Annotated in this window: 202 protein-coding genes, 3 pseudogenes and 1 riboswitch (1 of these 206 running past the window's edge); of the genes and pseudogenes, 106 read left to right on the top strand and 99 right to left on the bottom strand. The window is 69.3% G+C overall.

Translation table 11 applies throughout. The features are described from left to right. Nucleotides 1-633: the 3' portion of a DUF4124 domain-containing protein gene (locus AC1KAT_RS17550; protein ID WP_480328263.1), read on the top strand. It extends 54 nt beyond the left edge of the window; only the last 633 of its 687 coding nucleotides appear in the window; its start codon lies off the left edge, out of view; it ends in the stop codon at nt 631-633. 69 nt (nt 634-702) lie between these two features. On the opposite strand, the gene gatB is transcribed toward AC1KAT_RS17550, so the two are convergent. Genes gatB through gatC form a run of 3 tightly spaced genes read right to left on the bottom strand, consistent with a single transcriptional unit; the run spans nt 703 to nt 3,942 of the window. After that, on the bottom strand, nt 703-2,154 hold the full coding sequence (gatB, locus tag AC1KAT_RS17555) for an Asp-tRNA(Asn)/Glu-tRNA(Gln) amidotransferase subunit GatB (RefSeq protein ID WP_480328264.1): 1,452 nt from the start codon (nt 2,152-2,154) through the stop codon (nt 703-705). 4 nt (nt 2,155-2,158) lie between these two features. Further along, the gene (gatA, locus tag AC1KAT_RS17560) at nt 2,159-3,646 is read right to left on the bottom strand and encodes an Asp-tRNA(Asn)/Glu-tRNA(Gln) amidotransferase subunit GatA (protein WP_480328265.1); all 1,488 of its coding nucleotides are present in this window, start codon (nt 3,644-3,646) and stop codon (nt 2,159-2,161) included. Beyond that, nucleotides 3,643-3,942: an Asp-tRNA(Asn)/Glu-tRNA(Gln) amidotransferase subunit GatC gene (gene gatC, locus AC1KAT_RS17565; protein WP_480328266.1), complete on the bottom strand. Its 300-nt coding sequence runs from the start codon at nt 3,940-3,942 to the stop codon at nt 3,643-3,645. The genes gatA and gatC overlap by 4 nt, the downstream gene beginning before the upstream one ends. Before the next feature lie 302 nt (nt 3,943-4,244). On the opposite strand from gatC, the gene AC1KAT_RS17570 reads away from it, so the two are divergent. The 6 genes from AC1KAT_RS17570 to AC1KAT_RS17595 all read left to right on the top strand — a co-directional run bounded on the left by AC1KAT_RS17570 (nt 4,245) and on the right by AC1KAT_RS17595 (nt 11,267). Next, nucleotides 4,245-5,288 (top strand): rod shape-determining protein, encoded by a 1,044-nt coding sequence (locus tag AC1KAT_RS17570; protein WP_480328267.1) that lies wholly within the window; start codon nt 4,245-4,247, stop codon nt 5,286-5,288. An 88-nt stretch (nt 5,289-5,376) separates the two neighbouring features. After that, the gene (mreC, locus tag AC1KAT_RS17575; RefSeq protein WP_480328268.1) at nt 5,377-6,321 is read left to right on the top strand and encodes a rod shape-determining protein MreC; all 945 of its coding nucleotides are present in this window, start codon (nt 5,377-5,379) and stop codon (nt 6,319-6,321) included. Next, nucleotides 6,318-6,836 (top strand): rod shape-determining protein MreD, encoded by a 519-nt coding sequence (gene mreD / locus AC1KAT_RS17580; protein ID WP_480328269.1) that lies wholly within the window; start codon nt 6,318-6,320, stop codon nt 6,834-6,836. Before mreC ends, mreD begins: the two co-directional genes overlap by 4 nt. Before the next feature lie 132 nt (nt 6,837-6,968). Then, the gene (mrdA, locus tag AC1KAT_RS17585; RefSeq protein WP_480328270.1) at nt 6,969-9,092 is read left to right on the top strand and encodes a penicillin-binding protein 2; all 2,124 of its coding nucleotides are present in this window, start codon (nt 6,969-6,971) and stop codon (nt 9,090-9,092) included. Continuing rightward, entirely contained in the window at nt 9,089-10,243 is a 1,155-nt protein-coding gene (rodA, locus tag AC1KAT_RS17590) for a rod shape-determining protein RodA (RefSeq protein ID WP_480328271.1), read from the top strand. The genes mrdA and rodA overlap by 4 nt, the downstream gene beginning before the upstream one ends. 94 nt (nt 10,244-10,337) lie before the next feature. Next, nucleotides 10,338-11,267, top strand: a complete 930-nt coding sequence (locus AC1KAT_RS17595) for an NAD(P)-dependent oxidoreductase (protein ID WP_480328272.1) — start codon at nt 10,338-10,340, stop codon at nt 11,265-11,267. Nucleotides 11,268-11,305: 38 nt separating this feature from the next. On the opposite strand, the gene AC1KAT_RS17600 is transcribed toward AC1KAT_RS17595, so the two are convergent. The 3 genes from AC1KAT_RS17600 to AC1KAT_RS17610 are packed head-to-tail and all read right to left on the bottom strand — an operon-like array spanning nt 11,306 to nt 14,674. Then, complete coding sequence (locus AC1KAT_RS17600; protein ID WP_480328273.1) at nt 11,306-12,361, bottom strand: patatin-like phospholipase family protein; 1,056 nt, start codon at nt 12,359-12,361, stop codon at nt 11,306-11,308. Then, nucleotides 12,348-13,955 carry a sensor histidine kinase gene (locus tag AC1KAT_RS17605; RefSeq protein WP_480328274.1) on the bottom strand — a complete coding sequence of 536 codons (1,608 nt, stop codon included), beginning with the start codon at nt 13,953-13,955 and terminating at the stop codon, nt 12,348-12,350. Before AC1KAT_RS17605 ends, AC1KAT_RS17600 begins: the two co-directional genes overlap by 14 nt. A 47-nt stretch (nt 13,956-14,002) precedes the next feature. After that, nucleotides 14,003-14,674 carry a response regulator gene (locus AC1KAT_RS17610; protein WP_480328275.1) on the bottom strand — a complete coding sequence of 224 codons (672 nt, stop codon included), beginning with the start codon at nt 14,672-14,674 and terminating at the stop codon, nt 14,003-14,005. Between the two features lie 126 nt (nt 14,675-14,800). Between AC1KAT_RS17610 and recA the strand changes: the two genes are divergently transcribed. The 12 genes and pseudogenes from recA to AC1KAT_RS17670 all read left to right on the top strand — a co-directional run bounded on the left by recA (nt 14,801) and on the right by AC1KAT_RS17670 (nt 26,247). Continuing rightward, nucleotides 14,801-15,895, top strand: a complete 1,095-nt coding sequence (recA, locus tag AC1KAT_RS17615; RefSeq protein ID WP_480328276.1) for a recombinase RecA — start codon at nt 14,801-14,803, stop codon at nt 15,893-15,895. Nucleotides 15,896-15,916: 21 nt separating this feature from the next. Then, nucleotides 15,917-16,621, top strand: coding sequence for a regulatory protein RecX (locus AC1KAT_RS17620; RefSeq protein WP_480328277.1), 705 nt, complete (start codon nt 15,917-15,919; stop codon nt 16,619-16,621). 129 nt (nt 16,622-16,750) lie between these two features. Then, nucleotides 16,751-17,362: a DUF2889 domain-containing protein gene (locus AC1KAT_RS17625; RefSeq protein ID WP_480328278.1), complete on the top strand. Its 612-nt coding sequence runs from the start codon at nt 16,751-16,753 to the stop codon at nt 17,360-17,362. A gap of 15 nt (nt 17,363-17,377) precedes the next feature. Then, a complete protein-coding gene (gene sucC, locus AC1KAT_RS17630) occupies nt 17,378-18,547 on the top strand; it encodes an ADP-forming succinate--CoA ligase subunit beta (protein ID WP_480328279.1) in 1,170 nt (389 codons plus the stop codon). 14 nt (nt 18,548-18,561) lie between these two features. After that, the gene (sucD, locus tag AC1KAT_RS17635; protein WP_480328280.1) at nt 18,562-19,455 is read left to right on the top strand and encodes a succinate--CoA ligase subunit alpha; all 894 of its coding nucleotides are present in this window, start codon (nt 18,562-18,564) and stop codon (nt 19,453-19,455) included. 186 nt (nt 19,456-19,641) lie between these two features. Beyond that, nucleotides 19,642-20,376, top strand: a complete 735-nt coding sequence (locus tag AC1KAT_RS17640; protein WP_480328281.1) for a TerC family protein — start codon at nt 19,642-19,644, stop codon at nt 20,374-20,376. A 13-nt stretch (nt 20,377-20,389) separates the two neighbouring features. Continuing rightward, on the top strand, nt 20,390-21,667 hold the full coding sequence (locus AC1KAT_RS17645) for a serine/threonine-protein kinase (RefSeq protein WP_480328282.1): 1,278 nt from the start codon (nt 20,390-20,392) through the stop codon (nt 21,665-21,667). A 42-nt stretch (nt 21,668-21,709) separates the two neighbouring features. Beyond that, nucleotides 21,710-22,492, top strand: coding sequence for a Stp1/IreP family PP2C-type Ser/Thr phosphatase (locus AC1KAT_RS17650; RefSeq protein ID WP_480328283.1), 783 nt, complete (start codon nt 21,710-21,712; stop codon nt 22,490-22,492). A 76-nt stretch (nt 22,493-22,568) separates the two neighbouring features. Then, nucleotides 22,569-23,249, top strand: a complete 681-nt coding sequence (locus AC1KAT_RS17655) for an FHA domain-containing protein (RefSeq protein ID WP_480328284.1) — start codon at nt 22,569-22,571, stop codon at nt 23,247-23,249. Nucleotides 23,250-23,478: 229 nt separating this feature from the next. Continuing rightward, nucleotides 23,479-24,273 (top strand): MBL fold metallo-hydrolase, encoded by a 795-nt coding sequence (locus AC1KAT_RS17660; RefSeq protein ID WP_480328285.1) that lies wholly within the window; start codon nt 23,479-23,481, stop codon nt 24,271-24,273. Nucleotides 24,274-24,450: 177 nt separating this feature from the next. After that, nucleotides 24,451-24,897 carry a pilin gene (locus tag AC1KAT_RS17665; RefSeq protein ID WP_480328286.1) on the top strand — a complete coding sequence of 149 codons (447 nt, stop codon included), beginning with the start codon at nt 24,451-24,453 and terminating at the stop codon, nt 24,895-24,897. 121 nt (nt 24,898-25,018) lie between these two features. Beyond that, a pseudogene (locus AC1KAT_RS17670) lies at nt 25,019-26,247 on the top strand (IS3 family transposase). Between the two features lie 220 nt (nt 26,248-26,467). Here AC1KAT_RS17670 and moaC read toward each other — a convergent pair. After that, nucleotides 26,468-26,965, bottom strand: coding sequence for a cyclic pyranopterin monophosphate synthase MoaC (gene moaC, locus AC1KAT_RS17675; RefSeq protein WP_480328287.1), 498 nt, complete (start codon nt 26,963-26,965; stop codon nt 26,468-26,470). A 216-nt stretch (nt 26,966-27,181) separates the two neighbouring features. Here moaC and AC1KAT_RS17680 point away from each other — a divergent pair, with 216 nt between their 5' ends. Beyond that, nucleotides 27,182-28,714, top strand: a complete 1,533-nt coding sequence (locus AC1KAT_RS17680; RefSeq protein WP_480328288.1) for a M48 family metalloprotease — start codon at nt 27,182-27,184, stop codon at nt 28,712-28,714. 30 nt (nt 28,715-28,744) lie between these two features. On the opposite strand, the pseudogene AC1KAT_RS17685 reads toward AC1KAT_RS17680, so the two are convergent. After that, nucleotides 28,745-30,224 (bottom strand): annotated as a pseudogene (locus tag AC1KAT_RS17685) (M20 family metallopeptidase). A 168-nt stretch (nt 30,225-30,392) separates the two neighbouring features. Here AC1KAT_RS17685 and AC1KAT_RS17690 point away from each other — a divergent pair. Then, on the top strand, nt 30,393-31,361 hold the full coding sequence (locus AC1KAT_RS17690) for an SDR family NAD(P)-dependent oxidoreductase (RefSeq protein ID WP_480328289.1): 969 nt from the start codon (nt 30,393-30,395) through the stop codon (nt 31,359-31,361). 62 nt (nt 31,362-31,423) lie between these two features. Further along, nucleotides 31,424-32,197 (top strand): DUF2314 domain-containing protein, encoded by a 774-nt coding sequence (locus AC1KAT_RS17695; protein ID WP_480328290.1) that lies wholly within the window; start codon nt 31,424-31,426, stop codon nt 32,195-32,197. 117 nt (nt 32,198-32,314) lie between these two features. Here the strand turns inward: AC1KAT_RS17695 and AC1KAT_RS17700 are convergent, their stop codons facing one another. Both AC1KAT_RS17700 and AC1KAT_RS17705 read right to left on the bottom strand, forming a co-directional pair. Next, nucleotides 32,315-33,751 carry an aldehyde dehydrogenase family protein gene (locus AC1KAT_RS17700; protein WP_480328291.1) on the bottom strand — a complete coding sequence of 479 codons (1,437 nt, stop codon included), beginning with the start codon at nt 33,749-33,751 and terminating at the stop codon, nt 32,315-32,317. Nucleotides 33,752-33,956: 205 nt separating this feature from the next. After that, complete coding sequence (locus AC1KAT_RS17705) at nt 33,957-35,129, bottom strand: HPP family protein (protein WP_480328292.1); 1,173 nt, start codon at nt 35,127-35,129, stop codon at nt 33,957-33,959. A 180-nt stretch (nt 35,130-35,309) separates the two neighbouring features. Between AC1KAT_RS17705 and AC1KAT_RS17710 the strand changes: the two genes are divergently transcribed. From AC1KAT_RS17710 to AC1KAT_RS17730, 5 genes are all read left to right on the top strand, one after another. After that, a complete protein-coding gene (locus AC1KAT_RS17710) occupies nt 35,310-35,954 on the top strand; it encodes an MBL fold metallo-hydrolase (RefSeq protein ID WP_480328293.1) in 645 nt (214 codons plus the stop codon). Between the two features lie 173 nt (nt 35,955-36,127). Continuing rightward, entirely contained in the window at nt 36,128-36,805 is a 678-nt protein-coding gene (locus AC1KAT_RS17715) for a helix-turn-helix transcriptional regulator (protein ID WP_480328294.1), read from the top strand. Between the two features lie 87 nt (nt 36,806-36,892). Continuing rightward, nucleotides 36,893-37,543 carry a Crp/Fnr family transcriptional regulator gene (locus tag AC1KAT_RS17720; RefSeq protein WP_480328295.1) on the top strand — a complete coding sequence of 217 codons (651 nt, stop codon included), beginning with the start codon at nt 36,893-36,895 and terminating at the stop codon, nt 37,541-37,543. 156 nt (nt 37,544-37,699) lie between these two features. After that, on the top strand, nt 37,700-38,683 hold the full coding sequence (locus tag AC1KAT_RS17725; protein WP_480328296.1) for an SGNH/GDSL hydrolase family protein: 984 nt from the start codon (nt 37,700-37,702) through the stop codon (nt 38,681-38,683). 64 nt (nt 38,684-38,747) lie between these two features. Beyond that, nucleotides 38,748-42,455 carry a Dyp-type peroxidase gene (locus AC1KAT_RS17730; RefSeq protein ID WP_480328297.1) on the top strand — a complete coding sequence of 1,236 codons (3,708 nt, stop codon included), beginning with the start codon at nt 38,748-38,750 and terminating at the stop codon, nt 42,453-42,455. Here AC1KAT_RS17730 and AC1KAT_RS17735 read toward each other — a convergent pair. Next, the gene (locus tag AC1KAT_RS17735; protein ID WP_480328298.1) at nt 42,439-45,564 is read right to left on the bottom strand and encodes an ATP-binding protein; all 3,126 of its coding nucleotides are present in this window, start codon (nt 45,562-45,564) and stop codon (nt 42,439-42,441) included. The genes AC1KAT_RS17730 and AC1KAT_RS17735 overlap by 17 nt on opposite strands. Before the next feature lie 254 nt (nt 45,565-45,818). Between AC1KAT_RS17735 and AC1KAT_RS17740 the strand changes: the two genes are divergently transcribed. Next, entirely contained in the window at nt 45,819-47,900 is a 2,082-nt protein-coding gene (locus AC1KAT_RS17740) for a hypothetical protein (RefSeq protein ID WP_480328299.1), read from the top strand. Next, nucleotides 47,897-48,721, top strand: a complete 825-nt coding sequence (locus tag AC1KAT_RS17745) for a hypothetical protein (RefSeq protein WP_480328300.1) — start codon at nt 47,897-47,899, stop codon at nt 48,719-48,721. Before AC1KAT_RS17740 ends, AC1KAT_RS17745 begins: the two co-directional genes overlap by 4 nt. A 15-nt stretch (nt 48,722-48,736) precedes the next feature. Here AC1KAT_RS17745 and AC1KAT_RS17750 read toward each other — a convergent pair whose 3' ends face one another. Genes AC1KAT_RS17750 through AC1KAT_RS17760 form a run of 3 tightly spaced genes read right to left on the bottom strand, consistent with a single transcriptional unit; the run spans nt 48,737 to nt 52,322 of the window. Continuing rightward, the gene (locus AC1KAT_RS17750; RefSeq protein ID WP_480328525.1) at nt 48,737-49,666 is read right to left on the bottom strand and encodes a M48 family metallopeptidase; all 930 of its coding nucleotides are present in this window, start codon (nt 49,664-49,666) and stop codon (nt 48,737-48,739) included. 59 nt (nt 49,667-49,725) lie between these two features. Continuing rightward, a complete protein-coding gene (locus tag AC1KAT_RS17755; protein WP_480328301.1) occupies nt 49,726-51,402 on the bottom strand; it encodes an AmpG family muropeptide MFS transporter in 1,677 nt (558 codons plus the stop codon). 53 nt (nt 51,403-51,455) lie between these two features. Beyond that, nucleotides 51,456-52,322 carry a M14 family zinc carboxypeptidase gene (locus tag AC1KAT_RS17760; protein WP_480328302.1) on the bottom strand — a complete coding sequence of 289 codons (867 nt, stop codon included), beginning with the start codon at nt 52,320-52,322 and terminating at the stop codon, nt 51,456-51,458. A gap of 96 nt (nt 52,323-52,418) precedes the next feature. Between AC1KAT_RS17760 and AC1KAT_RS17765 the strand changes: the two genes are divergently transcribed. Continuing rightward, nucleotides 52,419-52,928, top strand: coding sequence for a flavin reductase family protein (locus AC1KAT_RS17765; protein WP_480328303.1), 510 nt, complete (start codon nt 52,419-52,421; stop codon nt 52,926-52,928). A gap of 59 nt (nt 52,929-52,987) precedes the next feature. Then, entirely contained in the window at nt 52,988-53,407 is a 420-nt protein-coding gene (gene trxC / locus AC1KAT_RS17770; RefSeq protein WP_480328304.1) for a thioredoxin TrxC, read from the top strand. Between the two features lie 24 nt (nt 53,408-53,431). On the opposite strand, the gene AC1KAT_RS17775 is transcribed toward trxC, so the two are convergent. From AC1KAT_RS17775 to AC1KAT_RS17800, 6 genes are all read right to left on the bottom strand, one after another. Beyond that, complete coding sequence (locus AC1KAT_RS17775; RefSeq protein WP_480328305.1) at nt 53,432-54,424, bottom strand: tripartite tricarboxylate transporter substrate binding protein; 993 nt, start codon at nt 54,422-54,424, stop codon at nt 53,432-53,434. A 247-nt stretch (nt 54,425-54,671) separates the two neighbouring features. After that, on the bottom strand, nt 54,672-54,881 hold the full coding sequence (locus AC1KAT_RS17780) for a hypothetical protein (protein WP_480328306.1): 210 nt from the start codon (nt 54,879-54,881) through the stop codon (nt 54,672-54,674). 13 nt (nt 54,882-54,894) lie between these two features. Next, entirely contained in the window at nt 54,895-55,098 is a 204-nt protein-coding gene (locus tag AC1KAT_RS17785) for a hypothetical protein (protein WP_480328307.1), read from the bottom strand. 214 nt (nt 55,099-55,312) lie between these two features. Next, on the bottom strand, nt 55,313-56,248 hold the full coding sequence (locus AC1KAT_RS17790) for an alpha/beta hydrolase (protein ID WP_480328308.1): 936 nt from the start codon (nt 56,246-56,248) through the stop codon (nt 55,313-55,315). A 2-nt stretch (nt 56,249-56,250) separates the two neighbouring features. Continuing rightward, complete coding sequence (locus tag AC1KAT_RS17795; protein ID WP_480328309.1) at nt 56,251-56,373, bottom strand: hypothetical protein; 123 nt, start codon at nt 56,371-56,373, stop codon at nt 56,251-56,253. 91 nt (nt 56,374-56,464) lie between these two features. Continuing rightward, a complete protein-coding gene (locus tag AC1KAT_RS17800) occupies nt 56,465-57,070 on the bottom strand; it encodes a TetR/AcrR family transcriptional regulator (RefSeq protein ID WP_480328310.1) in 606 nt (201 codons plus the stop codon). Between the two features lie 143 nt (nt 57,071-57,213). On the opposite strand from AC1KAT_RS17800, the gene AC1KAT_RS17805 reads away from it, so the two are divergent. Further along, a complete protein-coding gene (locus tag AC1KAT_RS17805; protein ID WP_480328311.1) occupies nt 57,214-59,208 on the top strand; it encodes a sensor histidine kinase in 1,995 nt (664 codons plus the stop codon). Between the two features lie 43 nt (nt 59,209-59,251). Here AC1KAT_RS17805 and AC1KAT_RS17810 read toward each other — a convergent pair whose 3' ends face one another. The 6 genes from AC1KAT_RS17810 to AC1KAT_RS17835 all read right to left on the bottom strand — a co-directional run bounded on the left by AC1KAT_RS17810 (nt 59,252) and on the right by AC1KAT_RS17835 (nt 65,679). Further along, nucleotides 59,252-60,946, bottom strand: a complete 1,695-nt coding sequence (locus tag AC1KAT_RS17810; RefSeq protein ID WP_480328312.1) for an ABC transporter ATP-binding protein — start codon at nt 60,944-60,946, stop codon at nt 59,252-59,254. A 67-nt stretch (nt 60,947-61,013) separates the two neighbouring features. Beyond that, nucleotides 61,014-62,090, bottom strand: coding sequence for an ABC transporter permease (locus tag AC1KAT_RS17815; RefSeq protein WP_480328313.1), 1,077 nt, complete (start codon nt 62,088-62,090; stop codon nt 61,014-61,016). Then, a complete protein-coding gene (locus AC1KAT_RS17820; protein WP_480328314.1) occupies nt 62,087-63,025 on the bottom strand; it encodes an ABC transporter permease in 939 nt (312 codons plus the stop codon). The genes AC1KAT_RS17815 and AC1KAT_RS17820 overlap by 4 nt, the downstream gene beginning before the upstream one ends. Nucleotides 63,026-63,104: 79 nt before the next feature. Further along, a complete protein-coding gene (locus AC1KAT_RS17825) occupies nt 63,105-64,523 on the bottom strand; it encodes an AMP-binding protein (RefSeq protein WP_480328526.1) in 1,419 nt (472 codons plus the stop codon). 1 nt (nt 64,524) lies between these two features. Then, a complete protein-coding gene (locus AC1KAT_RS17830; protein WP_480328315.1) occupies nt 64,525-65,109 on the bottom strand; it encodes a hypothetical protein in 585 nt (194 codons plus the stop codon). Between the two features lie 12 nt (nt 65,110-65,121). Continuing rightward, nucleotides 65,122-65,679, bottom strand: a complete 558-nt coding sequence (locus tag AC1KAT_RS17835) for a hypothetical protein (protein ID WP_480328316.1) — start codon at nt 65,677-65,679, stop codon at nt 65,122-65,124. Nucleotides 65,680-65,804: 125 nt separating this feature from the next. Here AC1KAT_RS17835 and AC1KAT_RS17840 point away from each other — a divergent pair, with 125 nt between their 5' ends. The 6 genes from AC1KAT_RS17840 to AC1KAT_RS17865 all read left to right on the top strand — a co-directional run bounded on the left by AC1KAT_RS17840 (nt 65,805) and on the right by AC1KAT_RS17865 (nt 72,371). Next, the gene (locus AC1KAT_RS17840) at nt 65,805-66,248 is read left to right on the top strand and encodes a VOC family protein (RefSeq protein WP_480328317.1); all 444 of its coding nucleotides are present in this window, start codon (nt 65,805-65,807) and stop codon (nt 66,246-66,248) included. Nucleotides 66,249-66,347: 99 nt separating this feature from the next. Further along, nucleotides 66,348-67,607 (top strand): GTP cyclohydrolase II, encoded by a 1,260-nt coding sequence (locus AC1KAT_RS17845; protein WP_480328318.1) that lies wholly within the window; start codon nt 66,348-66,350, stop codon nt 67,605-67,607. Beyond that, complete coding sequence (locus tag AC1KAT_RS17850) at nt 67,604-68,815, top strand: URC4/urg3 family protein (protein WP_480328319.1); 1,212 nt, start codon at nt 67,604-67,606, stop codon at nt 68,813-68,815. The genes AC1KAT_RS17845 and AC1KAT_RS17850 overlap by 4 nt, the downstream gene beginning before the upstream one ends. A 216-nt stretch (nt 68,816-69,031) precedes the next feature. Beyond that, nucleotides 69,032-69,661, top strand: coding sequence for a uracil phosphoribosyltransferase (upp, locus tag AC1KAT_RS17855; protein WP_480328320.1), 630 nt, complete (start codon nt 69,032-69,034; stop codon nt 69,659-69,661). Nucleotides 69,662-69,816: 155 nt separating this feature from the next. Further along, on the top strand, nt 69,817-70,956 hold the full coding sequence (locus AC1KAT_RS17860) for an FxDxF family PEP-CTERM protein (RefSeq protein WP_480328321.1): 1,140 nt from the start codon (nt 69,817-69,819) through the stop codon (nt 70,954-70,956). A 137-nt stretch (nt 70,957-71,093) separates the two neighbouring features. Next, the gene (locus AC1KAT_RS17865) at nt 71,094-72,371 is read left to right on the top strand and encodes an amidohydrolase family protein (protein WP_480328322.1); all 1,278 of its coding nucleotides are present in this window, start codon (nt 71,094-71,096) and stop codon (nt 72,369-72,371) included. Nucleotides 72,372-72,398: 27 nt separating this feature from the next. Here the strand turns inward: AC1KAT_RS17865 and AC1KAT_RS17870 are convergent, their stop codons facing one another. After that, entirely contained in the window at nt 72,399-73,709 is a 1,311-nt protein-coding gene (locus AC1KAT_RS17870; RefSeq protein WP_480328323.1) for a YjgN family protein, read from the bottom strand. A gap of 138 nt (nt 73,710-73,847) precedes the next feature. Between AC1KAT_RS17870 and AC1KAT_RS17875 the strand changes: the two genes are divergently transcribed. Continuing rightward, nucleotides 73,848-74,468: a glutathione S-transferase family protein gene (locus AC1KAT_RS17875; RefSeq protein ID WP_480328324.1), complete on the top strand. Its 621-nt coding sequence runs from the start codon at nt 73,848-73,850 to the stop codon at nt 74,466-74,468. A gap of 64 nt (nt 74,469-74,532) precedes the next feature. Here AC1KAT_RS17875 and AC1KAT_RS17880 read toward each other — a convergent pair whose 3' ends face one another. From AC1KAT_RS17880 to AC1KAT_RS17895, 4 genes are all read right to left on the bottom strand, one after another. Next, entirely contained in the window at nt 74,533-75,177 is a 645-nt protein-coding gene (locus tag AC1KAT_RS17880; RefSeq protein ID WP_480328325.1) for a transcriptional regulator, read from the bottom strand. 87 nt (nt 75,178-75,264) lie between these two features. Beyond that, nucleotides 75,265-76,902, bottom strand: a complete 1,638-nt coding sequence (locus tag AC1KAT_RS17885; RefSeq protein WP_480328527.1) for an FMN-binding glutamate synthase family protein — start codon at nt 76,900-76,902, stop codon at nt 75,265-75,267. Between the two features lie 192 nt (nt 76,903-77,094). After that, entirely contained in the window at nt 77,095-77,535 is a 441-nt protein-coding gene (locus AC1KAT_RS17890) for a DUF4148 domain-containing protein (protein ID WP_480328326.1), read from the bottom strand. A gap of 190 nt (nt 77,536-77,725) precedes the next feature. Further along, entirely contained in the window at nt 77,726-78,658 is a 933-nt protein-coding gene (locus AC1KAT_RS17895; RefSeq protein WP_480328327.1) for a MipA/OmpV family protein, read from the bottom strand. Nucleotides 78,659-78,727: 69 nt separating this feature from the next. Then, a riboswitch (SAM riboswitch) is annotated at nt 78,728-78,803 on the top strand. Between the two features lie 45 nt (nt 78,804-78,848). Here AC1KAT_RS17895 and metX point away from each other — a divergent pair. Together metX and metW are read left to right on the top strand one after the other, a co-directional pair. Then, nucleotides 78,849-80,030 carry a homoserine O-succinyltransferase MetX gene (gene metX, locus AC1KAT_RS17900; RefSeq protein ID WP_480328328.1) on the top strand — a complete coding sequence of 394 codons (1,182 nt, stop codon included), beginning with the start codon at nt 78,849-78,851 and terminating at the stop codon, nt 80,028-80,030. 85 nt (nt 80,031-80,115) lie between these two features. Then, nucleotides 80,116-80,700: a methionine biosynthesis protein MetW gene (gene metW / locus AC1KAT_RS17905; RefSeq protein WP_480328329.1), complete on the top strand. Its 585-nt coding sequence runs from the start codon at nt 80,116-80,118 to the stop codon at nt 80,698-80,700. Between the two features lie 21 nt (nt 80,701-80,721). Here metW and AC1KAT_RS17910 read toward each other — a convergent pair whose 3' ends face one another. Further along, entirely contained in the window at nt 80,722-81,330 is a 609-nt protein-coding gene (locus tag AC1KAT_RS17910) for a chalcone isomerase family protein (RefSeq protein WP_480328330.1), read from the bottom strand. A 238-nt stretch (nt 81,331-81,568) separates the two neighbouring features. Between AC1KAT_RS17910 and AC1KAT_RS17915 the strand changes: the two genes are divergently transcribed. From AC1KAT_RS17915 to AC1KAT_RS17935, 5 genes are all read left to right on the top strand, one after another. Beyond that, nucleotides 81,569-82,426: an alpha/beta hydrolase gene (locus AC1KAT_RS17915; RefSeq protein WP_480328331.1), complete on the top strand. Its 858-nt coding sequence runs from the start codon at nt 81,569-81,571 to the stop codon at nt 82,424-82,426. A gap of 10 nt (nt 82,427-82,436) precedes the next feature. Further along, nucleotides 82,437-82,919 (top strand): DM13 domain-containing protein, encoded by a 483-nt coding sequence (locus AC1KAT_RS17920; RefSeq protein ID WP_480328332.1) that lies wholly within the window; start codon nt 82,437-82,439, stop codon nt 82,917-82,919. An 85-nt stretch (nt 82,920-83,004) separates the two neighbouring features. Further along, nucleotides 83,005-83,601 carry a hypothetical protein gene (locus tag AC1KAT_RS17925; RefSeq protein ID WP_480328333.1) on the top strand — a complete coding sequence of 199 codons (597 nt, stop codon included), beginning with the start codon at nt 83,005-83,007 and terminating at the stop codon, nt 83,599-83,601. A gap of 28 nt (nt 83,602-83,629) precedes the next feature. Further along, on the top strand, nt 83,630-84,076 hold the full coding sequence (locus tag AC1KAT_RS17930) for a hypothetical protein (protein ID WP_480328334.1): 447 nt from the start codon (nt 83,630-83,632) through the stop codon (nt 84,074-84,076). Next, nucleotides 84,073-84,501 carry a hypothetical protein gene (locus AC1KAT_RS17935; RefSeq protein WP_480328335.1) on the top strand — a complete coding sequence of 143 codons (429 nt, stop codon included), beginning with the start codon at nt 84,073-84,075 and terminating at the stop codon, nt 84,499-84,501. The genes AC1KAT_RS17930 and AC1KAT_RS17935 overlap by 4 nt, the downstream gene beginning before the upstream one ends. Nucleotides 84,502-84,508: 7 nt before the next feature. Here the strand turns inward: AC1KAT_RS17935 and holA are convergent, their stop codons facing one another. The 4 genes from holA to AC1KAT_RS17955 all read right to left on the bottom strand — a co-directional run bounded on the left by holA (nt 84,509) and on the right by AC1KAT_RS17955 (nt 89,408). Then, complete coding sequence (gene holA, locus AC1KAT_RS17940; protein ID WP_480328336.1) at nt 84,509-85,594, bottom strand: DNA polymerase III subunit delta; 1,086 nt, start codon at nt 85,592-85,594, stop codon at nt 84,509-84,511. Nucleotides 85,595-85,617: 23 nt separating this feature from the next. Next, nucleotides 85,618-86,127, bottom strand: a complete 510-nt coding sequence (locus AC1KAT_RS17945; RefSeq protein ID WP_480328337.1) for an LPS-assembly lipoprotein LptE — start codon at nt 86,125-86,127, stop codon at nt 85,618-85,620. After that, on the bottom strand, nt 86,127-88,748 hold the full coding sequence (gene leuS, locus AC1KAT_RS17950) for a leucine--tRNA ligase (RefSeq protein ID WP_480328338.1): 2,622 nt from the start codon (nt 88,746-88,748) through the stop codon (nt 86,127-86,129). Before leuS ends, AC1KAT_RS17945 begins: the two co-directional genes overlap by 1 nt. A 123-nt stretch (nt 88,749-88,871) precedes the next feature. Continuing rightward, nucleotides 88,872-89,408 (bottom strand): LapA family protein, encoded by a 537-nt coding sequence (locus AC1KAT_RS17955; protein WP_480328339.1) that lies wholly within the window; start codon nt 89,406-89,408, stop codon nt 88,872-88,874. 128 nt (nt 89,409-89,536) lie between these two features. Here AC1KAT_RS17955 and AC1KAT_RS17960 point away from each other — a divergent pair, with 128 nt between their 5' ends. Further along, the gene (locus tag AC1KAT_RS17960) at nt 89,537-91,327 is read left to right on the top strand and encodes a PglL family O-oligosaccharyltransferase (protein ID WP_480328340.1); all 1,791 of its coding nucleotides are present in this window, start codon (nt 89,537-89,539) and stop codon (nt 91,325-91,327) included. 42 nt (nt 91,328-91,369) lie between these two features. Here the strand turns inward: AC1KAT_RS17960 and AC1KAT_RS17965 are convergent, their stop codons facing one another. Both AC1KAT_RS17965 and AC1KAT_RS17970 read right to left on the bottom strand, forming a co-directional pair. Next, nucleotides 91,370-91,855 (bottom strand): hemerythrin domain-containing protein, encoded by a 486-nt coding sequence (locus tag AC1KAT_RS17965; protein ID WP_480328341.1) that lies wholly within the window; start codon nt 91,853-91,855, stop codon nt 91,370-91,372. Nucleotides 91,856-91,950: 95 nt separating this feature from the next. Further along, on the bottom strand, nt 91,951-92,925 hold the full coding sequence (locus AC1KAT_RS17970) for a LysR family transcriptional regulator (protein WP_480328342.1): 975 nt from the start codon (nt 92,923-92,925) through the stop codon (nt 91,951-91,953). 111 nt (nt 92,926-93,036) lie between these two features. Between AC1KAT_RS17970 and AC1KAT_RS17975 the strand changes: the two genes are divergently transcribed. Next, complete coding sequence (locus tag AC1KAT_RS17975) at nt 93,037-93,651, top strand: FMN-dependent NADH-azoreductase (protein ID WP_480328343.1); 615 nt, start codon at nt 93,037-93,039, stop codon at nt 93,649-93,651. A gap of 10 nt (nt 93,652-93,661) precedes the next feature. Here the strand turns inward: AC1KAT_RS17975 and AC1KAT_RS17980 are convergent, their stop codons facing one another. Then, on the bottom strand, nt 93,662-94,054 hold the full coding sequence (locus tag AC1KAT_RS17980) for a TraR/DksA family transcriptional regulator (RefSeq protein WP_480328344.1): 393 nt from the start codon (nt 94,052-94,054) through the stop codon (nt 93,662-93,664). Nucleotides 94,055-94,181: 127 nt separating this feature from the next. Between AC1KAT_RS17980 and serA the strand changes: the two genes are divergently transcribed. After that, nucleotides 94,182-95,441, top strand: coding sequence for a phosphoglycerate dehydrogenase (serA, locus tag AC1KAT_RS17985; protein ID WP_480328345.1), 1,260 nt, complete (start codon nt 94,182-94,184; stop codon nt 95,439-95,441). Between the two features lie 102 nt (nt 95,442-95,543). Continuing rightward, nucleotides 95,544-96,209 (top strand): phosphatase PAP2 family protein, encoded by a 666-nt coding sequence (locus AC1KAT_RS17990; protein WP_480328346.1) that lies wholly within the window; start codon nt 95,544-95,546, stop codon nt 96,207-96,209. A gap of 9 nt (nt 96,210-96,218) precedes the next feature. Here the strand turns inward: AC1KAT_RS17990 and AC1KAT_RS17995 are convergent, their stop codons facing one another. Both AC1KAT_RS17995 and AC1KAT_RS18000 read right to left on the bottom strand, forming a co-directional pair. After that, the gene (locus AC1KAT_RS17995) at nt 96,219-97,604 is read right to left on the bottom strand and encodes a putative bifunctional diguanylate cyclase/phosphodiesterase (RefSeq protein WP_480328347.1); all 1,386 of its coding nucleotides are present in this window, start codon (nt 97,602-97,604) and stop codon (nt 96,219-96,221) included. Between the two features lie 275 nt (nt 97,605-97,879). Then, the gene (locus AC1KAT_RS18000; RefSeq protein WP_480328348.1) at nt 97,880-98,362 is read right to left on the bottom strand and encodes an SET domain-containing protein; all 483 of its coding nucleotides are present in this window, start codon (nt 98,360-98,362) and stop codon (nt 97,880-97,882) included. 179 nt (nt 98,363-98,541) lie between these two features. On the opposite strand from AC1KAT_RS18000, the gene AC1KAT_RS18005 reads away from it, so the two are divergent. Beyond that, the gene (locus AC1KAT_RS18005; RefSeq protein ID WP_480328349.1) at nt 98,542-98,778 is read left to right on the top strand and encodes a hypothetical protein; all 237 of its coding nucleotides are present in this window, start codon (nt 98,542-98,544) and stop codon (nt 98,776-98,778) included. Between the two features lie 140 nt (nt 98,779-98,918). Here the strand turns inward: AC1KAT_RS18005 and AC1KAT_RS18010 are convergent, their stop codons facing one another. The 6 genes from AC1KAT_RS18010 to AC1KAT_RS18035 all read right to left on the bottom strand — a co-directional run bounded on the left by AC1KAT_RS18010 (nt 98,919) and on the right by AC1KAT_RS18035 (nt 104,644). Then, nucleotides 98,919-99,740 carry an AraC family transcriptional regulator gene (locus AC1KAT_RS18010; protein ID WP_480328350.1) on the bottom strand — a complete coding sequence of 274 codons (822 nt, stop codon included), beginning with the start codon at nt 99,738-99,740 and terminating at the stop codon, nt 98,919-98,921. Nucleotides 99,741-99,864: 124 nt separating this feature from the next. Beyond that, a complete protein-coding gene (locus AC1KAT_RS18015) occupies nt 99,865-100,764 on the bottom strand; it encodes a hypothetical protein (RefSeq protein ID WP_480328351.1) in 900 nt (299 codons plus the stop codon). A gap of 276 nt (nt 100,765-101,040) precedes the next feature. Next, entirely contained in the window at nt 101,041-101,907 is an 867-nt protein-coding gene (locus AC1KAT_RS18020; RefSeq protein WP_480328352.1) for an alpha/beta hydrolase family protein, read from the bottom strand. A 249-nt stretch (nt 101,908-102,156) separates the two neighbouring features. Continuing rightward, nucleotides 102,157-103,005, bottom strand: a complete 849-nt coding sequence (locus AC1KAT_RS18025; protein WP_480328353.1) for a helix-turn-helix transcriptional regulator — start codon at nt 103,003-103,005, stop codon at nt 102,157-102,159. Between the two features lie 12 nt (nt 103,006-103,017). Next, on the bottom strand, nt 103,018-103,902 hold the full coding sequence (locus AC1KAT_RS18030; protein ID WP_480328354.1) for a helix-turn-helix domain-containing protein: 885 nt from the start codon (nt 103,900-103,902) through the stop codon (nt 103,018-103,020). A gap of 97 nt (nt 103,903-103,999) precedes the next feature. Next, nucleotides 104,000-104,644 (bottom strand): TetR family transcriptional regulator, encoded by a 645-nt coding sequence (locus AC1KAT_RS18035; protein ID WP_480328355.1) that lies wholly within the window; start codon nt 104,642-104,644, stop codon nt 104,000-104,002. A gap of 155 nt (nt 104,645-104,799) precedes the next feature. Between AC1KAT_RS18035 and AC1KAT_RS18040 the strand changes: the two genes are divergently transcribed. From AC1KAT_RS18040 to AC1KAT_RS18055, 4 genes are all read left to right on the top strand, one after another. After that, on the top strand, nt 104,800-106,059 hold the full coding sequence (locus AC1KAT_RS18040) for an efflux RND transporter periplasmic adaptor subunit (RefSeq protein ID WP_480328356.1): 1,260 nt from the start codon (nt 104,800-104,802) through the stop codon (nt 106,057-106,059). A 15-nt stretch (nt 106,060-106,074) separates the two neighbouring features. Beyond that, a complete protein-coding gene (locus tag AC1KAT_RS18045) occupies nt 106,075-109,251 on the top strand; it encodes an efflux RND transporter permease subunit (protein ID WP_480328357.1) in 3,177 nt (1,058 codons plus the stop codon). Next, nucleotides 109,244-110,701 carry an efflux transporter outer membrane subunit gene (locus AC1KAT_RS18050; RefSeq protein ID WP_480328358.1) on the top strand — a complete coding sequence of 486 codons (1,458 nt, stop codon included), beginning with the start codon at nt 109,244-109,246 and terminating at the stop codon, nt 110,699-110,701. The genes AC1KAT_RS18045 and AC1KAT_RS18050 overlap by 8 nt, the downstream gene beginning before the upstream one ends. A 77-nt stretch (nt 110,702-110,778) precedes the next feature. Further along, nucleotides 110,779-111,666, top strand: coding sequence for an alpha/beta fold hydrolase (locus AC1KAT_RS18055; RefSeq protein ID WP_480328359.1), 888 nt, complete (start codon nt 110,779-110,781; stop codon nt 111,664-111,666). Between the two features lie 7 nt (nt 111,667-111,673). On the opposite strand, the gene AC1KAT_RS18060 is transcribed toward AC1KAT_RS18055, so the two are convergent. The 12 genes from AC1KAT_RS18060 to AC1KAT_RS18115 all read right to left on the bottom strand — a co-directional run bounded on the left by AC1KAT_RS18060 (nt 111,674) and on the right by AC1KAT_RS18115 (nt 123,829). Continuing rightward, nucleotides 111,674-113,896: a molybdopterin-dependent oxidoreductase gene (locus AC1KAT_RS18060; protein WP_480328360.1), complete on the bottom strand. Its 2,223-nt coding sequence runs from the start codon at nt 113,894-113,896 to the stop codon at nt 111,674-111,676. A 129-nt stretch (nt 113,897-114,025) separates the two neighbouring features. Continuing rightward, complete coding sequence (locus AC1KAT_RS18065; protein ID WP_480328361.1) at nt 114,026-114,883, bottom strand: alpha/beta hydrolase family protein; 858 nt, start codon at nt 114,881-114,883, stop codon at nt 114,026-114,028. Nucleotides 114,884-115,148: 265 nt separating this feature from the next. Next, entirely contained in the window at nt 115,149-115,922 is a 774-nt protein-coding gene (locus AC1KAT_RS18070) for a ferredoxin--NADP reductase (protein WP_480328362.1), read from the bottom strand. Then, on the bottom strand, nt 115,919-116,254 hold the full coding sequence (locus tag AC1KAT_RS18075; RefSeq protein WP_480328363.1) for a DUF971 domain-containing protein: 336 nt from the start codon (nt 116,252-116,254) through the stop codon (nt 115,919-115,921). The genes AC1KAT_RS18070 and AC1KAT_RS18075 overlap by 4 nt, the downstream gene beginning before the upstream one ends. Before the next feature lie 46 nt (nt 116,255-116,300). Then, the gene (locus AC1KAT_RS18080) at nt 116,301-117,188 is read right to left on the bottom strand and encodes an ABC transporter ATP-binding protein (protein ID WP_480328364.1); all 888 of its coding nucleotides are present in this window, start codon (nt 117,186-117,188) and stop codon (nt 116,301-116,303) included. Further along, nucleotides 117,185-118,114 (bottom strand): ABC transporter permease, encoded by a 930-nt coding sequence (locus AC1KAT_RS18085; RefSeq protein WP_480328365.1) that lies wholly within the window; start codon nt 118,112-118,114, stop codon nt 117,185-117,187. Before AC1KAT_RS18085 ends, AC1KAT_RS18080 begins: the two co-directional genes overlap by 4 nt. Nucleotides 118,115-118,117: 3 nt before the next feature. Continuing rightward, a complete protein-coding gene (locus AC1KAT_RS18090; protein WP_480328366.1) occupies nt 118,118-119,608 on the bottom strand; it encodes an ABC transporter substrate-binding protein in 1,491 nt (496 codons plus the stop codon). 88 nt (nt 119,609-119,696) lie between these two features. Beyond that, entirely contained in the window at nt 119,697-120,026 is a 330-nt protein-coding gene (fdxA, locus tag AC1KAT_RS18095; protein WP_480328367.1) for a ferredoxin FdxA, read from the bottom strand. Then, nucleotides 120,023-120,976, bottom strand: coding sequence for a HEAT repeat domain-containing protein (locus tag AC1KAT_RS18100; protein WP_480328368.1), 954 nt, complete (start codon nt 120,974-120,976; stop codon nt 120,023-120,025). Before AC1KAT_RS18100 ends, fdxA begins: the two co-directional genes overlap by 4 nt. A gap of 7 nt (nt 120,977-120,983) precedes the next feature. Next, nucleotides 120,984-121,217, bottom strand: a complete 234-nt coding sequence (locus tag AC1KAT_RS18105; RefSeq protein ID WP_480328369.1) for a 4Fe-4S dicluster domain-containing protein — start codon at nt 121,215-121,217, stop codon at nt 120,984-120,986. Between the two features lie 34 nt (nt 121,218-121,251). Next, nucleotides 121,252-122,979 (bottom strand): fumarate reductase/succinate dehydrogenase flavoprotein subunit, encoded by a 1,728-nt coding sequence (locus AC1KAT_RS18110; RefSeq protein WP_480328370.1) that lies wholly within the window; start codon nt 122,977-122,979, stop codon nt 121,252-121,254. Between the two features lie 16 nt (nt 122,980-122,995). Next, nucleotides 122,996-123,829, bottom strand: a complete 834-nt coding sequence (locus AC1KAT_RS18115) for a GntR family transcriptional regulator (RefSeq protein WP_480328371.1) — start codon at nt 123,827-123,829, stop codon at nt 122,996-122,998. 355 nt (nt 123,830-124,184) lie between these two features. On the opposite strand from AC1KAT_RS18115, the gene AC1KAT_RS18120 reads away from it, so the two are divergent. After that, entirely contained in the window at nt 124,185-124,784 is a 600-nt protein-coding gene (locus AC1KAT_RS18120) for a TetR/AcrR family transcriptional regulator (protein WP_480328372.1), read from the top strand. Between the two features lie 34 nt (nt 124,785-124,818). On the opposite strand, the gene AC1KAT_RS18125 is transcribed toward AC1KAT_RS18120, so the two are convergent. Together AC1KAT_RS18125 and AC1KAT_RS18130 are read right to left on the bottom strand one after the other, a co-directional pair. Further along, nucleotides 124,819-125,973 carry a thiolase family protein gene (locus AC1KAT_RS18125; RefSeq protein ID WP_480328373.1) on the bottom strand — a complete coding sequence of 385 codons (1,155 nt, stop codon included), beginning with the start codon at nt 125,971-125,973 and terminating at the stop codon, nt 124,819-124,821. A gap of 82 nt (nt 125,974-126,055) precedes the next feature. Next, nucleotides 126,056-126,823: a fumarylacetoacetate hydrolase family protein gene (locus AC1KAT_RS18130; protein WP_480328374.1), complete on the bottom strand. Its 768-nt coding sequence runs from the start codon at nt 126,821-126,823 to the stop codon at nt 126,056-126,058. 164 nt (nt 126,824-126,987) lie between these two features. Between AC1KAT_RS18130 and AC1KAT_RS18135 the strand changes: the two genes are divergently transcribed. Continuing rightward, nucleotides 126,988-127,431, top strand: coding sequence for a CBS domain-containing protein (locus AC1KAT_RS18135; RefSeq protein WP_480328375.1), 444 nt, complete (start codon nt 126,988-126,990; stop codon nt 127,429-127,431). Nucleotides 127,432-127,447: 16 nt separating this feature from the next. Beyond that, a complete protein-coding gene (locus AC1KAT_RS18140; RefSeq protein WP_480328376.1) occupies nt 127,448-128,371 on the top strand; it encodes a YihY/virulence factor BrkB family protein in 924 nt (307 codons plus the stop codon). Nucleotides 128,372-128,428: 57 nt separating this feature from the next. Here the strand turns inward: AC1KAT_RS18140 and AC1KAT_RS18145 are convergent, their stop codons facing one another. The 3 genes from AC1KAT_RS18145 to AC1KAT_RS18155 all read right to left on the bottom strand — a co-directional run bounded on the left by AC1KAT_RS18145 (nt 128,429) and on the right by AC1KAT_RS18155 (nt 132,262). Then, nucleotides 128,429-128,968, bottom strand: coding sequence for a pyridoxamine 5'-phosphate oxidase family protein (locus AC1KAT_RS18145; RefSeq protein ID WP_480328377.1), 540 nt, complete (start codon nt 128,966-128,968; stop codon nt 128,429-128,431). 209 nt (nt 128,969-129,177) lie between these two features. After that, entirely contained in the window at nt 129,178-130,848 is a 1,671-nt protein-coding gene (locus AC1KAT_RS18150; RefSeq protein WP_480328378.1) for a carboxylesterase/lipase family protein, read from the bottom strand. Nucleotides 130,849-131,002: 154 nt separating this feature from the next. After that, nucleotides 131,003-132,262: a class I SAM-dependent methyltransferase gene (locus AC1KAT_RS18155; protein WP_480328379.1), complete on the bottom strand. Its 1,260-nt coding sequence runs from the start codon at nt 132,260-132,262 to the stop codon at nt 131,003-131,005. Between the two features lie 168 nt (nt 132,263-132,430). Between AC1KAT_RS18155 and AC1KAT_RS18160 the strand changes: the two genes are divergently transcribed. The 6 genes from AC1KAT_RS18160 to AC1KAT_RS18185 all read left to right on the top strand — a co-directional run bounded on the left by AC1KAT_RS18160 (nt 132,431) and on the right by AC1KAT_RS18185 (nt 138,685). Continuing rightward, nucleotides 132,431-133,765 carry a DUF445 domain-containing protein gene (locus AC1KAT_RS18160; RefSeq protein WP_480328380.1) on the top strand — a complete coding sequence of 445 codons (1,335 nt, stop codon included), beginning with the start codon at nt 132,431-132,433 and terminating at the stop codon, nt 133,763-133,765. 103 nt (nt 133,766-133,868) lie between these two features. Then, nucleotides 133,869-134,183: a DUF2322 family protein gene (locus AC1KAT_RS18165; RefSeq protein ID WP_480328381.1), complete on the top strand. Its 315-nt coding sequence runs from the start codon at nt 133,869-133,871 to the stop codon at nt 134,181-134,183. Between the two features lie 25 nt (nt 134,184-134,208). Beyond that, the gene (locus AC1KAT_RS18170; protein WP_480328382.1) at nt 134,209-134,874 is read left to right on the top strand and encodes an alpha/beta hydrolase; all 666 of its coding nucleotides are present in this window, start codon (nt 134,209-134,211) and stop codon (nt 134,872-134,874) included. A 222-nt stretch (nt 134,875-135,096) separates the two neighbouring features. Beyond that, nucleotides 135,097-136,863 carry a serine/threonine protein kinase gene (locus tag AC1KAT_RS18175; protein WP_480328383.1) on the top strand — a complete coding sequence of 589 codons (1,767 nt, stop codon included), beginning with the start codon at nt 135,097-135,099 and terminating at the stop codon, nt 136,861-136,863. Continuing rightward, nucleotides 136,860-138,113: an OmpA family protein gene (locus AC1KAT_RS18180; protein WP_480328384.1), complete on the top strand. Its 1,254-nt coding sequence runs from the start codon at nt 136,860-136,862 to the stop codon at nt 138,111-138,113. Before AC1KAT_RS18175 ends, AC1KAT_RS18180 begins: the two co-directional genes overlap by 4 nt. 44 nt (nt 138,114-138,157) lie before the next feature. Further along, the gene (locus tag AC1KAT_RS18185) at nt 138,158-138,685 is read left to right on the top strand and encodes a hypothetical protein (RefSeq protein ID WP_480328385.1); all 528 of its coding nucleotides are present in this window, start codon (nt 138,158-138,160) and stop codon (nt 138,683-138,685) included. Between the two features lie 3 nt (nt 138,686-138,688). Here AC1KAT_RS18185 and AC1KAT_RS18190 read toward each other — a convergent pair whose 3' ends face one another. Further along, the gene (locus AC1KAT_RS18190; protein WP_480328386.1) at nt 138,689-139,087 is read right to left on the bottom strand and encodes an Ig-like domain-containing protein; all 399 of its coding nucleotides are present in this window, start codon (nt 139,085-139,087) and stop codon (nt 138,689-138,691) included. 231 nt (nt 139,088-139,318) lie between these two features. On the opposite strand from AC1KAT_RS18190, the gene AC1KAT_RS18195 reads away from it, so the two are divergent. From AC1KAT_RS18195 to AC1KAT_RS18215, 5 genes are all read left to right on the top strand, one after another. Next, nucleotides 139,319-139,921 carry a sigma-70 family RNA polymerase sigma factor gene (locus AC1KAT_RS18195; RefSeq protein WP_480328387.1) on the top strand — a complete coding sequence of 201 codons (603 nt, stop codon included), beginning with the start codon at nt 139,319-139,321 and terminating at the stop codon, nt 139,919-139,921. Continuing rightward, a complete protein-coding gene (locus tag AC1KAT_RS18200) occupies nt 139,918-141,015 on the top strand; it encodes a hypothetical protein (RefSeq protein WP_480328388.1) in 1,098 nt (365 codons plus the stop codon). The genes AC1KAT_RS18195 and AC1KAT_RS18200 overlap by 4 nt, the downstream gene beginning before the upstream one ends. A 286-nt stretch (nt 141,016-141,301) precedes the next feature. Next, nucleotides 141,302-144,241, top strand: a complete 2,940-nt coding sequence (gene uvrA / locus AC1KAT_RS18205) for an excinuclease ABC subunit UvrA (protein WP_480328389.1) — start codon at nt 141,302-141,304, stop codon at nt 144,239-144,241. Nucleotides 144,242-144,487: 246 nt separating this feature from the next. Next, on the top strand, nt 144,488-144,697 hold the full coding sequence (gene cspE, locus AC1KAT_RS18210; protein ID WP_480328390.1) for a transcription antiterminator/RNA stability regulator CspE: 210 nt from the start codon (nt 144,488-144,490) through the stop codon (nt 144,695-144,697). Between the two features lie 99 nt (nt 144,698-144,796). Next, the gene (locus AC1KAT_RS18215) at nt 144,797-145,123 is read left to right on the top strand and encodes a hypothetical protein (protein ID WP_480328391.1); all 327 of its coding nucleotides are present in this window, start codon (nt 144,797-144,799) and stop codon (nt 145,121-145,123) included. Here AC1KAT_RS18215 and AC1KAT_RS18220 read toward each other — a convergent pair. The 3 genes from AC1KAT_RS18220 to creD form a co-directional block, all read right to left on the bottom strand. Further along, nucleotides 145,108-146,238 (bottom strand): MupA/Atu3671 family FMN-dependent luciferase-like monooxygenase, encoded by a 1,131-nt coding sequence (locus AC1KAT_RS18220; protein ID WP_480328392.1) that lies wholly within the window; start codon nt 146,236-146,238, stop codon nt 145,108-145,110. The genes AC1KAT_RS18215 and AC1KAT_RS18220 overlap by 16 nt on opposite strands. 139 nt (nt 146,239-146,377) lie before the next feature. Next, nucleotides 146,378-147,262, bottom strand: a complete 885-nt coding sequence (locus AC1KAT_RS18225) for an alpha/beta hydrolase (protein WP_480328393.1) — start codon at nt 147,260-147,262, stop codon at nt 146,378-146,380. 84 nt (nt 147,263-147,346) lie between these two features. Then, nucleotides 147,347-148,783, bottom strand: coding sequence for a cell envelope integrity protein CreD (creD, locus tag AC1KAT_RS18230; protein ID WP_480328394.1), 1,437 nt, complete (start codon nt 148,781-148,783; stop codon nt 147,347-147,349). A gap of 182 nt (nt 148,784-148,965) precedes the next feature. Here creD and AC1KAT_RS18235 point away from each other — a divergent pair, with 182 nt between their 5' ends. After that, on the top strand, nt 148,966-150,465 hold the full coding sequence (locus tag AC1KAT_RS18235; protein ID WP_480328395.1) for a M48 family metalloprotease: 1,500 nt from the start codon (nt 148,966-148,968) through the stop codon (nt 150,463-150,465). A gap of 12 nt (nt 150,466-150,477) precedes the next feature. Here the strand turns inward: AC1KAT_RS18235 and AC1KAT_RS18240 are convergent, their stop codons facing one another. The 3 genes from AC1KAT_RS18240 to AC1KAT_RS18250 form a co-directional block, all read right to left on the bottom strand. Continuing rightward, nucleotides 150,478-150,954 carry a tellurite resistance TerB family protein gene (locus AC1KAT_RS18240; RefSeq protein ID WP_480328396.1) on the bottom strand — a complete coding sequence of 159 codons (477 nt, stop codon included), beginning with the start codon at nt 150,952-150,954 and terminating at the stop codon, nt 150,478-150,480. A gap of 89 nt (nt 150,955-151,043) precedes the next feature. Continuing rightward, nucleotides 151,044-151,856 (bottom strand): crotonase/enoyl-CoA hydratase family protein, encoded by an 813-nt coding sequence (locus AC1KAT_RS18245; protein WP_480328397.1) that lies wholly within the window; start codon nt 151,854-151,856, stop codon nt 151,044-151,046. A gap of 105 nt (nt 151,857-151,961) precedes the next feature. After that, entirely contained in the window at nt 151,962-152,345 is a 384-nt protein-coding gene (locus AC1KAT_RS18250; RefSeq protein WP_480328398.1) for an HNH endonuclease family protein, read from the bottom strand. A gap of 296 nt (nt 152,346-152,641) precedes the next feature. Here AC1KAT_RS18250 and AC1KAT_RS18255 point away from each other — a divergent pair, with 296 nt between their 5' ends. Further along, nucleotides 152,642-153,337, top strand: coding sequence for a hypothetical protein (locus tag AC1KAT_RS18255; RefSeq protein ID WP_480328399.1), 696 nt, complete (start codon nt 152,642-152,644; stop codon nt 153,335-153,337). A gap of 215 nt (nt 153,338-153,552) precedes the next feature. Here AC1KAT_RS18255 and gyrB read toward each other — a convergent pair whose 3' ends face one another. The 3 genes from gyrB to dnaA form a co-directional block, all read right to left on the bottom strand. After that, nucleotides 153,553-156,060 carry a DNA topoisomerase (ATP-hydrolyzing) subunit B gene (gene gyrB / locus AC1KAT_RS18260; RefSeq protein WP_480328528.1) on the bottom strand — a complete coding sequence of 836 codons (2,508 nt, stop codon included), beginning with the start codon at nt 156,058-156,060 and terminating at the stop codon, nt 153,553-153,555. A gap of 169 nt (nt 156,061-156,229) precedes the next feature. Continuing rightward, nucleotides 156,230-157,336, bottom strand: a complete 1,107-nt coding sequence (gene dnaN, locus AC1KAT_RS18265) for a DNA polymerase III subunit beta (protein ID WP_480328400.1) — start codon at nt 157,334-157,336, stop codon at nt 156,230-156,232. Nucleotides 157,337-157,569: 233 nt separating this feature from the next. Next, a complete protein-coding gene (dnaA, locus tag AC1KAT_RS18270) occupies nt 157,570-159,009 on the bottom strand; it encodes a chromosomal replication initiator protein DnaA (RefSeq protein WP_480328401.1) in 1,440 nt (479 codons plus the stop codon). Nucleotides 159,010-159,426: 417 nt separating this feature from the next. On the opposite strand from dnaA, the gene rpmH reads away from it, so the two are divergent. From rpmH to yidC, 4 genes are read left to right on the top strand one after another with little or no spacing between them, the layout of a single operon-like run. After that, nucleotides 159,427-159,561, top strand: coding sequence for a 50S ribosomal protein L34 (gene rpmH / locus AC1KAT_RS18275; protein ID WP_047486751.1), 135 nt, complete (start codon nt 159,427-159,429; stop codon nt 159,559-159,561). Between the two features lie 50 nt (nt 159,562-159,611). Beyond that, complete coding sequence (locus AC1KAT_RS18280; protein WP_480328402.1) at nt 159,612-160,064, top strand: ribonuclease P protein component; 453 nt, start codon at nt 159,612-159,614, stop codon at nt 160,062-160,064. 11 nt (nt 160,065-160,075) lie between these two features. Then, nucleotides 160,076-160,411 (top strand): membrane protein insertion efficiency factor YidD, encoded by a 336-nt coding sequence (yidD, locus tag AC1KAT_RS18285; protein WP_480328529.1) that lies wholly within the window; start codon nt 160,076-160,078, stop codon nt 160,409-160,411. After that, a complete protein-coding gene (gene yidC / locus AC1KAT_RS18290) occupies nt 160,408-162,147 on the top strand; it encodes a membrane protein insertase YidC (RefSeq protein WP_480328403.1) in 1,740 nt (579 codons plus the stop codon). The genes yidD and yidC overlap by 4 nt, the downstream gene beginning before the upstream one ends. 396 nt (nt 162,148-162,543) lie before the next feature. On the opposite strand, the gene rsmA is transcribed toward yidC, so the two are convergent. Genes rsmA through AC1KAT_RS18305 form a run of 3 tightly spaced genes read right to left on the bottom strand, consistent with a single transcriptional unit; the run spans nt 162,544 to nt 167,016 of the window. After that, nucleotides 162,544-163,314, bottom strand: coding sequence for a 16S rRNA (adenine(1518)-N(6)/adenine(1519)-N(6))-dimethyltransferase RsmA (rsmA, locus tag AC1KAT_RS18295; protein ID WP_480328404.1), 771 nt, complete (start codon nt 163,312-163,314; stop codon nt 162,544-162,546). Further along, on the bottom strand, nt 163,311-164,642 hold the full coding sequence (locus AC1KAT_RS18300; RefSeq protein WP_480328405.1) for a peptidylprolyl isomerase: 1,332 nt from the start codon (nt 164,640-164,642) through the stop codon (nt 163,311-163,313). Before AC1KAT_RS18300 ends, rsmA begins: the two co-directional genes overlap by 4 nt. A gap of 4 nt (nt 164,643-164,646) precedes the next feature. Next, on the bottom strand, nt 164,647-167,016 hold the full coding sequence (locus AC1KAT_RS18305) for an LPS-assembly protein LptD (protein ID WP_480328406.1): 2,370 nt from the start codon (nt 167,014-167,016) through the stop codon (nt 164,647-164,649). A gap of 203 nt (nt 167,017-167,219) precedes the next feature. Between AC1KAT_RS18305 and AC1KAT_RS18310 the strand changes: the two genes are divergently transcribed. Further along, nucleotides 167,220-168,263 (top strand): aminoglycoside phosphotransferase family protein, encoded by a 1,044-nt coding sequence (locus tag AC1KAT_RS18310; RefSeq protein WP_480328407.1) that lies wholly within the window; start codon nt 167,220-167,222, stop codon nt 168,261-168,263. A 31-nt stretch (nt 168,264-168,294) separates the two neighbouring features. Here the strand turns inward: AC1KAT_RS18310 and AC1KAT_RS18315 are convergent, their stop codons facing one another. After that, nucleotides 168,295-169,257 carry a LysR family transcriptional regulator gene (locus AC1KAT_RS18315; protein ID WP_480328408.1) on the bottom strand — a complete coding sequence of 321 codons (963 nt, stop codon included), beginning with the start codon at nt 169,255-169,257 and terminating at the stop codon, nt 168,295-168,297. A 195-nt stretch (nt 169,258-169,452) separates the two neighbouring features. On the opposite strand from AC1KAT_RS18315, the gene AC1KAT_RS18320 reads away from it, so the two are divergent. Further along, nucleotides 169,453-169,890 carry a DUF4148 domain-containing protein gene (locus AC1KAT_RS18320; RefSeq protein WP_480328409.1) on the top strand — a complete coding sequence of 146 codons (438 nt, stop codon included), beginning with the start codon at nt 169,453-169,455 and terminating at the stop codon, nt 169,888-169,890. Between the two features lie 61 nt (nt 169,891-169,951). Here AC1KAT_RS18320 and AC1KAT_RS18325 read toward each other — a convergent pair whose 3' ends face one another. After that, nucleotides 169,952-170,887, bottom strand: coding sequence for an NAD(P)H-dependent flavin oxidoreductase (locus tag AC1KAT_RS18325; protein WP_480328410.1), 936 nt, complete (start codon nt 170,885-170,887; stop codon nt 169,952-169,954). A gap of 143 nt (nt 170,888-171,030) precedes the next feature. On the opposite strand from AC1KAT_RS18325, the gene AC1KAT_RS18330 reads away from it, so the two are divergent. From AC1KAT_RS18330 to alaC, 5 genes are all read left to right on the top strand, one after another. Next, the gene (locus AC1KAT_RS18330) at nt 171,031-172,701 is read left to right on the top strand and encodes an NAD(P)/FAD-dependent oxidoreductase (RefSeq protein ID WP_480328411.1); all 1,671 of its coding nucleotides are present in this window, start codon (nt 171,031-171,033) and stop codon (nt 172,699-172,701) included. 109 nt (nt 172,702-172,810) lie between these two features. Next, nucleotides 172,811-173,491 carry a CsgG/HfaB family protein gene (locus AC1KAT_RS18335; RefSeq protein ID WP_480328412.1) on the top strand — a complete coding sequence of 227 codons (681 nt, stop codon included), beginning with the start codon at nt 172,811-172,813 and terminating at the stop codon, nt 173,489-173,491. A 13-nt stretch (nt 173,492-173,504) separates the two neighbouring features. Further along, complete coding sequence (locus AC1KAT_RS18340; RefSeq protein WP_480328413.1) at nt 173,505-173,903, top strand: DUF4810 domain-containing protein; 399 nt, start codon at nt 173,505-173,507, stop codon at nt 173,901-173,903. Beyond that, nucleotides 173,900-174,607 carry a DUF799 domain-containing protein gene (locus AC1KAT_RS18345; protein WP_480328414.1) on the top strand — a complete coding sequence of 236 codons (708 nt, stop codon included), beginning with the start codon at nt 173,900-173,902 and terminating at the stop codon, nt 174,605-174,607. Before AC1KAT_RS18340 ends, AC1KAT_RS18345 begins: the two co-directional genes overlap by 4 nt. A 114-nt stretch (nt 174,608-174,721) precedes the next feature. After that, nucleotides 174,722-175,927, top strand: coding sequence for an alanine transaminase (gene alaC / locus AC1KAT_RS18350; protein ID WP_480328415.1), 1,206 nt, complete (start codon nt 174,722-174,724; stop codon nt 175,925-175,927). Between the two features lie 3 nt (nt 175,928-175,930). On the opposite strand, the gene AC1KAT_RS18355 is transcribed toward alaC, so the two are convergent. The 5 genes from AC1KAT_RS18355 to gstA all read right to left on the bottom strand — a co-directional run bounded on the left by AC1KAT_RS18355 (nt 175,931) and on the right by gstA (nt 181,540). Continuing rightward, a complete protein-coding gene (locus AC1KAT_RS18355) occupies nt 175,931-177,745 on the bottom strand; it encodes an AsmA family protein (protein WP_480328416.1) in 1,815 nt (604 codons plus the stop codon). A gap of 2 nt (nt 177,746-177,747) precedes the next feature. Continuing rightward, on the bottom strand, nt 177,748-178,752 hold the full coding sequence (locus AC1KAT_RS18360; protein ID WP_480328417.1) for a lysylphosphatidylglycerol synthase domain-containing protein: 1,005 nt from the start codon (nt 178,750-178,752) through the stop codon (nt 177,748-177,750). Nucleotide 178,753: 1 nt separating this feature from the next. Further along, a complete protein-coding gene (clsB, locus tag AC1KAT_RS18365; protein WP_480328418.1) occupies nt 178,754-180,034 on the bottom strand; it encodes a cardiolipin synthase ClsB in 1,281 nt (426 codons plus the stop codon). After that, nucleotides 180,031-180,801, bottom strand: coding sequence for an endonuclease/exonuclease/phosphatase family protein (locus AC1KAT_RS18370; RefSeq protein WP_480328419.1), 771 nt, complete (start codon nt 180,799-180,801; stop codon nt 180,031-180,033). Before AC1KAT_RS18370 ends, clsB begins: the two co-directional genes overlap by 4 nt. Before the next feature lie 130 nt (nt 180,802-180,931). Next, a complete protein-coding gene (gene gstA, locus AC1KAT_RS18375; protein WP_480328420.1) occupies nt 180,932-181,540 on the bottom strand; it encodes a glutathione transferase GstA in 609 nt (202 codons plus the stop codon). Between the two features lie 137 nt (nt 181,541-181,677). Between gstA and AC1KAT_RS18380 the strand changes: the two genes are divergently transcribed. The 6 genes from AC1KAT_RS18380 (at nt 181,678) to AC1KAT_RS18405 (ending at nt 186,849) form a co-directional block, all read left to right on the top strand. Further along, nucleotides 181,678-182,550 carry a pirin family protein gene (locus AC1KAT_RS18380; protein ID WP_480328421.1) on the top strand — a complete coding sequence of 291 codons (873 nt, stop codon included), beginning with the start codon at nt 181,678-181,680 and terminating at the stop codon, nt 182,548-182,550. A gap of 121 nt (nt 182,551-182,671) precedes the next feature. Then, nucleotides 182,672-182,998: an antibiotic biosynthesis monooxygenase family protein gene (locus AC1KAT_RS18385; RefSeq protein WP_480328422.1), complete on the top strand. Its 327-nt coding sequence runs from the start codon at nt 182,672-182,674 to the stop codon at nt 182,996-182,998. A 71-nt stretch (nt 182,999-183,069) separates the two neighbouring features. Continuing rightward, the gene (locus tag AC1KAT_RS18390; protein ID WP_480328423.1) at nt 183,070-183,438 is read left to right on the top strand and encodes a glutaredoxin domain-containing protein; all 369 of its coding nucleotides are present in this window, start codon (nt 183,070-183,072) and stop codon (nt 183,436-183,438) included. Beyond that, complete coding sequence (locus AC1KAT_RS18395; RefSeq protein ID WP_480328424.1) at nt 183,435-184,916, top strand: alpha/beta hydrolase; 1,482 nt, start codon at nt 183,435-183,437, stop codon at nt 184,914-184,916. Before AC1KAT_RS18390 ends, AC1KAT_RS18395 begins: the two co-directional genes overlap by 4 nt. Next, nucleotides 184,913-185,689, top strand: a complete 777-nt coding sequence (locus tag AC1KAT_RS18400; protein WP_480328425.1) for an ABC transporter ATP-binding protein — start codon at nt 184,913-184,915, stop codon at nt 185,687-185,689. Before AC1KAT_RS18395 ends, AC1KAT_RS18400 begins: the two co-directional genes overlap by 4 nt. After that, on the top strand, nt 185,686-186,849 hold the full coding sequence (locus AC1KAT_RS18405; RefSeq protein WP_480328426.1) for an ABC transporter permease: 1,164 nt from the start codon (nt 185,686-185,688) through the stop codon (nt 186,847-186,849). Before AC1KAT_RS18400 ends, AC1KAT_RS18405 begins: the two co-directional genes overlap by 4 nt. Before the next feature lie 43 nt (nt 186,850-186,892). On the opposite strand, the gene AC1KAT_RS18410 is transcribed toward AC1KAT_RS18405, so the two are convergent. Then, a complete protein-coding gene (locus AC1KAT_RS18410) occupies nt 186,893-187,480 on the bottom strand; it encodes an outer membrane beta-barrel protein (RefSeq protein ID WP_480328427.1) in 588 nt (195 codons plus the stop codon). A 110-nt stretch (nt 187,481-187,590) separates the two neighbouring features. Here AC1KAT_RS18410 and AC1KAT_RS18415 point away from each other — a divergent pair, with 110 nt between their 5' ends. Continuing rightward, on the top strand, nt 187,591-188,076 hold the full coding sequence (locus tag AC1KAT_RS18415) for a GNAT family N-acetyltransferase (protein ID WP_480328428.1): 486 nt from the start codon (nt 187,591-187,593) through the stop codon (nt 188,074-188,076). Between the two features lie 129 nt (nt 188,077-188,205). On the opposite strand, the gene AC1KAT_RS18420 is transcribed toward AC1KAT_RS18415, so the two are convergent. Then, nucleotides 188,206-188,640 (bottom strand): hypothetical protein, encoded by a 435-nt coding sequence (locus AC1KAT_RS18420; RefSeq protein WP_480328429.1) that lies wholly within the window; start codon nt 188,638-188,640, stop codon nt 188,206-188,208. Between the two features lie 164 nt (nt 188,641-188,804). Between AC1KAT_RS18420 and AC1KAT_RS18425 the strand changes: the two genes are divergently transcribed. From AC1KAT_RS18425 to AC1KAT_RS18440, 4 genes are all read left to right on the top strand, one after another. Next, nucleotides 188,805-189,518: an autoinducer binding domain-containing protein gene (locus tag AC1KAT_RS18425; RefSeq protein WP_480328430.1), complete on the top strand. Its 714-nt coding sequence runs from the start codon at nt 188,805-188,807 to the stop codon at nt 189,516-189,518. 384 nt (nt 189,519-189,902) lie between these two features. Further along, the gene (locus tag AC1KAT_RS18430; RefSeq protein ID WP_480328431.1) at nt 189,903-191,144 is read left to right on the top strand and encodes an HlyD family secretion protein; all 1,242 of its coding nucleotides are present in this window, start codon (nt 189,903-189,905) and stop codon (nt 191,142-191,144) included. 67 nt (nt 191,145-191,211) lie between these two features. Beyond that, nucleotides 191,212-193,326 carry a peptidase domain-containing ABC transporter gene (locus AC1KAT_RS18435; protein WP_480328432.1) on the top strand — a complete coding sequence of 705 codons (2,115 nt, stop codon included), beginning with the start codon at nt 191,212-191,214 and terminating at the stop codon, nt 193,324-193,326. A 124-nt stretch (nt 193,327-193,450) separates the two neighbouring features. Further along, complete coding sequence (locus AC1KAT_RS18440) at nt 193,451-193,690, top strand: DUF2061 domain-containing protein (protein ID WP_480328433.1); 240 nt, start codon at nt 193,451-193,453, stop codon at nt 193,688-193,690. On the opposite strand, the gene AC1KAT_RS18445 is transcribed toward AC1KAT_RS18440, so the two are convergent. After that, entirely contained in the window at nt 193,671-193,976 is a 306-nt protein-coding gene (locus AC1KAT_RS18445) for a YkgJ family cysteine cluster protein (protein ID WP_480328530.1), read from the bottom strand. The genes AC1KAT_RS18440 and AC1KAT_RS18445 overlap by 20 nt on opposite strands. A 193-nt stretch (nt 193,977-194,169) precedes the next feature. Between AC1KAT_RS18445 and mnmG the strand changes: the two genes are divergently transcribed. The 4 genes and pseudogenes from mnmG (at nt 194,170) to AC1KAT_RS18465 (ending at nt 198,284) form a co-directional block, all read left to right on the top strand. Beyond that, a complete protein-coding gene (gene mnmG, locus AC1KAT_RS18450) occupies nt 194,170-196,149 on the top strand; it encodes a tRNA uridine-5-carboxymethylaminomethyl(34) synthesis enzyme MnmG (RefSeq protein WP_480328434.1) in 1,980 nt (659 codons plus the stop codon). 16 nt (nt 196,150-196,165) lie between these two features. Beyond that, nucleotides 196,166-196,834 (top strand): 16S rRNA (guanine(527)-N(7))-methyltransferase RsmG, encoded by a 669-nt coding sequence (rsmG, locus tag AC1KAT_RS18455; RefSeq protein ID WP_480328435.1) that lies wholly within the window; start codon nt 196,166-196,168, stop codon nt 196,832-196,834. Between the two features lie 2 nt (nt 196,835-196,836). Further along, nucleotides 196,837-197,452 (top strand): annotated as a pseudogene (locus AC1KAT_RS18460) (LysE family transporter). Nucleotides 197,453-197,483: 31 nt separating this feature from the next. Then, nucleotides 197,484-198,284, top strand: a complete 801-nt coding sequence (locus tag AC1KAT_RS18465) for a ParA family protein (protein ID WP_480328436.1) — start codon at nt 197,484-197,486, stop codon at nt 198,282-198,284. 39 nt (nt 198,285-198,323) lie between these two features. Here AC1KAT_RS18465 and argC read toward each other — a convergent pair whose 3' ends face one another. Beyond that, a complete protein-coding gene (gene argC, locus AC1KAT_RS18470) occupies nt 198,324-199,265 on the bottom strand; it encodes an N-acetyl-gamma-glutamyl-phosphate reductase (protein WP_480328437.1) in 942 nt (313 codons plus the stop codon). Between the two features lie 46 nt (nt 199,266-199,311). Between argC and AC1KAT_RS18475 the strand changes: the two genes are divergently transcribed. From AC1KAT_RS18475 to AC1KAT_RS18495, 5 genes are all read left to right on the top strand, one after another. Then, on the top strand, nt 199,312-199,857 hold the full coding sequence (locus AC1KAT_RS18475; RefSeq protein ID WP_480328438.1) for an RBBP9/YdeN family alpha/beta hydrolase: 546 nt from the start codon (nt 199,312-199,314) through the stop codon (nt 199,855-199,857). A gap of 46 nt (nt 199,858-199,903) precedes the next feature. Then, entirely contained in the window at nt 199,904-200,803 is a 900-nt protein-coding gene (locus tag AC1KAT_RS18480) for a ParB/RepB/Spo0J family partition protein (RefSeq protein ID WP_480328439.1), read from the top strand. 335 nt (nt 200,804-201,138) lie between these two features. Then, nucleotides 201,139-203,061, top strand: coding sequence for a PrkA family serine protein kinase (locus AC1KAT_RS18485; RefSeq protein WP_480328440.1), 1,923 nt, complete (start codon nt 201,139-201,141; stop codon nt 203,059-203,061). Nucleotides 203,062-203,233: 172 nt separating this feature from the next. Further along, nucleotides 203,234-204,511, top strand: coding sequence for a YeaH/YhbH family protein (locus AC1KAT_RS18490; RefSeq protein WP_480328441.1), 1,278 nt, complete (start codon nt 203,234-203,236; stop codon nt 204,509-204,511). Further along, nucleotides 204,508-206,088: a SpoVR family protein gene (locus AC1KAT_RS18495; RefSeq protein WP_480328442.1), complete on the top strand. Its 1,581-nt coding sequence runs from the start codon at nt 204,508-204,510 to the stop codon at nt 206,086-206,088. Before AC1KAT_RS18490 ends, AC1KAT_RS18495 begins: the two co-directional genes overlap by 4 nt. Before the next feature lie 74 nt (nt 206,089-206,162). Here AC1KAT_RS18495 and AC1KAT_RS18500 read toward each other — a convergent pair whose 3' ends face one another. Then, nucleotides 206,163-206,453, bottom strand: a complete 291-nt coding sequence (locus tag AC1KAT_RS18500; RefSeq protein WP_480328443.1) for a TFIIB-type zinc ribbon-containing protein — start codon at nt 206,451-206,453, stop codon at nt 206,163-206,165. Between the two features lie 222 nt (nt 206,454-206,675). On the opposite strand from AC1KAT_RS18500, the gene AC1KAT_RS18505 reads away from it, so the two are divergent. Beyond that, on the top strand, nt 206,676-207,791 hold the full coding sequence (locus AC1KAT_RS18505) for a glutathione S-transferase (protein WP_480328444.1): 1,116 nt from the start codon (nt 206,676-206,678) through the stop codon (nt 207,789-207,791). A 71-nt stretch (nt 207,792-207,862) separates the two neighbouring features. Here AC1KAT_RS18505 and AC1KAT_RS18510 read toward each other — a convergent pair whose 3' ends face one another. From AC1KAT_RS18510 to AC1KAT_RS18520, 3 genes are all read right to left on the bottom strand, one after another. Beyond that, on the bottom strand, nt 207,863-208,471 hold the full coding sequence (locus AC1KAT_RS18510) for a type 1 glutamine amidotransferase family protein (RefSeq protein ID WP_480328531.1): 609 nt from the start codon (nt 208,469-208,471) through the stop codon (nt 207,863-207,865). Nucleotides 208,472-208,502: 31 nt separating this feature from the next. Further along, nucleotides 208,503-209,042 carry a Dps family protein gene (locus tag AC1KAT_RS18515; protein WP_480328445.1) on the bottom strand — a complete coding sequence of 180 codons (540 nt, stop codon included), beginning with the start codon at nt 209,040-209,042 and terminating at the stop codon, nt 208,503-208,505. Between the two features lie 118 nt (nt 209,043-209,160). Continuing rightward, nucleotides 209,161-210,081 carry a LysR substrate-binding domain-containing protein gene (locus tag AC1KAT_RS18520; protein ID WP_480328446.1) on the bottom strand — a complete coding sequence of 307 codons (921 nt, stop codon included), beginning with the start codon at nt 210,079-210,081 and terminating at the stop codon, nt 209,161-209,163. A gap of 420 nt (nt 210,082-210,501) precedes the next feature. Here AC1KAT_RS18520 and AC1KAT_RS18525 point away from each other — a divergent pair, with 420 nt between their 5' ends. Beyond that, nucleotides 210,502-211,059 (top strand): hypothetical protein, encoded by a 558-nt coding sequence (locus AC1KAT_RS18525; RefSeq protein ID WP_480328447.1) that lies wholly within the window; start codon nt 210,502-210,504, stop codon nt 211,057-211,059. Nucleotides 211,060-211,080: 21 nt separating this feature from the next. On the opposite strand, the gene AC1KAT_RS18530 is transcribed toward AC1KAT_RS18525, so the two are convergent. Next, complete coding sequence (locus AC1KAT_RS18530; protein ID WP_480328448.1) at nt 211,081-211,719, bottom strand: cytochrome b/b6 domain-containing protein; 639 nt, start codon at nt 211,717-211,719, stop codon at nt 211,081-211,083. An 89-nt stretch (nt 211,720-211,808) separates the two neighbouring features. Here AC1KAT_RS18530 and AC1KAT_RS18535 point away from each other — a divergent pair, with 89 nt between their 5' ends. After that, nucleotides 211,809-212,267, top strand: coding sequence for a c-type cytochrome (locus AC1KAT_RS18535; protein WP_480328449.1), 459 nt, complete (start codon nt 211,809-211,811; stop codon nt 212,265-212,267). Here the strand turns inward: AC1KAT_RS18535 and AC1KAT_RS18540 are convergent. Beyond that, nucleotides 212,252-212,788: a hypothetical protein gene (locus AC1KAT_RS18540; protein WP_480328450.1), complete on the bottom strand. Its 537-nt coding sequence runs from the start codon at nt 212,786-212,788 to the stop codon at nt 212,252-212,254. The two genes, AC1KAT_RS18535 and AC1KAT_RS18540, sit on opposite strands and share 16 nt — an antisense overlap. 277 nt (nt 212,789-213,065) lie before the next feature. Between AC1KAT_RS18540 and AC1KAT_RS18545 the strand changes: the two genes are divergently transcribed. Beyond that, the gene (locus AC1KAT_RS18545; RefSeq protein ID WP_480328451.1) at nt 213,066-214,193 is read left to right on the top strand and encodes an ABC transporter substrate-binding protein; all 1,128 of its coding nucleotides are present in this window, start codon (nt 213,066-213,068) and stop codon (nt 214,191-214,193) included. A 248-nt stretch (nt 214,194-214,441) separates the two neighbouring features. On the opposite strand, the gene AC1KAT_RS18550 is transcribed toward AC1KAT_RS18545, so the two are convergent. From AC1KAT_RS18550 to AC1KAT_RS18570, 5 genes are all read right to left on the bottom strand, one after another. Further along, the gene (locus AC1KAT_RS18550) at nt 214,442-215,467 is read right to left on the bottom strand and encodes a hypothetical protein (RefSeq protein ID WP_480328452.1); all 1,026 of its coding nucleotides are present in this window, start codon (nt 215,465-215,467) and stop codon (nt 214,442-214,444) included. 76 nt (nt 215,468-215,543) lie between these two features. Then, a complete protein-coding gene (locus AC1KAT_RS18555) occupies nt 215,544-216,668 on the bottom strand; it encodes an ABC transporter substrate-binding protein (RefSeq protein WP_480328453.1) in 1,125 nt (374 codons plus the stop codon). Between the two features lie 208 nt (nt 216,669-216,876). Continuing rightward, entirely contained in the window at nt 216,877-218,115 is a 1,239-nt protein-coding gene (locus tag AC1KAT_RS18560; protein WP_480328454.1) for a Yip1 family protein, read from the bottom strand. A 96-nt stretch (nt 218,116-218,211) separates the two neighbouring features. Next, nucleotides 218,212-219,933 carry a GMC oxidoreductase gene (locus tag AC1KAT_RS18565; protein WP_480328455.1) on the bottom strand — a complete coding sequence of 574 codons (1,722 nt, stop codon included), beginning with the start codon at nt 219,931-219,933 and terminating at the stop codon, nt 218,212-218,214. 105 nt (nt 219,934-220,038) lie between these two features. Next, nucleotides 220,039-221,508, bottom strand: coding sequence for a hypothetical protein (locus tag AC1KAT_RS18570; protein WP_480328456.1), 1,470 nt, complete (start codon nt 221,506-221,508; stop codon nt 220,039-220,041). Nucleotides 221,509-221,796: the final 288 nt, after the last annotated feature.

Below are 221,796 nucleotides of genomic sequence, written 5' to 3' on the forward strand. Positions count from 1 at the left end.
GCCGGGGCGGCCTCGGCGGCCATCTACAGCTGCGTTGACACCAACGGGCGGCGCCTCACCTCCGACCGCCCCATCCGCGAATGCCTGGCCCGAGAGCAGCGCGTGCTCAACTCCGACGGCTCGGTCAAGCAGGTGCTGCCCCCCTCGATGACGGCCGACGAGCAGGCCGAGGCGGAAGCCCGCGAGCGCCAGGCCGCTGCCGACCGAGCGGCGCAACGCGACGCGATCCGCCGTGACCGCAACCTGCTGTCACGCTTCCCCAACGAGGCCACCCACCAGAAGGCCCGCGAGGCCGCGCTCGACGACGTGCGCAAAGGGGTCGTCTTCTCCGAGAAGCGCCTGATCGACCTGGAGCGCGAGCGCAAGCCGCTGGCCGACGAAGCCGAGTTCTACACAGGCAAGAAACTGCCGCTGAAGCTGAAACAGCAACTCGACGCCAACGACGCCGCGGCCGCGGCCCAGAAGTCGCTGATCGAGAACCAGAAGAACGAGATCGTGCGCATCAACAAGCTCTACGACGCGGAGCTGGCGCACTTGAAGAAGCTGTGGGGCGGGGCCACGCCGGGCTCGCTGGGCCTGGCGGCCGAGCTGCCGACCCACAAGCCGGCGGCCAAGGGCACGGCGGCGAAGTAGCCCACCGTCCGTCGCATCCAAAGAAACGGGGCGCCGCGAGCGCCCCGTTTTTCGTCTGGCTTCGCAGCGTCAGCCGGCGAGCTTCTTCTTCAGCAGCTCGTTGACCGCCGCCGGGTTGGCCTTGCCCTTGGTCGCTTTCATGGCCTGGCCGACCAGCGCGTTGAAGGCCTTCTCTTTGCCGGCGCGGAACTCCTCCACCGACTTGGCGTTGGCCGCCAGCACCTCGTCGAGGATGCGCTCCAGCTCGCCACTGTCACTCATCTGCTTGAGGCCCTTGGCGTCAATGACCGCATCGACATCGGTCGCGCCCTCTGACCACAGGGCCTCGAACACCTGCTTGGCGCCGTTGTTCGAGATCGTGCCGTCGGCAATGCGCCCGATCAGCTTCGCCAGCGTCGCGGCCGACACCGGGCTCTGCTCGATGCCCTGATCGCTGCTGTTCAGCCGCCGCGACACTTCGCCCATCACCCAGTTGGCGACCAGCTTGGGCTGTCCGCTGACCTGGGCCGCCTCTTCAAAGAAGGCGGCGAAGGCCTTGCTCTGCGTCATCATGGCCGCGTCGTAGGCGGGCAGCTTGTACTCGGCCTGGAAGCGATCGGCCAGCGCCTGCGGCAGCTCGGGCATCTCGGCACGCACGCGCTCGATCCAGTCTTGCGCGATCACCAGCGGCGGCAGGTCGGGGTCGGGGAAGTAGCGGTAGTCGTGCGCGTCTTCCTTGGTGCGCATGGCCTTCGTCTCCCCCGTGTCGGGGTTGAAGAGAACGGTCGCCTGCTCGATCGTGCCGCCGGCCTCGATCTCGTCGATCTGCCACTGCACTTCGGAGTCGATGGCCTGCTGCAGGAACTTAAAGCTGTTCAGGTTCTTGATCTCGCGGCGCGTGCCGTAGTCGGCCCCGGGCTTGCGCACCGACACGTTCGCGTCGCAGCGGAAGCTGCCTTCCTGCATGTTGCCGTCGCAGATGCCCAGCCACACGACCAGCGTGTGCAGCGCCTTGGCGTACTCGACCGCCTCGGCGCTGGAGCGCATGTCGGGCTCGGTGACGATCTCGAGCAGCGGCGTGCCGGCGCGGTTGAGGTCGATGCCGGTCTGGCCGGCATAGTCTTCGTGCAGCGACTTGCCGGCGTCTTCTTCGAGGTGGGCGCGGGTCAGGTGCACGGTGTGCGCGACGTCGCCCACGAAGAACTTGACCTCGCCGCCCTGCACCACCGGCGTCTCGTACTGGCTGATCTGGTAGCCCTTGGGCAGGTCGGGGTAGAAGTAGTTCTTGCGCGCGAAGATCGAGTGGTTCGCCACCTTCGCGTTGACCGCCAGGCCGAACACGATGGCGCGCTCGACCGCGCCCTTGTTCATGACCGGCAGCGTGCCCGGCAGGGCCAGGTCCACGGGACTCGCCTGCGTGTTGGCCTCGGCGCCGAAGCGCGTGGACGAGCCGCTGAAGATCTTGCTCTGCGTCGAGAGCTGCGCGTGCGTTTCGAGGCCGATCACGACCTCGTAGCCGCGGATGAGTTTGCTGGTGCTCATGAAATCAGATGCCCGCGGGCGCGCGTTGGTGCCAGTCGGTCGCTTGCTGGAAGGCGTGCGCCGCGTGCAGCAGCGTGCCTTCGTCGAAGTAGTTGCCGATCAACTGCAGGCCGACCGGCATCGAGGCCTCGCCGAAGCCGGCAGGCAGGCTCATGCCGGGCAGGCCGGCCAGGCTGGCGGGCAGCGTGAATATGTCGGCGAGGTAGTTCGCCACCGGGTCGTCGCTCTTGTCGCCGAGCTTCCAGGCCACCGTCGGGGCGACCGGGCCGGCGATCACGTCGCACTGCTTGAAGACAGCCTGGAAGTCGTCCGCGATCATGCGGCGCAGCTTCTGCGCCTGCAGGTAGTACGCGTCGTAGTAGCCGTGGCTCAGCACGTAGGCGCCGATCATGATCCGGCGCTTGACCTCGGCGCCGAAGCCTTCGGCGCGGCTGCGCTTGTACATGCTGAGCAGGTCGGTGTACTTCTCGGCACGGTGCCCGAAGCGCACGCCATCGAAGCGGCTCAGGTTCGAGCTGGCCTCGGCCGGCGCGATGATGTAGTACACGGGGATCGACAGCTCGGTGCGCGGCAGGCTCACGTCCACCAGGGTGGCGCCGAGCTTTTCGAACTCGGCCAGCGCGGCGCGCACGGCGCCGTTCACGTCGGCGGCCAGCGCGGCCGGGAAGAATTCTGCCGGCAGCCCGATGCGCAGGCCCTTGAGCGGTTGCGCGGCCGTCGCGCCCTCACGCGGGGCCTTCAGCGCGCCGATGAAGTCGGCGGGCGGGCGCTCGGCGCTGGTGGCGTCGCGCGGGTCGAAGCCGCTCATGGTTTGCAGCAGCAGCGCGCAGTCTTCGGCGCTGCGGGCGAAGGGCCCGGCCTGGTCGAGGCTGGAGGCGAAGGCGATCATCCCGTAGCGCGAGCACACGCCGTAGGTCGGCTTGATGCCGGTGACGCCGGTGAAGCTGGCCGGCTGGCGGATCGAGCCGCCGGTGTCGGTGCCGGTCGCCGCCGGAATCAGCCGCGCGGCCACCGCCGCCGCCGAACCGCCCGACGACCCGCCCGGCACGCGGCTCGCGTCCCAGGGGTTCTTGACGGCGCCGTAGGCCGAGTTCTCGTTGCCCGAGCCCATGGCGAACTCGTCGCAGTTGAGCTTGCCCAGCGTCACGGTGCCGGCGTCGGCGAGCTTCTTCACGACGGTCGCGTCGAAGGGGCTGCGGTAGCCGGCCAACATCTTCGAGCCGGCCGTGGTGGGCAGGTCGGCGGTGACGAAGACGTCTTTGTGCGCCAGCGGCACGCCCAGCAGCGCGCCGCGTTCGCCGGCCGCGCGGCGGGCGTCGGCGGCCTGGGCCTGCTGCAGCGCCAAGCCTTCATCGACGCACAGGAAGCTGCCGAGTTGTTGGTGCGTCGCAACCCGTGCGAGCAGATGTTTCGTCAATTCGACGCTGGAGACGTCTTTCGCGTCGAGCGCGCGGCCCAGGTCGGCCGCGGTCTTCAGGTGCCAGTCACTCATTCGATGACCTTGGGAACGAGGAACAGGCCGTCTTCCACGGCCGGGGCACTGCGCTGGTTGAGGGCACGCTGATCGGTCTCGGTGACCACGTCGTCGCGCAGGCGCAGGTGCACGTCCTGCACCGCAGACAGCGGGGTGTAGAGCGGCTCGACCCCGCTGGTATCGACCGCACTCATGCGCTCGACGATGGAGAAGAAACCGTTGAGTTGCTGGAGCATCGCGGCTTGTTCGGCCGGCTGGAGTTCGAGCCGGGCCAGGTGAGCGATGCGACTCACGTCGTCAGGGGACAGGGGCATGGAAAAGCACTCCCGCAAGCGGGTTCACGAGGGTGAATTAGGGGGTGATTGCAGTATTATCCCCGGTTATCCACAACCCCCTTGAAGCACACAATTCCCTGGTATTTCGGGGCTTTCGTGGTGTTTTTCGGAGCCGTTCTGGGCTGATTCCAAAAGCGCGCGCGTCGCCGTCGCCTCGGGCGCGCGCATCCAACACCCCAACACACAAGAAACGTCGTCGAAGCTGGTCTGCCGCACGCGTCCGCTGCAAGCTCCGCCTTTGCCCTTCAGCCACGCCCGATCACCTGACGACACCAACGCCCATGTTTGCTTCCCTGCGCCGCTACTTCTCGACCGACCTCGCCATCGACCTCGGCACCGCCAACACGCTGATCTATGTGCGTGGCAAGGGCATCGTGCTCGACGAGCCCTCGGTCGTTGCCATCCGCCACGAGGGCGGGCCGAACGGCAAGAAAACCATCCAGGCCGTCGGGGCCGAAGCCAAGGCCATGCTGGGCAAGGTGCCCGGCAACATCGAGGCCATCCGCCCGATGAAGGACGGCGTGATCGCCGACTTCACGGTCACTGAGCAGATGCTCAAGCAGTTCATCAAGATGGTCCACGACTCGAAGATGCTCAAGCCGAGCCCTCGGATCATCATCTGCGTGCCCTGCGGCTCGACCCAGGTCGAGCGCCGCGCCATCCGCGAATCGGCCCTCGGTGCCGGCGCCAGCGAGGTCTACCTGATCGAAGAACCCATGGCCGCCGCCATCGGCGCCGGCCTGCCGGTGTCCGAAGCCAGCGGCTCGATGGTGGTCGACATCGGCGGCGGCACGACCGAAGTCGGCGTCATCTCGCTGGGCGGCATGGTCTACAAGGGCAGCATCCGCGTCGGCGGCGACAAGTTCGACGAGTCGATCATCAATTACATCCGCCGCAACTACGGCATGCTGATCGGCGAGCCCACCGCCGAAGCCATCAAGAAGCAGATCGGCTCGGCCTTCCCGGGCTCCGAAGTCAAAGAGATGGAAGTCAAGGGCCGCAACCTCAGCGAAGGCGTGCCGCGCAGCTTCACGATCAGCTCGAACGAAATCCTCGAGGCCCTGACCGACCCGCTGAACCAGATGGTCTCGGCGGTGAAGAACGCGCTCGAACAGACCCCGCCCGAACTCGGCGCCGACATCGCAGAGCGCGGCATGATGCTCACCGGCGGCGGCGCCCTGCTGCGCGACCTGGACCGCCTGCTGGCCGAAGAAACCGGTCTGCCGGTGCTGGTGGCCGAAGATCCGCTGACCTGCGTGGTGCGCGGTTGCGGCATGGCGCTGGAGCGCATGGAGCGCCTGGGCAGCATCTTCACCTCCGAGTGAGCGTGACGCACTTCACACAGCCGGCGCGTGGTCCACGTGGCCGGCTTTTTCGCTTCAATTAGCCGACAGCCGACCCGTTTCCCCGTCGATGCCACTCGGAACCCTTGATCGCACCCCGCCGCCCTTCTTTCGACAGGGGCCCTCGGCGCTCACGCGGCTGATGTTCTTCTCTGCGCTGGCGCTGTTCTTGATGATCGCGGACACGCGCTTTTCGATCACCCAGCCGGTGCGCGCGCTGGTCGCGACGGTGCTGCACCCGGTCGAGCGCGTGTTGCGGGTGCCGATCGACGCGATGGGCTCGGCGCACGGCTACCTCTCCGGGCTCGACGACGCGATCAACAACGAGCAGACGGCGCGGCGGGCGCTGGCGGCACAGGCCGAGCGCACTGCCAAGGTCGATCTGCTCGAAAAAGAAAACAACCGCCTGCGCGCGCTGCTGCACCTGCGCGAGGCGCTGCAGGTGCATTCGCAGGCAGCCGAGGTGCTGTACGACGCGGCCGACCCGTATTCGCGCAAGGTCATCATCGACCGCGGCGCGCGCCAGGGCGTGGTGGTGGCCTCGCCAGTCATCAACGAAGCCGGCGTGCTGGGCCAAGTGACGCGCGTGTACCCCTACAGCGCCGAGGTCACGCTGCTGACCGACAAGGAAGCCGCCATCCCCGTGCTCAACGTGCGCACCCAGGCGCGCAGTGCCGCCTTCGGCAACCCCAACGGCGCCGGGCTCGAACTGCGCTTCATGGCCGGCAACGCGGACGTGCAGGTGGGCGACGTGCTGGCGACTTCGGGCGTCGATGGCATCTACCCGGCCGGCGTGCCGGTGGCCACCGTGACGAACATCGACCGCAAGGTGGACGCCGGCTTCGCGCGCATTGCGCTGGCGCCTCTGGCCCAGCCCGACAGCGTGCGTCATGTGCTGGTGCTGGAACCCATCGGCGTGCAACTGCCGCCACGGCCGGCACCGACCGACGAGGTGGCGGGCGACCGTCCCGGTGAAAAGGCGGCCGACAAGGGCAAGAAAGGGGCGCGCCGATGATGCCGCGCGGTTCGGACCAGCTGCTGCTGCCGGTCAACCCGTTGTTCATGTGGACGTCGCTGCTGCTGGCGTTCGCGGCCAACCTCGTGCCCATGGGGCGCAACCCCGCACTGCCCGACCTCCTGGCGCTGGTGCTGGTGTTCTGGAACGTGCACCAGCCGCGCCGCGTCGGCGTGGGCGTGGCCTTCGTGTTCGGCCTGATGATGGACGTGCACGACAGCGCCGTGCTCGGCCAGCACGCGCTGGCTTACACGCTGCTGAGCTTCTTCGCGATCACCATCCACCGTCGCCTGCTGTGGTTCGGCCTGCTGTCGCAGGCGCTGCAGATCCTGCCGCTGTTCGTGGCCGCGCACGTGGTGTCGCTCACCGTGCGCATGCTGGTCGGCGGCATGTTCCCGGGCTGGGAACTGATGCTGGCGCCGGTGTTCGAAAGCCTGCTGTGGCCGGTGGTGTCGCTGGTGCTGCTCGCACCCCAGCGACGCCCGCCCGACCCCGATCAAAACCGTCCTCTCTAAAACCACCGTGGCCATGACACCGGCGAGCCCAGCGAAGCCGCCATCGAGCAACGCGCGAGGACCGGCTTTGCCGGCCGACCCGTGGCGCCCCCTCGGGGGGCAGGAGCGGGAGCGACGTGGGGGCCCCATTCCATGACGGAGCTGAAGAACGTCGAGCAAGAGCTGAGCCGCTTCCGCAAGCGGCTGCTGGTCGCGGCCGCGTTCGTGCTGTTCGCGTTCAGCCTGATCCTGGCGCGGCTGGTGGTGCTGCAGGTGCTGCGGCACGAAGAGCTGTCGGTGCGGGCCGAGAACAACCGCATCGCTGTCGTGCCGGTGGTGCCCAACCGCGGGCTGATCGTCGATCGCCACGGCGTGGTGCTGGCCAACAACTACTCGGCCTACACGCTCGAGATCACGCCCTCGAAGGTGGACGACCTCGAAGCCGCCATCGACGCGCTGAGCCAGATCGTCGAGATCACGCCGCGCGACCGCAAGCGCTTCAAGCGCCTGATGGATGAAAGCAAGAGCTTCGAGTCGCTGCCGATCCGCACCAAGCTCACCGACGAGGAGGTGGCGCGCTTCACGGCGCAGCGCTTCCGCTTCCCGGGCGTGGACATCAAGGCGCGGCTCTTCCGCAACTACCCGCTCGGCGAGGTGGGCAGCCACCTGATCGGCTACATCGGCCGCATCAACCAGGCCGAAAAAGCCCAGATGGAAGACTGGCCCGAAGAGCAGGCCGACAACTACCGCGGCACCGAATACATCGGCAAGCTGGGCATCGAGCAGTCGTACGAAGGCGAGCTGCACGGCATCACCGGTTTCGACGAGGTCGAGACCAGCGCCGGCGGGCGCGCCGTGCGGCGCCTCAACAGCCACTCGGCCACGCCGGGCAACAAGCTGGTGCTGTCGATCGACATCAAGCTGCAGGCGCTGATCGAAGACATGTTCGGCGGCCGGCGCGGCGCACTGGTGGCCATCGACCCGCGCAACGGCGAGATCCTCGCCTTCGTCAGCAAACCGACCTTCGACCCGAACCTGTTCGTCGATGGCATCGACAGCGAGTCGTGGAAAGAGCTGAACGAATCCATCGACAAGCCGCTGCTCAACCGGGCGCTGCGCGGCACCTACCCGCCAGGTTCGACCTTCAAGCCCTTCATGGCGATGGCCGCGCTCAACAGCGGCAAGCGCAGCGCGACGCAGGTGGTGCACGACGGCGGCACCTTCCAGTTCGGCAACCACGTGTTCCGCAGCCACGGCGACGGCGGCCTGGGCGCGGTGGACATGCACCGCTCCATCGTCAAGTCGAGCAACGTCTACTACTACTCGCTGGCCAACGAGATGGGCGTGGACCTGATGCACGAGCAGCTGAGCCCGTTCAGCTTCGGCCGCAAGACCGGCATCGACCTCGAAGGCGAGGTCACCGGCGTGCTGCCGTCCACCGCCTGGAAGAAGCGCGCCTACAAGAAGCCCGAGCAGCAGAAGTGGTACGCCGGCGAGACCATTTCGCTGGGCATCGGCCAGGGCTACAACAACTTCACGATGCTGCAGGTGGCCAACGCGATGTCCACGCTGGTTTCGGGCGGCCAGCGCTTCCAGCCGCACCTGGTGCGCGAGGTCGAGGACGTCGAGACGCGCGAGCGCAAGCCGGTCAACGTCAAGACCGACGAGCCGCTGGCCTTCAACCCCGAGCACGTGGCCGTGGTGCTGCGCGCGATGCACGGCGTGACGCAAGAAGGCACCTCGACGCGGGTGTTCGCCGGCGCCCCTTACAAGAGCGGCGGCAAGACCGGCACCGCGCAGGCCGTGGGCGTGCGCCAGAACGAGAAGTACAACGCCAGCAAGCTCGAAGAACACAAGCGCGACCACTCGCTGTACATCGCCTTCGCACCGCTCGAAGCGCCGACCGTGGCGCTGGCGGTGGTGGTCGAGAACGCGGGCTTCGGCGCACAGGCCGCCGCGCCGATCGCGCGCCGCGTGCTCGACTACCTGCTCGTCGGGCAGTACCCGAGCGAAGAAGACCTGGTGCTCACGCGCGAGGGCAAGTCGTCGGCGCCGGTGGGCACGCCGCGCCTGGCCTCGTCGGTGCCGCTGCCGGGCGCGTCGCCGAATGCCGTGGTGCCCGGGCCGGTGGCGCAGGCCGCCACGGTGCCGGCCTCCGCGGTCGCGCCGGCGGCGTTCCGCAGCGTGCTGGCGGCCTCGGCCCCCGCGTCGGCGGCTGCGACACCCCCGGCCGCTTCGCAGGCCGAACGACCACTCGGCGGGAGCCCCACGCGATGAACGCCGTCTTCGACAAACCCCCGCTGTGGACGCGCATCAAGCCGATCTTCATCGGCTTCGATGGCTGGCTGCTGCTGGCGGTGCTGCTGCTGGCTGCGGGCGGGCTGGTGACGATGTACTCCGCCGGGTTCGACCACGGCACGCGCTTCGTGGACCACGGCCGCAACATGCTGCTGGCGGTGGCCCTGTTGTTCGTCGTGGCCCAGGTGCCACCGCAGCGGCTGATGGCGTTTGCCGTGCCGCTGTACATCGTCGGCGTGCTGCTGCTGCTGGGGGTGGAGTTCTTCGGCATCACCAAGAAGGGCGCGACGCGCTGGCTCAACATCGGCGTCGTCATCCAGCCCAGCGAGATGCTCAAGATCGCCACGCCGCTGATGCTGGCGTGGTGGTTCCAGCGCCGCGAGGGCCAGTTGCGCGTGCCGGACTTCCTGGTCGCGGTGGCGCTGCTGGCGGTGCCGGTCGGGCTGATCATGAAACAGCCCGATCTGGGCACGGCGCTGCTCGTGCTGGCCGGCGGCATCTATGTGATCTTCTTCGCCGGCCTGTCGTGGAAGCTGATCATCCCGGTGTTCGTGATGGGGGTCGTGGCCATCCTCGCGCTGGTGCTGTCGGAGGACCGGATCTGCCAGCCCGACGTGGACTGGCCCATCCTGCACGGCTACCAGAAGAACCGCGTGTGCACGCTGCTCGACCCGACCGCCGACCCGCTGGGCAAGGGCTTCCACATCATCCAGGGGATGATCGCCATCGGCTCGGGCGGCATCTGGGGCAAGGGCTTCATGAATGGCACGCAAACGCACCTGGAGTTCATCCCCGAGCGCACCACCGACTTCATCTTCGCGGCGTTTTCCGAAGAGTTCGGCCTGGCTGGCTGCATTGCGCTGCTGCTGGGTTTCATCTTCCTGATCTTCCGTGGGCTCTTGATCGCGGCCGATGCGCCGACGGTGTTCTCGCGGCTCCTGGCCGGGGCCATCACGCTGGGCTTCTTCACCTATGCCTTCGTCAACATGGGCATGGTGAGCGGCATCCTGCCGGTGGTGGGCGTGCCGTTGCCCTTCATCAGCTACGGCGGCACGGCGATGGTGACGCTCGGGCTGGGGCTGGGCATCCTGATGTCGATCTCGAAAAGCCGGCGCCTGATGCAACGCTGAGCGCGGCTGCATCACGCACCATCCGCCCCCCGCCGGTCGCCTTGCGCCGGAACGCGGGGTGACGCGCCACGCCGGGGCCGATAAGCTCGGCGGGATGCACCCCGACACCCAGTCCCCCCTCGCCGACCACCCGCACGACCCGCCCCGCCCGCGCGTCGGCTTCATCGGCGTGGGCCGCACCGGCGCGGCGCTGGCCGAACGGCTGCTGTCGCTGGGCTACCAGGTCGCGGTGCACGACCGCGATTCACAGCGTGAAGAACAAGCCGTGGGCTCAGGCGCGATGGCCTGCGCCACACCGGGCGGCGTGGCCTCGTCGAGCGACGTGCTGGTGGTGACCGTGGGCGACGCGGCGCAGACGCACGAGGTGCTGTTCGGTGCCCATGGCGCGGTGCCCTCGCTGCGCGCCGGCAGTGCCGTGATGCTGTGCGCAACGCTCGCCCCACACGACACCGAACGCATCGCCCAGGCTTTGCAGCAACGCGGCATCGACTGCCTCGATGCACCGCTGGCCGGCCCCAGCGAGCGCGCCCGCGAGGGCCACATCGGCCTGTTGCTGGCCTGCCCGCACGACACGCTGGAGCGCCACCGCCGCCTGGTCACCGACCTTTCGTCGCACGTGCACGTGGTGAGCGAACACACGGGCGACGCGGCGCGCACCCAGCTCGTCAATGCCTTGCTCGCCGCCGCCAACCTCGCGGCGGCGGCCGAGGCGCTGGCCCTGGCCGAACGCCTGGGGCTGAACGTGCCACGCACGCTGGAAGTCATCGAGCAGTCGTCGGGCCAGAGCTGGATCGCCAACGACCGCCTGCACCGCGCGCTGCGCGGCGACTACCTGCCGCGTGCGCGCACGGCGCTGATGCAGCGCGACACGGGCCTGGCCGTGGCGATGGCCCGCGCCGCCGGGGTCGAACCCCCGATGGGTGCGCAGGCCGCCGCGCTGTTCGCCGAGGCCTGCAAGAACGGCCTGGGCGGCATGGACGACGCGAGCGTCCTCGAGCTGCTGCGCCGCCGCTCGGCGGGCTGACGGCCGAACCACCCGCGGGCTGTGCTGGCGAGGGCCGCTCAGCCGGACTGGGGTTTCGGCCGGGTGAGGAACTCGCGCTCGATGTCCACCGTCGGGCGCACGCCGATGTCGTCGCCGTGCGCGGCCAGCCAGCGGTCCGCCGCCCCGCGCCCGTACCCGAACAGCTTGTCGAGAAAGCCGCGGTCGGTGTCGAACTTGCTGTTGGCGCCCAGCGCGCCCAGGTGCTCGTCGTCGGCCACCATGTGCAGGCGCAGGTTCTTGTAGCGGGTCTCATCCAGCCGGCCCTCGGCGATCAAACGCGAGACGAAGTGGATGGCGCGCATCTCGCCCATCAGGCTCGCGTTGAAGTTGATCTCGTTGAGCCGGTCGAGGATGTCCACCGTGCGCCTCGGCGTGCCCTCGCGCCGCAGCGGGTTGATGCGCACCAGCAGCACGTCGAGCGCCTGCGTGTTGTAGATCAGCGGAAAGATCGCCGGGTTGCCGGTGTATCCGCCGTCCCAGTAGGGCTCGCCGTCGATCTCGATGGCCTGGAAGAGGTGCGGCAGGCAGGCCGACGCGAGCAGCGCATCGATGCTCAGTTCGTGCGTCGTGAAGACGCGCGGCTGGCCGGTGATGACATTCGTCGCGGTGACAAAGAGGCCCAGGCTGCACGCGTGCAGCGCGGTTTCGTCCACGTGACGTTCGAGCACGCTGCGCAAGGGGTTCAGGTTGAGCGGGTTGAACTCGTACGGGCTGAACGAACGGAAGAACGTGTCGAGGAAGCGGTAGCCCGGCAGGTGCGAGAGCCGGAACGGGTCGCTCAGCGCGTGCGAACCGCCGGTGGTGAGCGGCGCGAAGATCGCGCCCGAATGGCTGATGTCACCCCAGAAGGCTGCCAGTGCCTCGCGCGCCCCCTTGCGCCCGGCGCGGTGGTAGCCGGTGGCCAGCACGGCCGCGTTCAGCGCGCCGGCGCTGGTGCCCGACAGGCCGCCGAGCGCGATCGATTCGTCTTCGAGCAAGCGGTCGAGCACGCCCCAGGTGAAGGCCCCGTGCGAGCCGCCGCCTTGCAGCGCGAGGTTGAGCGAACGAACGGGGGCGGGGTCAGGTCGCGGCATCGGGGGCGTGGGGTGACGGGGGCGTGGGGGTGGACGAAGAAGGGGCCGCGGGCGGCAGCGCGTTCAGCGGTGCCGGCAGCGTGGGCGTGCCGGGGTCATTGCTGGGTTCGGCCACCGGGGCCAGCGCCGCGAAGCGCAGCGTGAAGCGCGCACCCGGGCCGTGGCCGGCCGGCGCGGGTTCGCCCCCGACGGCGGGCGGCGGGTGGGCGTCTTCGAGCACGATCTCGACGTGGTGGCGCTGGGCGATCTCGCGCACGATGGCCAGGCCCAGGCCCGAGCCATCGACATCGGTGCCCAGCGCCCGGTAGAAGGGCTGGAACACCAGCTCGCGTTCGGCGAGCGGGATGCCGGGGCCGGTGTCCTCGACCTGCAGCACCACGACCTGGCCGAAGGGGTCGGCCACCACGCGCACGGTGACCGTGCCGCCCTCGGGCGTGTAGTGCAGGGCGTTGTCCACCAGGTTGCGGATCATCTCGCGCAGCAGCAGCGCACGCCCCAGCACCAGCGGCGCCGGCCGGGCGCGCGCATGCGGGCCTTCGTAGCCGAGGTCGATGCGCTTGTCCATCGCGCGCGGCACGAAGTCGCGCACGGTGTCGGCGGCGAGCTTGGCCAGGTTCACCGGCTGGTCGGCCGTGGCCTGCGAGGGGTCTTCGGCCCGCGCCATCGCCAGCAGCTGGTTGACCATGTGCGCGGCGCGCTGGCTGGCCACGGCCATCTGCCGCAGCGATTTCTTGATGGACTGCGGGTCGCTGTGGCCGGCGTCGATCTCGCGCTGGATCAGCTCGGCCTGCGTGCGCAGGCCGGCCAGCGGCGTCTTCAGCTGGTGTGCCGCGTCGGCCAGGAAGTGCTTCTGCGAGCGGATGCTGCCGTCCAGCCGCGAGAGCAGGTCGTTGATGGCGCGCACGAGCGGCGACACCTCTTCGGGCGCGTCGCGTTCGTCGATCGGGCTCAGGTCGTGGCTCTCGCGCTTGCGGATGCGCTGCTGCAGCGCATTGAGCGGCGCGATGCCGCGCGCCAGCGCCAGCCACACCAGCAGCACCGCCACCGGCAGGATCACGATGTGCGGCAGCATCACGCCCTTGGTGATCTCGACCGCGAGCCGCGAGCGCTTGCCCAGGGTTTCGGCCACCTGCACCAGCGGCGGCGTGGGGCCGGGCTGCTCGATGTCCACCCACACGTAGGCGACGCGCACGTCTTCACCGCCGATGGTGTCGTTGCGCAACTGCACCTGGCCGGTCCGGCGCGGTGCGTCGCCGGGCGGCGCCGGCACGATGCGCTCGCCACTGACGAGTTCGCTGCGCAGGCCGAGCACCTGGTAGTACACGGTGTCGGACTCGTCGGTGCGCAGCAGCTCGGCCGCGCCGGTGGGCAGGCTGAAATCGGCCTTCGAGCCGGCCGGCGAATGGCTGATCGTGACCTGCTGCGCCAAGGCGCGCGCCAGCTCGCCGAGCTGGCGGTCGTAGGGCTGGTCGGCGATGCCCTGCGCAACCAGCCAGGTCAGCACCACACTCATCGGCCACAACAAGAGCAGCGGCGCGAGCATCCAGTCGAGGATCTCGCCGAAAAGGGAACGTTGTTCTCGCGCGAACGGCATGCGGGCCAGGATAGGGGCGCTGCCTTGCGCGAAGCTGTACAGGGACTTCAGCCGGCGATCTTTTCGAGGCAGTAGCCCAGCCCGCGCACGGTGGCGATGCGCACCGGCCCGTGCTCGATCTTCTTGCGCAGGCGGTGGATGTAGACCTCGATCGCGTTGTTGCTGACCTCGTCGCCCCACTCGCACAGCCGCTCGACCAGCTGGTCCTTGCTGACCAGCCGCCCCGCGCGCTGCAGCAGCACTTCGAGCAGGCCCAGCTCGCGCGCCGACAACTCGATCATCTGGTCGTTCAGGTACACCACGCGGCCGGTCGCGTCGAAGGTCAGCGGCCCGTGCTTGATGACGCCCGAGGCGGTGCCCAGGCCGCGCCGCGTCAGCGCCCGCACGCGCGCTTCGAGCTCTTGCAGCGAGAAGGGCTTGGCCATGTAGTCGTCGGCGCCCAGGTCCAGGCCCTTGACGCGCTGCTCGACGCTGTCGGCCGCCGTCAGGATCAGCACCGGCACCGTCACCCCGCGCCCGCGCAGCCGGCTCAGCACCTCGAGCCCGTGCAGCTTGGGCAGCCCCAGGTCGAGGATCACGAGGTCGAACTCGTGCGAAGCGAGCGCCGCATCGGCCTCGGTGCCGGTGGCCACGTGGTCCACCGTGTAGCCGGCCTGGCGCAAGGATCGCAGCAGGCCATCGGCCAACACCTGGTCGTCTTCGGCAATCAAGAGGCGCATGCGGGTTCTCCGTCGGGGGCTCCTGGCCCGAATTCATTGTAGGGATGGCCCTGTGACGGGCTGGAAAAAGACTGTACAAACATCCAGCATTTGAGAATAATCGCCGAACTTTTGGAGATCAGCCCCATGGACGCACCGGTGAAGCCCTCGACCCTCAACAGCGAAAAAGCCAAGGCCCTGCAAGCGGCCCTGGCCCAGATCGAAAAGCAGTTCGGCAAGGGTTCGATCATGCGCCTGGGCGAAGGCGAAGTCATCGAAGACATCGAGGTGGTCTCCACCGGCTCGCTCGGCCTCGACATCGCGCTGGGCGTCGGTGGCCTGCCGCGCGGCCGGGTGGTCGAAATCTACGGCCCCGAGTCGTCGGGCAAGACCACGCTGACGCTGCAAGTCGTCGCCGAAATGCAAAAACAAGGCGGCACCTGCGCCTTCATCGACGCCGAACACGCCCTCGACGTGCAATACGCGCAAAAGCTCGGCGTCAACCTGCAAGAGCTCTTGATCAGCCAGCCCGACACCGGCGAACAGGCGCTCGAAATCGTCGATGCGCTGGTGCGCTCGGGCTCGGTCGATCTGGTCATCATCGACTCGGTCGCCGCGCTCACGCCCAAGGCCGAAATCGAAGGCGAAATGGGCGACAGCCTGCCCGGCCTGCAAGCCCGCCTGATGAGCCAGGCGCTGCGCAAGCTCACCGCCACGATCAAGAAGACCAACACCATGGTCATCTTCATCAACCAGATCCGCATGAAGATCGGCGTGATGTTCGGCTCGCCCGAAACCACCACCGGCGGCAACGCGCTGAAGTTCTACGCCTCGGTGCGCCTCGACATCCGCCGCATCGGCAGCATCAAGAAGGGCGAAGAAGTCATCGGCAACGAGACCAAGGTCAAGGTCGTGAAGAACAAGGTCTCGCCGCCGTTCAAGACCGCCGAGTTCGACATCCTCTACGGCGAAGGCATCAGCCGCGAGGGCGAGATCATCGACATGGGCGTCGAAGCCAAGGTGCTCGAAAAGAGCGGTTCCTGGTACGCCTACAACGGCGAAAAGATCGGCCAGGGCAAAGACAACGCGCGTGAGTTCTTGCGTGAGAACGCCGACCTCGCCGTCGAGATCGAAAACAAGGTGCGCGAGGCCGTGGGCATTCCCCTGCTGCCGACCGGCACCCCGGGCGAGCCAGCCCCTGCCGCCAAGGCCGGCAAGGCCGCGAAAGAAGCCAAGGAATAAGCCGCGCCCGGGGCTTCGACGGTGGGCACGAAAGCGGGCCCGTCGCGGCTGTCGCTCAAGGGGCGCGGGCTTCAACTGCTCAGCCAGCGAGAGCACAGCCGCAGCGAGTTGCGGCGCAAGCTGTTGGCCTACCTGAAGGTCGAACAACGCGCCGCGCAACAAGCAGCAGGCGGCGCGCGAGCGACCGGTGGCCACGCGGCGAATTCACCTGACCGGCACCTGTCCGATCCGTCGGCAAGCGCCGATGACACGGCCGAGATCGGCACTGTCGCCGAGGTCTGGGGCACCGCCGAGGCACGCGCGCCCCTCCACGCCGCGGCCGACACCGACCCGGCCGAGGCCGCCGCCCAGGTCGAGGCCGTGCTCGACTGGCTGCAGGCCCACCGCTACCTCAGCGAAGAGCGCTTCGCCGAAAGCCGCGTGCATGTGCGGGCGCCGCGCTACGGCAACCTGCGCATCCGCCAAGAACTCGCGCAGCACGGCGTGGCCCTGACCCCCGATGCAACCCAGGCCCTCAAGGACAGCGAACTGCCTCGGGCCCAAGCCGTCTGGCAGCGCAAGTTCGGCCAGCCGGCGAGCGATGCGCGTGAGCGCGCCAAGCAGGCCCGCTTTCTGGCCGCGCGCGGCTTTTCGGCCGAGGTGATCCGGCGCGTCGTTCACACCCGCCCCACCGGCACCGACGACGACGTGGGCGCGCCCTTCGCCGACGACACGGCAGACACCTGACGACCGCCTGACGACCCAGGGCGCGGGCTGGTTTTCTGCACAAATATGGTGCAGTGCGAAGTGCTACATTCGCGGGCTTCCGCGCTACGGGCTTTCCCGCATCGCCCCCTCCCACCCACCGCCCGCCACATGGCCCTGCCACCCGCTGCGCCTGAGCGCCAACTCAAGCACCGCCGTCAGATCGACGTGCAGGTGTTTGCCCGTGGCGATGGCCTGTGGGAAGTCGATGCCCGGCTGACCGACATCAAGACCCGCGACGCGCGACTTGGCGGCCAGATCCGTCCCGCCGGCGAGCCGATCCACGACCTGCTGCTGCGCCTGGTGATCAACAGCCGGCTCGACATCGTCGAGGCCGGCGCGCACTCCGAACGCACGCCCCACCCCGGCCATTGCGACGACCACGGCGACGCCTACACGCGCCTGGTCGGCCTGAACCTGCTCAAGGGCTTCCGCTGGGCCGCGATGGAACGCCTGGGCGGGGTGCAAGGCTGCACCCACCTGACAGAACTCGCCCAACTGCTGCCCACCGCCGTGATGCAGGGCCTGGCTGGCGAGGGCGTGTCCCCCTTCAAAGCTGGCAACGACGACAAGCCGCCGTTCCAGCTCAACCGCTGCCACGCGCTGCGCACCGACGGCGAGGTGGTGCGCCTGCACTACCCGCGGTGGCACCAGCGCCGCGCCGGCAACGACGACCCGACCCCTTCCGCGACGGCGGTTCCGTCACCCCTTTCTGGAACTTGAGCAAGAGAGAGTGCGATGAAGATTCATGAGTACCAAGGCAAGGAACTGCTTCGCCAGGCCGGCATTCCCGTGCCGCGCGGCTACCCCGCGTTCAGCGTGCTGGAGGCCGATGAAGCCGCCCAGAAGCTGGGCGGTTCGATCTGGGTGGTGAAGGCGCAGATCCACGCCGGCGGCCGCGGCAAGGGCGGCGGCGTGAAGCTGGCCCGCACGCGCGACGAGGTGAAGCAGCTCGCGGGCGAGATCCTCGGCATGCAGCTCAAGACCCACCAGACCGGCCCCGAAGGCCAGAAGGTGCGCCGCCTGCTGATCGAAGAAGGCGCGGACATCAAGAAGGAGTACTACGTCGCCGCCGTCACCGACCGCGGCACGCAGCGCGTCGCGATGATGGCCAGCAGCGAAGGCGGCATGGACATCGAAGAGGTCGCCCACGCCACGCCCGAGAAGATCATCAAGGTCTTCGTGGACCCGGCGACCGGCCTGACCGACGCGCAAGGCGCCGAGTTGGCCAAGGGCATGGGCGTGCCCGAAGCCTCGCAGGCGCAAGCCATCGACGTGCTCAAGAAGCTCTACCAGTGCTACATGGACACCGACGCCTCGCTGGCCGAGATCAACCCGCTGATTCTTGAAGGCAACGGCAACATCAAGGCCCTCGACGCGAAGTTCAACTTCGACTCGAACGCGCTGTTCCGCCACCCCGAGATCGTCGCCTACCGCGACCTCGACGAAGAAGACCCGGCCGAGATCGAAGCCTCGAAGTTCGACCTCGCCTACATCCAGCTCGACGGCAACATCGGCTGCCTGGTGAACGGCGCCGGCCTGGCGATGGCGACGATGGACACCATCAAGCTCTTCGGCGGCGAGCCGGCGAACTTCCTCGACGTGGGCGGCGGCGCCACCGCCGAGAAGGTCACCGAGGCCTTCAAGATCATGCTCAAGAGCCCCAAGGTCGAGGCCATCCTGGTCAACATCTTCGGCGGCATCATGCGCTGCGACACCATCGCCGAAGGCGTGATCACGGCCTGCAAGGCGGTCAACCTGAAGGTGCCGCTGGTCGTGCGCATGAAGGGCACCAACGAAGAACTGGGCAAGAAGATGCTGGCTGAAAGCGGCCTGCCCATCATCAGCGCCAACACGATGGCCGAAGCAGCCGACGCCGTGGTCAAGGCCGCCGCGGGCAAGAAGTAAGACGAGGCAAGCACATGAGCATCCTGATCAACAAAGACACCAAGGTCATCACCCAGGGCATCACGGGGAAGACCGGCCAGTTCCATACCCTCGGCTGCCAGGCCTATGCCAACGGCAAGAACGCGTTCGTCGCCGGCGTGAACCCCAAGAAGGCGGGCGAGAAGTTCGCCGACATCCCCATCTACGCGTCCGTCAAGGAAGCCAAATCGCAGACCGGCGCCACCGTCTCGGTGATCTACGTGCCGCCCGCAGGCGCGGCCGCCGCGATCTGGGAAGCCGTCGAAGCCGACCTCGACCTGGCCATCTGCATCACCGAAGGCATCCCCATCCGGGACATGCTCGAGGTGCGCAACAAGATGAAGCAGAAAGAGGCCGCTGGCGGCAAGAAGACGCTGCTGCTGGGCCCCAACTGCCCGGGCCTGATCACGCCCGATGAAATCAAGATCGGCATCATGCCGGGCCACATCCACAAGAAGGGCCGCATCGGTGTCGTGAGCCGCTCGGGCACGCTGACGTACGAAGCCGTCGCGCAGCTCACCGAGCTGGGCATCGGCCAGTCGAGCGCGGTCGGCATCGGCGGTGACCCGATCAACGGCCTGAAGCACATCGACGTGATGCAGATGTTCAACGACGACCCGGACACCGACGCCGTGATCATGATCGGCGAGATCGGCGGCCCCGACGAGGCCGACGCGGCCCGCTGGTGCCAGAAGAACATGAAGAAGCCGATCGTCGGCTTCATCGCGGGCGTCACCGCGCCTGCGGGCAAGCGCATGGGCCACGCCGGCGCGCTGATCTCGGGCGGCGCCGACACGGCCGATGCCAAGCTCGCCATCATGGAAGAGTGCGGCTTCACCGTGACGCGCAACCCGTCGGAGATGGGCCGCCTGCTCAAGGGCCTGATCTGACCGATCCGCGTCCGCGCAGCTTGCGTGAACCAGGGCCGCCGCGTGCGGCCCTTTTCATTGGTGCATGCGAACTCGCGGCCGGGCCTGGTTTCATGCGGCCGCGCCGCGCAGCGGGCCTCTACACTGCGCGGCGTGCCGCCTTCGGGCGCGCTGCACGCACAACGCAATAAGAAAGTAGGACTCTGCATGGAGCAGTTCTTGACGCCGCAGTTCTGGTTCGCGGTCGGCCAGATCATCATGATCGACATCCTGCTGGGCGGGGACAACGCGGTCGTGATCGCGCTGGCCTGCCGCAAGCTGCCGGCCAAGCAACGCACGCAGGGCATCCTGTGGGGCACGGCCGGCGCCATCGTGCTGCGCGTGATCCTGATTTTCTTTGCGCTCACGCTGCTGCAGGTGCCCTTCCTCAAGCTCGTCGGCGCAGCGCTGCTGCTGTGGATCGGCGTCAAGCTGATGGCGCCCGACGAAGACGACGGCCACGGCAAGATCGAAGGCAGCGACAAGCTCTGGGGCGCGGTCAAGACGGTGATCGTGGCCGACCTCGTGATGAGCGTGGACAACGTCATCGCCATTGCCGGCGCGGCCGAAACGGCCGGCGGCGACCACACGATGCCGCTGGTGATCTTCGGCCTGCTGGTCAGCATCCCCATCATCGTGTGGGGCAGCCAGCTGGTCATCAAGCTGATGGACCGCTTCCCCGTGATCATCACACTGGGCGCGATGCTGCTGGGCTGGATCGCCGGCACCATGGCGGTCGGCGACCCGGCGCTGATCAAGCCCGAGGTCGTGGCCTGGATGCCCAAGATCGTCGTCAGCGACGTGGTGAAGTACGGCGCGGGTGTTGCCGGTGCCCTGCTGGTGCTGGCCCTCGGCAAGGCGGTGATGGCCGCGCGCTCGCAACCGGCCGACGGCGCCGCCTGAGGCCGACCGCGGCATGGCGATGGGTGGCGCGCTCGGCTTTGCATTGATCCTCGGCAGCGTGTTGCTGCTGGCGGCGCTCGCCTACCTGGCCTGGGCGCTGCCGCGGCTCGACACACCGGTGGCCGCGTTAGCCACCGCCGTGCTGGCGATGGGCTGCCTGTTCGCCGCCGCGCTGTCGCGCATGCCGATCGCGCTGGCCTGGGCGGTTGGCGCGGCGGCGCTGGCGATGGGGCACGCGGGTTTCGTGCTCGGGCGCCGCCCGCCGCCCCCACCGCGGTCGGCGCCCGAGCCGACCCCCGCCCGCGCGCCCGCACCGCCGCCGCTGCTGCAACCCGCCGCGCCCGACCGCAAGATGCTCGGACGCTACCGCATCGAACGCGAACTCGGCCGCGGCGCGATGGGGGCGGTCTACCTCGGGCAAGACCCCAAGATCGGCCGGCAGGTGGCGATCAAGACCATGGCGCTCAGCCAGGAATTCGAAGGCGCCGAGCTGGTGGAGGCCCGCCAGCGTTTCTTCCGCGAGGCCGAAACGGCGGGCCGCCTGCAGCACCGCGACATCGTCACCATCTTCGATGCCGGCGAAGACCAGGGCCTGGCCTACATCGCGATGGAATTCTTGAAGGGACAAGACCTGCAGGCCTGCACCCAGCCCGGCCGCCTGCTGCCGGTGGCGACCGTCGTGCGCATCGCCGCACGCGTGGCCGAAGCGCTGGCCTACGCGCACAGCCACGGCGTGGTGCACCGCGACATCAAGCCCGCCAACGTGATGGTCGATCCGACCACCGAGGCGGTGAAGGTCACCGACTTCGGCATCGCGCGCATCGGCGACGCGAGCCGCACGCGCACGCGCACCGGCCTCGTGATGGGCACACCCTCGTTCATGTCGCCCGAGCAGATGAGCGGCGCACGGGTCGATGGCCGCACCGACCTCTATTCGCTCGGGGTGATGCTGTTCCAGCTGCTCACGGGCCGCCTGCCGCACCGCTCGGACTCGATGGCCACGCTGATGCACCAGATCGCCAACGAGCCGGCCGCCGACGTGCGCACGCTGCGCCCGGACCTGCCCGAAGCGCTGGCGCGTGTCGTCGCCCGCGCGCTCGAAAAACGTCCCGACGCCCGCTATGGCGACGGCCACCAGATGGCGCTGGACCTGCGGGCCGTGCTTCCGCAACTGGGAGACGACGTCAAGGGGCCCGACCCGGCGGGGCCGTCCACCCCCCCTGATTCCGACGAATTCCAGGCCACGGTGAAGATGATTCGTGATGTTCCAGGGCACAATTCCGGCCTCTGATCCCCACCCAACCCTCGACGTTCCTGTCCGCGCCAACGCCCCATGACGCTTGAATTCTTCAGTGCCACGGACACCGGCCGCTCACGGAACAACAACGAGGACTCGGTGGCCGTCCACGAAGAGGCAGCGCTCATCGTTCTGGCCGACGGCATGGGCGGCTACAACGCCGGTGAAGTGGCCAGCGGCATGGCCACCTCGTTCATCAAGACCGAGCTCGGCCGCTGGCTGCAAGAGGCCTCGTCCACCGCGTCCGACACCGACGTGCGCCGCGCGATGGACATCTGCGTGGACAACGCCAACCGCGCGATCTTCAACGCGTCCAACAGCAACCCGCAGTACGCCGGCATGGGCACCACGCTCGTCGTGGGCGCGTTCCGCGACGGCCGCCTGCTGCTCGGCCACGTCGGCGATTCACGCGGCTACCGGCTGCGCGCCGGCAAGCTGGCCCAGATCACCCACGACCACTCGCTGCTGCAAGAGCAGATCGACTCCGGCCTCATCACGCCCGAACAGGCGGCCTTTTCGGCCAACAAGAACCTGGTGACTCGCGCCGTCGGCGTCGAAGACACCGTGCTGCTCGAAACCCACCTGCACGAGGTGATGCCGGGCGACGTCTACCTGCTGTGCTCGGACGGGCTGTCCGACATGATCGACGACCCTCGCATCGCCCAGGTGCTGCAAGCGCACGACACCCTGGAAGACATGGGGGGGGGCCTAATTGATGCGGCCAATGACGCAGGGGGAAAGGATAATATTGCCGTGGTGCTGGTCCGCGTGAAGGGCCAGAACGCAGCGACTCGCTCCTGGTGGCCCTTTCGGCGCTGAACGGCCACCACGCAACATATAGACGGGCAACCCGGACCTTCACGGCTCGGGCACATAAAGAGATTTGAGGTCAAGCATGGGCAAGCTGGTCGTTTCGCTCGACGGGGTGGTCATCAAGGAAGTCCAGATCACGAAGGACAAGACCACGCTCGGCCGCCGGCCCTACAACGACATCGTGATCGACAACCTCGCGGTCAGCGGCGAACACGCCGTGCTGCAGATGGTCGGCTCCGACGTCTTCATCGAAGACCTCAACAGCACCAACGGCACCTACATCAACGGCAAGGCCGTCAAGAAGCAGCTGCTGTCGCACAACGACACCGTCGAGATCGGCAAGTACAAGATCAAGTACCTCGTGGACGAAGGCGCCGACTACGAGAAGACCATGATCATGAAGCCCGGCAGTGCGCCCCCGGTGCAGCCGCCCTCGCCGCACGGCTTCGCCCCCACCCGCGCGCCCAGCAACTCGGGTTTCGGCGCGCTCGGCCAGCCCGTCACGCCGGCCAGCATCAAGGTGCTCAACGGTGCGGCCGCTGGGCGGGAAGTGGTGCTCACCAAGGTCGTCACCACCGTCGGCAAGCCCGGCGTGCAGGTCGCCTCGATCACCAAGCGCCCCGGCGGCTACGTCTTCGCCCACGTCGAAGGCGCGACCCGCCCGACCGTCAACGGCAACCCGCTGTCCGGCGACACCCTGCACCTGAAGAACGGCGACGTGATCGAACTCGCCGGCACCCAGATGCAGTTCGTCCAGAGCTGATCCTCGCCAGCCACCCGCGCCGTCCGCGTGCGCACACCCACACGGGCCCTTCGCGGGCCCGTGATGCTTTTCACGGCCCCGTGCTTTGCGCTGCATTGGCATCCCCCAGTCTTTGGGGAAATGCGGTTTTGACCGCTTGTGCACAGCGAAGCGAGCCCCCACGATTGCTGCCCAAGCGTCGCATGCCGCGACGTGCCCTGCCTGTGCGCCCGAGGCGCCCCCTTGCCCCATGGACATTCGCGTTCTCGGTTGCTCTGGCGCCATCGCGGCCGGTAGCCGGACCACCGCCTTCCTGATCGACGACGACGTGCTGGTCGATGCCGGCACCGGCGTCGGCGACCTCGCGCTCGACGAACTGGCGCGCATCGACCACATCCTCATCAGTCACTCGCACCTCGACCACGTGCTCGCGATCGGCCTGCTCGCCGACAGCGTGATGCGCGCCCGCGCCAGCGCCGGCCGGCCACCGATCGAAGTGCACGCGTTGCCAGAAACCCTCGACGCGCTGCGCACCCACATCTTCAACGGCGTCATCTGGCCCGACTTCACGCGCCTGCCACACCCTGATCGCCCGGCGCTGCGCCTGGTGCCGTTTCAGACCGGCGATGTGCTGAGCCTGGCCGGCAAGACCTTCGAGGTGCTGAGCGCGGTGCACACCGTGCCGGCGGTGGGTTTTGCGCTGCAGGGCGCGTCGGGCTGGTGGGTCTACACCGGCGACACCGGTCCCAACCCGGCCCTGTGGCAACGGCTGTCCAGCATGAGCGTTGAGCACCTGGTGATCGAAACCGCCTTCAGCGACGACGAGCGGCAACTCGCCCGCATCAGCCGCCACCTGTGCCCGGCCGCGCTGGGCCACGAACTGGCGTTTCTGCAAGGCAGCGTGCAGGTGCACATCACCCACATCAAGCCCGGCGAAACCGACGCCGTGATGGCCGAAGTCGCCCGGCTGGACACCGCCCACCGCATCGCCCCCCTGCGCGCCGGCCAGCGCATGACCCTGACGTCAACAGGCAAGCATTCGTAAGTCGGCGTGACGAAAAACGTCAGTTGGCGCCGGCCCGGTCAGCCCCCGTTTCAGGGCCTTGACCGTTTGCGTCAGAACAGCGGGCGAATTCCACGGTATTTCGGGTCGATTTCGCTGGCATGCCGGGTGCAACTGAGTTGTCGTCACTCACCCCCTTCTCTCTCTAGGAGACTTTCCATGAAGCGTTCCATGCAAAAGGGTTTCACCCTGATCGAACTGATGATCGTTGTCGCGATCATCGGCATCTTGGCTGCCGTGGCTCTGCCGGCTTATCAGGACTACACCGTCAAGGCAAAGGTTTCGAATGCCCTCCGTGCCGCTGATGCCTTGAAGACTGCGGTGGGCATTTGCGCGCAAGAAAATGGCGGTGATTTGACTGTTTGCAATACCGCCACTGCTGGCTCTGGCATCCCAACCTTCAATGCAACGACCGAAGCGACGGCCGCGACCGTGACTGGCAGTGGGGTCATCACGATCACTCTGGCCAGTTTGGGTCAAGGCGTCCCGGCCGGTGCCACGATTGTCATGACGCCTGCATTGGCTGCTGGCAACACGAACATGACCTGGGGGTACACCACTACCGCTACCAATACCGCCGTGGTCACGCAAATTGGCCGGCTGTAATTGATAGCCCGCTCCTTCTCGAAGGGCCCCGCATTGCGGGGCCCTTTTTTGCTTGATGACCCGTCCTACCCCGAGTTGACACCTGGACCTGTGCAAAAAGGCAGGGTCATGGAAAACGAGGATGAAGAGGACGCAGCGTGACTACACGATGGCTTTTAAGCTAGCGGTGGTGGCGCAGGTAGAAAAGGGCGAGTTGACCTACAAGCAGGCGCAAGCCCGGTACGGCATCCAAGGGCGCTCGACGGTGCTGAACTGGCTGCGCACGCATGGTCAGCAGGGTTGGGGCGTGGCGGCATCATCGGCAGCCATGCCGATCGACAAGACACCCACGCCGCTCACGCCCGAGCAACAGATCAAGGCCCTGCAGGTCCAACTGCGCGACGCACAAGAGAAGGCACGGCTGTTCGAAGCCGTGATCGATGTGCTGAAGAAGGACAACGGGGTGCGCGTCGTAAAAAAGCCTTTGGGCAAGTCCTCGAACAAGACCTCGTCCAAGGGTTGAGCATCGTCAGGGCTTGCCGTCACATGGGCATGAGCCGACAGGCGTACTACCAGGGCAAGAGCCGCCAGGCGCAGCGCGTCGAGCGGGCGCAGGCTGTGGTGAGCCTGGTTCAGCGCTAGCGCATGCGCCAGCCACGGGTGGGCACGCGCAAGCTGCACTGCATGCTGCGCGAACCGCTGAGCCGGGAAGGCATCGAACTCGGCCGAGACGCGATGTTCGATGTGCTGCGCAACGCCCGGATGCTGGTGCCGCCTCGGCGGTCGTATCACAAGACCACACACAGCCACCACCGCTTCAGGCGCCACCCGAACCTGCTCAAGGCCGGGCCGCAGCAGGTTCGCATCACCGGCAGCGAGCAGGTCTGGGTGGCCGACATCACCTACTTGCCCACCGCGGCCAAGTGCGTCTACCTGAGCCTGGTGACGGACGCGTACTCGCGCAAGATCGTGGGCTGGCACGTGCACGAGAGCCTGCAGACCGAAGAGGTGTCGCAAGCGATGAAGATGGCCCTGCGCGGGCGCCAGACGCGTCAGCCCTTGGTGCATCACCCCGACCGGGGCATCCAGTACTGCGCCAACGAGTACCAGGCGCTGCACCAGCGCCTCGGGGTGATCTGCTCAATGACGGACGGCTACGACTGCGACCAGAACGCGCTGGCCGAACGCGTCAACGGCATTCTCAAGACGGAGTTCCTGCTGCACCGGCCCGCAGACCTCCATCAGGCGCGGCGGATGGTGGCGCAGTCCGTGCAGATCTACAACGAGGAGCGACTCCACACGTCGCTCAAAATGCAAACGCCCGATGCAGTGCACCGGGCGTCAGTGGCCGGAGAACTCCGGCTTGTTTAACCGTCCAGCCTGTCAACGCAGTTCAGAACGGGTCACCCGCTTCGCGTCTGCCCCAGTTGTCACCGCAATGGTCACTCACATCGAGTTCATGTAAGCAGCGAAGGCTTGTACGGATCGTTGACGCCCTACACCCTCCTCAACCGTGGGTGCTATGAAGGCCAGCGAGCGCGCTGGCTCGGTTGGGCAGAGGACATCGCTGCAAGGGTCTCGGCGCCGCTCCCTAGGGCGCCCCCCACCCCCCCGACTTCCCCCCGCGCTTCTCCAACACACACACACCCCCCATCACCATCCCCCGATCCACCGCCTTGCACATGTCGTAGATCGTGAGCAGCCCGACCTGCACGGCCGTCAGGGCTTCCATCTCGACGCCGGTGCGGCCCAGGGTTTCGACTTGCGCGGTGCAGCGCACTTCTGAGGCCGCTTCGTCGATCTCGAATTCGACGGCGACCTTGGTGATGGGCAGCGGGTGGCACAGGGGGATCAAATCGGCCGTGCGCTTGCTGGCCTGGATGGCTGCGATGCGGGCGATGCCGAGCACGTCGCCTTTCTTGGCGGTGCCCGACTGGACCAAGGCCAGCGTGGCGGGCAGCATGCGGATCACGCCGGTGGCGCGGGCGATGCGGTGGGTTTCGGCTTTGCCGGACACATCGACCATGTGCGCTTGCCCTTGCGCGTCGAAGTGGGTCAGCGGGCTGGCGGGATCGGTCGGTGGGGTCATGGTGCAGGGTGGCGAAATGGGGCGCTGGCATCATAGCCAGCGGTGAATGAACGGCCCGGGCGCGAACTTCCGCGCGGGCCCACGTTCGAACCCCGTCTGCCGTCACTGGGGCTGTCTTTGACCCGTTCTCTTCCTGCACCGCGCCCGCCGGTTTTGAAGCTTTCGTGCGCGCCGCGCCGTCGACCTGTCCAGCGCGTCATCGCGGGCCTGTCTGCCGTGGCCTTGCTCACGTCACCCCTCGCCCCCGCTCATGCGCAGGCCCAAGCGCCCGGCCGTCTGCCCGCGTTGGGCGATGGGGTGTCGGACGACATCGGCGTCGGTGACGAGCGCCGGCTGGGCGACCGCGTGATGCGCGACATCCGCCGCGACCCGGACTACCTCGACGACCCGGTGCTGCTCGACTACCTGCAGACCCTGTGGCAGCCCTTGTTGGATGCGGCGCGCGCACGGGGCGACATCGCGCCTGACCTCGACAGCCGCTTCGCATGGGAGGCCTTCCTCGTGCGGGACAAGAGCGTCAACGCCTTCGCGCTGCCCGGCGGCTATGTCGGTGTGCACCTGGGGCTGATCGGCATGACGGCCTCGCGCGACGAGTTGGCGTCGGTGCTCGCGCATGAGCTCACGCACGTCACGCAGCGGCACATCTCACGCAGCATCGGCAACAGCCAGCGGCAGTCGATGATCGGCATCGCGGGGATGATCCTCGGCGTGCTGGTGGCCAGCCGCGTCAACCGGGCCGATGGGGCGAACGCCATCCTCGCCGGCAGCCAGGCGGTCGCCGCGCAAGGCCAGCTCAACTTCTCGCGCGACATGGAGCGCGAGGCCGACCGCGTGGGCTTCACGCTGATGACGAGCGCTGGCTTCGCACCCGGCGGCATGGCCGCGATGTTCGAGAAGCTCGACAACGCCTCGCGGTTGAACGACAGCGCGAGTTTTCCGTACTTGCGCAGCCATCCCTTGAACGCCGAACGCATTGGTGAAGCGCGTTCGCGGCTGGGCACGACCCCACCGCCACCGCCGAGCGCGCAGCTCGCGCACGCCGCCGCGCAGGCGCGGGCGCGGGTGTTGATGGACACGCGCATCGAGTCGCTGCGCCGCTGGCAGGCGCTCGACGTGCCGAAGGACAGCGCCAGCACCGCCGAAAAGCTGTCGGCCGCGTATGCCAGCGCCCTGGCTTCGACGCTGATGCGCGACTGGCCGCGCGCCGACACGGCCTTGCAGACGGCGCTCGGCCTGGTGCGTGGCAGCCCGCGCAGCGATGCGAACGCCGAGCGCGCGGTGGTGTTGCTGCAGGTGCAGTCGCTGCTCGAACGCGGTGAGGCGACGCGCGCGGCGGCGGTGATTCAGCCGCACCTGCGCGAAGGTGCCACCGCCTCGCGGGCCGTGATGCTGCTGGGCGCGCAGGTCGCGCTGGCGCAGAAGGACGAGGCCGCGCTCAAGCGCAGCGCCGACAGCCTGCAGACCTGGACGACGCTGCACACGGCCGACTCGACCGCGTGGCTGCAACTGGGCCGCACCTGGCAGGCGCTGGGCCAGCCCTTGCGCGGCCTGCGCGCCGAGGCCGAATCGCGGGTCGCGCTGGGGGACTACAACGGCGCGCTCGACCGACTGCGTGCCGGGCAGAAGCTCGCCAAGAGCACCGCCCAGGTGGACTTCATCGACGCGTCGATCATCGACTCGCGCCTGCGCGACGTGGAAGGCCTGCGCCGCCAGCAGGCGCTGGAAGAGCGCGCGCAGCAGCAGGGCTGAACGCCGCCCGGCCGATCAGCCCGTCACCGCTCAGGGGCAGGCCGCCATCACCTGCGCCACGGCCGCCGTGAGCCGCTTGCCGTAGGGCACATGCAAGAACTCGTTCGGCCCGTGCGCGTTGCTCTTCGGGCCGAGCACGCCGCAGACCATCATCTGCGCCGCCGGGAAGCTCTCTTGCAGCAGGTTCATCAGCGGGATCGTGCCGCCCTGGCCGATGTAGCCGCATGGCGCGCCGTAGTGCGCCTGCGACGCGGCGTTGAGCGCGTCTTCGAGCCAGGGGGGCCAGCGTGGGCGCGTTCCACCCGGTGGCGCCGGCCGCCCCGGCGCGGCCATCGGCGGCGAAGGTGACGCGCGCGTTGTAAGGCGCGTTGTCTTCGAGCAGGGTCTTCAGATCGTCGGCCGCGCGGTTGGCTTCGACGGTCGGCGGCAGGCGCAGACTCAGCTTGAAGGCGGTGTAGGGCCGCAGCACGTTGCCCGAGCTCTTCCATTCGGGAAAGCCGTCGGCGCCGGTCACGCTCAACGTCGGCCGCCAGGTGCGGTTGAGCAGGGCTTCGAGCGGGTCGGTGGTGGTCGGCAGCGAGGGCGAGCCATCGGCGCCGCAGGCCCAGGGGTAACGCTTCCAGACCTCGTCGCCGAGGATTTGCGCAGTGGCCTTGGCCTGCTCGACGCGGTCGGCGGGAATCGTGCAATGCAGGCTCTGTGGCAAGAGCCGGCCGGTCTTCGAGTCTTCGAGCCGGTCGAGCACCTGGCGCAGGATGCGAAAGCTCGACGGCGCCAGGCCGCTCGCGTCGCCCGAGTGCACGCCTTCGGTGAGGATCTCGACCTTCAGCGTGCCGCTGACCATGCCGCGCAGGCTGGTGGTGAGCCACAGCTGGTCGTAGTTGCCCGCACCGCTGTCGAGGCAGACCACGAGGCCCACGTTGCCCAGGCGCGGCGTCAGCGCGCCGATGTAGGCCGGCAGGTCGAACGAACCGCTTTCTTCGCAGGCCTCGATGAGCCCCACGCAACGCGGGTGCGGCAGGCCCTGCGCCTTCAGCGCTTCGATGGCGGTGATGGCCGCGTACACCGCGTAGCCATCGTCGGCGCCGCCTCGGCCGTAAAGCAGGCCGTTGTCGTACTTGGGTGTCCAGGGGCCGAGGTCGCTGCGCCAGCCGGTGAACTCGGGCTGCTTGTCGAGGTGGCCGTAGAGCAGCACGGTGTCGCCACTGCCGGGCCGCGTGGCCGCCACCTCGAAGAAGATCACCGGCGTGCGCCCCGGCAGGCGGATCACTTCGAGCGTCAGCCCCGGCACCTTGCGGCCTTCGACCCACTCGGCGGCGTCGTGCACGACCTTGTCGATGAAGCCGTGCTGCTGCCAGTCGGCGTCGAACATCGGGCTCTTGGCGGGGATGGCGATGTAGTCGGTCAGCGCCGGGACGATGCGCTCGTCCCAGGCGCGTTCGGCATAAGCAGCCAGCGCCTGGAGGTCGTCGGCGCTGGGGGCGGTGGGGTGCGGGTCGCGGGCGTTCATGGCGTGTCTCCGGCAGGCGGTCGAAGCAGTGTAGTCAGCGGCCCCGGCCTTGTGGGCGACGCGGGGGTGGGCGGTGCCAAGGCCCTGGGGCCGTTCCCCTGCATGGAACGCGCGTAGGCGAAAGACGGAATGCAGTTGCTATGCTCATCGGATTCGCCAGGAGCCCCCATGACCGCAGAACGCATCACCTCCGCCTTCGGCCCGCGCAGCACCGCGCTCGAGGTCGTCGAAGGCCTCGACCTCACCGGCCAACGCGCCATCGTCACGGGCGGCGCCGCCGGCATCGGCCTGGAGACGACCCGCGCATTGGCACACGCCGGCGCCGAGGTCACGATGGCCGTGCGCAACCTGGCGCAGGGCGAGGCGGCGCTCGCCGCCCTGCAGGCGCAGATGCCCGCAGCCAAGCTGCGCGTCGCCAAGCTCGACCTGGCCGACCTGGCCACCGTGCGCCGCTTCGCCGACGACTGGCTGGCCGAGCCCGGCGGCCACACGCTGCACCTGCTGGTCAACAACGCCGGCGTGATGGCCTGCCCGCTCGCGCGCACGCCGCAGGGCTTCGAGTCGCAGTTCGCCACCAACCACTTGGGCCACTTCGCGCTGACGACGGCGCTGCTGCCGGCGCTGTTGAAGTCCGCGCCGGCACGGGTGGTCACGCTCAGCTCGATGGGCCACAAGCTCGGTGGCATCGACTTCGACGACATCCACTTCGAGCGCCGCGACTACAACAAGTGGAAGGCCTACGCGCAGGCCAAGACGGCCAATGCGCTGATGTCACTCGGTGTGCACCTGAAGCACGGTGAACAAGGCCTCACCTCGAACGCCGTGCACCCGGGCGGGGTGGACACCGAGCTGCACCGCCACGTGCCCGACGAAGAGAAGCGCGCGATGGGCTGGGTCGGCGACGACGGCAAGATGAGTTCGCGCTTCAAGACGCCGGCCCAAGGCGCCGCCACCACCGTGTGGGCCGCGACCGCGCCGCAGCTGCTGGGCCACGGCGGGCGCTACCTCGAAGACTGCAACGAGGGCCTGCTGGCCGAGCCCGGCAACCGCGTCTCGGGCTACGCGCCGCACATCATGGACGCCGAGGCCGCCCTGCGGCTGTGGACCGTGTCAGAGGCGATGTTGGCGAAAGCCTGAATGGACGGCGCGGCGGGCCATGCCACCATGCACGGCCTTCACTCACCGCGCCGCCTTCTTTCATGAGCCTTTCGTTCACCCCCGCCGACGACAGCCCCGAAGCCCGCATGGCGCAAGCCGTCGAGGCCGCGCGCCGCACGTTCAAGTTCTTCTGGCGCGCGCAGATGTGGGAATACCGGCGCATCGTGCCCGAGATCGAACTGGCCATCGTCAAGATCGAGCTGCCGACCGGCCTGCCCGCCGGCGACGGCCCGCCCTTCGAACACCTGTGGATGGGCGACGTGCGATTCGACGGCGAGACCGTCTTCGGCACGCTGCTGAGCCAGCCCGAGCACGTGCCCGGCCTCGACAGCAAGGCGCTGGTGCGCACGCCGGTCGGTGAGATCCAGGACTGGCTCTACGCAAGCGATGGTCTTGTTTACGGCGGCCACACCGTGCAGGTGCTGCGCGCCGGCATGGGCGATGGCGAACGCGAGGCGCACGACCAGGCCTGGGGCGGCGACTTCGGCGATCCCGACGCCGTGCGCCTGTGGCCGGCCGACCATGGCCCGGTGCCGGCAAACCTCGACGACGCCCCCGAGCACCCGATGAGCGAGTTGGTGGCGCCGCAGGTCGAGGCCTCGCTGAAGAGCAACCCGGCGATCCTCACCCGGCTCGATGCTAACGGCCTCACGGCGCTGCACCGCGAAGCGCTCGGCGGCAACCTGGTGCAGGTTCGCCTGCTGCTGGCGCACGGCGCCGACACCGGCGTGCGCACGCCGGGGGGGCTGACGGCGCTTGAACTGGCGCAGCGGGTGGGCTGGCCCCGGGTGACCGAGCTGTTGGAAGCGGCCTGAGGCGACGCTCACCCCCGCGACCCGCGTCAGCGCGAGAGGGCCAAGCAAAAGGGCTTGCCGTGAGGCAAGCCCTTTTCGTTGGAGGCGGTCCCGGTGTCGGGCCGCTTCAAGCCGGCATCACGCCTGGCGCTTGAACTGCATCGACTTGACCTCGAGGAAGTCTTCCAGGCCCCACTTGCCGAACTCGCGGCCGTTGCCCGACTGCTTGTAGCCGCCGAACGGCGCCTGCATGTTGAAGCCGCCGCCGTTGATGTCGACCATGCCGGTGCGGATCTTCTTGGCCACTTCCTTGGCGCGCTCGTCGGTCGCCGCCCACACACCACCCGACAGGCCGTAGATGCTGTTGTTGGCGATGGCCACGGCTTCGGCTTCGTCCTTGTAGGTGATGATCGACAGCACCGGGCCGAAGACTTCTTCTTGCGCCAGACGCGAGTCGGGCTTCACGCGGCCGAACACGGTGGGTTTCACGTAGAAGCCCTTGCCGCCCAGGCCTTCGGGGGCACCCAGGCCGCCGGCCAGCAGCTCGGCGCCTTCGTCGATGCCGATCTGGATGTATTCCTGCACCGTGTCCTGCTGCGACTTCGAGGCCACCGGGCCCATGGTGCTGGTTTCTTCCATCGGGTCGCCGACCTTGTACGCGGCCGTCACGGCCACCGCGATCTTGGCGACTTCGTCGTACTTGCTCTCGGGCACGACCATGCGGGTGTGCGCCGTGCAGGTCTGGCCGGCGTTCAGGAAGCAGGCCTGCACCGAGCCCTTGACGGCGCTGACCAGGTCGGCGTCTTCGAGGATGACCGAGGCCGACTTGCCACCGAGTTCGAGTGCCACGCGCTTGATGGTGGCAGAGGCCTGCGCCGAGATGCGGCGGCCGGCGCCAGTCGAGCCGGTGAACGAGACCATGTCCACGTCGGGGTGCACGACCATCGCTTCGCCGACCACGGTGCCGCGGCCGGTGACGAGGTTGAACACACCGGCCGGCAGGCCGGCTTCGTGGATGACCTCGGCGAGGATGAAGGCGTTCAGCGGCGTCACATCGGCCGGCTTGAGCACGACGGTGCAGCCAGCGGCCAGCGCGGCGGCAACCTTGGCGCCGATCTGGTGGAGCGGGTAGTTCCAGGGCGTGATGGCGGCGACCACGCCGACGGGTTCACGCACGATGGTCGAGTGACCGGCTTGCTCTTCCCAGTGGAAGCTCTCGACCAGCTTGGCGTAGTACTTGAAGACGGCGATCGGCGAGCCGGCTTGAATGGGCAGCGACTGCTTGATCGGCATGCCCATCTCGGAGGTGATGGTCTGGGCGATCTCGGCCGCACGGGCCTTCAGGCCTTCGTGGATCTTCATCAGGTAGGCGCCGCGCTCGGTGGGCGTCAGCGCGGCCCAGGCGTCAAAAGCGCCCTTGGCGGCGGCGACGGCGGCGTTGACGTCGTCGGCGGTGCCCCGCACCACGCTCGCGATCACGTCACCGGTGGCGGGCGAGATCACCGAGCCCGGGGTTTCCTTGCCGAGGCTGGGGACCCATTGCCCGCCGATGTAGAGCTTGTCGCGATTGATCATGGATGTCTCGTTGAAGTGAGGGGTTGAACGGTGCGTCGGGGCCTGCGAGCGCTGCGCGGCGGATCGAGCGAATGTGACGCGAAAGAGCCGCGAATTTTAGGTGAACCGGCCCGGCGGCGTGGCCCGCATCCTCCTTCGTTCCCGGGGCCTTGAGGTGTCGCAAGGGCGACTTGTCGGCAGACGCTGCGAAAGCCCGCGCCACATCTCAGGCCGACGCCGCCGGCCCCTGCACCGCGCGGTAGAGCGCGCGCACGAAGTCCGACTGCGTGATGATGCCCACGAGCCGATTTCCACCTTCGACGATGGGGATGTGGTGGTGGCCCGCTTCGGTGAACAGCGGCGCCAGTTCGGCGATGGGCCGGTCGGCGCTGGCCACACGCACCTGCCGCGTCATGATCTGGCCCACCACCTCGGGCCGGTCGCTGTGCGTGCGCCCCGAGGGCGTCACGAAGGCCAGCAGGCGTTGCGCCAGGCCGCGCGGCGCGTCGAGGTCGATGTGGCGCATGAAGTCGGCCCGCGTCAGGATGCCCACGATGCGCCGCGTGCGGTCGGTCACCGGCAGCGCCTTGATGCTGTGCTGGCGCATCAGCGCCCACGCCTCTTGCAGCGAGGTGCCGAACTGCACCGTGATCAGCTCGCGCGACATGATGTCGGCGCAGCGCACGTCGTTCAGGTGGCGCTGGTAGGCCGCGGCCTCGGCACCGGCCAGCAGGCGTTCGAGGTCATCGCGGCTCACGTCGAGCACCTGGTTGTAGTGGGCCAGCGCCGTGTCCAGGTCGGCCGGCGTGAAGCGGCCCCGGCCCTCGGCCGTGCGCGCCGGCACCTGCCGGTGCGGGTAGGGCCGGCCGCTCACGCCGTTGAAGGCGATGCCGGCCAGCACCAGCAGCACCGAGTTGAGCAGCACCGGCGCCGCCGCCATGCGCCAGTCGAGCGTGTGCGTCAGCACCATCAGCAGCGCGGTCGCGCCACCCGGCGGGTGCAGGCAGCGCAGCGCAAACATCACCGCCATGGCGGCCGCGACCGCCACCGCGCCGGCCCAGGCGGGGTCGCCGATGAGCGCGGCGCAGGCGATGCCCACCAGCGCCGACGCCGTGTTGCCACCCACCACCGACCAGGGCTGCGTGAGCGGGCTGGCCGGCGCGGCGAACACCAGCACCGCGCTCGCGCCCAGCGGGGCGATGAGCCACAGCCCGAGCGCGCTGCCGCCCAGGGCCCAGCGGCTGAGCAGCCCTGCGAACGCGACCCCCAGCAAGGCACCCAGGGACGCGCGCCAACGCTCGCGCGCATCGACGGCCACCGGCGCGGGCTGCAGCCGCGCTAGCCATTGCACGAGCCGCTCGCGCAGCGGTGCACGCGCGGCAGGGCGTTCGTCGGTCATCTCGGGGGCAGGGGCAGCATGGGCCGGGGATTATCGGCAGCGGGGTCGCCCAAGCCGTGCGGCGGGGGCTTGGTGCCGCTGAGTCACGACCCGCGCTGTCAGGCTCCGGTACAGCGGCACCGCCGGCATCGCCGGTCCGATACATTGCCGCACGTTCGTCCCCCTGCCTCGCCCGCCGCCATGACCTTCCGCTACCAGACCGTCCCCGTCACCGCCTTTGCCCAGAACTGCTCGATCGTGTGGTGCGACGAGACGATGAAGGCGGCGGTGATCGACCCCGGCGGCGACCTGCCGCGCCTGCTCGCGGTGTGCGACAAGCTGGGCGTGACGCTCGAGCAGATCTGGCTCACGCACGCGCACATCGACCACGCCGGCGGCACCGGCACGCTGGCGCGCGACCGGGGCCTGCCCATCGTCGGGCCGCACCCGGCCGACCAGTTCTGGATCGACGGCTTGCCGCAGCAGAGCCTGATGTTCGGCTTTCCGCCGGCCGAGGCCTTCACGCCCACGCGCTGGCTGCACGACGGCGACACGGTGCAGATCGGCCACTGCGAATTGCAGGTGCGCCACTGCCCCGGCCACACGCCGGGGCACGTCGTCTTCTTCGAGCCGACCACGCAGCGCGCCTTCGTCGGCGACGTCCTGTTCGCCGGCAGCATCGGCCGCACCGACTTTCCGCAGGGCGACCACGACACGCTGATCGACTCCATCCGCCAGCGGCTGTGGCCGATGGGCGATGCGGTGGTGTTCATTCCCGGCCACGGCCCCGAAAGCAGCTTCGGCGAAGAACGCCGCCACAACCCCTACGTGCGCGACCCGCGCTGAGCGTGCCGTCGGCCGCCCCGCGGCCACCCGACTCCCGGCACCCACCCGGCGAGGTGAATAAGTCACAGCCGCGCCGGTCGCATTCACCCCTCGGGCGCCACCCCCTTGCCTAAGCTTTCCGCATCCCCGGGCCCGAGACCTGGGGCATCCGTGCAAAGGAACAGGGGGTTGCCATGTGGGAAGTCGATGTCGATGCGACCGTGCTGCGGCCGGTTCGCTACGCCGGGCCCGAGCGCCGTGCCGCGTGCCCGTCGCGCTGGTTGTTGTGCATGCTCGACGAGGCCGACCACGGCATGGCCCTGGTCGGCACCGGCGGCCGCCTGCGCCACGCCAACCGCGCCGCGCGGGCCGAGTTGGCCACCGGCTGCAGCCTGCAGCTGAGCGCCGGCCGCGTGCTGCCCGCACGCCATGAGCAGCACGCCGCCTTCGGCCAGGCCCTGGCCGACGCGGCGCGCGGGCGCCGCCGTCTGGTGTGGCTGGGCGATGACCGCGAGGCCTTGCCGGTGGCGGCCGTGCCGCTCGCCACCACCGATGGCGAAGAGGCCTTGTCGCTCTTGCTGCTGGGCAAGCGCGCGGGCCGCGACACCTTGTCGCTCGACTTCTTCGCGCGCAGCCAGGGCTTGACCAGCGCCGAGGCCCGCGTGCTGCAGGCCCTGTGCAACGGACTGCGGCCCAAAGAGGTGGCGCACGAGATGGGCGTGGCGGTATCGACCATCCGCACGCAGATCAGCAGCATGCGGCAGAAGACGCACACGGCCAGCATCAGCGAGCTGCTGAACCGCGTGGCGGCGCTGCCGCCGATCGCGCCGCTGGTGATCGGGGGTGCGATGGGGGGCGTGGCGCGGCACTGACAGGCCGCGCCACGGGGGCCTGCGGCGCATTGCCGCAGGCGGGGCTTCGCGCGATGATCCCCGCGGTCTTCTCCACGCGAGCCCCGCATGACCCTGGCTGAACCGGCGCTCTCTTCCTCCTCCTCGTGGCCCGCGGCCCTGCAGACGCTGGCACAGCGCGGTGACGTCCGGCGCTACCGCAAGGGCACGCTGCTCATCCAAGAGGGCGACTTCGGCGACACGCTCTTCATCGTGCTCACCGGCCAGGTGAAGGCCTTCTCGATCGACGCGCGCGACCGCGAGATCGTCTACGGCGTCTACGGCCCCGGCGAAACCTTCGGCGAGATGAGCCTCGACGGCGGCCCGCGCAGCGCCTCGGTCGTGACGCTCGCGGCCACCAGCTGCGCCGTGGTCACCCGGCACACGCTGCGCGAGCACATCGCGGGCGACCCCGACTTCGCCTTCGACCTGCTCGGCCGCGTGATCCGCCGCGCGCGCCTGGCCACGCAGAGCGCGCGCGACATGGCCTTGCTCGACGTCTACGGCCGCGTCGTGCGCCTGCTCGACGGCCTGGCGCAGGGGCAGACCGACGGCCGCCGGCTGGTCAGCCCGCGCCTCACCCACGCCGAGCTGGCCGCACGCGTGGGCTGCTCACGCGAGATGGTGAGCCGCCTGCTCAAAGACCTCGAACGCGGCGGGCACCTGCAGCTCGTGCCCGGCGGGTGGTCGATGCCGCCCACGCTGCCGGCGCGCTGGTAACCCGCAGGTGATGCGCAGGTGGTGCCCCGGTGAGGCCCCGCTGATGCGCGCATGACGCACGGCGTCATCGTGCGTCCTCTGCACTGGGGATGCCCACCCCGCCCGGCCTTCCTACCCTGCGCCTTCATTCGAAGACGTGCCGTGAGAGGAGGCCCCATGTCGGTTGCTGCATCCCCCAAAGCGATCCACCCCGAGGTGCTGGCCGACCCCCGGCGGCAGTGGCGCAAGATGCTGCGCATCGACACGCCCGAGGGCAGCGTCAGCGACGTGATCCGCGAGACCAACGCGCTGCTGCCCGAGTGCCTGGTGTACGCCGAGGGCGACTCGTGGTTCGACAAGTTCACCCCGGTGCTGCACGAAGGCACCAACCTGCTCGACGCGATCCGCGTGCCTTACCTGACGGCGGTGGTGGACGTGTCGCAGATCGGCGCCGAGGTGCGCGACATGGTGCGCGGCCACCAGGCACGCCAGACCCGCGCGATGTTCAAGCTGTTCGGCTTCCAGGCCATCCTGCTGTCGGCCGGCGGCAACGACCTGAAGAACGTGTTCGCCGACCTGTTCGCCGCCAAGGCCTTGCGTGCCGAGGGCGTCACCTCGCGCTTCCAGCCCGGGGACGAACGGCTGAAGCAGCTCGACCACCCCGGCCGCCTCAGCGGCTTCTTCGACGAGGTCGTGCGCGACATCGGCCGCTTCGTGGACTTGCGCGACGCGGCCGGCAACGCCACCACGGCGGCCGCACCGATCTTTCTGCACGGCTACGACCACCTGCAGCCGCGGCCGGCCAAGGCGCGCGTGTTCGCCGGCGCGCGGCTCGGCCCCGGCCCCTGGCTGCACCCGGTGCTGCAAGACGCCGGGCTCGACGACGCGCAGATGCTGGCCGCCGCGCGCGAGGTCATCGACACGCTCAACACACGGCTGCGCGAGGTGATCGCCCCGCTGCACAACGTGCACTTCATCGACCAGCGCGGCCTGCTCACGCCTGCCTCGCCCGGCAGCAGCGGCCCCGAAGGCGACTGGCTCGACGAGATCCACCCGTCCAAACAAGGCTTCGACAAGCTCGCCCGCAACCGCTGGGACGTGCCGCTCGCCCGCGCGCTGGGCTGGCAGCCCGGGGCGCGCGACTTGCAGGACGCGCTCTGAGCGCGGCCCGCTGCCATCCACGCCCACCGTTCACCCCACACCCACGCACGATCAGGAGGACCGCATGCCCTATCCACGACGCGACATCGCCACCACGCAGCTCGGTGGCATCGCCAACCTCGCGCTGATGGCGCCCGTCAAAGAAGGCTTCGTCGTCGGGGCCGAGAATTTTTCGTACACCCGGCGGCTGGAGTCGCTGTTCAAGGTGCTCAATGCCATTCGCCTGGGTGCCCGCGAATCAGCGGTGCACCGCTCGCCCTTTCCCGACTCGGTGGGGCGCTGGGGCGTGTTCCACGACTTCCGCTACTGCGTCGTGCCGCCCGACCCGGCGGCCGGCCGGCTGCGCCACCAGCTCTCGCTCAACGTCAACTTCGACGGCGGCTGGGAGCCATACATGCGCGTGATCTACCGCGACATCGGCACGCTGCTCGACACCATCCTCGTCAACTGCGAGGGCTACCCGTTCTCGACGGTGGCCTCTTTCGACGACTACATCCGCTGGGTGCGTCGGCACGAGGTGGCGGCCGGGCTCTACTTCAACGAGTCGCCGAGCACGGTGACCGATGGCCGTTATCTCGCCAAGGTCGAACAGTTGCAACGCGAGGTGGCGGCCCCGGCGTCGGCGCGCCTGCGGGCCCACGAACACACCGAACGACCGGTCACCGGCACGCCCGACCCCGTGGGCGTCTTCAGCGACCTGTGCGAAGCGGCGAAACTGGACCCCACGAAGGATGCACATGTCCGTGAGGTGATCCGGCTCAACCTGCGCGCCCTCAAAGGCCTCTTCGACCTGCGGGCCATGTACCCCGGCGACCCCCGGCAGCCCGGCACCGACGGTGCGGTGTTGTTGGCGCTGGTGCAAAAGCTGATGGCGGAATTCCTGGCGGTGGCGGGGGCCATCCAGAGTGCGCCTGCAGCTTCGCCCTTGAACACCTATCGGGCGGTGTTGGCCCCCGGCTTGCCGTTGCTGGCCTGGGCCAACTTGCCCCGCGCTGCACCAGGCGCCGCACCCACGCCGCCAGGGTTGGACCCGGCCCATGTGCAGGCCGGCATCCTGAGCGGCTACCCAGGCGTCACGCACGGCGCGCTGTACCTGCTCGAAGTGACCGACCCGGCGGCCGCGCGCGCCTCGCTGGCGCAATTGCCGATCACTCCGTCCACTGGGCAGCCCACGCTCTACTGCAACCTAGCGTTCACGCGCGCGGGGCTCGAAGCGCTGCAGGTGCCGCGCAGCCAGCTCGACCTGCTGCCGCAAGAGTTTCTTGAAGGCATGGAGGCCCGCGCGGGCCTGCTGGGCGACGTGCGCGAGAACCACCCCGACCAATGGCGACGGCCCCTGCTGCAAACGGCCACCGACGCGCAGGGCCGGGCGGTCGAGTTGCGGCTCGACCAGGTGCACGTGGTCGTGCAGTACCGGCTCAAAGGCGACCCGCACGACCCGCACGACCTGCACCCCGACTTTCCCCTCCGAAGCCTGCCGGGCGCCGCACCGATGGGCGGCCTGCACGTGCTGGCCGTCGAAGGCATGCGCAGCTACCCCATTGCTGAAGGAAGCACCACGACGCGCGAGCACTTCGGCTTTGTCGATGGCATCAGCCAACCCCGCATCGACCCGCCATCGACGCCATCGACGGTATGGAACGACGTGGTGAAGCCGGGCGAACTGTTCCTCGGGCAACCCAACGACCGCGGCGACCTGCCGTGCCCGCCGCGTGGGCACGGGCTGTTCGACGACGGCAGCTTCCTGGTGGTCCGCAAGCTGAAGCAGTTCGTCGATCGCTTCGAGGACCGCCTGCTCGCCGCGGCCCGACAACTGACCCCCAACTTCGACCAGTTGCCGGCCGACCAGCAGGCCACGCGACTCGACTGGGTGCGTGCCAAGCTGATGGGCCGCTACCCCGACGGCGAGCGCATCGGGCCCGCTCCGCAGGCCGCGCCGCGCGCGTTGAATGACAACAACTTCGACTACCGCGGCGACCCGCAAGGCCGTGGCTGCCCCTTCCAGGCCCACGCGCGCCGCGCCAACCCGCGCCTGCCCTCGACGCCCCTCGACCGCGTGCCGCGCATCGTGCGGCGGGGCATGTCCTACGGCCCGCGCCACGCCCCGGGGGAGTCGGACGGCATCCAGCGCGGCACCTACTTCATGGCCTACTGCGGCAGCATCGCCGAGCAGTTCGAGACCATCCAGCGCTGGATGGCCGGCGGCAACGCCAGCGGCGTGCTGTCGGCTCACAGCGACCCGCTGCTGGGCGTGCCCGAGAAGGGCAAGAACCGCAGCTTCCAGTTCATCGACGACACGGGCACGCCCGTGGTCATCGACCTTGGCCGCGACGCGCTGACCGAACTGCAGTGGGGCCTGTACCTCTTCGTGCCCGCCCTGCCGGCTTTGCAGCACCTGCTCAGCGAAGGGCCGGCGCTCGACGCGACCGTTCACCGCACCATCGGCGAGCTCGACGACCTTGCGACCTGGAAGCACCGCCTCGAAGACGGCGACCGCAGCGCGCAGGCGTGGCAAGAGGTGCGCACCCTCTCCGGCAACGCTGACGAACTGCCCTCGGCCTATGGGGCGCTGGTCTGCAAGCACGCGCGCCTGCACCAGGTGCTGGCCGACGATGGCTCGCGCTACTCGGTGCGCGGGTATGCCGAACGCTTCAAAGAAACCGTCGGCCCGGGCTACCTGGGCTTCGACCGCGTGCCGCAACCTGTGCCGAACGAGGCCTTACCGCCTGACCACGACGGTTTCGCCGAGCCCCTGGCGGGCGCCCCCGGGGTCAACCAGATCCTTGCGAGCGTGACCGAGGCGCAGGCCTTTGGGCTGGCCTTCCGCTTCGCACAAGGCGTGATCCAGGCCACCGAAACGGCCGTGAAGGCGGCGGGGCTGACCGAGGCACCGATCGCGCTCGTGAGCTTGAGCGAACAGGTGATCGGCCTGCTGTGCCAGGCGTGGTTCGGCCTGCCCGACGGCACGCACATGACGCGCGCCGAAAGCGCGGCGCCCGACAACCCGCAAGGCCCGGCCGCGTGCCCGAAAGACTTCTTCCCGGTCTCGCGCTACATCTTCTGGCCGCACCCGACGGAGAGCGAACGCCAGACGGCCATCGCCTGTGGTCAACGCATCCGCACGGCCGTTGGCGCGTTTCTCAACGGCGGCGCGCCACCTGCTGGTGCGTTGAGCCAAGCCATCCACGCCGAGTTGAGCCGGCGTGGCAAGTCGCCAGGCGACATCGCCGACACCATCGCCGGCGTGATGTTGGGCTTTCCGGCCACGGTGCATCTGAACCTGATGCGCGTGCTGACGGCCTGGGTCGAGCCGCGCATGCCGGACGACCCGGCGCAGCTGCGCCCGGCGTCCTTGTGGGCGCTGCAGATGAAGTTGCTGCGCGAGGCCCCGTTGACCGGCACCCCGCCTGGCCCCGACGCGGTCGCCGTGGCCGCCGTGCTGCGCGGTCCGCTGCTCGCGCAGATGGCCCGAGCGCCGGTGCCAGAAATCATCTGGCGCACCGACATGCGTGACGGAAGCAAGGTCGCGCTGGGCTTGCGCGGCGCGATGCAAGAAGACAACGCCGACCCGCTGACGATGTTCGGTGGCAAGCGCGATGCGGCGAGCGGGGTGTCCACCCCCGTGGCGAACGGCGCCGCCACCGGCGCGGTGCACGCCTGCCCCGGCTACGGCATGGCGACCGGCACGATGCTGGGCATCGTCGCCGCGCTGCTGTACGCCGGCAGCCTGCGGCCGACGCCCTCGGCGACGCTGGTCAACCTCGTGCTGTGACCGGCTCGGCGGTGGCCCCCGCGGCCAGCCGCCGCGCGCGTTCGGCGTGCCAGGCCATGCCCATCGCCTCGAAGGCCACGCAGGCCCGGCGCGCCATCGCCTGCGCGGTGGCGCGTTCGACCGACGAGCGGGCGAGTTGCGAGGTGATCTGTGCCTCGCACCAGTCGTTCACCGCGGCTTCGTGGGCCGAGCCGCGCCGCACGCCGGCCTGGCGCGCGCGCCGCAGGTAGTGCGCGGCGCGGGCCGGGGCGTGCTGCTCGGCGGCGTCGCGGGCCAGCGCGCGGTAGGCCATGGGCACACCGAGCAGGTCGCCATGGCGGCCGCGCCGCAGCGCCTGGGCGGCGTGGTGGCGGGCGTCGCCGACCCGGCCCAGGGCCATCAGCGCTTCGGCCAGCCAGCCGTGCTGCAGCGAGCGAAACAAGCCGCCCTCGCGGCGCGCGACCCAGGCGGTGCTTTGCTCGATGCGGCCCACGGCCTGCGGGTCGCCGTCGAGCATCCACTCGGCATAGGCGCCCATTGCGCGGCCGATGCAAAACTGAAAGAGGCTGCGCGTCTGCTCGGCCATCTGGGTGGACCGCCGCGCCGCGTCGCGCGCCGCCGCCCAGCGGCCTTGCCACAGCAGCACGGCCGCGCGCCAGCCGTGGATCGACGTGCCGATCTCGTGCGTCACGCCTTGCAGCAGCGCTTCGGCCTCGTCGAAGCAGGCCTCGGCGCGCGCGAAGTCGCCCTGGTCGGCCACGACGGCGGCGACGCAGACCAGCGAGTACGCCAGGCCCACCGCCGGCCGCGAGCCGCGCCGGTGGCGGCGCTTGATGGTCACGGCCTCTTCGAGCAGCGGCAGCGCGCCCACGTAGTCGCCCGCGCCGGCCTTGGCCTGGCCAAGCGTGGCGCGCACCTGCACCGCGAGCGGGTCGTCGCCGCGCCCGGCGGTGGCCATCGCCTCTTCGCAGCAGGCGATGGCGCCGTACATGTCGCCCAGCGCGTAGAGGATGTAGCCCAGCCAGTACTGCGCTCGCGCCAGCACGGCCGCGTCGCCCCGCCTGCGGGCGAGCTCGACCGCGCGTTCGAACACCGGCAGGTCGTGCCGCGAGGCGTCGAACACGACGATCAGCCCGAGCTTGTTGGCGATGGCGAGCCAGCGCGCGTCGTGCAGCCCGTCGGGGTCGGCCTCGACCAGCCGCGCGAGCGCGCCGTGGTAATGCGTCTTCGCGCGGTCGAGGGCCGAGATGGCCGCGGCCCGGTCGCCGGCCCGTTCGGCGTGGGCGGCGGCTTCGAGCGGCTGACCGGCGGCGCCGAAGTGGTAGGCCAGCGCCTCGTGGGCCTCTTCGTGGGTGCGCGGCGCGTGCCGCTTCAAAGCCTGGGCGATGCGCAGGTGCAACGCCCGGCGGGCGTGCAAGCCAACCGAGTCGTAGACCACGTCGCGCGTGAGGCCGTGCTTGAAGCGCAGCGCGCCAGCGCCATCGGGGTAGAGAAAGTCGTTCTCGGCCAGACCCTTGACGTCGGGGTGGTCGGCCTCGCGGCCGGTCAGCTCGCGCAACAGCCAGGTCGGCACCACGTTGCCAACCACGGCCGCCAGGCGCACCAGCTCGGCCTGCCCGGCGGGCAGCCGCGCCACGCGCGCTTCGACCAGCACGTTGAGCCAGGCGGCGCCAGCGTGCTGGCGCACGAGGCGGCGGTCCACGTCTTCGTGTGCGGCCGAGTGGCACAGCTCTTCGATGAAGAGCGCGTTGCCGCCCGAGTAGTGAACGATCTCGGCCGCGACGAACGGGTCCACGCGCGGCAGCAGCGCGCGGATCGACGCGGTGGCCTCGTCGGGCGTGAAGGGGTCGAGCGGCAGCACCTGCACGCTGTGCAGCGTGGCGTCGCCGGGGCTGATGCTGCGCGTCGAGTACAGCACCAGCAGCGGCGCGCCCGGCCCGCTGCCGGCGATGGCGGCCAGCGCCTGGCGCGTGGCCACGTCGGCCCAGTGCCAGTCATCGACAAACATCACCAGCGGCTGCCGCTCGCGCAGCGCCTGGAACACCGCGCCCATCACCGGCAGCGCGGCGTCGGCGCTCAGCGGCGACCCGGGCTGCGGCGACGGTTGCGTGCCCAGCAGTTGGCCCACCGGGTCGGCCAGTTCGGGCAGGCCCAGCGCCCCGAGCGCGCCGGTGAGCGCCGCCCGGGCGGCCTCGGGCGTGGCCAGCGCATCGACGCCGAGGGCGGCGGCCAGCATCTGCAGCAAGGGTTGCAGCGGGCGCCCACCGAGGTCGCCATCGCAATGGCCTTCGAGCACCTGGCAGCCCTTCCAGCGCGCTTGCAGCAAGAACTCTTCGGCCAGCCGCGTCTTGCCGACACCGGGGGGCCCGGCGATGGCCACCTGGCAGGCCTGGCCGCTGAGCGCGGTGCCAAGGTGCTCTTCGAGCGCGCGGATCTGCGCCTGCCGGCCGACGAAGGGCTGCAGCCCATGCGCGGCGCGCGCCTCGAAGGGCGTGAGGCCGGTGCGGCGACCATAGACCGGCCGGCACACGATGCCCCCGCCCTGCGCATCGATGGGCACGCGGCGGGCATCGCCGGTCTCGAAGAGGTGGCGGTCGCCGCCCAGGGTTTCGTCGCTGACGAGCACCTCTTCGGCCGCCGCCGCGTCGGACAGCCGGCCGGCGATGTTGGGCGCGGCGCCGAGCAGTTCGAGCTCGCCCAGCCGGCGGTCACCGCTTTGCACGAACACCATGCCCGAGTGGATGGCGCTGTGCAACCGCAGCCCGCCGTGGCGGGCGCGCACGGCCAGCGGCAGCGCGATGCGGCGTACCGCCTGGTGCAGTTGCAGCGCCGCTTCGAGCGCGCGGCGCACGTCGCCTTCGCGCGGTTGCGGGTGGCCGAAGACCGCCAGCATGCCGTCGCCCTGCAGCCGCGCGATGGTGCCGCCGTGACGCAGCACCGCCGCTTCGTACTCGGCGCGCAGGGCGGCCAGCACCTCGGCGTAGTCCTCGGCTTCGAGCGAGGCGCTGAGCAGGGTCGAGCCGGTGAGGTCGCTGAACAGCAGCGTGAGGCGGCAACGCCGGCCGGCCGGCCCCGTGGGGGAGGCCGGCTGCGGCACGTCCTCGTCGAAACCCGGCATCGCCTGCACCACGGGGGTGGCCCTCCAGCGCCAAGCCCCGCGCAGCTGCTGCGAAGGGCGCGCGCAATGTAGACCATCGCTGCGGGCTTGCCAGCCCCCAACTCGCCTGCCGCAGGGTCGTTCCGCGCAGCGGGCCGCCAGGCCCGCGGTGCATCGCTGGCGCGAGACCGCCGCGTCCGTTGGGGATGGCGGCCGCCTCGGACCCTCTGGCAGCATGCCGCCATTCGAACGCACCGCAGGTGCGCCCCACCGACCGGGAGGCCGTCATGACCCCATCCCCCGCAGCGTCCGCCAGCACGCCAGCGCCCCGTCCCATCCCGCGGCCGCTCTACCTCGTGCGCGTGCTGGGACTGTGCTTCTTTCCGGTGTTCACGGTCGTCGTGGGCAACGCGGTGCTGCTGGTCGTGCCGCAGGCGCGCGAGGCCTTGCACGTGGGCACCGAAGAGGCCGGCTGGGCGCAGGGCGCCTCGCTCATCGTCGGCTTTCTGCTGTGGATGCTGTCGGCCTGGTACACCGCGCGCCAGTTGCTGTCGCGTCAGTTCCAGCCCGACACGCTGGGCGATGCCGGCCCGGCCTTCGAAGGGGCCGTGACCACCTGGCTGCCGCGCGTGCTGGCGGCGCTGGCGGGCTACCCGATCGCGCTGGCGCTGCTGGCCTCGGCCCCCGGCATCGCAGCGGCCATGCTCGTGCTCGCCACGGCGGTGACGGTGTTCGTGGTGTGGCGCCGCGAGATCAAGTGCCTGGGCCTGCCCGGCAGCCGCCGCCACGCCCCGCGCGACGACCACCTGGGCCGCACCACGCTGCGCATCGTGGGCCTCGGGCTGGCGGCCTCGTACCTGCTGCTGTTCCTGCTGGTGGCCGGCATGGCACCGCTCGCGCGGGCGCTGGGGGCGCCGGCGCTGCTTCTGCTGGCGCTGGCCTCGTGGACGCTCTTCGGCGGCATGGTGCTCACGCACCTGCCCAAGTCGCGTGGCGGGCTGGCGTGGACCTGGGTGCCGCCGGCGCTGATCGTCCTGCTGGCGCCCTTCAACGAGAACCACACCGTGCGGGCCGACGCGCAGACCGGCGAACCGCCCCCGCGCCCGGCCCTGCTCGCCGCGCTGCGCGAGCGCTGCGGCGCCGACGGCGCGAAGTGCCGTCCGCTGGTGCTCGTCGCCACCGCGGGCGGGGCTTCGCGCGCGGCGCACTGGACGACCTCATCGCTTGGCCTGCTGCACGACCGGTTCAAGTTGGGCGACCACGTGCTGGCCATCAGCAGCGTCTCGGGAGGCTCGGTGGGCGCGGCGGCCTTCGTCGGCGCGCTGGAGCTGTCGCGCCAACCCCAGGTGGCCGAGAAATGCCGCAGCGTGCGCGCGGTCGGCACCGACTTCACGGGCCGCGACCACCTGGCCACGGTCACCGGCCTCATGCTCTTCCCGGACCTCGTTCAGCGCCTGCTGCCGGTGCCGATTGCCGCCTTCGACCGCTCGCGCGGGCTCGAAGAGGTGTGGCAAGCCGACTGGCACGCGCTGGTCGAAGCCTGCGGCCTGCGGCCCGCCGACGTGCCATGGTGGAACGCGCCGCTGGCCGCCCTGCCGCCGAGCACGGCCGGTCGCCCGGCCCTGCTGCTCAACACCGCCGCGCTCGGTTCGGGCGCCCGCGTGATGCAGTCGGACGTGGTCGTCGGTGGGTCCGACGCCGTCGACCTGCTCGGCGTGCCCGACCTGCGCACACGCGGCCTCACGCTCGCGCAGGCGGTGCACAACAGCGCGCGCTTTCCGTACGTCAGCCCCGCCGGGGTGATCGAGATGCGCGATGGCCGCGTGTGGGACCGCCTGGGCGACGGCGGCTACGTCGAAGCCAGCGGCGCGCTCGGGCTGGTCGGCGTGGTGCGGGCCTTGAAAGAGGCGGGCTGGGGCGACCAGCTGCATGTGCTGATCCTCGACAACACCCCCTCCGGCGAACGCGACTGGCTGTGCCGCGCCGGCCAGACGCCGCCCGCGCGGCCCCACGACCAGTGGCTGGCCGAGCTGTTGGCGCCCCCGGCCGGGCTGTTCAACGGCCGGCGCGGCCGCTCGGCCGCGGCCGAGCGCGAACTGCTGGCACTGATCGGCGGCTGCCAGACCGGCCGTTGGGCCGAAGTGCGCCTGCCGCGGCCGGTCGACGGCGAGCCCGAACCGTCGATGAACTGGCTGCTCAGCCAACGGTCGCGCGACCAGATGCGAGACGCGCTCGACCACGCCCTGGCCGGCGCGCCACCGCCGTCGGTGCCCCACGCGTTGCTGGCGGCCAACCTGGCGCAGGTGCGGGCCTGGCTGCCCGCCGCGGCACCCGCAGCGAGCCCGGCGCCGAAGGGAGTGACGCGATGAGCCGGCCCGGATGGGCGAGGGCCTGGGCCCGGGCGCTGGCCGTGCTCGACCGCTTCACGGCGGTGACACTGGCCACCCTGGCCGTGCTGGCCACCTACGCCGGCTGCGTGCTGTTCGCCGGCAGCGCGGCCACCGACGGCGCCGGGCGCTGCGAGCGGCAGGCCACCTCGATGTGCGTCGAGCTGTCCAACGACGCCCAGCAGGCCGCGCAGCGGCTGCGCCAGGTGCGCGATGCGATGCCGTCCGAAGCGGTGAGCGCCTTGCAGCGGCAACGCGACCTCGACAACCGCTTCTTCATTCCGTTCTATGCCTTCGCCTACGCGCTGTTCGCGTTCTGGGCCGGCCGTGCCGGTGCGTCGTGGGTGCTCAGCGCCGCAGTGGTGCTCGCCGTCGCGGTGCTGGCGTGGTTGGACGCGACCCGGGAGAACGCGCACATGCAGCAGGTCATCGTGCAATTGCGCGCCTGCAGCGTGACGTGGATGGCCGGCCAGGCCTGCACGCCCGAGCAGGGCTCGATGGCGGCGCTGTTCGAGGCCTCGCGCTGGAAGTGGACTGCCTTCGCCGCCGTGTCGGCGCTCGTCGCCTGGGGATGCGCGCGGGCGGTGCGGCGGCGTGGGCCGCGGCTGTGGCTGCCCGCCGCGCTGGGCCTCGCGGCGACCGTGGCGACGCTGCTCGGCGCCTGGTGGCCCGAGGCAGGCCTGGCACAGCGCGTCGCTGCCATCGAAGCCGGCTTCGGGCTCGGCTTCGCCACGCTCATCGCTTTGGGCTGGCTGCTGGTGCTGCGCGGCGCGCGCACCGTCAAGCGCATGCGCCGGCGGTAGCTCGCAGCAGCCGGCTCAGCCCTTCGCCGAGGTCGGCGGCGCGAAGCGCTTCGGCGGGCGGGCCGCGCGATCGTAGAGCGGCGTCACCTTGGGCAGCGCGGCCTGGATCTCGCGGATGCGCGACGGCCCCGACGGGTGGGTGGACAGGAACTCGGGCGGCGCACCCTTGCTGGCCTGGCCCATCTTTTCCCACAGCGAGATGCCGGCGCGCGGGTTGTAGCCAGCGCGGGCCGACAGCTCCATGCCGACCAGGTCGGCCTCGGACTCGTCTTCGCGTCCGAAGCGCAGCGTGAGCAACTGCCCGCCCAGGTCGGCCAGCATGCGCCCGCCATTGCCCAGGCCGAACAGCGCCGCGCCCAGCTCGATGGCCCCGCGCGTGGCCATGGTCTTGCCCATCTGCTCGCGGGCGTGCTCGCGCAGCGCGTGGGCGATCTCGTGGCCCATCACCATGGCGACCTCGTCGTCGTCGAGCTTGAGCTGGTCGAGGATGCCGAAGTAGAACGCGATCTTGCCGCCCGGCATGCAGAAGGCGTTGATCTGCTTCGAGCCGAGCAGGTTAACTTCCCACTTCCAGTCGCGGGCACGGGGGTTCCACGGGTGGCTGTACGGGATGAGGCGTTGCGCGATGCTGCGCAGGCGCACGACCTGCGGGTGGTCGGCGGGGGCGAGCGCGCGCTTGGCGGCGGCCTCTTGCTTCATCTGCTCGTACTGCCCACTGGCGGCCTGCTCGATCTGCCCGGCGGGCACGAGCTTCGAGAACGACGAGCCCTTGCCCACGTCCACCGCGGGTTGCGCCCAGGCGGGCGCAGAAGCGGCGGCGGCGCCGGTGGCCAGCAGCGCCTGCGTGAACAGGCGCCGGCCGTGGAGGTGGCAGCTGCAACCCATCGGGTGGGCACGCAGGTCGGCGTCGGGGGTGAACGTGGCAATGGTGTCCATGGTGGGCAGCAAGGTCATGCCGAACTCTGACAGTTCAAGAGGCGGCGGGTTCCAGGAGGGGGCGCCGTTCAGTCGTCGGACGAGGGCGCATCCGGGTCCACCTCGAGCGCGCGCACCGGCCGACGCAGCCACGCGAGCATGGCCAGCGCCGGCACCGCCGCCACGGTCGAGACGATGAAAAACAGCGGCCAGCCGATGGTCTCGGCCAGCACGCCCGCCAGCGGCCCGACCCACACGCGCCCGACCGATGCGAAGGCCGACAGCAGCGCGTACTGGGTCGCGGTGAAGCGCTGGTTGCACAGGCTCATCAAGAAGGCCACGAAGGCCGCCGTGCCCATGCCACCGCTGATGTTCTCGCAGGCGATGACCAGCACCAGCCCCCCATCGACCGTCGTGGCCTTGTCGAGCCAGACGAGCCACCAGTCGAAGCTCGGCACGGTGAAGCCCGGCAGCGCCCCTTTGCCGTTCGTCGCCAGCCACCAGAAGCCGAGGTTGCTGGCCATCTGCAAGATGCCGAACAGCATCAACGAGCGCCACAGGCCCAGCTTGAACATCAGCACGCCGCCCACCAGGGCGCCGCCGATCGTGAACCACAGGCCGATCAGCTTGTTGGCCACGCCGAATTCGGCTTGCGTGAAGGCCATGCCCTTGAGCAGGAAGGGCGTCATCAGGGAGCCGGCGAAGGCGTCCCCCAGTTTGTAGAGCACGATGAACGCGAGAAAGCTCAGGGCCTGGGGCCGGCCGAAGTAGTTGCGCAGGCCACCCAGCAGCGTCTCGAAGCGCGCCCGTCGTGCGGCCCAGATGACCAGCGGCGCGGTGAAGGCCATCCCCAGCAGCAGCGTGGCGAGGTCGACCCACTTGCCTTGCAGGGCCGGGCTCAGCGAGGTCTCGGCCAAAGTCGGGCCGAGCACGCCCTGCATGATGGGCCGGGCCACGCCCTGGGCGAGCAGTTCGGTCAGGCCGGCGCGCGAGCCGATCAGCCGGCTCAGCGCATGGGCGCCGGCTTCGCCCAACCCCGCGGTGAAGCCGTAGCCCACGACCACCGCCAGCAGCACCGCGGCGAAACCGCGCAGGTCGTTTCGCGCGTTGCTCTGCGGCCGCTCGTGGTGCGCCAGCCGCGGCAGCGCGACGGCCGAGAAGACCGCCACACCCACCATCAGCCAGGCCATCACGCGGTAGACCTGCGGCCAGCTCATCGCGCCGCCCTGTTGCGGATCGGCCCAGATCATCGCGAGGCCACCCGAGACGATCATCGCCAGCCGATAGCCGAAGACGTTGAGCGACGAGCCCATGCCGCGCTCTTTCGGCGCAAGCAGGTCGGTGCGGTAGGCGTCGATCACCACGTCTTGCGAGGCCGAGACGAAGGCCACCAGCACCGCCAGCAGCGCAAAGCTGCGGATGGCCGCGCTGGGCGACGTGACCGACAGCCACCACAGGGCCCCCGCCAGGGCCAGCTGTGTGAGGACGAGCCAACCGCGGCGCCGCCCAAGCCAGGGCAGCTCGAAGCGGTCCATCAGCGGGGCCCACAAAAACTTGAAGGTGTAGGGCAGGCCGACCAGGCTCAGGAAGCCGATGGTGGCGAGGTCGATGCCTTCGACGCTGAGCCAGGCCTGCATGGCCTGGCCCGTCAACGCGAGCGGCAGGCCCGAGGCCACACCGAGCACGGTGACAACCGCCAGCCGGTGCAAGGCGCGAAGGCGCGCGAACGAAGGAGTGGGGCTCAGCGCGTCGGCGGTCGGGGACATCGGGCGATTCTAGGGAGCGGCTCCCACGCCACGCCGCCGTGCCCCGCAGCCGATCAACGCGTGGTCTCGTGGGGTTGCCGCTCGGTGATCCAGCGCAGCAAGTCCACCCACATCTGGCGCATCTCGGACTCGCTGGGCGTGCGAATCGCGCTCGGCAGTTCGATGGTCACCACGGGCACGCCCTTGTGCACGCCGCCGAAGTTGCCGAGCGAGCCGGGAAAGATACCGACCTGGTCGAGGTACAGCCGGCCCAGGCGCTGCGGCGGCACGCTCGGGCCGTCGTAGTCGAGCACGCCGTAGGGGGCGTGCACGCTGACGATCAGGTCGGGCCGCCAGCTCGTCATGGTCTGGACGATGAACTGGCTCTCGGGTTCGGACAGCGGCTTGGCGCCGGGGTAGCGGCGCGGGTCTTTCTTCGTGCGCTGCGACCAGTAGCGCGGGGCCTCGTGCTCCCAGTGCGGCGTCGGGAAGTTGCGGTTCAGGTCCACCTTGTTGGCGTTGGTGCGCGTGGGCTTGGGCAGCAACAGGCCGTCGGGGTTGACGGCCGGCACGAAGCGCCAGTCCATGCCGGCGGGGGTCTGGGTGGCGTGCTCGATCCAGTGGAAGACGAGCGAGGTCGACGACAGTTCGTCGCCGTGGATGCCGCCGATCACCAGCACGCGGCGCGGCGCGCGCAGGCGCCGCTTGGGTTCGCCCTCGGGCACCGGGCTCAGCACGTCGCGCTGCAGCAGCGGGAAGCCCTTCACCGAGTGCATGCCCGAGGGCCGCAGCGCCGCGCCCTCGCACAGCGCGAGACGCAGGTTGGGCAGGCGCCGGCTCAGGTCGGCGCAAGGGGCAGCGGCGAAGGCGGGCGCGGCCAGGGCCACGGCCAGCGCGGCGGCAGCCGCCCGCACGAGGTGAGAAACAGGTCGCATCGGCATGCGGAAAGTTTAGAGGGCTGTCACGCCAGCGGCGTCGCCACGCCCCCGTGAATGGAAGTTGTGCGGTGCAAACCGGCTCCGCGACAATGCCGAACCATGACCGCCCTGTTGCGCCCCAGCGCGCCCAGCTTTTCTCCGCACGACTTCCGCTCGGCGCTCGGCGCGTTCGCCACGGGCGTGACCGTCATCACCGCGCGCGACGCCGATGGCCGCCTCGTGGGTTTGACGGCCAATTCGTTCAACTCGGTCTCGCTGGCCCCCCCGCTGGTGCTGTGGAGCCTGTCGCGCAGCGCCGGCTCGATGCCCGCGTTCGCGCAGGGCTCGCACTACGCGGTGAACATCCTCGCGGCCGAACAGCGCCCCATCGCCGAACGCTTCGCCACCAAAGACATCGACCGCTTCGACGGCGTGCCCTTCCGCGAAGGCGCGGGCGGTGCCCCGGTGCTCGAAGGTGTCGCAGCCTCGTTCGAGTGCTTCAACCGCAGCCGCTACGAAGAAGGCGACCACGTGATCTTCGTCGGCGAGGTCGAGCACTGCGAGCGCCGCGAAGGCGCCCTGCCGTTGATCTACCACGGCGGGCGCTACTTCACCGAGCTGCCGCTGTAGGCGGTTGAAATCGGCGGGCACGGCCGCCACGTGAGGCGAGCCCGCCCAAGGAGCCGCCCATGCTGATCGCCTGCCCGTCCTGCCAGACCACCAACCGCGTGCCCGATGCGCGCCTGACCGAAGACCCGGTGTGCGGGCGCTGCGGCCACGGCCTGCTGAGCGGCGAACCGATCGAGTTGACCGATGCGAACTTCGACGCCGTGGTGTCGAAAACCGAGTTGCCGGTGGTGGTGGACTTCTGGGCCGAGTGGTGCGGCCCCTGCCAGATGATGGCCCCGCAGTTCGCGCTGGCCGCCAAGCAGCTCAAGGGCCGCGCGCTGCTGGCCAAGGTGGACAGCGACGCCAACCCGCGCGTGTCGGCACGCTTCGGCATCCGCAGCATCCCGACGCTGGTGATGCTGCGCGGCGGCACCGAGGCCAAGCGCGTGTCGGGCGCGCAACGGGCGCCGCAGATCGTCGGCTGGGTGAGCGAAGGCTGAGTGCCCGTCGCTCACCTCCTGCGTTCAATCGACCTTCGCGCCCGAGGCCTTCACGACCGGGGCCCACTTCTTCGTTTCGGCCGCGATGTGCGCGGCGAACTGCGCCGGCGTGTTGCCGCTCGGGATCGCCCCTTGCGACAGCAGACGCTCTTTCAGCGCCGGCGTGGCGAGCGCCTTGGCCGCCTCTTGCTGCACGCGGCTGACCACGTCGGCCGGCGTGCCGGCCGGGGCCAGCAGGCCGAACCACGAACTCGCCTCGTAGCCCTTGACCGGCCCCGCCTCGGCGATGGTCGGCAGCTCGGGCAAGGCCGCGCTGCGGGTGGCGCTGGTGACGGCCAGCGCTTTCAACTTGCCCGACTTGATGTGCGGCATGGCCGAGGGCAGGTTGTCGAACATCAGGTCCATCGTGCCGCCGATCAGGTCGAGCAGCGCCGGCCCCGAGCCGCGGTAGGGAAAGTGCACGAGGTAGGTCCCGGTCAGCGTCTTGAACAGCTCGCCGGCGAGGTGGATGGACGTGCCGTTGCCGCTCGAGGCCATGTTCAGTTTGCCGGGGTTGGCACGCGCGTAGCGGATCAGGTCGGGCACCGACTGGATCTTCAGCGCCTCGGCCTTGGCCGGGTTGAGCACCAGCACGTTGGGCACGGCGGCCACGAGCGTGACGGGGGCGAAGTCCTTGATCGGGTCGAAGGGCAGCGAGGGGTACAGCGACTGGTTGATGCCGTGCGTGCCCACGGTGCCCATCAGCAGCGTGTGGCCGTCGGCCGGCGACTTGGCGACCAGCTCGGCGCCGACGTTGCCGCCGCCGCCGGGTTTGTTCTCGACGACGAACTGCTGGCCGAAGGCGCGGCTCAGTTCAGGCGCCAGGGCGCGTGCGAGCAGGTCGGTGGTGCCGCCGGGTGCGAAGGGCACGACGATGCGCACGGGCTTGCTGGGCCAACCGGTCTGGGCGAAGGTGGCGGCGGGCAGCAACCCCGCGCCGGCGGCGGCCAGCAGGTGGCGGCGATGGATCTTGTGCATGCGGTCTCCGAAGGGGATGAGACCGCGCAGTGTGCGGCTGCAGCAAAGCGCGCCGCGTCAGGGCTTGTACCCAGGTCTTCAGGCAAAAAAGAGGGAAAGCGGGACAGGGGCCGGGGACTCGCTCTCTTCACCCCCGGTTGCCCGCTTTCCCTTGGACGTCAGAGCGCCAAAAAAAACGTCTTGCCTGAAAGATGGCACCCGGCCACCCGGGCATCCATGCCGTCGAGGCCCGCCTGGCCGCGACGGCTCAGCGCGAACCGCGCGGCAGCAACTGCCCCGGCGGCGGAAACAACGACAGTTGCGTCGGCGCGCGGCGCGACTGCAGCACCTGCGAGGCACGGGGTGCGCTCGGCAGCACCGCCGGCGTGGTGCGCGCGGGCAGATTCATCAGCACACGCGAGCCTTCGACGCGCGGGCGAGCGGAAGGGGTGAACGACGGGTGGTCGAGGCGTGACATGACGTGGCCCCGCTCAGTGGCCGACCAGCCACTGGCTGGGGGCAAAGTCGTGCAGGGGCGCGAAGCCTGAACGCAGCGAGGCGGGCAGGCCCTTGTCGGATGCGCCCGGCGCCGGCTGCGCCAGCCGCAGCAGCGACGAGGCGCCGCCGCGGCAGCTCGGGGCGTGGGGCCGCGCGGCACGGCGCGGGGGAGCGGTTCGACGGTGGAACACGGGCATGGGGTCGGTCCTGGTCAGAAGTCGGGGGGCGGTGCCGGGGGTGAACGCTCACCTGTGACATCCGCCCGTGACATCTGCGAGCGCAGCTTCCATGCCATGGCTTGCCAGGCCCCGAACCCCCTGGGGCACGACCCAAAGTGACGTGCTGCGCTGCGCGCTGCCGCCGCATTTGGGCCAGACCGTAAGACCGGCGTTACACGACTGACCGGAAACGTCAGCGACTGGCGGCCTGCACGCGCGCCGCGGCCCCTTCGCCCAGGTGTGCCGTGACGGCCTCGAGCGCCGCCGGGTCGGCCAGCACGCGGCGGTGGCCCAGGCCTTCGGTGCGTAGCAGGCGCGCGTTGCGCAGCTGCCGCGCCATGGCCTCGCCGACCGCGAACGGCACCATGCGGTCGGCCGCGTCGTGCACCACCAGCGCGGGCAACGCCAGGCGCGGCGCGAGCCAGCCCAGCTCAAACTCGTCGAGCGCCATGCCCTCTTCGAGCTCGATGCGGCGCTTCATGTGCGCCGACAGCGCGTCGCTCAGGCCAAAGCCGCTGGCGAACCAGTGCAGCACCACGCGCGGCGGCGGCGAGGGCGCGAACAGCGCCAGCCGCTGCACCGGCAGGCCCTGCGCGACGGCATGCGACGCGGCCAGCGCACCCATCGAATGCGCGACCACGCCGTGCAGCGGCCCGAGCCGCGCCGAGGCGGTCCACAGGCCGCGCACGAACTCGGGCAGCGAGGTGCGCCAGCCGGCGCTGCGGCCATGCGCCGGAAAGTCGAGCGTGACCGGGTCGAAGCCGGCCGCGACCAGCGCATCGGCCAACGGTGCCATCTGCATCGCGTCGCCGGCCCAGCCGTGCACCAGCAGCACACGCGGCGCGCCATTCGCGGTGTCGGTGCGGCGGTAAGCGGTGAGCGTCTTGCCCTCGAAGGGCCAGGTCTCGACGCGCCAATGGGGCGCCAGCGGGCGGCGCCGGGTGCCGAGCTTCGACGGCATCGGCGTGAAGAAGAGCCGCAGCGCCAGGCGCAGGCCCAGCCGGGGCGCGCGGTGCTGCAGGCCGCGCATCGCCACGCCCAGGCCCTGGGCGAGCGGGTGGGCGTACAGCGCGCGGGTGGGGTTGGCCTGCGCGAGCGCGGCGGCCGAGGCGGCGTTGGGGGTGTGCATGGTCAGGGGCTTTCGAAATCGGCGTTGCTGTCAGGCAGCAAGGCCAGGACGCGGGTCAGGCGGGCGATTTCCACCCCGGCGCCGACCAGGGCGACGAGGGACAGGGTCACGAGCAGGAACCACATGGCGCATCTCCTTGTCGCACGACCGTGCGACGGTTGGGCAAAAAAGACAGGGCTGGGGGAGCCACGGCAAACAACGGGTGGAAATGAGTGGTCAGCCGGGGCGAAAGCCCTGCATCAGCCGCTCATACGCCGCCCAGCAGCGCTCGGCGGCACGCGGATCGCGCAGAAAGCGCGCCTCGCGCATCAGGGCGATGAACAGGCCGTCGAGCTCGAACACCAGCTGATCGGGGTCGATGCCGGCCTTCAGGTGGCCCTCTTCGACCGCTTGCACGACGCAGCGACGCAACGCGGCGCGCCAGCGCAAGACGTGGTCGAGCAGCGCGTCGCGCAGCAGGCCTTCGCGGTCGTCGAGCTCGAAGGCGCCGGCCGAGAACAGGCAGCCGCGCACGCTCTCGTAGCCCATCGCGCGCTTGATCCACAGCTTCATGATGGCGTTCAGCCGAGGCAGGCCGCGCGCCTCACGCATGGCGGGCACAAAGACTTCTTGCAGGAAGCGCGCGCCGGTGGTCTCGATCACCGCCTTCTGCAGCGCCTCGCGCGAGCCAACGCGCGAGAACACGCCGCTCTTGGACAAGCCCAGCCGCTTGGCGACCTCGCCGATGGTCAGGCTCTCCAGGCCGTCCACCGCCGCCATCTGGCAGGCGGTGTCGACGATGGCGGCCAGCGTCAGCTCGCTGCGGTCGGTCTTGGTTTCCATGCGACGAACCTTAGCACGATCGTGCGACACCCGCGTTCACGCATACCCCTGCACGCTTCAGGGCCGTTGCACGCGCGGCAGCAGGAGGCCCGGCAAGTCACGTGGTACACCGCGGGCCAGGGAAGAGAAAACAAGAGGATCGAATGCCATCACAGAGCTTCGACGCCCGGTTCCGCTGGACGGTGATCGCGCCGTTCGTGGTGGCCGTGGTGCTGCTCGCCAGCCTGGCCGCCGCCAGCATCGACGCCTTGGCCGGCGCGCGCGCCTACGTGGGCGGCGAAAGCCGCTGGTCGAAGGCCCAGAAGGACGCGGTCTACCACCTGCTGCGCTATGCCGAGCAGCGGCACGACGCCGACTACCAGAAGTACCTCGACGCACTGGCCGTGCCGCTGGGCGACCGCACCGCGCGGCTCGAACTCGACCGCCCCGAACCCGACCTCGCGCGCGTGCGCCAGGGCTTCATCCAGGGCGGCAACCACCCCGACGATGTGGACAGCATGGTGCGCCTGTACCGGCGCTTTCGTGACGTCTCGTTCATGAGAGAGGCCATCATGATCTGGGCCGCCGCCGACGGACACATCGACGAGCTCGACAGCCTGGCGCGGCGCATCCGCGAACGGGTGCTGCGCGGCGAGACCGACTCGCCCGAGCTGCGCCAGTTGCTCGACCAGGTGGTGCCGCTGAACGACCGGCTCACGCGACTGGCGCTGCGCTTTTCAACCACGCTGGGCGACGCGGCGCGCGTGGCGCAGACGCTGATCCTCTGGAGCATCGTGCTGACCAGCGGCGCGCTCGCGCTGGTGGGTATCGGCCTGACCTCGCACCTGCTGCGCCGCGAGGCGGCCACCGCGCGTGCGCTGCGCGAGGGCAACGAGCGCTGGAGCCTGGCCATCGAGTCGGCCGGCATCGGCGTGTTCGACTGGGACCTCGGCAACGACCGCGTCACGATCGACGCCCGCGCCGCCGGCCTGTACGGCTTGCCGCGCGAAGACGCCACGCTCGACGGCCGCCGGCTCTCGCGCGAGCTGGTGCACGAAGAAGACGCCGCGCGCGTGCGCCAGGCGCTGCAGCAGACGATCGACAACCCGGCGCCGCTGCACATCCGCTACCGCGTGCACCTGCCCGATGGCCACGTGCGGCACCTGCAGCTCGATGCGCGCGCCCGTGTGCGCGGCGACGTGACGCGGCTGATTGGCATCTTGTCGGACGTGAGCGACGACGTGCAGGCCGAACAGCTGCGCCTCGACAAGGAAGGGGCGGTGCGCGCCAGCCGCGCCAAGAACGCCTTCCTCTCGCGCGCGAGCCACGAGCTGCGCACGCCGCTGAACGCTGTGCTGGGCTTTGCGCAGCTGATGGAAAGCGATGCCGACGAGCCGCTGTCCCCCAAGCAGCGCAAGCGCATCCAGCAGGTGCTCGACAGCGGCCAGCAGCTGCTGGAGCTGATCAACGACATCCTCGACCTGACCGGCCTTGAGGGCGACACGCTGAGCCTGCACACGAACGACTTCGCACTGCGCGGCGTGATCGAAGCCAGCCAGGCGCGCGTGCTGGCGCTTGCGCGCGATGCCGCGGTGCAGCTCAGCTGGGGCGTCGAGCCGGGCGATGCGTCGGGCAACGAACCGCCGGTCGTGCGCGCCGACGCACGCCGGCTCGAACAAAGCCTCGTGCACCTGCTCACCAACGCCGTCAAATACAACCGGCCCGGCGGCCGCGTGGACCTGCGGGTGCGCACCCACGACGCAATGGCGATCATCACCGTGCGCGACGACGGCTTAGGCATTCCGGCGGCGCAGCTCGAACGGCTGTTTCAGCCCTTCGACCGGCTCGGCGCCGAGGGCAGCAAGGTGCGCGGCAGCGGGCTGGGCCTGGTCATCGCGCGGCAGTTGCTGCGCCGCATGGGCGGTGATCTGCTGCTGACCAGCGAAGAGGGGCGCGGCACCTGCGCCGAGTTGAGCATTCCGCTCGCGCCGCCGGCCTCGGCAGAAGCGCCCGACCGCGAACCCGCAACCGGGGCCATCCCACCCCGCGTGGCGGCCACGGCGACCGCCGCCACGGGCGACGACCCCGAGCCCCGTGTCGGGGGCCGTTCGCGCGGCGCGGCGCTGGCCCCGCCCACCGGCCCGGCCAACCTGCCCTGATGCACGCAGCGTTCGGCGCGGCGCTTGCCGGCCGCCCCGAGGCTCAGGCCCCGGCGACGTGGCCGCGCGGCAGCGCGCCCAGCAGGCGGCGCGTGTAGTCCTGCTGCGGCGCGCCGAGGATCTGCGCCACGCCGGCCTGCTCGACCACCTCGCCATCTTTCATGACCAGCACCTCGTCGGCCATGAAGCGCACCACCGCGAGGTCGTGGCTGATGAAGACGTAGGCCAGGCCGAGTTCGTCTTGCAGGTCTTTCAAGAGGTTGAGCACCTGCGCCTGCACCGAGACATCGAGCGCGCTCACCGCCTCGTCGAGCACCAGCACCTCGGGCGACAAGGTCAGGCAGCGGGCGATGGCGATGCGCTGGCGCTGGCCGCCCGAGAACTCGTGCGGGTACTTGTCGAGCGCGTCTTCGCCCAGGCCGACCTTGGCCAGCAAGGCGATGGCGCGTGATTCGCGTTCGGCGGCATCGGCCCCGATGCCGTGGATGCGCATCGGCTCGACCAGGCTTTGCGCCACCGTGAAGCGCGGGTTCAGCGAGGCGTACGGGTTCTGGAAGACGACCTGGATGCGCCGGCGCAATGGCAGCCAGTCGCGCCGCGGCACCGTGAGCAGGTCGCGGCCGTCGAACAGCACGCGCCCGCCGACCGGCCCGCCCGAGGGCTCGTGCAGGCGCAAGAGCGCGAGGCCGAGCGTCGTCTTGCCCGAACCCGACTCACCCACGATGCCCAGCGTGTGGCCGCGCCGCAGCTGAAAGCTCGCGCCCTTCACCGCCTCGAACGCACGCCGGCCGAACACGCCCTGCGGCACCCAGAAGCCCTTGCGCAGCGACTGCGCCTCGATCAGCACCGGCGCGTTCGGGTCTTTCGGTCGGGCCACGCCCACCGACGCGCGGCCGGCGATGAAGTCGTCGATGACCGTGAGCCGCGCGGCCGTGTCGTCGAGCCGCGGCCGGCAGGCCAGCAACGCCTTCGTGTACGCGTCTTGCGGGTCGCTGAAGAGGCGGGCCACCGGGCCGTGCTCGCGCACCGTGCCCTGGCGCATCACGACCACCCCGTCGGCGATCTCGCCCACCACGCCGAGGTCGTGGCTGATGAAGAGCATGCTCATGCGCCGCTCTTGCTTGATGCGCGCGAGCAGCTCCAAGATCTGCCGCTGCACCGTGACGTCGAGCGCGGTGGTCGGCTCGTCGGCAATCAACAATTTCGGCTCGCAGGCCAGCGCCATCGCGATCATCACGCGCTGCTGCTGGCCGCCCGACAGCTGGTGTGGGTAGGCGTCGAGCCGGCGCTTCGGCTCGGGCAGACCCACTTCGGCCAGCAGCGCCTCGGCCCGCTCGCGCGCCTGCCGGGCGCTCAGGCCCAGGTGTTTGCGCAGCGGCTCGGCGATCTGCCGGCCGACCGTGAACACCGGGTTCAGCGAACCCATCGGGTCTTGGAACACACACGCGATCTCGCGCCCGCGCAGCGCCTGAAGCTCGGCGCGCGAGGCCGCCATCAGGTCGCGCCCGTTGAAGCGGATCGCCCCCTGCCGCTCGGCGTTGTCGGGCAGCAGGTTGACGATGGACATCGCGGTGACGCTCTTGCCCGAGCCCGACTCGCCGACCAGCGCGACGGTGGTGTTCTCGGCGATGTCGAACGAGATGCCCGCCTCGCCGCGCCCGACCGCCTGCACCCGGCCCTCGCCGCGCCCGAGGCGAAACGCCACGCGCAGGTCTTGCACGCTCAGCAACAGGGTCATGTGAGCCCCTCGGCCGGCTTGGGAGCGGCCCGGCGCTCGGCCCGCGTCGGCGTTGGCACCTGGTGTCTCATTCCAGCCCCCGCAGCTTCGGGTCGAGCGCATCGCGCAGCGCGTCGGTCAGCAGCGAAAACGCCGTGACGAACAGCGCCATGAAGGCCGTGGCCGCCGCCAGCTGCCACCAGTAGCCGAGGATCAGCTCGCTCTGCGCCTCGGCGAGCATGGTGCCCCAGCTCACCTCATCGACCGCCACGCCCAGGCCCAGGTACGACAGGATCACCTCGGCCTTGATGAAGCCCACCACGTGCATCGACAACTGCACCAGCAGCACGTGGCTGATGTTGGGCAGGATGTGCCGGAACATGCGCGCGAACGCGCCCGCGCCCAGCGCCTCGGCCGCGCGCACGTACTCGCGCACGGTGTGCTTTATGAACTCGGCGCGCACCAGGCGGTAGATGCCCGTCCACCCTGTCAGCCCGAGGATCACGATCAGCGCGCCCACGCCCTTGGGCACCGGCGAGCCCGGCTGGTTGAGCACCGCCGCGAAGGCGAGGATCAGCAAGATGCCCGGGATCGACGTGAACACGTTGTAGACCCATTCGAGCAGGTCGCCAACCTTGCCGCCGAAGAAGCCCGCCAGCGCGCCGAGCAGCGTGCCGATCAACGTGGCGGCCAGCGCCGCGAGCACGCCGACCATGATCGAGATTTCAGCCCCCTTCACCGCCTTGGCGAGCACGTCGCGGCCCAGGCGGTCGGCACCGAAGGGCAGGGTCGGTGCCTTGGCGCTGTCTTCGGTCTTGAAGGCACGCGCGCGCTCGGCCCAGTCGGCGTAATGCGGGGCCAGCGGATCGACCGCGGTGAGGTCCACCTCGGGCCCGGCCACCCCGGCCACCGCTTCGGCGGCGTCTTCTTTCGACGGCCCCAGCAGCGTGGGCGGTGCGTTGGGCACGCCGACCTCGTCTTGCCAGCTGCCGGCCAGGCCGCCCAGGCGCGCCAGGCCCACCAGCAGCGCGAAGGCCAGCACCAGCACCAGCGAGACCATGCCGACGCGGTCTTGCCGCAGGCGCTGCCAGCCCTGCGCCCAGGCCCCGGGCGAACGCGCGCGGCGCGGCACTCCCGGTGTGCCCGGCCCGGCCACGGCGCTCACCGCAGCACCACCCGCGGGTCGGCCAGCTTGTAGGCCACGTCGGTCAGCAGGTTCACCACCATCGTGATGACCGCGATGTAGACCGTGATGGCCTGGATCACCGGGTAGTCGCTGCGGCTCACCGCCAGCAACACCTCACGCCCCAGGCCCGGGATCGAGAAGAAGGTCTCGATCAGGAACGAGCCGACGAAGATGCCCGGCAGCGCCATGCCGATGTTGGTGAGGATGGGGATCATCGCGTTGCGCAGCACGTGCCGCAGCAGCACGGTGCGCTCGGTGAGGCCCTTGGCGCGCGCGGTGCGCACGTAGTCGTGGCCGATCTCGTCGAGAAAGAAGGTGCGGTACAGGCGCGTCTGCGGCGCCAGGCCCACCATCACCGCCAGCAGCACCGGCAGCGGCGTGTAGACCGCGAGGTTGGTCCACAGGCTTTCGCTCCAGCCCTGCACCGGGAAGAGCCCGAGCCGGAAGGCGAAGAAGTACTGGCCGGCGATCACGTACACCAGGAACGAGATCGACAACGCCACCGTGCCGACGATCATCACCACGCGGTCGGTCAGCGAGCCGCGCCACGCGGCCACCAGCAGGGCCAGCGGCAGGGCCAGCAGCACGTCGAGCACGAGGATGGGCACCATCACCGTCAGCGTGGCCGGCAGGCGCGAGGCGAAGAGCTCGGACACCGACTCTTGCGTGGCCCAGCTCTGGCCCCATTCGAAGGTGACGATCTGGCGCGCGAAGATGAAGAACTGCTGCCACACCGGCTTGTTGAGGCCCAGCTGTTCGCGGATCGCATCGACTTGCGCCGGCGTGGCGTTCAGCCCGGCGAGGATCTCGGCCGGGTCGCCGCCGACGAACTTGAACAGGGCGAACACCAGCAGCACGACGCCCGCAAGCGTCGGCACCATTTGCCACAAGCGACGGATCAGGTACGCGGCCATCGAGGGTGAAGGCAAAGGCGGGGGTTGAAGACCGGCGCAGTCTAGGGCCTGGGCCGCAGGCGCCGACCTCGCAATGCCCCTAATCCGCTTCGCGCCCCTGGCCGTCGAGCTCGCTGGTGTATTGCCGCGCCTTGTCGTCGGCCACGAGCGGCGCAATGTCGAGCGCGGGCGATGGGCCCAGCAGGTCGGCGAGCGCCGCCTGCAGCGGGTCGCGCAGCCCATCGAGCGGCTCGCGCGCATCGACGCGCAGCGTGAAGCGGCCATCGGCCTGCTGGTGCAGCGTGTGGCGCACCAGCGCGAAGGGCTTCAGCGCGTGCGTGACCTCGATGTTGTTGAGCCAGGTGCCGTCGGCGCGCCGAAAGCGCACCGGCGCGCGGCCTTGCAGCTCGCACAGCAGCGGGCCCTGTTCGGTGAAGACGAGCCGGGCGAAGTCGCCGGTGCGGTAGCGGATCAGCGGCAGGCAGGGGTTGAAGCCGCCGGTGACGGTGACCTCACCCGGCTCACCTTCGGGCGCGGGTCGGCCATCGGCGCCCAGCACCTCGATGAAGAGATGCGGCTGCAGCGGCACGAAGCCGCCGCGCGCCGGCACGTGCACGGCGATGGGGCCGACCTCGTTCATCGAGTACAGGTCGAGCACCGGGCAGGCGAAGCGGGTTTCGAGCTGCGCACGCAGGCCCGCGCCCAGGGCCATCGACGTGCTGAGCAGCGCACGCGGGCGGTGGCGCATCGGCAGGCTGGCGAGTTCGGCCAGCGAGACCGGGTCGCCCGAGACCAGCTCGGGCGCCAGCGCGTCGAGGTAAGGCGCGCGGTCGTCGGCGTGCCGCCATTCGTGCGGCATCAGGTTGAGCTTGGCCAGCCCGCAGTGGCCCGCCAGCGGGTTGACCGAGACATACGTGAAACAGCGCTGCTGGTGCCCCGCGAGCACGATGCCGACCTCGCCGCGCCCGGCCCGCGGCGTGATGCCGAACAGCGCCAGCGCGCGCCGGTGGTAGGCCAGGTACTCGGCCGCCACGCGCGGGGTCGAAGGCACGCGCAGCGGGTGGCCGGTGGTGCCCGAGGTGGTGAAGCAGATCAGCGCATCGAGCGGCAGGCCCTCGGGCACGAAGTCGCTCAGGCGCGCGCTGAGGTCGGCACGCTGCATCGGGTCGATGGCCTGCCAGGTGGACCGCACCGGGCCGCTGCCGCGTCGCGCCGGGACCGTCGCCCAGTGCCGGCGCACGAAGCGCCAGGCCCAGACCGGCGGCTCGGCGCTGGGCTGCCGCAGCGAGGCGCGCAGCAGCGTGCCCAGGCGCCACGCCGCCGCGAGGCGGTCGCGCGGCGTCAGCCGGTGGCCGCTGAAGTCGCGGTACAGCGGGGCCTGCGGGTGACCGCGCATCCAGCGCAGCAGCTCGCGGTCGGCCGCGCCCAGGCCGGGCAGTCGGCGCGGGTCGAACAGCGCTTGCTCAACGCCCTCGGGCAGCGGCGGCACGGCAGCGCGCGACACGGCATCCAGTGGCATGTCATTCACGCGTGTACTTGTCGGCGCCCTCTTGTGCGTCGTCGCGGTCCAGCCGTTCGATCAAGGGGTCGGGGGACGGCGCGGCGGCGTCTTCGTCCTCGTCAAAGCCCATGGGTGGCGCGACGACCGGCTCGGGCGGCGGCCGGCGCGGGCGCGGCGTGAGCCGGTGCACCGCATAGGCCGGCAGCAGCGCGACGAGGCCGGCCAGGTACAGCAGGCCGCCCACCGCGTTGGCCTGCCACAGCGCACCGGCCAGGCGCACGCCGAGCACCGCGAGGATCAGCACCCACAGCGAGCCGTAGACCCACGCCCAGCCGCCCCCGCGCGCCACGATCACCGGGAAGATCACCGCGCCGGCCACCCACCATGCGAGCGGCAGGCCCGGCGAGACCCAGCGCGCCAGCTGGAAGGCCAGCCCGAAGCCGAGCGACAGAAAAGCCACGAGGCCGAGCCCGCGCGCCACCCGCGGCAGCTCTTCGCGCGCCACGCACAGCAGCGCGACGATCAGCAGCACCGGCCCGCCGAGGGCGGCCACCCAGCCGGGCAGGTCGCCCAGGCTGCGCACCCACGACATCAGCAGCGCCATGCCGCGCCGGGTTTATTTCGCCGGTGCGCTCGCCGCGGCCACCGGCGCGGCCGGGGCCGACGCGGCGGCCGCCTGCACCGGCGCCACGTCGCACGCGCGCGCCGCCGAGATGCCCTTCAAGAACGAGCGCCGCACCGTGCCGGCGGCAATCGCTGCAGCCACCTCGCGCGAGTAACGCTCGGCGCCGGTCAGCTTGCGCACCCAGCCGCGGAAGGGGATCACCCCTTCGGCCGTGCGCCGCACCGCGCCGACGGCCGCGTCGCCGACCGCCGTGCCGCCGCGTTCGATCAGGCTCGGGTTGTTGGCGCCGGGCGGCGTGTCGAGGTCGGCCCCCAGCACCTCGTCGAGCGCGCGCACATCGGCCTTGAGGGCCGCGCAGTCCTTGCCGACCGGCATCGCATAGGGCTCGCGCTTGGCCTCGACCAGCGCCGGCGGAATCGGCGCATTCACGAGATTCAGGTCGTTCAGCGGCGTCATCGCCGCCCCGGTCACCTTCGCCGGCTCGGGCGCGGCGGCACAAGCGGTGAGCAGCAGCAGGGGGGCGCTAAGGGCAAGACAGGGCAGGCGCATGGGGAAGCTCAAGCGTGGAGGTCGGGCGAGGATACGCGTCCGCCTGGCGCTTGAAGCGCGAACAGCTCCCTGCTGTCATAGGACGGAGCGATTCGCGCCCTCCACCGACTGACCGAGAAACACCGATGAAGAACCGCATCACCCTGATCACCCTCGGCGTGGATGACCTCGACCGTGCCCTGCGCTTCTACCGCGACGGCCTGGGGCTGGCGAGCGAGGGCATCGTCGGTCGGCAGTTCACGCACGGGGCGGTGGCCTTCTTCGACCTGCAACCGGGGCTGAAGCTCGCGCTGTGGCCGCGCGCGAGCCTGGCGCACGACACGGGCCTGCCGGTCAGCGCGCCCAGCCCGACCGACATGGCGCTGGCGCACAACGTGGCCTCGAAGGCCGAGGTCGATGCCGTGATGGCGCAGGCACAACGGGCCGGGGCCACGCTCGTGAAGCCGGCCGGCGACACCTTCTACGGCGGCTATGCGGGCTACTTTCAAGACCCCGACCAGCACCTGTGGGAGGTCGCATGGAACCCCCAGTTGCTGCCGCCCGACGACGGGGCCGCTTCAGGCGATTGATCGCCCCACGGCGGCGAAACACAGGCGTATGCTGGCCCGCACCGGCACGGCGGACTGGCATCGGGCTTGCGTTCCTCGGCGCCACGACAGGAGACGCGGATGACGACGAGCGAACCGAAGGCTGCGAAACACATCCGCCTGACCTCGCACCCGGGGCAGCAGGGGGCGGGCGGCGCGCCACCAATCCGCTGGGGTGCGCCCACGGCCGCCGAGCGCGGGCCGGTGGTCGGCACCACCACGAACCGCAGCCACCGCAACGTGATCGGCACGCACAGCGGCAGCTACGGGGTCTACCGCGCGCTGGCGGTCGCCGCCGGCAACCTGGTCAAGGGCCACAAGGCCGACCTGACCAACACCGCGCCGACAGACCCCAACGGCCCGCACCCGCAGTGGGGCGAGCCCGACAAGATCGTCTCGCTCGACCCCTGGGGCGCTTCGGTGGCCGACGTGTTCTCGGCCTACATCGAAGCGGGCATCGACGTGCGGCCGACCATCGCGGTGACCAAGGCGCACATCGACCTGCCCGAGATCCGCCACGCGATGGCGTTTCAGCGGCTGATCCCCGACAACCGCGTGCTGCTCGAAAACGGCTCGGCCGTCGTCACCAAGATGGCGATCGAGCCGGTGTGGTGGCTGCCCGGCGTGGCCCGGCGTTTCAACGTGAGCGAAGCCGAGCTGCGCCGCTGCCTGTTCGAAGAAACCGGCGGCATGTACCCCGAGCTGGTGACGCGCAGCGACCTCGAAGTCTTCCTGCCACCCATCGGCGGACAGACGCTCTACATCTTCGGCGACCCGAAGAAGCTGGCCGACCCCACGGTGACGCTGACCGCACGCGTGCACGACGAGTGCAACGGGTCCGACGTGTTCGGCTCCGACATCTGCACCTGCCGGCCCTACCTCACGCACGCGATCGAAGAGTGCATCAAGGGCGCGCAGGTCGGCGGCGTGGGGCTGATCGCCTACAGCCGCAAAGAGGGCCGCGCGCTGGGCGAGGTCACGAAGTTCCTGGTCTACAACGCACGCAAGCGGCAGGTCGGCGGCGACAGCGCCGACAAGTACTTCTTGCGCACCGAGTGCGTGGCCGGCGTGCAGGACATGCGGTTTCAAGAGCTGATGCCCGACGTGCTGCACTGGCTGGGCATCCGCAAGATTCACCGCCTGGTGAGCATGAGCAACGACAAGTACGACGCCATCACCGGCAGCGGCATCGAAGTGGGCGAGCGGGTGAAGATTCCCGACGAGCTGATCCCGGCCGATGCGCGCGTCGAGATCGAGGCCAAGATCGCTGCCGGCTACTTCACCGACGGCAGCGTGCCCGACGAGTCGTCGCTGGCCGCCACCAAGGGGCGCGCGCTGTGAGCGACGCGGCCGCGCTGCTGAAGTCGCCGGCGACGGTGCGCGCGCGCTGCGGCCACCTCTTCGAGGCGGTGCAGGCGGGGCACTCGTCGCACTTCACGCTGGCGCTCGACCGGCTCGACGCGGCGGCGGCGCTGGTCGAGCAGGTGACACGCACGAACCACCCGACGCTGGCCATCCCGTACCACAGCCGCTGGCGGCATTTCGAGGCCGGCGGCATCGACCGCAAGGCGCAGCTCGATGCGCGCCTCGCCGAGCGCCACCACCTCGCGCAGGCCCGCGCCCGCATCGACCTCACGGTCGTCAGCGTGCTGCTCGACGCGGGCGCCGGACCGCAGTGGGCCTATGCCGAAGACGGCCGGCGTTTCGGCCGCTCCGAAGGGCTGGGCGTGGCGAGTTTTCATGCCTTCATGGCGGGCCTGTTCTCGTCGGACCTGGGCGACCCGTGGCGCGTCGATGCGCGCGCGCTGCAGGCGCTCGACACCGCACGGTTGGCCGAGGCGTTTCAGGTGCGCGCCGACAACCCGCTGGTCGGGCTCGAGGGCCGCGCAGCGCTGCTGCGCCGGCTGGGCGACACGATGCGCACGCAGCCCGAGGTCTTCGGCGCCGACGGCCGGCCCGGCGGGTTGCTGGATGCCCTCACCCGCCACGGCCACAACCACCGGCTCGCCGCGCCGCGCGTGTTGCAAGCCCTGCTCGACCACCTGGGCCCGATCTGGATGACCGGCAGCGCCTTGCACGGTGTGCCGCTGGGCGACTGCTGGCCGCACCCGCTGGCCGGCGGCGAAGGCCCGACCGCCGGCTGGGTGCCCTTCCACAAGCTGAGCCAGTGGATGACCTATTCGCTGCTCGAACCCTTCGAGTGGGCCGGCATCACGGTGAGCGAACTCGACGGCCTGACCGGCCTGCCCGAATACCGCAACGGCGGGCTCTTCCTCGACACCGGCGTGATCGTGCCGCGCGACGCGGGCTTCGCATCGCAGCGCTACCGGCCGTCGGACGAGTTCATCGTCGAATGGCGCGCGCTGACCGTGGCCTTGCTCGACGCGCTGGCGCCCTTGGTGCGCACGCGCCTGGGCCTGACGGCCGAGCAGATGCCGCTGGCGCGCATCCTCGAAGGCGGCACCTGGGCGGCCGGGCGCGTGCTGGCGCAAGAGCGGCGCGGAGGCCGCCCGCCGGTCGAGATCGAGAGCGACGGGACGGTGTTCTGATGGCCGTCGATGGCGCGTGGGACAAGTCGGCGGCATGCACCGGTCTTTTCACCGCCACGACGCAGAGAGCGCCAAGAACGCAAAGGAATGTTCTGACCGTCGCCCTTCTCTCTTCTTCGCACCCTTGGCTGTTTTCCTTTGCGCCTGGGCGTTGAAAAGACTGCGCGCCCGCGCCGTCGCCCCCTTCGGCTTGCGTTCCAACGAGAGACCTGACCCATGACCACCGTCCACCACGTCACCCACCCGCTGATCCAGCACAAGCTCACGCTGATGCGCGAGAAAGACCGCAGCACCAACAGCTTCCGGCGGCTGCTGGGCGAGATCAGCATGCTGATGGCCTACGAGGTCACGCGCGACATGCCGACGCAGCTGATCGAGATCGAAACCCCGCTGGAGACCATGCGCGCGCCGGTGATCGACGGCAAGAAGACCGTGTTTGTGAGCATCATGCGGGCCGGTGCCGGCTTTCTGGACGGCATGCTCAACGTGGTGCCGGGCGCGCGCATCGGCCACATCGGGCTGTACCGCGACCCGAAGACGCTGGTGGCGGTCGAGTACTACTTCAAGATGCCGCACGACATGCACGAGCGCGACGCCATCGTGCTCGACCCGATGCTGGCCACCGGCAACTCGGCGGTGGCGGCGGTGGACCGGCTGAAAGAGACGAACCCGAAGTCGATCCGCTTCGTGTGCCTGCTGGCCGCGCCCGAGGGGCTGAAGAACTTCCACGAGGCGCACCCCGACGTGCCGGTCTACACCGCCGCCATCGACCGCGGCTTGAACGAACACGGCTACATCGTGCCGGGCCTGGGCGACGCGGGCGACCGCATCTTCGGCACCAAGTGATGCCAGCGCGGCGCTGAACCGAGGCACGCCACCGCCGCACGCCAACACCCTTCGCCCCGGAACAGGCCACCGCCCCGCGCCTGCGGGGTGGTGCCTGCGCATGGGCTCTACTAATGTCCCTCTCGCCGCTGGTGGGGCGGGGTTGGAGGGTCGACATGAAGCTGACATGGGCGGGCCGTGGGCCCTTCAAGGGGTCGTTTGCGCGCGGGGTCGCGGTGATGGTCTTCTGCGGCGGGGCGGGCCTCACCGCCCACGCTCAGACCACGCACTACACCGAGCGGTACCTGAACTCGAATTTCTACGTCCGCACGGCCGACTACGCGGCGACCGACATCGGCCGGGTTCGCGACACCACCGGGGCGGCGCTCGAACACGGCGCGGCGGGCACGGGCACCTGGTCGTTCGGCAACGGCAGCGGGGGCACGGTGATCCGCTCGGAGACCTCGGATGTCTACGCCGCCGCAGACCTGGCGAACGGACAACTGAGGGCGCGCAGCATCCTCGGCATCGGTGCCAACCTGCCCGGCAGCGCGGCCAGCCCGGTCTATGGGCGCAGCGCGCACTCGGCGTCGGCATCGGCTTCTTTTGCCGACACCTTCCACCTCACGTCGGGTGGCCTGCCTTACCTGTGGGACGACGGCGAGCAGTTCCAATTCCAGTTCGCCGTCGATGGCGAAACGAGCCTGGCCGCCGGTCAGGTCGCGCCCGCGGACTCGCAACCTGCACAGAGCTATGCGCGCGTGGGCCTGACGGTCTACCGCGCCGGGCAGGGGCTCTCCAACCTCGATGCGTTCAACCAGCACGCCGAGACGATGGACTGGGGCAACGCCGCCGACGTGGCCGAGTACGAGCGCTTGAACGCCGCCATCGCAGCGGCCACCATCGGCCGGCATTTCTGGGTTCTCGGCGACAGCCTCTTGATGCCCCACTGGCACACCGCCCCCGACGTCACGTTCGCGGCGCTCGATGCGAACGGCGATGCCCTGCTGAACTACAGCTTCGATCCGAGCGGCGATTTCGAATTCGTGCTGTCGCTGGACACGCAGGCCCGCATCGACAGGAGCTACCAGAACATGACGAACAGCATCGACTTCTCCCACACGTTGCGCACGAGCTTCGTCGCACCCGAGGGTGTGCTGGTGTCGTCCGCGTCCGGCAGCTTCCCCGGCACGGCCGCACCGGTGCCCGAGCCCGAGACCTATGCGCTGATGCTGGGCGGCCTGGGGCTCGTGGCCTGGACGGCGCGCCGGCGTGCCCGCACGGCCCCGGCTTCGGGGTGCCCCGCGGCCGCCTGACGGCGCCGCACCGGGTCGCGCCCAAGCCAACGCCCTTCGGGGCGTTTTTCTTTTTGTGATGCCGCGTGACTTGGCCAGGGCATCGCGTGGCGGAATGGCTCTTGCAAGCGACAGAATCGAGCCCGGAGACCCCACGCATGGACCTGCTCGTCACCAACGCCCGACTTCCCGACGGCCGCAGCGGCATCGACCTGCTGGCGCAGGCCGGCCGCATCGCCGCGGTCGGGCCGGGGCTCTCGGCCCCTGCCGGCACCCCCACGCTCGACGCACACGGCGCGCTGCTGAGCCCGCCCTTCGTCGATGCGCACTTCCACATGGACGCGACGCTCAGCCACGGCCTGCCGCGCGTCAACCAGAGCGGCACGCTGCTCGAAGGCATCGCGCTGTGGGGCGAGTTGAAGCCGCAGCTCACGCAAGAGGCGCTGGTCGAACGCGCGCTGCGCTACTGCGACTGGGCGGTGGCCAAGGGGCTGCTGGCGATCCGCACGCACGTCGATGTGTGCGACGACCGGCTGCTGGCGGTCGAAGCGCTGCTGCATGTGAAGCAACAGGTGAAGCCTTACCTCGACCTGCAGCTGGTGGCCTTTCCGCAAGACGGGTTGCTGCGTTCACCCACGGCCTTGGCCAACCTGAAGCGTGCGCTCGACCGGGGCGTCGACGTGGTCGGCGGCATTCCACACTTTGAACGCACCATGGCCGACGGCGCCGAGAGCGTGCGCCTCTTGTGCGAACTGGCGGCCGAGCGCGGCCTGCGCGTGGACATGCACTGCGACGAGAGCGACGACCCGCTCAGCCGCCACATCGAGACGCTGGCCTTCCACACGCAGCGGCTCGGCCTGCACGGGCGCGTCACCGGCTCGCACCTCACGTCCATGCACTCGATGGACAACTACTACGTGAGCAAGCTGATTCCGCTCATTGCTGAAGCCCAGGTGCACGCGGTGGCCAACCCGCTGATCAACATCACGCTACAGGGCCGGCACGACAGCTACCCCAAGCGGCGTGGCATGACGCGCGTGCCCGAGCTGATGGCGGCCGGCGTCAACGTCGCCTTCGGCCACGACTGCGTGATGGACCCGTGGTACTCACTGGGCTCGGGCGACATGCTCGAAGCCGCGCACATGGGGCTGCACGTGGCGCAGATGACGTCTCAGTCGCAGATGCGCGCCTGCTTCGAGGCCGTCACCGCCAACGGCGCGAAGGTGCTGGGGCTCGACGGCTACGGCCTCGACGTGGGCTGCCACGCCGACTTCGTGTTGCTGCAGGCGCGCGACGCGGTCGAGGCGATCCGCCTGCGGGCGACGCGGCTCGCCGTGGTGCGGCGCGCCCGGGTCGTGGCGCAAACGCCGCCGGCCACCGCCTCGCTGCAGTTGCCGGGCCGGCCGGCGGCGGTCGATTGGACGCTTGCGCGCTGACTGAGCGGCGCGGTCGGGCGACGCGGATTACCAGCCCACGTCCATGCTGAACAGGCTGCTGAGCGCACGCGGGCTCGCCTGGTTGCGCGATTGCAGCACCAGTTCGTCAATCTCGGTCCGTGCAACGAGGCTGATCGACTCCAGCCGCAGGCGCGTCATCGCCACCCGCGCGAACGGCCAGTAGAGCCCGGCCGTCAGCAGCAGCAGCACGCTGTTCTTCAACGTGAGCAGCAGCACCGCGCGGTAGCGCAACTCGCTCTTGAAGCGCAATTGCGAGTTGCCGGTGTGCGACCACAGCAGGTTCTGCACGCGCGATGCGAGGTAAGGGCCCGGCACCAGGTACAGCACGGCCAGCAGCACGGCGCAGCCCGCCAGCCACGGCAGGTAGGGCGGCCAGGCGTCGAGCACTTCGAGCGGCAAGGCGCCGGTCGCCGCCAGCGACCACAGGGCGACCAGGCCGGGCACCAGCAGCGCCGCCAGCAGCAATGCGGCGATGCCGACGATGGCGTACAGGGCGCTCACGCTCGCGCGCAGCTCGAAGCGCAGGGCGCCGTAGGCGACGTGGTCGTGCCGCAGGCGCTGGAGTTGCCAGACCGCCCACGGCGCCGCCAGCAGGCTGGCCACACCGACCACCGCGACAGTCGAGAGGTACCAGCCCGGCAAGGCCTGCCCGGGCGGCACACCGAGTTGCGCACCGGCGATGACGAGGGCCGGCACGAACATCGGCAGCAGCACGTTGTAGCTGTCGCCCGAGCGGCCGTCGAAGCGCAGGCGCTGCCCGCGCCAGCTCAGGTTCGACACGCGAAAGCGCAGCGCCGAATGCTGCAGCACCGGCCACACGCCGGCGGCGATCAGCAAGGACACCAGGCCCGTGACCGGCGAGAAGTAGGCCGACACCGCCAGAAAGGCGACCAGGCCCCCTGCCAGCAGCCGGCCGAGCAGCATCTTGTGGGGCGCGCCATGGAAGTCGAACGCGTGGCCGTCGATCAGCGTGTGGCGGCAGAAGTAGCGCAGGCGCCGCGCCTTCGCCCAGGGGTGGAAGAGGCCCGCGCTCAACAGGGTCAGCAACAGGTTGACGATCCACACCCCGAAATAGCCCAGGCCCGAGGCGCTGAAACGCAGGGGCACGTGGTGGCGCGTGGGGGCCTCCTGGCCGGCATCGGGCGCCAGGCCGAAGGCGTTGACCATGCCCACCACATGGCGGCTGTCCACCGCATGGGCATGCGCGCGCGGGCGCTCGGCCGAGGGCTGCAAGAGCACCGTGTCGGCAAAGGCATTGGCGAGTGAAAGGGGTTCGGCCGACTGGCCCTTGATGGCCAGCGTCGAGCGCTGCTGCATGCTGTCTGTCTCGCGCCGTCGAGCTTGGCTGAACCTTGTTTGGCGCGCTCCCTGCTTAAAACTCTACCACCCGAGATGGGCACGTTTGCCTGGGAAGTGCTTCGATAGAATCGTTTGAAACCAGGGACTTGCAACCACATGAAACTCATCGGCTCGCTCACCAGCCCCTACGTGCGCAAGGTGCGCATCGTGCTGGCGGAAAAGAAGCTCGACTACCAGCTCGAACTCGAAGATGTCTGGAAGAGCGACGCGATCCTGAAGTCCAACCCGCTCGGCAAGGTGCCTTGCCTGGTGATGGAAGGCGACGAGGCGGTGTTCGATTCGCGCGTGATCGTCGAGTACCTCGACACGCGCTCGCCGGTGAGCAAGCTGATCCCCGAGACCGGGCGCGAGCGCACCGAGGTGCGCACTTGGGAGGCCCTGGCCGATGGCGTGCTCGACGCGGCCGTTCTGGCCCGCCTCGAACACACCTTCTCGGGACGCACCGAGGCGCAGCGCAGCGCCGCCTGGGTCAGCCGGCAGATGGACAAGGTGCAGGCCTCGCTGGCCGCCATGAGCCGGGGGCTGGGTGACAAGCCGTGGTGCGCGGGCAACCATTTCACGCTGGCCGACATCGCCGCCGGCTGCGCGCTCGGGTACCTCGATCTGCGCTTCCCCGAAGTCACATGGCGCGAGGGTTACCCCAACCTCGCCCGGCTGCAGGCCAAGCTGGTGCAGCGCCAAAGCTTCATCGACACGGCACCTCCTGCAACGGCCTGAGCCATCCGCCAGCACCATGCAAAAGGCACCCCGCGGGGTGCCTTTGTTTTGCCGGTGGCGCGGGTCAGGCCAGCGCCAGCGAGAGGTGGCTGGCGCGCCGTTCGAACTGCAGCTTGTTGACCACGCGGCGGATGCCGCAGGCGATGCTGTGCACGCTCTTGTGCCACTGGCGCGCGATTTCATCGATCAGGTAGCCGCGTGCGAGCCACTGCAAGATTTCGCGTTCGATGGGCGTGAGCCGCAGGCTGTCGAAGGCTTCGGTCGCGGTGTCGTAGCGCGGCGCCGGTGCGTCGAAGTGGGACAGCACCTCGCGGGCGATGGTCGGCGAGATGGCCGATTCGCCCCGGGTCAGCTGCTGCAGCGTCTCGATCAGCAGGTCGAGCGAGCGAGCATGCACCCAGTAGCCGTCGGCCCCGTCGCGCAGGGCTTCGAGCAGCAGGGCGTCGTCGTGCGACAGCACGGTCGCCAGCACGTGCGGGCGTTGGCCAGGGCCTTGTTCACGCAGTTCGTCGAGCAAGGTGCCGACCTCGCCGTCTTGCACCCGCAGGTCGGTCATCAGCACGTCGGGTCGGTGACGGGCCAGCAGGTGTCTCGCTTCGGCGATCGTGTTCACGTCGGCGATGACGCTGAACTTCCTCGACGCCTGGATGCGGGCCGCCAGCTTGGGGCTGGCTTCATGGTCACGCTGCAACAGAAGGATGCTCGGCATGGGGGACCGGTCGGTGACGGGGTGTCATCGATTGTTCATCTGCCCCTGGCAGCGACCATCCCCGCAAACCCGGGTGGTGCCCCGCGATCAAGGGGTTGGGGATGGCACGCTGGCAAAACTGCTGGCAGAGGCCATGGGCCAGTAGAGCTTGAAGACGTTGAACGGCAGCTCGCCCTGCAGCAGCGTCCCGGGCTTCACGAAGGACAGCAGGTTCGCCAGCAGCTTCACCTCGTGGTCGCTGCAGCGCCGCACGATGTGCGAGGCGGTGATGCCAGAAGGGTCGTTCAGGCCGGCCGCCTGCACCATCTCTTTCAGCGCATGCAGGGTGTTCTGGTGGTAGCGGTAGACGCGCTCGGCCTTGTTGGGCACGACCAGGGCGCGCGAGCGCTGCGGGTCTTGCGTGCTGACGCCGGTCGGGCAGTGCCCAGTGTGGCAGGCCTGGGCCTGGATGCAGCCGAGCGCGAACATGAAGCCGCGCGCCGAGTTGCACCAGTCGGCGCCGAGCGCCAGCATGCGCGCGATGTCGAAGGCGCTGATGACCTTGCCGGCGCAGCCGAGCTTGATCTTGTCGCGCAGGTTCAGGCCGACGAGCGTGTTGTGGACGAGCAGCAGGCCTTCCTGCAGCGGGGCGCCCACGTGGTCGGTGAATTCGAGCGGCGAGGCCCCGGTGCCGCCCTCGCCGCCATCGACCACGATGAAGTCGGGCACGAGGCCGGTCTCGAGCATGGCCTTGGCCATCGCGAACCATTCCCAGGGGTGGCCGATGCACAGCTTGAAGCCGACCGGCTTGCCGCCCGACAGCTCGCGCAGGTGGTCGATGAACTGCAGCATCTCGATGGGCGTGCCAAACGCGCTGTGGCTGGCCGGCGAGATGCAATCGACGCCCACCGGCACGCCGCGTGCCGCCGCGATCTCGGGCGTCACCTTCGGGCCGGGCAGCACGCCGCCATGGCCGGGCTTGGCGCCCTGGCTCAGCTTCAGCTCGATCATCTTGACCTGCGGGTCGCGAGCGTTCTCGGCGAAGCGTTCTTCGTTGAAGCTGCCATCGGGGTTGCGACAGCCGAAGTAGCCAGAGCCGATCTCCCAGATCAGGTCGCCGCCGTGCTTGCGGTGGTAGGCGCTGATCGAACCCTCGCCAGTGTCGTGCGCAAAGCCGCCGCGCTTCGCGCCGCTGTTGAGGGCCTCGATGGCGGGGGCCGACAGCGCGCCGAAGCTCATCGCCGAGACGTTGAAGATGCTGGCCGAGTAGGGCTGCGCCCGGCCCGCGCCGATGGTCACGCGGAAGTCATGTGTGGGCAGCTGGGTCGGCTGCATCGAATGGTTGATCCACTCGTAGCCGGGCAGGCGCACGTCCATCTGCGTGCCGAAGGGGCGCTTGTCTGGGGCGCCCTTGGCGCGCTGGTACACGAGCGAGCGTTGCTGACGCGAAAAAGGCGCGGCCTCGTTGTCGCTCTCGATGAAGTACTGCCGCATCTCGGGGCGGATGAACTCCAGCAGGAAACGCGCGTGGCCGATCACCGGGTAGTTGCGCAGGATCGAGTGCTGGCGCTGCAGCACGTCGCGCAGGCCGAGGCCGGTGAGCACCGAGAACACGAGCACGGCCCACACGCCCAGGTCGAAGGCCACCCACACGAAGGCGCTCAGCAGCAGGCCCACAGCACAGGCCAGCCACGCCAGGTAGCGCAAGGGCACGTGCTCGTTCAGCCGGGCAAGCCAGGCGGGCATCGCGGTCATGGGGTCTCCTTGGGCGAGCGGACGGGGGGGCGCGCCGATGGTAGTCGCGCCGCACCCCGGTCAGCCGCAGAGCACCGGGGCGTTCCGCCGCCAGATCGGGCCATTGGCAGCGCCCCGCGCAGAGCGACGGGCAGCAAAAAGGCCGCGTTGCCGCGGCCTTCGTGCCTGGTGGAAGCCGGCCCGTCAGTGGGTGCTCGGGTCCTGCTTGACCTGCGGCTGCGTGCTGGTGCCCTTGGGCAACTGGTCGGCGGCACGAGCGCGCTGCAGTTCGCTCTTCACCTCTTCGCGCGAGACGCTCGATGGCGGTTGGCGCTTCTTGGCGTCGGGCACGACCGCGTCGCCCTTGGGGATTTCACCCGCCGCGTCGGCGCGGCGCTGTTCGGCGCGGACCTCGCCCCGCGTGGTCGTGCTCAGCGGCGGATTGCGCTTCACGGCTTCGGGCAGGTCGGTGTCGCCCTTCGGAATTTCGCCGGCGGCTTCGGCGCGGCGTTGTTCGACCTTCACTTCCTGGCGCGTCTTCGGCGCCGCCTCGGGGTCGTTCGCGTAGCTGCTCTGGGCCAGGGAGGGTTGGGTGGCCAGGCCCCCCAGAACAAGAGACGACAGGATCAGCAGGGAGTGCTTCATGGTTTCTTTCCTCGTGGTGGTTGAAACGATGCCAACACGGTCGGCGTTCTGCCGGGTGCTTGCTGCATTGACATGCGAAAGCACATTCGACCAGTGCACCGAGGGGTCGAACAACTCACCGCGCGGCCGTTGTGCTGTGAGGATTGAGGCGCCGCGCTGTAGGACGGCGCCGACCCGCCGCGCCCGATGCTCAGTCGGCCGCTGCGGCTTGCGAGCGCATCAGCGTCCACGACAGCCCGACGCTCGCCGTGGTGCCGCCATTGCGCTTGACGAGCGGGCTGTCGCGGTTGGCCGCGCCAGCCAGCGAGTCCTGCCGCAGGTACACGAAGAAGCGCAGGTCGCGGTACAGCGGGCGCGAAAAGCTCACGGATGCGCGCCACGCCACCAGCCCGGCGCGGGCGTCGTAGGCCGGGCGGGTGGCCGTGGCTTCGTTCGGCGCAACGCCATAGAACAGGTCGTTGAGCTTGCGGGTGCCCCACATCGCGCCGAGCGAGGTCGAGACCACCCAGCGCGCCGGCAACCGGTGGCTTGTCACCCAGGCCGGCTCGAAGGCAATGCCGCGGGGCTGCAGGTCGTCGTTGAGGTCGAACACGCCGCGCAGCGGCAGCTCGATGCGCGAGCTGCCGGGGCCGTCGGCCACGTCGCTGAGGTTGATCTTCATCTGCGGGCCAGCCTCGACCAGCATGCCGATGTCGGCCATGCCCCGCCGCGCGGCCACGTTGTCGGCGCTGGAGCCGAGCGAGGCGGCGAAGCCCACGTCCAGCTCGAAGCGGGCGGTCTTCACCGCGCGCAGGCCGACACCACTGCGGTCGGTGCGCAGCACTTCGCCGCGGTAGATGAAGTACGGCAGCACCAGGGCGCGGCTGGTGCGCGTCTCGGCGCCCGGGTAGGCGGGCTGGGCGGCCGCGAAGCCGACGGTGCCGATTTCCCAGCGCGAAAGCGGGGGCCGTGCCTCGGGCGGTGGCACGGCGGTGGGGGCCGAGGCCGATGCGGCAGTCGGCGTGACGGTGAGGTCGAGCGGCGGCAGCGGCGCGTCTTGCGCATGCGCCCCGAGCGGGGCGACGAGGGTGGCGGCGAACGCCAGGTGCAGCGCGAGCGTCAGGCGGGGGCAGGGACGGTTCATGCGCCAAGGTTAGCGGCAGCGCGCGGACTGCGGCTTTCACGGGCCTTGCGGCGGGTCGCGCTGGCTATACTCCGCCACAGCGCTGATTTGTTCCGGCTTGCGGGCGCTTAAAAAATGCAGCTAAAGAGACGCGGAGTGACACCCGGCCTCTTCAACGATCGCCGGGTTTTTTGTTGTCTGCGAAACCACCATGTCTTCAACTGCGGTGGGCCACGTGCGGGCCCAGGCCAAACGGTTCGATGAACCGCTGCCGCTGCAAAGCGGCGCCGTGCTGCCCGGCTACACGCTGGCCTACGAGACCTACGGCACGCTCAACGCCGACAAGTCCAACGCCGTGCTGGTGTGCCATGCGCTGAACGCGTCGCACCACGTCGCCGGCACCTACGAAGGCATCGACAAGAGCGAAGGCTGGTGGGACAACCTCGTCGGCCCCGGCAAGCCGCTCGACACGAACCGCTTCTTCGTCATCGGTGTCAACAACCTGGGCTCGTGCTTCGGCTCGACCGGCCCGATGCACACCAACCCGGCGACCGGCAAGGTCTACGGCGCCGACTTTCCGGTGGTCACGGTCGAAGACTGGGTCGATGCGCAGGCCCGCCTGATGACGGCCCTGGGCATCGAGCAACTGGCGGCGGTGCTGGGCGGCAGCCTCGGCGGCATGCAGGCGCTGAGCTGGGCACTGCGCTACCCCGATCGGCTGCGCCACTGCATCGCGATCGCCACCGCGCCCAACCTGTCGGCGCAGAACATCGCCTTCAACGAGGTGGCGCGCCGCGCCATCGTCACCGACCCCGACTTCCACGGCGGCCACTTCTACGAACACGGCGTGGTGCCCGGACGCGGCCTGCGCGTGGCGCGCATGGTCGGCCACATCACCTACCTGAGCGACGACGCGATGGAGGCCAAGTTCGGCCGCGAGATGAAGGCCCGCGCGGGCCAGCAGGGCCCGGCCTACAGCACGCAGGACATCGAGTTCGAGATCGAGAGCTACCTGCGCTACCAGGGCGACAAGTTCAGCGAGTACTTCGACGCCAACACCTACCTGCTGATCACCCGCGCGCTCGATTACTTCGACCCGGCGCGCGCGCACGGCGGCGACCTGACGGCGGCCTTCGCGGCGGCGCGCTGCAAGTTCCACCTGGTGAGCTTCACCACCGACTGGCGCTTCTCGCCGGCCCGCTCGCGCGAGATCGTCAAGGCGCTGGTGGACAACCGGCTCGACGTGAGCTACGCCGAGATCGACGCGCCGCACGGGCACGACGCCTTCCTGCTCGACGACGCGCGCTACCACGCGCTGCTGCGCGAGCGCTTCGCCCTCATCGCCAACGAACCCGTCGCGCAGCGGACGGCGCTCAAGGGGGTGGCCGTATGAGCGACCGAGCGCCGGGCCGCCCCAAGCCGATCGCCATCCCCTCGGGGGATCGGCCGGTGTACGCACCAGACGAGGGGCTCACACCATGAGTGATCGCAAAGACATGGAGCTGATCGCCGAGCTGGTGCCGCCCGGTTCGCGCGTGCTCGACCTCGGCTGCGGCAACGGCGAGCTGCTGGCGCACCTGCGCGACCACCGCCAGTGCACCGGCTACGGCATCGAGATCGACGATGCGAACGTGCTGGCCTGCACGCGGCGCGGGGTCAACGTGATCCAGCTCAACCTCGAAGACGGGCTGTCGATGTTCGAAGACCAGAGCTTCGACATCGTGCTGCAGCTCGACACGCTGCAACACCTGCGCAACACCGAACGCATGCTGCGCGAAACCGCCCGCGTGGGCCGCGTCGGCGTCGTGAGCTTTCCGAATTTCGCGCACTGGATGAACCGCGTGCGCGTGATGGGCGGGCGCATGCCGGTGACGCGCGCCCTGCCCTACCAGTGGTACGACACGCCCAACATCCGCGTCGGCACCTATGCCGACTTCGAGGTGCTGGTGCGCAAAGAAGGGCTGCGCGTGCTCGACTCGTTCGGCATCCAAGAGGGCCGCGCCCAGCGCCTGATGCCCAACCTGCTGGCCAGCGTCGCCGTCTTCAAGTTCGAGCGGGCCTGAGCGCCCGCTCGCGCGGGGCGGTCAGCCCGCCTTGCCCAGCAGCGCGTCGCGCAACTGCGCGTCGGCCGGGCTCTCGCCGAACCAGATGCTCAGCACCATCGAGAAGAACTCGTCGTCGCCCACCGGCGCGCCCTGCGGCTGGCCGGCGATGTAGAAGGTCGTGCCCTTGCCCGGCACGAAGTCCATCGCGAAGGTGTCGCCCGGCACCAGCTTCGAGCGACCCGAGAAGATCTCGATCAGCCGCGTGGTGGACGTGGCGTGCTTGGTCATCTTGTCCTTGGGCGCGTTCTCGCCCATGCCCTTCAGGAACAGCCGGCCCAGCTCGGTGCCGGGCAACTCGCGCAGCGCGGTGAACTGCAGCCGCTTCGGGCCTCCCAGGGCCATCAACTCGGGCACGGTGCCGACCTTGCGCGTCGTGTACAGGCCCAGGTCGTACACCTTGAAGAGGCCTGCCTTGTAGCGCGTGCCCGCGCCATTGAGCTGCAAGGCGGTGCCGGCCACCTGCGCCTGCGGCTCGAAGCGTGTGCCGGGCGCCGCGCTGGCGGGCAGGGCCGCACCCAGCGCCACGAGGGCGAGGCTGGCGACAACAACACGGCGGCTGACGGCGGCGGGGCGGTGAACGGCGGGCATCGGGAGGTCTCCTTCGGACGATTTTTGGATGGGGGCACAAAGACGACATCATCGCGCCGAATCTGCGTCTCCGGCACATCAAATCCCGCTCGCCTGTGATGCGCGTCTCACCGCCGCCGTGCCGCCACCTGCCTTGCCAGCCCCACGGGCCTTGGGCAGACTGCGCCGCTTCACCACCGGAAGGCCCCATGCGCGACCGCACCCCCCACGACAGCCGGCCCCTGCCAAGGCCCGCACGATGACCGCCCGCCCGGCAGACGCCGCCCTCACCAGCGACGACGGCCTCGCGCTGCACCTGCGCGAATGGCCGGTCAGCGGCACGTCCCGGGGCACCGTGCTGATCGTGCACGGCCTGGGCGAACACATCGGCCGCTATGCCTGGGTCGCGCAGCAACTCAACGACGCCGGCTGGCACGTCGCCGGCCACGACCACCGGGGCCACGGCGGCAGCGACGGCCCGCGCGGCGTGTTGAAGCAGGACGACGACCTGCTGCGCGACCTGGCCCGCGTGATCGACAACGTGCGCCAGCGCCACCCCGGCCCGCTGGTGCTGCTGGGCCACAGCATGGGCGGCCTGGTCGCCGCGCGCTTCGTCGCCAGCGGGCTCGACACCCCGCCGCCCGCATGGCACCGGCCGGTCGATGCGCTGGTGCTCTCGTCGCCCGCGCTCGCCGCCGACACCAGCCCTGTGCAGAAGCTGCTGCTCGCGGTGATCGGCCGGCTCGCGCCCGACCTTGCGGTGAACAACGGCCTGAAGCCCGAATGGGTGTCGCACGACCCCGAAGTCGTCGCCGCTTACGTGGCCGACCCCTGGGTGCACGACCGCATCAGCCCGCGGCTGGGCCGCTTCATCCTCGACGGCGGCGCCCACGTGCGCGGGCTCGCGGCACGCTGGACGGTGCCCACGCTGCTGCTCTACGCGGGCAGCGACCGCTGCGTCGCGCCGCGCGGCAGCGCCGAGTTCGCGGCAGCCGCCCCGAAGGCCGTGGCCGAGGTGCACGAGTTCAAGCCGCTGTACCACGAGATCTTCAACGAGCCGGAGCGCGCCGAGGTGATGGCCCGGCTGCTTGACTGGCTCTTGCGCACCGCGCGCTGACCCGCCCGCCATGCGCCGCCGGCTCGCGCTGACCCTGTCGCACCTGCTGGCTCTGGCGGTGGGCCTGGCCCTGGGCTTCGCGCTCGGGGTGTACGCGCTACCACTGCTGATCGCGCCCGCCGGCCCGACGCCGCAGGAGTTGTCCACCCACGCCGCGCAGGCGGTGTACCGCGGCGAGTTCCGCCGCAACCTGAAGGACAGCGATGCCTTGCACTGGGGCGAGGGGCCGGTCTCGGTCGGGCCACGGGCCATCGTGCTCGCCGGCCGGCTCGCGCCGGGGCCCGACTACAAGCTGTACCTGTCGCCCGCGTTCGTCGAAACCGAGGCCGACTTCCTGCGGCTCAAACCGCAGATGCTGCGCGTCGGCGATGTGAAGACCTTCGAGAACTTCGTCGTGTCCCTGCCGGCCGGCGTGGCGCTTGACCGCTACACGACCGTGGTCGTGTGGTGCGAGAGCTTCGGTCAGTTCATCACGGCCGCGCGTTACCGATGAGCACGTTTTCCCCTCTGATGGGCGCTCGCCCGCCCGTCGGCGGGCGCTTAGACTCGCGCCACTTTTTTCAGCAGAAGGATTCTCGATGGCCATCACCCCACACATCAGCCGGCACCGCATCTGGATCATCAGCGGCGTGACCGCGGCGATGCTGGCTCTGGGTGCCTGCTCACGTCAGACCGCCGAAGAAAAGGGCAAGGAACTGGCCACTGAGAAGCTCGACCTCGCCAAGGGCATCGGCACCGCGGTCGAAGAAAAGGGCGCGGCGGCCGCCGAATCGCTGGCCGGGGGCCTCGGCCAGGTGGTGCGCGGTGCGGGCAAGGGCATCGAGAAGTCCGGCCGCACCATCGTGGCCGGCCCCGCCCTGACGGCCGCCGGCCTGCAGGTCACCAAGGTGCAGAACGTCGGCTCCAACCCCGACGCGAACCGCACCAGCAGCACCGAGACGAAAGACCCGGTCCATGGCCTGGAGGCCTACGTGATCGCCGACAAGGCCGCCCAGGGCCAGTTGCGCGTCACGGTGTTCAACCTGCTCGACCAGGAAATCGGCCGCACCAAGGTGCCGGTGAAACGCACGGCCGACGAAGCCGCCTACGAGACCATCCCGCTCGACGCGCGCATTCCGCTGGCCGACATCGCCAAGGTGTCGTTCGAGTTCCAGCCCGAGGCAGCGAAGCCCTGAGGTGGACGCGGCCGCGATGGGGTCACGCGTGAAACAGGCGCTCGTCGAGCGCCTGTGGCTGCTAGGCGATGCGGTCGGCACCGTGCTCGCCGGTGCCGCCGCCACGCGGGCGCTGCTGTTCGGCAAGGTGGTCTTGGGTGCGGTGCTCGCGGCCGTCGCGCTGGGTTTCGTGCTGCGGCTCACGCTGCGCCGTTCGCGTGCCGCCGCTGCACCGCCTGCGGCCCCGGCCCGGGTGTGGATGCACGCGCTCGCCGCCTTGCTGGCGGCGGTCGAGGTGGCCGTGCTGGTCGAGGCCGTGGACCTGCCGGTGCGCTTCAGCCAGCCCGACTTCTCTTTCCTGCATTGGGTGTGGACGCTCGGGGCCTGGCTCGTGTTGCATGCGGTGCAGGTGCGAGCGCTGGCACGCATCGGGGGCCGCAGGCCGCCGGGTTATGAGGCGCGGCACAGCCCAAGCACGCAGAAGTCCCGCCCGTGAAGCGTCGCGCCGCCCATCTTTGGGCAAGCCTGTTTGCCACCTGGGTCGCGGGCCTGGCCATCGCGGTCAATGCCGGGTTCAAGACCGACGCCTACATGCAGCGATATTCGCCGGACCCGCTGCCCTACCCGACCGGCGGGGTCATGGTCACCGGTTTCACCATGTTGATCGTGGTGCTCGTCGTCAGCGCCATCCTGAGGCCGACGTCCTACCAAGCCTCGTGGGGTCGAGTCCTGTGCGCAGCCCTCTTGGCGTTGCTGGTCACGGCCGTCTCTTTCATGGGCATCCTGCACTCTCCCCCGTACTACGGCTACTTCGTGATGTGGCTGTTCTTCGTGTCGGTGGGGCTGTTCGCCCTGGCAATTGGGTCAGCCATCTGGGGCCAAAAAGCTGCCCCGGCAATCGAGCCAGCTGAGCAGTCGTAACGTCGGCTCAGGCCACCAGCGCCAGCTTCAAGCTCTTGCGACCAGCCGCGCCGGGCGACGTGGCCTGCGCGGTCATCAGCACCAGGCGCTTCAGGCCTTCCCAGGGGTCTTGCGGCCAGTCGGGCTGGCGCAGGCCCTTCACCAGCCCGTCGCACACCTGCGCGGCTTCGACCAGTTGATGCAGTGCATCGTCGCCCAGCAGCGGCACGGCGCGTTCGAACAGGCGCTCTTTCAGACCCCAGACGCGCGCTTCGCGCAGCGCCATCGGCAACGGGCGGCCCTGGTTCATCGCGTCTTTCACGCGCTTGAGCGCGAGGATGTCGCTGGCCAGCGTCCAGTGCACCAGCACGGCGGCTTCGCCCTCGGCCTGCAGGCCGTCGAGCATGCGCAGGGCTCGCGCCACCTGGCCGGCCAACACCGCTTCGCCGAGCTTGAACACGTCGTAGCGCGCGACGTTGAGCACGGCCGACTCGATCTGCTCGAAGCTCAGCTCGCCCTGCGGGTACAGCAGCGCAAGCTTCTGCACCTCCTGGTGCGCGGCGAGCAGGTTGCCTTCGACGCGGTCGGCAAAGAAGGCCAGCGTCTGCTGCCCCGCTTCGCCGCCCTGAACGCGCTGGCCCTGCGCGGACAGGCGTTGCGCGATCCACTGCGGCAACGCCTTGCGCTCGACCGGATCGACCCGCACCGTGACGCCGGCCGCATCGAGCGCGGTGAACCATCCGCTCGACTGCTGCGTGCGGTCGAGCTTGGGGCATTGCACGATCGTGACGACGTCGTCGTTCAGGCGCTCGCAATAGCGTTGCAGCGCCTCCGAGCCGTCCTTGCCCGGCTTGCCCGAGGGGATGCGGATCTCGATCAGCTGCTTGTCGGCGAACAGGCTCATGGCCTGCGAGGCGCCGATCAGGCCGCTCCAGTCGAAGTGCGCCCCGGCCACGGTGTGCACTTCGCGCTCGGTGTGGCCGGCCGCGCGGGCGGCGGCGCGGATGGTGTCGGCCGCCTCTTGCGCCAGCAGCGGCTCGTCGCCGAACACGGTGTAGATCGGGCGCAGGCCCTTGCCCAGGTGGGCCGCGAGTTGATCGGCGCGAACTTGCATTCAGCCCCTCCGGGTGCGGCGCATCACAGCTTCAGCGCGGCCAGGCGCCGCAGCACCTGCGAGGCGATGTCGCTCTGCATGGCGCGAAACAGCAGCTCTTCTTCGTGCTCTTTGGCCAATGCGTCGCGCTCGTTGTAGCTCATGTCGCGGCTCAGCACGATCTCGGTCGGCGCCATCAGCTCGCGGCCGTCGGGCGACTTCAGCTCGAAGACCAGCCGCGCACGCAGCTGGATTTCACGCACCTGGCCGGCGGTGGTCGAAGCCACCACGCCCCGGTCGCGCGCATCGGCCAGCGCCACGAAGACCACCTGGGCCGCGTTGGCTGCTTCGACCACCCGCGTGGTGGTGCTGGCCGAGAGCTGCCGGCGCAGCTCGGCCGCGAGCGTCGAACCGGGCTTGAAGCCGCTGAGGTACAGCGTGCGAAAGCTCAGCTCGGGCGCGCGGCGCAGCTCGAAACCGCAGGCGGTGAGCAGGGCCGCAGCGCCTGCGCCGATGAGCAGATCGCGGCGGCGGATGCCGGGGAGGCCCCGCATCAAACCACCACGTTGACCAAACGCCCCGGCACCACGATGACCTTCTTCGCGGGCTTGCCTTCGGCGAACTTGATGAAGTCGGGGCTGGCGAGCGCGGCGGCCTCGATGGCGGCCTTGTCAGCGCCGGCGGCGACCTTGATCGCGCCACGCAGCTTGCCGTTGACCTGCAGCATCAGCTCGATCTCGTCTTGCACCAGTGCGGCTTCATCGACCTGCGGCCAGGGCGCGTCGAGCAGGTCGCCGTGGGCGGGCAGGTAGCCGAGGTCGCGCCACAGCGTCCACGTGAGGTGCGGGCAGGCGGGGTACAGCACGCGCAGCAGCACGCCGAAGCCTTCGCGCAGCACTTCCGGGGCTTGCCCCTTGAAGCCCTCGAGCGCGTTCAGCAGCTTCATCGCGCCCGAGACCACGGTGTTGTATTGCATGCGCTCGTAGTCGTACGAGATCTGGCGCAGCACGTTGTGCACCTCTCGGCGCAGGGCCTTGGCCTCTTCGCCCAGCGTGCCGGTCACCTCGCCGGCATCGCCGATGGCTTCGGCATTCTTGGCGCCGAAGTTCCACACGCGGCGCAGGAAGCGGTGCGCCCCTTCGACGGCGGCGTCGTTCCATTCGAGCGTCTGCTCGGGCGGCGCCGCGAACATCACGAACAGGCGGGCCGTGTCGGCGCCGTACTGGTTGATGAGGTCTTGCGGATCGACGCCGTTGTTCTTCGACTTCGACATCGTGCCCACGCCTTCGTAGGTCACGGCCGAGCCGTCGCTCTTGAGCTTGGCGCCGGTGATCTTGCCGGCCGCGTCGAGCACGTTCTCGACCTCGTGCGGCCAGAAGTATTCGACGCCACCCTTGTCGGTGCGGCGCGAGTAGATGTGGTTCAGCACCATGCCCTGCGTGAGCAGCTTGGTGAACGGCTCGTCGATCTTCACCAGACCCAGGTCGCGCATCACCTTGGTCCAGAAACGCGCGTACAGCAGGTGCAGGATCGCGTGTTCGATGCCGCCGATGTATTGATCCATCGGCATCCAGTACTGCGTGCCCTCGCCGACCATCGCGCGGTCATTGGTCGCGTCGCAGTAACGCATGAAGTACCACGACGAGTCCACGAAGGTGTCCATCGTGTCGGTCTCGCGGCGAGCGGGCTTGCCGCAGGTCGGGCAGCCGACGTTCAAGAAGCTGGGCAGCTTGTTGAGCGGGTTGCCGCTGCCGTCGGGCACCACGTCTTCGGGCAACACGACCGGCAGGTCTTTCTCGGGCACCGGCACCGGGCCACAGCTGTCGCAATGGATGATCGGGATCGGCGTGCCCCAGTAGCGCTGGCGGCTGATGCCCCAGTCGCGCAGGCGCCAGGTGGTCTTCTTCTCGCCCAGGCCCTTGGCGGCCAGCGCCTTGGCCACGGCATCGACCGCGTCCTGGTGGTGCAGGCCGCTGAAGTTGTCGGAGTTGACGGTGACGCCGCGTTGCTTGTCGCCGTACCACTCTTGCCAGTGGTCGTAGCTGAAGTGCGGTTCGCCATCGACATGCACGACCTGCAGGATGTCGATGCCGTACTTCTTGGCGAACGCGAAGTCGCGCTCGTCGTGCGCGGGCACGCCCATCACGGCGCCGTCGCCGTAGCTCATCAGCACGTAGTTGCCGACCCACACCGGCACGTCTTCGCCGGTGATCGGGTGCTGCACCACCAGGCCGGTCGGCACGCCCTTCTTCTCTTGCGTGGCGAGTTCGGCTTCGGTCGTGCCGCCGGTCTTGCACTCGTCGATGAACGCGGCGACGGCCGGGTTCGACTGCGCGGCGTGCGTGGCCAGCGGGTGCTCGGGTGCGACGGCGCAGAAGGTCACGCCCATGATGGTGTCGGCGCGCGTCGTGAAGACGTAGAGCTTGCCGTCGGTGAGGGGCTTGCCAGCCGCGTCGGCGATGCGGTGCGTGAAGGCAAAGCGCACGCCCACGCTCTTGCCGATCCAGTTCTCTTGCATCAGGCGCACGCGCTCGGGCCAGCCCGGCAGCTTGTCCTGCACGTGTTCGAGCAGTTCGTCGGCGTACTTGGTGATGTTGAGGTAGTAGCCGGGGATCTCGCGCTTCTCGACCGGCGCGCCCGAGCGCCAGCCCTTGCCGTCGATGACCTGCTCGTTGGCGAGCACGGTCTGATCGACCGGATCCCAGTTGACGACCTGGGTGCGGCGCTCGGCGATGCCGGCTTCGAGCATCTTCAAGAAGAGCCACTGGTTCCACTTGTAGTACGCCGGTGAGCAGGTGGCGATCTCGCGCGACCAGTCGATCGCCAGGCCCATCGCCTGCATCTGCTTCTTCATGTACGCGATGTTGTCGTACGTCCACTTCGCCGGCGGCACCTGGTTCTTGATGGCGGCGTTCTCGGCGGGCAGGCCGAAGGCGTCCCAGCCCATGGGCATCAGCACGTTCATGCCCTTCATGCGCAGGTGGCGCGTGAGCATGTCGTTGATGGTGTAGTTGCGCACGTGCCCCATGTGCAGCTTGCCGCTGGGGTAGGGCAGCATCGAGCAGGCGTAGAACTTGTCTTTGCTGGCGTCTTCGCGCACGCGGTAGGCGTCGGCGGCGGTCCAGGCGGCTTGGGCGGCGCGCTCGATGTCGGTTGGGTTGAAGTCGGGGGACATGGGGCGTCTCTCGCGCGCGGGCGCAGGGCTCAGGAAGGGTGGCGGATTATAGGAATCGGGGTGCCCCTCGAAACCTCATCACGCCACGACCCCACGGGGCCCGCGCACCGGGCGCCGCGGCCCTCAGCCCAGGGTCTCGGCTTCGCGCGGGCGCAGCGCGTGGCGCGAGCGCACGTCGTTCGGGTCGGGCAGGTACTGCTGCTCGACGCGGTCTTCGAACTCGCCGATGCTCGCGGCCACCGAGTTGGCGTGTTCGTCGAGCCGCACGCGGGTCTCGTCTTGCAGCCGGTCGATGCGCGCCAGCAGGTCGGCGCGCGCTTCGTAGGTGGCCTGAGACACCCGCAGCAACTCCGCGCTCATGAAGCTGCGCAGCTCGAAGAAGCGCGAGGCCTCGGCCTTGTCGGCCAGCTCGCGCTGGGCATGCAGGTCCTTTCCGAGGCGGCGGCTTTCCATCATCGCGCCGGTCTGCATCGAGATCGCCCACACGGTGAACAGCAAGGCCATGAACACGAGCACGCCCAGCAGGATGGCCCCAATCGGCGCGTAGACCGTGCCCAGCCCGAGGCTCAGTTCGGTGGGCGTGGTGATGGCCGTCCAGTTGAGCAGCGCGAACGCGCCCAGCAGGGCCAGACCGATGAACAGGACGATGGCGCGGATCATGGGCGTCTCCTCGGGAGGTGGTCGCTGAAGCCTAGACGCCGGGCGCTGCGCCGTCCATTCCGCCGCGGCGCACCGGCCTGTAGGACGGCGGCGGATTCACCGCCCCGGCCACGCGAGAATGCCGGCCCATGTCCGCACACGCCCCCTCGCGCTTGCCGCCTGATCCGATGCCGCCCGGGTGGATCACCCTGGGCTTGCTGGCGGTGTTGGTGCCCTCGCTGGCCACGGCAATGGCCGTGCCGTCCACCACCTTCCTGAACCAGGCGCTGGCGGTGGCCGGCTGGGGCGCGCTGATCGCCGCCCTGCCCTGGCACGCCGGCCGCGACACCTGGCGCGCGGCCGCACCGCTGCTGGCCGCGCTGGGGGCCATGGCGGTGGCCGTGCTGCTGACGGGGGGTGCGCAGGCGCCCTCGGGCCTGTCGAATTCGAGCCTCGCACTGCTGGCGGCGGCCGGGGTCGCGGTGGCGGCCGGGGCGGCGCTGCCGGGCCGGACGGTCTTCGAAGCCTTCGCCTGGGGGCTGCTGGCGGCCGGGCTGGTCGGGCTCGCGCTGGCGGCGGTGCAGCACTTCGGGCCGCCGGGTTTCGGCGAGCCGTTCATCGCCTCGATGCCGGGCTCGGGCCGCGCCGGCGGCAACCTGCGCCAACCCAACCACCTGAGTTCGCTGCTGCTCGAAGCGCTGGCGGCCTGCGTGTTTCTCGCGCGCCAGCCCGGGGCCGATGCCGACACCGCGCGCAGCCGGGGGCGCGACGCGCTGCTGGTGCTGGCCATGGCGCTGCTGGTGGCCGGCGTGGTGCTCACGGCCTCGCGCACGGGCTTCGTGTGCGTCGTGCTGCTGGCCTTGTGGGGCGCGATCGACAAGCGCCTGTCGGCCACGATGCGCCTGGCGCTCGTCGCGCTGCTGGGCGTGTATGCGCTGTGGTGGTTCGGCTTCGACGCCTGGGCGCAAATGCACAGCCAGACCTTCGTCGGCGAAAAGCAGATCCACGCGGCCGACATCTCCAGCTCGCGCTTTCGCATCTGGGCCAACACGCGCGAGCTGATCGCGCAGAACCCGTGGTTCGGCGTGGGCTGGGGCGAGTTCAACTTCGCGTGGACGCTGTCGCCCTTTCCGGACCGGCCGGTGGCCTTCTTCGACCACACGCACAACCTGCCGCTGCAGTTGTGGGTCGAGCTGGGCCTGCCGCTGGGCACGCTGGTGCTCGTGCTGCTGGGCTGGGGCTATGGACGCGCGGCGCTGAACCTGTGGCGCGCACGCGGGCCCGAAGCCGCGATGCGCGGCGCGGCCTTCCTGATGGTCACGATGATGGGCGTGCACAGCCTGCTCGAGTACCCGCTCTGGTACGCGTACTTCCTGCTCCCCACCGCCTTCGCCTGGGGCGTGTGCCTGCGCCCGCTGCCGGCCGAGGCCACCCCGGCCGACGCGCTGGGCGCCGGCACGATCGCCCTGCGCCTGGCTGGCATGGCCCTGCTGGCCGGCGCGGCCTTCGCGGTGATGGACTACCAGCGCGTGGCGCGCATCTTCGTGCCGCCGAAGAACGCGGGCTCGCTCGACGCGCGCATCGAGGCCGGCCAGAAGAGCGTCTTCTTCGACCACCACGCGCATTACGCCGCGGTGACCACGGCCGTGGCACCCGAGCAGGCACGCGACTCGTTCGCCGGGGCGACGCACTTCCTGCTGGATGCGCGCCTGATGATGGCCTGGGCCCGCGCGCTCGACGCCTCGGGCGAGACCGACAAGGCGCGCCACGTGGCCGCGCGCCTGAAGGAGTTTCGCAACGCGCAGGCGGCGAGCTTCTTCGCGGTGTGCGAGGCCGAGGCCGCCGCCACGCCGGCCTCGGGGGCCGTCTCGGCTGCAACCGAGCGCCCCTTCCAGTGCGAAGCGCCGCAGCGGGCCTACGGGTACCGCGACTTCCGCTGAGCGGCTGCGCGCACGCGCGCAGCACAGCCCGTCAGCCGTGCCTCACAGCTCGGCCGCGCGCTCGGTCTGGCTGGCCACCGCCTCGCGCGGTTCGCCAGCGCGGCGCATGTTCTCTTGCAGCGCCTGCATCGCGTCGCCCAGCGCCTCCAGCTCGCCCGCGTCGAGCAGGTCACGCACCTTCGGGAAGAGGTGTTCTTCCTCTTCCTTGTGGTGGTGGCGTGTCTGCTCTTCGAGCACCTTGGCCTTGGGCTCGAAGGTGGTCTCGGTCGGGTCGAGTTCGAGCAGGTCGGCCAGCAGACGCTTGAGCGACAGGTGCTCTTCGAGCGATTCGAGCAGGATGCCTTCGGTGCGCCGCGCCTTCACCGCCGGGTAAAAGACCTGTTCTTCCGACGCGATGTGCACCGAGAGGTGGTCGCCGCACTGCGCCAGCAGGCGCGCACGCTCGTCGGCGGCTTTCGCTTCGAGCAGGTCTTCCAGTCGTGCTTCGAGCTGGCGGTGCTGGTGGATCAGAAAGTCAACGGCGTTCATGGCGGCCCCTTCGGCTTGAGCGATGGGGCGCAGCGTAGGCAGCCGCGCCCTCGCCCGCCACCACGTAGGACGAGATTCCCCGCGCCGCCGCCTTGTCAGTGCATGCCGCCCGCGTCGCGCTTGCTGCGCAGGATGCGCGCGACCGAGGCCTGGCAGTTGGGCGCGGCGAACTCGGCTTCGAGCGCGTCGAGAAACACCCGCGTGCGCGCCGGCATCAGCCGCCGGCCCGGAAAGACCGCCCAGGCGGGCGTCGGCGGCAGCGTCCATTCGGGCAGCACCGGCACCAGTTCGCCGCTGCGCACGTAGGGCTCGGCGAAGTGGTCGGCCACGGCGCACAGGCCGGCGCCGGCGCGTGCCAGGCGGATCAGCAGGTCGGGCGAGTTGGCCCGGGCGCGCTCGCGCGGCAGGCCGGTCCAGCGGCCGGTCTCGACGCCTTGCGGGTCGTGCCGCATCAGCAACCAGGGGCGCGGCTCGCCCACGCGCGGCGCGAGTTGCAGCGCGTCGTGCGCCGGCAGCGCCTCGGGCGAGGCCGGGGCGCCGTGGCGCTTCAGGTAGGCCGGCGAGGCGTACAGCCCGGCCGAGAAGATCGCCAGCCGGCGCGCGGCCAGCGTGGCGTCGTCGGCCAGATCGCCCATGCGCACCGCGAGGTCGTAGTTCTCGCCGATCAGATCGACCCGACGCGGCGACAGGTCGAGTTCGAGCGAGATCGCCGGGTAGCGCGCCGTGAAGTCGGCGATCAACTGCCCCAGCACCACGTTGGCGAAGTCGCCCGGCATCGACACCCGCAGCCGCCCACTCGGCTCGACCTGCCGGTGCTGCGCGAGCGAGGCCGCCGCCTCGACCTCGGCCACGACCTGGTGCGCGTGCGCCAGCACGCTGTGGCCGAAGTCGGTGAGGCTCAGCTTGCGTGTCGTGCGTTGCAGCAAGCGCTCGCCGAGCTGCGCTTCGAGCCCGGCGATGCGCCGCGAGACGGTCGATTTCGGCAGGCCCAGGCGCTCGCCGGCCCGGCTGAAGCTGCCTTCGTCGGCCACGCGGGCGAAGAGCAGCAGGTCGTTCGGTTCGAGGGTCATGGCAGCAACTGTTCCACTGATGGAACGATGTTATCCATTTCAATGGCTTCCTGGTTGATGGTGGGACAAATACAGTGAAGCCATCCCACCGACACCCTCAGGAGAGCCACCATGAACGTTCTGCAAATCAACTCCTCCGCCCGCGCCGCCTCGCTGTCGAGCCGCCTGGCCACCGAGATCGTCGAACGCGTGCGGGCTGCCCACCCCGGCGCGACCCTGTCGCTGCGCGACCTGAACCGCACGCCGCAGCCCGAGCTGGACGAAGCCACGCTGCAGGCGCTGTTCACGCCGGCCGAGCAGCGCAGCGCCGAGCAGGCCGCCCGCGTGGCGCTCGACGATGCGCTGATCGCCGAGGTGCAGGCCGCCGACGTGCTGGTGCTGGGCGTGCCCATGTACAACTTCGGCGTGCCCGCGCAACTGAAGAACTGGATCGACGCCATCGCCCGCGCCCGCGTCACCTTCGCGTACACCGACAAGGGCCCGGTCGGCCTGCTGACCGGCAAGAAGGTCTACGTGGCGCTCACACGCGGCGGCATCCACCGCGGCTCGGCCGGCGACTCGCAGGTGCCCTACCTCAAGACCGTGCTCGGCTTCCTGGGCATGACCGACGTCGAGTTCGTCTACGCCGAAGGCCAGGGCATGGGCCCCGAGGCCGAAGCGAAGGGCCAGGCCGAAGCGCAGGCGCAGATCGCGGCGCTGTTCGCGACCGAAGCGCTGGCGGCGTGAGCCTGCGGCCTCAGGCCGCGTAGCGCGGCATGGGGTCGTGCGTGAGTTCGTACTTCTCTTGGCAGGCAATGCAGCGCGCAGCCATCGGCTGCGCCTGCAGGCGCGCGAGCGGGATGCCCTTGCCACAGGCGACGCACTCGCCGTAGCTGCCGTCGGCCAGGCGCTCGCGGGCGCGCTCGATCTCGCGCAGCTCTTCCTGGTCGCGCAGCAACTCGACGTGTTGGATGCCGCGCATCAGGTGCTCTTGCCCGCCCGCGACCTCGTCGTCCACCTGCGGTGCGATGGCGCCCGGGCGGTCGGCCTCGGCTTCTTTTGCGGCACGGACTTCCGAGCGCAACGTGGCCTCGCGCTGGTCCAGCAGGCCGCGCAAGGTGTCGATGTGTTCGGGGGTGAGGCTGGACATGGCCGGTGGCTCCTGTGGCTCTGCGATGAAGGACGTGGTTCAAGGCGGCAACCGGCGTGCCCACGGGAGACCCCATGGCCAAAGCGCCGAGCGCATCGCGCTACCCTGCCACCGAAGGAGAAACCGCATGGCCACCGTTGAGAACGCGGGCGCAGGAGCGCCGCGACTGTCCGTCCCCAAAGAGAAACTGAAGTTCGTGCTGCTCGAAGGCATCCACCCCTGGGCGGTCGAATCGCTGCAGCAAGACGGCTACACGCAGGTCGTCACCTCGCCGAAGGCGTTGGCCGGCGCTGAGTTGATCGACGCCATCGGCGACGCGCACTTCGTGGGCATTCGCTCGCGCACGCACCTGACGGCCGAGGTGCTGGCGCAGGCGCCCAAGCTCACGGCCATCGGCTGCTTTTGCATCGGCACCAACCAGGTGGACTTGCGCGCGGCCATGCTGCGCGGCGTGCCGGTGTTCAACGCGCCCTTCAGCAACACACGCAGCGTGGCCGAGCTGGTGCTGGCCGAGCTGATCATGCTGATGCGCGGCATTCCGCAGAAAAACGCGGTGCTGCACCGCAACGGCTGGACCAAGAGCGCCGCCGACTCGTACGAGGTGCGCGGCAAGACGCTGGGCATCGTCGGCTACGGCCACATCGGCACGCAGATCGGCGTGCTGGCCGAACAGCTGGGCATGCGCGTCGCGTTCTACGACATCGAGGCCAAGCTGCCGCTCGGCAACGCGCAGCAACTGCCCTCGCTCGACGCCCTGCTTGGCGCCGCCGACGTGGTGAGTCTGCACGTGCCCGAAACCCCGCAGACGCAAAACATGATCGGCGCCGCGCAGCTGGCGGCCATGAAGCGCGGCAGCCACCTGATCAATGCCTCGCGCGGCACGGTGGTGGACATCGACGCGCTCGCCGCCGCCCTCGAATCGCGCCACCTGCACGGCGCGGCGATCGACGTCTTCCCGATCGAGCCGCAGGGCAACGATTCGGTGTTCGAGTCGCCGCTCACCAAGTTCGACAACGTGATCCTCACGCCGCACATCGGCGGCAGCACCGCCGAGGCACAGGCCAACATCGGCCGCGAGGTGGTGGCCAAGCTGATCCGCTACAGCAACAACGGCTCGACGGTGTCGGCGGTGAACTTCCCCGAAGTGACGCTGCCCGAGCACGCGGGCCGCAGCCGGCTGCTGCACATCCACCGCAACGTGCCGGGCGTGCTGGCGCGCGTCAACGAACGCTTCTCGCAGGCCGGCATCAACATCGCCGCCCAGTACCTGCGCACCAACGACGAGGTCGGCTACGTCGTGATCGACGTGGACAGCGACACCAGCAACGCCGCGTTCGACGCGCTGTGCGCGGTGCCGGACACGATCCGCTGCCGGGTGTTGTACTGAGTCGAGCGACCCGGCGTGCGCGTGTCACCCGCCACAAATGGGGGGTGATTGCGCCCCGCCTCGCGCGGCCAGACCCCGCAGGTGCGCCGTAGCATCGCGCGCATGTTTTCTGCCGCCGCCTCGACCCACCCGCTCTGGTTCTCGATCACCCGCCTCGGCGAGGCGCAGATGGTGCTGCCCGCCACGCTGGCGATGACGCTGTGGGTCGCGCGCCAGGCCGACGTGCGCGCGCTGGTGTGGCGCTGGGCGCTGCTGTTCGCTGGCGCGGTGCTGCTGACCACGCTGACCAAGGTCGCCTTCATCGGCTGGGGCGTCGGCGTGGCGGCGCTCGATTTCACCGGCGTGTCGGGCCACGCGATGTTCGCGGCCTCGGCCTACCCGCTGCTGCTGCGCCTGCTGCTGTCGTTCCAGTCCACCGGCTGGCAGCGCGCCGCCTGGCTGGCGGGGTTTGCGCTGGCGGCGGTGGTCGCGGTGTCGCGCGTGATGGTGGGCGTGCACTCAGTGTCCGAGATCGTCGCCGGCTTCGTGCTGGGCAGCGCGGTCGGGCTGCTGGCGATCCCGCACTGGCGGGTGCGCGACGTGGCACCGTCGCTGGTGATGCCACTGGCCTTGGTGCTGTGGTTTGCGCTGCACCTGCCGGTGCCGCAGCGGGGCGGCATGCCGGCGATCGACACGCACAGCCTGGTGACGCGCCTGGCGCTGGTGCTGTCGGCGCGCGAGGCGCCGTTCACGCGGCGCGACCTGCACCAGGGCACCGACGCGCGCTGAGCCCGCGGCTCACAGCCGCAGCGTCTCGGCCACCTCGCGCTGCTCGGCCTCGCGGGCAGCGCTGCGGGCGACAAAGCTGTGAAAGTCATCCAGCGCCAACGGCCGGCTGAACAGAAAACCCTGGAAGTAGCCGCAGCCAAGGTCGGACAGCGCATCCCACTGCGCCATGGTCTCGACGCCTTCGGCGATGACCTCCAGCCCCAGGCTGCGGCCGAGGTCGACGATGGTGCGCGCGATGGCCGCGTCGTTGGGTGAGTCGAGCATCGCCCGCACGAACGATTGGTCGATCTTGAGCTGCTGCAGCGGCAGCCGTCGCAGGTAGCTGAGCGACGAGAAGCCGGTGCCGAAGTCGTCGAGCGAGAAGGTGATGCCATGGGTCTTGAGCACGCTCATCTTGGCGATCACGTCGTCGAGGTCGTGCGCGAGCAGGCTCTCGGTCAGCTCGATCTTCAGGCGCGACGCGGGGGCCCGGGCGTGGTCGAGTGCGGCCAGCACGCGGGCGACGAAGTCGTCCTGGGCGAATTGCGAGGCGCTGACGTTGATGGCCAGCACCAGCTCGCGGGTGTCGTCGCGGCGGCTCCAGGCGGCGAGCTGGGCGCAGGCGGCCTGCAGCACCCACTCACCCATCGGCAGCATCAGGCCACTGCGCTCGGCCAGCGGAATGAAGTCGCCCGGCGGCACCATGCCGCGGCGCGGGTGCTTCCAGCGCAGCAGGGCTTCGGCGCCGATGACGCGCTCGCCGGGGCCGATCTGCGGCTGGAAGTGCAGCAGCAGTTCGCGGCGCACCAGCGCGTCGCGCAACTCGCTTTCGGTGCCGTGGCGCTCGTCCACGTCGTTGAGGATCACGTGCAGCGTGGCCAGCACGGTGGCCAGGGCGATGGCGTGGTTGATCCACACGCCGTAGGCGCGCACGTTCTCGGGAAAGCTGTAAGGCGTGGGCCACGCGATGTGGCTGCTGTTGAGCAGCACGAAGCTGAGGAAGCACAGCCCGGGGATGCCGTGGCGCAGCCAGCGCGGCTCGTTGTGGGTGATCAGGCACGAAGCGACGCCGAGCGCGATCAGGTAGGCGTGCACCGAGCGCGGCACGTCGGCCGAGGGAATGTCGAGCATGACCGCATTGATGACGATCACGAGGTAGGCCGCCGACATCAACAACCGCGAGGCCACGTGCAGGTGTCCCCGGCGCGTGAGCACCTGCGTGGCGATGGCGGCCACCATGCCGCTGCCGTCGAGCGCGACCGAGACCCAGTCGCCACGCAGCATGAAGAAGACGCCCCAGTACAGGCAGGTGGCGATGAACACGGAGCTGCCCAGCAGCAGCATGCGGCGCACGCGGCGTTCGTGCATCAGCGCCGGCGACACGCCCAGCGGAACGGGCGGCAGCGAGTCAGCCACGCCGGCCTTTCGCGCAGGCACCCGCGCGAAGCGGGCGCACGCATGTCTCGGGCAGACACGATCTCGGACGACAGGACAAGACGGCTCCAGCGCAGCAATGAACGCGGGCGACAGGGTCGCCGAAGCCAGTCTTATCGGTCATCACAGCAGCACCCTTGACGGCGCGCAGGGGCCGGGTGTGGCATGGGTCACGGCTTCGGGACCGGCAAGGGGCGGGGGACGAGGCTTTCGCCGGCTCAGGGGCACCGCACCCCAAAAAGTGCCGAAGTGCGGCGTCACAACATGCCCACGCAGCCCGCCACCCCGCAGCGGCATTTCAGCGTGCCGTTGTGATGCGTCTCGCCGTAGTTGACGGTGATCTCTTCGCCGGGGCCGATGTCGCGCATCGCATAGAACTCGACGCGGCCCTGGCGGATGCGCAAGGCGGCGTTGGGCTGGCACGAGTGGTTGGTGAAGCGCAGCGGGTCGGGCGACTGCGAGGCGTCGATGGCGCGCTTGTCGCTCACCTCGACGATCATGATGCGCGCCTGGCCCTTGGCACGGCGGCGCGCCTCGCGCACGCTGATCGATTCGCCGCGGATCTCGCCGATCTTGCGGCGCGGCGGGATGGCCTCAGCCGCGAAGGCGCCCTGGCCGTCGATGCGGCTGGCTTTGACATCGACCGCGAACTTCTGCGGGTCACTCGGCTGGCCCTTCACCCGCTTGGGCGGTGTGGGTGCATGGGGCGGCGGGGAAGCAACGGGGTTCAAGGCAGGCATCGCTGCATTGTCGTCAAGAGGGGCGCACCCGATGAAGCCCGGCACCGTGCGCCAACTGCGTCACGCACACGGCCTTCCCGCGTCGAACTGGCCCGCCGCCGCCGTGCTTTTCGGTTCATGGCACCGTGCCCCCGGCCGATAGCCTTCGCATCACTCACAGTGACCTGGGGAAGGACAACATGGACCACCACTTTCGCCGCCTGAACCCGCGGCCCCTCGCGTACGAAGCCACGATGCCGCTCGACCTGGCGCTCCCATCGTCGCCGAGCGCGGCCGAGTTCAACTCGGCCTGGGGCGTGACCATGCCGGCCGCGCTGGACGCGCTGCCCGAGCCGCAACCCTTCCGCGAGACGCTGCCCGGGGTGGCGATCCGCGAGGTGAACGAGCCCGACCTCTTCAAGCACTTCTTCGGCTGAGCGTCTTTCCGGCCGGTCTCGCGACTCGGCCTTCAGCCCACCGGTTTCGGCCGGATGCGAACACGTTCGGCGAACATCCCACGGGGCGGCCCGAGAAGCCGCCCCGTGTTCTTTTTGAAGCCGGCGGATCAGCGCGCCGGTCAATGCCAGGCCGGCTCCAGCCCCAGCGGGTAGATCGCCATGCCACCGTCACGGAAGACCCGCCCCGGCGACACCCCGAAGGCCTGCTGCCACACCCGCGCGAAGTGGGCCGAGTCGGCGAACCCGGCATCGGCGGCAATCTCGGTCAGGCTCTTGCCGGTGTGCAGGCAGCGTGCGGCCGCGTGGATCTTCATGGTCTGCACGTACTTGCGAAGCGAGAAGCCCATGTCGCGCGAAAACAGGTGCGAGAGCCGGTCGAGCGACAGGCAGGCCACCTCCGCCAGGGTGTGCAGCGGCACGCCGGGGTCGCGGTGAATCAGCGTGAGCACCTGCTGCACGCGCGCGTCGGGCGGCGGCGGGGCGGGCAGGCGCGCACAGGCCAGCGCCAGCGCCTCGCGGTAGAGCGCACAGGTGTCGCCCGCACTCATGCGCCCGGCATGAAACTCGGCCAACGCAGCGTTCACCGGCGCGAACACCGAGCGCGGCAGCACCAGGCACCCTGCCTCGGGCAGGCGGCTGAAGGCGCGGAAGGCGGGGTGGTTGGGGCTGATGTCGAAACAGACGAAGGGCGCGCTGGCGCGGAAGTGCTTGGCCGCGAAGGGCCGCACCAGCGCAACGCCGCCGTGCCAGGCCTGCTCGCCGATGCGCAGCTCGAAGCCCGCCTCGCCGACCGCCAGCAGCATCGAGGCCGAGTTGCGCTGGGTGTGCACGTCGAGCTGGGTGCCTGAAAAGATGAATCCCTCGTGGAAGAGCCGCAGTTGGCTCGGGACCCGGCTGCCCGGTGGGGCAGAGCGGGCGAGGGTCAGGGGCTGCAGATTCATGGTGTGTGGCTCCTGTGCTGGTGGCGCCCGGGGGCCTCGCTGAGGCCGACCCGGCGCCGTCATCTTGCGTGCGGGGCGGATGCCCGCCAGAGCGGGCGAACCCCGTCATGCCCCCCTTGGAACCTCAGGGGGAGGTGTAGGTCTTGAGCCAGTCCACGCCCGGGTTGATGGACCACGGCTCGCTGCCGTAGCGGTAGCCCGTGTCCACCCCCAGGATGCCCGTGCACTGCACGCCCGGCGTGCCCAGCACGCCCATGTAGCAGTGGTCGGCCTGCAGGTCTTGCACCTGGCTGTTGCGCACGACGTACCAGCCCGCGCCTTGGCTGTCGAAGCACTGGGTGTCGTACGCGCCGCACTTCATGCCCGTCACGCGCTCGCCCGAGGCCCGGGCGGTGGCCACGGTGCCGCCGACGAACAGGTCTTCTTCCCCGATGACGATGCGCAGCCGGTTGCCGGGCTGGGTGTGGCGGCCGTTGTCGGTGCACGAGGCGAGGTTGTAGATCGAGTAGGTGGCCCCCACGCCCTGGCCGAGCGAGGCGCGCACGCGGGCGTCCCAGTTGCGGGCCAGCACGGCGATCACGCCGCCCTGGCTCAAGCCCAGGGTGACGACGCCCTTGGAGCAATCGGCCTTGGCGCGTGCGCACAGCCGCGCGACGGCGCTGCTGCTGTTGGCTGCGTTGAAGATGCAGCGGGCCCGCGCGCTGATGGTCGAGCACGTGCCGAAGGTGCCGCTGGCGTAATCGACCGCAGCGGCGACGAAGCCGCGCGCCACGGCCGAGTCGATCGCCGCCTTCGCCCAGGCGCTGTTGAAGGGCTCGCCGGTGCCGGCGGCGTAGATGAACACCGGGTAGCGCCCCGCCGCGCTCGGCTCTTTGCCGCGGATGTCGTAGCTGGTGAGGCAGCTGGACGTGCTGCCGCCCCGGTAGGTCAATGAAAAGCTGGTCTGGGCCGAGGCCCAGCCGGCACCGGCGAGCAAGGCCAGCGCCAATGCGGCGCGGCCGATCACACGAAAGCAACGCGTCATGCCTGTCTCCTTGAGATGGAAGGTTTCATGGGAACCCGGTGTCGCGGCTCGGCGGTATCGCCCCATGTGGGTGCGTCCTCACGCTCGCTGTGTGGCCCGGATCGGTGTCCATGATTCCGACCCCAGGGCGGCCGGCCTTGAACCAGGGCGGTGTCTTCGACGGGGTTAACCCGGGCCACCGGGGGCAGCGGTCGGGCCGGGGTCCAGCCGTTCGGCCAAAAAAAAACCGCACCCGGAGGTGCGGCGTGTGGCCGGGTCGGTGAACCCGGAGGGGACTCAATACGCGTTGCGGCGCTTGTCGGACACCTCGAGGCTGCTCAGCGCGTCCCAGCCGGCGCCGCCGATGAAGCTCTGGTAGCGGGTGTCTTCGTCCACCCAGCGCTTGGCCCACGCGATGCCCAGCTTGCCCAGCGTCTCGTAGTGGCCGCCGCCGTTCATCACGCAGAAGTGATCGTCGCCGCGCATCTCGGCATAGGCCTTGGGTGTGGACGAGGGAATGGCGTTGTAGAACGGGATCGCGTGCGATGCCACCGGCGCGATGGCGTCGAGCTGGCAGCCGAAGATCATCGTAGGCACGCGGATGCCGCGGAAGCCCAGCGACGACAGGTTCCACGGGGCCATCGGCAGCGCCGCCTTGTACGACGGGTTGTCGGCCGCAGCGATCAGCGTGCCGCCCCCGCCCATCGAGTGGCCGCCCACGGCGCGCCGGTTGCCATCGACCTTGCCGTACAGCGCACTGAGGCGGCTGTTGCCCTGGCTCACGACATGGTTGAGCGCAGCGCTCAACTGGCGCGCGCGGCTGTCGGGCTGGTCGAGCAAGGTGTTGGTCTCGATGACGATCACCACGAAGCCGTGCGACGACAGGCGCTCGCCCCAGAAATACATCGTGGACGCGGGGCCGGTGAAGCCCGGCGAGATCGCGATCACGCCATAGCTGCCGCTGGCGGTGGGGTACCAGATGCGACCGCCACCGAAGCCGGTGGCCGACAGGCCCGAGACGCTGATCGTGCGGGTCGAGAAGCTGCCCGTGCGTTCGAGCGCCGAGCTGGTCGGGTTCGGTCCCTTTTCATACTGGGCGAGGGCTGCGCCGGACAGCAACAAGGCGCTGACGAGCAACGAGAGCTTGCGAAGGTGCTTGTTCATTCGATGTCTCCGAAATGGGGTGAGTCAGACGAAGCGCCGGCGCGAGAAGTCGGGCGTGCCGCCTCTCTTGCGTTGTGGGTTCCGGCGCCGCGAATTCTTCGAGCCCCCTGGAGACGCTGGCATCGGCACAAGCCGCTACAGCTTTCGTACAAGCGCGCGGCCATGCGCAGGGCTACTCTTCGACGCGCCCCGGCCGCCGGGCACGCGACAGGCGGGTTGCCTGTCCGGCGGTCCGTCAGGCCTGGTCTCTCACAGACCCTGCGGCAGGGCGATGCACGGCGGCCAGGGGATCGGGTCCACCGCCACCACCTCGGGCTCGAGAAAGTAGTGCTGCGGCGAGAAGCCGTAGTGCTGCTTCCACACCTTGCAGAAGTGCGACGAGTCCGCGAAGCCGGCGGCCGCGGCGATGCGCGTGAGGCTCTCGGGGCGGCCCAGGAACGCGGCCGCCACCTGCAGCTTGAGCGTCTGCTCGTACTGGCGGATCGAGATGCCGGTTTCGCGGCGGAAGAGGTGCGACAGCCAGTCTTTCGACATCGCCATCGCATCGGACAGCGCCGCCATCGACGAGGCCCGCTGATCGCGCAGCAAGGCCATGACCTCGCGCACGCGAGGGTCGAGCGGCGGCACCGGCGGCAGCAGCGCGAGCGACAGCGCCACCGCGCGGTCGTACAGCGCGGCACTCTCACCGCCCGACAGCGCGCCCGAATGAAAGGCCGCCAACGCCTCGTGCAGTTCGGCGAAGTGCTCGCGCGGCAGCACGCGCAAGCCGGGGGCCTTCAAGCGCGCGAAGCGGTGGTAGTCGGGGTGGGTGGGACACACGTCGAAGCACACGAAGGGTTCGCCGCGCGCCCGCAGGTGCTTGAGCACGCGCGGCAGCACGAGGGCAGCGCCGACCCACGATGCCCGGCCGGCCACCTCGATCTCGACATCGGCCGGCGACGCCGCGAGGTAGACCATCGCCGAGTTGCGTTGGCTGGACACCTCGGTCCAGGTGCCGGCGTACAGAAAACCATCGGGCACGACATGGATGCGGTCGCGGTCGAGCGAGCGCCGATGTCGGCCGGCGCCGGGGCTGCACTCGGGCTCGCGCTGCATCATGAGGTGGCGCGCTCAGGGCGCCAGGTCGCTGCCGGGCGCAGGGGATGTCCCAGCCGCCTCGACGGCCCCCACGCTGCCTTCCCGACAGGCCAGGGGGTCGATCGCCAGGGCTTCGTTGATGAAGAAGAGGTTGGGCGGTGCGCCGAAGTGGTGTCGCCAGGCCTTCGACAAATGGGCCGAGTCGGCGAAGCCGGCCAGCGCTGCGATCTCGGTCAGGCTCAGCCGGCTGCCAGCGTAGGTGGCCGCGCGCTGGATGCGCAGCGCCTGCTCGTACTTGCGCACCGAGATGCCCATCTCGCGGCGAAACAGATGTGCCAGCCAGTGCTTCGACATGTGCACCGAGGCGGCCAGGTCGTCGATGCTGTGCGGCACGTCGTCGCGCAGCAGCCGCATCACCGCACGCACGCGGGGGTCGAGCGGCGGCACCGGGGGCAGCAGCGCCACGATGCGCTGCACCACGCGCTCGTGCAGCACGCCGCTGTCCTGCGGCGACAGCGTGCCCGCGGCGAAGTCGCGCAGCGCGGGGATCAGCTCGTCGAAGTGTTCGCGCGGCAGCACGTGCACGCCGGCGCCGCCCAGGCCCGCGAACGCGCGGTAGGCCCGGTGCGGCGGGAAGATGTCCAGGCACACGAAGGGCGCCGCGTTGGCGTAGAAGCGCTTGGGCACCCGGGGCCGCACGAGCGCGGCGCCGGCGCGCAGCCGCTGGCCCTGCGCCTCGACCTCGAAGTCTTCGGACGACGTGGCCAGGTACACCACCGCCGAGCTGCGTTCGCTCGACAGGTCGGCCGAGGTACCGGCGCCCATGAACCCGTTGGCCACCAGGTGGACGCGACCGCGCAGTTGCGAGATCGGGATGCCGAGGGCCGGCGGGGCGCCGTTTTCAGCAGGGGTCAACATGGCGCGGGCCCGGGGTCAGGGGCAAAAACGGAGGCCTGGATCATTCGGCACGGTCGGCGTCGGCCACTTGTACAGAACTGTCGGATCGACTGCGGGATTACCCGGCGGTCCGCCCGCGCGGGGCGAGCGGCACATGCAGGCCTGCCAGGTAGGCGTCGAGAACCTGGGTGCCCACCCGCACCAGGTCGAAGGCCTCGGGGTCGAGCATCCAGTTTTGAATCAGGCCGTCGATCAGCGCGTGCAACCCCAGCGCGGCTGTCTTGGCCGGCACCCGCTTGACGATCTGGCCGCGTTGCATGGCCAGCGTCAGGCCACGTTGCACGTGGGCCAGGCAGGCATTGCGGGTGTCGAGGTGGCGGTCGCGCACGGCGCGCACCTCGTCCACGTACTCGACCTTGTGCGTGGCGATGCCGAACACCCGCTTGACCTGCGGGTCATTCACGGTCTTGGTCAGGGCGTTGATGAAAGATGCCCGGATGTGGGCCAACGGGTCGGCGAGCTGCGGATCGTCGCTGCGCATCGCGGCTTCTTCCATCGGCAGCGTCACGCGCAGCATCATCGCGTTGAAGACGTCGGCCTTGTCCTTGAAGTGCCAGTAGATGGCGCCACGCGTGACACCCGCCGCCTGGGCGATGTCTTGCAGCGAGGTGCGCGAAACCCCGCGCTCTTCGAACACGCGCTCCGCCGCATCGAGGATGCTGTGGCGGGTTTCCTGGGCTTCTTCCTTTGTGCGGCGAACCATGTCGGGCGACCCGTCAATTACATTCGTTCATGTATGTATACTACCCCGACATTGATCCGGGTCAATGTCCGCGTGCGCGCAAGGGTGGGGCCTGCCGCCGGGAACGCCCGGAGTTGTCGCCCAGCCCGTCGCCGTCTTCCTGAAAGGTTCATCTGATGTCTGCGTTGAATAGCGCCGCGGAAAAGTCCGCCATTGTGGGACGAGGCCTGCGACTGGGTCTGTGCTTGGCTCCGCTTGCCCTGCTGCTGGCCGGCTGCGGCAAGGGCCAGGCCCCGGCTGGCGGCCCGCCCGGCGGCATGCCCCCGCCCCCGGTGGGCGTGGTGACGGTGCAGCCGCAGACGGTGGCGCTCCAGACCGAGCTGCCCGGCCGCGTGGAGCCTGTGCGCGTGGCGCAGGTGCGCGCCCGGGTGAACGGCGTGGTGCAGAAGCGCCTGTTCACCGAAGGCAGTGAGGTGAAAGCCGGGCAGTTGCTTTTCCAGATCGACCCGGCGCCCTACCGCGCGGCGGCCGACAGCGCGCAGGCCATGCTGGCCAAGGCGCAGGCCAACCTGGCCGTGACCACGGCGCAGGCCGAGCGCTACAAGCCGCTCGCCGAGGCGAAGGCGGTGAGCCAGCAGGACTACCTCAACACCGTGGCCGCGCAGAAGCAGGCCGAGGCCGATGTGGCCGCCGGCCGTGCGGCGCTGCAGACGGCACGGCTGAACCTGGGCTACGCCAGCGTGACGGCGCCGATCGCCGGGCGCATCGGCCGGGCGCTGGTGACCGAGGGCGCGCTGGTCAGCGCGGCCGAGGCGACGCAGCTCGCGGTGATCCAGCAGACGAACACGGTGTTCGTGAACTTCACGCAGTCGGCCAACGAGGTGCTCAAGATGCGCCGCGCGCTGGCGGCCAAGCAGCTGCAGAGCGCCGGGGGCCACGGCAAGGACGGGGCCGTCGCCGTGCGCATCGTGCTCGACGACGGCAGCGAGTTGCCGCGCGCCGGCAAGCTGCTGTTCAGCGACCTGACGGTCGATGCCAGCTCGGGCCAGATCACGCTGCGCGCCGAGGTGCCCAACCCCGAGGGCCTGTTGCTGCCGGGGCAGTACGTGCGCGTACGCCTCGCGCAGGCCGAGCTGCCGGGCGGCATGCTCGTGCCGCAGCAAGCCGTCACGCGCACCGGCAAGGGCGACACCCTGATGGTCGTCGGCGCCGACAGCAAACCCGAGCCGCGCCCTGTCAAGCTGGGCAGCGCCCAAGGCTCGAACTGGGTCGTGCTCGATGGCCTGAAGCCGGGTGACCAGGTCATCGTCGATGGCTTCCAGAAGATGCGCCCCGGCGCGCCGGTCAAGCCGGTGCCCTGGTCGGCCAGCGGCGCTTCGGCACCGAACGGCGCGGCCTCGGGCGCTGCCCCGGCGGCATCGGCCGCGTCGAAGTAAGCGGGGCCGCAGACCATGGCCAAGTTCTTCATCGACCGCCCCATCTTCGCGTGGGTGATCGCGCTGTTCATCCTGGTGATGGGCGGCGTGGCGATCACGCAGTTGCCGATTGCGCAGTACCCGCCGGTCGCGCCGCCGTCCATCGTCGTCTCGACGGTGTACCCGGGCGCCTCGGCCCAGACGCTCGAAGACGCCGTGCTGAGCGTCATCGAACGCGAGATGAACGGCTCGCCGGGCCTCATCTACATGGAGTCGGTCGCGCAGGCCGACGGCACCGGCAGCATCACGCTGAGTTTCCAGCCCGGCACCAGCCCCGAGCTGGCGCAGGTGGACGTGCAGAACCGCCTGGGCCGCGCCACGCCGCGCCTGCCGGCGGCGGTGGTGCAGCAGGGCGTGCGCGTGGACAAGGCGCGCGCGAACTTCCTGCTGTTCGCCATTCTTTCGTCGGACAACCCGGCCTTCGACCCGATCGCGCTCGGCGACTACGCGGCCCGCAACGTGCTGCCCGAAGTGCAACGGGTGCCGGGCGTCGGCCAGGCACAGCTCTTCGGCACCGAACGCGCGATGCGCATCTGGGTGGACCCGGCCAAGCTGGTCGGCTTCAACCTCTCGGCCGGTGACGTCAGCAATGCCATCCGCGCGCAGAACGCGCAGGTGGCCTCGGGCACCATCGGCGACCTGCCGAACGTGCCGGGCCAGACCATCTTCGCCACCGTGGTGGTGAAGGGCCAGCTGAGCACGCCCGAGCAGTTCGGCAACGTCATCCTGCGCGCCAACGCCGACGGCTCCAGCGTGCGGCTCAAAGACGTGGCGCGCATCGAACTCGGCGCGCAGACCTACGGCACCTCAGCGCGGCTGAACGGCAACCCGTCCACCGGCATCGGCGTGCAGCTCTCGCCGACCGGCAACGCGATGGCCACCGCCAAGGCGGTGCGCGCGCGCATGGACGAACTGGCGCGCTACTTCCCCGAAGGCGTGCGCTACGACATCCCCTACGACAGCTCGCGCTTCGTCGACATCTCGATCAAGCAGGTCGTCGAGACCCTGGTCGAAGCGGTGCTGCTGGTCTTCCTGGTGATGTTCCTGTTCTTGCAGAACTGGCGCTACACGCTGATCCCGACCATCGTGGTGCCGGTGGCGCTGCTGGGCACCTTCGCCGTGCTGCTGGCGCTGGGTTTCTCGATCAACGTGCTGACCATGTTCGGCATGGTGCTGGTGATCGGCATCGTGGTGGACGACGCCATCGTCGTGGTCGAGAACGTCGAACGCATCATGAGCGAAGAGGGCCTGAGCCCGCTGGCCGCCACGCGCAAGGCGATGTCGCAGATCTCGGGCGCCATCGTCGGCATCACCGTGGTGCTGATGTCGGTGTTCGTGCCGCTGGCCTTCTTCGCCGGCTCGGTGGGCAACATCTACCGCCAGTTCTCGGCGGTGATGGTGTCGTCGATCGCGTTCTCGGCCTTCCTCGCGCTGTCGCTCACGCCGGCCTTGTGCGCGACGCTGTTGAAGCCGGTGGAAGCCGGCCATGCGCACGCCAAGACCGGCTTCTTCGGCTGGTTCAACCGCGGCTTCGCGCGCACGGCCAAGACCTACGAGGGCTGGGTGGCGCGCATCCTCAAGCGCGCCGGCCGCTTCATGTTTATCTACGTCGCCATCGTCGGCGTGGTGGCGCTGCTGTTCATGCGCATGCCGGCCTCGTTTCTGCCGGCCGAAGACCAGGGCTACATGATCGTCAACGTGCAGCTGCCGCCGGGCGCCACGCGCAACCGCACGCTCGACGTGATGAAGCAGGTAGAAGGCTTCGTGCTCAAGCAGCCCGAGGTGCAGAGCATGGTCAGCGTGCTGGGCTTCAGCTTCTCGGGCACCGGCCAGAACGCGGCGCTCGCGTTCGTGACGCTCAAGCCCTGGGACGAACGCAGCGGTGCTGAGCACAGCGCGCAGGCGGTCGCCGGCCGCACCTTCGGCGCGATGATGGGCGTGCGCGATGCGTTCATCTTTCCGCTGAGCCCGCCGCCCATCCCCGAGCTCGGCACGGCCTCGGGCTTCAGCTTCCGCCTGCAAGACCGCGGCGGCAACGGCTTCGAGGCCCTGCTCGCGGCCCGCAACCAGATGCTGGGCCTGGCCGCGCAGAGCAAGGTCATCACCGGCATGCGCCCCGACGGCCTGGAGCCCGCGCCGCAGTTGCAGCTCGACATCGACCGCGACAAGGCCAGCGCGCTGGGCGTGCCGTTCGATGCCATCAACGCGGCCATTTCAACCGCGCTGGGTTCGGCCTACGTCAACGATTTCCCGAACGCCGGGCGCCTGCAACGCGTGGTGGTGCAGGCCGACGCCCCTGCGCGCATGCAGGCCGACGACCTGCTGCGCGTGAACGTGCCCAACAGCAAGGGGCAGGTCGTGCCGCTCTCGGCCTTTGCCACGACGCAATGGGTCACGGGCCCGATGCAGACCGTGCGCTACAACGGCTACCCGACCATGCGCCTCTCGGGCGACGCGGCCCCGGGCTTCAGCACCGGCGACGCGATGGCCGAGATGGAGCGGCTGGCCGCGCAACTGCCCCCGGGCTTCGGCTTCGAGTGGACCGGCCTGTCGCGTGAAGAAAAGATCTCGGGCGCGCAGGCGTTCATCCTGCTGGGCTTCTCGCTGCTGGCCGTCTTCTTGTGCCTCGCCGCCTTGTACGAGAGCTGGTCGATCCCGCTGGCGGTGATCCTCGTGGTGCCGCTCGGGGTGCTGGGCGCGCTGCTGGGGGCGAACTTCCGCGGGCTCGCCAACGACGTGTACTTCAAGGTCGGGCTCATCACCATCATCGGCCTGTCGGCCAAGAACGCGGTGCTGATCATCGAGTTCGCCAAAGACCTGCACGCGCAGGGCAAGGGCCTGGTCGAGTCGGTGCTGACCGCGGCGCACCTGCGTTTCCGGCCGATCATCATGACCTCGCTCGCGTTCATCCTCGGCGTGCTGCCGCTGGTGATCGCCTCGGGCGCGGGCTCGGCCGGCCAGCGCGCCATCGGCACCGGCGTGATGGGCGGGATGATCACCGCCACCGTGCTCGCGGTGATCTTCGTGCCGGTGTTCTTCGTCGTCGTGCGCAGCGTCTTCAAGGGCAGCGAGCGGCAACGAAAGATGTACGCCCACGAGACGGACGACGGCACGCCGCCAGCGCCGCCCGCTGCAGGAAACACCCATGGTTGATCGCATGAAGACCTCGCCTCGCCTGTCGCTTTCCGTTCTGGCCGGCGCCGTGCTGCTGGCCGGCTGCACCTCGCTGCAACCCCGCTACGAACGCCCGGCCGCGCCGGTGGCCGGGCAGTTCGCCGGTGACGCCGGCGGCGGCTCGGCCACCCCGGCGCCGCAGCTCGACTGGCAGCGCTTCTTCGTCGATGCACGCCTCAAGCGCCTGATCGAGATCGCCTTGCAGAACAACCGCGACCTGCGCATCGCGGTGCTCAACATCGAGCAGGCCCGCGCGGCCTACGGCGTGCGCCGCGCCGATGCGTGGCCCAGCGTGGGCGCGGCCGTCACGGGCCAGCGTCAGCCTTCCACCACGGGCAGCGGCGCCATCACGAGCGTTTACACCGCCGGCCTCGCGGTCACGGCCTACGAGCTCGACTTCTTCGGCCGCGTACGCAGCCTGAGCGACGCGGCGCTGGCGCAGTACCTTGCCACCGAAGAAGCCCGCAAGACGGCGCAGATCAGCCTGATCGCAGCGGTCGCCAACACCTACCTCAACCTGCTGGCCGACGACGAGCTGCTCCGGGTGACGCAGCAGACGCTCGCGTCGCGCGAAGAGTCGTTCAAGCTCAACAAGCTCAAGTTCGACCAGGGCGCGTCGTCGGAGCTCGACTTCCGCCAGAGCGAATCGCTGCTCGAATCGGCGCGTATCGCCGCGGCGCAACTCACGCGCCAGCGTGCGCTCGACGAGAACGCGCTGGTGCTGCTGCTCGGTCAACCCTTACCGCCCCATTCAGCGGCCGACCTGCCGGCGGGCCTGCCCTTCACGCAGCAGCAGCTGGTCGCCGACCTGCCGGCGGGTGTGCCGTCCGAAGTGCTGGTGAACCGGCCCGACGTGCGCCAGGCCGAACAACAGCTGATCGCCGCCAACGCCAACATCGGCGCGGCACGCGCGGCCTTCTTCCCGCGCATCACGCTGACCGCCAGCGCCGGCCGCGCAAGCACCGAGTTGTCGGACCTCTTCAGCGGCGGCCGCAGCGCCTGGAGCTTCATGCCGCAGCTGGTGCTGCCGATCTTCGACGGCGGCCGCAACCAGGCCAACCTCGACGTCGCCAAGGTGCAGCGCGAGATCGCCGTGGCGCAGTACGAGCGCGCCATCCAGTCGGCCTTCCGTGAGGTGTCGGACGCGCTCGCCGGCCGCGCCACGCTGGGCGAACAGGCGCGCGCACAGACGGCCGTGACGAACGCCGAGCAGACCCGCTTCCAGCTCGCCGAGCTGCGCTACCGCAACGGCGTGTCGAGCTACCTCGACGTGCTCGACGCCCAGCGCGCGCTGTTCAGCTCGCAGCAGGCCGCGGTGCAGACGCAGGTGGCGCAGGTGCAGAACCTCGTCAACCTGTACAAGGCGCTGGGCGGCGGGTGGAGCGAGGGCTCGGCCCCCCCCGCGAATCCGGCCCCGTCCGCACGCTGAAGCCCTGCGAGCGCAGGGGACAATCGCGCCTTCGGCCACACGGCCGAAGCCGATGGCCCCGCTTCGAAGGTTTTCAGATGTCCGACGCCGCTTCCTCGCCCGCCCCCGAGCAGTTGTTCCAGCAGTGGCGCGATGGCCTGCGCCAAGTCGCCGGCCTCGTGCCGCGCGAAGTCGAACTCGACGACGGCCTGCGCTACGCCTACCTCGAAGGCGGCCGTGGCGAGCCGCTGGTGCTGCTGCACGGCTTCGGCGCCAACAAGGACAACTTCCTCACCGTCGCCGCGCGGCTCACGCCGCACTACCGCCTGATCGTGCCCGACCACATCGGCTTCGGCGACTCGACGCGCACCCCCGACCTCGACTACCGCCCCATCGCGCAGGCCGAACGGCTGCACCGCCTGATGGCGCGGCTCGGCGTGTCGCAGGTGCATGTGGGCGGCAGCTCGATGGGCGGCCACGTGGCCATGGCCTGGGCGGCGCGCTTTCCCGACCAAGTGCAAAGCCTGTGGCTCTTGTGTCCCGGCGGCGCGTGGTCGGCCCCGCCCGGCGCGGCGATGAAGGCCCTTTCGAGCGGCGGCGCCAACCCACTGCTGCCCGACTCGATCGCGGCTTTCGTGCGCCTCGGCCAAGTGGTCATGCATAAGCCGCAGCCCCTGCCCGAAGCACTGGCCCGCGTGATGGCCCAGGACCGCCTGGCCCGGCTGCCCATCGAGCAGCTGGTGTTCCAGCACTGCCGCACCGACCCGATCGAGCCGCACATCGCCGGGCTGGCCACGCCCACGCTGATCGTCTGGGGCGTGCACGACCAGATCATCAACCCCGCCAGCGCCGACGTGCTGAGCGGCCTGATGCCCAACGCCCGAGTGCTGCTGATGGACGAGGTCGGCCACCTGCCCGCCGTCGAATCGCCGAAGCAGGTGGCGGCCGACTACCTGGCGTTTCGCCAGGCATTGGCCGCGCACTGAGCGGCGCTCAGCCCAGCGCCGACACCCGCACCGGCACGCCGTTGAGCACGGCGTTGCCCGAGACCGGGTCGCGCAGGTTCTCGTCCAGCACGGCGTTGAGGTTCGCGCCCGGCCGCTCGGCCGCCACCCGCAGTTGCGCGCCGTCGGCGTCGTGGCCCCAGCCGTGGGGCAGGCTGATCACGCCCGGCATCAGCTCGTCGCTCAACTCGACCGGCGCGGTGACGAAGCGGCCACTGGCGCCCTCGATGCGCGCCTGACCCCCGGCGACCAGCCCGAGGCGTTGCGCGTCGCTCGGGTGCACGCGCGCGGTGCAGCGAACCGGCCCCTTGGCCAGCAGCGGCAGGTTGTGCATCCACGAGTTGTTGGACCGCACCTCGCGGCGGCCGATCACCACCATCTCGGGCGCCGGCTCGTCGAGCGCGGCCCGCACGCGCGGCAGGTCGGAGAGCATCAGCTCGGGGGCGAGTTCGATGCGGCCCGAGGGGGTGCGCAGGGCTTCGGGCAGGCGGGGTTGCAGCGGCCCGAGGTCGATGCCATCGGGCGCAGCCTTCAGCCGGGCCAGCGACAGCGCCTCGGAGTGCGTGGGCCGTGTGTCGTCGAAGCCCGCGCCGTAGGGACCGCTGCGCAGCCCCAGTTCGAGGCGGCGCTCGGGGCCTTGCAGGCCGGCCAGCCGGGCCAGCACCGCCGGGGCGTGCTCGCCGTGCTGGCGCTGCACCTCAGCGGTGAAGAGCTCGTCGTCGAAGGCCAGCGGGTCGGTGTCGAGGCCCCGGCCTTGCAGCAGCGCCGTCACCTTCAGCATCGCCTGCCACTCGGGCATGCGGCCCTCGGGCACCGGCAGCACGGCGGGGCTGTAACGCGCCATGTTGCGGTAGGCGAGCTGCGAGAAGGTCATGTCGTAGTGCGACTCTTCGAGCGGCGACAGGCTGGGCAGGATCACGTCCGCATGCCGCGTGGTCTCGTTGACGTAGATGTCGAAGCTGAGCATGAAGTCGAGCGAGTCGAGCGCCTTCGACAGACGCGCGCCGTTGGGCGCCGACAGCACCGGGTTGCTGGCCGAGGTGATCAGCGCGCGCACCTGGCCTTCACCGGGGGTTTCGATCTCTTCGGCCAGGCAGCCCATCGGGTACTCGCTCATCACCTCGGGCGCGCCGCTCACGCGCGAGCGGTGGCGGCCGGTGGTGAGGCCCTTGCCGATGCCGGGCTTGCCCTGCGTGTTGCTGGCGAAGGCCGGGGCCTGGGTGAACATCACGCCGCCGGGCGCATCGAGGTGGCCGCACAGGGTGTTGATGACGTCGATCAGCCAGCTCGCGAGGCTGCCGAAGGGCTGCACGCAGGTGCCCATGCGGCCATAGAGCGCGGCGCGTGGCGCCCGGGCCAGGCCGCGTGCGAGTTCGCGCACGGTCTCGGCCGTCATGCCGCAGCGCGCGGCCACGCGCTCGGGGGCGAACTCTTGCACCGCCGCCTGCACGGCCTCGACGCCGTTGACCAGCGGCGCCAGCCGGCCCAGGCGCACGAGGTCTTCGTCGAACAGCGTGTGCACCATGCCCAGCAGCAAAAACACATCGCTGCCAGGGCGGATGAAGTGGTGCGCGTCGGCCACCGCCGCGGTCTCGCTGCGGCGTGGGTCGATCACGATCAGCCGGCCGCCGCGCGCGCGCAGCGCCTTCGCCTTGCCGCGGAAGTCGGGCACGGTCCACAGGCTGCCGTTGCTGGCCATCGGGTTCGCACCCAGCACCACGAGGTGCTCGGTGCGTTCGATGTCGGGCACGGCCACGGTCATCCAGTGGCCGAACATCAGCGCGCTGGCGAGCTGCTTGGGGATCTGGTCGAGCGTCGAAGCCGAGAAGATGTTGCGCGTGCCCACCGCCTTGGCCAGCAGCGGGTAGTACATGCGCAGGCCCATCTTGTGCGACGAGGGGTTGCCCGAGGCCATCGCGATCGCCTGCGGACCGTGCTGCGCGCGGATCGGCAGCAGCCGGCGTTCGATCTCGGCGAAGGCTTCGTCCCACGTCGCCTCGACAAGCTGGCCGTTGCGCTTGATGCGCGGCGTGCGCAGGCGGTCGGGGTCGTCGTGCAGGTCTTTCAGCGCCACGCCCTTGGGGCAGAGGTAGCCGCCGCTGAAGACGTCGCTGTCGCGGCCGCGGATCGAGACGATGCGGCCTTGCTGCACATCGACATCGAGCCCGCAACAGGCTTCGCACAGGGGGCAGATGCGGGGGACGACGGTCATGGCGTGGCGCACGGTGCGGCCGTGCGAGAGTTTTGGGCAAGGCCCGCATTCTTCCGCGAAAGCCGCGCCGGGGCTGTCGCGCACACATCCAGGCGCCGCGCGATCGCGCGGCGCCCCCGCCTCACGACTTCAGTAGGGGCAGTTCTGCTGGTACAGGTCGAACACCGCCGGGGTGGCGTAGGCCGTGTGCTCGGCGCCGCACAGGAAGGGCGAGTAGCGCGTGTCGCCATCGACGAAGCGCTTGGCCCATGCCACTGCATAGCGACCGATGGGCGTGTTGGTGCTGTTGGGCGTCAGGTGGGTGGCGTTGTTGAGCTCGCCGTAGGCCTTGGGCGTCGTGGCCGGGATGCTGTTGTACGCCGGGCGCGATTGCGAGGTCACGGGCGTGATGGTGTCGCCGTCGGCGCCCACGATCATCGTCGGCACGGTCATGCGCGCGTAGTTGTTGCTGAAGCTGCCCGGCGTCATTGCGAACACGGCTTTCAGCGCGGGGTTGTCGCGGCCGGCGACCAGCGCACCGCCCCCGCCGGCCGAGTGGCCCATCACCGCCATGCGGCTGCTGTCGGCGCGGCTGCGCACCGCCTCGCCGGCGACGTTGACGACGTGGTTCAGCGCCGCCATCAGTTGCGGCCCGCGGCTCGGCGGCGAGTCGTAGGTCGAGTTGGTGTTGATGGCAATCACCACGAACCCGTGCGACGCCAGGCGGCGGGCAAGCCACGCGATGCTGCTGCCGCGGGCGCCGTAGCCCGGGCTCATCGCGATCACGCCATAGCGCGCCGCGGCCTGCGGGTAGTAGATGGTGCCGCCGCCGAAGCCGGTCTGGCCCGACACGGCGGCGCTCGAAATGGCCAGCGGCCCGGCGCTCGCATTGAGCGAGGCGGAGGTGGGCGGGGTGGTCTGCGCGATGGCGCCCAGGCTGCCGAGGGCGAACCAGGCCGCGCCGACAAGGCGCACGAAGGCGCGAGCGCCAAAGGGGGGTGTCTGCAAGGGGGGTCTCCTGAAGGGCTGGATGCCGATGGGGACGCCCACCGGCCAGCCGCTTTTATAGGCACCCGTGCGAAACGAAATGTAGAAGCAGCCCTGCGCGTCACTCGGGCAAAGCTCGGCGTCGCCCGGCCGCGGCGGGGGCATGGCCCACCCGGCAGGTGAACGCGCCAGCTGATGCGCCTGTGACGGCGACTGACGAAGCGCCGATAAAGAAACGGGGCGCATGACGCGCCCCGTGGTCTTCAGATGCCGCGTCTGCAGCGCATCACTTGTCCACGAACGCGCGCTCGATGACGAAGTGGCCCGGGGTGCTCATGTTGCCCTCGGTCATGCCCATCTTGTCGAAGATGGCGCGCGTGTCTTTCAGCATCTCGGGGCTGCCGCAGAGCATGAAGCGGTCGTCTTCGATGTTGATGGGCGGCAGGCCCAGGTCACCGGTGATCTTGTTCGATTCGAGCAGCGGCGGGATGCGGCCCTGGTTGCGGAAGGGCTCGCGCGTGACCGTCGGGTAGTACAGCAGCTTCTCGCGCACTTGCTCGCCGAAGAACTCGTTGTTGGGCAACTCGTCTTCGATGACCTTGTCGTAGGCCAGCTCGTTCACCTGGCGGCAGCCGTGCACGAGGATGATCTTCTCGTAGGCCTCGTAGACCTCGGGGTCGCGGATCATCGCCATGAAGGGCGCGAGGCCCGTGCCGGTCGACAGCAGCCAGAGGTTCTTGCCCGGCAGCAGGTTTTGCACGAGCAGCGTGCCCGAGGCCTTGCGGCCGATCAGCACCGGGTCGCCGACCTGGATGTGCTGCAGGCGCGAGGTGAGCGGGCCGTTGGGCACCTTGATGCTCAGGAATTCGAGGTTCTCTTCCCAGTGCGGGCTGACCACGCTGTAGGCGCGCAGCAGCGGCTTGCCATCGACGTTCAGGCCGATCATCACGAACTGGCCGCTCTGGAAGCGAAAGCCCGGGTCGCGGGTGCAGGTGAACGAGAACTGCCGGTCGGTCCAGTGGTGGACGCTCAGGACTTTCGCTTCGAAAAAGTTGCTCATGACGGTTCCTGGTGCGGACCTCTCGTGTTGGGTGCCGCCGGCATTGCCGACGACAGCTCGTGCAAGTAGGCCCAAGGGTAGATGCCGCGGTCGTGCCCATCGCTGAAACACAGCTGCAAGCCGAACTCGCCCACCGGGCGCAGCTCGGACAGCGCAATGCCGTCTTCGGGGATGGGCGGGCTTCCGGCTCGCCGCTGGCTTTCGCAACCTGCGCAGCGGCACGCCGCGCGCAGGTCTTTCGAGTCCAACCGGGCCAGCAGGCCGTCGCTCCACAACAGGGCCAATTGCCCCGAGGCTTGGTGAAGCGCAATGTCGAGCGGCCAGACGGACATCGAAACCCCGGATTTTCGCTCTGTTTTGGGGCGGACCCGATCCGGGTCAGATCACGGCACCCACACCCTGGGGGCCGACCTCGGTACAAAGCCCCGAAAGCCCACCTTCGGCCAGCTCGCCCCCCATGGCGGCGAGACTTTCCTCACGGATCAGCGCCTTGATGCGCTGCACGATCGCGACGAACTCGGGCGAGGCCGTCATCGCCGCCGTGCGCGGGCGCGGCAGCGGCACCTCGATTTCGGCCTTGATGCGCCCGGGGCGGGCCGTCATCACGCAGATGCGGTCGGACAGGAACACCGCCTCGTCGATGTCGTGCGTGATGAACAGCACCGACAGCCGCAACCGCTGCCACATGTTGGTCAGGATCTCTTGCATCACCACCCGCGTCTGCGCGTCGAGCGCGCCGAAGGGTTCGTCCATCAACAGCACCTGCGGGCTGGTGGCCAGCGCGCGCACGATGCCCACGCGCTGCTTCATGCCGCCCGAGAGCTGGTCGGGGTGGTGGTTCTCGAAGGCCAGCAGGCCGGCCAGGCTCAAGAGCGTGCGCGCCTGCTGGGTGCGTTCGCTCGCGCCGACGCCTTTCATCTTGAGCCCGAACTCGACGTTCTTGCGCACCGTCATCCACGGGAACAGCGAGTACTGCTGGAAGACCACGCCACGCTCGCTGCCGGGCCCGTGGATGGGTGCGCCATCGAGCGTCACCTCGCCGCTCGACGCCGGCAGAAAGCCCGCGACCACATTGAGCAGGGTCGATTTGCCGCAGCCCGAGGGCCCGATCAGCGAGACGAACTCACCCGGGTTCACGTGCAGCGAGACGTCGTCCACCGCGTTCATCAGGCTACCCTTCACCGCGAACTGGATGCCGAGGTTGCGCACCTCGATGTGCCCGCGCTGCGCCTGCGCGATCACCGGTTGATTCACGACAACGCTCATGCGCGACCTCCATTCGACGCGTAGGCCAGCCACGGCATCGAGAACTTCGCCATCAGCCGGATCGCCCCGCTGCACAAGAGGCCGAGCACGCCGATGGTGATCATGCCCAGCGCGATTTCGGCGTAGCTGATGAGCGAGTAGGCCTCCCAGGTGAAGTAGCCGATGCCGAACTGCCCCGAGATCATCTCGGCGGCAATGAGGGACACCCACGCCACGCCCATGCCCACCGCCAGCCCCGTGAAGATGTGCGGCAGCGCGCCCGGCAACACCACGCGCAGCAAGAGGCTGCCCTCTTTCGCGCCCAGCGAGCGGGCCGCGCGCAGCAGCACCGGGTCGAGCGCCTCGACGCCGTGGATGGTGTTGAGCAGGATCGGGAAGAACGCCCCGAGGAAGGTGATGAAGACGATGCTCACCTCGTTGCTGGGCCACAGCATGATCGACATCGGCACCCACGCGATGGCCGGGATCGGGCGGAACACTTCGAGCGCCGGAAAGCTCAGCTGCCGCACCCGCTGGTAGCGGCCGATGCACAGGCCCATCAGCACGCCCAGCACGGTGGCCACCAGAAAGCCCAGCAAGATGCGCCGCACGCTGATGCCGATGTTGGTGACGAACTTGTCGGACTGGTTGACTTCGAGCACCTTGTCGAACACCGCCGCTGGCGTCGGGATGTTGTTGAAGCGCACGTAGGCGTCGAGCTTGTAGTGCGTGGCGAGTTGCCAGAACAGCAGCACCGCCAGGATCGACGCCGCGCCCAGCGCGTAGGCCACGGCACGGCCCTGCCACGCGGGCGGCACGCGGCGCGGTCGCGAGGCGGGCGTGGCCGCGCGCGTGGGGAGCGGGGTCACCGTGGCGGTCGAAGCCGGCCGGCCGGGCGCAGCCGCCACGCCCGGGGCGAAGTCGTCATGGAGCTTGGCGGCCTGCATGGCTCACTTCCCGACCGAGGCGACGCTCGTGCTGCTGCTGCCCAGCGCTTCGGCGTAGGTGGCGAGCCTGCCGCCGACCTTGGCGGCGTGCGCCTCGGCGTCTTTCTTCAGCAAGAAAGGCACGGCCTGCGGCTTCTTCGGGTCTTTGGTGTCGATGGCGTAGAAGGCCTTGTCAGCGAACACCTTGATGCCCAGCGCCTTGTCGAAGAGGTAAGCCGCCGCGACCTTTTTTCCTTCGCCTTCGGCCTTGCGGATGCCGGCCAGCAAACACGCGGGCGAACTGAAGCTGAGGATGTCACCGCCTTCGACCCAGATCTCGCCGGCCTCTTTCGGCCGCGTCACGTCGGTCTTGCAGACGAGGTCTTTGCCCGCGATGTCGTAGTTGGCGAGGGTCTGCTTCTGCGCCTCGTAGTCGAGGCCGCGTTCCTTGAAGGCCTGGCGCACATAGCTTTCGTTGACCCAGGCGTTGACGTCGAACTCTTTGACGCGGCCCAGCTTGCTCAGCACGCCGTGTGCCGTCTTGATGGTGTCGATCCAGCGCGGCTTGATCGTCGGGTCGAGCGTGTGGATGCCGCCCGGGCCGAGAAAGATGTACGCGACCTCTTTCTCGATCTTGGTCCAGGCCTCGACCTTCTCCATCGCGAGCTGGGGGTTCTTGCGCACCCAGTCGTTGGCCTCCATCAACGCCTTGATGTAGGCGACGACGGCCTCGGGGTACTTCTCGGCGAAGTCCTTGCGCACGACGACGCCGTGGAAGGTGGGGATCTTGGTCTGCGCGCCGTCGAAGATCTTGCGCGCGAAGCCGCGGTAGGGCAGCAGCTCGGCGAAGGGCACGAAGTCGCCGTGGCCGTCGATCTTTTTCTCTTGCAGGTTGGTGGTGCCGACCTCGGGGCTCTGGCTGACGAGGTTCCAGAAATCGTTGGGCCAGCCGCGCTCTTGCATGGCCTGCAGCATCATGCCGTGCGCGGCCGAGCCGAAGGGCACCGAGACGGTCTTGCCCTTGAGGTCGGCCAGCTCGTAGTACGGCGAGTCCTTGTGCACCACGACGCCGTTGCCCGAGCCGAAGGCGTTGTAGGCAATGATGGCCACGAGCTGCGTCTCGTTGCCCTTGTTCTGCTGGCCCGTCGCGCCGTTCACCAGCAGCGGGTAGTCGCCCATCATGCCGATCTGCAGCTTGTTGGCGATCATGCCGTTGGTGACCGGCGGGCCCGAGGTGAAGTTCTGCCAGTCGAGCTTCCACTCGATGTTGGCGTACTTGCCGGTCTTGGGCAGGTGCTTCTCCAAGAGCTTCATCTCTTTGAGCACGATGCCGCCGGTGACGGTGTTGGTGGTGGTGTTCTGCGTGCCGATGCCGAGGGTCACCACGTCTTTGGCCTGGGCGCCGCGCGAGGTGACGACGAGGGCGGTGGCGAGCGCGAGGCCGAGCGACAGGCCCAGCCAGCGCGGGGCGCGGCGCGGCGACAGCGGAAGGGGGCGAGAGACAGGCGGGTGCATCGTTTCACTCCTCGGGTTCACAGTCACAAACCACGAAGCCACTGGCGCAAGATCGGTGCCACGGGCTTCAGCTTCGTCTCCGGGGTGCTCAGGCGTCTTCGCTGAGCAGCGCTCTCTTGTCTTTGCGCTGCGCCCAGGCATCGGCATCGGGCAGCGGCTCTTTCTGGTGCGTGATGACCGGCCACAACGGGGCCAGCCGGGCGTTGAGTTCGAGGTACTCGCGCTGGTCGGGGCGCAGCTCGGTTTCTTCGACGATGGCCTCGGCCGGGCACTCGGGAATGCACACGCCGCAGTCGATGCACTCGTCGGGGTCGATGACGAGGAAGTTCGGGCCTTCGTGAAAGCAATCGACCGGGCAGACCGACACGCAGTCGGTGTACTTGCAGCGGATGCACGCTTCGGTGACGACGTGGGTCATGCCTTCACCCCCGCCATCTGGATGCTCGCCAGCGCCAGCTTGGCGAGCTTGCGCACGTCGGGGTCCACGTCGTGCAGCGCGCCTTCGAGCGGCACGATGCCGCGCGCATCGCCCACTTCGCCGAGCGCGATGACCGCCTCTTTGCGCAGGTTGCTGACCTCGTGCGTGAGGGCCGCCGCGAGCGCATCCACCGCCGGCTTGGCCTTCAGCTTGCCCAGGCTGCGTGCGGCCTTCACGCGCACCTGCCAATAGGCGTCACCCATCGCGTCGATGAGGTCGGGCACGCCCAGCGCCGAGCCGAGCTTGGCGAAGGTGGTCGCGGCCTCTTCGCGCACCTGCCACACCGGGTCGGCGATGGCGCGGCTCAGCGCCGGGTGCACGCTGACCTCGGCCGAGCTGCCGGCAAAACCCAGCGCGCCGACGGCCACGCGGCGCACGTCGGCATCGCTGTCGTGCGCCGCGGCCTGCGTCAGCGCACCGATGGCCTGCGGCTTCTTCAGGTAGCCGAGCACGCTGGCGGCCTCGCGGCGCAGTGCGGCGTCGGCGTGGGTGATGGCGTCGAGCGCGGGCTCGAACGCGGCCTCGACCCGCAGCGCCTTCACCGCGCGCAGGGCGGCGGTGCGCACGCCGGGGTCGGCGTCGCGCAGGTAGGGCAGCAGGTGGGCGGCCGAGGCGGGCTCTTTCAGCTCGCCGAGGGTGGCAGCAACCGCGTCGCGCACGGCCGGGTCGGCGTCTTTCAGCAAGGGCACCAGCGCGGCCAACACCTCGGGCTCTTCGAAACCTTCGAGGGCCTTGGCGGCTTCGGCGCGCACTTCGGCGTCGGCATCGGACAAGGCCTCGACCAGCAGCGGCGCGATGTCGTCTTCTTCGTCGGTGTAGGGCAGGTCGATCACCGCAAGCCGGCGCACGCCGGGGTCGGGGTTCTTCAGGCGCACATGAATCGTGTCCATGCCGGCCTCATCGCACCAGGTAGGGAATGTCCACCCGCACCGCGCCGGTCGGGCAGTCTTTCTCGCAGGGCATGCAGTACCAGCACTCGTCGAACTTCATGAAGGCCTTCTTCTTGGTCATGTCGATGGCGAGCACGTCGAGCGGGCACACGTCCACGCAGACGGTGCAGCCCTTTTCGGCGATGCACTTGTCGTCGTCGATGACGACCGGGGCCTGGGTTCGGGTGATGGTGATGGTCATGGCTCGGCTCCTTCTTCGTCTGGACTGGGTTCACTCACGCGGCGGCCGGGCTGGCCACGCGCAGCCGCTGGTAGGCCGTCTTCTCTTGCTCGTTCAGCTCGACGACATAGGGCTCAACCTCGCGCTTGCGGAACACGGCGTGGCCGTTCTCGTCGCTGGTCACGTTGGTGTGACAGAACCAGTTCTCGTCGTCCTTGGCCGGGCAGTCCACGCGCAGGTGGTACAGCCCCCAGCGGCTCTCGGTGCGGAACAGCGAGGCGCGCGCGGCCAACTCGGCGCAGTCGCGGATCGTGTGCGCTTCCATCGCACGCATCAGCTCGTGCGGGTCGGCCGCGCTCATGTGGTTCAGGTCTTCGCGGATCTCGTCGAAGCGCTGCAGGCCGATCTCCATCTTGCGCGTGACCTTGGGCGGCTGCAGGTAGTCGTTGACGATGCGCCGCGTCTTGTATTCGACCTGGAAGGGCGTGAGCCCTTCGGTCTTGCCCAGCGGGGCGTACACGCGCGCTTTCTCGGCCTCGACCTTGTCTTGCGAGAAGCCCGGCTGTGAAATGCCGCTCACATAGTCGGCCGCGTTCTCGCCGCAGAACTTGCCGTAGACGAAGGCGCCCAGCATGTAGTTGTGCGGGATGCTGGCGCAGTCGCCCGCCGCGTACAGGCCCGGGATCGAGCACTCGCCGCGCTCGTTGGTCCAGATGCCCGAGGCGCTGTGGCCGCTGCAGAAGCCGATCTCCGAGATGTGCATCTCGACCATGCTCTTGCGGTAGTCGGTCTTGCGGCCTTCGTGGAAGCGACCGCGGCTCGGGCGCTCGTTGGTGTGCAGGATGTGCTCGATCTCGCCGATGGTCTCTTCGGCCAGGTGGTCGAGCTTCAAGAACACCGGGCCCTTGCCGCCTTCGAGTTCGTTGAAGAACTCCATCATCATCTGGCCGCTCCAGTAGTCGCACTCGATGAAGCGCTGGCCGGCGTTGTTCGACGTGTAGCCGCCGAACGGGCCGGTGACGTAGGCACAGGCGGGGCCGTTGTAGTCCTTGATCAACGGGTTGATCTGGAAGCACTCGAGGTTGGTCAGCTCGGCCCCCGCGTGGTAGGCCATCACGTGGCCTTCGCCGCAATTGGTGGGGTTCTCGTAGGTGCCGAACAGGTAGCCGCTGGCCGGCAGGCCCAGGCGCCCGGCCGCGCCGGTGCAGATCACCACGGCCTTGGCCTTGATGACGTGGAACTCGGCGGTGCGGCAGTCGAAGCCCATCACGCCGGCGACCTCGCCGCCCGGGCCGGTGAGCAGCCGCGTGGCGATCACGCGGTTGGTGATCTCGACCCGCGCGCGCTTCAACTGGCGGTAGAGCACCTTCTTCATGTGGTGCCCCTCGGGCATCGGCAGCACGTAGCTGCCGAGGTGGTGCACCTTGCGCACCGAGTAGTCGCCGGTTTCGTCTTTCTCGAACTTGACGCCCCAGCGGTCGAGTTCTTCGATCATCGCGAAGCTGTTGGCGGCGTAGGCCATCACGCCGGCCTGATCGACGATGCCGTCGTTGGCGACGGTGATCTCTTTGACGTACTGCTCGGGCGTCGCGTGGCCGGGGATGACGGCGTTGTTCAAGCCGTCCATGCCCATGCTGATCGCACCGCTGCGCTTGACGTTGGCCTTGTCGAGCAGCAGCACGCGCAGCTTGGGGTTCTTCTCTTTGGCCTTCACCGCGGCCATGGGCCCGCCGGTGCCGCCGCCGACGATGACGATGTCGTACTCGTGTTCGATCGTGTTCATGGCTTGCCGTCCTGGTTCATCGCTGAGGGGAGGGGGAAGTGCCGGCGCGCGGCGGCCGCGGAGCCGGCTTTGCCGGGCCGCTGGCGGCGCCCCCTGGAGGGGGAAGCGACGAAGTCGCCTCGGGGTTGGTCCGTTCAACGCGCACCTTGTATTGGAAGGAATCGCCTCGGTAGTACAAGTGCTCGTAGTCGATCGGCGTGCCATCGGCCGTGTGCGTGGTGCGCTCGATAAAGAGCACCGGTGAGCCCTCTTCGACCTTCAGCTGCGTGGCCAGCGAGGCGTCGGCCAGCGTCGAGCCGATCTGCAGGTCGGCGTGGCCGAGCGCGAGGCCGCAGTCGTTTTCGAGAATGACGAACACGTCGCGCGCGGCGAGGTCTTCCTTGGCGAGGCGCTGGCCAATGGCGAGCGGCACGTAGGTCACGTCGAGCGAGATCGGCTCGCGGTTCAGAAAGCGCACGCGGCGCAGTTCGGTCACCTTGGCACGTTTGGGCAGCTGCAGGCGCTCTTGCACCTGCGTCGTCGGCGTGACGCTCTTGAGCGACAGCACGCGCGAGAAGGTCTCGTAGCCCATCGGCCGCATCGCTTCGCCGAAGCCCTGCAGCCGGCCGAGTTCTTGAAAGGCCTTGGGCTTGGACACGTAGGTGCCCTTGCCGTGGATGCGGAAGATCAGCCCCTCGTTGGCGAGGTCGTTCAGCGCCTGGCGCACCGTGATGCGGCTGACGTCGAAGGCCGCGATCATCTCGGCCTCGGACGGCATCTGCTGGTGCGGCTGGTAGCTGCCGTCGAGGATGCGGCCGCGCAGGATGTCTTTGATCTGCGCGTACAGCGGCACCGGCGATTGCGTTTGCAACGGCGTTGCTGCATTTGCACCAGACCCCTGCCCGGAAACGAGGCGCGGTGTTGAAAAAGCACCAGACTTGTTCACGTTGGCCGCCAACTTGTTATGACAAGTCATGCCTACGCAAGCGGTGTGCCAAGGGGGTGTCGGAGGTCGGGCGGGTTCTTTTTCAACGCCAAGGCGCCAAGACGCAAAGGTCGCAAGGAAAAGCGCCTTGGTGGTGCCCGCGCTCGGCAGGGCGTGCGACGCTTTCGTTGGGTTCCTGGCGTTCTTGGCGCCTTGGCGTTGAACCTCTCGCCCCCAGCTCGCCTCACCAAACACCGGCCCTCACGCTTAAGATGACACCCGTCATTTCAAGGAGAACCCGATGCGCTACGACGCCGAACACAAGCAACGCACGCGGGCGCGGGTGCTGAAGGAAGCCGCCGCCTCGATCCGCGAGCAGGGGCCCGACCGGGTGGCGGTGGCGGCGTTGATGGCGAAGGCCGGGCTGACGCACGGGGGCTTCTACGCCCACTTCGCGTCGAAAGACGAACTGCTGGTGGCCGCCATCGACCAGATGTTCGACGAGGCGCTGGCGCAGATCGAGGCGCTGATGGACGGCCGCGCGCCGGGCGAGGCGCTGGCGCGCTACGTGGGCTTCTACCTGTCGCCGCAGCACCGCGACGAGCGCGGCGCGGGCTGCCCGCTGCCGACGATCTCGGCCGACCTGCCGCGCCTGACGGCCGAGGCGCGTGCCGCCTTCGAGCGCGGCGCCGCGCGCGTCACCACCGCCATCGCGCAGCGGCTCGAAGGCCTGGGGCACGCCGAGCCGGGGCTGCTGGCCGTGTCGGTGCTGTCGGAGCTGGTCGGGGCGATGGTGCTTGCGCGCTCGATCGCCGACCCGGCGCGCTCGGCCGACATCCTGCGGGCCTCACGCCATGCGCTGCGGGCGCGGCTGGGGCTGCCGGCCGCGCCGCGCGAGTGAACCGCGGGCCCGCGGGGCCCGGGGTGACCCCAGCTCACACGGCTTCGAGGATCGTCGCGATGCCCTGCCCGCCGCCGATGCACTGCGTGGCCAGCGCGTAGCGCTTGCCTTCGCGCTTGAGCAGCGCGGCGGCCTTGCCGGTGATGCGCGCGCCGGTGGCGCCCAGCGGGTGGCCGATGGCCATGCCGCCGCCGTCGAGGTTGACCTTCTCCAACGGAATCTCCAGCTCGCAGATGCAGGCCAGGGCCTGGCTGCCGAAGGCCTCGTTGATCTCGACGAGGTCAATCTGGTCGATCGACAGCCCAGCGCGTTGCAGCGCCTTGCGCGTGGCCGGCACCGGGCCCATGCCCATCACGTCGGGGGCGCAGCCGGCCACCGCGGTCGAGACGATCTTCGCCAGCACCGGCAGGCCGTGCGCCTGCGCGTAGGCGGCCGAGCACACCAGCACCATCGCCGCACCGTCGGTCAGCGGCGACGCCGTGCCCGCGGTCACCACGCCGCCTTCGCCGAACGCCGGCTTCAGCGCGGCCAGCGCTTCGAGCGTGGTGCCAGGGCGGATGCAGCCGTCGGCGCTGACCACCGCGCCGCTGGGCGTGGTGACGGGGGCGATCTCGTCGGCGAGCCGGCCGGCGGCCTGCGCGGCCGCGGCCTTCTGGTGCGAGGCCAGCGCGAGCTTTTCTTGCTCGGCGCGCGGCACGTGCCAGCGCTGGGCCACGTTCTCGGCGGTCTGGCCCATGCTGATGTAGGCGTTGATCGCCGGGTCTTGCAGCAGCGGGTTCGGCGCCTTGGTGAAGCCGCCCTGCGGCACGCGCGTCATCGACTCGACCCCACCGCAGACGAACACCTCGCCGGCACCGATGGCGATCTGCCCGGCCGCGATGTGGATGGCCGTCATCGCCGAGCCGCAGAAGCGGTTGACGGTGGTGCCGGCCACTTCGAGCGGCAGGCCGCCCAGCAGCGCGACGCGGCGCGCCATGTTGTCGCCCTGCTCGGCCTCGGGGTAGGCGCAGCCGAGGATCAGGTCTTCGATGTCTTTTGCATCGACCTGCGTGCGTTCGACCAGGGCCTTCACCGCCACCGCCGCCAGGTCGTCGGGCCGCACGTCGATGAGCTGGCCTTTCTTGGCGAAGTGGAACGGGGTGCGAACGTAGCCGGCGATCACGGCTTGTTGAGCGGCGGGATGGGACATGGCGGGGCTCCGTCGGTTGATTGGATGATGATCATCATATCAACATGCCGGGCCGGTCGCACGCGATGGCCGCACGCGCGGGTCAGAACTGGATATCGACCCGCCCGAGGCCGTCGAACTGCACGCACACCGCCTCGCCCGGCCGTGCCACGCGCGCGCCGCACCAGCTGCCGGTGGTCACCACGCTGCCGGCGCGCAGCGTGCCGCCGTCGCGCGTGGCGTGGCGCAGCCACTCGGGCAGCACCCAGGCCGGGTCGCCGCAGCTGTGCGCGCCGGGGTGCTCGGTGACGGTGGCGCCAATGCCCACGCGGCAGGGCTGGGCCAGCCAGTCGCGCGGCGCATACGGCTGCCAGGCGCCGAGCACCAGCGCGGCGTGCGATTGCAGGTCGGCCATGCGCAGCAGGGGCGGGGCCTGGAAGGCCTGCTGCCAGCGCGAGTCGGCCAGCTCGATGGCCACGGCCACCGCGTCGATCAGCGCGCAGGCGCCGCCGAGGTCGAGCGTGGCGGCGAGCGCAGAGTCCACGTCGCGGCCGAGGCGCAAGGCGATCTCGGCTTCGACGAGGCGGTGGTGCAGCGGCCATGCGCGGGCGTCGGCCGGGCTGGCGTGCACCCCATGCGCAGGCAGGGGCGAATGCGTGACCACGGCGCTGCGCGAGGCGGCGCCCGACTTCCAGTGCCGCGGCACGGCGCCGGTGTCGTCGCGGCCGAGTTCGCGCCACACGGCCTCTTGCACGAGGTAGGCGTCGTCGGGCGTGAGCACGGCGCGGGCCAGCGGCCCGGCATCGGCCACGCCGTGGGTGCGATGGGCCTGCACCAGGGCGTCGATCACGGCGTCGATGTCAGGGGGCATGCGGTCTCCGGGGGGTGGCAAACGGTCGCGCGCATCTTCGCAGAGGGCCGATGTTGTCGGACAGCTCCCACAGCGCGCGCGGGCCCGCGCCGACTGACCCGGCCACGGACGCTGCCTATGCTGGCCTGAACCCGGCCTTGCGCCAGCACCTCAGGAGACACACCATGCCCCGTACCCGAATCTCGGATGTCGTAACGCGCCACGTGATCGTCGTGCGACCCGACGAAAGCCTGCAACGCGCGGCCGAACTGATGCGCCAGCTCGACGTGGGCTCGCTGCCGGTCTTCGACGGCGAGGCGCTGCGCGGCATCATCACCGACCGCGACATCACCGTGCGCGCCACCGCGTTCAACAAGATCCCGGCCGACACGCCGGTGAGCGAGGCCATGACGTCGCAGACGCTGTCCTGCGCCGAAGACGACGATGTCGAAGACGTGCTGCAGAAGATGGGCGATGCGCAGGTGCGCCGCCTGCCGGTGCTGAACCGCGCACGCGAGATCGTCGGCATCGTTTCGCTGGGCGACCTGGCCACCCGCCAGTCCGGCCACACCGACGAGGCGCTGCGCGACATCTCGCAGCCGAGCGAAGCCCCCACTGCGCTGGCCTGAGCCGGCGCCGCCCGCCGTGAAGGTCGCTGCGCGACTCGCCACGATCGGGCGGCTGCTGAAGCAGGCCGCCTCGTCGTGGGTGGACGACTACGCGCCCAGCATGGGCGCCGCGCTCGCGTACTACACGATGTTTTCGGTGGCGCCGCTGCTGCTGATCGTCATCTCGGTCGCGGGGCTCGTGTTCGGCCAAGAAGCGGCCACCGGCGAAATCTTCGGCCAGCTGCGTGGCCTGATGGGCGACGAGGGGGCGAGTGCCATCCAGTCGCTCCTGCAGAGCGTCAACAAGCCCACCGAAGGCGCCATCGCCACGGCGGTGGGCACTGTGGTGCTGCTGGTCGGGGCGACCACTGTGTTCGGCGAGCTGCAAGACGCGCTGGACCGCATCTGGCGTGCGCCCGCACGTGAGCAGACCAGCGGCCTGTGGGGCCTGCTGCGCGCGCGGCTGCTGTCGTTCGGCATGATCCTCGGCATCGGCTTCCTGCTGATGGTGTCGCTGGTGCTGAGCGCGGCCCTGTCGGCGCTGGGCAAGTGGTGGGCACCCGTCTTCGCGGGCTGGGAACGGATCGCGCAATCGCTCGACTTCGTGCTCAGCTTCGGCCTGGTGACCGCCGTCTTCGCGATGATCTACAAGGTGATGCCGCGCGTGCACGTGGCCTGGCGCGATGTGTGGATCGGCGCCGGAGTGACCGCCTTGCTGTTCACGATCGGCAAGGTGCTCATCGGGCTGTACATCGGCAAGAGCAGCGTCACCTCGGCCTTCGGCGCGGCCGGCTCGCTGGCGGTGGTGCTGGTGTGGGTCTATTACTCGGCGCAGATCTTCCTGCTGGGGGCCGAGTTCACCTGGGTCTATGCGCACACCTTCGGCTCGCGCCGCGGTCAGGCGCGGCCCGGTCCGGCGACTGCCGTGCCGGCCCGGTCGGCCCCATTGACCGCCGGCTGAGCCTGGGCTGCCACCCGCGCGCCGCCACGGCGCGCTGAAACGCCGTGCCCTGGCCGTTCACGACAAGAGGTTGCGCAAAAAGGTGGTGGCGGCCGTCACGGCCGGCACGGGATGGCGCACCTCGGGCAGGCCGAGGTCGATGTCGGCGGGCGGCTGCGTCTCGTGCAGCTCGCCATCCACGAGCTGGATCTCGACCCGCAGCAGGGCGAAGTCCACCTCGCCCGCAACCACGTGCAACTGCGGCCCGCGCACGCTCGGGTGCAGGTAGACGGGGCTGTGGTGGCCGTCGAACAGCGTTGCCAGGCCTTCGAGGTGCACCAGTCGGCCGCTGCGCGGGTCCAGCATCGACAGCACCACGTGCGGGTCGCGTTGCACATCGACCGCCACATCGCTGCCCTTGGGCACGACGAACATCAGCGAAGTGACCGAGCCCAGCGCGTAGTTCGACAGCCGCAGCTTGCGCGCATGCGGCTCGCCAACGCGTGAGCGCGTGGTCAGCACACAGCGGCGGTGGCCGTCCACCAAAGCCGAGATCAGCGCCAGCCCTTGTTCGGCGTTCTCGTCCTTGCGGCTCCAGAAGGGAAGGTGCAGACCCATGCGTGCTCGTTGGTGATGAGACCCGCAGGTATGGAGCAGGCGGCGTTCCCGGGGTGTCCCCGGGCAAACGGGTCTGGCCGCGGACGCGGACAGGCAAGGCGTTCGGAAAATTTGACCGCAGCCTCGGCGCAAAGCTGGCGCCCGAAATGGAAAAAGCCCGCCAGTGGCGGGCTTCGGACACGGCCCCGAAGGGCCGAGGTGCCAGGGGATCAGTTGATGCCCGGCGTCCACACCGAGCACCAGTGTGCGGCAGCGAACGTGGCGTCGGCTTGGAGCGCGGTGCCGTCGGCGTTGTAGCGCATCACCGAGTCGCTCGAACCCCAGGCCGGCCAGTCGGCGGCAGTCGCCGTCGGGCTGCCCGTGCGGGCAAAGCGCGCCCAGTGCGAAACCATCGAAGCGGCCACCGCCTGCTGCGTCGATGTCAGCGTCTTGCCGGGCAAGTCGAACAGGTAGGCGAGTTCACTGGTGTGCTGGGCCCCTTGATCGAACGAGATCGCCGCGTCCGGGAAGACCGACGGCGCCGTGCGATCCGCAAACTCGTAGGCGTAGACCGAGGCATGCGGCTCTTGCAGCTTCGAGGACCAGCGCGCATTGCAGGCGAACAGCAGGTCCGTGCCAATGGCGCCGAGGCCGAGGCTCGCACCGTCGGTCGCCGAAGGTGAGCTGTTGTAGGACGCCGCGGGGTACAGCACGCCCGCCAGGGTGGTGGAGACGAAGTCCGACGGGAACGGCGCCTGCGTCAGGTAGGGGAAAGTTCCACCAATGGCTTGCACATAGTTGGCCGCCAGCACCGGGGAGCCCTTCCACGGCGCCGTCACCGAGGTGGGGGTCACTTCGTCCAGCGCCACGAACAGGCGCCATTCGTCGCGCGTGTTGCCCTGGATGACCGGCACGCGGTTGTGGGTTCCAGCCGTCAGGCGTGCAAGCACCGTCTGCGTCAGCACCGAACCGTCCACCGACGGGATAGGCCCCGAAGGCCAGGCCGATTGCTGCGCACCGAGCAGCACGTTCACGGGCAGCGCGCGCAGGCAGGCGGCGGTTGTGCATGCCGTCGAAGGTACGCCCGCAGCGGTCAGGATCGTGGCCGCCGCAGTTGCCACGGTGCCGCCCTTGGTCTCGGCAGCGGCCAGCGTGTCTTGGGCACCCACGGCCAGCGCATAGGCACCGCTCATGATGATGGCCTTGTGGAACAAACCGGTCGAGCCCGAAGAGGCGAGGTGCGAGTGCACGCTGAATCCGCCAGCCGACTCACCGAAGATGGTGACGTTGTCCTTGTTGCCGCCGAAGCCGGCGATGTTGTCTTGGACCCAACGCAGCGCTTTCTGCTGGTCCATCAGGCCATAGTTGCCCGAGCTGCCGCTTTGCTCGGCCGACAGGGCCGCATGCGACATGAAACCCAGCGCGCCCAAGCGGTAGTTGAGCGTGACCACGACGGTGCCTTGGTCCACCAGGCGCTGCGGGTTGTAGCCATTGCTCAGGCCCAGGTAGAACGCGCCACCGTGGATCCACACCATCACCGGGTGCGGGCCCGGGGTCTTGGGCGTGTAGACGTTCAGGTACAGGCAATCTTCGTTGGTCGAAGCAGCACCGAAGGCCGTGCCGGCTTGCGGGCAGTGGTTGCCGAAGGCCTGGGTCTTTCGCACGCCGGTCCATGAGGCCGGGTTCTGCGGCGCGCGCCAGCGCTGGGTACCTGTCGGGGGTGCCGCGTACGGGATGCCCAGGTACGCGTCCATCGTCGCTTCTCGGTTGCCCACGACCTGGCCGGACGTGGTGGTCACGACCGGCGTGCCGTCGTTGTCATCGCCGCCGCCGCAGGCGACCAGTGCCATCGCGACGGCGGTGAGGGCGCCCCAACGCCCGAGGGTGTTCATCAATTTCATGTGCTCTCCAGAAAGGACCCGCCTGATGGACCAGGCGATCGTGCGGCGCAGTCTATGGAGCAGAACGGGGGGCGTGCACTGCCGGCAAACCCGTAAGCAAGGGTCTCAAACGCGACACGCGTCACGCTCGCTCAAGAACTTACGACACGCGTCTTCAGAGGAGGTTTGCCTGTTTCAGCAGCAGCGTTTCGAGGCACTGCTCGCGCACCCCGTAGAAACCCTTGATGTCCTGAATCTGCGACAGCACGGCCGCGCGGGCGGTGTCGTCACGCCCGGCGGCGCGCTTGACGGCCAGGATCATCTTGTTCTTGTTGGTGTGTTCGAGCGAGATGAACTCGAACACCTGGGTCTCGTAGCCGGCCCATTCGAGCAGCAGGGCGCGCAGGCCGTCGGTCAGCATCTCGGCCTCTTGCCCGAGGTGCACGCCGTGCTTGAGCAGGGGACGCAAGGGGTGCGGCGTCATCAGCTGCGGGCGCACTTCCTTGTGGCAGCAGGGCGAGCACAGGATGACCTCGGCCCCGGCGCGCACGCCCAGGTGGATGGCGTGGTCGGTCGCGGTGTCGCAGGCGTGCAGCGCGATCATCACGTCGATGGGGCCGGGGTCGTGGCTGCGCACGTCACCCTCGACGAAGCGCAGGCCCTCGGCACCGACCGACGCGGCGGCGCGGTTGCACAGCTGGACCATGTCGGGCCGCAGCTCGACGCCGGTGACCTGGGCGTCCACGCCCTGGCGGCGCAGGTGGTCGTGCACGGCGAAGGTGAGGTAGCCCTTGCCCGAGCCGAAATCGACCACACGCACCTGCCGGGCCTGCGCCAGCGTGGACGAGGCCCGCGCATGCGCGAACACCTCGACGAACTTGTCGATCTGCTTCCACTTGCGGGCCATCGCCGGCACCAGGCGGCCGTCGGCCTGCGTGACGCCGAGCGCGGCGAGAAACGGCCGGTCGAGCGGCACGTGGCGGTGCTTTTCTCGGTCGTGGGCGCGGTCAGGGGCACGGTCGCTGTCTGGCGAGCCCTCGTCGTCCGCGCGTTCGACGGCATGGCGTTGCAGCGTGTACTTGCCCTTCTTGCTGATCAGCAGCTGCAACTCTTCGTCGGCGGTCATCAGGTGGGCGTGGCCGAATTCGGCACCGAGCACGCGGTCGATCCACGCCAGGCCTTCGCGTGGGGACAGGTTCTTGGTCAGGTCGCGCGTGGCGTGGGTGGACACGCAGCTCAGCTGCGGCTGCCCCTTCAGCCGCACCGGCCGCACGGTCACGCGGCGCAGGTCGACCGGGGCGTCGCCGCGCGGTTTGGCGAGCACGAGCTTGAGCAGCCGGTCGCCGTCGATCGCCTCGCGCAGGGCGGCGAAGAAGCGTTCGCGCGCCTGGGCGTCGGCCGCAGCGGAAGGGGGGCTTGTGTGGGGGTCGGACACCGGGGGCCGCGCCGCGAACCGGCGCCTGCAAAGGAGGGCCGCCATTGTAGGAATCGCCCCCGAAAGCCCTGGGCGTGGGCGCAATGAACCTCGCCCGCGCGCACCCATGCACCGCGCCCCAAGGCCCCGCTCGCGCCATTGCGCCCGGCCTGCGCCACACTGCCGTGCGTGACCCGAGACACCTTGCCCTGCGCGTCCGACCGCGCCGACGACACACCTGCCCTGCTGGTGGGCGACGCCCCCGCTGCCGCGCAGCAGGCCCGGGGCCTGCGTGCGATGAAGCGCCTGGCGCTCGCGTTGTTGCTGGTGGCCGCGCTGCTGTACGCGCTGGCCAGTGCGCTGGAGCCGCGCCACGCCGCCTGGGCCTACGTCGCGGCCTTTGCCGAGGCGGCGATGGTCGGCGCGATTGCCGATTGGTTCGCGGTGGTGGCGCTGTTTCGCCACCCGCTCGGGCTGCCGATTCCGCACACGGCGATCATTCCGCGCAACAAGGCGCGCATCGGACGCAACCTCGCCAATTTCATCTGCAACCACTTTTTGGGCACGGCGCAGGTGATGGACAAGCTGCGCAGCTTCGACCCGGCGGCCAAGCTCGCCGGCTGGCTCGCGCACCCGGCGCACGCCGCGCAGGTGGGGCAGCACCTCACCGCCGCGCTGCGTTACGCGCTCACCGCGCTCGACGACGACCGCGTGCGCCGGTTCATCCGCGAAACCGCGCTGACCCGCCTGGCGCGCATGGACGTGTCGGCGCTGGCCGGGCAGTTGCTGGATGCGCTCACCACGAACCGCCGCCACCAGGCACTGCTTGACGACGTGCTGGTGCACGTGGCGCAGCGGCTCGACAACGAGGAATTGCAGGCGCAGATCGCCGACGTGATCGCCGCCGAGCTGAAGTACCTGCGCTATGTGGGCCTCGACAACGTGGCCGGCCGCATGGCCACGCGCAAGATCGTCGCCGGCATCGCCCGGCTGATCGGTGAGCTGAGCGAAGACCCGGCCCACCCGCTGCGGCAGCGCTTCGACGCCTTCGTGGACGAGGTGATCCACAAGCTCAAGACCGAACCCGCCTTCCGCCTGAAAGTCGAGGCGCTGAAGGACGAGCTGATCGCCCACCCGCACCTGGCCGAATACCTGCATGGCCTGTGGGGCGAGCTGCTGGCCTGGCTGCACGACGACCTCGCCGCCGACGACTCGACGCTGCGCCAGCGCATCGCCGGCATGGCGCGCGGCCTGGGCGACCGCCTCTACGCCGACGCGCCGATGCGCCAGTGGATCAACGACCAGCTGACGACGGCCGCGCCGCCGTGGATCGAGCGCTACCGCGAAGACATCCGCCGCCTGATCGTCGACCGGGTGGACGGCTGGAACACCGAAGAGCTGACCCGCGAGCTGGAGCTGAACATCGGCCGCGACCTGCAGTTCGTGCGCCTGAACGGCACGCTGGTGGGCGGCTTGATCGGGCTGCTGATCCACACCGTGACCGAGCTGGCGCGGGCGATGTGACCAGCGCCCGGCGGGTGTCACCGCCGGTCACGCGAGCAGCCCCCTGCTGGGCACAATGCGCGGTTCGTCCGCCCCGCTTGTCATCATTTCTTCACCCGCACCCATGGCCTTCGCCGACCACCTCCAGACCCTGCCGTCCATCGCCCACCTCGCCGCGCTCGAACTCACCGACGCCCGGGGCCAGCCCGCCGGGCTGATCGAAAACAAGCCCGGCCAGGCCGGCTCGCTGGCGGTCTATGCGGCGCTGGCCGCACGCTTCGGCGGCATCGACGCAGCGGCGGCCGAAGAGGGCTTGCGCCTGTACGCCGAACACACCGACGACGCGCGTGCCCACCCCGGCAAGCACCCGAACATCGACCGCCTGCTGGCCATCGCCGCCGGCGCCCCGGCGCTGCGCGCCACGCCACGCCCGGCCTGAACCCCCTTCACTGAAAGACCGACCCATGCTCGACGCCATCGAACTGCAAACCGGCGACTCACCGCGCGCCAGTGTGATCGTGCTGCACGGCCTGGGCGCCGATGGCAGCGACTTCGAGCCGGTGTGCGAGGCGCTCGACCTCGACACCGTTGGCGACGTGCGCTTCGTGCTGCCGCATGCGCGCGAGATCCCCGTCACGATCAACGGCGGCTACATCATGCCGGCCTGGTACGACATCCTCGGCACCGACCTCGCGCGCCGCGAAGACGAAGCCGGGCTGCGCAAGTCGCAGGAAGACATCGACGCGCTGATCCGCCGCGAGATGGCCCGCGGCGTGCCCGCCTCGCGCATCGTGCTGGCCGGCTTCTCGCAAGGCTGCGCGATGACGCTGATGACGGGCCTGCGCTTTCCCGAGCGGCTGGCCGGGCTGGCCGGCCTGTCGGGCTACCTGCCGCTGGCCGCGCTGACGACGGTCGAGCGCCATGCCGCCAACGCGCAGACGCCGGTCTTCCTGGCCCACGGCAGCGCCGACCCGGTGGTGCCGGTGGCACGCGGGCTGGCCGCACGCGATGCGCTGGTCGGTCTGGGCCACCGCGTCGAATGGCACGAGTACGCGATGGAGCACACGCTGTGCCTCGAAGAGATCGCCGAGCTGAACCGCTGGCTGCTGCGGGTGCTGGCGCCGGCCTGAGCCGCCGGGGCAACTGAAGCGCGGGCCGAGCGCCGGGCCGCCCCCAAGCCGGCCCGCGTGGCGGACCCGTCAAGCGAGGGGTCGTCATCCACCTGCGCAATTGAGGGGGTCGCGTCCGCCCGTTGGGGGGTGCCGGGCCGGCACGATGCCGCCACAATCGAGCGCCCGCTTCGCGGCCAAGGCCCGTCCACCGTCACGGCGGGCACCGCAGGCACCCCGCCCATGACCCAGCCTCCACCCGACGACGAGCGCACCGTCATCCGGCCCGCTTCGGCGCCGCCGGCGGGTCGGCCCGACTTCGTCGCCAGCTCCTCGGTGTTCGGCCACACGCTGCCCGAGGGCACGCGGCTCGGTGAATTCGAAATCACCGGGCTGATCGGCGAAGGCGGCTTCGGCATCGTCTACCTGGCCTGGGACCCGTCGCTCGAACGCCGCGTCGCAGTCAAGGAATACATGCCCTCGTCGCTGGCCTCGCGCGCCAGCGGCTCGGTGACCGTCGCCCCGCGCTCGAACCGGCATGTGGACACCTTCGTCGCCGGCCTCAAGAGCTTCGTCAACGAAGCCCGGCTGCTGGCGCGCTTCGACCACCCGGCGCTGGTGAAGGTCTATCGCTTCTGGGAGGCCAACGGCACCGCCTACATGGTGATGCCGTACTACGAAGGCCCCACGCTCAAACGCGCGCTGTCCGACATGCGCCAGCCGCCCAGCGAGCAGGCGCTGCGCCACTGGCTGCACCCGCTGCTCGACGCGCTGTCGGTGATGCACGCGGCGCACTGCTACCACCGCGACATCGCACCCGACAACATCCTGCTCACCGACAGCGGCCCGCTGCTGCTGGACTTCGGCGCCGCGCGGCGCGTCGTGAGCGACATGACGCACGCGCTGACGGTCGTGCTCAAGCCCGGCTACGCGCCGATCGAGCAGTACGGCGACGCACCGACCATGTCGCAAGGCGCGTGGACCGACCTCTACGCGCTGGCCTGCGTGATGCACTACGCCATCGGCGGCAAGACACCGCCCTCGTCGATCGAACGGCTGATGGGCGACCGGCTCCAGCCCGCCGTCGAGATCGGCGCGGGGCGCTACAGCGAAGGCTTTCTGCGCGCCATCGACGCGGCGCTGCGGGTGCAGCCCTCCGAGCGCCCGCAAAGCGTGGCCGAATTCCGCGAGTTGCTCGACGCCGGCGGCGGCGTCGATGTGCCGATCACCACCTCACCGGCGCCAGCGCGCGCCGACCTGCCCGCCGAACCCGCAATCCACACGCTGACCCCGACGGTGCCGGACGCGCCCACCCGGCCTGACCTCGTGCCGCCCGCGCGAGCCCCGGCCGCGGTGTCGGTGGCACCTGTCGTGCCCACCGAACCGCCGCCGTCACCCGCCCCCGCCCAGCCTCCGGTGTCCCCCGTGCCCACGCCGCGCACGAACACGTCCGCCCAGACCTGGATGCCGATGTCGGCCGAGGCGCCCGAATCCGCCCCCGCGCCCCGCAAAGACCGCCGCCCGGCGGCCTACGCCGGCATCGGCCTGGTCACCGTTGCCAGCGTGCTCGCGGTGGTGGCCTGGCATTGGGACGGCAAATCCACCCCGACGGCAGCGGTGGTCAGCCCGCCCGTCGAGGCCGTGGTGACGCCGGCCGCCGAGGGGCCGGCCATCGCCCCGGTCGCCAACCCGGCACCGGCGCCCGAACCAGCGCCCCCGCCGGCGGCGTTGGCATCGCCCGCACCGTCGCCCGTCGTCACAGCGCCCGCCGCCATCGAACCGGCCCCCGCGCCACGCGCCGCGGCGAGCCCGGCCCCGCCCGCGCGCGAAACGCCGGTGCGCGTCGTGCGCGAGAAATCGGCTGTGGCCACTGCACGCCCCACGGCCGAGGCTGCCCCGGGGGGGCGGGGCGGCGGGGCCCCCGCGCGTTGCGCCGAAATCCTGCAAAAAGCCTCGCTCGAACCCCTGGCGCCTGAAGAGCTCCGTTTCTTGAAAAGGGAATGTCAATGAACATGCACACCGCACCGTCCCTCCGCCCGCCGTTCCGTCCGGCCCTGCTGCTGGCCCTCGCCGCGCTCGTCCCCACGCTGGGCGGGCTGGCGGGCTGCGCCGCGCCGCAGGCCGTCGTGATCAACGAAGAGCTGCCGTTCGACCAAGCCGTGGTCGAAGCCACCGACGGCTTGGTCAAGCAGACCCAGAAGCTGCCCGGCTTCCTGGGCAAGATGGAATCGAAGATGGCCTCGTCGGGCCTGGTGGCACGGCGCGGCGTCATGTTCGACCCGATGCTCGACAGCGGCTCCGGCCAGCAGACCACGGCCACGCAACTACTCGAACGCAAGGTACGCGACCGGCTCACGTCCGAGTTCGGCAGCCAGTTCGAGGTGCTGCCTTTCGAAGCGGCCAACATCCCGAAGGCACAGTACCTGCTGACCGGCACCATGACGCGCCAGCAGGCGCAAAAGGGCAAGGCCTCGCAGCGCATCAACCTTGCGCTGACCGAGCTGGCCACCAGCAAGGTGGTCGCGCAGGCCTCGGCCGTCGCGCGCAACGAAGGGCTCGACAGCACCCCGCTGCCCTACTACCGCGACAGCCCGGTGGTCGTGAAAGACCCGGTCGTCGAGGGCTACATCCGCACCTCGACCGCGCGCCCCGGCGACAGCGGCGACAAGACCTACCTTGACCGCCTGGGCTCGGCCACCGTCATCAACGAGGCCACCTCGAACTACAACGCCGAGCGCTACCAGGAAGCGCTGACGCAGTACCGCACGGCCGCGGCCACGAAAGAGGGCGAGCAGCTGCGCTCGGTCAACGGCGTGTACCTGAGCAACGCCAAGCTGGGCCGCACGACCGACGCCGAACAGGCCTTCGGCCGCGTGGTGGCGATGGGCATCGCCAACAACGAGCTGGGGGTGAAGTTCCTGTTCAACCCGGGCAGCACGGAGTTCTGGTCCGACACCCGCGTGAGCGGCCCCTACGGCATGTGGCTGCGCCAGATCGCCAAAGAGGCCAAGGCCAGCAAGGCCTGCTTCGACGTGGTCGGGCACACCAGCCGCACCGGCTCCGAGGCGACCAATGACGCGCTCTCGCTGCAACGCGCCGGGGTGATCCGCCAACGGCTGATCGCCGAGGCCAGCGAACTCGCCAGCCGCAGCAAGGCCGCCGGCATGGGCTTCCGCCAGAACCTGGTCGGCAGCGGCACCGACAATGCCGTGGACGCGCTCGACCGGCGCGTCGAATTCAAGATCGTGCCCTGCGGTTGAGCCGTCCCGAAGGCGCCGCACGGGCGCTTCACCGGAGACACCGCATGACACCTTTTCGCTGGCCGCAGGCCCTGGGCCTGGGCCTGTTGATCGCCACCGGCCTCGCGCAAGGCGCCGACGCCCCCAGCTTCACCGGCCACTGGGAAAACTGCACCGTCGCCCCCGGGGTCTGCTTCGGCTACCGGCTCGAACAGCAGGGCGACAAGGTCTGCGGCGCGTTGACGCGCGTGCCGCAGGCACCGGGCGGCGGCGAGGTCGCGCAGGGGCACATCCGTGGGCGCGTGCGGGGCGAGCACCTGACCGATACCTATGTGTGCGGCGCCGAGTCGCGCTCACCTTGCCCCCAAATCTTGTGGGCCAACCGGCGCGGGCTGCTGCTGTGCGGCGACAAGGTCTATGAAACCGCCGGTCGGCGCCTCACCTGCGCGCAGGTCGCCGAACGGCAGTACCCCGAGCCCTACCTGCGCATCAGCGCCGAGGCCTTTGACAAGCGCTTCGGGCCGGCCGAGCCCTCGCTGTGCGGGCTGCCGGTGTCGGTGGAGCCGGGGGTGTCGGCGCCCAAGGCCGACTGAGCGTCAGGGGACGATCTCGATGCGCTGCACGGCGCTGTCGCGCTCGTTGCCTTCGCGGTCTTCGGCCCAGGCGAACACGTCCACGAAGCTGCGGCCGTCGCTGGGCACGGTCATCGTCCACTCGTAGGGCCGGCTGCGGTCGGTGCCCAGCAGCACGGCGGTGCTGCCGTCGAGGCGGTAGAAGGCCACCTGGTAGACGCCGCTGTAGTCGTCGGCGGCCGCCGCAATGAGGCGCACGGCGCTGCCGGCGGTCGCCTCGTCGGGCGCGGCGATGGACACATCGGGCGGCACGTCGTCGTAGCCGCCGTCGCTGTAGTAGATGCCGCCGCCACAGGCCGCCAGCAGCAGCGCGGCGGTCACGGCACCCAGCGTTCGGCGGCGGGGCAGGGGAACGGGCTTCATGCCGACGATCCTACGCCGCAGGCGCCCAGCCGCCCAGCGTCGCGGGCTCGGACATTCCCCGTCAACCGAGCTGCCGTGCGCCGCATCTCGCGGCCGCGATGCGCCGGGGTCTGACGGCCCCCAGGCCTTGCATTTCACCCGCTTCACGCGCGCCGGCCGTATCAGCTGAGGCAGACTGCGGCCCCGATGGCCGCACGCCCCACCCTCACTTCCTCAACCGACGACGAGCTCATGGCCGCGTACGCCGGTGGCGACGCCACCGCCTTCGAACACCTCTACGCCCGCCACGAAGCCGGCCTGTACCGCTTCGTGCGCCGCCTGCTCGGCCCGGCGCTCGCGGCGCAGACCGACGAGGTCTTCCAGGACACCTGGCTGCGCGTGGTGAACGCCCGCGCCCGCTGGCAGCCGCAGGGCGCGAGCTTTCGCACCTGGCTGTTCACCCTCGCGCACCACCGGGTGATCGACGTGTGGCGGCGCAGCGGCCGCGAGGTCTCGGTCGATGCCCACGCCGACGACACGCCCTGGGAGCCGGCCGACACCGGCGCCGCCTGGCAGCAGTGGCCATCACCCGCCCCGGCCTCGGCGCCGACCGGCGAAGACGTGGCGTTCTGGCGGCGCGCCGGCGAGCGGCTGCTGGGTTGCCTCGACGAACTGCCGCTGGCGCAGCGCAGCGCCTTTCTCTTGCACCACGAAGACGGCCTCGCGCTGGCCGAGGTGGCGCAGGCGCTGGAGGTCGGCTTCGAGACCGCCAAGACCCGGCTGCGCTACGCGATGGCCAAGCTGCGCGCCTGCATGGGCGCCTACCTCGCGCCGCTGGAGGGCCCGGCCCGATGAGCGCGCCGCAACGCCCCGGCGACGACGCACCCGACGCGCACCTGCGCGCCGCCCTGCGCCACGCACCCGATGCCGCGCTGCGTGCGCCCGACGCACTGAGCCGACGCATCCTCGACGCGGCCCGCGCGCCACTCGCCGCGCCGTCCCCCCGCCGAAGCCCGTGGCCCGCGCGCCTGGGCGAATGGCTGGCCGTGATGGCCCGGCCGCCGGTGGCGAGCGGGTTCGCCGGGGTGATGGTGGCCGTGCTCGGCGGCTGGATCTGGTGGAGCCAGCCGCTGCCGGCCGATCCGCCCTGGGCCGACGGCCCGACCATCGCCCAGGCGCCGGTGGAAGCGCGCGCCCCGGCGCCGGCGGCCCCAGCCCCGACAGCCGAGCCATCGCCCGTCGCCCCGCCCCGCGCCGAGGCGCCTGCGAAGGCCGCGACGCGGCGCACCGACGCGACGCCCATCCCGGCCCGCCCCGCGCCCCGCAGCGAAGCCGCCGACGCAGCCCCCGCCCGCCCCGAGGCCCCACCGCCGCCCGTCGTGGCGCAGGCCCCCGCGCCGGCCCCGGCGGCCGAACTGGCCGAGTCGTCACAGGCCGCGCCCCCCCTCGCCAGCGCCGACGCCGCCCGCGAGCGCACAGCGCCCGCCCCGGTGGCCGCCGCACCGGCTGGGGCAGTGGCGCGCGCCAAGGCCGCGGCCGAGCGCCGGGCCGAATCGTTCGCCGACCAAGAGGCCAAGCGCGAGCTGGCCGGGTTGTCGGGCGACCCGCTGGGCACCTTGCGCCGCGCCGTCGAATCGACCCCCGGCGCGTGGCAGGCCTCTCTTGCGCTGGGCGTAGGCACCGAGCCACAGACCGTGGACGGCGCCGCCACCTTGCGCGCGCTGGGCGCGGGGGTGGCGGGCCTGCGCTGGCAGCCGGTGTCGGCGCCAAGCGGCGGGCCCGCGCTGGCCCGGCTCGCCCTCACCGGGCCCGACGGTGTGCGCCACAGCTGGCAGGTCGGCGCCGAGCACATGGACTGGCGGATGCCCGGTGGCGGCACGCTGCGGGTGCCGCTCACACCCACTCAGCGCGAGGTGCTGTTGAAGTTGCTGAGAGAAACAAAACAGTGAGCGCAGGCTTCGTTTTGCACGACGCACAAAAAAAGGGAGGGTGCCTGGTGGGCCCCTCCCGAACTCACCCACAGAAGTAGAGACAGACGACTGGCTGTGGACCCAGCCGCCCGGGGCAATTTTGAGATGGGCGTGCAAAAGCTTGCCTTGGCATTTACCCAGGGCAACAACAGGGTTTTGCGACAGAAGCGTCCAAATTGGCCTGCTGCCAGCGGGCTGTCAGCAGGGGCCGTAGCGTGCGGGGCCCGGCCGCTATGATTTTTCGTTTGCCTCGCCGGTCCGCCCGATGCCCCGTCGCTCCCCGCCTTCTTCGACCCCGCCTCCGGCGACACCCCGCGAAACCTCGATCGAGGCCTCGGTGATCCGGGTGCGCGGCGCGCGCACGCACAACCTCAAGAACATCGACCTCGACATCCCGCGCCACAAGCTGGTGGTGATCACCGGCTTGAGCGGCTCGGGCAAGTCGAGCCTGGCCTTCGACACCCTGTACGCCGAAGGGCAGCGGCGCTACGTCGAAAGCCTGAGCGCCTATGCGCGGCAGTTCCTGCAGTTGATGGACAAGCCCGACGTGGACGTGATCGAGGGCCTGTCGCCGGCAATCAGCATCGAGCAGAAGGCGACCAGCCACAACCCGCGCTCCACCGTGGGCACGGTGACCGAGATCCACGACTACCTGCGCCTGCTCTACGCGCGCGCCGGCACGCCCTTCTGCCCCGAGCACGACGTGCCGCTGCAGGCGCAAAGCGTGAGCCAGATGGTCGATGCCGTGCTCGCGCTGCCCGAAGGAACGAAGCTGATGGTGCTGGCGCCGGTGGTGCGCGACCGCAAGGGCGAGTTCGCCGACCTGTTTGCCGACATGCAGGCGCAGGGCTTCGTTCGCTTTCGCATCGACGGCACGACCTACGACGCGGCCGACGTGCCCAAGCTGAAGAAGAACGACAAGCACGACATCGACGTCGTGATCGACCGCGTGAAGACGCAAGACGGCCTGCAGCAGCGGCTGGCCGAGAGCTTCGAGGCCGCGCTGCGTATCGCCGAGGGCCGCGCGATGGCGTTCGAGATGGACAGCACGAAAGAACACCTGTTCTCGAACAAGTTCGCCTGCCCGATCTGCAGCTACTCGCTCAGTGAACTCGAACCACGCCTGTTCTCGTTCAACTCGCCAGTGGGCGCCTGCCCGAGCTGCGATGGCTTGGGCCAAGTGACCGAGTTCGATCCGCAGCGGGTCGTCGCCTTCCCGTCGTTGAGCCTGGCCAGCGGCGCGGTCAAGGGCTGGGACCGGCGCAACGGCTACACCTTCTCGCTGCTGGAAAGCGTGGCCGCGCACTACCAGTTCGACATCGACACGCCCTTCGACGAGCTGCCGAAGAAGGCCAAGCAGGTGCTGCTGTACGGCTCGGGCAGCGAAGAGGTGCCCTTCGTCTACGAGGCCGAAGGCCCCAAGGGCAAGACACGCTCGGTCAAGCGCTGGCACACCTTCGAAGGCATCGTGCCGACGCTGCAGCGCCGCTACAAAGAGACCGACTCGGCGGCCGTGCGCGAAGACCTCGCGCGCTACCAGAGCGAGCAGGCCTGCCCCGAATGCGACGGCGCACGGCTGCGGCGCGAAGCGCGGCACGTGTTCTTGCACACCGGGGGCAAGAGCAAGGCCCGCGGCGAGCCGATCTACCGTGTCGAGCACTTCACGCTGGCCGAGTGCTTGGCCTACTTCGAAGGCCTGCAGCTGAGCGGCGCCAAGGCCGAGATCGCCGACAAGGTGATCCGCGAGATCCGCTCGCGTCTGCAGTTCCTGAACGACGTGGGGCTCAACTACCTGAGCCTCGACCGCAGCGCCGACACGCTGAGCGGCGGCGAGGCGCAGCGCATCCGCCTCGCGTCGCAGATCGGCTCGGGGCTGACCGGCGTGATGTACGTGCTCGACGAACCCAGCATCGGCCTGCACCAGCGCGACAACGACCGCCTGATCGGCACGCTGCGCCACCTGCGCGACCTGGGCAACAGCGTGCTGGTGGTCGAGCACGACGAAGACGCGATCCGCGCCGCCGACCACGTGATCGACATGGGCCCCGGCGCGGGCGTGCACGGCGGGCAGGTGATCGCCGAAGGCACGCCCGACGAGGTCGCGGCGCACCCCGAGTCGTTGACGGGCAGGTACCTGTCGCAGGTGCTGCGCATCGCGGTGCCGAAGACGCGCCGGCGTGTCGAAGACAGCACCGACCCGCAGCGGCTGCGCATCGTCAACGCCCGTGGCAACAACCTGAAAGGCGTGACGGTGAGCCTGCCGGTGGGCCTGCTGACCTGCGTGACCGGCGTGTCGGGCTCGGGCAAGAGCACGCTGGTCAACGACACGCTGTACGCGGCGGTGGCGCGCAAGCTCTACAACAGCCACGCCGAGCCCGAGGCGCACGATGCGATCGAAGGCCTCGACGCCTTCGACAAGGTCATCAACGTCGATCAAAGCCCGATCGGCCGCACGCCGCGCAGCAACCCCGCCACCTACACGGGGCTCTTCACACCGATCCGCGAGCTCTTCGCCGAGGTGCCCACCGCGCGCGAGCGCGGCTACGGCCCGGGCCGCTTCAGCTTCAACGTGGCCGGCGGGCGCTGCGAGGCCTGCCAGGGTGACGGCGTGCTCAAGGTCGAGATGCACTTCTTGCCCGACGTGTACGTGCCCTGCGACGTGTGCCACGGCAAGCGCTACAACCGCGAAACGCTCGAGGTCCAGTACAAGGGCAAGAACATCACCGAGGTACTGAACCTCACCGTCGAAGACGCGCACGGCTACTTCAACGCGGTGCCCAACATCGCACGCAAGCTGCAGACGCTGCTCGACGTGGGCCTGGGCTACATCCGCCTCGGCCAGAGCGCGACCACGCTGTCGGGCGGCGAGGCGCAGCGCGTAAAGCTCGCCCTGGAGCTGAGCAAGCGCGACACCGGCCGCACGCTGTACATCCTCGACGAGCCCACCACCGGCCTGCACTTCGCCGACATCGACCTCTTGCTCAAGGTGCTGCACCAGTTGCGCGACGCCGGCAACACGGTGGTGGTGATCGAACACAACCTCGACGTCATCAAGACCGCCGACTGGCTGATCGACATGGGCCCCGAAGGCGGCGCGGGCGGCGGCCAGGTGGTGGCCGAAGGCACGCCCGAAGCCGTGGCCGCGAACCCGGCCAGCCACACCGGGCACTACTTGAAGCCCCTGCTGGCGCGCTCGCGGCGCTGAGCAGCAAGCGCTGCACTTTCATGATGGCCTTCACAAACCGAAGGTCATTATTTGCACCGCCAACGTGCGCGACCTGTACGATGCGCCCGGTAGACATGTTCAAGACCGTCTTTCGCAGGTCTTTCTATTCTGTACGGCCGGCTCCCCGCCGGTTCTCGGGTCGAATCTCCCCAGGGTGATCTTCTTGGCGTCTCTGCAAGCAGCGCCGGCATGTGCCGTCGCTTACACCTGAAAGGAAATATCGATATGGCAACCGAAACCGGTACCGTCAAGTGGTTCAACGAAGGCAAGGGCTTCGGCTTCATTTCGCCTGACAACGGCGGCAAGGATCTGTTCGCCCACTTCAGCGAAATCAAGGGCAGCGGCTTCAAGACCCTGGCCGAAGCTCAGCGCGTCGAGTTCGAAGTGACGCAGGGCCAGAAGGGCCCGCAAGCGTCGAACATTCGCACGCTCTGATCGCCGCCTTCACCTTCGCGCAAGCGAGGGTGAGCGAACGAACCGCGGCCCTGCCGCGGTTTTTTTATTGGTGCCAACGAAACTGCAAAGGGGGCTGCGATGAAGAACCTGCAAGACGCGACCGAACGCATCTGCGAGTTGAAGGGCAGCCTCGTGGCCGTGAACGCCATGGTCAGCGCCATGTGCGAGGCCTTGCCGCCGCGCGTGCGCGCCGAGCTGCTGCGCGGCTTCGAGAACAACGCCGAGATCGCGCGCACGGTGCTGCTGCACACGACGATCTCGGAGCACACCATCGCCGCCTTCGAACGCGACGTGGACCGCATGGCCGCGTTGCTGGCCGCGCGCCCGGCGAAAGACGGCGCGGACAAGCCCGAAGCGCCGGAGACGTCCGAAAAGCCGCCCGAAGACCCTCAGGCCGCGACCTGAAAGTCGTCTTCGCTGATGTTGGCCAGCTCGCGCAACTCGTCGAGCAGCGGCAGCGCGGCCAGCACCTCGTCGGCACCAACGCCGAAGTCGATCAGGCAGGCGACCTCGTCCACCTCGATCTCGCGCAGGCGGTCGGTCATCGCCAGGCACGCGTCCATCGTGCCCATCAGTGAGCTGGTCGAGTAGTAGCGCTCGAACGAGAACTCCAGCGCGTCGCTGACTTCATCGGGCGCGAGCGCCGCCGCCTCGGCCCCGCCTGACTTCTGGAAGAAGGGCACGGCCTGCGTGTACGCACCGACGAGGTTGGTCGAGCTCGCCAGGTAGTGCAGCATCGGCGCCTTCACGGTGCGCCGCACCTGGGCGTCGTCTTCGCCGACGAAGGTGTGCAGCATCAGGGTCACGGTGCCTTCGCCCGCGTGACCCGCCGCCCGCCACGCCTCGCGGTAGACGGCGATCTTCGAGGCCAGCGCGTCGAGCGATTGGCCCAGCAGGTGGGTCAGGATGTTCAGCCCCAGCGCGCCCGCGCGGCGGAACGTCTCCGGGTTGCCGGCGGCGGTGATCCAGATCGGCAGCGTGGCCTGCACCGGGCGGGGCATGGTGCGCAGTTGCACCGTGTCGCCCAGCGGGTTGACGGCCTCGAAGGGCTCTCCGGCCCACAGGCGCCGCAGCTCGGGCACGCGCTCGAAGACCAGCTCGTTGCGCCGCTCGTAGGCGCCGGGCGGGGCGAGCACGAAGTCGTTCGGAAACCAGCCCGAGGCCAGCGACAGGTCCACCCGGCCGCCCGAGAGAAAGTCCACCAGCGCCCATTCTTCAGCGATGCGCGCCGGGTGGTGCAGGGGCACGACCACGCTGCCCGAGCGGATGCGCACGTGCTCGGTGATGGCCGCCAGCGCCGCCGCCGTCACCGAGGGGTTGGGCGACAGGCCACCGAAGGCGTGGAAGTGCCGCTCGGGCGCCCACACGGCCGAGAAACCGCGCTCGTCGGCGAAGCGGGCGCTGTCGAACAGCAGGCGGCGTTTGTCGGCCGCCGAGGCGCCGCCCTCGTCGCTGGCGAAGTAGTAGAGGCTGAAGGCCAGCGGGCGCAGGCTGCTGGTGTGGCGCGTTGAATTCGGCATCGGGGCCCCCGGTCGCGGCCCACCCATGCGGGCCTGGGGGCGCATCACAGCAGGGCCGGCGGGCGGCTTTGTTGATCCAGGTAAAGCTTTGCGGTGCCGCCCCCGTGGGCGTGGGGGCGCGGCGTGCGCGCGCTGCGACTTACCGCACGGCCTTGGCCGACCCTTTCGGCGCCGGAAGCCCGAACAGCTCGCCCATGGCCTCGCGCGAGGGCCCGAGGCCGACCCAGCCGGCGTTGTGGTGCGTGCCGCCATCGACCAGCACGAAGCGCTTGGGCGACGGCGCCTTCTCGTACAGCGCCCGGCCCAGCCGCGGCGGGATGTGTCGGTCGTTCGCGCCGTGCACGAACAGCAGCGGCACCTCGCGCAGCTGGCCGATGCGCGCGGCCGAATCGAATCGCTGCGTGACCAGCGCACTGAACGGCAACCAGCCCCACTTGAAGGTGGACGCGACCGCCGGCACCGACGGAAACGCGCTCTCCAGCATCACCCCGGCCGGGCGAGCGTCGGCGGGCAGCTCGCTGGCCAGGTGCACCGCGATGGCGGTGCCCAGCGAATGGCCGAACACGTAGCGCGGGGCGCCGGGGCGTTCGCGCGCGAGCCAGTCCCAGGCAACGCGCGCGTCTTCGTGCACACCGGCTTCGGAGGGCAGCACGTCGCTGCTCTTGCCGAAGCCGCGGTAGTCGATGCCCAGCACCGAGAACCCCATCTCGTGCAGGCGCCGGATGCGGCCGGCGCCGCTGGCCACGTCCCAGCGCGCACCGTGCAGGTACAGCGCCACCGGCGCGCGCGGGTTGGCCTGCGGCAGCCACAGGCCGTGCAGGCGGATGGCCTGCGCATCGACCGCCGAAGTGTGCGTGAGCCACACGTCGGCCATGCCTTCGGTGTTGCCGGCGCCGCGCCAGGTGTCGCGGCTGGGCTGGAAGACCCAGCGGCGCTGGTGCTCGTCGAGCACGCTGCAGCCGCCAGCGGTCAAGAGGGCCGTGGCGAGCGCGAGGCCCGCCAGGGTGATTCGGCGAAACGCCATGTCGATCGGGCTCCAGAAACAGACACGAAGAAGTGCAGGGTCGCGGGCGGCGAGGCGTGATGACCCCGGCGGCCCGCGAGAAGTTCAGCCGCGCCCGTCGGCCGCAGGCACCGGCCGCGACGGCGCAGGCGTGGTCGGTTCGCGCATCTGCGCCATCAGCGCATACCAGTCGAGGCGACGTGTGGCGACCATCACCGCCGCAAGCACCACGAACAACAGCGCCGAGCCCAGCACCATGGCCGTCTGCTCCATCTGCAGCAGGGCATAGAGCGCGCCGTAGAGGCCTGCAATGCCCGTGCCGAACACCAGGCCCGGCCCCCAGCCGCGCAGCACGTGGGCCGCGTAGTAGGTGAGCAAGAGGCTGCAGGCCGCGGCGGCGCCGAGGTACGACCAGCCGAACGCGAAGTGCTCGGACAGGCTCACCAGCATCAGGAAGAACAGCGTCAGCGCGCAACCGACCAGCAGGTACTGCAACGGGTGCACGCGCAGGCGGCGCATCACCTCGACCAGGCCGACGCCGACGAAGGTCAGCGCGATGAAGAGCAGGCCGTACTTGATGGCGCGGTCGCTCAGCACGTAGGGGTTCACCGGGTCGATGAAGCTGACGCCGAAGCTGTCCACGCAGGTCGGGCTGCCGTCGGTGACCCGCGCGGCGGTCTGGGCCTGCGCGGGCGTGGCACTGGTGCCGCACACGGCCACGCCCTGCAGCAGGCCGTGGCGCGCGGTGCTGGCCAGCGCGCTGACCTGCCACTGCGCGTCGAAGCGGGTGTCGGTGATCTGCCGCTCGACCGGCAGGAAGCGCCCGCCGAACGACGGGTGCGCCCAGTTCGAGCCGAGCTTCACGCGGGTGTCGTCACCGACCGGCACGAACGACAGGTTGCCGGTGCCAGCCAGGTTGAGCGACGCGCTCAGGCGCAGCGGCGCCTCGGCGCTGGCCGCCGCGTCGGCGATCACGCCGTGCAGGCCGGCCGGGTGTGCCGCCCACTCGCTGCCGGGCCGCACGGTCAGGGCCTGCGCACCCGCGCGCAGCGTGGCCGACTGGATGCCGCGCGCGTCGCTCACCGAGAACGACAGCATCGGCGCCTCACAGGCGACGCGGCCGCCAGGGTGCTCGGCCACCGGACGCAGCGCCGAAAGGTCCGCCCACTCGGCCTGCCACTCGGTCTTGGCGAGGTAGCTGTTGAGCTTGAACAGGCCCCGGTGCAAGGGCTCGATGCCCACCTGCACCTCGGCCTGCACGCTGCGCGGCCAGGCTGCGAGCACGAACTGGCGCTGGTCGGCGACGGTGCGGCGTTTGTCGCCTTCGCCTTCGGTGCGGTCCCAGGCTTCGGTGCAGCGGCGCAGCAGCACCGGGCCCACCACGGCCTGCGTGCCGGCGAGGCTGTCGGCCAGGCCTTGCTCGGCCGACCACTGGGTGGCCTGCCGTTCCTTGACGATGCCGTCGATCGACTCCAGGCCGACCAGCAGCGCCACCGCGACCGCGCCCAGCGCGGCCACTTTGCCCAACACGGGAAATCTCATGCGTCCTCTCCTTGGCTGTGTACGAAGCCGCGGAGTCTGCGAAGCGCCCGTGTGCGCCGCATGAAGCACGCATGCGTTGTGTGAAGCCCCGGTGAAGAAACACGCCGCGTGCCCGGGCTTCGCCGCTGGGCTACGCTTGCCGCCCCGGCCCACGAGGGCCTGCTGACCTGGAGTTGTGAGCCATGCGTATTCGCCGCGTCGTCGTGTCTGTGTGGATGGCCTCTTTGCTGGCCGTGGGCTGCGGCACCCCGGTCGTCAACCCCGTCACCGGCGAGACCGAGCGCTCGGTGATGAGCGAGGCCGACGAGATCGAGCAAGGCAAGAAGGCGCACGCCGAGGTCATCAAGGAATACGGCGTCTACAAGAACGCGGCGCTGCAGGCCTATGTGAACGACATCGGCCAGCGCCTGGCCAAGCAGTCGCACCGCGCGAACCTCACCTGGACCTTCACCGTGCTCGACAGCCCCGAGATCAACGCCTTCGCGTTGCCCGGCGGCTACGTCTACGTGACGCGCGGGATCATGGCCTACCTCGACAGCGAGGCCGAACTCGCCGGCGTCATCGGCCACGAGATCGGCCACGTCACCGCGCGCCACGGCGCGCAACGCGCGACCCGCCAGCAGACCGCTGGCATCGGCGTGATCGCCGCCACCGTGCTGGGTGCGGTGCTCGAAGCCGGTGGCGTGCGCGGCGCCACCGACCTGGCCGGGCAGGTGTCGCAGGTGGCTGCGGCCGGCTACATCGCCTCGTACAGCCGCGAGCAAGAGTCGCAGGCCGACCAGCTGGGCGCCGAGTACCTGGCGCGCAACCAGTACAACCCGCAGAACATGGTCGATGTGATCGGCGTGCTGAAGAACCAGGAACGCTTCGCCGCCGAAGCCGCCAAGGCCGAAGGCAAGGCCGCGCCCTCGGGTGGCAACTGGCTGGCCTCGCACCCCAGCAACGACAAGCGCCTGGCCGACATCCGCGAGTACGCCGCGCGCTACAACACCGGCCGCTACGGCGACGACAACCGCGGGCGCTACCTGCAGGCCGTCGACGGCATGGCCTTCGGCGAAAGCGCCTCGCAAGGCCTCACTCGCGGGCGCAACTTCTTCCACGAAGAACTGGGCATTGCGCTGACCGCGCCGCAGGGCTGGCAGGTGCAGAACTCGCCCGAGGCCATCGTGCTCGTCAACGGCGCACGCGACGCCGGGCTCATCGTGCGGCTGGTGCCCGACAAGGCCGGCAGCACGCACGATGAAATCATCCGCAACGCCATCAAGCCCGTCGATGGCCGCACCGAGCGCCGCAGTCTCAACGGCCTGAGCGCCACGCAGTTCACCGGCACGGTGCGCAACAAACAGGGCCAGAACGTCGCCGCGCGGCTGACCCTCGTCACCGGGCCCGGCGGCAAGAACTACCTCTTGCAGCACGCCGGCAAAGACAGCGCCGCGCTGCAGCGCGTGGCCGCGCAGATGCAAGAAGCCGAAGGCTCGTTTCGTGCGCTGACCGCCGCCGACCGCACCGCCGCCCGGCCTTGGGTGGTCAAGACGACGAGCTTCCCACGCGGCGGTTTCGCCGAGCTGGCGAAAAGCTCACCGCTCACGACGCAAGCCGAAGAACAGCTGCGCCTGATGAACAGCGCCTACGGCGGCGGCGCCGAGCCGCAGGTGGGCCAGCGGGTCAAGGTCGTGCAGTGACGAGGTGAGGGCTCAGCCGCCCGTGCGCCCCTCGGCCTCTTGCTGTGCCCGCATCCGTGCGTGCACGTAGGCGCCTTGCGGCACGTGCAGCAGGTCGGCGATGCGCCACAGCACGTGACGCTCGTGCTCGCTCAGGTGCCCGTCGGCATAGGCCACGCGCCACATGTGCTCGACCATGCGCAGCTTCTGCGGCATCTCGAAGCGCTCGTTGATGCGTGAGGTGAAGGCGTAGAGGTCGGTCGAGGCCTGCGCCGTGGTCTCGGCCAGCTCCGACAGGCGCTGCGCTTCGTCCTCGCCCAAGGCGAACTTGTCGCGCAGCGCGGTCAGCACGGCCGCACGTTCGTCCGCATGAAAGCCCGCGTCGGCCCGCATCACCTCGGTGAGCATCACCGCCGTGGCCAGCTGCAAGGCGTGCTCGGCCTGGGCCGGATCACCGCCCGGCGCCGGCGGCACCAGGGTGTTGAAGAGGTCTTTGAGGGTGCGCAGCATGGGCGGGGGTCGCGGGGTGGGTGCGGGTCGAATCGGTCAGTGGCGGACCGGGCCGGTGCCGGCAAGTTCCGGCGCCCGGCCGCCGCCGTTCAGCGAAACACCGGCGCGCGCTTTTCCAGCCCGGCCCGTGCGGCCTCGCGCTGGTTCGGGCTGCCGATCAGCGCCTTCTGCTCTTTCGCTTCGGCCAGCAGCACCTCGCCCGCACGCACCGGCGAGGCGCCGTTGAGCAGGCGCTTGCCCGCGCGGATGGCGTCGGGGCTCTTGCCCGCGATCTCGGCCGCCAGGGCCCGCGCCTCGGCCAGCGGGTCGTCGCTCACGCGCGTGCACAGGCCGATCGCCTGCGCCTCGACCCCCGAGACGATGCGGCCGGTGAAGGTCAGCTCGCGCAGCACGTCGGCACGCACGAGTTCGGTCATGAACACGCAGCCCGACATGTCGGGCACCAGGCCCCATTTCACCTCCATCACCGACAGCTTGGTCTCGGGGTGCACGAGGCGAATGTCGGCCCCCAGCGCGATCTGCAAGCCGCCCCCGAAGGCCACGCCATGCACGGCGGCAATCACCGGCACCGGCAGCTCGCGCCAGCCCCAGCCGACGTTCTGCGCCGCATTGGCCAGGCCGTGCGTGCGGTCCATCAGGTCGCGGCCCAGCGAGCCGCTGGTCTGGCCTTCGCCCATCTGCTGAAAGCGGCCCATGTCGAGCCCGGCGCAGAAGCCACGGCCTTCGCCGTGCAGCACGACGACGCGCACGGTGGGGTCGTTCTTGAGTTGGTCGATGGCGTCGTTGATCGACGTGAACATCGCCGCGTCGATGGCGTTCATCTTATCGGCGCGGGTGAGGGCGACTTCGGCGATACCCGTGTCGGAGACGGTGATGCGGACGCGGTCGAGGAGGTCGGTCATGGTGTGGCGTGGAAGAAAACCTGAAACCCGAGGCGGCCATGGGAGCCACCCGGAACGGACGCCGCACTGTAAGCGTGCCCAGGCTCGGGGCGTGCCGCCTGGGCGTCAGCGCTTCTTGTCCGAGAACCGGTCGTTGCGCCGGTAGAACTCTGGCGGCTTGTTCGCCACCCAGCGAACGAAGTCCGACATCGCGGGGTGGGCCCGCAAGCTGTCCCACGAGTGGAACTGCCGCGCCAGCTCCTTCTCGGTGAAGGTCGCGTGGATCTTGCGATGGCAAATGCGGTGCACCAGGTGCTTCACCACCCCGCCCCGGCTGCGCGGCACAAGGTGGTGCTCGTCCACGCTCGGACCGGCCACCAGGGGGCGACCGCACAGAGGGCAGCTGGCCTCTGCGTCAGCGGCCGACACCCGCAACCAATCCGGCTTGTCACGCAGCGAACGCTTCACCACCATCGTGGGGACTCCCAACACCGAGCCGATACCGGCCATTCACCTTGCGGGCGGCGGCCCGCATCGCACTTCTGGCCCTTCATCCCCCGCATCATGCAATGCCTCTCGCGCCCACACCGGGCGACACCGTTCGCCGCCCTGACGCTGCCTGCTCTGTTGTCTGCCTGCCAGCCCACCTCGGCCGCGACGCCGCCCCGCTTCGCCGCTGCGAGCTCGGGCGGTCCGGGGACAATCGTTGCCAGACTGCCGCCTGGTTCGGTGCGACAACTGCGGCTCACCCGCCCAGCGACAACGACTGAGCGGGAACGGCCGACCAATTCAGGGAGAAGAGACACATGATTCGCAAGACGCTCAACGTCGCTTTGGTGCTCTGCATCGCCTTTGCGGCCTCGGGTGGCGTGCAAGCCGCAGGCAAAGGCGAGCCCGCGCTGGACCTCGACGACTGCAGTGTGTTGACCGGCCAGCGGCAGGTGAGCGCGTACAAGAAGTGGCGCACCGGCACAGACGCGCTGGCCCAGCGAGGCGATCCATGGGCCATCACCACGCTGGCCGGACTGGCCAACAACGTGATGGTCTGCCACGAAGAAAAACTGCTGCCGAACGAGGGCTGGACCGTGACGATCGAGAGCGACAACGGCACCAGCGAGACCAAGGCGCCACCCGGCATCCCGAACATCGACAAGCGGCCCGCGGTCTTGGCCGATCTGCGTGACGTGGTGGCGCGCACACATGCGGCCGGTGCGTTCGATCCGGCCTACCGGCGCATGTCGGCCGAGTGGGTGGCGAAGTACGCCACCGTGCTCGCGGATGCCGTGCCACAGGCCTACGAAGATGTGGCCGGGGCGTACCACTTCGACTGCGTGCTCAAGCGAACCATCGGCAAGCGCGATCTGAAGTATTCGTGCCAGGCGGATCGGCGTGTGCGAGCACAACTGCTGCCCCGCGTGACGCCCGAAGTGCGGGCCGCTGCCGAGGCGCGTGCCGCTGAATGGGCACGCACATTGGACACATCACGCATCCAGGCCAACTGAGCGCATGGCGCCACGCATGAGTGCGTGGCTCTCGGACTGCGGCCCGGTGGGGCAAGTTGCGTTCGTTCGGCGGGAGCCTGTGCCGCTCACCGGAAGCGACCGGGGAGGCCATCCCGCAGCTTCAATGCAGCGACGCCCGATCGACCGCTCACCCTCAGGGCGGGAAATCAGGCGCACGCTGCAACTGGTCGGCCGCCTGCGACCCAACCGGCGAATCACACGTCGATGTTCGCCGCCCGCAGCGCATTGGCCTCGATGAACTCCCGGCGCGGCTCGACCTCGTCGCCCATCAGCATCGTGAAGACGCGGTCGGCTTCGATCGCGTCTTCGATCTGCACGCGCAGCAGGCGGCGCACGTTCGGGTCCATCGTGGTTTCCCACAGCTGCTCGGGGTTCATCTCGCCGAGGCCCTTGTAGCGCTGGCGACCGACGGCGTTTTCGGCCTGGGTGATGAGCCAGGCCATGGCTTGGCGGAAGTCGCCGACTTGCGACTCTTTCTGCTTCTCGCCTTCGCCGCGCTTGACGATGGCCTCGGCGCTGACGAGGCCCTTGAAGGTTTTGCCAGCGGTGCTGAGGGCTTCGTAGTCGGCACCGTGCACGAAGTCGGCGCTGATGACGCTGCTCTTGACGTTGCCGTGGTGCATGCGGCTGATGCGCAGGATGTGCTTGTCCATGCGCGCATCGAACTCGGCGGTGACTTCGGCGTTGTGCAACGCGGCCTTCATCGCAGTGGCCGAGGCTTCGGCGGCTTCGAGTGAGTCGAGGTTGACCTCCAGGCCGTTGGCCATCGCGCGCAGGGCTTCGATGTCCATCCAGTTGCTCAGGCGTTCGACCACGTTGTTGGCCAGCACGTATTGGCGTGCCAAGGTTTCGAGCGTCTCGCCTTGCAGCACGACACCGTTGACGCCGGTGTCGAGCTTGGCTTCTTTCAGTGCCACCTTCAGCAGGTAGGCGTCGAGTTCGATGCCGTCCTTGAGGTACTGCTCTTCCTTGCCGAGCTTGACCTTGTAGAGCGGCGGCTGCGCGATGTAGATGTGGCCGCGCTCGACGATCTCGGGCATCTGCCGGTAGAAGAACGTGAGCAGCAGCGTGCGGATGTGCGCGCCGTCCACGTCCGCGTCGGTCATGATGATGATGCGGTGGTAGCGCAGCTTGTCGGGGTTGAACTCGTCTTTGCCGATGCTGGTGCCGAGCGCGGTGATCAGCGTCAAGATTTCATTGCTAGTCAGCAGGCGTTCGAAACGTGCGCGCTCGACGTTCAAGATCTTGCCGCGCAGCGGCAGGATCGCCTGGAACTTGCGGTCACGCCCTTGCTTGGCCGAGCCGCCGGCGGAGTCGCCCTCGACGATGTAGATCTCGCACAGCGCGGGGTCTTTCTCTTGGCAGTCGGCCAGCTTGCCGGGCAGGCCCATGCCGTCGAGCACGCCTTTGCGGCGCGTCATTTCGCGGGCCTTGCGGGCGGCTTCACGGGCACGCGCCGCCTCGACGATCTTGCCGCAGATGATCTTGGCGTCGGTCGGGTTTTCGAGCAGGTAGTCGGTGAGCGTCTTGCTGACCACGTCTTCGACCGGGCCGCGCACTTCGCTCGACACGAGCTTGTCTTTGGTCTGGCTGCTGAACTTGGGCTCGGGCACCTTCACGCTCAGCACGCAGCACAGGCCTTCGCGCATGTCGTCGCCGGTGATCTCGACCTTGGCCTTCTTGGCCAGCTCGTTGTCTTCGATGTACTTGTTGATGATGCGCGTCATCGCGGCGCGCAGGCCGGTCAGGTGGGTGCCGCCATCGCGCTGCGGGATGTTGTTGGTGAAGCACAGCACGCTCTCGCTGTAGCCGTCGTTCCACTGCATCGCCACTTCGACGCCGATGTTGGTCTGCTGGTCGCTCATCTTGTCGCCCACGGCGTGGAAGATGTTCGGGTGCAGCGTCTTCTTGCCGGTGTTGATGAATTCGACGAAGCCCTTCACGCCGCCGGCGTAGGCGAAGTTGTCTTCCTTGTTGTTTCGCTCGTCGATCAGGCGGATCTTGACGCCGTTGTTCAGGAAGCTCAGTTCACGCAGGCGTTTGCTGAGGATGTCGTAGTGGAAGTCGATGTTCGAGAAGATTTCCAGGTCGGGCAGGAAGTGCACCTCGGTGCCGCGCTTCTCGGTCTCGCCGGTGATCTTCATCGGCGACACGTCGAAGCCGTTGCGCTGCTCGATGATCCGGTCTTGCGGAATACCTTGCTTGAACTCGAGGAAGTGCACCTTGCCGTCGCGGCGCACCGTGAGGCGCAGCCACTTGCTCAGGCCGTTGACGCACGAGACGCCCACGCCGTGCAGGCCGCCCGAGACCTTGTAGCTGTTCTGGTTGAACTTGCCGCCCGCGTGCAGCTCGGTCAGCGCGATCTCGGCCGCACTGCGCTTGGGCTCGTGCTTGTCGTCCATCTTCACGCCGGTCGGGATGCCGCGGCCGTTGTCGGTGACGCTGATGGAGTTGTCGCTGTGGATGGTGACGACGATGTCGTCGCAATGGCCGGCCAGCGCTTCGTCGATCGAGTTATCGACCACCTCGAACACCAGGTGGTGCAGGCCGGTGCCGTCGGACGTGTCGCCGATGTACATGCCCGGGCGCTTGCGCACGGCCTCCAGCCCTTCGAGGATCTGGATGCTGCCTTCGCCGTAGGCCGCGCTCGAGGCGGCGTCGTCCGAGGCCTTCTCGGCGGCGGTGCGCTTCGGCGGCACCACGGGCTCTTGCGGGGCTTGGTTGGCGTCGTCTTCGGGGATGTTCTGCACGTCACTCATCGCTTTGGGACTCTCGGTTCGGGTCGCGACACAGGGTTCGCGGCCCCTTTGAAAACGCTGAAGCGGGCCACGGCCCGCTTGTTGTTCGATGGGGAAGGAATGGGCTGCGCGGTCAGATGCGCATCGGCATCACGACGTACTTGAAACCGGCCTGCTCGGGCACGGTGATCAGCACGCTGGAGTTGGTGTCCTGCAGTTCGAGCTTGACCATCTCGGCACCCATGTTCGACAGCGCGTCCATCAGGTAGGTCACGTTGAAGCCGATCTCGATGGTGTCGCCGCTGTAGTCGATCTCGAGTTCTTCCTTGGCCTCTTCCTGCTCGGCGTTGCTCGACGCGATGCGCAGGCTGCCGGGTTCGAGGTTGATGCGCACACCCTTGAACTTTTCGCTCGTCAGGATGGCGGCGCGCTGCAGGCTCGACAGCAGCGGTGCCCGGCCCAGCGTCACGGCGTTCTTGTGGTTCTTCGGGATCACGCGGTTGTAGTCGGGGAACTTGCCCTCGACCAGCTTGGTGACGAACTCCATGCCGCTGAAGCTGAACTTGGCCTGGTTGCCGGCGAAGCGCATCTCGATGGGCGTGTCTTCGTCCTTCAAGAGGCGCTGCAGTTCGAGCACGGTCTTGCGCGGCAGGATGACCTCTTGCTTCGGGATCTCGACGTCGAGCGTGGCCTGGGCCAGCGCCAGGCGGTGGCCGTCGGTGGCGACGAGCGTCAGGCTCTTGCCTTCGGCGACGAAGAGGATGCCGTTGAGGTAGTAGCGGATGTCGTGCACCGCCATCGCGAAGTGCACCTGGTTGATCAGGCCCTTCAGCGTCTTCTGCGGCACGCTGAACATCGGCCCGAAGTCGGCCGCTTCTTGCACCAGGGGAAAGTCGTCCGCCGGCAGCGTCTGCAGGGTGAAGCGGCTCTTGCCGCCTTGCAGGGTCAGCTTGCTCTGGGCGGCCGAGAGGGTGACGTTCTGGTCGGCGGGCAGGGCACGCAGGATGTCGATCAGCTTGCGCGAGCCGACGGTGGTCGAGAAGTTGCCGGCATCGCCATCGAACTCGGCACTGGTGCGCACCTGGATCTCGAGGTCGCTGGTGGTGAACTCGATCTGGCTGCCGTTCTTGCGGATCAGCACGTTGGCCAGGATCGGCAGGGTGTGCCGGCGCTCCACGATGCCCGACACGGCTTGCAGAGCACTCAGAATCTTTTCTTGCGCTGCCTTCAAGACAATCATGTCAACCTCTTAATTTAGTCGTCTTAGTAGGAGAAGACGTTTTCTGTGGAGAACGTCATTTTCCCCTTTTCCATCAACTGTTTAACAGCCTGCCAACCCTGTGCAGCAGCCTGGGGTTCGGCGGTGTCTTCCCTACAACAACTTTCGGTCTGGTCGTTTGCCTGTGGACAGTTCGCCAGTTGTTGCGAAGTTGTCCCCAGACTTGTTGTTTGACAAACGGCGCAGACTGCCCCTCAGCCTTTCAAGGTCTGTTCCAGCACATGAAGTTGCTGGTTCAGCTCGGTGTTCTTCTGGCGCTCGGCGCCGATCTTGCGCACGGCGTGCAGCACCGTCGTGTGGTCACGCCCGCCGAAGAGCTCGCCGATCTCGGGCAGGCTCTTCTGCGTCATCTCTTTGGCCAGGTACATCGCGATCTGGCGCGGGCGGGCAATGCTCGCCGGGCGCTTCTTGCTGTACATGTCGGCGACCTTGATCTTGTAGAAGTCGGCGACCGTCTTCTGGATGTTCTCGACGCCCACCTGGCGGTTCTGGATCGACAGCAGGTCCTTCAGCGCCTCGCGGGCGAGCTGGATGTTGATGTCCTTCAGCGAGAAGCGCGAGTACGCCAGGATCTTGCGCAGCGCGCCTTCGAGTTCGCGCACGTTGGCGCGCACGTTCTTGGCGACGAAGAAGGCCACGTCCTCGGGCATCGGCGTGCCCTCGGCCTCGGCCTTGCGCATCAGGATGGCCACGCGCATCTCGAGCTCGGGCGGCTCGATGGCCACCGTCAGGCCGGCGTCGAAGCGGCTGGTCAGGCGCTCGTCGATGTCCACTAACCCCTTGGGGTAGGTGTCGCTGGTCATGATGATGTGGGCCTTCTTGGCCAGCAGGGCCTCGAAGGCGTTGAAGAACTCTTCTTGCGTGCGCTCCTTGCCGGCGAAGAATTGCACGTCGTCGATCAGCAGCAGGTCGAGCTGGTGGTACTTGGCCTTCAGCTCGTCGAAGGTCTTGCGCTGGTAGTTCTTGACGACGTCGGTGATGAACTGCTCGGCGTGCAGGTACAGCACGCGAGCGTCCGGCCGGTCGCTCAACAGCGCGTTGCCGACCGCGTGCACCAGGTGCGTCTTGCCCAGGCCCACGCCGCCGTAGATGAACAGTGGGTTGTACATCTGGCCCGGTGCGCCGGCCACGTGCAACGCGGCGGTGCGCGCCATCTGGTTGGCGCGGCCGGGCACCAGGGTGTCGAAGGTGAGGTTCGGGTTGAGGCGGTGGCGCGGCAGGGCCGCCGTGGCGCTGCTGTGTGAAGCAGCGCCGGGTCCGCCGATCTGCACGCTGTGCGCGGCATGGGCCGGGGCGGTGTTCAGGGCGCGGGCCACCGACACCGCGCCCGTGGGTCGCACCGTGGTGTTGCTGCCGGCGTAGACAGGCGCTTCACGCGGCGCCAGGGTCAAGTCCAGCCGAACGGGCTTGCCGGCCAGTTCGCTCAGCACGGCTTCGATGCGGTGGGCGTATTGGTTGCGGATCCAGTCGAGCTTGAAACGATTGGGAACGCGCAGCGAGGCGACGACCGCGTCGCCTTCGTCGTTGTTCGTCACGCTGGCCGCCGGCAGGGGGCGGATCCAGGTGTTGAATTGTTGTTCGGGCAGTTCGGCGGCGAGTCGCTCGCAGCCGCGTTGCCAGAGATCAGCGCTCATGGATTGTGGAAAACTCTTCTTTGGAGCGGGCGGATTCTAAGGGCGCCAAGGGCCCGGTGGGACGGTTATCCACAGCAGCGTGACACGTCGCACACGACGCGCCAGGCCGCATACTGCCGTGCAAGTCTTTGACTAGACTGGGGCTTTTTGGTGTAATAGTGGGTTTCCCGAAGGCCGGGGCTGGTTGTTCTCAGGTGAATTCACCCGGGCGCTCCAGCGGGCCTTGAGCGAAGGCCCGGCCTCTTGCGCGAACCGCTGCACACCCGCAACGGTTCATTGGCGCAGGGGATCACACGGTCGTCGCTGGGGAAGACTCCCCCTCGGGTTCCGTCCAACGGAGCCGCCATCGAGGAATGAATGGCCGGTGCGGTCTGCCACTTGAGGTGGCGCGTCCCGTCGGCCCCAGCAGGAACGACCATGAAACGCACCTACCAAGCTTCCAAGACCCGCCGCGCCCGCACCCACGGTTTCCTCGTGCGCATGAAGACGCGCGGCGGCCGCGCCGTGATCAACGCACGTCGCGCCAAGGGCCGCAAGCGCCTGGCTGTCTGAGCACGCGGCGGCCTGCCGAGTCGGGCTGCAACGTTCAGATGATCGGTCGCATGCTGCGCAGCGCCGACTTCGAGCGCGTGCTGGGCACACCCAGCCGCGCGCGCAGCCCGCATTTCGCCGTGCACTTTCTGCGCGGCGTCCCGGCACGCCCGCGAAAGCCGGCACACGATGCAGTTGTTCCAGAGTTGTCAACAGGTGAGGCACCAGCTCGGGGCTTGCCTGTGGATGACTCGGATCCCGACCGGGTTTGGTTCGGGGTCGTGGTGCCCAAGCGGCATGCCAAGCGGGCGGTGACCCGCAACCTGATCAAGCGCCAGATCCGCCAGGCGATGGTCAGCGCCGAGCGCGATGCCAGCCTGCCACGCGGCCTGTGGGTGGTGCGCTTGCGCGCGGGCTTCGACGCCAAAGCGTTTCTGAGTCCGGCGTCTGACGCCCTGCGTTCGGTGGCGGCCGATGAATTGCACGGTGTGCTGGCCCAGGCCTCGCGCCGCGCCGCCACGTGAGCGACCTCGCGATGTGCCACGTCAGCCGGGTGCGTCTGTGGCCGCGGCGTGCGCTGATGGCCGCGGTGCGCGCGTATCGCCTGTTGCTGAGCCCCTGGCTGGGCAATGGCTGTCGCTTCTACCCCACCTGCTCGGCCTATGCGCTCGAAGCGCTCGACACGCACGGCGCGCTGGCGGGCAGCTACCTGACCTTTCGCCGCATCGGCCGTTGTCATCCCTTGTGCCCGGGTGGCCATGACCCGGTGCCGCCCGCGCGCGGGTCGCGCCCGGGTGTCGATACAGCGTCATCGGGGTCGGGCAGTCTGCCCGCCTCCTCTCTCACTTCCGCGAAGAAGACCTCTCCATGACCGATATGCGCCGCACCCTGTTGTGGGTGGTGTTCTCGATGTCGCTCGTCCTGCTGTGGGACGCCTGGAACAAGCACAACGGCAAACCCTCGATGTTTGCGCCGCCGCCACCTGCGGTGGCCCAGGCCGCGTCGGCCGCTGGGACACCACCGGCTGCGTCAGCAGTGGGCGCAGGGGCGCCCACCACAGGGGCTGCACCTCCCAGCTCGGTCGCTTCGGCGCCGTTGGCCTCACAAAAGCTGCAGGTCACGACCGACCTCGTTCGTGCGACGGTGGACACCCGGGGCGGCGACCTCGTGCGGGTCGAGTTGCTCGCCCACCAAGAGGCGGTGATCAAGCCCTGGTACGCGCCGTTCGTCGAGCTGTTCAGCGGCAAGGGGGACCAGGTCGTCACGCCGAAGAACGTGGTGGTGCTGGACCAATCGAACGAGCGCCGCTACATGGCGCAGACGGGCCTGATCTCGGCGGGCGGCGGCGCCACCTTGCCGAGCCACGCGACCACGATGACGGTGGTGTCGAAGGGCGAGACCCTGGAGCCCGGCCAGAACGAACTGCAGATCAAGCTCGAATCGCCCGAGGTCGGTGGCGCGAAGCTGGTGAAGACCTACACCTTCCAGCGTGGCAGCTACGTGGTCGGTGTGCGCCACGAGGTGGTCAACGTGTCGAACGCGCCGATCGACCCGCAGCTGTACCTGCAACTGGTGCGCGACGGCAATGCGCTGCCGGGTGAGTCGAGCCTGTACTTCACGTTCACGGGCCCGGCGGTCTACAGCGAGGCCTCGCGCTTCCAGAAGATCGACTTCAAGGACATCGAGAAGGGCAAGTCCGAGCACGCGAAGCACGCCAACGACGGTTGGGTGGCGATGGTGCAGCACTACTTCGCGTCGGCCTGGTTGCTGGGCGCCGAAGGCCACCCGCAGCAGGCGCGCGATTTCTTCACGCGCAAGGTCGGCACCAACGAGTACTCGGTCGGCATGATCGTGCCGCTGGGCGCGGTGGCGCCCGGCCAGAGCAAGGCACAAGACGCGCGCCTGTTCGTCGGCCCGCAAGAAGAAACCAAGCTGAGTGCACTCGCCCCGGGCCTGGAGTCGGTGAAGGACTACGGCATCTTCGCGCTGCTGTCCAAGCCGCTGTTCTGGTTGCTGTCGCAGCTGTACAAGATCATCGGCAACTGGGGCTGGTCGATCGTGGCGCTGGTGGTGCTGCTGAAGATCGCGTTCTACTGGCTCAACGCGAGTGCCTACCGCTCGATGGCCAAGATGAAGGCCGTCAACCCGCGCGTGATGGAACTGCGCGAGCGTCTGAAGGACAAGCCGCAGCAGATGCAGCAAGAGATGATGCGCATCTACCGCGAAGAGAAGGTCAACCCGCTGGGCGGCTGCCTGCCGATCTTCGTGCAGATGCCGTTCTTCATTGCGCTGTACTGGGTGCTGCTGTCCACGGTCGAGATGCGCAACGCGCCGTGGATCGGCTGGGTGCAGGACCTCTCGGTGCCGGACCCGTACTTCATCTTGCCGCTGCTGATGACGGCCACGAGCTTGCTGCAGACCTGGCTGAACCCGCGTCCGCCCGATCCCGTGCAGGCCAAGATGATGTGGTTCATGCCGCTGATCTTCTCGGTGATGTTCTTCTTCTTCCCGGCCGGCTTGGTGCTGTACTGGCTGACGAACAACATCTTGTCGATCGCGCAGCAGTGGCTCATCAACAAGCAGATGGGCGTGCTGCACACGAAGTGACGGCGTCGATCTGACGCAGGCATGACGAAGGCCCTGGTGCGTGATGAATGCACGCCCGGGGCCTTCTTGTTTCTGGACCCCCGCCCGGGGGGCTTGTTGCTGCAGCGCGGCCGGCGGCACCATGGGCCCCTGGCCGCGTGACAAGTGCTTCAGGCACACCGCACGACGAACGGCCCGCGAGCAGGGCGGCCCCTCGGGTCACCGGCTCACGTCACCACCAGTCAATGCGGGGCAGACCCGCTGGTGGCGCCGAATGGCGATGTTCTCTGCATCGTGGCTTCGGCGTGACACCAGCGGCTCGGGAGAATCTCAGGCGCAGACAACCGCGACCTGACACTCCCCCCGCGCCATCTCACCCGGCCGCGCGTGATGCGCGCGCCGGGCTTCAACACCGAGTCAGGTCGAAGCTGTCGCGAGCGCCCGGGCGAGCGCTGTGTATTCGGCCACCGGCACTTCTTCGGCGCGACGTTGCAGGTCGAAGTCGATCTGCGCGCCACGGGCTTCGAGCCAGCGGCCGAGCGTGTGGCGCAGCAGCTTGCGGCGTTGCGAGAACGCCGAGGTGACCAGTTCGCCCAGCAGTCGGGGGTCGATGCCTTGCGCGTCGGGCCAGGGCTGCATGCGCACCACGGCCGAGTCCACGCGCGGCGGCGGGTCAAAGGCCTCGGGCGGCACGTCGAGCACCGACTCGACGTGGTAGCGCCACTGCAGCATCACCGACAAGCGGCCGTAGTCTTTGTTACCCGGCGCGGCGGCCATGCGGTCCACCACCTCTTTTTGCAGCATGAAGTGCTGGTCCACGACCCGGTCCACCGCATCGAGCAGGTGAAAGAGGATGGGCGTCGAGATGTTGTACGGCAGGTTACCGACCACGCGCAGCTTCTGGCCGCGTTCGTCGGCCAGGGCGCGAAAGTCCACCTTCAGCACGTCGGCCTCGACCACGTGCAGCTCGGGCCGTTTACGCAGGCGGGCGGCCAGGTCGCGGTCGAGTTCGACCACGGTGAGTTGCTCGCTGCGGGCGACCAGCGGGTTGGTCATCGCGCCCAGGCCGGGGCCGATCTCGACCAGCGCTTCGCCGGGCTTCGGGTCGATGGCATCGACGATGGCGCCGATGATCGAATCGTCGGCCAGGAAGTGCTGGCCGAAGCGCTTGCGAGGGATGTGTTTCAAGGGGGCGGCTCGCGCATCTCGATGTACGAGCGCGCGCGCAGGTCGCGCAGCCACTCGGTGTAGGCCGGCTCGAACTTCTGTTCGCGCAGCGCGGCGCGGGCCTGGTCGCGCAGTTGCTTGGGCTCGATGGGCACCTCGCGGCGGTCGGTCACCTGGATCAGGTGCACGCCGAAACGCGAGACCACCGGGTCGGAAAGGCCGTTGAGCGCCAGAGCGTTCATCGCTTCTTCGAACTCGGGCACGAACGAGCCGGGCGACGTCCAGCCGAGGTCGCCTCCTTGCGGGCCGCTGCCGTCTTGCGAGTTCTCGCGGGCCAGTGCCTCGAAGCTCTTGGCGCCGGTTTCGATCTGGCGCTTGAAGCCTTGCAGGCGGCGCACGGCGCTCTCTTGCGTCTGCGGCGGCGCGGGCCGCAGCAGGATGTGCCGCGCGCGCGTCTGCGTGACGCTCATGCCGGGTTCGCGTTGTTCGACCAGCTTGAGCACGTGAAAACCGGCCGAGCTGCGCACGAGGTCGGGCGCCACCTCGCCGGCCTTCAGGTGCTTGACGGCCTCGACGAAGAGGTCGGGCAGGCGGCTTGCGGTGCGCAGGCCGAGTTCGCCGCCGCGGGCGCGGTTGCTGTCTTCGGACAGCTCGCGGGCCACCGCCTCGAAGCTCTCCTTGCCGCCGCGCACACGCGCCAGCGCGGCTTCGGCGCGCGCGCGGCGCGTGGCGACGATCAGCTCGCTGGCGCCTTCAGGCACGGGCACGAGGATTTGCGCGATGTTGTATTGCATGGCCGCGCCGCCCGGGCCGCGTTGCTTTTGCAGGTAGGCCTCGATCTCGTCGTCGCTGATACGGATGCGGGACATCACCTCGCGCTCGCGCACGCGCTCGACCAGGATCTGGTCGCGGATGTTGTTGCGAAAGCGCCCGTAGTCGATGCCCTCGCTTCGCAGGCGTTCGCGCAGCTGCGCGAGCGTGATCTGGTTCTGTGCGGCGATGTTGTTGATGGCGCGGTCGAGTTCGGCGTCGTCCACGCGCTGGCCCATGTCGCGCGCGAAGGTGACCTGCACGCGCTCGTCGATCAGCGCGTCGAGCACGTCGCGGCGCAGTTCGTCGTCGGCCGGCAGCGTGTTGCCGCGCTGCTTGGCGTCGGCGCGAATGCGCGCGAGGCGCTGCTCCAGTTCGCCAGCGGTGACGAGTTCTTGGTTGACGATGGCGAGGATGTAGTCGGCGGTGCGCGCCGGGGTGCGCTGCGCCTGCGTGGGCGCGGCCAAGGCCAGGCTCAGCAGTGCGGCGGCGCACAGGCGGCTGGCAAGCAGCGGGGGACGAAACGGCAGCATCGGCATGGGCTTACGGGGCAACAGGGGGTGAGGGGTCGTCCCGCAGCAAACGGTAGCCCGGGACATTGTCCTTCAACACTTTCAGCGGGTTGGTGCCGAGGCGTGACAGGCCGACGAACTCGATTTCGAAGCCAAGCTGGGTGGTCGCTTCGACCTGGCTGGTGGACAGGCGCTTGGCGACGATGCGGCCGATCCAGCAGCCGGCGTCGTATTCGAGGCCCAGCACCGAGTCGGTGACGCGGCTTTCCAGCAGGCTGAAGTTGATGCGGCCCACGCTGTACCAGGTGCCACGGCAATCGCCCTTGCTCGCATAACCGCGCCGGCTCGAACCCGTCGCAGGTCCATAGACCGGCCATTGCCAGCCCAGTTCCACCTGCTCGCTTTCGCCGCGTTTCAGGCGGTAGACCGCGTTGAGCGTGCGGTACGGCCCCGGCGACCAGCGCGCGCCGACGATGGCGCGGGTGGTGCGGTCGGTGTCGGGGTTGTATTGCAGCGCGCCGTCGAAGCGCCAGCGCGGCACGATGCTCGACGAGCCCAGCAGCAGCAGGTCCGACAGGCGCTGTGTGACCGGCGGGCCATCGGGTGTGAGGCGCTGGTCGTTGAACAGGAAGCGCTGCGCGATGCCCAGACGCGCGGCCTCGGCGCCGGTGTTCGCATCGATCAGCCGAGAGGTCACGCCGGCGGTCAGCTGGTTGGCGTCGGACACGCGGTCGATGCCCGAGAACGCGTTGTCGGTGTAGATGGACTCGAAGTTGAAGTCCTTGCCGGCCGAGTCGAAGTTGGGCAGCGCGCCTTGCGGGCGGTAGGGCGTGCGCACGTACAAGAGGCGCGGCTCCAGCGTCTGGCGCATGGCGCGGCCGAACCACTGCGCGTCGCGTTCGAGCACCCAGGCGCTGTCGAGGCTGAAGGTCGGGATCGTGCGCTGCGCCTCACTGCGCAACCGTTCGCTGCCGGCCTGCCTTTCGAGCGAGTAGCGGGCGCTGTTGAACGACATCTTCGGCACGAGCGACCAGCCCGGCGTCACCCACGGGCGGCTGATCGCGCCGAGCGCGTGCACACGCGTGCCGGTCGGCCGGTCGGTGGGCAAGAACGCGCGGTGGCCGTCCGGGTTCTCGAAGCGGTTGATCTCGGTCTCGAAGGCAAGTTCGAAGCCGCCCGCAAGCGGCTGGCGGGTGCGAATGCCCAGTTGCGGCGCGCGGTCGTAGGGCGCGTCGATCAGGTTCTCGGGGTCTTGCAGCACCTGCCAGCGGTGCACGCGCGCGTAGGCCGACCAGTCGCCGAAGCGCTCGGTCTCGACGCTCTGGCTGGCGCGCAGCTCCACCGGCAGCAGGCGCGGCGTGAGGCTGTCGATGCCGCCCGGAAAGTCTTTCCAGTAGTCGTCGTCGGACACGCGTGCGACCTTGGCGCTGTAGAGCGCGCCGCGCCACGGGTGGCCTTCGTGCTTGACGTTGAGCGCACCGCGGGCGTCGCCGTAAAGCTTGTCGTTGGGCAGCGCGTTCAGGCGCAGCACGCCTTCGTAGCTGGGCATCAGGTAGCGGAACTCGCTGTCGAGACCGACGCCGCGCTTGGTGATGATGGTCGGCGTGAAGGTCGCGTCGCGGTTGGGCGCGATGTTCCAGTAGTAGGGCACGGCGACCTGCAGGCCAGTCTTGGTGTCCAGGCCCAGGCTGGGTGGCAGCCAGCCCGACTTGCGTTCGTCCGACAGCGGAAAGCTCAGGATCGGCGCGCCCAGCACCGGCACGCCCATGAAGCGCAGCACGGCGCCCTCGGCGATGCCTTCGTTCTTGTCGAAGTCGAGGCGGATCTTGTCGGTGCTCAGCAGCCAGGCGGGGTCGCCCGAGCCATCGGCGGGGCAGCTGGTGTAGGTCGCGCCGACCGCCGAGGCGCGTTGCTCGCCCAGGAAGTCGAGCCGCTCGGCGCGGCCACCGGCCTGCGTGCGCGAGAAGAAATAGGTCGGCTCCAGAAAGAAGCCCTCGAAGCGTTCGACGCGCAGCTGCAGTTCGCGCCCCGTGTAGCGGTCGCCCTGGCGCAGCAGGCGCACGTTGCCGCTGGCGCGCGCCAGGTCTTCGGGCTGGTTGTAGCTGAGGCGGTCGGCCTGCACCGTGAGGTCGCCACGGCGCAGTTCGACCTCGCCTTCAGCCACCGTTTCGAGGTCGGGCTGGCCGCGGATCTGGTTCGCTTCGAGCACCGTCGGCGGCACGGCCGACGCGGTCACCGCGGGGGCGACGGCCGTTTGCGCGTGCACCCCAGGGCCCAGCGTCGCCAGCAGCAAGCCCACCGCGGTCGCGATGGCACTGGGCGTGGCCGTGCGCAGCGCGCGGGACGCGGGCGAGGCGGCAGCCACAGGCACGAGGTCGGGCGCGGGCACGGAAACGGGCACGAGGTTGCAGCGCGAAGGGGGTTGCAGAACAGGACCGTCGGGGCGCTGCGGCGCGACGGTCCGCAGGGCTCGAACGTGCGGGGCACGGACGGCGATTTGTAGAATCGAACGATTATCCATGAGGGTCTTCAGCCCCTCGTGCCACCGGGCCAAGCGCCTCTGCGCCCCACGCGCCCGCCACCCCTCTTCAGCAGCGACGGTCCATGGCGACACCTTCCGAACACACGCCCGTGAGCTGGGCCGACGACACCCGCCGCGCCGCTTTTGCGCACTGGCTCGCCACACAAGGCATCGACCCGGCCAGCGCGCGCGCGGCGAGTGCCGATGCGAGCTTTCGCCGTTACCTGCGGGTGGACACGCCCGCCGGCCCGCGCATCGTGATGGATGCGCCGCCCGCGCAGGAAGACTGCCGCCCCTTCGTGAAGGTCGCGGGCCTGCTGCGCGGCGCCGGCCTGAACGCCCCCGAGGTGCTGGCCTGGGACGAAGCCCTGGGCTTCATGCTGCTGAGCGACCTGGGCGACGCGACCTACCTGTCCCGGCTCGACGACCGCAGCGCCCCGGCGCTGTACAGCGACGCGCTCAACGCGCTGGTCAAGCTGCAAGGCATCGCGGCGGCCGAGCAGGTGCCGGCCTACGACCGCGCACTGTTGAGCCGTGAGATTCAGCTCTTCCCCGACTGGTACGTCGCGAAGCACGTCAACACCACGCTGACGCCGCAAGAGGCCGAGCGCTTCGCCGCGTGTGTCGAGCTGATCCTGCAGAACAACCTCGCGCAGCCCGCCGTGCTGGTGCACCGCGACTACCACTCGCGCAACCTGATGGTGGTCGGCGAGCCCGGCAGCGCCACCAACCCCGGCGTGCTCGACTTCCAAGACGCCGTCTGGGGCCCGATCACCTACGACCTCGCCAGCCTGCTGCGCGACGCGTACATCGAGCTCGAAGAAGACGTGCAGATCGACTTCGCCGTGCGCTACTGGGAACGTGCCAAGAAGGCCGCGCTGCCGGTGTCGGCCGACTTCGGCGAGTTCTGGCGCGACTTCGAATGGATGGGCCTGCAGCGCCACCTGAAGGTGCTGGGCATCTTCGCGCGGCTGAGCCACCGCGACGGCAAGAACGGCTACCTGAAAGACATGCCGCTCGTGTGGCGCTACGCGCACAAGGTGGCCACGCGTTACATGGGCCTGGGCCCGCTCGCGCACCTGCTCGAACGCCTGGCGGGCGAGCAGCGCGTCGAAGGCTTCTACTGAGGCTGTGGCGGCCCCCGCGGCGCCGCTTCTATCAAGCGCGCGGTTTCTTCGCCCGTGAAGGCGGTGCCGCCGCCGGCAGCCACGGGTCCACGTCTTCGCCGCCGAAGGCCTGCACCAGAAAATCGACGAAGGCCCGCGTGCGTGCCGGCACGTGCTTGCGCGTGGGCCACGCCGCGTACAGCGTCGCGCTGAGCAGTCGCCACTCGGGCAGCACGCGTTCGAGGCGGCCGGCCTGCAGCGCCGTGTCGGCCACATAAGACGGCAGCGCCGCGAGCCCCAGCCCGGCGATGGCGGCGGCGTACATCGTGTCGATGTGCGAGGTGGTGAGCGCGGGCCGCGTGAGCGGCAGCACCACGGTTTCGGTGGACTCTTTGCCGATGGGCCCGCGGTGGAACTCGGCCTCTCGAAACTGCGAGGGCACCATCGCGTCGTGCGCGACCAGGTCGTGCGGGTGCTTCGGCCGGCCGCGCCGTTGCAGGTACTCGGGCGCGGCGCAGAGGATGGCCTCCGAGCGCGCCAGACGCCGAGCGATGAAGCCGCCTTCGAGCGGGCGGCGCGCCAGCGAGATCAGGGTCACGTCGTAGGCCTCGTCCACCGTCTCGACCGGCCCTGGCGCGGCGAGCTCCAGCGTGACCTGCGGGTGCGCGGCATGGAAGTGCGGCAGGTACTTCGCCAGCTGGTGCGTGGCGAACGCGGCCGAGCACAGCACGCGCAGGTGGCCGCGTGGTTCGGCGCTCGCGGCGCTGGCCAGCGCTTCGGCTTCATCGACCTCGACCAAGATCAGCCGCACCCGTTCGAGGTACAGCTCGCCGATGTCGGTGAGCGACAGCCGCCGCGTGGTGCGGTTGAGCAGGCGCGCGCCGAGGTGGTCTTCGAGGTCGGCGATCGACCGCGTGACGGCGGCGGGCGAGAGGTTGGCCTCGCGCGCCACGGCGGCAAAGCTGCCGGCGTCCACCACGCGGGCGAAGACGCGCATCGAGTGCAGGCGGTCCATGGGCGATTGTTGCGATCGTTGAAATGGTGCATTGAAGCACAGGCGGTTTATTGCCAGAGGAGCAATGCCTAAAGTTCACCCCATCGATGAGCCGACACCTTCACAGCGACTCACCGAGGCGGACAAGACGGCGCCTTCATTCACTCATCACGCCGCCCTGCCCGGATGTCTCACCACCTGAAGAAAGGACTTCTCATGAACACCACGGCTTCGAATCTCGTTGTTGCTTTGATTGCCCTGCTCTCCGCTGCCTGGACCGCCCCGAGCTTCGCCCTCAGCGAAGGCGACGACCTCTTTCCCGAGTCGAAGCAGCCCTCGTCGCTGACCCGCGCCGACGTGCGCGCCGAGCTGGCGAAGGCCCGTGCCGAGGGCACGCTGCCGGTCAACAGCGAGAGCAACATCTTCGCGTTCGACACCCGCCGCAGCGCCAAGGGCGCGACCAGCGACGTGACCCGCGAGCAAGTGCGCGCCGAACTGGCCAAGGCCCGCGCCGAGGGCACGCTGATGGTCGGCTTCGAGAGCCTGCCCTACGACAAGCAGTGGCCCGGCGTGTCGGTGCGCAGCCGCGAAGAGGTGCGTGCCGAAGCGCGCCTGGCGTCGCAAGAGCGTTTCACGCAGCGCCGCGGTTCGTGATCGGCGCTTGATGCGCCCTGGCGGGGCCTGACCGGGCTGGGAGCCCGGCGGCCCCGGCCCCTCAACCGAAGCTGCGGCGCGCCGCCAGCGCGCCCAGCCGTTCGGTGATGGCGAAGAACTCGGCCACGGTCTCGTCGATGATCTGCTGCGCCGGTTTGACCGCGTCGATCAGCGCGGCCGACTGGCCGGCCAGCGCCGGGGCGGCTTCCATGTCGCCGTCGAAGTACACGCCGCGGATGCCCTTGAGCGCGTCCACCGGCATCAGCCCTTCCTCGTGGTACGCCAGCGTGCGCTGCGATTTCAGTGCGCGGATGCACGGCGTGGACTTCTTGTTCAGCACCCAGGTGCCCGTGTCTTTCGCGTCCACGATGGCCTGCTTGTAGTTCGCGTGCACCGGGCTTTCGGCGCAGCTCACGAAGCGCGTGCCCATCTGCACGGCCTCGGCGCCCAGCGCGAAGGCGGCCGCCATGCCGCGCCCGTCGCAAATGCCGCCGGCCGCGATCAGCGGCACGTCGGTGCGCGCGCGGATGGCCTGCAGCAGCACCAGCGTCGAGACCTCTTCGGGGTTCTTGAAGCCGCCGCCTTCGGCGCCCTCGACCACCAGGCCGTCGATGCCGGCGTCCACGCACTTGAGCGCGGCATCGACCGTGGGCACGGCGTGGTAGACCACGATGCCGGCGTCTTGCAAGGGCTTCACGAACTTGGCCGGGCTGCCGGCCGAGGTCGTCACGAACTTCACGCCCGCTTCGCAGACGAACTTCAGCATCGCGTCGTCTTTCAAGAAGCGGATCGGCAGGTTCACGCCGAAGGGCAGCCCGGTCTCGCGCATCTTCAGGATCTCGGCCTGGCAGTTGGCCGTCTCGCCCGACGAGGTTTCGATGATGCCCAGCCCGCCCGCGCGCGACACCGCGCTGGCCAGCGGTGCGCGGGCGATCCAGCCCATGGGCGCCTGCACGATGGGGTAGCGGGCGCCGGTGTGGGCGAGGACTCGGTTCATGCGGGGCTCCTTCGGGGTTTTTGTGGACGGATCGGCGCGTGGCCGACGATCGGTCGCTGATTCTGCGAGCCGGCCGCGCCGCGCCGTGTCACACGGGCGGCAAGCCCCGCGACAATGCAGGGCCTGCCGAACATGACCGACCGATGCTCCGCCTGACCGAACTGCGCCTGCCGCTGAACCACCCCGAAGACGCCCTGCGCCCGGCCCTGGTCGCGCGCCTGCAGATCGCCGACGCGGCGCTGAAGCAGTTCACCGTGTTCAAGCGCAGCTACGACGCGCGCAAGAAGTCGGCCATCGTGCTGATCTACACGCTCGACTGCGAGGTCGATGACGAAGCGGCCGTGCTCGCGCGCCACGCCGGCGACCCGCACGTGAAGCCCACGCCCGACATGGCCTATCGCTTCGTGGGCCACGTGCCGGCCGACTTCTACACCTCGGGCGAACGGCTGCGCCCGCTGGTGGTGGGCTTCGGGCCCTGCGGCATCTTCGCGGCGCTGGTGCTGGCGCAGATGGGGCTGCGGCCCATCGTGCTCGAACGCGGCAAGCAAGTGCGCGAACGCACGCAAGACACCTGGGGCCTGTGGCGCAAGCGCGAGCTGAACCCCGAGTCGAACGTGCAGTTCGGCGAAGGCGGCGCCGGCACCTTCAGCGACGGCAAGCTCTGGAGCCAGATCAGCGACCCGCGCCACCTCACGCGCAAGGTGCTGAACGAGTTCGTGAAAGCCGGCGCACCGGAAGAAATCCTCTTCGTCAGCAAACCGCACATCGGCACCTTCCGCCTGGTGAGCATGGTCGAGAAGATCCGCGCCGACATCGAGGCGCTGGGTGGTGAGATTCGCTTCGGGCAGCGCGTGACCGACGTGTGCATCGAGGGTGGACACATGCGCGGCGTGACCCTGCACACCGGCGAAGAGATCCGCGCCGACCACGTGGTGATGGCACTCGGCCACAGCGCGCGCGACACCTTCACGATGCTGCACGGGCGCGGCGTGCAGATGGAGGCCAAGCCGTTCTCCATCGGTTTTCGCATCGAACACCCGCAGAGCGTGATCGACAAGGCGCGCTTCGGCCCCAACGCGGGCAACCCCATCCTGGGCGCGGCCGACTACAAGCTCGTGCACCACGCGAAGAACGGCCGCGCGGTCTACAGCTTCTGCATGTGCCCGGGTGGCACGGTGGTCGCGGCCACGTCCGAGCCGAACCGCGTCGTCACCAACGGCATGAGCCAGTACTCGCGCAACGAGCGCAACGCCAACGCCGGCATCGTGGTCGGCATCGACCCGCAGGACTATCGGCACGACCCGAACGGCACCGGCCCCGTGAGCCCGCTCGACGGCATGGCCTTCCAGCGCGTGTTCGAGTCGCGCGCCTACCTGCTGGGCGGCGAAAACTACGACGCGCCGGGCCAGCTGGTCGGCGACTTTCTCAAGGGCCGCGCCTCGAAGCAGTTCGGCAAGGTGCTGCCGTCGTACAAGCCGGGCGTGCACCTCACCAACCTCGGTGAGCCGGGCAACGAGAGCCTGCCGACGTATGCCATCGAGGCGATCCGCGAGGCCCTGCCCGCCTTCGACCGGCAGATCGCCGGCTTCTCGATGCATGACGCGATGCTGACCGGCGTGGAAACGCGCACCTCGTCGCCGCTGCGCATCCCGCGCGGGCGTGAGGACTACCAGAGCTTCAACGTGCGCGGCCTGTACCCGGCCGGCGAAGGCGCGGGTTATGCGGGCGGGATCATGTCGGCCGGCGTCGATGGCATCGAGGTCGCCGAGGCCGTGGGCCGGGCGATGCTGGGTGTGACGCCGCCGCTGGCTTGACCGAAGTCACCGCCTGCACGAGACCCGCTTCCTAGAATCCCTGCACTTCGCCCGGCCGCCCTCACGGCGGTCTGCGCGCCTCGTCATTCGTTCGACCCAGGGAGGGTTCATGTCGTCTCGTCTGCTTCGTCTTGCGCTGGTGTCGGTGGCCGTGGCCACCGCCGCCGGCTGTGCCACCGAATCGTCGCGCACCGTCCAGGTCGCCCAGGTCCAGGCGGCGGCCGCACCCTACAAGGGGCCGCGCACGCCGGTGTCGATCGGCAAGTTCGACAACCGCTCGGGCTTCATGCGCGGCATCTTCACCGACGGGGTGGACCGCCTCGGTGGCCAGGCCAAGACCACCCTGATCGGCCACCTGCAGCAGTCGCAGCGCTTCAACGTGCTCGACCGCGAGAACCTGTCCGAGACCAAGCAAGAGGCGCAGTTCAAGGCGCAGGGCCAGAGCATCCGTGGCGCCGACTACGTGATCACCGGCGACGTGGCCGAGTTCGGCCGCAAAGAGGTCGGCGACCGGCAGTTCTTCGGCATCCTCGGCCGGGGCAAGTCGCAGGTGGCCTATGCCAAGGTCACGCTCAACGTCGTCAACAGCCTGACCTCGGAGGTCGTCTACTCGGCCAGCGGCGCGGGCGAGTACGAGCTGTCGAACCGCGAGATCGTCGGCTTCGGCGGCACCGCCGGCTACGACGCCACGCTCAACGGCAAGGTGCTCGACCTGGCCATCCGCCAGGCGGTGGACAAGCTGGTGACGGGCCTCGACGGCGGCCAGTGGGCCGTGCCGGCCGCCCGTTGAAATGATGTTTGTCATGTCAAGCCGCGCGGCGCTGGCCTGCGCGGTGGCGGGCCTGCTCGTCGGCTGCGCGCAGGCGCCCCGGCCGATGTACCACTGGGGCAGCTTCCAGCCGCAGCTCTACGAGCACTTCAAGGGCGATGGCAGCGGGCCGTCCGAACAACTGCGCCTGCTCGAAGCCGAGGCGCAGCGCGCGCGCGGCGAAGGCCTGGCGCTGCCCCCCGGCTTTCGGGCGCACCTGGCGATGCTGTACCTGCGGCTCGGCCGCGACGACGAAGCGCGCCAGCAGCTCGAAGCCGAGAAGGCGAACTTCCCCGAGTCGGCCCCCTACATGGACTTCTTGCTCAAGCGCGCGGACGGCAAGAAGCCGGCGCCCGCCGCCCCGGCCGCGCCCAAGAAAGGAGCGGCCACATGAGTCCGCGATCTTCATCGCGTGCATCGCCGGCGCACCGGCTGGCGCGCCTCGCCCTCGCTGCCCTGGGTGCGGCCGGGCTGGTGCTGGCCACCGGCTGCGCCGCGCCGACGCCCTATGACTACAGCGCCTTCAAGCGCAGCCGGCCGGCCTCGGTGCTGGTCTTGCCGCCGCTCAACGAGACGCCCGAGGTGCTGGCGACCCACGGCGTGCTGTCGCAGGTGACGCTGCCGCTGGCCGAAGCCGGCTACTACGTGACGCCGGTGTCGCTGATGGACGAGACCTTCCGCCAGAACGGGCTCGACCACCCGGCCGAGGTGCATGGCGTGTCGCTGCAGAAGCTGCGCGAGATCTTCGGGGCCGATGCGGTGCTGTACCTCACGGTGCGCCGCTACGGCACGAGCTACGCGGTGCTCAGCAGCGAGACCACGGTGACGGTGGACGCGCGCCTGGTCGATCTGCGCAGCGGCGAGCAGCTGTGGGCCGGGTCGGCCTCGGCCTCGTCGCGCGAAGCGAACAACGGCTCGAACCAAGGCGGCCTCGTCGGCCTGCTGGTGAAGGCCCTGGTGCACCAGATCGTCGGCACGGCCAGCGACGCGAGCTTCCGCTACGCCGGCATGGCGAGCCAGCGGCTCTTGTCGCCGCGCCCGAACGGGCTGCTGCATGGGCCGCGGTCGGTGAACCACGCGAAAGACTTCGGGCCCTGACGGCGCGTCGCGCTTGACGGATGGCGGCCGGGTTGAGAGGATGCCGCCCGGCCGCGCCCCATTGCGCGGTCACGTCGCTCGGACGGTTCCGGGCGCTCACGTGAAAGTCATTCCATGTCCTCTCTCTCGGGCAAGCGCCGCTTCGCGCGCATCGACCGCCTCCCCCCCTACGTCTTCAACATCACGGCCGAGCTGAAGCTCGCTGCGCGCCGCCGAGGCGAAGACATCATCGACATGAGCATGGGCAACCCCGACGGGGCCACGCCAGCGCACATCGTCGCCAAGCTGGCCGAGGTCGCGCAGCGGCCCGACACGCACGGGTACTCGGCCAGCAAGGGCATCCCGCGCTTGCGGCGGGCCATCTCGCACTGGTACCGCGACCGCTACGCGGTGGACATCGACCCCGACAGCGAAGCCATCGTCACCATCGGCTCGAAAGAAGGCCTCGCGCACCTGATGCTCGCCACGCTCGACCGTGGCGACACGGTGCTGGTGCCCGACCCGAGCTACCCGATCCACATCTACGGCGCGGTGATCGCGGGGGCCGACATCCGCTCGGTGCCGCTGGTGCCGGGCGTCGATTTCTTCGCCGAGCTGGAACGCGCCATCCGCGGCAGCTACCCCAAGCCCAAGATGATGGTGCTGGGCTTTCCGTCGAACCCGACCGCGCAGTGCGTCGAGCTCGACTTCTTCGAGCGCGTGATCGCGTTGGCGAAGAAGCACGACATCTTCGTCGTGCACGACCTCGCCTACGCCGACATCGTGTTCGACGGCTGGAAGGCCCCGTCGATCATGCAGGTGCCCGGCGCGAAAGACATCGCGGTCGAGTTCTTCACCTTGAGCAAGAGCTACAACATGGCCGGCTGGCGCGTGGGTTTCATGGTGGGCAACCCCGACCTCGTGGCCGCGCTGGCCCGCATCAAGAGTTACCACGACTATGGCACTTTCACGCCGCTGCAGGTGGCGGCCATCGCCGCGCTCGAAGGCGACCAGCAGTGCGTGAAAGACATCGCCCTGCAGTACCAGAAGCGGCGCGACGTGCTGGTGAAGGGCTTGCGCGAGGTGGGTTGGGATGTGGAGTGCCCCAAGGCCTCGATGTACATCTGGGCGCGCATTCCCGAGGCGTACCGCGAACTCGGCTCACTCGAATTCGCCAAGCTGCTGCTGCAGAAGGCCAAGGTGTCGGTGTCACCGGGCGTGGGCTTCGGCGATCACGGCGACGACCACGTGCGCTTCGCCTTGATCGAGAACGAGTCGCGCATCCGCCAGGCGGTGCGTGGCATCAAGGCGATGTTCAAGGCGGACGGCCTGACGGCCTGAACTTCAGCCCTTCGGTCGCGCGGGGTCGCAGCCTTCGGTGGCGATCTCGCGCGGCGCTTCGAGCGAGGTCTTCGTCTCGCCCAAGGCCCCCAGCCGCCCGCGCACGCGGATCGACTGCGGCAGCGTCAACGCCGCGCCCTTCTTGGCCTGCGGGTCGAGCCACAGCTCGAAGGCCTCGTCGTGCAGGTCGAGCGAGGCGGTGCCGGCCAGCCGCGTCTGCGCGGTCTCGAAGACCAGGTGCGTGGAGCGTGCCCGCCCGTCGCGCAACTCGGCGACCAACTCGCCGCAGTGGATGGGCACGGCGTCGCTGCTGCTGACCAGCGACTTCAGCAGGCGTCCGAGGTGCAGGCCGAGCTTCGCCTCGAGCCCCTGCGGCACGCTGCCGCCGGCGAGCGTGAACACGGCGCGGCCCGAGACGCGCTGCATCGCGTCGGCGACCGACTGGCCGCGGCTGCTCAGCTGAGCGCGCCCGCTCAAGGGGCCGCTGATGCGCTTGTCTTCGGGCTGATCGGGCCACAGGGTTTCGAGCCGTAGCTTCTGCCATTGCAGCTCGGCGCCCAGCTCGGGCGGGTCGCGCTGGGCGTCGAGGGTGAATTGGCCGTTGAGCTTGCCGCCGGCCCAGGCCCCATGCACGGGCTTCACGCTGAGCTGGCCGTTGTCGAGCTTGGCTTTGAGGCGCAGCGCTTCCATCGGGGGCAGGTGCGGCAGGTGCAGGGCCTCGACACGCAGCTCGACCTGGGCGTCGAGGCCGCGCAGGCCTTGGGTGTCGAAGCGGCGCGTGGGCAGCAGGCGTTCGGGCGCGGTGTCTTGGCCGGCAGGTGCGCGCACCAGGGCGCCCAGGTCGGCGATGTCGGCGCGGCGGCTGCTCAGCGTGGCCTCCAGTCGCGGGCGTTCACCGGCGGTGTCGTAGCCGATCTCGCCGGCCAGGTCGCTGCGGCCGACGTCGGCGCTGAGCTTTACCAGCGTGAACTCGCGCTGCTCTTTCAGCAGGTGGGCGCTCAGTTTGACGGGCGGTGTGCGCGGCCACGCGATGGGGATGAAACCGCCCAGCGCCGCGAGGCTGGGCGCGCGCAGGCGGATGTCGGCGTCGATGGCCGTCAGCTTGAAAAGGTCGGCCACGCGCCCTTCGGCGTCGAGCCGCATGTCGCGCGAGAGCACGTGGCCGCGCAGCGGCACGAAGCGGCCGGTCTGCTGGAAGCTCAGCACCGGGCCGGTGTCGGCCTGGCCGGCGAAGGACTCGCCGTGGTAGCGGCCTTCGAAGTGGATGCGCTGGGTGAGGGCTTCGCCCTTCACCGGCTCGACCGGGGCGGCGAGGTCTTCGGCGCGGGTGTCGAGCACCAGCCCAAGGCCCTGGTGCTCGAAGTGCACGCGGCTGCGCTGCGCGACGAGGGTCTGCACCAGCGCGCGGCCTTCTTCGGTGTCGTCGGGGTGGCGCAGGCGCCAGTTGCGCCGGCCATCGGCGTGGCGCACGAGGTGCACGTCGGCACCGACCAGGCCCAGCTCGGTGATGACCAGCGGCCGGCGCTGCACGAGGCTCGACCACTCGAAGCGAAAGCGCGCCTCTTCGGCCACGGCCATGGGCTGCGCCGTGCCGGCCCAGGGCGCGTTCTGCACGCGCAGGCCGCGCAGGCGCACGACGGGCTCGAAGCCGTCACCGAGACTGAGGTGCAGGTCGTCGATCTGCACCGTGCGGCCCGACGGTTCGCTGAAGTAGCGTTCGACCTCGGGCTTGAACCAGTTCCAGTCGAACAGCGTGATGAGCACGCCCCAGCTCACGAAGAAGAGCAGCCAGCCCCAGCCCCGCCGGCCGATGCGCACCGTCAGGCCCGCTTCGGCTGCGAGGCGCGCGCGGCGAGCTTCTTCGCGCGTGTCTCGAAGAAGACGAACGCGAGGGTCGCCAGCACCAGGGGCCCGAGGTAGTAGAGCGCGCGGTAGGTCAGCAGCGCGGCCAGCAGTTCGCCTTGTGGCACACGGTGCGAGAGCAGGGTCACGAACACGGCTTCGAGCACGCCCAGGCCGGCCGGCACGTGGGTGATCACGCCCGCGACGGCGGCGATCAGCATCACGCTGAGCACGGTGGGGTAGTCGATGCGTTGTTGCAGGAGGGTGTGCACGAGGCTGGCGATCAACAACCAGTTGATGGCCGAGAGTGTCATCTGCACGAGCGCGAAGCGCAACGAGGGCAGCTCCAGCGTGTGGCCGCGCACGGTGAAGGCGCGCCGGGGCGAGAAGGCGCACAGCCCCAGGTAGGCTGCGGCCACCGCCAGCAGCGCCGCGCCCAGCAGGCGCAGGCCTCCGGAGTCGAGCTTCCAGTCGGGGGGCAGGGCCAGCGGGCTCAGCAGGAACACCCCACCGGCCAGCAGCAGGTAGCCGAGCCAGTTGGTGACCAGGCTCAGGCTCAGCACGCGGCCGATGGTGCCGTTGTCCAGCCCGAGCTTCGAGTACATGCGGATGCGAAAGCCGAAGCCGCCGATCAGCGAGCCCATGTTCAGGTTGAAGGCGTAGCTGATGAAGGTGACGAGCAGCACCTGCCCGCGCCCCAGCTGGTGGCCTGTGTAGTGCCGGCCCAGCAGGTCGTAGGTGCAGTAGACGGCGTAGCTGCACGCGGCCAGCGCCGCAGCCAGCCCGAGGTGCCCGAGCGGCATGCGGCGCACCGACTGCATCACCTCGTCCCACTCGACCTGCTGCGCCTGGTGTACCAGCAACCATGCGACCAGCGCGAAAAAGATCAACGTGAGCGCGCGCTTGAGCCAAAGCCACCCGGGGCGCGGCGGGCGTGCGGGCGTGGGGGGCGCCACGGCGCGTGCGGGGGCGGCGGACGACATCTCAGTGCGCGTCCGAGGTTTGCGTGGCAACGGGCGCGGCGACCGGCGCGGGGGAAGGCGGCACCTCGGGCATCACCAGCCGGGGCTGGTGCGCTGGAAACCAGCCCGCCCACGACGGAAAGCGCCGCAGAAAGTGAAACACCACGAAGCTGCGCAGCATATGGAAGACGTTGCGTTGCGGCACCTGCTCGCGCGTGACCTGCTTGCAGTGGTGGCGGATCAGCGTTTCGAGCCGCTCGCGCAGGTGCTGGTTGAAGCCCCGGTCGCGGATGATCACGTTGGCCTCGAGGTTGAGCGACAGGCTCAGCGGGTCGAGGTTGCTCGACCCGACCGTGGCCCATTCGTCGTCGGCCAGCGCGACCTTGCCGTGCAGTGGGCGCTGGCAGTACTCGTGGATCTCGACGCCCGCACGCAGCAGGTGGTCGTGCAGCAGCTCGGCGGCGATCTTGACGATGGGCATGTCGGGCTCGCCTTGCAGGATGAGCTTCACCCGCACGCCCCGTTTGGCCGCGCGGCGCATCTCGCGCAGCAGCCGGTAGCCGGGAAAGAAATACGCGTTGGCGATCACCACCTCCTGGCGCGCCGCCCGGATGGCGATGCGGTAGTGGCGCTCGATGTCGTCGCGGTGCTCGTGGTTGTCGCGCGTGACGAACATGGCCTGCGCCTCGCCTGCATGCGGCAACGCCTCGGGGGCGCTGGGCACGGGCGAGCGCCGGTGGAAGGGCCAGTGCAGGCGCGGCGTCTCGCCCTCGGCCGGCGCGATGGCCTCGTGCGCGAAGCGGCGGATCTCGGCGACGATGGGCCCGCGCACGCTCACGGCGTAGTCCTGCTTGGCCTCGGGCCCGAAGTCTCCCAGGTGGTCGGCCGAGAAGTTGATGCCGCCGACGAAGGCGAGCGTGCCGTCGACCACGACGATCTTGCGGTGCATGCGGCGAAACACGTTGGTGCGCAGGCCCAGCAGGCGTGGGGCGGGATCGAACACGCGAAAGCGCACCCCCGCCGCTGTCAGCGCCCCGATGAACTGCGCCGACAGGTCGGGTGAGCCGTAGCCATCGACCATCACATCGACCTGCACGCCGCGTTGCGCGGCGGCCAGCAGCACGCGGTGCAGCGCCTGGCCGACCTTGTCGTCGAACAGGATGAAGGTCTCGATGATCACTTCATGCCGCGCGCCCTCGATGGCCTCGAACACGGCCGGGTAGAAGGCCTCGCCGTTTTCGAGCAGCTCGAAACGGTTGCCCGGCGTCCAGCGGGGCTTGGCGCGCGTCCAGAGCGAGTTCACAAGCTGATCTCCGCGGCGAGCGGCGCGTGGTCGGACAGGTGCGACCACGGCTTGCGCGGCAGCACGTGCGGCGCGTGCACGCGGGCGTTGCGCACGTAGATGCGGTCGAGCCGCAACACCGGAAAGCGTGCCGGGAAGGTCTTGGCCGCACGCCCGCCGGCGGCTTTGGAAAACACCTCGTGCAGGCCGGCGCCACGCTCGAGGATGTCGTTGGCGCGGTGCCGCCAGTCGTTGAAGTCGCCCGCGATGACCAGCGGCGCGCCGGCCGGCACCTCTTTGTCGATCATCTGGCACAGCAGGTCGAGCTGCTTGCGCCGGTGACCCTCGCGCAGGCCCAGGTGCACGCAGATGGCGTGCACGTCCACGTCCTGCCCCGGTGGGCGCAGCACGCAGTGCAGCAGGCCCCGCCGCTCGGGCCCGCTGATCGACACGTCGCGGTTCTCGAAGTGCACGATGGGGTACTTCGACAGCACCGCGTTGCCGTGGTGGCCGCTCGGGTACACCGCGTTGCGGCCGTAGGCGAACTGCGGCCAGATGCTGTCGGCGAGAAACTCGTAGTGCGGCGTCTCGGGCCAGTTGACGATGCGCTCGGGGTGCTTGGCGTGCAGGCCCTGCACCTCTTGCAGAAACACGACGTCGGCGCCGACGCTGCGCACCGCCTCACGCAGCTCGTGCAGGATGAAGCGGCGGTTCAAGGGCGTGAACCCCTTGTGGGTGTTCACGGTCAGCACCTTGAACGAAAAAGGGTTCGGCGTTTCAGCGGCCATGGCAGGGGGTCGGAGGACTCCGGGGCGATCCGTTTCGGAACCCCCTTTTTGTACCGACGCCCCCAGGTTGCCGCTGTAGGAAAACGCCGCCCGCGTCCGCAGGCGCATCACGCGGCGCGGTTCTCGCGCTTCAGGCCGCCGGCTTTTCGGCCTGCAGCGCGTCGCGTACCGCCGGGCGTTCGAGGATGCGCTGCAGGTAGGCCGCCAGATGCGGCGTGGCATTCAGATCGCGGCCGAGGTAGCGGCTCCAGCCCGCCACGACGAACAGGAAGATGTCGGCGATGCCGTACTGCTCGCCGACGAGAAACTCGTGCGAGGCCAGGTGCTGGTCGACGAAGGCCAGGCGCTTGTCGAGCGCGGCGTGCGAATGCTTCTTGACCGCCTCGTCGGTGGCCGGCGAGAACAGCGGACCGAAAGGCTTGTGCAGTTCGGACGAGATGAAGTTCAGCCACTCCTGCACGCGGTAGCGCGGCAGCGTGCCGGCGGCAGGCACCAGGTTCTTCTGCGGGGCCAGGTCGGCGATGTACTGCAGGACCACCGGTGCCTCGGTGATGCGCTCGCCGGTGTCGAGTTCGAGCACCGGCACGTAACCCTTGGGGTTGATCGCATAGAAGTCGCTGCCGTCTTCGAGCAGGTGGGTCTTGGTGTTCATGCGCACCGGTGTGAACGCGAGGCCGGCTTCGCGCAAGGCGATGTGGCAGGCCTGCGCGCAGGTGCCGGGCGAGAGGTAGAGCTTCATGCGGGTCTCCTGGTGGGGGCGAAAGGGCCGGCGGCCATTGGAACCCCGAGGCCCATCACCCTGCATGCAACGGGTTTCAACGGCACGTACAAATGCACCGCCTCGAAAGCGGGGCCGGCGACCCTAGATTCCGTGGCATGAGCACCACCACCCTCCTCCGCTCCCGCCGCGTCGAGCGCATCGTGCGCGGCATGCCCACCTCCGATGGCGCGGGCGTCAAGCTCACGCGGGTGCTGACGCAGCCGCTGCAGCGCCGGCTCGACCCGTTTCTGATGCTCGACGCCTTCGGCAGCGAGTCGTCGGCCGACTACATCGGCGGCTTTCCCGACCACCCGCACCGGGGTTTCGAGACGGTGACCTACATGCTGGCCGGGCGCATGCGCCACCGCGACAGCGTGGGCAACGTCGGCCTGCTCGAACCCGGCAGCGTGCAGTGGATGACCGCCGGGCGCGGCCTCATCCACAGCGAGATGCCCGAGCAGCAGGAAGGCCGCATGGCCGGCTTCCAGCTGTGGGTCAACCTGGCCGCGCAAGACAAGATGCAGGCGCCGCAGTACCGCGACATCGCGCCCGCCGACGTGCCCGCCTTCACGCGCGACGACGGCGTGCAGGTGCGCGTGCTGGCTGGCGAGAGCCACGGCGTGACCGGCGCGGTGACGCGGCCGACCACCGAGCCGCTGTACCTCGACCTCACGCTGCCGCCCGGCGCCCGCTTCGAGCAGCCCTTCCCGGCCGAGCACAACGCCTTCGTGTACGTGTTCGGCGGCGCGGTGGAGGTCGAGGGCACGCGGGTCGAGCGCGACCGCATGGCCATCCTCACCAACGACGCCGGGGCCGAAGGCGTGCGCGTCAGCGCCCCCGCCGACGGAACCGAGCCGGCGCGCGTGCTGCTGATCGGCGGGCGGCCGCTGAACGAGCCCATCGTGCAGCACGGGCCCTTCGTGATGAATAGCGTGGACGAGATCCGCCAGGCGGTGGTGGACTTCCAGAACGGCACGCTGGCGCGCTGAGGGCTGCAATGGCGTCTGGGCCGCCGTGCCCGGACGCCGGGTGGCGTTTTGCGGACGCGGCGTCAACCGCCGCCGGCGGATCGTTCCGACACTGGGGCTCCTTCTTGTTGCTGGAGCCCCCATGCCTTCGACACCCCACCCCGCCGCGCCGTACTACGCGGTGATCCTCTCGTCGCAGCTCGCGGTCAACGACCCCGCCTACGCAAGCACCGCGCAACGCATGGTGCAGCTCGCGTCGCAGCAGCCGGGCTTCCTCGGCTTCGAGAACGCACACAGCGCCAGCGGCTTCGGCATCGCGGTGTCGTACTGGGACAGTCTGGAGGCGATCGCCGCCTGGCGCGACGACGCCGAGCACCGCGACACGCAGGTGCAGGCCCGCAGCCGCTGGTACGCGCACTACACGCTGCGTGTGGCGCGCGTCGAGCGCGTGGTGCACATGCCGGGTTGAACGCGGCGCCGGGGCGCGAACACTGGGCGCATGCGCTAACCTCGGCGGCCCCATCCTTCGTGTGTCTTGCCATGCCCCGTCAAACCCTGGATGAGTCCCGGCTGCACCCCGCGATCCGCGACAAGGTGGCCAACCTGCACGCCGACATCGTGCACAACGTGCAGGCCGCTGCGAACTCGAACGCCGTGCTCGTGGTGGGCATGGCCTTCAACGCGCCGGCCCGCAGGGCGCGCCGTGCGCTCGACGCGGCCGGCGTGGCCCACCAGTACCTCGAATTCGGCAGCTACTTCAGTGGCTGGCGCCGGCGCAATGCGTTGAAGATGTGGACCGGCTGGCCGACCTTCCCGATGGTGTTCGTCAAGGGCCAGCTCGTCGGCGGTGCGAGCGACCTGCAACAGCTGATCGACAGCGGCGAACTCAAGCGGCTGCTCGGCCTGTGAAGCTTCGCGCAGGCGTGGCGATGCTGGTGGCGGGCCTCGGCGCGCTGGCCGCCGGCCCGGCGGCTGCCACCGAGACGCCCTGCCGCGTGCCCGGTCTGCCGCACGAGGTGCGCTGCGGCCACATCCAGCGCCCGCTCGACGCGGCCCGGCCACAGGGTCCGCAGATCGCGGTGCACTACGTCGTGGTGCCGGCCAAGGCGCGCCACAAGCGGCCCGACCCGGTGCTGCTGCTCGCGGGTGGCCCCGGGCAAAGCGCCATCGACCTGGCGCCCAGTGCGATGGCGCTCTTCGCGCGGCTCAACAACCGGCGCGACCTCGTGCTGATCGACCAGCGCGGCACTGGCCGCTCGGCCCCGCTCAAGTGTGACGAGCCGCCGCAGGCCACGCTGTCGCAAGAGGCCGACGCCGAATGGCAGTTCACGCAGCTGATGCGCTGCAAGGCGCAACTGGCCGCGCTGCCGCACGTGGGCTCGGCCGACGGCCTGCGCTTCTTCACCACCACGCTGGCGATGCAGGACGTGGACGCCGTGCGGCGCCAGCTCGGTGCGCCCCAGGTCAACCTCGTCGGCGCCTCGTACGGCACGCGGGCGGGGCTCGAGTACCTGAGGCAGTTTCCGGGCGCCGTGCGCCGCGTGGTGCTCGATGGCGTCGCGCCGCCCGACATGGCCCTGCCGGCCAGCATGTCGCGCGACGGCCAGGCGGCTTTCGACGCGCTGCTCGCGGCCTGCGAGCACGAGCCGGCTTGCAAGCAGCGCCACCCTGCCTTGCGCGCCGACTGGTCGCGCCTGCTCGCCGGCCTGCCGCGCACGGTGACGCTGGCCGACCCGCGCTCCGGCGAGGCGCAGCCCCTGACCCTCACGCGCAGCGCGGTGATCGCGGCGGTGCGGGGGCCGCTCTATGCGCCCGCGCTGGCGGCGGCCTTGCCGGTGGCCATCGAGCAGGCGGCGCAGGGCCGCTTCGAGGCGCTGGCCGGTCTGAACGCGATGCTCGCGTCGCGTCGCGGCGGCCTCTACGCCGGCATGCACTTCAGCGTGGTGTGTGCCGAAGACCTGCCGCGGTTGCCGCAGTCCAGCGACGCACCGGGGCGCGACTTCGGCGACGAGACCGCGCGCTTCTACCGCCGTGCCTGCGAACACTGGCCGCGCGGCGAGGTGCCGGCGGCCTTCTACACCGTGGGGAAGAGTGCCGCGCCGGTGCTCGTCTTGAGCGGCGGCCTCGACCCGGTGACCCCGCCCCGGCACGGTGCACGCGTGGCGGCCGCGCTCGGCGCGAACGCGCGTCACGTGCTCGTGCCGCAGGCCGGCCATGGCGTGATGTCGCTGCCCTGCGTGCGCGACGTGCTGCACCGTTTCATCGACGCCGACGACGAGGCGTTTGCGCTGAAGGTCGATGCCGCGTGTGCGACGGCGGTGCCGCGGCCGCCGATGTTCGTGCCGGCGGCACCGGCCTCGGTGCCCGCCTCGGGGGCGTCGAAATGATCCACATCGAACACGTCGCCAAGCACTTCGACGCGCCCCGGCGCCGCCTCTTTGCACGCGGCCGCGAGGCCCCGGTGCGCGCGGTGCAAGACCTGAGCTTTCGTGCCGACGACGGCCGCATCACCGGCCTGCTGGGCCCCAACGGCGCGGGCAAGACCACCACGCTGCGCATGCTGTCGGGGCTGGTCGTGCCCGATGCCGGGCGCATCGCCGTCGATGGCATCGACGTGTTGCGCACGCCCCGCCAGGCGCTCGCCCGCCTGGGCCTGCTGAGCGACGCCCGCGGGCTCTACCCGCGCTTGAGTTCGCGCGAGAACATCGTCTACTACGGTGCCCTGCAGGGCATGACGCGCGAGGCGGCGAACGCCCGCGCCGAACACCTGGCCGAGCTGCTGGCGATGCGACCCCTGCTCGACCGCCGCACCGAAGGCTTCAGCCAGGGCGAGCGCATGAAGGTCGCCCTCGCGCGTGCGCTGGTGCACGACCCCGCCAACATCGTGCTCGACGAGCCCACCAACGGGTTGGACGTGCTCTCGACCCGCGCGCTGCGTGAGGTGCTGCGCCACCTGGTGTCGCCCGAAGGCGGCGGCAAGTGCATCGTGTTCTCGACGCACATCATGCAAGAGGTCGAACGCCTGTGCGACCGCGTCGTGATCGTCTCGCACGGCCGCTCGGTGGCCGAAGGCACAGTCGATGAACTGCGCGACCGCGCCGGCAGCACCGACTTTGAAGACGCCTTCGTGCGCCTTGCCTTCGCCGAGGAGCTGTCATGACCACGGCCTGGGTCGTGTTTCGCAAAGAGCTGGTCGATGCCCTGCGCGACCGGCGCACGCTGGTCGTGCTGCTGGTGTCGAGCGTCTTGCTCGGGCCCTTGCTGGTGCTGGCCTTGTCGCAGGTGGTGGCTTCGCTCGAAGCGCGGGCCGAGCAGCGCGAGGTGCTGATCGACGGCATGGCGCATGCGCCGGGGCTGGTCAATTTCATCCAGCGCCAGACCTACGTGGCCAAGCCGGCGCCCGAGGGCTACGAAGCCCAGCTTCGGCGCTCGTCGCTGGCCGACCCGGTGCTGGTGGTGCCGCCGGGCTTCGAGGCGGCCGTGCTCGCGGGCGAGCAGCCGGTGCTCGAACTGGTCTTCGACAGCGGCAACCGGCAGGCGCAGGCGGCGCTGCCGCGTGTGCAGCAACTGGTGGGCGCTTATGCGCGCGAGCGCGGCCTGCTGAGCCTGGCGCTGCGCGGCGTGTCGCCCGAGGTGCTGGAGCCGGTGCGCACCGAGGCACGCGACCTCGCCAGCGAACAAAGCCGCGCCACGCAGCTCACGGCCATGTTGCCCTTCTTCATCATCATGGCGATGCTGTCGGCGGCGATGAACGCGGCGCTCGACACCACGGCCGGCGAACGCGAGCGCGGCTCGCTGGAGCCGCTGCTGTCCAACCCGGCGAACCGCTTCGCGCTCGTCGTCGGCAAGTGGGCGGCGGTGGCCAGCCTGGGCATGCTGATCGCGGTGCTGAACTCGCTGAGCTTTCTGCCGGCGCAGTGGCTGCTGCGCAGCGACACGCTGCAGGCGATGTTCCAGTTCGGGCTGCGCGAGGTGGGCTTGTTTCTGGTGGTGCTGCTGCCGCTGGCGGCGGCGCTGTCGGCGTTGCTGATGGCGGTCGCCATTCGCTGCAAGACGCACAAGGAGGCGCAGGCCAACACCACGGTCGTGGTGCTCGGGGTGTCGGTGATGCCGCTGTTGACGCTGTTCTATCCCGACAGCGACGCGCCGTGGATGCTGGGCGTGCCCGCGCTGGCGCAGTACCAGCTGATGGGCCGCGTGCTCAAGGGTGACGACTTCAGCGTACTGCAGATCGCCGTGCCGCTGGGCGTGAGCGTGCTGCTGACCGCGCTGTGCCTCGCGGTCGTGACCCGCTGGCTGCGCCAAGCCGCCGCGCGGTAGGCGCAGCCGCCTGGCGCGGGCCAGCGCTCAGGCAGGGTTCAACTCAGAAGTAGAACTGGGCAAAGAAGCCGAGGTGATCGCCCTTGATGTCGTTGCCGCCGCCTTCGGGTTCGAAGCGCTCGACGACCGCGCGCGCCGACAGGCCGAGCTTGGGCGTCACGAAGTACTCGCCGCTCAGCACGAGGCCGGTCGAGTTGTCGAAGCGCGTGTAGGCCACACCGCGACCGAGCAGCTTGCCGTTGGTCGAGACGCGCGGGCCGGCGCCCACACGCCAGCCGGGGGCGACGTCGTAGTTCAGCAGCAACTCGACCGGGTAGCGGCTGAAGCGCGCCGACTCGTCGTTGCGAAAGCGCGTGTTGTGCACGTGGTAGCCGCCCGCGACCTGCATCGACAGCACCGGGCTCATGCGGAATTCGAGGCCCACGCGGGTGGCGAACAGGCCGCCGGCGCGCACCTTGTCCGATTCTTCGTTGTTGTAGGGCACGGTGGCGAGGCGGTCGCCGCCGTAGGTGAGGCCGCCACCGGCGAACAGGCGCACCGACGACGGGGTGTCGGCGGCCGGGGCGGGGGTTTGTGCGTGTGCGGTGCCGAGCGCTGCGGCAAGTGCCGCGATGACAGCGAGTTTCTTCATGACCATCCTCTGGTGTCGTTGGAATTGCCCGCCTTGCCACTCGCGGCGGACCGTCGGCGATTCTATGAACCCAGGTCCGGGCATGACGTGTGCGCAGGCATCATGGGCGCATGAACGTGTCAGCGCTTGTTTTTTCTCAACTCGTGTGGCGCAGCGGCCGCCTGCACGAACTGGGCGGGCTCGACGTGGCCCGCATCTACCGCGCCCGGCAGCGGGTCTTCGTGGTCGAGCAGCACTGCGTGTACCTCGACGCCGACGAGGCCGACGAACGCGCGGTGCACCTGGCGGCGTGGTCACCCGCGCACGACGAACCGCTGGCCTGCGCGCGCCTGGTGGACCCGGGCGTGAAGTACGCCGAGGCCTCGATCGGCCGCGTGGTCACCAGCGACGCGGCGCGTGGCACCGGGCTCGGCCGCGAGCTGATGCGGCGCATGCTCGCGCTCGCGGCCGTCACGCACCCGGGGGTGGGCCTGCGCATCTCGGCGCAAAGCCATCTGCAGCGCTTCTACGGCGAGTTCGGCTTCGAGCCGGTGGGCGAGGACTACCTCGAAGACGACATCCCGCACCGCGAGATGTGGCGCGCTGCGCCGGGCTGAGCGGGGTTCGAAGGTGTGAGGTTTCGTCGCGAGCGGGCTCAGCTCGTGGCGAGAAGCGCAGCCGTACGGGCGCACGGCGAACATCACCGGCGCGAGATCTGCTCGCGCAGCAGAAAGATGCACACCTTCTCAGTGCGAGCGCAGCCGCGCGGGCGGGGGCAGCTCGTGCACGCTGGCGGCGATGCTGCTGTGCTGGATCGCACGGCCGACCTCGTCTTGCCAGGGCAGCAGGTTGACGATCTGGTTGAGGCGCAAGGCCGCTTCGAGGCCGATGATTTCTTCGCCGTGGATGCCCACCAGCTGCAGGTTGGTGATGAGCCCGAGCGGGTCGGCCATCGCGACGACGCCCTCGCGCAGCTCGATCCAGTCCCAGGCGACGCCGGCCGAACCCTGCGGCGCGATGCGCCCGCCCCACAGCGTCTGCCCGGTGCTCGGGCGTTCGGCATCGCCCACGTCGATGACGCGCGTGCCGAGATGCACGAATTGCAGCTGCGGCGCGGCGTGAACGGGCCAGACCACAGGGGGCCAGGCGCGCACAATCCACGGGGGTGTCGTAGAGGTCATGGTGAGGGCTGGGTGTGCAGGGGCGTTCCAAGTCTTGATCTGTGCGAATAATTGGCGTCGTTTGCCGCGGCGACTAGCTGTAAGTCCTGCCATCTGTAAAACCTGCCAGGGTGGATGGCTCCAGGCACGATGCGCGCGGTGACCCCATTCAGACGAGGGTAGGCATGCTCCAGAGCGGGTACATGGCAGTGATGCAGGCGGCCAACCAGGACGAGTTCCTGGCCGAGATCGTTCGCTTCTCGAAGCAGCTCGGCTTCGAGACGGTGTCGGCCACGCTCGTGGTCGATCACCTGCTGGGCGACAGCGAATTCATCACCGTGGCCAACACGCCCGACGCGTACCGCGCTGCCTTCCAGAGCCCCGAGAACTGGCGGCGCGACCCGGTGATGCAGCACTGCAAGCGCAAGAGCATGCCGCTCATCTGGGGCCAGGACACCTACACCGCCGAAGGCGCGGGCGAGGTCTGGGAAGAGCAGGCCCGCTTCGGCTACCGTACCGGCATCGCGATGGCGCTGCACCTGCCGGAAGGCAAGCACTTCATGCTCGGTGTGGACCGCGACCAGCCGGTGCCGTCCGATCCCGCCGAACTCACGCGCATGGTGGCCGACCTGCAACTGCTCACCGTGCACGCCAACGAGGCGGCCGCTCGCATCCTCATGCCCTTGAAGCCGTCGAACGATGGCCCCTCGCTCACGCCGCGCGAACTCGAAGCGTTGCGTTGGACGATGGAAGGCAAGACCGCATGGGAAACCGGCAACATCCTGGGCATCAGCGAGCGCACCGCGGTGCTGCATGTCAACAACGCGATGCACAAGCTCGGTTGCGTCAACAAGCATCAAGCCGTGCTCAAGGCCATTCGTCTCGGCATCCTGCGCTGAAGTGACGAATCACCAACGAAGAAAAAGCACGCCCCCCCTGTAAGAGCTGACAGTTACGACTTCGAAGGCCCGCTGCTGGAATTGGCCCCATGCACTCGTTGAGGTGCATGCCAACCGAAAGGAGCAGACCATGCCCAGCAAGTCGTCCGATGCGAAAGCTCAAACGCCCGCAAAGCCGCAAGGTCCCGACACGCAACCGGCCCGTCCGGTGCCGCTCACGCCGGAACAGCAGCGACAGGTGGGTGGCGGCAGCTTGAGCCCACGGCCTCTGCCCAAAGGCGGTTGGTGAGTTCCCGGCGGCTTGCTTTGATGTGAAGCAAGTCGCGGCCTCAAGAGCATGTCTCGAAGGCCGAAGTTCGCGATGTGAGTGATTCACGTTTGCCCATGTCCAGTCTGTTCCGACCCGAAGTCATCGAAGGACGTCAACAAGCCTGGCTGGGCAACATTCAACTGATTCGACCGGTGCCGTTGGCTGTGCTGACGGGGCTGGTCACCGTGGCGGTGCTGGTCATCGCCACGTACTTGATGCTCGGGGAGTACACCCGCAAAGCGCGCGTGACCGGTTATCTGGTTCCTGATGGGGGCGTGATCCGCCTGGTGCCGCCTCAAGCGGCCACGGTGGTCGAGAGCAGCGCCCTCGAAGGCAAAACAGTCCGCAAGGGAGACGTCCTCTTCGTCCTCTCGCTGGACCGCGCAACGCAGAGCGGGGATACACAAGTCGCGGTAAGAGCCAGCTTGGCCGCCCGCGCAAAAAGCTTGGAGGCAGCCGGACGTCAAAAATCCGCGCTGCAACAAGCCCAGCTGTCATCGTTGGACACGCAACTCGCCGACATGCGCGGCGAGTTGCGCCAGTTGGCCGCCGAGGCCGACCTCCAACGCCAGCGACTCGCCCTTGCGCAACAAGCGCAGGCCCGTCTCGAATCGCTGCGTGACGACAACTTCGTTTCATCTGCCCAGGTGCAGGCCAAGGCCGAAGAGGTGCTCGGCCTGCGCGCGCAATTGCAAGGCCTCGAACGTCAGCGCGTGGCCCTGCAGCGCGAGGTCGGCCTGGTCGAATCGCAGCGCCGCGAACTGCCGCTGCGCACCGAGGCCGAGCAAGGCGAGATCGAACGCGACCTCGCCGAGCTGCAGCAAGAGGCCGCCGAGAGCGAAGCCTTGCGCCGGCTGGTGGTGCGTGCGCCGCAAGACGGCGTGATCACCGCCGTGGTCGCACAGCCCGGCCAGCCGGTGAGCCCGTCAAGTGCCCTGGCCACGCTGGTGCCGGCGGGTGCGCGCATGCAGGCGCACCTGTTCGCGCCGTCGAGCGCGGTGGGCTTTGTGCGCGCCGAGCAGTCGGTGCTGTTGCGCTACCAGGCCTACCCGTACCAGAAGTTCGGCCACCAGCAAGGCCAGGTGACGCAGGTCTCCCGCACGCCGCTGCCGGCGGTCGAGACCGGCTTGTCGCTGCCGGGTGGTGAGCCGCTGTACCGCATCACCGTCGCACTCGACCAGCAGGCCGTGCAGGCCTATGGCCAGGCGCAGCCGCTCACGCCGGGCATGCAGCTCGAAGCCGATGTGCTGCTCGACCGGCGTCGCCTGATCGAGTGGCTGTTCGAGCCGGTGCTCAGCATCGCGGGGCGCGTATGAGCGACAGCGTGCGGGCTGAGCGCCAGGCCGTTCGCAAGCCTGTCTTCGTTGCGCCTGAGGTGCGGCCATGAACGGTTTGCAATTCGGTGGCGAACGCGTGCCGCTGGTGCTGCAGACCGAGGCGGCCGAGTGCGGCCTCGCGTGTCTGGCGATGGTGGCGGCGCCGCATGGCTTGCGCACCGACCTGCCGACGCTGCGCCAGCGCTTTTCGCTCTCGCTCAAGGGCGCGACGGTCGCCGACCTCGTCCGCATGGCCGGCGAGATGCAGTTGAGCGCGCGTGCGATGCGGGCCGAGATCGAACACCTGCCCCAGCTGCAACTGCCCTGCGTGCTGCACTGGGACTTGAACCACTTCGTCGTGCTGACCAAGCTGACGCGCAAGGGCGCGGTGGTGCACGACCCGGCGCGCGGCGTGCGCCACGTTTCGCACGACGAACTGTCGCGGCACTTCACCGGCGTGGTGCTCGAGGTCGCACCGGCGCCCGACTTCCGCCCGCGCACCGAGCGCCAGTCGGTCACGCTGCGCCAGTTGCTTGGCCACGTCAGCGGGCTCAAGCGCTCGCTCGGCCAGATCTTCGTGCTGGCCGTGGCGCTCGAGTTCTTCATGCTGCTCGCGCCCTTCTTCCTGCAATGGGTGGTCGATGGCGTGCTGGTCAGCAACGACCGCAACCTGCTCGTGACGCTGGGCGCGGGGTTCGCGCTGGTCGTGCTGCTGCAGGTGGCGACCGGGGCGATCCGCTCGTGGGCGGTGCTGTACCTGTCGTCCACGCTCAACCTGCAGTGGCTGTCGAATGTGTTCGCGCACCTGATGCGGCTGCCGGTGAGCTGGTTCGAGACCCGGCACACCGGCGACGTCGTCTCGCGCTACAGCGCGGTGCAGACCATCCAGCAGACGCTGACCACCAGCTTCATCGAAGCGGTGCTCGATGGCCTGCTGGTGGTGCTGACGCTGGCGATGATGTGGGTCTACAGCGGCACGCTGACGGCCATCGCGCTCGGTTGCGTGGCGGTTTATGCGGGCTTGCGCTGGCTGTTCTTCAAACCGCTGCGCGACGCGACCGAAGAGTCCATCGTGCACGACGCCAAGCGTTCGACGCACTTTCTCGAATCGCTGCGCGGCGTGCAGTCGATCAAGCTCTTCAACCGCCAGCACGACCGCCAGGCGCAGTACATGAACCGCGTGGTCGATGCGATGAACGCGACCATCGCCACGCGCAAGCTCGAACTGATGTTCGGCGTGGCGCACAAGCTGGTGTTCGGGCTCGAACGCATCGCTGTCGTGTGGGTCGGCGCCCTGCTGGTGATGGACCAGCAGTTCTCGGTCGGCATGCTGTTCGCCTTTCTGGCCTACAAAGAACAGTTCGCCCAGCGTGTGAGCGGCCTGATCGACAAGGGCGTCGAGCTGAAGATGCTCAAGCTGCAAGGCGAGCGTCTCGCCGACATCGTGCTCACCACGCCCGAGCCGCAAGAGCGTCCGGCGCGCGAGCGCAGCGTCGAAGCGCGGCTTGAGCTCAACGGCATCGGCTTTCGCTACTCAGACGCTGAGGCCCCGGTGCTCGACCAGCTCAGCCTCACCATCGAGCCGGGCGAGTCGGTCGCCGTCGTCGGCCCCTCGGGCTGTGGCAAGACCACGCTCTTGAAGATCATGCTCGGCATCCACGCGCCGCAGGCGGGGGAGGTGCGCATCGGCGGCGTGCCGCTGTCGCAACTCGGCCTGCAGGCGTGGCGCGACATGATCGGCACCGTGATGCAAGACGACCAGCTCTTTGCCGGCTCGATCATCGACAACATCGCTTTCTTCGATGCGAGCCCCGACCTCGCCTGGGTCGAAGAATGCGCGCGGCTCGCGTCGGTGCACGACGAGGTCGAGGCGATGCCGATGAGCTACCACACGCTGATCGGCGACATGGGCACCAGCATCTCGGGGGGGCAGAAGCAGCGGCTGTTGCTGGCGCGTGCGCTCTACAAGCGGCCGAAGATCCTCTTCCTCGACGAAGCCACCAGCGCGCTCGACGTGGACCGCGAACGATTGGTGAACCAGGCGATCAAGGGCCTGTCGCTGACCCGCGTGATCGTCGCGCACCGCCCCGAGACCATCGCCTCGGCCAGCCGCGTGGTGGTGCTCGCCGAAGGGCGTGTCGCGCAAGACCTGCGCAGCGTCGGCACGCCCGCTGCGGCCTGAGGCGGTGGGCGGCGCCAGGGTTTTGCCGAAACCCTATCGCTGCAATCTAGTCGATTGATTGGCTCAAACGGGTCGGCTTGCTCACAATCATCAACAAGAATCATTCTTGTTTGGAGCCGCCACCATGAGCAAGTCCGCCACCTTCGGAGTCATGCACTTGGGCATCGCGTTCGGCGTGAGCTACGCGCTCACCGGCGACGTGGCCATTGCCGGGGCGATCACCTTCGTCGAGCCACTGGTCAACACGGTGGCGCACTACTTCTTCGACAAGTACTGGGACCACCCGCGTGTGCAAGGCTGGCGGGCGGGCTGGGCCAAGGCGGCGGCGCAGCCGCCGCTTGCGGTCAGCGACGCGGCGCGTTGAGGGGGTCGGCGTCACCTGCGGGCGGCGCGGTTTCGCGCTCCAGGTGACCGAGCCAGCGCATCGCCTGCTCGCGCGAGTCGCCGCACATGTCGGGCGAGGCCTGCAGCGAGCTGCACACGGCGGGCCGGTCGGGGTGGCCGAAGATCTTGCAGCGCAGTGCGTCGTCGAGTTGCACGCAGCGCTCGCCGGCGCGTTTCGACACCCCGCCGATCATCGGCATGCCGGGGATCGGTGACGAGATCGAAGGCGCGATGCAGCAGGCGCCGCAGCCGGGGCGGCAGTTCATCGTCGGGGTCGCGTCGTTCATCGCGCGATTGGACAACGAAAGCCGCGCGAAGCGCCCATTCACGCGGCTTTCGGGGTGACGCCAGGCGGGGTGCCAGCCTAAAATTCACGCCCCTGTTCACCCGTTGCGCGCGCCCCTTTTTCGGCGCCACCGGCCCCGACTCCGGCGCGCGACTCCACCCCCGGAGCCCCCGATGTTGTACCCCCATGAGTTCGACGTGATCGTCGTCGGCGGCGGCCATGCCGGCACCGAGGCCGCGCTCGCGGCCGCGCGCATGGGCTGCGACACGCTGCTGCTGACGCACAACATCGAGACCCTGGGCCAGATGAGCTGCAACCCGTCGATCGGCGGCATCGGCAAAGGCCACCTGGTTAAAGAGGTCGATGCGCTGGGCGGTGCGATGGCCGCCGCCACCGACGAGTCGGGCATCCAGTTCCGCATCCTCAACAGCAGCAAGGGCCCGGCCGTGCGGGCGACGCGGGCGCAGGCCGACCGCATCCTCTACAAGGCGGCGATCCGCCATCGGCTCGAAAACCAGCCGAACCTCACCCTCTTCCAGCAGGCGGTCGATGACCTGATGGTCGAAGGTGAGCGCGTGGTCGGGGCGGTCACCCAGGTCGGCATCCGCTTCCGCGCGCGCGCGGTGGTGCTGACGGCTGGCACCTTCCTCGACGGCAAGATCCACGTCGGCCTGCAAAACCACGCCGGCGGCCGCGCGGGTGACCCGCCGGCGGTCACGCTGTCGGCGCGGCTGAAAGAGCTGAAGCTGCCGCAGGGCCGGCTGAAGACCGGTACGCCGCCGCGCATCGACGGGCGCAGCATCGACTTCTCGCAGCTGGTCGAGCAGCCGGGTGACCTGGATCCGGTGCCGGTGTTCAGCTTCATGGGCGACGCCGCCCAGCACCCGCGCCAGGTGCCGTGCTGGATCACCCACACCAACGCGAACACGCACGAGATCATCCGCAGCGGCTTCGACCGCAGCCCGATGTTCACCGGCGTCATCGGCGGTGTTGGCCCGCGTTACTGCCCGAGCATCGAAGACAAGGTCAACCGCTTCGCCGACAAGGACGCGCACCAGATCTTCCTGGAGCCCGAGGGCCTGACGACGCACGAGTTTTACCCGAACGGCATCAGCACCAGCCTGCCCTTCGACGTGCAGCTGGCCGCCGTGCGCTCGATGCGCGGGCTGGAAAACGCCCACATCCTGCGCCCCGGTTACGCCATCGAGTACGACTACTTCGACCCGCGCGCGCTGAAGGCCTCGTTCGAGACGAAGGCGATCCAGGGTCTGTTCTTCGCCGGGCAGATCAACGGCACGACCGGCTACGAAGAAGCGGCGGCCCAGGGGTTGTTCGCCGGCATCAACGCGGCGCTGCAGGTGCGAGGCCAAGACGCCTGGACGCCGCGCCGCGACCAGGCCTACCTGGGCGTGCTGGTCGATGACCTCATCACCAAGGGCGTGACCGAGCCCTACCGCATGTTCACCAGCCGAGCTGAGTTCCGCCTGCAGCTGCGTGAAGACAACGCCGACCTGCGCCTGACCGAAATCGGCCGCGAGATGGGCTTGATCGACGATGCGCGCTGGGCGGCGTTCTGCCGCAAGCGCGATGCTGTTTCACGTGAAACAGAGCGACTCAAGCTGACCTGGGTCACGCCGCACACCCTGCCGGCCGCCGACGCCGAGCGGCTGGTCGGCAAGGCACTCGAACGCGAATACAACCTCGCCGACCTGATGCGCCGCCCGGGCGTGCACTTCGACGCCGTCGCCGAGGTCGCGGCCATCGCCAAACCCGAGGCCGGTGTTTCACGTGAAACATTGGCGGCGGAGCTGGGCGCGTCGATGGCCGAGGCGGTGGTCGAGCAGGTCGAGATCAGCATCAAGTACGCCGGCTACATCGACAAGCAGATCGACGAGGTGCAGCGGGCCGCCCACTACGAAGGCCTGCGCCTGCCGGCCGAGCTGGACTACAGCCAGGTGGCGGCCCTTAGCTTCGAGGTGCGGCAAAAGCTCAGTGCCCAGCGGCCCGAAACCCTGGGCCAGGCGTCGCGCATTTCGGGCGTGACGCCGGCGGCGATCTCGCTGCTGCTGATTCACCTGAAGAAGGGTCGCTTCAAGGGCTTCGCGGCCAACGACCTCAGCACCGCCGGCGGATCGACCGATGTCGCGGCCTGAGGGTGGGGCCGCGCTCATGACGGAGCCGCGTGACGAGCTCGCCCGGGGGGCGCAGGCGCTGGGCGTGTCGCTCAGCGAGGCGCAACTTGACGCCTTGCTCGCCTACCAGGCGCTGATCCTCAAGTGGAACAAGGTCTACAACCTCACGGCCGTGCGCGACCCGGCCGAGATGCTGACCCACCACCTGCTCGACAGCCTGGCCGTGGTGCCGGCGCTGTCGAGGCACCTGGCGACGCTTCCCGCCGGGGCCGCCGTCCGGGTGTTGGATGTCGGCAGCGGTGCCGGCCTGCCTGGCGTGGTGCTCGCCATCACCCTGCCCGCTCTCACCGTGGTGTGTGTGGACACGGTCGGCAAGAAGGCCAGTTTTATCCGCCAGGTGGCCGGTGAACTCGGCCTGCGCCAGCTCGGCGCCGAGCACGCCCGGGTCGAATCGCTCAAGCTGCCGCCCTTCGATCTGATCACCTCGCGCGCCTTCGCGTCGCTGAGGGACTTCGTCACCCTCACCCGCCCGCTGCTCAAGCCGGGGGGCGTGTGGATGGCGATGAAGGGCAAGCGCCCCGACGACGAGGCGGCCACCCTACCGCCCGACGTGTCGGTGTTTCACGTGGAACAACTCGCCGTGCCCGGCCTCGACGCCGAGCGTTGCCTGGTCTGGATGCAGCCCCGCGAAGGGTCGGCCCGATGACCCTGTTGGGCATCTCGGACTACGGCTCCTTCTGCGCCGCCGTGCTGGTGTTTCTGGCGCTGCCGGGGCCGGGCACCCTGGCGCTGCTGACCTCCACCGCCAAAGGCGGGCCTGCGGGCCGGTGCGGCGGCGACCGCCGGGCTGATCGTGGGGGACCAGGCCCTGCTGTGGCTGGCCGTCGGCGGGGTGTCGGCGCTGCTGCTCGCCCACCCGGTGGCCTTCCAGGTGGTGCAATCCGCCGGGGCGCTGTACCTGGTGTGGATCGGCCTGAAGCTGCTGTTCGCCAAAGACGGCGCACCGCCGGTCATCCACATCGAGCCGCGCCGCTACGCGCGGCAGGCGTTCTTCATCACGCTGCTGAACCCCAAGGCCATCGTGTTCTACATGGCCTTCTTCCCGCTCTTCATCAACCCCGACACGCACCGCGGTGCCCTGACCTTCGGGGCGATGGCGCTGACCATCGCCGGGCTGACCGCCCTGTACTGCCTGACCCTGTGCGCCTTTGCCCACGCCGTCACCGAGCAGCTAAAGGCGCACCGCCGGCTGGCGCGCGGGTTGCAGAAGCTGGCGGGCCTGTGCCTGGTTGGCTTTGGCATCCGCCTCGGCAGCAGCAGCTGAACCCCTCTTCTTTCACCGCACACACCACCCCATGACGCGCATCTTCTGCATCGCCAATCAAAAAGGCGGGGTCGGCAAGACGACGACCACCGTGAACCTCGCCGCCGGGCTGGCGCAGATCGGTCAACGCGTGCTGGTGGTGGACCTCGACCCGCAGGGCAATGCCACCATGGGCTCGGGCGTGGACAAGCGCGCGCTCGAACTCAGCGTCTACGACGTGCTGCTCGAATCGGCCACTATCGCCGAGGCGCGCCAGCGCAGCGAGAAGGTCGGCTACGACGTGCTGGGCGCCAACCGCGAGCTGGCCGGTGCCGAGGTCGAGCTGGTCGAGCTGGAGCGCCGCGACAAGCGCCTCAAGGCCGCCATCGCCACCGTGGCCGGCGACTATGACTTCGTGCTGATCGATTGCCCGCCGAGCCTGAGCCTGCTGACGCTCAACGGCCTGTGCAGCGCCCATGGCGTGGTGGTGCCGATGCAGTGCGAGTACTTCGCGCTCGAAGGCCTGAGCGACCTGGTGAACACCATCAAGCAGGTGCACGCCAACCTCAACTCCGACCTGCAGATCATCGGCCTGTTGCGGGTGATGTTCGACCCGCGCATCACCTTGCAGCAGCAGGTCAGCGAGCAGCTCAAGGCGCACTTCGGCGACAAGGTGTTCAACACGGTGATCCCGCGCAACGTGCGCCTGGCCGAGGCGCCGAGCTACGGGCTGCCGGGCGTGGTGTTCGACCCGGCCTCGCGCGGCGCGCAGGCCTTCGTCGAGTTCGCGGCCGAGATGGTCGAGCGGGCGAAGACGCAAACCGCGATGCCGGCGGCTGTCGCGCCGGCCTGATCCTTCGGCGCGCCCCCTGCTGGAAGGGGCGCGGCTTCCTCAGAGGCCCAAGCCTTCGTCCACCCCGAGGTGCAGGTTCATGCACTGCACGGCCGCGCCGCTGGCGCCCTTGCCCAGGTTGTCCAGGCGCGCGATCACCAGGACTTGCAGCGCGCTGGCGAAGACGAACAGGGTGACGCGGTTGGTGTCGTTGTCGGCCTGCACGTCGAAGAAGCCGTCTTCCAGCACGGCCGGGTCGCGCAGCGGGGCGACGCGGATGAAGCGTTCACCGGCGTAGTGCTTGACCAGCGCCTGGTGCACGGTCTCGGGCGTGGCGCCGGCCGACAATTGGCTGATGTGCAAGGGCACACTCACCGCCAAACCCTTGTAGAACGGGCCCACCACCGGCATGAAGAGCGGCGCATGGGCGAGGCCCGTGTGCGCCGCCATCTCGGGCAGGTGCTTGTGGCCCAGGCCCAGCGCGTAGGGGCGTGGCGCCTGCAGCTTGGGGTCGCCGCCGGCTTCGTACTGCTCGATCATCTTCTTGCCGCCGCCCGAGTAGCCGGTGATCGACTGGGCGCTGATGGCGGCGTGCCGGGGCAGGATGCCGGCGTCCACCAGCGGGCGCACGGCGAGGATGAAGGCCGTGGCGTGGCAGCCCGGATTGGCGATGCGCTTGCTGGTCTGGATGGCCGCGCGCTGGCCGTGGGCCAACTCGGGCAGGCCGAAAGCCCAGCCGGGGGCGGTGCGGTGCGCGGTGCTGGCGTCGATGACGCAGGTGTTGGGGTTGGTGACCAGGGCGACGGCTTCTTTCGCGGCCGCATCAGGCAGGCACAAGAAGGCCACGTCGGCGGCATTGAGCAGGCGGGCGCGCTCGGTGGCGTCCTTGCGCTTGTCGGCGTCGATGCGCAACACTTCGACGTCGCTGCGCCCGGCGAGGTACTCGTTGATGCGCAGGCCGGTCGTGCCTTCCTGGCCGTCCACAAACACCCGATGTTTCATGACTCACCCCTGCGCAAAAAAAGAGGCGCAAGGATAAGCCTTTGCCATGACGAACCCGACCCCGCGCATCCTTCACCTCCCCGGCTGGCAGGGCTCCAGCCTGGGCCACTGGCAAACCGAATGGACACGGCGGCACGGTGACCAGTGGGTCGAGCAAGACGACTGGGATTGGCCCAAGCGCGGCGACTGGATGACCCGGCTCGAAGAGGCGCTGCTGGCCGACCCGACGCCTGCCGTGCTGGTCGCCCACAGCCTGGGCTGCCACCTCGTGGCGGCGTGGGCGGCCCACTCGCAAAACACCGCCCGGGTGCGCGCCGCCCTGCTCGTCGCCCCACCCGACCTGGCCCGCCCCGAGGCCCCGCCGCAACTGCACACCTGGCGGCCGCTGGTGCGCGAGCGCCTGCCCTTCGCGAGCCTCGTCGTCTTCAGCCAGGACGACCCCTTCGGCTCGGCCGAATCCGCGCTGCGCTTCGCGGCCGATTGGGGCAGCGCGTCGGTCGCCATCGGCGCGCGCGGGCACATCAACGCCGAATCGGGCCTGGGCGCGTGGCCCGAGGGCCGGGCACTGCTCGACGGGCTGGTGGCGCGCTGAAGGGCGCGCGCGGCGTGCCGCAGCGCATCAACGAGAATCCCACCCCATGGTCACGAAGAAACCCAAGGGCCTCGGCCTGGGCCTCGAAGCATTGCTCGGCCCGAAAGTCAGCGACACCCCTGCGGCCCCGGCCGCTGCCGATGGCGCGCCCCGCACGCTGAAGCTCGACGTGCTGCAGCCCGGCAAGTACCAGCCGCGCACGCGCATGGACGAAGGCTCCTTGTACGAACTGGCCGAGAGCATCAAGGCGCAGGGGATCATGCAGCCCATCCTCGTGCGCCCGGTGGGCGGGGGCCGCTACGAGATCATCGCGGGCGAACGCCGCTCGCGCGCCGCCAAGCTGGCGGGTCTGAGCGAAGTGCCGGTGCTGGTGAAAGAGGTGCCCGACGAAGCCGCCGCGGCGATGGCGCTGATCGAGAACATCCAGCGCGAAGACCTCAACCCGCTCGAAGAGGCGCAAGGCATCTCGCGCCTCGTCAACGAGTTCAACCTCACCCACGAACAGGCCGCGCAGGCCGTGGGCCGCTCGCGCAGCGCCGCCAGCAACCTGCTGCGTTTGCTGCACCTGGCCGAGCCGGTGCAGCAACTGCTGATGGCCGGTGACATCGACATGGGCCATGCCCGCGCCCTGCTCTCGCTCGACGGCGCCCAGCAGATCCTCGCGGCCGGCGAGATCGTCGCCAAGAAGCTCAACGTGCGCGAAGCCGAGAAGCTGGCCACGCGCATGGGGTCGAGCCGCCAGCAGCCGCTGCTGCGTGTGCCGAAAGAAAAGCCGCGCGACCTCGCGCGCATCGAAGAGCAGCTGTCGGACGCCCTGACCGCGCAGGTCGAGATCCGCGTGAAGAAGCGCACCAAGCGTGGCGAACAGGGCGAGGTGGCCATCGCCTTTGGCTCGCTGGACGAACTCAACGGCTTGCTCGACAAGCTGGGCCTGTCATCGCAATGAGCGCAGCGCGCGTTGCCACGGGGTGACGATGCGCAAGGAACTTTGCTTCGTGTGCACGGCTCCTTGATTCAATGGCCTGCAGGTGCTTGATCTCGCGCCAGAAGGCACACATATTGCTGACATGTGGGCGTGAAGCAAACCACGAAACAAGCTGGCCAATACGCGTTTACTCTGGGCATGATCACCCCCACGATGCACGAAGCTTGAGGCTCGACATATAAGCTGATACCAAAGGAAAGCTCTGATGACGTCCCGCCAACGGGCTTCATCAGAACTTCCCCAAGACGGTGTTGAAGGTGGCCCCTTCACAGCGTCGTCCTGCACAGGAGATCAGCATGGATGTGATCAGCCATTTCGCCGCTCGTTTCGAGCGCACGCGCGAAGAAGAACTCTCGCTGGAGGAGTACCTCGCCGAGTGCAAGCGCAACCCGATCGCGTATGCCACCGCGGCTGAGCGCATGCTCAAGGCCATCGGCGAACCCCAGACCATCGACACGCGCAACGACCAGCGGCTGTCACGCCTGTTCGCCAACAAGGTCATCAAGGTCTACCCCGCCTTCGCCGAGTTCTACGGCATGGAAGACGCGATCGAGCAGGTCGTCTCGTACTTCCGCCACGCCGCGCAAGGCCTCGAAGAAAAGAAGCAGATCCTCTACCTGCTGGGCCCGGTGGGCGGCGGCAAGTCGTCGATCGCCGAGCGACTGAAGTCGCTGATGCAAGAGGTGCCCTTCTATGCGATCAAGGGCTCGCCGGTGAACGAGTCGCCGCTGGGCCTGTTCGATGCGGTCGAAGACGGGCCCATCCTCGAGAAGGAATACGGCATCCCGCGCCGCTACCTGCAGCGCATCCTGTCGCCCTGGGCCGTGAAGCGGCTCGAAGAGTACGGCGGCGACATCCGAAAGTTCAAGGTCGTCAAACGCTTCCCGTCGATCTTGAAGCAGGTGGGCATCGCCAAGACGGAGCCGGGCGACGAGAACAACCAGGACATCAGCTCGCTGGTCGGCAAGGTCGATATCCGCAAGCTCGAAACCTATGCGCAAGACGACCCCGACGCCTACAGCTACTCGGGTGGCCTGTGCCTCGCGAACCAGGGCCTGCTCGAGTTCGTCGAAATGTTCAAGGCGCCGATCAAGGTGCTGCACCCGCTGCTGACGGCCACGCAGGAGGGCAACTACAAGGGCACCGAAGGCTTTGGTGCCATCCCCTTCGACGGCGTGGTGCTCGCGCACAGCAACGAGAGCGAGTGGAAGACCTTCCGCAACAACAAGAACAACGAGGCCTTCCTCGACCGCATCTACATCGTGAAGGTGCCGTACTGCCTGCGCGTCAGCGAAGAGGTCAAGATCTACGAGAAGCTGCTGCGCGGCTCGTCGCTGGCGCAGGCCACCTGCGCCCCGGGCACGCTGAAGATGATGAGCCAGTTCGCGGTGCTGACGCGCCTGAAGGAGCCCGAGAACTCGTCGCTCTATTCGAAGATGCTGGTGTACGACGGTGAGAACCTGAAAGACACCGACCCGCGTGCCAAGAGCTTCGCCGAGTACCGCGACTACGCCGGGGTCGATGAAGGCATGAGTGGCATCTCGACGCGCTTCGCGTTCAAGATCCTCTCGAAAGTCTTCAACTTCGACTCGACCGAGGTGGCCGCCAACCCGGTGCACCTGATGTACGTGCTCGAACAGCAGATCGAGCGCGAGCAGTTCCCGGCCGAGACCGAGCAGAAGTACCTGGCCTTCATCAAGGAGCACCTGGCGACGCGCTATGCCGAATTCATCGGCAAAGAGATCCAGACGGCGTACCTCGAGAGCTACAGCGAGTACGGCCAGAACATCTTCGACCGCTACGTCACGTACGCCGACTATTGGATTCAGGACCACGAGTACCGCGACACCGACACCGGCGAGGTCTTCGACCGCGCGTCGCTGAACGCGGAGCTCGAGAAGATCGAGAAGCCCGCCGGCATTGCGAACCCGAAGGACTTCCGCAACGAGATCGTCAACTTCGTGCTGCGTGCGCGCGCCAACAACGCCGGCAACAACCCGGTGTGGACGAGCTACGAGAAGCTGCGCACCGTGATCGAGAAGAAGATGTTCTCGAACACCGAAGAGCTGCTGCCGGTCATCAGCTTCAACGCCAAGGCCAGCGCCGACGAGGCGAAGAAGCACGAGGACTTCGTGACCCGCATGGTGCAGAAGGGCTACACGCCCAAGCAGGTGCGCCTGCTGTGCGAGTGGTATCTGCGCGTTCGCAAGAGCTCGTGACGGGGTGAGGTCTTCTTCACCGCACAGACGCCAAGACCGCCAAGGAAATGCATGAGGATTTCTCTCCGGAAGCAGCCCCGTTCTTGTCTTGGCGACCTTTGCGTCCTTCGCGTCTTGGCGGTAAGAAACCCGGGGCATGACTCCCCGTGTCCCCGGTGAACAAGGACATTGCATGTTTCAGCAGATCATCGATCGACGGCTGGCGGGCAAGAACAAGTCCATCGGCAACCGCGAGCGCTTCCTGCGCCGCCACAAGGAGCAGATCCGCGAGGCGGTGAAGCGCGCGGTCGATGGGCGCGGCATCCGCGACATCGCGCAGGGTGAAGACATCCACATCCCCAAGCGCGACATCGCCGAGCCCGTGTTCGGCCATGGCCAGGGCGGCAAGCGCGAGATGGTCCACCCTGGCAACAAGGAATACGTGCGCGGCGACCGCATCGAGCGGCCGCAAGGCGGTGGGGGTGGCGGCGGTGGCGGCCAGGCCAGCGATCAAGGTGAAGGCGACGACGACTTCGTCTTCCACCTGACCAAAGAAGAGTTCATGCAGGTCTTCTTCGACGACCTCGCCTTGCCCAACCTCGCGCGCACCACACTCGCCGAGACGCCCGAGTTCAAAACGCACCGCGCCGGCTACAGCAGCGACGGCACGCCCAACAACCTGCACGTCGTGCGCTCGATGCGCGGGGCCATCGGCCGGCGCATCGCGCTGGGCTCGGAGTCGCGGCGCGAGCTGCGCCAGCTCGAAGAGCACCTGGACGCCATCAAGCGCCACCCCGCGCCGAACCCGCACGCGCATGAAATCCCCGGGCTTGAACGCGAGATCGAAGCCCTGCGTGCGCGGCTCGGCCGCATCCCCTTCCTCGACCCGATCGACCTGCGCTACCGCAGCCGCGTGAAGGTGCCGGTGCCGACCGCCAAGGCGGTGATGTTCTGCTTGATGGACGTGTCGGGCTCGATGGACGAGGCGCGCAAGGACCTGGCCAAGCGCTTCTTCATCTTGCTGTACCTCTTTCTCACGCGGCACTACGAGCGCATCGACATCGTGTTCATCCGCCACCACACGCAGGCACAAGAAGTCGATGAGCAGAACTTCTTCCATTCCACCGAGACCGGCGGCACCGTGGTGTCGAGCGCCCTGGTGCTGATGGAAGAGATCGCCCGCGCGCGCTACCCGACCAGCGAGTGGAACATCTACGGCGCGCAGGCCAGCGACGGCGACAACTGGCACCACGACAGCGGCCGCTGCCGCGAGCTGCTGGCCAACAACATCCTGCCGCTGTGCCGCTACTTCGCCTACGTGCAGGTGGCCGAAGAAGAGCAGAACCTGTGGGACGAATACACCGCGCTCGCCGGCGAGTCGAAGGTGTTCGCCATCCGCAAGGCGACCGAAGCCTCGCAGATCTACCCGGTGTTCAGAGACTTGTTCAAGAAAGAAGGAGCTGCGGCATGACGCCCCCGCGCCCTGATTCGACCGCGGCCGATGCACCGCGCCAACGCGCCGCCGACATCGTCACCCCGCCCAAGGCCACCGAGCCCCTGCCTGCGCCCAGCGACTGGTCGTTCGACCTGATCGAGCGCTACCACGAGGTCATCCGCAGCACGGCCGAACGCTTCGGGCTCGACACCTACCCGAACCAGCTCGAGATCATCACCGCCGAGCAGATGATGGACGCCTATGCGTCGGTGGGCATGCCGGTGAACTACCGCCACTGGAGCTACGGCAAAGAGTTCATCGCCACCGAGAAGAACTACAAGCGCGGCCACATGGGCCTCGCCTACGAGATCGTCATCAACTCGAACCCTTGCATCAGCTACCTGATGGAAGAGAACACGATGGCGATGCAGGCCCTGGTGATCGCGCACGCGGCCTACGGCCACAACAGCTTCTTCAAGGGCAACTACCTCTTCCGCATGTGGACCGATGCGGCGTCGATCATCGACTACCTCGTCTACGCGAAGAACTACGTGACCGAATGCGAAGAGCGCCACGGGCTCGACGCCGTCGAAGCCCTGCTCGACAGCTGCCATGCGCTGATGAACCACGGCGTCGATCGCTACCGCCGGCCCAGCCGCAAGTCGCTCGCGCAAGAGCTCGCCGATCGCAAGGACCGCGAAGCCTACGCGCAGCAGCAGGTCAACGACATGTGGCGCACGCTGCCCGCGCGGCCCGAGAAGGCCGCCGAAGAGCAGGTCGCGCGCCGCTTTCCCGAAGAGCCGCAAGAGAACCTGCTGTATTTCATCGAGAAGAACGCCCCGTTGCTCGAACCTTGGCAGCGCGAGGTCGTGCGCATCGTGCGCAAGGTGGCGCAGTACTTCTACCCGCAGCGCCAGACGCAGGTGATGAACGAAGGCTGGGCCACGTTCTGGCACCACAAGCTGCTCAACACGATGTATGACGACGGTCATCTCACCGACGGCATGATGATCGAGTGGTTGAAGTCGCACACCAACGTCGTCTACCAGCCCCGCGTCACCGACCGCCACTACAGCGGCATCAATCCCTACGCGCTCGGCTTTGCGATGTACACCGACATCAAGCGCATCTGCGAGAAGCCGACCGACGAAGACCGGCACTGGTTTCCTGAACTCGCGGGCCGCGACTGGCTGGAGACCATCGACCACGCGATGCGCAACTTCAAGGACGAGAGCTTCATCGGCCAGTACCTGTCGCCCACGCTGATGCGTGAGTTCAGGTTCTTCTCGATCGTCGACGACGAGAAAGAGTCAGAACTCGAAGTCGCCGCCATCCACGACGAAAGCGGCTACCGGCGCGTGCGCGAGTCCTTGTCGCGGCAATACGACCTCGGCAGCCGCGAGCCCAACATCCAGGTCTGGAACGTCAACCTGCGCGGCGACCGTTCGCTCACGCTGCGCCACACGCAGCACAACGGCCGCCCGTTGCACGACAGCGCGCACGACGTGCTCAAGCACGTCGCCCGGCTGTGGGGCTTCGGCGTGCACCTGGAAAGCGTCAACGCCGCCAACGACGTGACGCAGCGCTGGTCGGTGCCGGCACCGCACCAGTGAGCGCTTCGTTGACGTCTGCGTGACCGGGCCGGGAGGCGCGGCACGCTGGCGTGCGAGGCGAGTGTTTGGCGGCGTCAGTCGAACAGGTCGCTCAGCCACGACTTGCGGCGGTGGCCATGGTGGTGCTTGCCGTAGTCGGAATCCTCGAAGTCGCGGCGTGCGACGGGGATCGGCGCGTGAGAGCTGGGCGCCGGCCGCACCGGTTCGCCGCGCGAGGCGGATTCGTGCGTGCCGGCAAGTTCGATCAGCTTGTCGAGCTCGCCCCGATCGAGCCAGACACCCCGGCACTTCGGGCAGTAGTCGATCTCAACGCTCTGGCGGTGGCTCATCAGCAGGGTGGTTTCGGGGCACACGGGGCATTGCATGAACGGCTCCTGTTGGGAAGGGGACATCAAGATCGCTGTGCGCTCAGAGAGACGGCCGGTGGCGGAGTTCCACGGTCGGCCGGGCCAGAGGGTGGTCGGGGCGGCACGTGGCCTGCGGCCTGAGCACACGAAGCCCGCCAAGGCCGGCGCCGATGAGCGGGCCCGTCAGGACGCGATACTGCGCGCTTCGCTGTCTTTCGTCCGACCGATTCTGCCCCCGACATGCCCACGCCCTACACCCTCTACGGCGCCGAGATCAGCTACTACACCGCCAAGGTGCGCGCGTACCTGCGCTGGAAGGGCCTGCCGTTTGCCGAGGTGCTGGCCGATGCGCATGTCTACAAGACGGTGATCCTGCCGGGCGTGGGCGTGCGGGTCATCCCCGTGCTCAAGACGCCCGAGGGCGCGCTCTTGCAAGACAGCAGCGACATCATCGACGCGCTGGAAGCGCAGCATCCCGCGCCGCCGGTCTACCCCGCCACGCCCGTGCAGCGGCTCCTCGCGCTGTGGATCGAGTGTGTGGCCGATGAATGGCTGTTGATCCCCGCGATGCATTACCGCTGGCACCACGACGCCGAATGGGCGATGGCGCAGTTCGGCGCGGTCAATGCACCGCAGGCGACGCCCGCTGAGCAGCAGGCCATCGGCCAGCAGATTGCCGGGCCGTTCGCGAAGGCGGCCGATGCGCTCGGCGCCCTGCCCCACGCCCACGCGGCGGTCGAGGCGTCGTACGAAGGCTTGCTGCGTGAGCTGGACGCGCACTTCGCCGTCTCACCAGCCCTGCTGGGCGCGCGGCCGTGCCTCGCCGACTTCGGGCTGATCGGCCCGCTCTACGCGCACCAGTACCGCGACCCGACGGCCGGCGCGCTGATGCGTCGCCTGGCACCGCACGTGGTGCGCTGGGTCGAGCAGGTGCAGCACGCGCCGCAGTCGCTGTCTGGCGAACTGCTCGCCGACGACGCGATCCCTGCCACCTTGGTGCCGGTGCTGCAGCGCTGGTCGCGCGAATTCATTCCGGTGCTGGCCGACACGGCCGCGCAAGTGCGCGCCTGGAGCGTCGAGCACCCGGGCGAGGCCTTGCCACGCGCGCTGGGCAAGCACGCCTTCACGCTCGAAGGCGTGACCAGCGAGCGGGTGGTCCGTCCCTACAGCCTGTGGATGTGGCAGCGGGTCAATGACCACCTGCGCCGCCTGACAGGGCCCGAGCATGCGCGTGTGGCGCAGGCCTTGCGGGCCATCGGGGCGGATGGCCTGCTGCACATGCCCGAGTTGCCGGGCCTGACGCGCGAGGGTCTGACCGTGCGCCCCCTGCCGGCGGATGCCTCGGCTGAAACTTGAGCAGGTGTGAACGCGCCCTGACCGCTCACCGCCGCGACGGGCTCACTCGTGCCTTCTGAGCGCTCGGTGGTTCATGCCGCCGAAGCGGTGAATGGCATGACCACATCCAGCAACCGCTGCACATAGACCTCTTTCTCGCCCACCGGCGCGGCGTAGTGCAGGGCCTGTCGGGTGAGGTCGGGCCCGCCGCGCTTGAGCATCGCCCAGGTGGCGAGGTACTGCGACGCGAGGCAGCCACCGGCGGTGGCGATGGAGCCGCGTGCATGGAAGGCCGTGTCGGTGACGCGCACGCCGGCTTCGACCACCCAGGGCTTGCTGGTGAGGTCGGTGCAGGCGGGTTGGTCGGCCAGCAGGCCCAGGCGCGCCATCAGCAGCACGCCCGAACATTGGCCGCCGATGAACTGGCGCAGCGGGTCGAGCTGCAGGCGGTCGAGCACGGCGCTGTTCTCGGCGATGGCGCGCGTGTAGAGGCCGCTGCCGAAGAGCACGATGTCGGCCTCGTTGGCGTATTCGAGCGGCTGCGGCGTCTCGACCGTCACGCCGTTCATCGAAGTCAGGCGCGCGGCGGGGCTGGCGATCTCGGCCGACCAGCCTTCGGGGCGCAGGCGGTTGATGAGGCCGAGCGCGATGAAGGTGTCGAGCTCGTTGAACCCGTCGAAGCTGACGATGGCCACCTTCACGGTGGGCAGCACGACCGCCGGCGCCACGGGCTCAGTCCTCCAGCAGGCTGCGCAGCATCCACGCGGTCTGCTCGTGAACCGTGAGGCGCTGGGTCAGCAGGTCGGCGGTGGGCTCGTCGCTGGCCGCATCGGCGAGCGGGAAGATGCTGCGCGCCGTGCGCGCCACGGCCTCGTGGCCTTCGACCAGGATGCGCACCATCTCGAGCGCCTTGGGCGGGGCCTTGGGCGCGTCGGGAATGGACGCCAGCGCGCCGAACTGCGCGTAGCCGCCGGGGGCCGGGTGCCCAAGCGAGCGGATGCGTTCGGCGATCGGGTCCACCGCATTCCACAGTTCGGTGTACTGCCCCATGAACATGGTGTGCAGCGTGTTGAACATCGGGCCGGTGACGTTCCAGTGGAAGTTGTGCGTGGTGAGGTACAGCGTGAAGGTGTCGGCCAGCAGCTTGCTCAGCCCACCCGCGATGCGCGCGCGGTCGGCATCGCTGATGCCGATGTGGATGCCCACGCCACCGGTCGCCGGGGTCGGGGCCTTGCCGCTGTCTTTGCCGGACTCTTTGCTTTTCTTCGCCATCGCGTCTTCTCCGCAGGGTGATGTGGGTCGGTGATCAGCGCAGTCTAGCGAGGCCCTTGCGCCGCAGCCGGTCGCAGGGTTGATGCAACGCAGAACCCATCGTGTGGGCCCGGTTCGGTCAGGACAGCCGGGTCACGCCCGGCAGCGGGCAGGCGTAGATCGCGTTGCGCAGCGCCGCGATGGCCTCGTAGCGGGTGAAGGTGCGGCGCCACACCAGGACCACGCGGCGCGTGGGCACCGGCGGGGTGAAGGGGATGTAGCTCACCTGCGGCTGCGCGTCGCGCGCCACGCTCAACTGCGGCACCACGGTCACGCCCATGCCCGAGGCGACCATGTACTTGATGGTTTCGAGTGACGAGCCCTCGAAGCTCTTGCGGATGCCTTCGGCGTCGCTCGAAAAGCGTGCGTACTCCGGGCAGACCTCGAGCACGTGGTCGCGGAAGCAGTGCCCCGTGCCCAGCAGCAGCATGGTTTCCTTCTTCAGCTCTTCGGCGCTGATCTGCTTGCGTTTGGCGAGCGGGTGGCTGTGCGGCACGGCCACCATGAAGGGCTCGTCGTACAGCGGGGCCACGGCCAGGCCGGTGTCGGGAAAGGGCTCGGCCATGATGGCTGCGTCCAACTCGCCGGTGCGCAGCATGTCGAGCAGCTTGGCGGTGAAGTTCTCTTGCAGCATCAGCGGCATCTGCGGCACGCGCTCGATGGCCTGCTTCACCAGGTCGGGCAGCAGGTAGGGCCCGATCGTGTAGATGATGCCCAGCTTGAGCGGGCCCGAGACCGGGTCTTTTCCGCGCTTGGCGATCTCTTTGATGGCGGCGGCCTGTTCGATCACGGCCTGCGCCTGGCGCACGATCTCGTCGCCCAGCGGGGTGACGCTCACCTCGTTGGCGCCGCGCTCGAAGAGCTTCACGTCCAGCTCTTCTTCGAGCTTCTTGATGGCGACGCTCAGCGTGGGCTGCGAGACGAAGCAGGCCTCGGCGGCGCGGCCGAAGTGCTTCTCTCTGGCGACGGCGACGATGTAGCGCAGTTCGGTCAGCGTCATGGCCCCGACCCTCGGGTGACATGCGCGTCGCCGTCGCCCCCCGCCTGCTGCGGGCTGCGATCCCCACCCGTGGTGGGGCCCCTCTTCCGCCCTTCACAGGCGACGGCGACGATGTAGCGCAATTCGGTCAGCGTCATGGCCCCGACCCTCGGGTGACATGCGCATCGCCGTCGCCCCCCGCCTGCTGCGGGCTGCGATCCCCACCCGCGGTGGGGCCCCTCTCCCGCCCTTCACAGGCGACAGCCACGATGTAGCGCAGTTCGGTCAGCGGCATGGTCGGCGAAGAATAGCCCAGCACCGGTGCCGCGTCATGCCCCGTGCGGCATCGCGCGGTGATACCGCACGGCGTGGCGCTTGAGTCGAGCGGGGGCGCTGCCCATCCTTCGCGCCGCGGCATGTGCCGTGAACCGCAAGGACCGTATGAGTACATCGCAACGACGCACCCTCACCCTGATCGCCGCCGCCACGCTGGCCGGCAGCCTGACGGCCTGCTACGTGGTGCCCATCGACCCGCGCACCGGCCAGGCCTACCCCGTGTCCACCCCGCCGGCCCACGACATCACCGCGCCGCGCCCGGCCCCGGTGGCCACGCCGGCGCCGACCGGCCCGGCCCAGGCCGCCGTCTACAGCGCGCGCCTGTACCCGCTCAATGCGCAGGCCAACAAGGGCGGCCTCCTGATGGCCGTCGTCACCGACAACAACGCCGGGCGCGGCAGCTTCAGCCTCAACTACCTGGGCGACGCGCTGCAGGGCGAAGCGACCCGCGTCGATGCGAGCTACGCCGCCTTCGGCCGCATCCACAACGAAGTGCTGGGCACCGCCAACCGCAGCTTCAGCGGCCGGAGGGGCATTGCCAATGCCTTCGGCGCCAAGGGCGTCAACGCCCAGTGCGAATACCTGATCACCGGCCCGACCATGGGCACTGGGGCCTGCCAGTTCTCGGACGGCGCCAAATACCAGATGCACTTCGGCGGCTGATCGGCCGCCGGGGCCCCGCCCTCAGAGCAGCGTCGAAATCGGCGCCTGCGTGGTCGCACCCAGGCCCGGGCGCGCGCGCGGCCGACTCGGGGCGGGCGGCGATGCGAAGCGCGGCTTGCGCCCGTGCAGCATCGCCGGGATCAGCTTCTCGCGCTTGACCAGCGTGTAGAACATCACCGCCGCGATGTGCGTGCCCAGAAAGCCGTAGATCAGCCACTGGTTGCGCTTGTGCAAGCCGGTGATCCACGACACCGTGTCGCTGGACACCAGGTGCGCCAGCGGGGCTTCGAACAGGATGTCATCGCCGGTGAACAGCCCGCCGAAGGCCTGGAAGCCCAGCGCCGCCAGCATGGCGAACACCGACAGCGCCCCCAGCGGGTTGTGGCCGAGGTAGCGGGTGCGCGAACGGCCCTGGGCGTAGCGCAGCGTCTCGCGCGGCGAATAGATGAAGCTCGCGAAGCGCGAATGCCGCGAGCCGATGAAGCCCCACAGCAGGCGGAAGGCCAGCAGCCCCGCCGCCCCGTAGCCGAAGCGGGCGTGCCACTCCATCCAGTCGCCGCCGAGGTGGATGGTCGTGATGCAGCCCGTCACGCAGGCCACCAGCCCCCAATGGAACAGCCGCAGCGGCCAATCCCAAACCCTGACAAATGTTGTGTGCATCGTGGCCCCCTTTTGTTTCACATCGGCGCTCAAGCGCCAGCCTCGTGGGTTCGATATCGGTATTCCGATGGCTGTGAAGGAGGACCTGTATGTATCGAAAAACAACCGTGCGACTCTGTCTGGGCGTGGCGCTGGCTGTGGGCGGCGCCGGCGCGTGGGCGCAGGCGGTGCCTGCCGACAAGGCCGTGAGGTACCGGCAGTCAGCGTTCACTGTGATGGGCGCCCACATGACGCGGCTGAATGCCGCGACCAAGGGCGATGCGCCGAGCGACAAGGCCTCGCTCGAATTCAGCGCCGATGTGATCGACCTGATGGCGCGCGCGGCCTTCGAAGGTTTTGTGCCGGGCGGTGATCAGACCGGCAGCAAGGCGCAGCCCGAGGTCTGGCGCGAGATGCCGAAGTTCCGCGAACTCACCAAGTCAATGCAGGGCGAGAGCGCCAAGCTGAAGGCCGCCGCCCGGACGGGCGACCCGGCCCAGGTGAAGACGGCGCTGCTGGGGGTGGCGAAGGCCTGCAAGGCCTGCCACGACCCTTACTTGGCCAAGTAGGCGGCGACGGTTTGCGGCGCTTGCGCCGCGGCCATCATCGCGGCGGTCTGATCGACCACCTTGCGGTCGGTGCCTGCGCTGTAGACGCGCAGGGCGCTGCCGGTGGGGGGCTGCGCCATCACCTCGGCCTGGGCCTGCCCACGGTGCGCGGCCCACACGCTGCGGCCGGCCTTCTGCTGCGAGGGCTTGCCGTAGGTGCGGGCGAACTCCTGCGCCAGCGCCTGGGCCTGCCCGGCCGATTCGATCGACACCATGAACAGCCTGTCTTCCTTGAAACAGAAGCGAATGTGGTTCACGGGGCTGTCGCCGAACAGCAGGTTCTCGTTGCTGCGCTGGTAACAGCTCACCGCGCCGGCCTGCGACACCAGGCTCACGTCGCCGAGCTTCTCGACGGCGTCGCCCCAGGCCACGCCGCGGAAGCCGCGCATCTCGACCGCCTGGGCTGCGCAGGCCAACGTGCCCAAGGCCAGGGCGGTGGTCAGGCGGCGCACGAAGGAGTGGGTCTTGGCGGTGGCAAACATGGCGGTCTCCAGAAGGTCGGTGAGTCGCGGCTAACGGGTGAGGCCAGTGTGTCTTTCGTAACAAACTTGTGTCAATTCGTTACCCCCTGGGGTAATCCCGCCACGATGCGAAATAAGTCGCGTGCCGGAGCCCGGTGCAGCGGGGTCGCCCGCAAGCAGGCGCGACAGGTGTATCTCTTTGTGCAGTGCACTCAAGCCCGGCGCGGCGGTGACCGATGAACCGTTCTCGCAGGGCGCGTTTTGCGGCCCTGAGGCTTTGGGAGGCTCAAACATGTCAATGAACCGCAGAAATCTGATGTTGGGCGCATCGGCCGCATGGCTTGGTGCAGGTTGGGCGCCGTCGGTCCGTGCGGCCACGCAGCCGGTGATCAAGTTCGGCCAGTCGGCCTCGCTCACGGGCGGCCAGGCCGAGTACGGCAAGAACGTGCGCGACGGCATCCTCGCCGCGTTCGCCGCGGCCTCTCGGGCCGACAACGGCAACGGCCCGCGCTTCGAACTGCTGACCATGGACGACGGCGGCGTCAAAGACCGCTGTGCCAAGAACGTGGGCACGCTGATCGACTCGGGCGTCTCGGCCGTCATCGGCCTGACCAGCGGCGCCGGCGCCGAAGCCAGCATGTCGATGGTGCAAGAGAGCCAGGTGCCGCTCGTGGGCACGGCCAGCGGCAACATGGGCATCCGCCAGGGCAAGACGCTGCCGGTCTACAACGTGCGCGCGGGCTACGACCTCGAATACACCCGCATGGTCGGCTACGCGAAAGACTTCGGCATGAGCCGCGTCGGCGTCGTCTACTTGAAGGACACCTCCAAGGCCAACATGGACGCGCTGAACCTGGCGTTGTCGCGCCTGTCGGTGGCCCCGAAGGAGGCCATTGCCATCGACCGCAACGACAAGGCGTTCGACAGCGTGGCCGATGCGCTGCTCGGCGCAAAGCTCGATTGCGTGATGTTCGCCACCAACGCCACGCCGGCCGCCGCGATCATCGACCGCATGCTGGCCTCGCGTTACCCGGGCCTGTTCTACGCGTCGTCGTTCGGCGGCCAGAGCCTGCTCGACACCCTGATCGAGCGCAAGCAGAGCTGCATCATGAGCGCCGTCGTGCCGCGCCCCAGCGCCGCCCGCGTGAGCGTGGTCAACCGCTGCGCGCAAGACCTGGCGGCGATCGGCGCCGAGTCGAAGATGGGCATCACCACGCTCGAGGGCTACATCGCCGGCCGCACCGCCGTCGAAGCCGTGCGTTCGGCGATGAGCCGTGGCGGCATGGGCAAAGGCCGCATGAAGGAAGCGCTGGCCAGTCTGCGCACCGACCTCGGGGGCTACAAGATCGACTTCTCGGGCTCGCAGCAGGGCTCGCAGTACGTGGATCTCATCACCATCGACCGCTTCGGCCGCCTGGTCGGCTGAGCGAGGCACGACGCCTCACGCGGTTCGCTTCTCACCGCAAAGGCCCGACCGGCACTGCCGCTCGGGCCTTTGTCTTTGCTGCTGCGGATGCGAACCATGAACCGGACACCGTTCGCCCTGCGGTATCGAAGGGCCACGCCGGGGTTTCGACAGGGTCCACCCGAACGGACTTCCGTGGCTGCTCCAGGAAGCTTCGTGGCCAGAAAAAAGCCCGCCTCGAAGGCGGGCTCGTCGCGGGGCGATGCCGTTCAGCGCTGGGCGTTGCGCTGGTCCCAGGCCTTGGCGGCGAGGTAGGCGCTCTGGAAGGCTTCGGCGTCTTTCAGCAGCGCGGCCTTGGGCCCGCTTTCCAGCGGTTGCTCGACGCCGATCTTGTCCACCGGCATCTTGTCTTCGCGCACCGACTTGATGAGCCGGCCCACTTCACCAGCGGCATGGGACGGGGTCTGCAGCAGCACCAGGCGCTTCATCTTGTCGGGGTTGTTGGGCACGTGGCAGTCGTTGCACTGGCTTTCGCGCAGGCGCAGCGCAAGTGCCTTGTAGGTCTTGTCCACTTGGGCGGTGTAGGGGTTGTTCACCGCGAAGAGGCCGTCAAACACGGTGACCATCGGCTGCGTGCGACCTTGCGCGTCGGTCCACAGCCACTGGCCATCGTGCTTGGCGTGCACCACCGGCTCCACGCTTTGCAGCGGGGTCACGTCGGAATGCACGGTGAACTGCGCGACGCGGATGCGGTCGGCCTTGCCGTCCCAATACAGCACGACCTCGCGGGCGTTCTCGTACATCGACCACTTCTCGGCTTCGTGCCAGAACGGGTACGGGAACTGTCCCGGCTCCATGCGGTTGCGAAAGGCCGTCTGCAGGCGCACCTGGTACAGCCCTTCGGACTCGACCCAGCGCACGGTGTGCTTGCCGTTGAACATGAACAGCGACAGATACATGTTGCTGAACACGTCGGGGGCGAACTGGGTCAGGCCCGTTTCCTTCAGCGACAGCTTGGGGTCGCGCTGGCGGCCCCAGAACACGAAGGCCGGCAGCTTGGTGCGCAGCACCGAATCTTCTTTGTAGAGGCTTTGGCGGCAGGTGTTGTAGGCGCTCGTGCTGTCGGCAGGTGCGAGCGGGCAGGCCCGGGCCAGCTCGGCCGCCAGGGCCGCGGCCGAGGCCTGCACGCGCTCGCGGTTCTGCGGCGTGTCGCCGCCCTGCGCGTGAGCGCCGAGGCTGGCGCCGAGCGCGAGTGTCGCGACGGCGGAAATCCACGGACGATGTTTCAGTTTCATTTTTCCTCCCAAGTGAACGTGCGTTGGACAACGCAGAAGGCCGCCGCGCCGACGCGGCATGGCGGTGCGAAGGGGCTCAGCCGATCACGCGGCCGGCGCGGTCGATGGCGACCACATCCACGAAGCGTGAACCCTGGGTCTTGCCGCCGGTGAAATCGACCTGGTAGCCGCCGAGGTCGGTGCGCAGCTCGGCCAGGGCTTCGTGGAAGCGGGCCTTGCTCGGCGAGCCACCGGCCCGCAGGGCCTGGCGCGCGGCTTCGGCGGCGATCACGCCGGTGATGTAGCCCTCGATGGCGGTGAAGCCCACGCGCTGGCCGCCGCCCAGGGCGGCGATGTCTTTGTGGCAGCGCGAGATCAGCGGCAGGCCCAGCGCGTTGGGGCGCGGCACCACCTGCGCCATCACGACGCTCTGCTTGCGCTGCGCCATCGCGTCGAGCAGCGACTGCCCGGCGAACGAGGACGAGAAGTACATGCCGAGGTAGCCGCTCGCGGCCATCTTCTCGACCACGCCCGAGACCGGGGTGGCGTTGGTGGTGAACAGCACGCAGTCCACCTTGGCGTCGAGCATGGTCTTGGCCGTGGCCGAGAAATCGGTCGTGTTGCGGCTCAGGCCCACCGATTCGGTGAGCTTCACGCCCACGCGGTCGAGCGCGGTGGTCATCGCGTCGAGGTTGGCGGCGGAGGTGTCCTTCAGGTACACGTAGCCGACCCGGCGCATGCCGAAGTCTTTCACGTAGCGCACCATCTGCTGGTATTCGAGGTCGTAGCCGGCGCGCACGTGGTACTGCATGCGCAGTTTGTCGGCACGGATGCCCATGTTGCCGCTCGCCGCGCCCAGCAGCACGGTGCGGCTTTCTTCGATGAGCCCGGCCGCCGCCTCGGCCGCCGCGCCGCTGGTGTAGCCCACCAGGCCCAGCACGCCCGACTCGATCAGCGTCTGCGTGTTGGCCTTGCAGCGCTCTTTGTCGCCGCCATCGTCGAGCGTGATGAGTTCGAGCTTCACGCCCTTGGCCGACGCCGCAGCAAAGGCCGCGAGGATGCCGTCGCGCACGTCCTTGCCGTAGCTGGCCTGGCCGCCCGAGAGCGAGGCCGACTGGCCGAACTTCAGCACGCCCGAGGCGTTGGTCGCGGCCCATGCACGCGGCCCCGACAGCGCCAACGCCGAGCCCCCCAAGATCACGTCTCGACGATTGATGCCCATTTTTCCCACCCCTGGTGTTTTCGCGCGACCACGTTGAAGCGCCGGCCCCGGCGCGATGGGCAGGGCGGGCACTCGATGGTGTTCGGCCGAAGTGACCCGGGGGCTGAGCCCCAGATGGTTACCAGATGAATCGGCGAGACCCCGTGCCTCGCCCGATTGCGAGGAATGTCACGGTGCAGGGGAATGGATGGGCGCGCCGGGGGGCCGCTCAGGACTTGGCCGGCCGCTGCATCGCTTCGAGCTTGCCCAGGTCGAGCCCTTCGACGATGGCCTTGAGCGCGGCGGCATCGACACGCCGGCCCTCGGCCTCGACCACCACGCCGTTCTTCAGCAGCACGGTGTACTCGCTGCGGCTGCCGTCCTTGTGGTGCTCTTCGCGCACGGTGCGCGCGCCTTGCTTGTAGACGCGCTCGATCTTGGTTTCGGTCTCGCGGTCGAGCGTGGCGTTGGCCCAGGCCAGCGCGGCCAGGCCCCCCAGACCGCCCAGGCCGCCCATGTCGGTGATCGACAACTTCACGCGTTGCTCGCCCTCGGCATAGCGCGCTTCGGCGGTCGAGGCGCCCAGGCCCATCGCGTTGTTCGATTGCGCCTCGATGGCTTCACGCTTCAGCGTGCCCAGCGCCTCGGGCAGCAGGGCCTTCAGGTCTTGGGGCGGCAGGGGCGCGCCGCCGCTGCCGGCCATCGCCCCCATCATCTCGCCCAGGGCCTTGCCGGCGGCTTCGGTGTCGCCCGACTTCTGGGCCTGCTCCATGCGCTTGCCGGCTTCTTCCATCTGGCGCGCCATGGCTTCCATCTTCGAGGTGTCCAGGCGCACCTCGCCGTCGGGGGTGTTGATGACCATGTCGCCACCGCCTGCGCGCCCGGCGCCGAACATCCCCATGCCCGGCGTGAGGGCGGCGATCAGCGCGGCCATCACCACGCCCAAGACGATGCCGCAGACCACCACCACGGCGGTGTAGGCGCCGGCCTTGTCGGGCGGACATTTCATCAAGGGCCCGATGCCGGTGTAGAGCAGGTAGATCGAATACAGCGCCGCCAGCAGGCCCAGCATGCCGAGCATCGGCACCAGGCTGAAGATGCCGCCGACGAACGCCGCCGTCATCGCATAGGCGATGAGCTTGAAGGCCGCCAGCGGGTCCTTGGTGCCTCCGAAGCTGGGTGCGAGCGCGTTCACCACCAGCGACATCACGTAGACCATCGCCAGCGACAGCGCGTAGTTCAGCACCATCTGCACCAGCCCGCTGACGATGGGCATGCGCAGGCTCAGGCCGAAGCCGCCCATGCCGATGAGCGACATGCCGACGAAGCCCGCCAGCGCCGGAATGGCCGCGAGAAACACCAGGTACTCGCGGTAGATGGCGCCGATGGAGGTGGCTTCACCGGCGATGGCGGGCCAGGTCTCCTTGGGCTTGAGCAGGATGGCCTGTACGCGTTGGATGAGGTTCATGGGCAAGGCTCCAGTGGAACTGGCGACCCTGCCAGCCCGCGCAATCTAGGGCGCAGGCTGCGGGTTGCGAATCGACCAACGTCACATGCCGCGCGCTCAGCTCAGCCGGTCGGCCAGGTCTTGCGCCAGCCCGCACATCGTGAGCGTCGGGTTCCACGACCCACAGGTCGGGAAGATCGACGCCCCGGTGACGTACACGTTGTGCACGCCGTGCGGGCGGTAGTCGGTGCCGACGACCGAGGTCGCGGGGTCGGTGCCCATCCACAGCGGCGAGGCCTCGTGCACGATGATGTTCAGCCGGCTCTGCGTTTGCGGCGGGCGAGCGCTGCCCCAGGTGCCGGCGCCGTTCGTGTCTTCGACCCAGTATTCGAGCGGCGGGGTGCTGCCGTCGCTGCTGACCAGCGCCTCGAGGGTCTGGTAGGTGGCCTCGTCGAGGGTGTTCCAGAGCTGCTGGTCGGCCGGGCTCAGACCCAGCTGCAGCGTGATGTTGCAGCTGTCGTCGCGGCCCGCGTTGAGGCGGATCCAGTTGTCGGGGTTCTTCTCGCTCACCTCGCCCAGCGTCGCGCAGACGAACACGACGTGTTCTTCCGAGCCCTGCAGCTGCTGCATCGAGGCCACCGCGGCGGCGTCGGGCGCTTCGTGCGCGATGGTGTCCTGGTCGCGCGCCGGGTTGGTCGAGGCGAAGGCGCTGACCTGCACGTGGTACTGCTGGCCTTGCGGGTCTTTGCCGTCGAGGTAGAGGGCTCCCAGCTCCAGCGGGGCGACGTTCTTGAAGGCCGAGCGCTTCACGCGGGCGGTGACGTGTGACATGAAGTGCCCGGTGTAGCGCTGCCCGGCGTTGGGCAGGCGGTCGCCGAACGAGTTCATCAGCAGCGTGGCCGGCGGAATGGTGCCCATCGCCAGCACGATGCGCGCCGAGGCCACCGCGAGGTCGCCGCGGCTGGTGACGAGGGCGGTGACCGTGCCCTGCTCGTCGTGCACCAGGCGCTCGACCACGCAGTGGTCCACGATGGGCAGCGGGCTGCCCTGCCCCTGGGCGGCCCGCGCCTTCTGCGCGTTGTGCAGGCCCAGCAGGGTGCCCACGGTCGAGAACTTGTAGAACTTGACGGTCTGCCAGCCCGGGTTGGCCACGGCGATGGGCGCCGGGTAGGCACTCTCGGCGCTGGGCACGAAGCGCTTGAAGTTGTCGCGCAGCCGGCTGCCCAGCTGCTCTTGCATGTTGCCGTAGACGCCGTCGTTGATGCGGTCCATCGAGGTCACGCGCAAGAAGGCGCGGGCGCGCTCCCAGAAGCCGGGCTGCAGGGTGACGTCCACCAGCGCCTGCGGCCAGTCGCGCATCAGCGTGGGCGTGGGCGCGGGTGACCACGCGCTCCAGTAGGCCGAGCGGCCGCCGACGATGGGCACGTAGCCGGCCTGGAACATCTCCAGCCCGGTGGTCGCCATGCGCGTGGTGCGCGTCCAGGGGTAGGTGGTGGGCGGCGAGCCGGTGGCGGCCTGGAAGGCCATCGGCAGCATCTGGTAGTGCACCGGCAGCACGAAGCGGCCGCGCTCGAGCACCAGGATCTTCGCGTGCGGGTTGTTCTTCAGCGCCTGCTCGACGAAGGCCACGCCGGTCGGGCCGGTGCCGATGACGATGAAGTCGTAGGCCTGCTGGCGGATCTGGTCCCACTCGGCGGGGCTGGCGAAGAAGGCATGCGTGGCGATGCCGTTGGCGTCGGTGGTCTGCGGCCCGGGCACCGGGTAGCCCAGCGCAATGCCGGTGGGCACGGGCGCGGCACCCGGGGGCTGGGTGTAGAAGTGCTTGTAGGTGAAGCTCATGGTCTGTCCTTCGACAACTTCGACGGATATGGGCGTGGGCACCCGCGCCCGGCGGCCCCGGTCGAACCGGGGCACCGTGCGGGGGTGCGCCTGCGCGGGTGGGGGTCAGCGGATGGGCGTGAGGTACTGCCGGCCGTTGCGGTCGAGTTGCAGCAGCGGGTGGTCCGCCTTCTGCGTGGCCTGGTACCAGGCCGGCAGCGACTTGAAGGTCAGCACCATGTCGAAGTCGGCGGCGACGCTGCCCTTGTCCATCGGCACGTTGCCCTTGCGGTTCTGGAACCACTTCATCCACAGCGGCGAGCCCGGCGGCGGCGAGTTCAGGAAGTTCGCGCAGGGGTCGTTGGGGTTGGTGCAACCGGCCGGCAGCTGCGGGCGCGGCGTGAGCAGCGGCAGCAGGAAGGAGTCCATGCCGAGCTTCGGGTTCTTGAGGTTCCACTGCGCCGAGCTGTGGCAGCTCATGCACGACGAGTTCTTGCCGTTGGTGACGTAGACCGGCTGCCCCGCCTGGCTCGCGCTGCCTTCCTTGGCCGCCACCTTGGCACGGGGGTTCGTGCCGCTGGTGTAGGCGAAGTCGTTCATCGCGCCGTCGTTCGGGCCCGACAGGCGTTCACCCCAGCCCAGGGTCTCGTCGCCGTACGCGGGGGCGTCGGGGTTGTTCCAGTTCTCGATCAGCTTGGGCTTGGGGTTGCCCGGGTCGGCAGCCTGGGGGTCGTTGCCCCACTGCGCGCCCAGCACCACCATCTGGTCCCAGATGCCGTGGGTCCCACGCGGCAGCCGCTGGTCGTAGACCAGCGTGGTGAACACCCAGCCGGTCTTGGGGGCCGACTTGCTGTCCTTCACGATGATGTCGAACTGCATGAACGAGGCGTTCGTCAGCACCGGCGGGCTCGCCGTGTAGTTGGGCGGCGGGTTGGTGGTGGCGTTCACGCCGATGTACAGCGGCCAGGTCAGCGCGCCCTGCATCGGGGGCCACACGGCGCCGTCGGCGGTGATGAACGAGGCCTTGATGACCACCGCGCCTTCGGCGAACTGCGTCGTCGTGGGCGAGACGGCCGGCTTCATCGCGGTCTTGCCCCAGATCTTGGCGAGCGTCGGCGCGGCGGTCTTGTCGTAGTAGGTCAGCACGTAGGTCGTGATGGGGCGGGTCAGGCCGCTTTGCTTGAACAGCGAAGCGTCCAGCTCCTGGCTGCCCACGTACATGCCGTGGATGGGTTCGCGCAGGTAGCCGAGCCAGGGCTCGTTGTACCAACCGCGCTTGGCGGCGTCCCAGTTGGCGTAGTCCTCGATCAGCACGCGCATGTCGGGCCCCACGGCCTGCTTCAACGCTTCGGCGTAGGCCTTCGCGTTGGCGGTGGTGATCCGCCCGTTGTTGATGGCCTGGCGCCAGGGCATGGCCGGTACCGGCGCCTTGGTGGGGTAGTCGTGGCTCAGCTTGAACAGCGGCCCGCTGTACTGGCTGGGGGGCACCACCGTGCCGTTGTTGTCGGCGAATGGGGTGGGTGTGGCTGCATGGGCCTGCAACGCGAGCAGGGCACTGCCCAGGCATGCCCAGAAAAGTTTGCCTTGAATCTTCATGTTGTCCTCCACTGAATGAACCGTTTGCACGAGGGTGAAAACGCCGGAGGGCCGGACTTGTCGTGGGCCGGCCGCTCGCGTTTCATCATGCAAGTCGCGTGGTGAGAGGCCCAGCCCTGTTCACGGCGAGCGACAGACGCTGGCTAGGGCTTGTCTTTTGCCGCGGCGCAACACCCGTGTGCGCGGCGGGGCGATGCCGGTGGGGCCGAACGCACGCAGGTGCTTGATTTCACGAGCCGCTGTCGCGAACGACCACCAGGCGGGGCGAGGGTGGGCGCGGTGCGCTGC

The sequence above is a fragment of the Piscinibacter sp. PDB5-1 genome, assembly GCF_056676035.1.

What these genes read in the sequence shown, in the direction of transcription:
- gatB (WP_480328264.1), bottom strand. Translation starts at nt 2,154, where the DNA reads ATGAGCACCAGCAAACTCATCCGCGGCTACGAGGTCGTGATCGGCCTC.
- gatA (WP_480328265.1), bottom strand. Translation starts at nt 3,646, where the DNA reads ATGAGTGACTGGCACCTGAAGACCGCGGCCGACCTGGGCCGCGCGCTC.
- gatC (WP_480328266.1), bottom strand. Translation starts at nt 3,942, where the DNA reads ATGCCCCTGTCCCCTGACGACGTGAGTCGCATCGCTCACCTGGCCCGG.
- AC1KAT_RS17570 (WP_480328267.1), top strand. Translation starts at nt 4,245, where the DNA reads ATGTTTGCTTCCCTGCGCCGCTACTTCTCGACCGACCTCGCCATCGAC.
- mreC (WP_480328268.1), top strand. Translation starts at nt 5,377, where the DNA reads ATGCCACTCGGAACCCTTGATCGCACCCCGCCGCCCTTCTTTCGACAG.
- mreD (WP_480328269.1), top strand. Translation starts at nt 6,318, where the DNA reads ATGATGCCGCGCGGTTCGGACCAGCTGCTGCTGCCGGTCAACCCGTTG.
- mrdA (WP_480328270.1), top strand. Translation starts at nt 6,969, where the DNA reads ATGACGGAGCTGAAGAACGTCGAGCAAGAGCTGAGCCGCTTCCGCAAG.
- rodA (WP_480328271.1), top strand. Translation starts at nt 9,089, where the DNA reads ATGAACGCCGTCTTCGACAAACCCCCGCTGTGGACGCGCATCAAGCCG.
- AC1KAT_RS17595 (WP_480328272.1), top strand. Translation starts at nt 10,338, where the DNA reads ATGCACCCCGACACCCAGTCCCCCCTCGCCGACCACCCGCACGACCCG.
- AC1KAT_RS17600 (WP_480328273.1), bottom strand. Translation starts at nt 12,361, where the DNA reads ATGCCGCGACCTGACCCCGCCCCCGTTCGTTCGCTCAACCTCGCGCTG.
- AC1KAT_RS17605 (WP_480328274.1), bottom strand. Translation starts at nt 13,955, where the DNA reads ATGCCGTTCGCGCGAGAACAACGTTCCCTTTTCGGCGAGATCCTCGAC.
- AC1KAT_RS17610 (WP_480328275.1), bottom strand. Translation starts at nt 14,674, where the DNA reads ATGCGCCTCTTGATTGCCGAAGACGACCAGGTGTTGGCCGATGGCCTG.
- recA (WP_480328276.1), top strand. Translation starts at nt 14,801, where the DNA reads ATGGACGCACCGGTGAAGCCCTCGACCCTCAACAGCGAAAAAGCCAAG.
- AC1KAT_RS17625 (WP_480328278.1), top strand. Translation starts at nt 16,751, where the DNA reads ATGGCCCTGCCACCCGCTGCGCCTGAGCGCCAACTCAAGCACCGCCGT.
- sucC (WP_480328279.1), top strand. Translation starts at nt 17,378, where the DNA reads ATGAAGATTCATGAGTACCAAGGCAAGGAACTGCTTCGCCAGGCCGGC.
- sucD (WP_480328280.1), top strand. Translation starts at nt 18,562, where the DNA reads ATGAGCATCCTGATCAACAAAGACACCAAGGTCATCACCCAGGGCATC.
- AC1KAT_RS17640 (WP_480328281.1), top strand. Translation starts at nt 19,642, where the DNA reads ATGGAGCAGTTCTTGACGCCGCAGTTCTGGTTCGCGGTCGGCCAGATC.
- AC1KAT_RS17645 (WP_480328282.1), top strand. Translation starts at nt 20,390, where the DNA reads ATGGCGATGGGTGGCGCGCTCGGCTTTGCATTGATCCTCGGCAGCGTG.
- AC1KAT_RS17650 (WP_480328283.1), top strand. Translation starts at nt 21,710, where the DNA reads ATGACGCTTGAATTCTTCAGTGCCACGGACACCGGCCGCTCACGGAAC.
- AC1KAT_RS17655 (WP_480328284.1), top strand. Translation starts at nt 22,569, where the DNA reads ATGGGCAAGCTGGTCGTTTCGCTCGACGGGGTGGTCATCAAGGAAGTC.
- AC1KAT_RS17660 (WP_480328285.1), top strand. Translation starts at nt 23,479, where the DNA reads ATGGACATTCGCGTTCTCGGTTGCTCTGGCGCCATCGCGGCCGGTAGC.
- AC1KAT_RS17665 (WP_480328286.1), top strand. Translation starts at nt 24,451, where the DNA reads ATGAAGCGTTCCATGCAAAAGGGTTTCACCCTGATCGAACTGATGATC.
- moaC (WP_480328287.1), bottom strand. Translation starts at nt 26,965, where the DNA reads ATGACCCCACCGACCGATCCCGCCAGCCCGCTGACCCACTTCGACGCG.
- AC1KAT_RS17690 (WP_480328289.1), top strand. Translation starts at nt 30,393, where the DNA reads ATGACCGCAGAACGCATCACCTCCGCCTTCGGCCCGCGCAGCACCGCG.
- AC1KAT_RS17695 (WP_480328290.1), top strand. Translation starts at nt 31,424, where the DNA reads ATGAGCCTTTCGTTCACCCCCGCCGACGACAGCCCCGAAGCCCGCATG.
- AC1KAT_RS17700 (WP_480328291.1), bottom strand. Translation starts at nt 33,751, where the DNA reads ATGATCAATCGCGACAAGCTCTACATCGGCGGGCAATGGGTCCCCAGC.
- AC1KAT_RS17705 (WP_480328292.1), bottom strand. Translation starts at nt 35,129, where the DNA reads ATGACCGACGAACGCCCTGCCGCGCGTGCACCGCTGCGCGAGCGGCTC.
- AC1KAT_RS17710 (WP_480328293.1), top strand. Translation starts at nt 35,310, where the DNA reads ATGACCTTCCGCTACCAGACCGTCCCCGTCACCGCCTTTGCCCAGAAC.
- AC1KAT_RS17715 (WP_480328294.1), top strand. Translation starts at nt 36,128, where the DNA reads ATGTGGGAAGTCGATGTCGATGCGACCGTGCTGCGGCCGGTTCGCTAC.
- AC1KAT_RS17720 (WP_480328295.1), top strand. Translation starts at nt 36,893, where the DNA reads ATGACCCTGGCTGAACCGGCGCTCTCTTCCTCCTCCTCGTGGCCCGCG.
- AC1KAT_RS17725 (WP_480328296.1), top strand. Translation starts at nt 37,700, where the DNA reads ATGTCGGTTGCTGCATCCCCCAAAGCGATCCACCCCGAGGTGCTGGCC.
- AC1KAT_RS17730 (WP_480328297.1), top strand. Translation starts at nt 38,748, where the DNA reads ATGCCCTATCCACGACGCGACATCGCCACCACGCAGCTCGGTGGCATC.
- AC1KAT_RS17740 (WP_480328299.1), top strand. Translation starts at nt 45,819, where the DNA reads ATGACCCCATCCCCCGCAGCGTCCGCCAGCACGCCAGCGCCCCGTCCC.
- AC1KAT_RS17745 (WP_480328300.1), top strand. Translation starts at nt 47,897, where the DNA reads ATGAGCCGGCCCGGATGGGCGAGGGCCTGGGCCCGGGCGCTGGCCGTG.
- AC1KAT_RS17755 (WP_480328301.1), bottom strand. Translation starts at nt 51,402, where the DNA reads ATGTCCCCGACCGCCGACGCGCTGAGCCCCACTCCTTCGTTCGCGCGC.
- AC1KAT_RS17760 (WP_480328302.1), bottom strand. Translation starts at nt 52,322, where the DNA reads ATGCCGATGCGACCTGTTTCTCACCTCGTGCGGGCGGCTGCCGCCGCG.
- AC1KAT_RS17765 (WP_480328303.1), top strand. Translation starts at nt 52,419, where the DNA reads ATGACCGCCCTGTTGCGCCCCAGCGCGCCCAGCTTTTCTCCGCACGAC.
- trxC (WP_480328304.1), top strand. Translation starts at nt 52,988, where the DNA reads ATGCTGATCGCCTGCCCGTCCTGCCAGACCACCAACCGCGTGCCCGAT.
- AC1KAT_RS17775 (WP_480328305.1), bottom strand. Translation starts at nt 54,424, where the DNA reads ATGCACAAGATCCATCGCCGCCACCTGCTGGCCGCCGCCGGCGCGGGG.
- AC1KAT_RS17780 (WP_480328306.1), bottom strand. Translation starts at nt 54,881, where the DNA reads ATGTCACGCCTCGACCACCCGTCGTTCACCCCTTCCGCTCGCCCGCGC.
- AC1KAT_RS17785 (WP_480328307.1), bottom strand. Translation starts at nt 55,098, where the DNA reads ATGCCCGTGTTCCACCGTCGAACCGCTCCCCCGCGCCGTGCCGCGCGG.
- AC1KAT_RS17790 (WP_480328308.1), bottom strand. Translation starts at nt 56,248, where the DNA reads ATGCACACCCCCAACGCCGCCTCGGCCGCCGCGCTCGCGCAGGCCAAC.
- AC1KAT_RS17795 (WP_480328309.1), bottom strand. Translation starts at nt 56,373, where the DNA reads ATGTGGTTCCTGCTCGTGACCCTGTCCCTCGTCGCCCTGGTCGGCGCC.
- AC1KAT_RS17800 (WP_480328310.1), bottom strand. Translation starts at nt 57,070, where the DNA reads ATGGAAACCAAGACCGACCGCAGCGAGCTGACGCTGGCCGCCATCGTC.
- AC1KAT_RS17805 (WP_480328311.1), top strand. Translation starts at nt 57,214, where the DNA reads ATGCCATCACAGAGCTTCGACGCCCGGTTCCGCTGGACGGTGATCGCG.
- AC1KAT_RS17810 (WP_480328312.1), bottom strand. Translation starts at nt 60,946, where the DNA reads ATGACCCTGTTGCTGAGCGTGCAAGACCTGCGCGTGGCGTTTCGCCTC.
- AC1KAT_RS17820 (WP_480328314.1), bottom strand. Translation starts at nt 63,025, where the DNA reads ATGGCCGCGTACCTGATCCGTCGCTTGTGGCAAATGGTGCCGACGCTT.
- AC1KAT_RS17825 (WP_480328526.1), bottom strand. Translation starts at nt 64,523, where the DNA reads ATGCCACTGGATGCCGTGTCGCGCGCTGCCGTGCCGCCGCTGCCCGAG.
- AC1KAT_RS17830 (WP_480328315.1), bottom strand. Translation starts at nt 65,109, where the DNA reads ATGGCGCTGCTGATGTCGTGGGTGCGCAGCCTGGGCGACCTGCCCGGC.
- AC1KAT_RS17835 (WP_480328316.1), bottom strand. Translation starts at nt 65,679, where the DNA reads ATGCGCCTGCCCTGTCTTGCCCTTAGCGCCCCCCTGCTGCTGCTCACC.
- AC1KAT_RS17840 (WP_480328317.1), top strand. Translation starts at nt 65,805, where the DNA reads ATGAAGAACCGCATCACCCTGATCACCCTCGGCGTGGATGACCTCGAC.
- AC1KAT_RS17845 (WP_480328318.1), top strand. Translation starts at nt 66,348, where the DNA reads ATGACGACGAGCGAACCGAAGGCTGCGAAACACATCCGCCTGACCTCG.
- upp (WP_480328320.1), top strand. Translation starts at nt 69,032, where the DNA reads ATGACCACCGTCCACCACGTCACCCACCCGCTGATCCAGCACAAGCTC.
- AC1KAT_RS17860 (WP_480328321.1), top strand. Translation starts at nt 69,817, where the DNA reads ATGAAGCTGACATGGGCGGGCCGTGGGCCCTTCAAGGGGTCGTTTGCG.
- AC1KAT_RS17865 (WP_480328322.1), top strand. Translation starts at nt 71,094, where the DNA reads ATGGACCTGCTCGTCACCAACGCCCGACTTCCCGACGGCCGCAGCGGC.
- AC1KAT_RS17870 (WP_480328323.1), bottom strand. Translation starts at nt 73,709, where the DNA reads ATGCAGCAGCGCTCGACGCTGGCCATCAAGGGCCAGTCGGCCGAACCC.
- AC1KAT_RS17875 (WP_480328324.1), top strand. Translation starts at nt 73,848, where the DNA reads ATGAAACTCATCGGCTCGCTCACCAGCCCCTACGTGCGCAAGGTGCGC.
- AC1KAT_RS17880 (WP_480328325.1), bottom strand. Translation starts at nt 75,177, where the DNA reads ATGCCGAGCATCCTTCTGTTGCAGCGTGACCATGAAGCCAGCCCCAAG.
- AC1KAT_RS17885 (WP_480328527.1), bottom strand. Translation starts at nt 76,902, where the DNA reads ATGCCCGCCTGGCTTGCCCGGCTGAACGAGCACGTGCCCTTGCGCTAC.
- AC1KAT_RS17890 (WP_480328326.1), bottom strand. Translation starts at nt 77,535, where the DNA reads ATGAAGCACTCCCTGCTGATCCTGTCGTCTCTTGTTCTGGGGGGCCTG.
- AC1KAT_RS17895 (WP_480328327.1), bottom strand. Translation starts at nt 78,658, where the DNA reads ATGAACCGTCCCTGCCCCCGCCTGACGCTCGCGCTGCACCTGGCGTTC.
- metX (WP_480328328.1), top strand. Translation starts at nt 78,849, where the DNA reads ATGTCTTCAACTGCGGTGGGCCACGTGCGGGCCCAGGCCAAACGGTTC.
- metW (WP_480328329.1), top strand. Translation starts at nt 80,116, where the DNA reads ATGAGTGATCGCAAAGACATGGAGCTGATCGCCGAGCTGGTGCCGCCC.
- AC1KAT_RS17910 (WP_480328330.1), bottom strand. Translation starts at nt 81,330, where the DNA reads ATGCCCGCCGTTCACCGCCCCGCCGCCGTCAGCCGCCGTGTTGTTGTC.
- AC1KAT_RS17915 (WP_480328331.1), top strand. Translation starts at nt 81,569, where the DNA reads ATGACCGCCCGCCCGGCAGACGCCGCCCTCACCAGCGACGACGGCCTC.
- AC1KAT_RS17920 (WP_480328332.1), top strand. Translation starts at nt 82,437, where the DNA reads ATGCGCCGCCGGCTCGCGCTGACCCTGTCGCACCTGCTGGCTCTGGCG.
- AC1KAT_RS17925 (WP_480328333.1), top strand. Translation starts at nt 83,005, where the DNA reads ATGGCCATCACCCCACACATCAGCCGGCACCGCATCTGGATCATCAGC.
- holA (WP_480328336.1), bottom strand. Translation starts at nt 85,594, where the DNA reads ATGCAAGTTCGCGCCGATCAACTCGCGGCCCACCTGGGCAAGGGCCTG.
- AC1KAT_RS17945 (WP_480328337.1), bottom strand. Translation starts at nt 86,127, where the DNA reads ATGCGGGGCCTCCCCGGCATCCGCCGCCGCGATCTGCTCATCGGCGCA.
- leuS (WP_480328338.1), bottom strand. Translation starts at nt 88,748, where the DNA reads ATGTCCCCCGACTTCAACCCAACCGACATCGAGCGCGCCGCCCAAGCC.
- AC1KAT_RS17955 (WP_480328339.1), bottom strand. Translation starts at nt 89,408, where the DNA reads ATGATCCGCGCCATCGTCCTGTTCATCGGTCTGGCCCTGCTGGGCGCG.
- AC1KAT_RS17960 (WP_480328340.1), top strand. Translation starts at nt 89,537, where the DNA reads ATGTCCGCACACGCCCCCTCGCGCTTGCCGCCTGATCCGATGCCGCCC.
- AC1KAT_RS17965 (WP_480328341.1), bottom strand. Translation starts at nt 91,855, where the DNA reads ATGAACGCCGTTGACTTTCTGATCCACCAGCACCGCCAGCTCGAAGCA.
- AC1KAT_RS17970 (WP_480328342.1), bottom strand. Translation starts at nt 92,925, where the DNA reads ATGACCCTCGAACCGAACGACCTGCTGCTCTTCGCCCGCGTGGCCGAC.
- AC1KAT_RS17975 (WP_480328343.1), top strand. Translation starts at nt 93,037, where the DNA reads ATGAACGTTCTGCAAATCAACTCCTCCGCCCGCGCCGCCTCGCTGTCG.
- AC1KAT_RS17980 (WP_480328344.1), bottom strand. Translation starts at nt 94,054, where the DNA reads ATGTCCAGCCTCACCCCCGAACACATCGACACCTTGCGCGGCCTGCTG.
- serA (WP_480328345.1), top strand. Translation starts at nt 94,182, where the DNA reads ATGGCCACCGTTGAGAACGCGGGCGCAGGAGCGCCGCGACTGTCCGTC.
- AC1KAT_RS17990 (WP_480328346.1), top strand. Translation starts at nt 95,544, where the DNA reads ATGTTTTCTGCCGCCGCCTCGACCCACCCGCTCTGGTTCTCGATCACC.
- AC1KAT_RS18000 (WP_480328348.1), bottom strand. Translation starts at nt 98,362, where the DNA reads ATGCCTGCCTTGAACCCCGTTGCTTCCCCGCCGCCCCATGCACCCACA.
- AC1KAT_RS18005 (WP_480328349.1), top strand. Translation starts at nt 98,542, where the DNA reads ATGGACCACCACTTTCGCCGCCTGAACCCGCGGCCCCTCGCGTACGAA.
- AC1KAT_RS18010 (WP_480328350.1), bottom strand. Translation starts at nt 99,740, where the DNA reads ATGAATCTGCAGCCCCTGACCCTCGCCCGCTCTGCCCCACCGGGCAGC.
- AC1KAT_RS18015 (WP_480328351.1), bottom strand. Translation starts at nt 100,764, where the DNA reads ATGACGCGTTGCTTTCGTGTGATCGGCCGCGCCGCATTGGCGCTGGCC.
- AC1KAT_RS18020 (WP_480328352.1), bottom strand. Translation starts at nt 101,907, where the DNA reads ATGAACAAGCACCTTCGCAAGCTCTCGTTGCTCGTCAGCGCCTTGTTG.
- AC1KAT_RS18025 (WP_480328353.1), bottom strand. Translation starts at nt 103,005, where the DNA reads ATGATGCAGCGCGAGCCCGAGTGCAGCCCCGGCGCCGGCCGACATCGG.
- AC1KAT_RS18030 (WP_480328354.1), bottom strand. Translation starts at nt 103,902, where the DNA reads ATGTTGACCCCTGCTGAAAACGGCGCCCCGCCGGCCCTCGGCATCCCG.
- AC1KAT_RS18035 (WP_480328355.1), bottom strand. Translation starts at nt 104,644, where the DNA reads ATGGTTCGCCGCACAAAGGAAGAAGCCCAGGAAACCCGCCACAGCATC.
- AC1KAT_RS18040 (WP_480328356.1), top strand. Translation starts at nt 104,800, where the DNA reads ATGTCTGCGTTGAATAGCGCCGCGGAAAAGTCCGCCATTGTGGGACGA.
- AC1KAT_RS18045 (WP_480328357.1), top strand. Translation starts at nt 106,075, where the DNA reads ATGGCCAAGTTCTTCATCGACCGCCCCATCTTCGCGTGGGTGATCGCG.
- AC1KAT_RS18050 (WP_480328358.1), top strand. Translation starts at nt 109,244, where the DNA reads ATGGTTGATCGCATGAAGACCTCGCCTCGCCTGTCGCTTTCCGTTCTG.
- AC1KAT_RS18055 (WP_480328359.1), top strand. Translation starts at nt 110,779, where the DNA reads ATGTCCGACGCCGCTTCCTCGCCCGCCCCCGAGCAGTTGTTCCAGCAG.
- AC1KAT_RS18060 (WP_480328360.1), bottom strand. Translation starts at nt 113,896, where the DNA reads ATGACCGTCGTCCCCCGCATCTGCCCCCTGTGCGAAGCCTGTTGCGGG.
- AC1KAT_RS18070 (WP_480328362.1), bottom strand. Translation starts at nt 115,922, where the DNA reads ATGAGCAACTTTTTCGAAGCGAAAGTCCTGAGCGTCCACCACTGGACC.
- AC1KAT_RS18075 (WP_480328363.1), bottom strand. Translation starts at nt 116,254, where the DNA reads ATGTCCGTCTGGCCGCTCGACATTGCGCTTCACCAAGCCTCGGGGCAA.
- AC1KAT_RS18080 (WP_480328364.1), bottom strand. Translation starts at nt 117,188, where the DNA reads ATGAGCGTTGTCGTGAATCAACCGGTGATCGCGCAGGCGCAGCGCGGG.
- AC1KAT_RS18085 (WP_480328365.1), bottom strand. Translation starts at nt 118,114, where the DNA reads ATGCAGGCCGCCAAGCTCCATGACGACTTCGCCCCGGGCGTGGCGGCT.
- AC1KAT_RS18090 (WP_480328366.1), bottom strand. Translation starts at nt 119,608, where the DNA reads ATGCACCCGCCTGTCTCTCGCCCCCTTCCGCTGTCGCCGCGCCGCGCC.
- fdxA (WP_480328367.1), bottom strand. Translation starts at nt 120,026, where the DNA reads ATGACCCACGTCGTCACCGAAGCGTGCATCCGCTGCAAGTACACCGAC.
- AC1KAT_RS18100 (WP_480328368.1), bottom strand. Translation starts at nt 120,976, where the DNA reads ATGGACACGATTCATGTGCGCCTGAAGAACCCCGACCCCGGCGTGCGC.
- AC1KAT_RS18105 (WP_480328369.1), bottom strand. Translation starts at nt 121,217, where the DNA reads ATGACCATCACCATCACCCGAACCCAGGCCCCGGTCGTCATCGACGAC.
- AC1KAT_RS18110 (WP_480328370.1), bottom strand. Translation starts at nt 122,979, where the DNA reads ATGAACACGATCGAACACGAGTACGACATCGTCATCGTCGGCGGCGGC.
- AC1KAT_RS18120 (WP_480328372.1), top strand. Translation starts at nt 124,185, where the DNA reads ATGCGCTACGACGCCGAACACAAGCAACGCACGCGGGCGCGGGTGCTG.
- AC1KAT_RS18125 (WP_480328373.1), bottom strand. Translation starts at nt 125,973, where the DNA reads ATGTCCCATCCCGCCGCTCAACAAGCCGTGATCGCCGGCTACGTTCGC.
- AC1KAT_RS18130 (WP_480328374.1), bottom strand. Translation starts at nt 126,823, where the DNA reads ATGCCCCCTGACATCGACGCCGTGATCGACGCCCTGGTGCAGGCCCAT.
- AC1KAT_RS18135 (WP_480328375.1), top strand. Translation starts at nt 126,988, where the DNA reads ATGCCCCGTACCCGAATCTCGGATGTCGTAACGCGCCACGTGATCGTC.
- AC1KAT_RS18145 (WP_480328377.1), bottom strand. Translation starts at nt 128,968, where the DNA reads ATGGGTCTGCACCTTCCCTTCTGGAGCCGCAAGGACGAGAACGCCGAA.
- AC1KAT_RS18150 (WP_480328378.1), bottom strand. Translation starts at nt 130,848, where the DNA reads ATGAAATTGATGAACACCCTCGGGCGTTGGGGCGCCCTCACCGCCGTC.
- AC1KAT_RS18165 (WP_480328381.1), top strand. Translation starts at nt 133,869, where the DNA reads ATGGCCTTCGCCGACCACCTCCAGACCCTGCCGTCCATCGCCCACCTC.
- AC1KAT_RS18170 (WP_480328382.1), top strand. Translation starts at nt 134,209, where the DNA reads ATGCTCGACGCCATCGAACTGCAAACCGGCGACTCACCGCGCGCCAGT.
- AC1KAT_RS18175 (WP_480328383.1), top strand. Translation starts at nt 135,097, where the DNA reads ATGACCCAGCCTCCACCCGACGACGAGCGCACCGTCATCCGGCCCGCT.
- AC1KAT_RS18180 (WP_480328384.1), top strand. Translation starts at nt 136,860, where the DNA reads ATGAACATGCACACCGCACCGTCCCTCCGCCCGCCGTTCCGTCCGGCC.
- AC1KAT_RS18185 (WP_480328385.1), top strand. Translation starts at nt 138,158, where the DNA reads ATGACACCTTTTCGCTGGCCGCAGGCCCTGGGCCTGGGCCTGTTGATC.
- AC1KAT_RS18190 (WP_480328386.1), bottom strand. Translation starts at nt 139,087, where the DNA reads ATGAAGCCCGTTCCCCTGCCCCGCCGCCGAACGCTGGGTGCCGTGACC.
- AC1KAT_RS18195 (WP_480328387.1), top strand. Translation starts at nt 139,319, where the DNA reads ATGGCCGCGTACGCCGGTGGCGACGCCACCGCCTTCGAACACCTCTAC.
- AC1KAT_RS18200 (WP_480328388.1), top strand. Translation starts at nt 139,918, where the DNA reads ATGAGCGCGCCGCAACGCCCCGGCGACGACGCACCCGACGCGCACCTG.
- uvrA (WP_480328389.1), top strand. Translation starts at nt 141,302, where the DNA reads ATGCCCCGTCGCTCCCCGCCTTCTTCGACCCCGCCTCCGGCGACACCC.
- cspE (WP_480328390.1), top strand. Translation starts at nt 144,488, where the DNA reads ATGGCAACCGAAACCGGTACCGTCAAGTGGTTCAACGAAGGCAAGGGC.
- AC1KAT_RS18215 (WP_480328391.1), top strand. Translation starts at nt 144,797, where the DNA reads ATGAAGAACCTGCAAGACGCGACCGAACGCATCTGCGAGTTGAAGGGC.
- AC1KAT_RS18220 (WP_480328392.1), bottom strand. Translation starts at nt 146,238, where the DNA reads ATGCCGAATTCAACGCGCCACACCAGCAGCCTGCGCCCGCTGGCCTTC.
- AC1KAT_RS18225 (WP_480328393.1), bottom strand. Translation starts at nt 147,262, where the DNA reads ATGGCGTTTCGCCGAATCACCCTGGCGGGCCTCGCGCTCGCCACGGCC.
- creD (WP_480328394.1), bottom strand. Translation starts at nt 148,783, where the DNA reads ATGAGATTTCCCGTGTTGGGCAAAGTGGCCGCGCTGGGCGCGGTCGCG.
- AC1KAT_RS18235 (WP_480328395.1), top strand. Translation starts at nt 148,966, where the DNA reads ATGCGTATTCGCCGCGTCGTCGTGTCTGTGTGGATGGCCTCTTTGCTG.
- AC1KAT_RS18240 (WP_480328396.1), bottom strand. Translation starts at nt 150,954, where the DNA reads ATGCTGCGCACCCTCAAAGACCTCTTCAACACCCTGGTGCCGCCGGCG.
- AC1KAT_RS18245 (WP_480328397.1), bottom strand. Translation starts at nt 151,856, where the DNA reads ATGACCGACCTCCTCGACCGCGTCCGCATCACCGTCTCCGACACGGGT.
- AC1KAT_RS18250 (WP_480328398.1), bottom strand. Translation starts at nt 152,345, where the DNA reads ATGGCCGGTATCGGCTCGGTGTTGGGAGTCCCCACGATGGTGGTGAAG.
- AC1KAT_RS18255 (WP_480328399.1), top strand. Translation starts at nt 152,642, where the DNA reads ATGATTCGCAAGACGCTCAACGTCGCTTTGGTGCTCTGCATCGCCTTT.
- dnaN (WP_480328400.1), bottom strand. Translation starts at nt 157,336, where the DNA reads ATGATTGTCTTGAAGGCAGCGCAAGAAAAGATTCTGAGTGCTCTGCAA.
- dnaA (WP_480328401.1), bottom strand. Translation starts at nt 159,009, where the DNA reads ATGAGCGCTGATCTCTGGCAACGCGGCTGCGAGCGACTCGCCGCCGAA.
- rpmH (WP_047486751.1), top strand. Translation starts at nt 159,427, where the DNA reads ATGAAACGCACCTACCAAGCTTCCAAGACCCGCCGCGCCCGCACCCAC.
- AC1KAT_RS18280 (WP_480328402.1), top strand. Translation starts at nt 159,612, where the DNA reads ATGCTGCGCAGCGCCGACTTCGAGCGCGTGCTGGGCACACCCAGCCGC.
- yidD (WP_480328529.1), top strand. Translation starts at nt 160,076, where the DNA reads ATGTGCCACGTCAGCCGGGTGCGTCTGTGGCCGCGGCGTGCGCTGATG.
- yidC (WP_480328403.1), top strand. Translation starts at nt 160,408, where the DNA reads ATGACCGATATGCGCCGCACCCTGTTGTGGGTGGTGTTCTCGATGTCG.
- AC1KAT_RS18300 (WP_480328405.1), bottom strand. Translation starts at nt 164,642, where the DNA reads ATGCCGATGCTGCCGTTTCGTCCCCCGCTGCTTGCCAGCCGCCTGTGC.
- AC1KAT_RS18310 (WP_480328407.1), top strand. Translation starts at nt 167,220, where the DNA reads ATGGCGACACCTTCCGAACACACGCCCGTGAGCTGGGCCGACGACACC.
- AC1KAT_RS18315 (WP_480328408.1), bottom strand. Translation starts at nt 169,257, where the DNA reads ATGGACCGCCTGCACTCGATGCGCGTCTTCGCCCGCGTGGTGGACGCC.
- AC1KAT_RS18320 (WP_480328409.1), top strand. Translation starts at nt 169,453, where the DNA reads ATGAACACCACGGCTTCGAATCTCGTTGTTGCTTTGATTGCCCTGCTC.
- AC1KAT_RS18325 (WP_480328410.1), bottom strand. Translation starts at nt 170,887, where the DNA reads ATGAACCGAGTCCTCGCCCACACCGGCGCCCGCTACCCCATCGTGCAG.
- AC1KAT_RS18330 (WP_480328411.1), top strand. Translation starts at nt 171,031, where the DNA reads ATGCTCCGCCTGACCGAACTGCGCCTGCCGCTGAACCACCCCGAAGAC.
- AC1KAT_RS18335 (WP_480328412.1), top strand. Translation starts at nt 172,811, where the DNA reads ATGTCGTCTCGTCTGCTTCGTCTTGCGCTGGTGTCGGTGGCCGTGGCC.
- AC1KAT_RS18340 (WP_480328413.1), top strand. Translation starts at nt 173,505, where the DNA reads ATGTCAAGCCGCGCGGCGCTGGCCTGCGCGGTGGCGGGCCTGCTCGTC.
- AC1KAT_RS18345 (WP_480328414.1), top strand. Translation starts at nt 173,900, where the DNA reads ATGAGTCCGCGATCTTCATCGCGTGCATCGCCGGCGCACCGGCTGGCG.
- alaC (WP_480328415.1), top strand. Translation starts at nt 174,722, where the DNA reads ATGTCCTCTCTCTCGGGCAAGCGCCGCTTCGCGCGCATCGACCGCCTC.
- AC1KAT_RS18360 (WP_480328417.1), bottom strand. Translation starts at nt 178,752, where the DNA reads ATGTCGTCCGCCGCCCCCGCACGCGCCGTGGCGCCCCCCACGCCCGCA.
- AC1KAT_RS18370 (WP_480328419.1), bottom strand. Translation starts at nt 180,801, where the DNA reads ATGGCCGCTGAAACGCCGAACCCTTTTTCGTTCAAGGTGCTGACCGTG.
- gstA (WP_480328420.1), bottom strand. Translation starts at nt 181,540, where the DNA reads ATGAAGCTCTACCTCTCGCCCGGCACCTGCGCGCAGGCCTGCCACATC.
- AC1KAT_RS18380 (WP_480328421.1), top strand. Translation starts at nt 181,678, where the DNA reads ATGAGCACCACCACCCTCCTCCGCTCCCGCCGCGTCGAGCGCATCGTG.
- AC1KAT_RS18385 (WP_480328422.1), top strand. Translation starts at nt 182,672, where the DNA reads ATGCCTTCGACACCCCACCCCGCCGCGCCGTACTACGCGGTGATCCTC.
- AC1KAT_RS18390 (WP_480328423.1), top strand. Translation starts at nt 183,070, where the DNA reads ATGCCCCGTCAAACCCTGGATGAGTCCCGGCTGCACCCCGCGATCCGC.
- AC1KAT_RS18400 (WP_480328425.1), top strand. Translation starts at nt 184,913, where the DNA reads ATGATCCACATCGAACACGTCGCCAAGCACTTCGACGCGCCCCGGCGC.
- AC1KAT_RS18405 (WP_480328426.1), top strand. Translation starts at nt 185,686, where the DNA reads ATGACCACGGCCTGGGTCGTGTTTCGCAAAGAGCTGGTCGATGCCCTG.
- AC1KAT_RS18410 (WP_480328427.1), bottom strand. Translation starts at nt 187,480, where the DNA reads ATGAAGAAACTCGCTGTCATCGCGGCACTTGCCGCAGCGCTCGGCACC.
- AC1KAT_RS18415 (WP_480328428.1), top strand. Translation starts at nt 187,591, where the DNA reads ATGAACGTGTCAGCGCTTGTTTTTTCTCAACTCGTGTGGCGCAGCGGC.
- AC1KAT_RS18420 (WP_480328429.1), bottom strand. Translation starts at nt 188,640, where the DNA reads ATGACCTCTACGACACCCCCGTGGATTGTGCGCGCCTGGCCCCCTGTG.
- AC1KAT_RS18425 (WP_480328430.1), top strand. Translation starts at nt 188,805, where the DNA reads ATGCTCCAGAGCGGGTACATGGCAGTGATGCAGGCGGCCAACCAGGAC.
- AC1KAT_RS18430 (WP_480328431.1), top strand. Translation starts at nt 189,903, where the DNA reads ATGTCCAGTCTGTTCCGACCCGAAGTCATCGAAGGACGTCAACAAGCC.
- AC1KAT_RS18435 (WP_480328432.1), top strand. Translation starts at nt 191,212, where the DNA reads ATGAACGGTTTGCAATTCGGTGGCGAACGCGTGCCGCTGGTGCTGCAG.
- AC1KAT_RS18440 (WP_480328433.1), top strand. Translation starts at nt 193,451, where the DNA reads ATGAGCAAGTCCGCCACCTTCGGAGTCATGCACTTGGGCATCGCGTTC.
- AC1KAT_RS18445 (WP_480328530.1), bottom strand. Translation starts at nt 193,976, where the DNA reads ATGAACTGCCGCCCCGGCTGCGGCGCCTGCTGCATCGCGCCTTCGATC.
- mnmG (WP_480328434.1), top strand. Translation starts at nt 194,170, where the DNA reads ATGTTGTACCCCCATGAGTTCGACGTGATCGTCGTCGGCGGCGGCCAT.
- rsmG (WP_480328435.1), top strand. Translation starts at nt 196,166, where the DNA reads ATGACGGAGCCGCGTGACGAGCTCGCCCGGGGGGCGCAGGCGCTGGGC.
- AC1KAT_RS18465 (WP_480328436.1), top strand. Translation starts at nt 197,484, where the DNA reads ATGACGCGCATCTTCTGCATCGCCAATCAAAAAGGCGGGGTCGGCAAG.
- argC (WP_480328437.1), bottom strand. Translation starts at nt 199,265, where the DNA reads ATGAAACATCGGGTGTTTGTGGACGGCCAGGAAGGCACGACCGGCCTG.
- AC1KAT_RS18475 (WP_480328438.1), top strand. Translation starts at nt 199,312, where the DNA reads ATGACGAACCCGACCCCGCGCATCCTTCACCTCCCCGGCTGGCAGGGC.
- AC1KAT_RS18480 (WP_480328439.1), top strand. Translation starts at nt 199,904, where the DNA reads ATGGTCACGAAGAAACCCAAGGGCCTCGGCCTGGGCCTCGAAGCATTG.
- AC1KAT_RS18485 (WP_480328440.1), top strand. Translation starts at nt 201,139, where the DNA reads ATGGATGTGATCAGCCATTTCGCCGCTCGTTTCGAGCGCACGCGCGAA.
- AC1KAT_RS18490 (WP_480328441.1), top strand. Translation starts at nt 203,234, where the DNA reads ATGTTTCAGCAGATCATCGATCGACGGCTGGCGGGCAAGAACAAGTCC.
- AC1KAT_RS18495 (WP_480328442.1), top strand. Translation starts at nt 204,508, where the DNA reads ATGACGCCCCCGCGCCCTGATTCGACCGCGGCCGATGCACCGCGCCAA.
- AC1KAT_RS18500 (WP_480328443.1), bottom strand. Translation starts at nt 206,453, where the DNA reads ATGCAATGCCCCGTGTGCCCCGAAACCACCCTGCTGATGAGCCACCGC.
- AC1KAT_RS18505 (WP_480328444.1), top strand. Translation starts at nt 206,676, where the DNA reads ATGCCCACGCCCTACACCCTCTACGGCGCCGAGATCAGCTACTACACC.
- AC1KAT_RS18515 (WP_480328445.1), bottom strand. Translation starts at nt 209,042, where the DNA reads ATGGCGAAGAAAAGCAAAGAGTCCGGCAAAGACAGCGGCAAGGCCCCG.
- AC1KAT_RS18520 (WP_480328446.1), bottom strand. Translation starts at nt 210,081, where the DNA reads ATGACGCTGACCGAACTGCGCTACATCGTCGCCGTCGCCAGAGAGAAG.
- AC1KAT_RS18525 (WP_480328447.1), top strand. Translation starts at nt 210,502, where the DNA reads ATGAGTACATCGCAACGACGCACCCTCACCCTGATCGCCGCCGCCACG.
- AC1KAT_RS18530 (WP_480328448.1), bottom strand. Translation starts at nt 211,719, where the DNA reads ATGCACACAACATTTGTCAGGGTTTGGGATTGGCCGCTGCGGCTGTTC.
- AC1KAT_RS18535 (WP_480328449.1), top strand. Translation starts at nt 211,809, where the DNA reads ATGTATCGAAAAACAACCGTGCGACTCTGTCTGGGCGTGGCGCTGGCT.
- AC1KAT_RS18540 (WP_480328450.1), bottom strand. Translation starts at nt 212,788, where the DNA reads ATGTTTGCCACCGCCAAGACCCACTCCTTCGTGCGCCGCCTGACCACC.
- AC1KAT_RS18545 (WP_480328451.1), top strand. Translation starts at nt 213,066, where the DNA reads ATGAACCGCAGAAATCTGATGTTGGGCGCATCGGCCGCATGGCTTGGT.
- AC1KAT_RS18550 (WP_480328452.1), bottom strand. Translation starts at nt 215,467, where the DNA reads ATGAAACTGAAACATCGTCCGTGGATTTCCGCCGTCGCGACACTCGCG.
- AC1KAT_RS18555 (WP_480328453.1), bottom strand. Translation starts at nt 216,668, where the DNA reads ATGGGCATCAATCGTCGAGACGTGATCTTGGGGGGCTCGGCGTTGGCG.
- AC1KAT_RS18560 (WP_480328454.1), bottom strand. Translation starts at nt 218,115, where the DNA reads ATGAACCTCATCCAACGCGTACAGGCCATCCTGCTCAAGCCCAAGGAG.
- AC1KAT_RS18565 (WP_480328455.1), bottom strand. Translation starts at nt 219,933, where the DNA reads ATGAGCTTCACCTACAAGCACTTCTACACCCAGCCCCCGGGTGCCGCG.
- AC1KAT_RS18570 (WP_480328456.1), bottom strand. Translation starts at nt 221,508, where the DNA reads ATGAAGATTCAAGGCAAACTTTTCTGGGCATGCCTGGGCAGTGCCCTG.